The sequence below is a fragment of the Granulosicoccus antarcticus IMCC3135 genome, from assembly GCF_002215215.1.
Lineage (GTDB): Bacteria > Pseudomonadota > Gammaproteobacteria > Granulosicoccales > Granulosicoccaceae > Granulosicoccus > Granulosicoccus antarcticus.
The window spans coordinates 1,998,728-2,229,413 of record NZ_CP018632.1; the positions used below are offsets into that span (position 1 = coordinate 1,998,728).

Annotated in this window: 217 protein-coding genes, 3 pseudogenes and 3 riboswitches (2 of these 223 cut by a window edge); of the genes and pseudogenes, 155 read left to right on the top strand and 65 right to left on the bottom strand. The window is 52.5% G+C overall.

The genetic code is table 11. From position 1 onward, the window contains the following. From rplF to IMCC3135_RS08720, 18 genes are all read left to right on the top strand, one after another. Positions 1-193, top strand: the 3' portion of a protein-coding gene (rplF, locus tag IMCC3135_RS08635) for a 50S ribosomal protein L6 (RefSeq protein WP_088917239.1). It extends 341 nt beyond the left edge of the window; 193 of the gene's 534 nt are visible here — the last part of the coding sequence; the start codon falls outside the window, past its left edge; the stop codon is at positions 191-193. Between the two features lie 24 nt (positions 194-217). Continuing rightward, positions 218-571, top strand: a complete 354-nt coding sequence (rplR, locus tag IMCC3135_RS08640) for a 50S ribosomal protein L18 (protein WP_088917240.1) — start codon at positions 218-220, stop codon at positions 569-571. Positions 572-636: 65 nt separating this feature from the next. Beyond that, positions 637-1,146: a 30S ribosomal protein S5 gene (rpsE, locus tag IMCC3135_RS08645; RefSeq protein ID WP_088917241.1), complete on the top strand. Its 510-nt coding sequence runs from the start codon at positions 637-639 to the stop codon at positions 1,144-1,146. Position 1,147: 1 nt separating this feature from the next. Then, a complete protein-coding gene (gene rpmD / locus IMCC3135_RS08650; RefSeq protein WP_088917242.1) occupies positions 1,148-1,336 on the top strand; it encodes a 50S ribosomal protein L30 in 189 nt (62 codons plus the stop codon). 77 nt (positions 1,337-1,413) lie between these two features. Beyond that, positions 1,414-1,869, top strand: a complete 456-nt coding sequence (gene rplO, locus IMCC3135_RS08655) for a 50S ribosomal protein L15 (protein ID WP_088917243.1) — start codon at positions 1,414-1,416, stop codon at positions 1,867-1,869. Between the two features lie 4 nt (positions 1,870-1,873). Then, complete coding sequence (gene secY / locus IMCC3135_RS08660) at positions 1,874-3,214, top strand: preprotein translocase subunit SecY (RefSeq protein ID WP_088917244.1); 1,341 nt, start codon at positions 1,874-1,876, stop codon at positions 3,212-3,214. A gap of 59 nt (positions 3,215-3,273) precedes the next feature. Continuing rightward, complete coding sequence (gene rpmJ, locus IMCC3135_RS08665; RefSeq protein ID WP_088917245.1) at positions 3,274-3,390, top strand: 50S ribosomal protein L36; 117 nt, start codon at positions 3,274-3,276, stop codon at positions 3,388-3,390. A 26-nt stretch (positions 3,391-3,416) separates the two neighbouring features. Next, the gene (gene rpsM / locus IMCC3135_RS08670; RefSeq protein WP_088917246.1) at positions 3,417-3,773 is read left to right on the top strand and encodes a 30S ribosomal protein S13; all 357 of its coding nucleotides are present in this window, start codon (positions 3,417-3,419) and stop codon (positions 3,771-3,773) included. Between the two features lie 11 nt (positions 3,774-3,784). Then, positions 3,785-4,168, top strand: coding sequence for a 30S ribosomal protein S11 (rpsK, locus tag IMCC3135_RS08675; RefSeq protein ID WP_088917247.1), 384 nt, complete (start codon positions 3,785-3,787; stop codon positions 4,166-4,168). A 44-nt stretch (positions 4,169-4,212) separates the two neighbouring features. Beyond that, a complete protein-coding gene (gene rpsD, locus IMCC3135_RS08680; protein WP_088917248.1) occupies positions 4,213-4,833 on the top strand; it encodes a 30S ribosomal protein S4 in 621 nt (206 codons plus the stop codon). Between the two features lie 93 nt (positions 4,834-4,926). Further along, the gene (locus IMCC3135_RS08685) at positions 4,927-5,919 is read left to right on the top strand and encodes a DNA-directed RNA polymerase subunit alpha (protein WP_088917249.1); all 993 of its coding nucleotides are present in this window, start codon (positions 4,927-4,929) and stop codon (positions 5,917-5,919) included. Positions 5,920-5,934: 15 nt separating this feature from the next. Beyond that, complete coding sequence (gene rplQ, locus IMCC3135_RS08690; protein ID WP_088917250.1) at positions 5,935-6,300, top strand: 50S ribosomal protein L17; 366 nt, start codon at positions 5,935-5,937, stop codon at positions 6,298-6,300. A gap of 116 nt (positions 6,301-6,416) precedes the next feature. Beyond that, complete coding sequence (locus IMCC3135_RS08695) at positions 6,417-8,228, top strand: ABC transporter ATP-binding protein (RefSeq protein ID WP_088917251.1); 1,812 nt, start codon at positions 6,417-6,419, stop codon at positions 8,226-8,228. Next, positions 8,225-9,298, top strand: a complete 1,074-nt coding sequence (locus IMCC3135_RS08700; protein WP_335589291.1) for an NAD(P)H-dependent glycerol-3-phosphate dehydrogenase — start codon at positions 8,225-8,227, stop codon at positions 9,296-9,298. Before IMCC3135_RS08695 ends, IMCC3135_RS08700 begins: the two co-directional genes overlap by 4 nt. A 168-nt stretch (positions 9,299-9,466) precedes the next feature. After that, positions 9,467-10,900 carry a mannitol dehydrogenase family protein gene (locus IMCC3135_RS08705; RefSeq protein ID WP_088917252.1) on the top strand — a complete coding sequence of 478 codons (1,434 nt, stop codon included), beginning with the start codon at positions 9,467-9,469 and terminating at the stop codon, positions 10,898-10,900. Between the two features lie 170 nt (positions 10,901-11,070). Next, positions 11,071-12,075 carry a spondin domain-containing protein gene (locus IMCC3135_RS08710; RefSeq protein WP_088917253.1) on the top strand — a complete coding sequence of 335 codons (1,005 nt, stop codon included), beginning with the start codon at positions 11,071-11,073 and terminating at the stop codon, positions 12,073-12,075. Positions 12,076-12,164: 89 nt separating this feature from the next. Beyond that, positions 12,165-12,923: a response regulator transcription factor gene (locus IMCC3135_RS08715; protein ID WP_088921754.1), complete on the top strand. Its 759-nt coding sequence runs from the start codon at positions 12,165-12,167 to the stop codon at positions 12,921-12,923. Between the two features lie 7 nt (positions 12,924-12,930). Then, positions 12,931-14,448 (top strand): sensor histidine kinase, encoded by a 1,518-nt coding sequence (locus IMCC3135_RS08720; RefSeq protein ID WP_088917254.1) that lies wholly within the window; start codon positions 12,931-12,933, stop codon positions 14,446-14,448. 45 nt (positions 14,449-14,493) lie between these two features. On the opposite strand, the gene IMCC3135_RS08725 is transcribed toward IMCC3135_RS08720, so the two are convergent. From IMCC3135_RS08725 to uvrA, 3 genes are read right to left on the bottom strand one after another with little or no spacing between them, the layout of a single operon-like run. Continuing rightward, a complete protein-coding gene (locus tag IMCC3135_RS08725) occupies positions 14,494-15,447 on the bottom strand; it encodes a DMT family transporter (RefSeq protein ID WP_088917255.1) in 954 nt (317 codons plus the stop codon). Then, on the bottom strand, positions 15,444-16,571 hold the full coding sequence (locus tag IMCC3135_RS08730; protein ID WP_088917256.1) for an App1 family protein: 1,128 nt from the start codon (positions 16,569-16,571) through the stop codon (positions 15,444-15,446). The genes IMCC3135_RS08725 and IMCC3135_RS08730 overlap by 4 nt, the downstream gene beginning before the upstream one ends. Then, entirely contained in the window at positions 16,571-19,390 is a 2,820-nt protein-coding gene (uvrA, locus tag IMCC3135_RS08735) for an excinuclease ABC subunit UvrA (RefSeq protein WP_088921755.1), read from the bottom strand. Before uvrA ends, IMCC3135_RS08730 begins: the two co-directional genes overlap by 1 nt. A gap of 101 nt (positions 19,391-19,491) precedes the next feature. Here uvrA and IMCC3135_RS08740 point away from each other — a divergent pair, with 101 nt between their 5' ends. Beyond that, complete coding sequence (locus IMCC3135_RS08740; RefSeq protein ID WP_205737965.1) at positions 19,492-20,880, top strand: MFS transporter; 1,389 nt, start codon at positions 19,492-19,494, stop codon at positions 20,878-20,880. Between the two features lie 26 nt (positions 20,881-20,906). Here the strand turns inward: IMCC3135_RS08740 and IMCC3135_RS08745 are convergent, their stop codons facing one another. Further along, positions 20,907-22,202 (bottom strand): NAD(P)/FAD-dependent oxidoreductase, encoded by a 1,296-nt coding sequence (locus tag IMCC3135_RS08745; RefSeq protein ID WP_088917257.1) that lies wholly within the window; start codon positions 22,200-22,202, stop codon positions 20,907-20,909. 38 nt (positions 22,203-22,240) lie between these two features. Then, on the bottom strand, positions 22,241-23,557 hold the full coding sequence (locus IMCC3135_RS08750; protein ID WP_088917258.1) for a glutamine synthetase family protein: 1,317 nt from the start codon (positions 23,555-23,557) through the stop codon (positions 22,241-22,243). A gap of 327 nt (positions 23,558-23,884) precedes the next feature. Between IMCC3135_RS08750 and IMCC3135_RS08755 the strand changes: the two genes are divergently transcribed. From IMCC3135_RS08755 to cobJ, 8 genes are all read left to right on the top strand, one after another. Next, the gene (locus IMCC3135_RS08755; protein ID WP_088917259.1) at positions 23,885-25,027 is read left to right on the top strand and encodes an ABC transporter ATP-binding protein; all 1,143 of its coding nucleotides are present in this window, start codon (positions 23,885-23,887) and stop codon (positions 25,025-25,027) included. Beyond that, a complete protein-coding gene (locus IMCC3135_RS08760) occupies positions 25,024-26,019 on the top strand; it encodes an ABC transporter permease (RefSeq protein WP_205737966.1) in 996 nt (331 codons plus the stop codon). The genes IMCC3135_RS08755 and IMCC3135_RS08760 overlap by 4 nt, the downstream gene beginning before the upstream one ends. Continuing rightward, entirely contained in the window at positions 26,012-26,812 is an 801-nt protein-coding gene (locus IMCC3135_RS08765; protein WP_169727428.1) for an ABC transporter permease, read from the top strand. The genes IMCC3135_RS08760 and IMCC3135_RS08765 overlap by 8 nt, the downstream gene beginning before the upstream one ends. 136 nt (positions 26,813-26,948) lie before the next feature. After that, positions 26,949-27,995: an extracellular solute-binding protein gene (locus IMCC3135_RS08770; RefSeq protein WP_088917260.1), complete on the top strand. Its 1,047-nt coding sequence runs from the start codon at positions 26,949-26,951 to the stop codon at positions 27,993-27,995. A gap of 270 nt (positions 27,996-28,265) precedes the next feature. After that, positions 28,266-28,505, top strand: a riboswitch (cobalamin riboswitch). 224 nt (positions 28,506-28,729) lie between these two features. Beyond that, positions 28,730-29,914: a precorrin-3B synthase gene (gene cobG / locus IMCC3135_RS08775; protein ID WP_088917261.1), complete on the top strand. Its 1,185-nt coding sequence runs from the start codon at positions 28,730-28,732 to the stop codon at positions 29,912-29,914. Further along, positions 29,904-30,533 (top strand): precorrin-8X methylmutase, encoded by a 630-nt coding sequence (locus IMCC3135_RS08780; protein ID WP_088917262.1) that lies wholly within the window; start codon positions 29,904-29,906, stop codon positions 30,531-30,533. Before cobG ends, IMCC3135_RS08780 begins: the two co-directional genes overlap by 11 nt. Further along, complete coding sequence (locus IMCC3135_RS08785) at positions 30,530-31,279, top strand: precorrin-2 C(20)-methyltransferase (protein ID WP_088917263.1); 750 nt, start codon at positions 30,530-30,532, stop codon at positions 31,277-31,279. The genes IMCC3135_RS08780 and IMCC3135_RS08785 overlap by 4 nt, the downstream gene beginning before the upstream one ends. Further along, positions 31,276-32,013, top strand: coding sequence for a precorrin-3B C(17)-methyltransferase (cobJ, locus tag IMCC3135_RS08790; RefSeq protein WP_088917264.1), 738 nt, complete (start codon positions 31,276-31,278; stop codon positions 32,011-32,013). The genes IMCC3135_RS08785 and cobJ overlap by 4 nt, the downstream gene beginning before the upstream one ends. Here cobJ and IMCC3135_RS08795 read toward each other — a convergent pair. Continuing rightward, positions 31,989-32,750 carry a cobalt-precorrin-6A reductase gene (locus tag IMCC3135_RS08795; RefSeq protein ID WP_088917265.1) on the bottom strand — a complete coding sequence of 254 codons (762 nt, stop codon included), beginning with the start codon at positions 32,748-32,750 and terminating at the stop codon, positions 31,989-31,991. The genes cobJ and IMCC3135_RS08795 overlap by 25 nt on opposite strands. Here IMCC3135_RS08795 and cbiE point away from each other — a divergent pair. The 8 genes from cbiE to IMCC3135_RS08835 all read left to right on the top strand — a co-directional run bounded on the left by cbiE (position 32,749) and on the right by IMCC3135_RS08835 (position 40,015). Then, positions 32,749-33,936, top strand: coding sequence for a precorrin-6y C5,15-methyltransferase (decarboxylating) subunit CbiE (gene cbiE / locus IMCC3135_RS08800; RefSeq protein ID WP_088917266.1), 1,188 nt, complete (start codon positions 32,749-32,751; stop codon positions 33,934-33,936). The two genes, IMCC3135_RS08795 and cbiE, sit on opposite strands and share 2 nt — an antisense overlap. Then, positions 33,933-34,385 (top strand): cobalamin biosynthesis protein, encoded by a 453-nt coding sequence (locus tag IMCC3135_RS08805; RefSeq protein WP_169727429.1) that lies wholly within the window; start codon positions 33,933-33,935, stop codon positions 34,383-34,385. Before cbiE ends, IMCC3135_RS08805 begins: the two co-directional genes overlap by 4 nt. Positions 34,386-34,388: 3 nt before the next feature. After that, entirely contained in the window at positions 34,389-35,174 is a 786-nt protein-coding gene (gene cobM, locus IMCC3135_RS08810; protein ID WP_088917268.1) for a precorrin-4 C(11)-methyltransferase, read from the top strand. Continuing rightward, positions 35,174-36,496, top strand: a complete 1,323-nt coding sequence (locus tag IMCC3135_RS08815; RefSeq protein ID WP_205737967.1) for a cobyrinate a,c-diamide synthase — start codon at positions 35,174-35,176, stop codon at positions 36,494-36,496. The genes cobM and IMCC3135_RS08815 overlap by 1 nt, the downstream gene beginning before the upstream one ends. Further along, complete coding sequence (cobF, locus tag IMCC3135_RS08820; protein WP_088917269.1) at positions 36,493-37,263, top strand: precorrin-6A synthase (deacetylating); 771 nt, start codon at positions 36,493-36,495, stop codon at positions 37,261-37,263. The genes IMCC3135_RS08815 and cobF overlap by 4 nt, the downstream gene beginning before the upstream one ends. Before the next feature lie 83 nt (positions 37,264-37,346). Continuing rightward, positions 37,347-38,126, top strand: a complete 780-nt coding sequence (locus tag IMCC3135_RS08825; RefSeq protein WP_418251422.1) for a YecA family protein — start codon at positions 37,347-37,349, stop codon at positions 38,124-38,126. A gap of 449 nt (positions 38,127-38,575) precedes the next feature. Further along, positions 38,576-38,767, top strand: coding sequence for a hypothetical protein (locus IMCC3135_RS08830; protein ID WP_088917270.1), 192 nt, complete (start codon positions 38,576-38,578; stop codon positions 38,765-38,767). Positions 38,768-39,055: 288 nt separating this feature from the next. Further along, complete coding sequence (locus tag IMCC3135_RS08835; protein WP_088917271.1) at positions 39,056-40,015, top strand: zinc-binding metallopeptidase family protein; 960 nt, start codon at positions 39,056-39,058, stop codon at positions 40,013-40,015. Between the two features lie 107 nt (positions 40,016-40,122). On the opposite strand, the gene IMCC3135_RS08840 is transcribed toward IMCC3135_RS08835, so the two are convergent. From IMCC3135_RS08840 to IMCC3135_RS08855, 3 genes are all read right to left on the bottom strand, one after another. Next, positions 40,123-41,232: a DUF3616 domain-containing protein gene (locus IMCC3135_RS08840; protein ID WP_088917272.1), complete on the bottom strand. Its 1,110-nt coding sequence runs from the start codon at positions 41,230-41,232 to the stop codon at positions 40,123-40,125. After that, entirely contained in the window at positions 41,205-42,005 is an 801-nt protein-coding gene (locus IMCC3135_RS08845; RefSeq protein WP_157735853.1) for a Pycsar system effector family protein, read from the bottom strand. Before IMCC3135_RS08845 ends, IMCC3135_RS08840 begins: the two co-directional genes overlap by 28 nt. Before the next feature lie 631 nt (positions 42,006-42,636). After that, the gene (locus tag IMCC3135_RS08855) at positions 42,637-43,359 is read right to left on the bottom strand and encodes an ATP-binding protein (RefSeq protein WP_088917275.1); all 723 of its coding nucleotides are present in this window, start codon (positions 43,357-43,359) and stop codon (positions 42,637-42,639) included. A gap of 855 nt (positions 43,360-44,214) precedes the next feature. Here IMCC3135_RS08855 and IMCC3135_RS08860 point away from each other — a divergent pair. Beyond that, positions 44,215-44,595, top strand: coding sequence for a VOC family protein (locus IMCC3135_RS08860; protein WP_088917276.1), 381 nt, complete (start codon positions 44,215-44,217; stop codon positions 44,593-44,595). A 930-nt stretch (positions 44,596-45,525) separates the two neighbouring features. Here IMCC3135_RS08860 and IMCC3135_RS08870 read toward each other — a convergent pair. From IMCC3135_RS08870 to IMCC3135_RS08885, 4 genes are read right to left on the bottom strand one after another with little or no spacing between them, the layout of a single operon-like run. Beyond that, entirely contained in the window at positions 45,526-46,563 is a 1,038-nt protein-coding gene (locus IMCC3135_RS08870) for an ABC transporter permease (protein ID WP_088917278.1), read from the bottom strand. Next, positions 46,560-47,561, bottom strand: a complete 1,002-nt coding sequence (locus IMCC3135_RS08875; protein ID WP_088917279.1) for an ABC transporter permease — start codon at positions 47,559-47,561, stop codon at positions 46,560-46,562. The genes IMCC3135_RS08870 and IMCC3135_RS08875 overlap by 4 nt, the downstream gene beginning before the upstream one ends. Then, positions 47,558-49,099: a sugar ABC transporter ATP-binding protein gene (locus tag IMCC3135_RS08880; protein WP_205737968.1), complete on the bottom strand. Its 1,542-nt coding sequence runs from the start codon at positions 49,097-49,099 to the stop codon at positions 47,558-47,560. The genes IMCC3135_RS08875 and IMCC3135_RS08880 overlap by 4 nt, the downstream gene beginning before the upstream one ends. Before the next feature lie 5 nt (positions 49,100-49,104). Further along, positions 49,105-50,091 (bottom strand): ABC transporter substrate-binding protein, encoded by a 987-nt coding sequence (locus IMCC3135_RS08885; protein ID WP_088917280.1) that lies wholly within the window; start codon positions 50,089-50,091, stop codon positions 49,105-49,107. A 251-nt stretch (positions 50,092-50,342) separates the two neighbouring features. On the opposite strand from IMCC3135_RS08885, the gene IMCC3135_RS08890 reads away from it, so the two are divergent. Next, positions 50,343-51,962, top strand: coding sequence for a GMC family oxidoreductase (locus tag IMCC3135_RS08890; protein WP_088917281.1), 1,620 nt, complete (start codon positions 50,343-50,345; stop codon positions 51,960-51,962). A 250-nt stretch (positions 51,963-52,212) separates the two neighbouring features. Here IMCC3135_RS08890 and IMCC3135_RS35435 read toward each other — a convergent pair whose 3' ends face one another. Both IMCC3135_RS35435 and IMCC3135_RS08895 read right to left on the bottom strand, forming a co-directional pair. Further along, a complete protein-coding gene (locus IMCC3135_RS35435) occupies positions 52,213-52,383 on the bottom strand; it encodes a zinc ribbon domain-containing protein (protein WP_418251423.1) in 171 nt (56 codons plus the stop codon). Positions 52,384-52,424: 41 nt separating this feature from the next. After that, positions 52,425-53,093: pseudogene (locus IMCC3135_RS08895) on the bottom strand (transposase); the annotation flags it as partial. 58 nt (positions 53,094-53,151) lie between these two features. On the opposite strand from IMCC3135_RS08895, the pseudogene IMCC3135_RS35440 reads away from it, so the two are divergent. From IMCC3135_RS35440 to IMCC3135_RS08915, 5 genes and pseudogenes are all read left to right on the top strand, one after another. Next, positions 53,152-53,520: pseudogene (locus tag IMCC3135_RS35440) on the top strand (amidase family protein); the annotation flags it as partial. Positions 53,521-53,615: 95 nt separating this feature from the next. Continuing rightward, positions 53,616-54,308, top strand: coding sequence for an amidase family protein (locus IMCC3135_RS34685; protein ID WP_418251436.1), 693 nt, complete (start codon positions 53,616-53,618; stop codon positions 54,306-54,308). Positions 54,309-54,545: 237 nt separating this feature from the next. Continuing rightward, complete coding sequence (locus tag IMCC3135_RS08905; protein WP_088917282.1) at positions 54,546-55,394, top strand: phosphate/phosphite/phosphonate ABC transporter substrate-binding protein; 849 nt, start codon at positions 54,546-54,548, stop codon at positions 55,392-55,394. Positions 55,395-55,448: 54 nt separating this feature from the next. Continuing rightward, on the top strand, positions 55,449-57,752 hold the full coding sequence (locus tag IMCC3135_RS08910) for an ATP-binding response regulator (protein ID WP_088917283.1): 2,304 nt from the start codon (positions 55,449-55,451) through the stop codon (positions 57,750-57,752). Then, positions 57,749-58,870, top strand: a complete 1,122-nt coding sequence (locus IMCC3135_RS08915; protein ID WP_088917284.1) for an HD domain-containing phosphohydrolase — start codon at positions 57,749-57,751, stop codon at positions 58,868-58,870. Before IMCC3135_RS08910 ends, IMCC3135_RS08915 begins: the two co-directional genes overlap by 4 nt. Before the next feature lie 50 nt (positions 58,871-58,920). Here the strand turns inward: IMCC3135_RS08915 and IMCC3135_RS35445 are convergent. The 4 genes and pseudogenes from IMCC3135_RS35445 to IMCC3135_RS08935 form a co-directional block, all read right to left on the bottom strand. Continuing rightward, positions 58,921-59,145, bottom strand: a pseudogene (locus IMCC3135_RS35445) (carboxymuconolactone decarboxylase family protein); the annotation flags it as partial. A gap of 66 nt (positions 59,146-59,211) precedes the next feature. Then, a complete protein-coding gene (gene leuD, locus IMCC3135_RS08925) occupies positions 59,212-59,847 on the bottom strand; it encodes a 3-isopropylmalate dehydratase small subunit (RefSeq protein ID WP_088917286.1) in 636 nt (211 codons plus the stop codon). Beyond that, positions 59,844-61,259 (bottom strand): 3-isopropylmalate dehydratase large subunit, encoded by a 1,416-nt coding sequence (gene leuC, locus IMCC3135_RS08930; RefSeq protein WP_088917287.1) that lies wholly within the window; start codon positions 61,257-61,259, stop codon positions 59,844-59,846. Before leuC ends, leuD begins: the two co-directional genes overlap by 4 nt. Continuing rightward, positions 61,256-62,167: an alpha/beta fold hydrolase gene (locus IMCC3135_RS08935; RefSeq protein ID WP_088917288.1), complete on the bottom strand. Its 912-nt coding sequence runs from the start codon at positions 62,165-62,167 to the stop codon at positions 61,256-61,258. Before IMCC3135_RS08935 ends, leuC begins: the two co-directional genes overlap by 4 nt. Before the next feature lie 162 nt (positions 62,168-62,329). Here IMCC3135_RS08935 and IMCC3135_RS08940 point away from each other — a divergent pair, with 162 nt between their 5' ends. From IMCC3135_RS08940 to IMCC3135_RS08995, 12 genes are all read left to right on the top strand, one after another. Next, a complete protein-coding gene (locus tag IMCC3135_RS08940) occupies positions 62,330-63,244 on the top strand; it encodes a LysR substrate-binding domain-containing protein (protein WP_088917289.1) in 915 nt (304 codons plus the stop codon). A 250-nt stretch (positions 63,245-63,494) separates the two neighbouring features. After that, a complete protein-coding gene (locus IMCC3135_RS08945; RefSeq protein ID WP_088921762.1) occupies positions 63,495-63,767 on the top strand; it encodes an EAL domain-containing protein in 273 nt (90 codons plus the stop codon). A 238-nt stretch (positions 63,768-64,005) separates the two neighbouring features. Beyond that, the gene (locus tag IMCC3135_RS08950) at positions 64,006-65,280 is read left to right on the top strand and encodes an aminotransferase class V-fold PLP-dependent enzyme (RefSeq protein WP_088917290.1); all 1,275 of its coding nucleotides are present in this window, start codon (positions 64,006-64,008) and stop codon (positions 65,278-65,280) included. Between the two features lie 91 nt (positions 65,281-65,371). After that, positions 65,372-66,022 (top strand): 5-oxoprolinase subunit PxpB, encoded by a 651-nt coding sequence (gene pxpB, locus IMCC3135_RS08955; RefSeq protein WP_088917291.1) that lies wholly within the window; start codon positions 65,372-65,374, stop codon positions 66,020-66,022. After that, positions 66,019-67,005, top strand: a complete 987-nt coding sequence (locus tag IMCC3135_RS08960; protein ID WP_088917292.1) for a 5-oxoprolinase subunit C family protein — start codon at positions 66,019-66,021, stop codon at positions 67,003-67,005. The genes pxpB and IMCC3135_RS08960 overlap by 4 nt, the downstream gene beginning before the upstream one ends. Further along, positions 67,002-67,763, top strand: a complete 762-nt coding sequence (locus IMCC3135_RS08965) for a LamB/YcsF family protein (protein ID WP_088917293.1) — start codon at positions 67,002-67,004, stop codon at positions 67,761-67,763. Before IMCC3135_RS08960 ends, IMCC3135_RS08965 begins: the two co-directional genes overlap by 4 nt. An 89-nt stretch (positions 67,764-67,852) precedes the next feature. Then, positions 67,853-68,761: a LysR family transcriptional regulator gene (locus IMCC3135_RS08970; protein WP_088917294.1), complete on the top strand. Its 909-nt coding sequence runs from the start codon at positions 67,853-67,855 to the stop codon at positions 68,759-68,761. A 163-nt stretch (positions 68,762-68,924) separates the two neighbouring features. Continuing rightward, on the top strand, positions 68,925-69,890 hold the full coding sequence (locus IMCC3135_RS08975) for a TRAP transporter substrate-binding protein (protein ID WP_088917295.1): 966 nt from the start codon (positions 68,925-68,927) through the stop codon (positions 69,888-69,890). Between the two features lie 72 nt (positions 69,891-69,962). Beyond that, entirely contained in the window at positions 69,963-70,436 is a 474-nt protein-coding gene (locus IMCC3135_RS08980) for a TRAP transporter small permease (RefSeq protein WP_157735856.1), read from the top strand. A gap of 33 nt (positions 70,437-70,469) precedes the next feature. Further along, complete coding sequence (locus IMCC3135_RS08985) at positions 70,470-71,771, top strand: TRAP transporter large permease (protein WP_088917297.1); 1,302 nt, start codon at positions 70,470-70,472, stop codon at positions 71,769-71,771. 121 nt (positions 71,772-71,892) lie between these two features. After that, positions 71,893-72,459 carry a TetR/AcrR family transcriptional regulator gene (locus tag IMCC3135_RS08990; protein WP_157735857.1) on the top strand — a complete coding sequence of 189 codons (567 nt, stop codon included), beginning with the start codon at positions 71,893-71,895 and terminating at the stop codon, positions 72,457-72,459. Between the two features lie 215 nt (positions 72,460-72,674). Beyond that, a complete protein-coding gene (locus tag IMCC3135_RS08995) occupies positions 72,675-73,430 on the top strand; it encodes an SDR family NAD(P)-dependent oxidoreductase (RefSeq protein WP_088917299.1) in 756 nt (251 codons plus the stop codon). A 41-nt stretch (positions 73,431-73,471) separates the two neighbouring features. Here the strand turns inward: IMCC3135_RS08995 and IMCC3135_RS09000 are convergent, their stop codons facing one another. Continuing rightward, on the bottom strand, positions 73,472-74,704 hold the full coding sequence (locus tag IMCC3135_RS09000) for an ISAzo13 family transposase (RefSeq protein WP_088917300.1): 1,233 nt from the start codon (positions 74,702-74,704) through the stop codon (positions 73,472-73,474). A 93-nt stretch (positions 74,705-74,797) separates the two neighbouring features. Between IMCC3135_RS09000 and rpmE the strand changes: the two genes are divergently transcribed. Further along, a complete protein-coding gene (gene rpmE, locus IMCC3135_RS09005; RefSeq protein WP_088917301.1) occupies positions 74,798-75,004 on the top strand; it encodes a 50S ribosomal protein L31 in 207 nt (68 codons plus the stop codon). 80 nt (positions 75,005-75,084) lie between these two features. Here the strand turns inward: rpmE and IMCC3135_RS09010 are convergent, their stop codons facing one another. From IMCC3135_RS09010 to IMCC3135_RS09020, 3 genes are read right to left on the bottom strand one after another with little or no spacing between them, the layout of a single operon-like run. Beyond that, positions 75,085-75,942 (bottom strand): MBL fold metallo-hydrolase, encoded by an 858-nt coding sequence (locus tag IMCC3135_RS09010; RefSeq protein ID WP_088917302.1) that lies wholly within the window; start codon positions 75,940-75,942, stop codon positions 75,085-75,087. Between the two features lie 9 nt (positions 75,943-75,951). Beyond that, positions 75,952-77,298 carry an aminotransferase class III-fold pyridoxal phosphate-dependent enzyme gene (locus tag IMCC3135_RS09015; RefSeq protein WP_088917303.1) on the bottom strand — a complete coding sequence of 449 codons (1,347 nt, stop codon included), beginning with the start codon at positions 77,296-77,298 and terminating at the stop codon, positions 75,952-75,954. Then, a complete protein-coding gene (locus IMCC3135_RS09020) occupies positions 77,295-78,104 on the bottom strand; it encodes an IclR family transcriptional regulator (RefSeq protein ID WP_088917304.1) in 810 nt (269 codons plus the stop codon). The genes IMCC3135_RS09015 and IMCC3135_RS09020 overlap by 4 nt, the downstream gene beginning before the upstream one ends. A 135-nt stretch (positions 78,105-78,239) precedes the next feature. Here IMCC3135_RS09020 and IMCC3135_RS09025 point away from each other — a divergent pair, with 135 nt between their 5' ends. From IMCC3135_RS09025 to IMCC3135_RS09140, 25 genes are all read left to right on the top strand, one after another. Further along, positions 78,240-79,169 (top strand): tripartite tricarboxylate transporter substrate binding protein, encoded by a 930-nt coding sequence (locus IMCC3135_RS09025; RefSeq protein WP_205737970.1) that lies wholly within the window; start codon positions 78,240-78,242, stop codon positions 79,167-79,169. A gap of 42 nt (positions 79,170-79,211) precedes the next feature. Then, a complete protein-coding gene (locus tag IMCC3135_RS09030) occupies positions 79,212-79,751 on the top strand; it encodes a tripartite tricarboxylate transporter TctB family protein (RefSeq protein WP_088917305.1) in 540 nt (179 codons plus the stop codon). A 60-nt stretch (positions 79,752-79,811) separates the two neighbouring features. Beyond that, positions 79,812-81,281: a tripartite tricarboxylate transporter permease gene (locus IMCC3135_RS09035; protein WP_236994813.1), complete on the top strand. Its 1,470-nt coding sequence runs from the start codon at positions 79,812-79,814 to the stop codon at positions 81,279-81,281. 6 nt (positions 81,282-81,287) lie between these two features. Beyond that, positions 81,288-82,772, top strand: a complete 1,485-nt coding sequence (locus tag IMCC3135_RS09040) for an aldehyde dehydrogenase (RefSeq protein WP_088917307.1) — start codon at positions 81,288-81,290, stop codon at positions 82,770-82,772. A gap of 26 nt (positions 82,773-82,798) precedes the next feature. Continuing rightward, on the top strand, positions 82,799-84,031 hold the full coding sequence (locus tag IMCC3135_RS09045) for a Tm-1-like ATP-binding domain-containing protein (protein WP_088917308.1): 1,233 nt from the start codon (positions 82,799-82,801) through the stop codon (positions 84,029-84,031). A 248-nt stretch (positions 84,032-84,279) separates the two neighbouring features. After that, positions 84,280-84,432: a hypothetical protein gene (locus IMCC3135_RS33955; RefSeq protein WP_157735858.1), complete on the top strand. Its 153-nt coding sequence runs from the start codon at positions 84,280-84,282 to the stop codon at positions 84,430-84,432. 10 nt (positions 84,433-84,442) lie between these two features. Further along, a complete protein-coding gene (locus IMCC3135_RS09055) occupies positions 84,443-84,793 on the top strand; it encodes a hypothetical protein (protein WP_088917310.1) in 351 nt (116 codons plus the stop codon). Between the two features lie 637 nt (positions 84,794-85,430). Continuing rightward, positions 85,431-86,252, top strand: coding sequence for a hypothetical protein (locus tag IMCC3135_RS09060; protein ID WP_088917311.1), 822 nt, complete (start codon positions 85,431-85,433; stop codon positions 86,250-86,252). Positions 86,253-86,367: 115 nt separating this feature from the next. After that, the gene (locus IMCC3135_RS09065) at positions 86,368-86,643 is read left to right on the top strand and encodes a hypothetical protein (RefSeq protein ID WP_205737972.1); all 276 of its coding nucleotides are present in this window, start codon (positions 86,368-86,370) and stop codon (positions 86,641-86,643) included. Between the two features lie 101 nt (positions 86,644-86,744). Beyond that, positions 86,745-89,213 (top strand): pilus assembly protein TadG-related protein, encoded by a 2,469-nt coding sequence (locus tag IMCC3135_RS09070; protein ID WP_157735859.1) that lies wholly within the window; start codon positions 86,745-86,747, stop codon positions 89,211-89,213. After that, positions 89,197-89,988: a hypothetical protein gene (locus tag IMCC3135_RS09075; RefSeq protein WP_088917313.1), complete on the top strand. Its 792-nt coding sequence runs from the start codon at positions 89,197-89,199 to the stop codon at positions 89,986-89,988. Before IMCC3135_RS09070 ends, IMCC3135_RS09075 begins: the two co-directional genes overlap by 17 nt. Further along, positions 89,988-90,752: a hypothetical protein gene (locus IMCC3135_RS09080; RefSeq protein WP_088917314.1), complete on the top strand. Its 765-nt coding sequence runs from the start codon at positions 89,988-89,990 to the stop codon at positions 90,750-90,752. Before IMCC3135_RS09075 ends, IMCC3135_RS09080 begins: the two co-directional genes overlap by 1 nt. A 68-nt stretch (positions 90,753-90,820) precedes the next feature. Continuing rightward, complete coding sequence (locus IMCC3135_RS33960) at positions 90,821-90,985, top strand: hypothetical protein (protein ID WP_157735860.1); 165 nt, start codon at positions 90,821-90,823, stop codon at positions 90,983-90,985. Positions 90,986-91,053: 68 nt separating this feature from the next. Beyond that, on the top strand, positions 91,054-91,890 hold the full coding sequence (gene cpaB / locus IMCC3135_RS09085; protein WP_088917315.1) for a Flp pilus assembly protein CpaB: 837 nt from the start codon (positions 91,054-91,056) through the stop codon (positions 91,888-91,890). Positions 91,891-91,961: 71 nt separating this feature from the next. Then, positions 91,962-93,335, top strand: a complete 1,374-nt coding sequence (locus tag IMCC3135_RS09090; protein ID WP_169727430.1) for a type II and III secretion system protein family protein — start codon at positions 91,962-91,964, stop codon at positions 93,333-93,335. Positions 93,336-93,338: 3 nt separating this feature from the next. After that, a complete protein-coding gene (locus IMCC3135_RS09095; protein ID WP_088917317.1) occupies positions 93,339-95,084 on the top strand; it encodes an ATPase, T2SS/T4P/T4SS family in 1,746 nt (581 codons plus the stop codon). Further along, complete coding sequence (locus tag IMCC3135_RS09100) at positions 95,081-95,929, top strand: type II secretion system F family protein (RefSeq protein WP_088917318.1); 849 nt, start codon at positions 95,081-95,083, stop codon at positions 95,927-95,929. Before IMCC3135_RS09095 ends, IMCC3135_RS09100 begins: the two co-directional genes overlap by 4 nt. A 27-nt stretch (positions 95,930-95,956) precedes the next feature. After that, positions 95,957-96,877, top strand: coding sequence for a type II secretion system F family protein (locus IMCC3135_RS09105; protein ID WP_088917319.1), 921 nt, complete (start codon positions 95,957-95,959; stop codon positions 96,875-96,877). A gap of 15 nt (positions 96,878-96,892) precedes the next feature. Beyond that, on the top strand, positions 96,893-97,663 hold the full coding sequence (locus IMCC3135_RS09110) for a hypothetical protein (protein WP_088917320.1): 771 nt from the start codon (positions 96,893-96,895) through the stop codon (positions 97,661-97,663). Continuing rightward, on the top strand, positions 97,660-98,100 hold the full coding sequence (locus tag IMCC3135_RS09115; RefSeq protein WP_157735861.1) for a DUF192 domain-containing protein: 441 nt from the start codon (positions 97,660-97,662) through the stop codon (positions 98,098-98,100). The genes IMCC3135_RS09110 and IMCC3135_RS09115 overlap by 4 nt, the downstream gene beginning before the upstream one ends. 2 nt (positions 98,101-98,102) lie before the next feature. Continuing rightward, complete coding sequence (locus tag IMCC3135_RS09120; RefSeq protein ID WP_157735862.1) at positions 98,103-98,750, top strand: tetratricopeptide repeat protein; 648 nt, start codon at positions 98,103-98,105, stop codon at positions 98,748-98,750. Between the two features lie 32 nt (positions 98,751-98,782). Continuing rightward, positions 98,783-101,092 (top strand): AHH domain-containing protein, encoded by a 2,310-nt coding sequence (locus IMCC3135_RS09125; RefSeq protein WP_169727431.1) that lies wholly within the window; start codon positions 98,783-98,785, stop codon positions 101,090-101,092. Continuing rightward, complete coding sequence (locus IMCC3135_RS09130) at positions 101,089-101,772, top strand: hypothetical protein (RefSeq protein WP_088917324.1); 684 nt, start codon at positions 101,089-101,091, stop codon at positions 101,770-101,772. The genes IMCC3135_RS09125 and IMCC3135_RS09130 overlap by 4 nt, the downstream gene beginning before the upstream one ends. 219 nt (positions 101,773-101,991) lie before the next feature. Then, positions 101,992-102,471 carry a hypothetical protein gene (locus IMCC3135_RS09135; protein ID WP_157735863.1) on the top strand — a complete coding sequence of 160 codons (480 nt, stop codon included), beginning with the start codon at positions 101,992-101,994 and terminating at the stop codon, positions 102,469-102,471. Positions 102,472-102,530: 59 nt separating this feature from the next. Further along, on the top strand, positions 102,531-102,734 hold the full coding sequence (locus IMCC3135_RS09140) for a hypothetical protein (protein ID WP_088917326.1): 204 nt from the start codon (positions 102,531-102,533) through the stop codon (positions 102,732-102,734). Between the two features lie 126 nt (positions 102,735-102,860). Here the strand turns inward: IMCC3135_RS09140 and IMCC3135_RS09145 are convergent, their stop codons facing one another. Further along, complete coding sequence (locus IMCC3135_RS09145) at positions 102,861-106,139, bottom strand: non-ribosomal peptide synthetase (RefSeq protein WP_088917327.1); 3,279 nt, start codon at positions 106,137-106,139, stop codon at positions 102,861-102,863. A 388-nt stretch (positions 106,140-106,527) separates the two neighbouring features. Here IMCC3135_RS09145 and IMCC3135_RS09150 point away from each other — a divergent pair, with 388 nt between their 5' ends. From IMCC3135_RS09150 to IMCC3135_RS09160, 3 genes are read left to right on the top strand one after another with little or no spacing between them, the layout of a single operon-like run. Continuing rightward, positions 106,528-107,376, top strand: coding sequence for a DUF6502 family protein (locus IMCC3135_RS09150; protein ID WP_088917328.1), 849 nt, complete (start codon positions 106,528-106,530; stop codon positions 107,374-107,376). Between the two features lie 38 nt (positions 107,377-107,414). Further along, entirely contained in the window at positions 107,415-109,826 is a 2,412-nt protein-coding gene (locus IMCC3135_RS09155) for a fibronectin type III domain-containing protein (protein WP_088917329.1), read from the top strand. A 55-nt stretch (positions 109,827-109,881) separates the two neighbouring features. Beyond that, the gene (locus IMCC3135_RS09160; protein ID WP_088917330.1) at positions 109,882-110,826 is read left to right on the top strand and encodes a nucleoside hydrolase; all 945 of its coding nucleotides are present in this window, start codon (positions 109,882-109,884) and stop codon (positions 110,824-110,826) included. Positions 110,827-110,994: 168 nt separating this feature from the next. On the opposite strand, the gene IMCC3135_RS09165 is transcribed toward IMCC3135_RS09160, so the two are convergent. Together IMCC3135_RS09165 and IMCC3135_RS09170 are read right to left on the bottom strand one after the other, a co-directional pair. After that, on the bottom strand, positions 110,995-112,215 hold the full coding sequence (locus IMCC3135_RS09165) for an NAD(P)/FAD-dependent oxidoreductase (protein ID WP_088917331.1): 1,221 nt from the start codon (positions 112,213-112,215) through the stop codon (positions 110,995-110,997). A gap of 126 nt (positions 112,216-112,341) precedes the next feature. Beyond that, positions 112,342-113,373, bottom strand: a complete 1,032-nt coding sequence (locus IMCC3135_RS09170; RefSeq protein ID WP_088917332.1) for a sterol desaturase family protein — start codon at positions 113,371-113,373, stop codon at positions 112,342-112,344. Positions 113,374-113,527: 154 nt separating this feature from the next. Between IMCC3135_RS09170 and IMCC3135_RS09175 the strand changes: the two genes are divergently transcribed. Genes IMCC3135_RS09175 through IMCC3135_RS09185 form a run of 3 tightly spaced genes read left to right on the top strand, consistent with a single transcriptional unit; the run spans position 113,528 to position 115,480 of the window. Continuing rightward, positions 113,528-114,247, top strand: a complete 720-nt coding sequence (locus tag IMCC3135_RS09175; protein ID WP_088917333.1) for a GntR family transcriptional regulator — start codon at positions 113,528-113,530, stop codon at positions 114,245-114,247. A gap of 48 nt (positions 114,248-114,295) precedes the next feature. Further along, positions 114,296-115,135, top strand: a complete 840-nt coding sequence (locus tag IMCC3135_RS09180) for a 3-methyl-2-oxobutanoate hydroxymethyltransferase (protein WP_088917334.1) — start codon at positions 114,296-114,298, stop codon at positions 115,133-115,135. 30 nt (positions 115,136-115,165) lie between these two features. Continuing rightward, positions 115,166-115,480, top strand: coding sequence for a MocE family 2Fe-2S type ferredoxin (locus IMCC3135_RS09185; RefSeq protein WP_088917335.1), 315 nt, complete (start codon positions 115,166-115,168; stop codon positions 115,478-115,480). A gap of 60 nt (positions 115,481-115,540) precedes the next feature. On the opposite strand, the gene IMCC3135_RS09190 is transcribed toward IMCC3135_RS09185, so the two are convergent. Further along, positions 115,541-116,557 (bottom strand): LacI family DNA-binding transcriptional regulator, encoded by a 1,017-nt coding sequence (locus IMCC3135_RS09190; protein ID WP_088917336.1) that lies wholly within the window; start codon positions 116,555-116,557, stop codon positions 115,541-115,543. Positions 116,558-116,682: 125 nt separating this feature from the next. On the opposite strand from IMCC3135_RS09190, the gene IMCC3135_RS09195 reads away from it, so the two are divergent. From IMCC3135_RS09195 to IMCC3135_RS09205, 3 genes are read left to right on the top strand one after another with little or no spacing between them, the layout of a single operon-like run. Next, a complete protein-coding gene (locus IMCC3135_RS09195) occupies positions 116,683-117,177 on the top strand; it encodes a TRAP transporter small permease (protein WP_205737973.1) in 495 nt (164 codons plus the stop codon). Next, positions 117,174-118,454 (top strand): TRAP transporter large permease subunit, encoded by a 1,281-nt coding sequence (locus IMCC3135_RS09200; protein ID WP_088917337.1) that lies wholly within the window; start codon positions 117,174-117,176, stop codon positions 118,452-118,454. The genes IMCC3135_RS09195 and IMCC3135_RS09200 overlap by 4 nt, the downstream gene beginning before the upstream one ends. A 19-nt stretch (positions 118,455-118,473) precedes the next feature. Beyond that, positions 118,474-119,451, top strand: coding sequence for a DctP family TRAP transporter solute-binding subunit (locus tag IMCC3135_RS09205; RefSeq protein WP_088917338.1), 978 nt, complete (start codon positions 118,474-118,476; stop codon positions 119,449-119,451). A 184-nt stretch (positions 119,452-119,635) separates the two neighbouring features. Here the strand turns inward: IMCC3135_RS09205 and IMCC3135_RS09210 are convergent, their stop codons facing one another. Further along, positions 119,636-120,025, bottom strand: coding sequence for a hypothetical protein (locus IMCC3135_RS09210; protein ID WP_088917339.1), 390 nt, complete (start codon positions 120,023-120,025; stop codon positions 119,636-119,638). A 242-nt stretch (positions 120,026-120,267) separates the two neighbouring features. On the opposite strand from IMCC3135_RS09210, the gene IMCC3135_RS09215 reads away from it, so the two are divergent. The 14 genes from IMCC3135_RS09215 (at position 120,268) to IMCC3135_RS09275 (ending at position 133,732) form a co-directional block, all read left to right on the top strand. Continuing rightward, on the top strand, positions 120,268-121,482 hold the full coding sequence (locus IMCC3135_RS09215; protein ID WP_088917340.1) for a trypsin-like serine peptidase: 1,215 nt from the start codon (positions 120,268-120,270) through the stop codon (positions 121,480-121,482). Positions 121,483-121,573: 91 nt separating this feature from the next. After that, complete coding sequence (locus IMCC3135_RS09220; protein WP_157735864.1) at positions 121,574-122,356, top strand: trypsin-like serine protease; 783 nt, start codon at positions 121,574-121,576, stop codon at positions 122,354-122,356. Between the two features lie 714 nt (positions 122,357-123,070). Further along, a complete protein-coding gene (locus IMCC3135_RS09225; RefSeq protein ID WP_157735865.1) occupies positions 123,071-123,973 on the top strand; it encodes a hypothetical protein in 903 nt (300 codons plus the stop codon). 16 nt (positions 123,974-123,989) lie between these two features. After that, positions 123,990-124,589, top strand: coding sequence for a tetratricopeptide repeat protein (locus IMCC3135_RS09230; RefSeq protein ID WP_088917343.1), 600 nt, complete (start codon positions 123,990-123,992; stop codon positions 124,587-124,589). Positions 124,590-124,595: 6 nt separating this feature from the next. Continuing rightward, on the top strand, positions 124,596-125,141 hold the full coding sequence (locus IMCC3135_RS09235; RefSeq protein ID WP_088917344.1) for a hypothetical protein: 546 nt from the start codon (positions 124,596-124,598) through the stop codon (positions 125,139-125,141). Positions 125,142-125,143: 2 nt separating this feature from the next. Continuing rightward, positions 125,144-125,572 carry a hypothetical protein gene (locus IMCC3135_RS09240; protein ID WP_088917345.1) on the top strand — a complete coding sequence of 143 codons (429 nt, stop codon included), beginning with the start codon at positions 125,144-125,146 and terminating at the stop codon, positions 125,570-125,572. Positions 125,573-125,658: 86 nt separating this feature from the next. Next, a complete protein-coding gene (locus IMCC3135_RS09245; protein ID WP_157735866.1) occupies positions 125,659-126,288 on the top strand; it encodes a hypothetical protein in 630 nt (209 codons plus the stop codon). Between the two features lies 1 nt (position 126,289). Continuing rightward, a complete protein-coding gene (locus IMCC3135_RS09250; protein WP_088917347.1) occupies positions 126,290-126,823 on the top strand; it encodes a hypothetical protein in 534 nt (177 codons plus the stop codon). Next, on the top strand, positions 126,820-127,719 hold the full coding sequence (locus IMCC3135_RS09255) for a coiled-coil domain-containing protein (protein WP_088917348.1): 900 nt from the start codon (positions 126,820-126,822) through the stop codon (positions 127,717-127,719). Before IMCC3135_RS09250 ends, IMCC3135_RS09255 begins: the two co-directional genes overlap by 4 nt. Further along, a complete protein-coding gene (locus IMCC3135_RS09260) occupies positions 127,712-128,383 on the top strand; it encodes a hypothetical protein (protein WP_088917349.1) in 672 nt (223 codons plus the stop codon). The genes IMCC3135_RS09255 and IMCC3135_RS09260 overlap by 8 nt, the downstream gene beginning before the upstream one ends. Next, entirely contained in the window at positions 128,380-130,407 is a 2,028-nt protein-coding gene (locus IMCC3135_RS09265; RefSeq protein WP_088917350.1) for a LamG-like jellyroll fold domain-containing protein, read from the top strand. The genes IMCC3135_RS09260 and IMCC3135_RS09265 overlap by 4 nt, the downstream gene beginning before the upstream one ends. 52 nt (positions 130,408-130,459) lie before the next feature. After that, positions 130,460-131,071: a PASTA domain-containing protein gene (locus IMCC3135_RS33965; protein WP_157735867.1), complete on the top strand. Its 612-nt coding sequence runs from the start codon at positions 130,460-130,462 to the stop codon at positions 131,069-131,071. 1 nt (position 131,072) lies between these two features. Further along, positions 131,073-131,792 (top strand): ComEA family DNA-binding protein, encoded by a 720-nt coding sequence (locus tag IMCC3135_RS09270; protein ID WP_157735868.1) that lies wholly within the window; start codon positions 131,073-131,075, stop codon positions 131,790-131,792. An 80-nt stretch (positions 131,793-131,872) separates the two neighbouring features. Then, positions 131,873-133,732 carry a hypothetical protein gene (locus IMCC3135_RS09275; RefSeq protein ID WP_157735869.1) on the top strand — a complete coding sequence of 620 codons (1,860 nt, stop codon included), beginning with the start codon at positions 131,873-131,875 and terminating at the stop codon, positions 133,730-133,732. Between the two features lie 53 nt (positions 133,733-133,785). Here the strand turns inward: IMCC3135_RS09275 and IMCC3135_RS09280 are convergent, their stop codons facing one another. After that, a complete protein-coding gene (locus tag IMCC3135_RS09280; protein ID WP_157735870.1) occupies positions 133,786-134,166 on the bottom strand; it encodes a DM13 domain-containing protein in 381 nt (126 codons plus the stop codon). Positions 134,167-134,354: 188 nt separating this feature from the next. Here IMCC3135_RS09280 and IMCC3135_RS09285 point away from each other — a divergent pair, with 188 nt between their 5' ends. Then, complete coding sequence (locus tag IMCC3135_RS09285; protein ID WP_088917354.1) at positions 134,355-134,933, top strand: TetR/AcrR family transcriptional regulator; 579 nt, start codon at positions 134,355-134,357, stop codon at positions 134,931-134,933. A 266-nt stretch (positions 134,934-135,199) separates the two neighbouring features. Continuing rightward, the gene (locus tag IMCC3135_RS33970) at positions 135,200-135,481 is read left to right on the top strand and encodes a hypothetical protein (RefSeq protein WP_157735871.1); all 282 of its coding nucleotides are present in this window, start codon (positions 135,200-135,202) and stop codon (positions 135,479-135,481) included. Between the two features lie 42 nt (positions 135,482-135,523). On the opposite strand, the gene IMCC3135_RS09290 is transcribed toward IMCC3135_RS33970, so the two are convergent. Together IMCC3135_RS09290 and eboE are read right to left on the bottom strand one after the other, a co-directional pair. Further along, positions 135,524-136,399: a UbiA family prenyltransferase gene (locus IMCC3135_RS09290; protein WP_088917355.1), complete on the bottom strand. Its 876-nt coding sequence runs from the start codon at positions 136,397-136,399 to the stop codon at positions 135,524-135,526. Then, positions 136,396-137,598, bottom strand: coding sequence for a metabolite traffic protein EboE (gene eboE / locus IMCC3135_RS09295; protein WP_205737974.1), 1,203 nt, complete (start codon positions 137,596-137,598; stop codon positions 136,396-136,398). Before eboE ends, IMCC3135_RS09290 begins: the two co-directional genes overlap by 4 nt. An 87-nt stretch (positions 137,599-137,685) precedes the next feature. On the opposite strand from eboE, the gene IMCC3135_RS09300 reads away from it, so the two are divergent. The 3 genes from IMCC3135_RS09300 (at position 137,686) to IMCC3135_RS09310 (ending at position 141,302) form a co-directional block, all read left to right on the top strand. Then, entirely contained in the window at positions 137,686-139,074 is a 1,389-nt protein-coding gene (locus IMCC3135_RS09300; RefSeq protein ID WP_088917356.1) for an alkaline phosphatase family protein, read from the top strand. A 229-nt stretch (positions 139,075-139,303) separates the two neighbouring features. Next, positions 139,304-140,713 (top strand): PQQ-dependent sugar dehydrogenase, encoded by a 1,410-nt coding sequence (locus IMCC3135_RS09305; protein ID WP_088917357.1) that lies wholly within the window; start codon positions 139,304-139,306, stop codon positions 140,711-140,713. A gap of 79 nt (positions 140,714-140,792) precedes the next feature. Next, a complete protein-coding gene (locus IMCC3135_RS09310) occupies positions 140,793-141,302 on the top strand; it encodes a c-type cytochrome (protein ID WP_088917358.1) in 510 nt (169 codons plus the stop codon). Positions 141,303-141,401: 99 nt separating this feature from the next. On the opposite strand, the gene IMCC3135_RS09315 is transcribed toward IMCC3135_RS09310, so the two are convergent. The 4 genes from IMCC3135_RS09315 to IMCC3135_RS09330 are packed head-to-tail and all read right to left on the bottom strand — an operon-like array spanning position 141,402 to position 145,085. Further along, on the bottom strand, positions 141,402-141,980 hold the full coding sequence (locus IMCC3135_RS09315) for an isopentenyl-diphosphate Delta-isomerase (RefSeq protein WP_088917359.1): 579 nt from the start codon (positions 141,978-141,980) through the stop codon (positions 141,402-141,404). A gap of 8 nt (positions 141,981-141,988) precedes the next feature. Then, complete coding sequence (locus tag IMCC3135_RS09320) at positions 141,989-142,915, bottom strand: TatD family hydrolase (RefSeq protein WP_205737975.1); 927 nt, start codon at positions 142,913-142,915, stop codon at positions 141,989-141,991. 51 nt (positions 142,916-142,966) lie between these two features. After that, a complete protein-coding gene (locus IMCC3135_RS09325; RefSeq protein ID WP_088917360.1) occupies positions 142,967-143,851 on the bottom strand; it encodes an EboA domain-containing protein in 885 nt (294 codons plus the stop codon). A 34-nt stretch (positions 143,852-143,885) separates the two neighbouring features. After that, positions 143,886-145,085, bottom strand: coding sequence for a 3-dehydroquinate synthase (locus IMCC3135_RS09330; RefSeq protein ID WP_088917361.1), 1,200 nt, complete (start codon positions 145,083-145,085; stop codon positions 143,886-143,888). A gap of 203 nt (positions 145,086-145,288) precedes the next feature. Between IMCC3135_RS09330 and IMCC3135_RS09340 the strand changes: the two genes are divergently transcribed. The 4 genes from IMCC3135_RS09340 (at position 145,289) to IMCC3135_RS09355 (ending at position 150,551) form a co-directional block, all read left to right on the top strand. After that, positions 145,289-145,633 (top strand): transmembrane 220 family protein, encoded by a 345-nt coding sequence (locus IMCC3135_RS09340; protein ID WP_157735872.1) that lies wholly within the window; start codon positions 145,289-145,291, stop codon positions 145,631-145,633. A 308-nt stretch (positions 145,634-145,941) separates the two neighbouring features. Beyond that, the gene (locus IMCC3135_RS09345; RefSeq protein WP_088917364.1) at positions 145,942-148,275 is read left to right on the top strand and encodes a methyl-accepting chemotaxis protein; all 2,334 of its coding nucleotides are present in this window, start codon (positions 145,942-145,944) and stop codon (positions 148,273-148,275) included. Positions 148,276-148,461: 186 nt separating this feature from the next. Beyond that, positions 148,462-149,574, top strand: a complete 1,113-nt coding sequence (locus IMCC3135_RS09350; protein WP_088921768.1) for a mannitol dehydrogenase family protein — start codon at positions 148,462-148,464, stop codon at positions 149,572-149,574. Continuing rightward, positions 149,574-150,551, top strand: a complete 978-nt coding sequence (locus IMCC3135_RS09355; RefSeq protein ID WP_088917365.1) for an aldo/keto reductase — start codon at positions 149,574-149,576, stop codon at positions 150,549-150,551. Before IMCC3135_RS09350 ends, IMCC3135_RS09355 begins: the two co-directional genes overlap by 1 nt. Positions 150,552-150,573: 22 nt before the next feature. Here IMCC3135_RS09355 and IMCC3135_RS09360 read toward each other — a convergent pair whose 3' ends face one another. Then, positions 150,574-151,479, bottom strand: a complete 906-nt coding sequence (locus tag IMCC3135_RS09360) for a GntR family transcriptional regulator (protein WP_088917366.1) — start codon at positions 151,477-151,479, stop codon at positions 150,574-150,576. Positions 151,480-151,628: 149 nt separating this feature from the next. On the opposite strand from IMCC3135_RS09360, the gene IMCC3135_RS09365 reads away from it, so the two are divergent. From IMCC3135_RS09365 to IMCC3135_RS09385, 5 genes are all read left to right on the top strand, one after another. Continuing rightward, a complete protein-coding gene (locus IMCC3135_RS09365) occupies positions 151,629-152,642 on the top strand; it encodes an ABC transporter permease (RefSeq protein WP_088917367.1) in 1,014 nt (337 codons plus the stop codon). Between the two features lie 105 nt (positions 152,643-152,747). Then, positions 152,748-153,689, top strand: coding sequence for an ABC transporter substrate-binding protein (locus tag IMCC3135_RS09370; protein ID WP_088917368.1), 942 nt, complete (start codon positions 152,748-152,750; stop codon positions 153,687-153,689). 107 nt (positions 153,690-153,796) lie between these two features. Next, positions 153,797-154,543: an ATP-binding cassette domain-containing protein gene (locus tag IMCC3135_RS09375; protein ID WP_236994762.1), complete on the top strand. Its 747-nt coding sequence runs from the start codon at positions 153,797-153,799 to the stop codon at positions 154,541-154,543. After that, entirely contained in the window at positions 154,540-155,559 is a 1,020-nt protein-coding gene (locus IMCC3135_RS09380) for a zinc-binding alcohol dehydrogenase family protein (RefSeq protein WP_205737976.1), read from the top strand. Before IMCC3135_RS09375 ends, IMCC3135_RS09380 begins: the two co-directional genes overlap by 4 nt. Before the next feature lie 184 nt (positions 155,560-155,743). Further along, positions 155,744-156,802: a formylglycine-generating enzyme family protein gene (locus IMCC3135_RS09385; RefSeq protein ID WP_088917370.1), complete on the top strand. Its 1,059-nt coding sequence runs from the start codon at positions 155,744-155,746 to the stop codon at positions 156,800-156,802. A 130-nt stretch (positions 156,803-156,932) separates the two neighbouring features. Here IMCC3135_RS09385 and IMCC3135_RS09390 read toward each other — a convergent pair whose 3' ends face one another. The 7 genes from IMCC3135_RS09390 to IMCC3135_RS09420 form a co-directional block, all read right to left on the bottom strand. Then, positions 156,933-158,408 carry a sulfatase family protein gene (locus tag IMCC3135_RS09390; RefSeq protein WP_088917371.1) on the bottom strand — a complete coding sequence of 492 codons (1,476 nt, stop codon included), beginning with the start codon at positions 158,406-158,408 and terminating at the stop codon, positions 156,933-156,935. A 27-nt stretch (positions 158,409-158,435) separates the two neighbouring features. Further along, complete coding sequence (locus tag IMCC3135_RS09395) at positions 158,436-159,158, bottom strand: FadR/GntR family transcriptional regulator (RefSeq protein WP_169727432.1); 723 nt, start codon at positions 159,156-159,158, stop codon at positions 158,436-158,438. After that, positions 159,155-160,651 (bottom strand): tripartite tricarboxylate transporter permease, encoded by a 1,497-nt coding sequence (locus IMCC3135_RS09400; protein WP_088917373.1) that lies wholly within the window; start codon positions 160,649-160,651, stop codon positions 159,155-159,157. Before IMCC3135_RS09400 ends, IMCC3135_RS09395 begins: the two co-directional genes overlap by 4 nt. A 29-nt stretch (positions 160,652-160,680) precedes the next feature. Beyond that, positions 160,681-161,205, bottom strand: a complete 525-nt coding sequence (locus tag IMCC3135_RS09405; RefSeq protein WP_088917374.1) for a tripartite tricarboxylate transporter TctB family protein — start codon at positions 161,203-161,205, stop codon at positions 160,681-160,683. Beyond that, a complete protein-coding gene (locus IMCC3135_RS09410) occupies positions 161,206-162,225 on the bottom strand; it encodes a tripartite tricarboxylate transporter substrate binding protein (protein WP_157735873.1) in 1,020 nt (339 codons plus the stop codon). 212 nt (positions 162,226-162,437) lie between these two features. Continuing rightward, entirely contained in the window at positions 162,438-163,382 is a 945-nt protein-coding gene (locus IMCC3135_RS09415; RefSeq protein ID WP_088917376.1) for a hypothetical protein, read from the bottom strand. A gap of 428 nt (positions 163,383-163,810) precedes the next feature. Further along, complete coding sequence (locus tag IMCC3135_RS09420; protein WP_088917377.1) at positions 163,811-164,818, bottom strand: LacI family DNA-binding transcriptional regulator; 1,008 nt, start codon at positions 164,816-164,818, stop codon at positions 163,811-163,813. Positions 164,819-164,966: 148 nt separating this feature from the next. Between IMCC3135_RS09420 and IMCC3135_RS09425 the strand changes: the two genes are divergently transcribed. The 7 genes from IMCC3135_RS09425 (at position 164,967) to IMCC3135_RS33975 (ending at position 171,253) form a co-directional block, all read left to right on the top strand. Continuing rightward, complete coding sequence (locus IMCC3135_RS09425) at positions 164,967-165,860, top strand: phytanoyl-CoA dioxygenase family protein (RefSeq protein ID WP_088917378.1); 894 nt, start codon at positions 164,967-164,969, stop codon at positions 165,858-165,860. Between the two features lie 90 nt (positions 165,861-165,950). Then, a complete protein-coding gene (locus tag IMCC3135_RS09430) occupies positions 165,951-166,940 on the top strand; it encodes a TRAP transporter substrate-binding protein (protein WP_088917379.1) in 990 nt (329 codons plus the stop codon). A gap of 92 nt (positions 166,941-167,032) precedes the next feature. After that, positions 167,033-167,521: a TRAP transporter small permease gene (locus IMCC3135_RS09435; RefSeq protein WP_157735874.1), complete on the top strand. Its 489-nt coding sequence runs from the start codon at positions 167,033-167,035 to the stop codon at positions 167,519-167,521. Continuing rightward, on the top strand, positions 167,508-168,809 hold the full coding sequence (locus IMCC3135_RS09440; RefSeq protein WP_088917381.1) for a TRAP transporter large permease: 1,302 nt from the start codon (positions 167,508-167,510) through the stop codon (positions 168,807-168,809). The genes IMCC3135_RS09435 and IMCC3135_RS09440 overlap by 14 nt, the downstream gene beginning before the upstream one ends. 38 nt (positions 168,810-168,847) lie before the next feature. After that, complete coding sequence (locus IMCC3135_RS09445) at positions 168,848-169,921, top strand: SMP-30/gluconolactonase/LRE family protein (protein ID WP_157735875.1); 1,074 nt, start codon at positions 168,848-168,850, stop codon at positions 169,919-169,921. Between the two features lie 58 nt (positions 169,922-169,979). Continuing rightward, positions 169,980-170,888, top strand: coding sequence for an NAD(P)-dependent oxidoreductase (locus IMCC3135_RS09450; protein ID WP_088917383.1), 909 nt, complete (start codon positions 169,980-169,982; stop codon positions 170,886-170,888). A 68-nt stretch (positions 170,889-170,956) separates the two neighbouring features. Continuing rightward, entirely contained in the window at positions 170,957-171,253 is a 297-nt protein-coding gene (locus tag IMCC3135_RS33975) for an efflux RND transporter permease subunit (protein WP_257790421.1), read from the top strand. 177 nt (positions 171,254-171,430) lie between these two features. Here the strand turns inward: IMCC3135_RS33975 and IMCC3135_RS09460 are convergent, their stop codons facing one another. Beyond that, positions 171,431-171,940, bottom strand: a complete 510-nt coding sequence (locus tag IMCC3135_RS09460) for a hypothetical protein (protein ID WP_088917385.1) — start codon at positions 171,938-171,940, stop codon at positions 171,431-171,433. 74 nt (positions 171,941-172,014) lie between these two features. Next, positions 172,015-172,611, bottom strand: a complete 597-nt coding sequence (locus IMCC3135_RS09465) for a sterol desaturase family protein (protein WP_088917386.1) — start codon at positions 172,609-172,611, stop codon at positions 172,015-172,017. A gap of 9 nt (positions 172,612-172,620) precedes the next feature. On the opposite strand from IMCC3135_RS09465, the gene IMCC3135_RS09470 reads away from it, so the two are divergent. After that, positions 172,621-173,598: a LysR family transcriptional regulator gene (locus tag IMCC3135_RS09470; protein WP_088917387.1), complete on the top strand. Its 978-nt coding sequence runs from the start codon at positions 172,621-172,623 to the stop codon at positions 173,596-173,598. Between the two features lie 3 nt (positions 173,599-173,601). Here IMCC3135_RS09470 and IMCC3135_RS09475 read toward each other — a convergent pair whose 3' ends face one another. Beyond that, on the bottom strand, positions 173,602-174,282 hold the full coding sequence (locus IMCC3135_RS09475; protein WP_157735876.1) for a GntR family transcriptional regulator: 681 nt from the start codon (positions 174,280-174,282) through the stop codon (positions 173,602-173,604). 249 nt (positions 174,283-174,531) lie between these two features. On the opposite strand from IMCC3135_RS09475, the gene IMCC3135_RS09480 reads away from it, so the two are divergent. The 3 genes from IMCC3135_RS09480 to IMCC3135_RS09490 all read left to right on the top strand — a co-directional run bounded on the left by IMCC3135_RS09480 (position 174,532) and on the right by IMCC3135_RS09490 (position 179,364). Beyond that, positions 174,532-175,512 (top strand): TAXI family TRAP transporter solute-binding subunit, encoded by a 981-nt coding sequence (locus IMCC3135_RS09480; protein ID WP_418251424.1) that lies wholly within the window; start codon positions 174,532-174,534, stop codon positions 175,510-175,512. Between the two features lie 125 nt (positions 175,513-175,637). Next, complete coding sequence (locus IMCC3135_RS09485; RefSeq protein ID WP_088917389.1) at positions 175,638-176,573, top strand: aminotransferase class IV; 936 nt, start codon at positions 175,638-175,640, stop codon at positions 176,571-176,573. A 40-nt stretch (positions 176,574-176,613) separates the two neighbouring features. Further along, positions 176,614-179,364 carry a TRAP transporter permease gene (locus IMCC3135_RS09490; protein WP_088917390.1) on the top strand — a complete coding sequence of 917 codons (2,751 nt, stop codon included), beginning with the start codon at positions 176,614-176,616 and terminating at the stop codon, positions 179,362-179,364. A gap of 71 nt (positions 179,365-179,435) precedes the next feature. On the opposite strand, the gene IMCC3135_RS09495 is transcribed toward IMCC3135_RS09490, so the two are convergent. Together IMCC3135_RS09495 and IMCC3135_RS34690 are read right to left on the bottom strand one after the other, a co-directional pair. Then, the gene (locus IMCC3135_RS09495; protein WP_088917391.1) at positions 179,436-180,890 is read right to left on the bottom strand and encodes a DUF3360 family protein; all 1,455 of its coding nucleotides are present in this window, start codon (positions 180,888-180,890) and stop codon (positions 179,436-179,438) included. A gap of 169 nt (positions 180,891-181,059) precedes the next feature. Further along, positions 181,060-181,242: a hypothetical protein gene (locus IMCC3135_RS34690; RefSeq protein WP_205737979.1), complete on the bottom strand. Its 183-nt coding sequence runs from the start codon at positions 181,240-181,242 to the stop codon at positions 181,060-181,062. Between the two features lie 644 nt (positions 181,243-181,886). Here IMCC3135_RS34690 and IMCC3135_RS09500 point away from each other — a divergent pair. Next, positions 181,887-183,266, top strand: coding sequence for an endo alpha-1,4 polygalactosaminidase (locus tag IMCC3135_RS09500; RefSeq protein ID WP_205737980.1), 1,380 nt, complete (start codon positions 181,887-181,889; stop codon positions 183,264-183,266). Positions 183,267-183,550: 284 nt separating this feature from the next. Here the strand turns inward: IMCC3135_RS09500 and IMCC3135_RS09505 are convergent, their stop codons facing one another. From IMCC3135_RS09505 to IMCC3135_RS09540, 6 genes are all read right to left on the bottom strand, one after another. Next, a complete protein-coding gene (locus tag IMCC3135_RS09505; protein ID WP_157735877.1) occupies positions 183,551-184,123 on the bottom strand; it encodes a DUF2147 domain-containing protein in 573 nt (190 codons plus the stop codon). A gap of 328 nt (positions 184,124-184,451) precedes the next feature. Further along, positions 184,452-185,648: an RtcB family protein gene (locus IMCC3135_RS09510; RefSeq protein ID WP_088917394.1), complete on the bottom strand. Its 1,197-nt coding sequence runs from the start codon at positions 185,646-185,648 to the stop codon at positions 184,452-184,454. A 141-nt stretch (positions 185,649-185,789) separates the two neighbouring features. After that, positions 185,790-186,932 (bottom strand): slipin family protein, encoded by a 1,143-nt coding sequence (locus IMCC3135_RS09515; RefSeq protein WP_088917395.1) that lies wholly within the window; start codon positions 186,930-186,932, stop codon positions 185,790-185,792. Positions 186,933-187,479: 547 nt separating this feature from the next. After that, entirely contained in the window at positions 187,480-187,656 is a 177-nt protein-coding gene (locus IMCC3135_RS33980; protein ID WP_157735878.1) for a hypothetical protein, read from the bottom strand. A gap of 694 nt (positions 187,657-188,350) precedes the next feature. Then, the gene (locus IMCC3135_RS09535; protein WP_088917398.1) at positions 188,351-189,532 is read right to left on the bottom strand and encodes an amino acid aminotransferase; all 1,182 of its coding nucleotides are present in this window, start codon (positions 189,530-189,532) and stop codon (positions 188,351-188,353) included. Continuing rightward, positions 189,529-190,458: a DMT family transporter gene (locus tag IMCC3135_RS09540; protein ID WP_205737981.1), complete on the bottom strand. Its 930-nt coding sequence runs from the start codon at positions 190,456-190,458 to the stop codon at positions 189,529-189,531. Before IMCC3135_RS09540 ends, IMCC3135_RS09535 begins: the two co-directional genes overlap by 4 nt. Before the next feature lie 109 nt (positions 190,459-190,567). On the opposite strand from IMCC3135_RS09540, the gene IMCC3135_RS09545 reads away from it, so the two are divergent. Together IMCC3135_RS09545 and IMCC3135_RS09555 are read left to right on the top strand one after the other, a co-directional pair. Continuing rightward, positions 190,568-191,038 (top strand): Lrp/AsnC family transcriptional regulator, encoded by a 471-nt coding sequence (locus IMCC3135_RS09545; protein WP_088917399.1) that lies wholly within the window; start codon positions 190,568-190,570, stop codon positions 191,036-191,038. Positions 191,039-191,456: 418 nt separating this feature from the next. Continuing rightward, positions 191,457-191,597, top strand: a complete 141-nt coding sequence (locus IMCC3135_RS09555) for a hypothetical protein (RefSeq protein ID WP_157735879.1) — start codon at positions 191,457-191,459, stop codon at positions 191,595-191,597. Between the two features lie 357 nt (positions 191,598-191,954). Here IMCC3135_RS09555 and IMCC3135_RS09565 read toward each other — a convergent pair whose 3' ends face one another. Together IMCC3135_RS09565 and IMCC3135_RS09570 are read right to left on the bottom strand one after the other, a co-directional pair. After that, complete coding sequence (locus IMCC3135_RS09565) at positions 191,955-194,129, bottom strand: nucleotidyl cyclase domain-containing protein (protein WP_088917403.1); 2,175 nt, start codon at positions 194,127-194,129, stop codon at positions 191,955-191,957. A 160-nt stretch (positions 194,130-194,289) separates the two neighbouring features. Then, positions 194,290-194,766 carry a Pycsar system effector family protein gene (locus tag IMCC3135_RS09570; RefSeq protein WP_157735880.1) on the bottom strand — a complete coding sequence of 159 codons (477 nt, stop codon included), beginning with the start codon at positions 194,764-194,766 and terminating at the stop codon, positions 194,290-194,292. A gap of 525 nt (positions 194,767-195,291) precedes the next feature. Between IMCC3135_RS09570 and IMCC3135_RS09575 the strand changes: the two genes are divergently transcribed. Then, complete coding sequence (locus IMCC3135_RS09575) at positions 195,292-196,653, top strand: transposase (protein WP_088917405.1); 1,362 nt, start codon at positions 195,292-195,294, stop codon at positions 196,651-196,653. Between the two features lie 491 nt (positions 196,654-197,144). On the opposite strand, the gene IMCC3135_RS09580 is transcribed toward IMCC3135_RS09575, so the two are convergent. Next, the gene (locus IMCC3135_RS09580) at positions 197,145-198,491 is read right to left on the bottom strand and encodes an ISNCY family transposase (protein ID WP_088921772.1); all 1,347 of its coding nucleotides are present in this window, start codon (positions 198,489-198,491) and stop codon (positions 197,145-197,147) included. 272 nt (positions 198,492-198,763) lie between these two features. On the opposite strand from IMCC3135_RS09580, the gene IMCC3135_RS09585 reads away from it, so the two are divergent. The 3 genes from IMCC3135_RS09585 to IMCC3135_RS09595 all read left to right on the top strand — a co-directional run bounded on the left by IMCC3135_RS09585 (position 198,764) and on the right by IMCC3135_RS09595 (position 201,741). Further along, positions 198,764-199,894, top strand: coding sequence for an ISAs1 family transposase (locus IMCC3135_RS09585; protein ID WP_157735881.1), 1,131 nt, complete (start codon positions 198,764-198,766; stop codon positions 199,892-199,894). A gap of 599 nt (positions 199,895-200,493) precedes the next feature. Next, positions 200,494-200,841 carry a hypothetical protein gene (locus IMCC3135_RS09590; RefSeq protein ID WP_088917407.1) on the top strand — a complete coding sequence of 116 codons (348 nt, stop codon included), beginning with the start codon at positions 200,494-200,496 and terminating at the stop codon, positions 200,839-200,841. Positions 200,842-201,318: 477 nt separating this feature from the next. Next, positions 201,319-201,741, top strand: a complete 423-nt coding sequence (locus IMCC3135_RS09595) for a GFA family protein (RefSeq protein ID WP_088917408.1) — start codon at positions 201,319-201,321, stop codon at positions 201,739-201,741. Between the two features lie 106 nt (positions 201,742-201,847). On the opposite strand, the gene IMCC3135_RS09600 is transcribed toward IMCC3135_RS09595, so the two are convergent. The 3 genes from IMCC3135_RS09600 to IMCC3135_RS09610 all read right to left on the bottom strand — a co-directional run bounded on the left by IMCC3135_RS09600 (position 201,848) and on the right by IMCC3135_RS09610 (position 204,236). After that, a complete protein-coding gene (locus IMCC3135_RS09600; RefSeq protein ID WP_088917409.1) occupies positions 201,848-202,618 on the bottom strand; it encodes an SDR family NAD(P)-dependent oxidoreductase in 771 nt (256 codons plus the stop codon). 109 nt (positions 202,619-202,727) lie between these two features. Next, positions 202,728-203,537: a CmcJ/NvfI family oxidoreductase gene (locus IMCC3135_RS09605; protein ID WP_088917410.1), complete on the bottom strand. Its 810-nt coding sequence runs from the start codon at positions 203,535-203,537 to the stop codon at positions 202,728-202,730. Between the two features lie 27 nt (positions 203,538-203,564). Then, the gene (locus IMCC3135_RS09610; protein WP_088917411.1) at positions 203,565-204,236 is read right to left on the bottom strand and encodes a glutathione S-transferase family protein; all 672 of its coding nucleotides are present in this window, start codon (positions 204,234-204,236) and stop codon (positions 203,565-203,567) included. A gap of 118 nt (positions 204,237-204,354) precedes the next feature. On the opposite strand from IMCC3135_RS09610, the gene IMCC3135_RS09615 reads away from it, so the two are divergent. Next, entirely contained in the window at positions 204,355-205,239 is an 885-nt protein-coding gene (locus tag IMCC3135_RS09615; RefSeq protein WP_088917412.1) for a LysR family transcriptional regulator, read from the top strand. A 130-nt stretch (positions 205,240-205,369) separates the two neighbouring features. On the opposite strand, the gene IMCC3135_RS09620 is transcribed toward IMCC3135_RS09615, so the two are convergent. Continuing rightward, entirely contained in the window at positions 205,370-206,305 is a 936-nt protein-coding gene (locus tag IMCC3135_RS09620) for a DMT family transporter (RefSeq protein WP_205737982.1), read from the bottom strand. Between the two features lie 134 nt (positions 206,306-206,439). On the opposite strand from IMCC3135_RS09620, the gene IMCC3135_RS09625 reads away from it, so the two are divergent. Next, positions 206,440-206,904: a GNAT family N-acetyltransferase gene (locus IMCC3135_RS09625; RefSeq protein ID WP_088917413.1), complete on the top strand. Its 465-nt coding sequence runs from the start codon at positions 206,440-206,442 to the stop codon at positions 206,902-206,904. Between the two features lie 178 nt (positions 206,905-207,082). Next, positions 207,083-209,035: an oxidoreductase gene (locus IMCC3135_RS09630; protein ID WP_088917414.1), complete on the top strand. Its 1,953-nt coding sequence runs from the start codon at positions 207,083-207,085 to the stop codon at positions 209,033-209,035. Between the two features lie 48 nt (positions 209,036-209,083). Here the strand turns inward: IMCC3135_RS09630 and IMCC3135_RS09635 are convergent, their stop codons facing one another. Further along, positions 209,084-210,523, bottom strand: coding sequence for a sodium:solute symporter family transporter (locus IMCC3135_RS09635; RefSeq protein WP_088917415.1), 1,440 nt, complete (start codon positions 210,521-210,523; stop codon positions 209,084-209,086). 96 nt (positions 210,524-210,619) lie between these two features. Beyond that, a riboswitch (TPP riboswitch) is annotated at positions 210,620-210,729 on the bottom strand. 80 nt (positions 210,730-210,809) lie between these two features. Further along, positions 210,810-210,905, top strand: a riboswitch (TPP riboswitch). 47 nt (positions 210,906-210,952) lie between these two features. Between IMCC3135_RS09635 and IMCC3135_RS09640 the strand changes: the two genes are divergently transcribed. Next, positions 210,953-211,726 carry a 3-oxoacyl-ACP reductase gene (locus IMCC3135_RS09640; RefSeq protein WP_088917416.1) on the top strand — a complete coding sequence of 258 codons (774 nt, stop codon included), beginning with the start codon at positions 210,953-210,955 and terminating at the stop codon, positions 211,724-211,726. Positions 211,727-211,752: 26 nt separating this feature from the next. Further along, complete coding sequence (locus tag IMCC3135_RS09645; protein WP_088921774.1) at positions 211,753-213,042, top strand: LLM class flavin-dependent oxidoreductase; 1,290 nt, start codon at positions 211,753-211,755, stop codon at positions 213,040-213,042. 174 nt (positions 213,043-213,216) lie between these two features. Here IMCC3135_RS09645 and IMCC3135_RS09650 read toward each other — a convergent pair whose 3' ends face one another. After that, positions 213,217-214,149, bottom strand: a complete 933-nt coding sequence (locus IMCC3135_RS09650; protein ID WP_157735883.1) for a hypothetical protein — start codon at positions 214,147-214,149, stop codon at positions 213,217-213,219. A gap of 680 nt (positions 214,150-214,829) precedes the next feature. On the opposite strand from IMCC3135_RS09650, the gene IMCC3135_RS09655 reads away from it, so the two are divergent. The 4 genes from IMCC3135_RS09655 to IMCC3135_RS09670 all read left to right on the top strand — a co-directional run bounded on the left by IMCC3135_RS09655 (position 214,830) and on the right by IMCC3135_RS09670 (position 218,594). Beyond that, positions 214,830-215,594, top strand: coding sequence for an ATP-binding cassette domain-containing protein (locus tag IMCC3135_RS09655; RefSeq protein ID WP_205737983.1), 765 nt, complete (start codon positions 214,830-214,832; stop codon positions 215,592-215,594). Positions 215,595-215,609: 15 nt separating this feature from the next. Beyond that, entirely contained in the window at positions 215,610-216,743 is a 1,134-nt protein-coding gene (locus IMCC3135_RS09660) for an ABC transporter permease (protein ID WP_205737984.1), read from the top strand. Between the two features lie 49 nt (positions 216,744-216,792). Further along, positions 216,793-217,932 (top strand): substrate-binding domain-containing protein, encoded by a 1,140-nt coding sequence (locus IMCC3135_RS09665; protein WP_205737985.1) that lies wholly within the window; start codon positions 216,793-216,795, stop codon positions 217,930-217,932. Between the two features lie 218 nt (positions 217,933-218,150). Further along, the gene (locus IMCC3135_RS09670; protein WP_088917419.1) at positions 218,151-218,594 is read left to right on the top strand and encodes a hypothetical protein; all 444 of its coding nucleotides are present in this window, start codon (positions 218,151-218,153) and stop codon (positions 218,592-218,594) included. Between the two features lie 200 nt (positions 218,595-218,794). Here IMCC3135_RS09670 and IMCC3135_RS09675 read toward each other — a convergent pair whose 3' ends face one another. Continuing rightward, positions 218,795-220,255 carry an NAD-dependent succinate-semialdehyde dehydrogenase gene (locus IMCC3135_RS09675; protein ID WP_088917420.1) on the bottom strand — a complete coding sequence of 487 codons (1,461 nt, stop codon included), beginning with the start codon at positions 220,253-220,255 and terminating at the stop codon, positions 218,795-218,797. Between the two features lie 359 nt (positions 220,256-220,614). Between IMCC3135_RS09675 and IMCC3135_RS09680 the strand changes: the two genes are divergently transcribed. Genes IMCC3135_RS09680 through IMCC3135_RS09690 form a run of 3 tightly spaced genes read left to right on the top strand, consistent with a single transcriptional unit; the run spans position 220,615 to position 222,635 of the window. Continuing rightward, on the top strand, positions 220,615-221,100 hold the full coding sequence (locus IMCC3135_RS09680) for an Lrp/AsnC family transcriptional regulator (protein WP_169727434.1): 486 nt from the start codon (positions 220,615-220,617) through the stop codon (positions 221,098-221,100). Between the two features lie 38 nt (positions 221,101-221,138). Next, a complete protein-coding gene (locus tag IMCC3135_RS09685) occupies positions 221,139-221,642 on the top strand; it encodes an Lrp/AsnC family transcriptional regulator (protein WP_088917422.1) in 504 nt (167 codons plus the stop codon). 48 nt (positions 221,643-221,690) lie between these two features. Then, positions 221,691-222,635 (top strand): 2-hydroxyacid dehydrogenase, encoded by a 945-nt coding sequence (locus tag IMCC3135_RS09690; RefSeq protein WP_205737986.1) that lies wholly within the window; start codon positions 221,691-221,693, stop codon positions 222,633-222,635. Positions 222,636-222,642: 7 nt separating this feature from the next. Here IMCC3135_RS09690 and IMCC3135_RS09695 read toward each other — a convergent pair whose 3' ends face one another. After that, positions 222,643-223,125 carry an Lrp/AsnC family transcriptional regulator gene (locus IMCC3135_RS09695; RefSeq protein ID WP_088917424.1) on the bottom strand — a complete coding sequence of 161 codons (483 nt, stop codon included), beginning with the start codon at positions 223,123-223,125 and terminating at the stop codon, positions 222,643-222,645. 136 nt (positions 223,126-223,261) lie between these two features. Here IMCC3135_RS09695 and dctP point away from each other — a divergent pair, with 136 nt between their 5' ends. From dctP to doeA, 8 genes are all read left to right on the top strand, one after another. After that, positions 223,262-224,281 carry a TRAP transporter substrate-binding protein DctP gene (gene dctP, locus IMCC3135_RS09700; RefSeq protein WP_088917425.1) on the top strand — a complete coding sequence of 340 codons (1,020 nt, stop codon included), beginning with the start codon at positions 223,262-223,264 and terminating at the stop codon, positions 224,279-224,281. Positions 224,282-224,337: 56 nt separating this feature from the next. Beyond that, positions 224,338-224,913: a TRAP transporter small permease gene (locus tag IMCC3135_RS09705; protein WP_088921777.1), complete on the top strand. Its 576-nt coding sequence runs from the start codon at positions 224,338-224,340 to the stop codon at positions 224,911-224,913. A 2-nt stretch (positions 224,914-224,915) separates the two neighbouring features. Next, positions 224,916-226,202, top strand: a complete 1,287-nt coding sequence (locus tag IMCC3135_RS09710; protein ID WP_088917426.1) for a TRAP transporter large permease — start codon at positions 224,916-224,918, stop codon at positions 226,200-226,202. A gap of 11 nt (positions 226,203-226,213) precedes the next feature. After that, positions 226,214-226,651, top strand: coding sequence for a universal stress protein (locus IMCC3135_RS09715; RefSeq protein WP_088917427.1), 438 nt, complete (start codon positions 226,214-226,216; stop codon positions 226,649-226,651). 69 nt (positions 226,652-226,720) lie between these two features. Next, positions 226,721-227,551: an aspartate racemase/maleate isomerase family protein gene (locus IMCC3135_RS09720; RefSeq protein WP_088917428.1), complete on the top strand. Its 831-nt coding sequence runs from the start codon at positions 226,721-226,723 to the stop codon at positions 227,549-227,551. Further along, positions 227,548-228,561 (top strand): hydroxyectoine utilization dehydratase EutB, encoded by a 1,014-nt coding sequence (gene eutB / locus IMCC3135_RS09725; protein ID WP_088917429.1) that lies wholly within the window; start codon positions 227,548-227,550, stop codon positions 228,559-228,561. The genes IMCC3135_RS09720 and eutB overlap by 4 nt, the downstream gene beginning before the upstream one ends. Further along, on the top strand, positions 228,554-229,543 hold the full coding sequence (locus IMCC3135_RS09730) for a cyclodeaminase (RefSeq protein WP_088917430.1): 990 nt from the start codon (positions 228,554-228,556) through the stop codon (positions 229,541-229,543). The genes eutB and IMCC3135_RS09730 overlap by 8 nt, the downstream gene beginning before the upstream one ends. A 20-nt stretch (positions 229,544-229,563) precedes the next feature. Further along, positions 229,564-230,686: the 5' portion of an ectoine hydrolase DoeA gene (gene doeA / locus IMCC3135_RS09735; RefSeq protein ID WP_088917431.1), read on the top strand. The gene runs 65 nt beyond the window's last position; 1,123 of the gene's 1,188 nt are visible here — the first part of the coding sequence; its start codon is at positions 229,564-229,566; the stop codon falls past the right edge of the window.

Here is a 230,686-nt window from a genome sequence, read left to right on the forward strand (position 1 = left end):
TCACAAGGTGCCGAACGGCATTACGATTGAAACACCGAGTCAAACCGAAATCATCGTCAGTGGAATCAACAAGCAGGTTGTTGGTCAGGTAGCTGCTGACATTCGTGGTTATCGTCCTCCTGAGCCTTACAAGGGCAAGGGTGTTCGATATGTCGACGAGTACGTCGCCATGAAAGAAGCCAAGAAGAAGTAGAGCCGCGCAGAAGAGAATTCGAGAATGGATAAGAAAATTAGTCGTCTGCGTCGTGCCAAGCGTACGCGCGCCAAAATCCGCGAACTCAGTGTTGCTCGCCTGACCATTCATCGTACACCACGGCATATCTATGCCCAGGTGATCGATGCTGATGGTAGTCGAGTACTGGCTGCAGCTTCGTCCGTGAGCAAGGACCTTCGTGGTTCCTTGAAGAATGGCGGTAATGTCGATGCTGCTGTCAGCGTTGGTAAAAGCATCGCCGAAAAAGCCACTGCCGCAGGAGTTAGCCAAGTTGCTTTCGATCGTGCTGGCTTCAAATACCACGGTCGTGTGAAAGCGCTGGCCGATGCAGCCCGTGAAAACGGTCTGAAATTCTGATTACGGCGCAGATTGCGGCATGGCTGCCTTTGTGCAGCCAAAACCCCGGGACTCGGTAAAAAAGTATGGCACAGAACGATTACAATCAAAGCAGCGACGGATACATCGAAAAGCTGGTCACGATCAACCGCGTGGCAAAAGTAGTTAAAGGCGGACGTCAGTTCGGTTTTACAGCACTGACAGTTGTTGGTGATGGCAATGGTCGTGTAGGACTTGGCTATGGCAAGGCGCGTGAAGTGCCTTTGGCTATCCAGAAGGCTATGGAAAAAGCCCGTCGCGACATGAAGACTGTTTCTCTGAATGATGGAACACTTCAGTACCCGTTGAAGGGTCGTCACGGTGCAGCACGTGTTTACATGCAACCTGCATCTGAAGGTACTGGTATCATTGCGGGCGGTGCTATGCGCGCTGTTTTCGAGGCTGTTGGAGTACGCAACGTCCTGGCAAAGATCATCGGCACTAACAACCCAATCAACGTTGTGCGCGCCACTATCGCTGGCCTGAACAGCATGCAGAGCCCTGAGACTGTAGCCGCAAAGCGTGGCAAGACAGTCGCAGAGATCAAGGGAGAGTAAAATGACTACTAAGACTCTCAAAGTTACATTGGTCAAGAGCATGAACGGTCGCATCAAGAACCACCAGGCCTGCGTTCGTGGCTTGGGTCTGCGTCGTATGCATCAGACAGTCGAAGTAATCGACACGCCTGAGAACCGCGGCATGATCAACAAGGCGTACTACATGTTGCGCCTGGAAGAATCAGCTTAATCGCTGTTCTTCGCACAATTCTCCTGGCCCGTACCAGCTACGGGCCACTAACGAAATGACAGACAAGAGCTTACGTCATGAGTCTCAATAATCTGAAACCAGCGGCCGGCAGTCGCAAGGTCGGTACCCGCGTAGGTCGCGGCATCGGGTGTGGAAAAGGCAAGACCTGTGGCCGTGGTCACAAAGGACAGAAGTCACGTTCCGGCGGCTGGCACAAAGTAGGTTTTGAAGGTGGGCAGATGCCTATCCAACGTCGTTTGCCGAAATTCGGCTTCACTTCACGCATGGCTCGGCATTACGCCGAAGTTCGTTTACACGAACTTGACATGATTGAAGGCGGCATTATCAACGTGGAAGCGCTGATCACTGCAGGTCTCGTCCCTTTACAGACTAAAACTGTAAAAGTGATTCTGTCTGGAGCCGTCACGACTTCTTGTACTGTAACGGGCTGCCGCGTCACTAAGGGCGCTAAAGCTGCTATCGAAGCAGCTGGTGGATCCGTGACAGAGCTTGTTGCAGTGGCTGCCAGCTAAGATCATGGCCGCTGACAAGAACAAGGCTGCGTTATCCGGTATCGGCGGTTCCGCCGAGCTGCGTTCGCGCCTGATGTTCGTGCTGCTTGCGATGATCATCTTCCGGACGGGTTCGCACATCACCATTCCTGGTGTTGATCCGCGCGTCATGGCAGATTTGTTTGACCAGCAGAGCGGCGGCATCCTTGGCATGCTGAACATGTTTGGCGGTGGTGCACTGTCACGCATGTCATTGTTTGCGCTAGGTGTTATGCCCTATATATCTGCTTCGATCATCATGCAGTTGATGACTCACGTCATTCCTCAGTTAGAGCAACTGAGGAAAGAAGGTGAGAGTGGTCGACGGATTATCACCAAGTACACGCGTTACGGAACGCTGATACTGGCCTCAGTGCAAGCGGTGGGTATTGCCATTGCCTTGCAAAGTCAGGGAGCCAATGGGCAAAACGTTGTATTTCTGACGGGTCCTGGTTTCGTACTGACAGCGGCTATCACATTGGTTACCGGCACCATGTTCCTGATGTGGCTGGGTGAGCAGATCACCGAGCGTGGTATTGGTAACGGTATATCCATCATCATCTTTACTGGCATTGTTGCTGGTCTGCCTGCAGCGATAGGCGGCACCTTGCAATTAGCCCGTACAGGTGAGTTAGGTTACTTTGTCGTTATATTGCTGTTTGCAATGGTTCTGGCTGTCACTGCTTTCGTTGTATTCGTAGAGCGCGGACAACGTCGAATCACGGTAAACTACGCCAAGCGACAGCAAGGTCGCAAGATGTATGCTGCTCAGACTAGCCATTTGCCGCTGAAGTTGAACATGGCAGGAGTTATTCCTCCTATTTTCGCCTCCAGTATCATTCTGTTTCCGGCAACTCTGGGTGACATTGCAACAAGTAATACCAATTCGTTCCTAAACACTATCGTATCGACGTTGCAGCCCGGGCAGCCGGTCTATATACTGCTGTACGCATCGGCAATAATCTTTTTCTGCTTTTTTTACACGGCACTGGTTTTCAATGCCAAGGAAACAGCGGATAATCTGAAGAAATCGGGTGCTTTTATTCCCGGTATCCGTCCAGGTGAAAAGACAGCTCGATACATCGACGGTGTTCTAACTCGTTTGACCTTTTACGGAGCGTTGTACATAACGCTCGTCTGTCTATTGCCCGAATTCCTGATCCTCTTCTGGAATGTGCCTTTCTACTTCGGTGGCACCTCCTTGCTGATCATTGTTGTTGTGGTAATGGATTTTGTAGGCCAGGCGCAAGCGCACATGATGAGCCATCAGTATGAAGGCTTGATGAAGAAGCAAGGTACCAAGGGAGTTCCGAAGGGAACGCGCTAGCGTTAGCGTGTTCCTGTTAGCGTTGCCCGTTCGGTTTTCCCTTTTTTGGAGATATATACATGAAAGTCAGAGCATCAGTGAAGAAGATCTGTCGCAACTGCAAGGTAGTCAAACGTAAAGGCGTTGTTCGCGTCATTTGCAATACTGACGCCCGGCATAAGCAGCGTCAGGGTTAGTTAAAATACTTTAGGCGGAGATAAGCATGGCACGTATTGCCGGCATTAACATTCCGGTCCAGAAACATACCTGGATCGCATTGACATCAATATACGGAATAGGGCGTACACGCGCGTACCAGATTTGCGGTACTGCAAATGTTGCACCTGAAACCAAGGTTCGTAATCTCTCAGAAGTCGAGATCGAGAGTCTACGTACCGAAGTAGGAAAATTTATAGTCGAAGGCGACCTGCGTCGCGATGTTTCGATGAACATAAAGCGTCTGATGGACCTCGGTTGTTACCGTGGAATTCGCCATCGTCGGGGCTTACCCCTTCGCGGTCAACGTACGAAGACTAATGCGCGCACGCGTAAAGGTCCGCGTAGACCGCTCAAGCGTTAATAGAGAAAGTTATGGCAGCTAGTAGCACCAAAAAGAAGGTTCGCCGTACCGTTACTGACGGTATTGCACACATTCATGCATCGTTTAACAATACGATTGTCATGATCACTGACCGACAGGGCAATGCACTGTCGTGGGCCACTGCCGGTGGTTCAGGTTTTCGTGGTTCGCGTAAAAGTACACCGTTTGCTGCCCAGGTAGCTGCGGAGCGAGCAGGTGAAGCCGCCAAGGAATATGGTCTGAAGAACATCGATGTACACGTCAAGGGCCCTGGTCCTGGTCGTGATTCAGCTGTGCGCTCGCTGAACAACGTCGGTTTCAAGATCAGCAGCATCCTTGACGTTACGCCTATTCCACACAACGGTTGCCGTCCGCCGAAAAAGCGCCGTGTGTGAGATGACTCGCCCAACCTTGAAGATCAGCAGTAGGAGTGTGAACCGTGGCTAGATATATAGGCCCGAAGTGCAAACTAAGCCGCCGTGAAGGCACCGACCTTTTCCTGAAATCAGGAATTCGTCCGCTTGAGTCAAAATGTAATCTGGAGACACCTCCAGGTATGCAAGGCGCTAAGCGTGGTCGTCCGTCTGACTATGCAATCCAGTTGCGTGAAAAGCAGAAGCTGCGCCGTATTTACGGTGTATTGGAAAAGCAATTCCGTAACTACTACAAGGCCGCTGCAGCACGCAAGGGCTCAACAGGTGAAAACCTGTTGTCACTGCTCGAGCAGCGTCTGGACAATGTGGTTTACCGCATGGGTTTCGGGTCTACTCGCGCTGAAGCCCGTCAACTGGTTTCGCACAAGTCAATCATGGTAGACGGCAAGATCGTCAACATTGCTTCTTACCAGATTCAACCTAACCAGGTGATCACTATTCGTGAGAAGGCGCGCAAGCAGGCTCGAATTTCTGACGCTCTGCAACTCGCTCAACAGCGTGGTGTTCCAGGCTGGATTGAAGTAGACGCGAAGAAATTTGAGGGCATGTTCAAGTCAGTTCCTGATCGTGCTGATCTGCCGGCCGAGATCAACGAATCTCTGGTTGTGGAGCTGTACTCAAAGTAAGCAGTTGGTTTTTGCTTGCTGATTACAGCTTTAGGGTGGAGTAGCGATCTGGCTGCTCCACTAACATTTAGGGGTTGAATTACGTTGAATGCCATGCAAACTGAATTCTTGAAACCACGTATTGTCGATGTAACGGCGTCCAACGCAAATCATGCGAAGGTAACGCTCGAGCCATTGGAACGTGGGTTCGGCCACACGCTGGGTAACGCGTTGCGTCGAATTCTGTTGTCATCCATGCCCGGTGCAGCTTTTTACGAAGCTGAAATCGAAGGTGTATTGCACGAATACACCACAATGGAAGGCGTACAGGAAGATGTACTTGATATTCTGCTGAATCTGAAAGGTGTCGCTATCGTGATGCATGCTAAAGATGAAGCAAATCTGAAACTGGTCAAGCAAGGCCCTTGTGTTGTTACGGCCGCAGATATCAGCCTGGATCATGATGTTGAAATCGTTAATCCGGATCATGTTATCTGCCACCTGACTGGTGATGTCAATCTGAATATGACATTGCGTGCTCGAGTAGGCCGAGGTTACGAACCAGCTTCTCATCGCACATTGGAAGAAGGCGAAAGTCGTCCCATTGGTACACTGCAGATCGATTCTTCGTTCAGTCCTGTGCACCGTGTGGCTTACAACGTCGAAAGTGCGCGTGTTGAACAGCGTACCGATCTGGACAAGTTGATCGTTGATCTTGAGACAAACGGTACTATCGATCCTGAGGAAGCTATCCGCAAGGCAGCAACCATACTTCAGGAACAATTGTCCGTATTTGTCGATCTGAAAGCAGAGACGGCGACACCGGAAGAGGAACAGGCATCTGATATCGATCCGATTCTGTTGCGTCCAGTAGATGATCTAGAACTGACAGTACGTTCAGCAAACTGCCTGAAAGCAGAAAACATCTATTACATAGGTGATCTGATTCAACGCACTGAGGTTGAACTACTGAAAACGCCTAACCTGGGCAAGAAATCCCTGACTGAAATCAAGGATGTTCTGGCTCAGCAGGCACTATCGTTAGGCATGCGCCTTGAGAACTGGCCACCACCCGAGTTGCAAAAGCAGCGCGAGCTGGTCAAGTAAGAACGGAATAAGAACATGAGACATCGTAAGAGCGGGCGCAAGCTCAACCGTAATTCCAGCCATCGCAAGGCCATGTTTCGCAACATGGCAGCTTCATTGGTAGAGCACGAGTCAATCACGACGACTGTGCCTAAAGCCAAAGAGCTGCGTCGTGTCATCGAGCCGATGATCACGAACGCGAAGCAAGACAATGTTGCCAAGCGTCGCCAGGCTTTTGATCGCCTGCGCGACAAAGCAGCAGTAGGAAAGCTGTTCAGTGAACTGGGTCCTCGTTTTGCCAACCGTCCAGGTGGCTACACTCGAATCCTGAAGTGCGGCATGCGCCCTGGCGATAATGCACCAATGGCTATCATTGAGTTCGTTGAGCGTAGCGAAGTATAATTCTGTTGTTCTTTACTGATCATCTTTCGATGGTCAGTATTCAAGAAGGTCTGCAAAAAGCTCGTTGCTTACCCAAGCACGGGCTTTTTGCGTTCTGAACGGGAAGAAAATCAGACGTGAGCAATACCGTACCACTGAGCGACAGTAGCTTCAGCGCGTTGATACAACTGCTCCGTTATGCAAAGGGTTATCGTCGTCGCATTGTCTTGGCGAGCTCTTGTTCGGCGTTGAATACCTTGTTCGACATCATGCCCGAGATACTCATCGGTATAGCCATCGATGTGGTGGTGAACAGAGAAGCCAGTTTTCTGGCCGGTTTCGGTTTCCAGACTCCGCAATCCCAGATTCTCATGCTGGGCGTGCTCACCTTCGTGATCTGGGCGGGCGAATCCATCTTCCAGTATCTCTATCTGATCCTGTGGAGAAATCTTGCTCAGGATCTGCAGGCGGATCTACGTCAGGATGCCTACGACCAGGTGCAAAGCCAGGATATGGGGTTCTTTGAAACTCGAAGCTCGGGAGAGCTGACGGCAATCCTCAATGATGACGTCAATCAATTGGAGCGCTTTCTGGATGGCGGTGCCAATGATTTTCTGCAGGTATTTGTCAGTGTTACGCTGATTGGCACCGTCTTCTTCGTGATTTCACCGAGCATCGCGGTACTGGCGTTTACACCCATTCCGCTGATCATCTGGGGCGCATTCTACTTTATGCGACGGGCGACTCCGTTGTATGCCGATGTCCGTCAATGTGTGGCCGATCTAGCTAGTCGCCTGAGTAATAATATCGGTGGCATGGCGACCATCAAGGCATTCACTGCCGAGCGGCGTGAAAGTGAACGGCTGAGGCTCGCTAGTCGTGATTATGTACAAGCCAACAGACGAGCCATCAAGGTGTCATCTGCTTTTGTACCGCTGATTCGTATGGCAATTCTCGCAGGCTTTCTCGCTACCTTTGTGATTGGTGGTTTGAAGGCACTGGATGGCACCCTGAATGTTGGAGCCTACGGCATGCTGGTCTTTCTGACGCAAAGGTTGTTGTGGCCATTAACCATGCTGGCGCAAACGGTGGATTTGTTCGAAAGAGCGATGGCCAGTACGCGCCGTATTCTGACTTTGATTACGTCGCAAAATCGGGTCAGAGACGAAGGGACATTGCTGCTGTCAGGAAACGAGCCACGCCGGATCCGATTTGACTCGATGTCATTTGAATACCCGGGTACACACAGTGGTGTTAAGAACATGTCTCTGGATATCCAGGCTGGCACGACGATGGCGCTGGTTGGTGCAACGGGTTCAGGCAAATCCACTCTGATCAAGCTGTTGCTGCGTTTCTATCCCGTATCCGGAGGTAGCATCAGTATTGATGGAGTTTTGATCAACCAGCTTTCATTGAGATCGTTACGGGAAAGTATTGGTCTGGTAAGTCAGGAGGTTTTCCTGTTCGAAGGATCTATCTGGGACAATATTGCCTATGGCAATCCAGATGCCTCCAAAGAGCAGGTTCGACAAGCAGCGCTCGCTGCAGAAGCCATGGAGTTTATTGAACACCTGCCTCATGGGTTTGATACCTTGGTGGGGGAGCGAGGTATCAAGCTCTCCGGTGGGCAACGTCAACGTTTGTCACTGGCGCGTGCAATTCTCAAGAATCCACCTATTCTGATTCTGGACGAGGCCACTAGTGCTGTAGATAATGAGACGGAAGCGGCGATTCAACGTTCATTGGCAATCATTTCGAAAAAGCGCACGGTGCTGGTGGTTGCCCATCGACTTAGCACTATTGTTGCAGCGGATCGGATAGTGGTGATGGAGAAAGGCAACATGGTCGAACAAGGAACGCATGAAGAGTTGGTTTCGCTTAACGGTTTCTATGCACGTCAATGGGCAGTTCAGACTGGAGCGGTACAACAGGGAGTAACAACGCCATGAGTATTGAAACAACTGTCGCCGATGCGGGTGACCAGATAACAACCATGCCTGAGCAGATGCCTGCCATTACGGTGATAGGCGCAGGATCGTGGGGTACGGCGCTGGCGATTCAGCTAGCGCGTGCCGGCAGTGTCGTGACCTTGTGGGGGCGCGATCGGGATCTGATGAGTCAGATGCAGCAGCAACGTCTGAATGAACGTTATCTGCCCGCTTGTTCATTTCCGGATAACTTGAAGGTGGAAGCCGATTGGGATAGGGCGGTTGCTGATGCGCAGCGCATACTCGTGTCGGTCCCCAGTCATGCTTTCAGAGCGGTACTGGAACAATTGGCAAGTACGCTGGGCGAGCGGGTTGCCACTCTGGAGCTAGCCTGGGCGACGAAAGGTTTCGAGCTGAGTACGGGTCTGTTGCCACACCAGCTAGCCCACAAACTTCTGCCAGAATGCAATAACTATGCGGTCGTCTCAGGCCCCACCTTTGCCCTGGAAGTCGGTGCGGGTCTGCCGACGGCGATCACGGTTGCAGGGTCCAATCCGGAGTGGTCGATGCGTATGGCATCAGCGCTTCGTACCAAAAACTTCATTGCCTATACCTCGGAAGATATGGTTGGTGTCGAGATTGGTGGTGCTGTAAAGAACGCTCTGGCTATCGGTGCGGGTCTGTCCGACGGTCTTGGATTTGGTGCTAATGCACGGATAGCCATGATCAATCGGGGATTGCGCGAGTTATCGCGTCTGGGCTTGGCTATGGGGGCAGAGGCAGAAACTTTTGTCGGTCTGGCTGGAATGGGAGATCTGGTGCTGACTTGCACCGATGACCAATCTCGTAATCGGCGCATGGGGCTGGCATTGGCTTCTGGAAAATCCATAGACGAGGCTGCGGAAGAGATTGGACAGGTCGTTGAGGGGATTGGAGCTGCTCGTGCAGTTTATGAGCAGGCGAAGCGCCTCAATGTTCGTATGCCCATCATTGAACAGATCTACCGGGTGGTCGTGGAGGGGGTGGCGCCCAGAGATGCGGTAGAAGCTTTATTAAGTCGGGAGCTGGGTGCCGGCAAGGAACACGGCTAGCAGCCTGGCTAAAAAATCGAGTCCGCAGCAGATCAGTCCATTCTCGAACAGGCTCCTGCAACACTGCATCGATTCATACTGGTGAACGTCAACACAAGATTGATCTCATACCCTCCGGTTTAACTGCAAATGAGGGGTTTTCAAACGCAATCAGGGTAATCAGTCTATATGTCCTATCTGCCATCAAAATTGCCAACGCAACTCACCGTTGGCATTGTCCATCTGGGACTGGGTGCTTTTCATCGAGCACATCAAGCCGTCTATACAGAGGATGCCATAGTCAGCGAACCAGGTAACTGGGGTATCTGTGCCGTTGCCATGCGTAGTCGGGAGCTTGCCAATGTCATGCAACAGCGAGACGGGCGTTACTCCTTGATTGAGCAACAATCCGCTGGACCTGTCTTGCGAGAGTTATCGGTTATCAGGGAGGTGCTTTGCTTGCCAGACACACCCGATGCGGTAGCAACTCGTATTGCAGATCCGGATGTTCATGTGGTGACGGTGACTGTTACGGAGAAGGGTTATTGTTTCAGTGGTGCTGATAGAACACTGAATATTGATGACCCGCTTATTGTGCGTGATCTGGCTAACTCGACTCAGCCTGCAACGATGCCTGGGATACTGGTACGCGGTCTGCAGTTGCGTCAGATTGCCGGAGGCCGCGGCTTGTCGATTCTCTCTTGCGATAACTTGCCAGCTAATGGGAGGCTGTTGCAGCGTATCGTGCTTGCCTATGCCGCGCTGATCGATGAAGAGTTGGTCAACTGGATTGCGGATCAATGTCGCTTTCCGGATTCCATGGTGGACAGAATTACGCCAGCTTCAAATGCCACAACTCTGGCCCTTGCGCAAAAGTTGCTGGGAGAGCCTGACCTTGCCGCCATTGAGACCGAGCCGTTCAGTCAATGGGTGATAGAGGACAACTTCGCAGGCCCTCGTCCGGCGTGGGAAAAGGCCGGGGCAATGTTAGTCGAGGAGGTTGCACCGTTTGAGGATATGAAGTTGCGAATGCTCAATGGCGCTCATTCTCTGATTGCTTATCTGGGAGCGGTAACCGGGTTAGCTGCTGTACGAGATGTCATGGCGGTGCCGGCCTATCGAGCGCTGGTTGATTGGCATATGAGCGATGCGTCGGAAACACTGGAAGAGATGAATGCGGATGATGCAGCCCGGTACAAGGATAATCTTCTTGCTCGATTTGAGAATACGGCTATTGATCACCGCTGTTTGCAAATAGCGATGGATGGCAGTCAGAAACTGCCTCAAAGAATATTCATACCGGCCATGCAACGCCTTGAGCAAGGCAAAAGTGTGGACACCAGTGCCTTGGCGACAGCCTTGTGGTTCCGGTATATACAGGGCATGAATCAGAATGGCGATATTATCGAGTGCAATGATCCGCTGAAGGCAGAGTTGGAACAGATCATCAACTCCGATCGATCGGCAACAGAACGAGTAGCTGCTTTGGGCGGCTTGCCGGGAGTGCCCAGTGGCTTGTTCGACAATATCATTTGGGTAGAGAAGGTCGCCTCCCTGGTTGACGGACTGACTGTTGACGGTGCACTGAGGACCCTGTCGCAGATGAGTGCTGCTCGACAGTAGTCGCATATCAGTGGGTACTGATGCAGTTGTGAATATCATTGATATGAAAATGTGATGATTCTGTGATAACTCCTGCCCATGGGCAGAGTCAGTATGTGTAGTCGCAAACAGACGGCAGCAATTGCTGTGTCGTTTGTTTCACTTCATACACATACTCACGGAGTTACCGCATGCATCACTATCGTTCTGCTTTGACCCTTTCAGCGCTTGTTCTCAGCGTTGCCACCGCCGCACCGGTTCTGGCATCAGACTACGAAATCACTATCACCAACCTGACTCGTGGCATTCATTTCACGCCGTTGATCGCAGCGGCTCATGATCAGAACATACGGATGTTTCATGCAGGCATGGAAGCCTCCAGCGAATTACAGGCAATCGCCGAAGGGGGTGATATCCAGTCCATGAATGATCTGTTGACCGGTTTCGGATCTGATGTGGCAGCTGGTGATGGCCTTCTGGCTCCGGGTGCCAGCGTCACTTTGACGCTGAATGATGTCGCTGCTGTCAACTCCGTTCTGTCGATCAGTGGCATGCTGTTACCTACCAATGATGGTTTTGTGGGTATCGATTCTGCGGCTCTGCCACGCGCTGATGGCGAGTCGATCACATTGTTTGCCAGAGGCTACGATGCAGGCACAGAGGCAAACGACGAGCTGGTTGGTAGTGGTGCACCGGGAGTTGCCGGTTTTCCTGCTCCGCCTCCTGTGGTGGCCACTGGTACGGGCGTGGGCGGTACGGGGATCAACACCGTAGCTGAAGGCTATGTGCATGTGCACCCGGGTGTGCTCGGCGATCTGGATGCCAATGGCGGCATCAGTGATATCAACTCAGTCGTACATCGCTGGCAGAATCCGGTTGCCAGAGTGGTCATCACGAATCAGGGCGGCGAGCAAGGTGGCGTTGGTGGAGTTTCCACAGTAGGCAATCTTGCGGGAACCGTGTACTCGGGAACCGCACTGGAACTATTCTGGGAGCGTGCAAGTAGCGATGAGGCGAGTGTTGTGGGCTATCGTATAGAGCGTGATGGTGCGGCGCTCCTGACTCTGGATGGTATCAGCTACTTCGACCAGGGTTTGTCAGCAGACACCACCTATTCGTATTCGGTCAGTGCCATTGACGCCAATGGTTCGGCGGGTCAGGCTACAGATATTCAATTGACGACTAATGCACGGTAGTGTGTTGATTTAGTTGATCCAACGATCATCCTCAGAACTGTGAAAGCCGGGTATGTGAACTTCACGTGCCCGGTCTGCTCAAACAACTCATGACTGAAGCAATTCACAAGGCCGCGTTGTCACCAGTAGAGCGAACTACAGGCGAGCCGCTGTCGCTGAGTTCCCGAAGCATTCTGCTGGTCGAAGATGATCCGGATATTGCCCGGTTGATTGATCTGCACCTGTCAGATGCCGGAGCACGGGTCGATCTGGTGGCAGATGGGATTGATGCACTGGCGAGGGCACTGAGCGAACCGTGGGACATGATCATTCTGGATCTGGGGTTGCCCGGTATTGATGGTATGACGCTCATGCGGCAAGTCAGACGGGTGTTACCGGCTTTGCCCGTATTGATGGTGACGGCACGTGGTGCTGAGGCAGACAGAATTGAAGGACTGGATGCAGGGGCGGATGACTATATCGTCAAGCCGTTCTCCATGATGGAGCTGGTGGCGCGCGTAAGAGCGGTGATACGCCGAGCAGAATCCAGCGTTCATGCCAAACGGCAATCGGTTCTGGTTGCTGGAGATCTGATTCTGGATACGGACAATCATACGGTGAACGTGGCTGGCAGGGCCGTGGATCTGACGGCAAGAGAGTTTGCCTTGTTAGGCGAATTTGTCAAAACCCCCGGCAAGGTATTCCGTCGCAGCGAGTTGCTGGAGCGTGTGTGGGGTTCCAGTTATGAAGGGTATCGGCATACGGTGAATACGCATATCAACCGACTTCGGATAAAAATCGAAGCTGATTCAGCCAACCCGAAATATATCCAGACCGTTTGGGGTGTCGGTTATCGACTGGATTGCTGAAAGATAGATGAGTTCTCTCTTTATACGTCTGTCTCTGGTCTTCAGTGCCATTCTGCTGTGTCTTGGCATGGTCACGTTGAATATCGGACATCGCAGTCAACAACGCTATTTCGAAGAATTCACTCAGGAGCTGAATCGCCCGGTTGCCATGTATATGGTTAATCAGACGCGTCTGTTTATTGATGGCAAACCTGACAAGCAGGCGCTGGCAGAACTAGCCGTGCATCTGGCGATGATCAATCCCAGTCTGGACGTTTTCTTGCTGGATCCACAGGGGAATATCCTGGCAGGTGCGCTCGATGTCGATGTGCAGTACGATCAAGCCGTTGACATGCAGCCGCTGCAACGTTTCATCGCGGGTCAGGATCGCCTGCCTATTTACGGTGTCAATCCGTCGGTTCCGGGGCAACTGCGAGTCTTCTCCGCGTTTCCTGTGAGTGGCACGGAAGCGGGTAATAGTGGCTGTGAGCCGTGTGGTTACGTTTACGTGGTGCTTGGAGGTGCCAGGCACCGTTCTTTGTGGCATAGCTTGTCCTCCAGTTATACCTTGCAAGCCGGGGCTACGATGTTTGGTGGCGTGCTTGTATTCGCATTGTTTGCCGGTATAGCGGTGTTTTTCATGATGACTCGTCCTTTACGGGCCATGACCAGGGCGCTGAGCGAATGGCGACTGGCGGCAGTGGACCAGACCACTCAGGCTCTGCCACCCAAGCTCAGTGCTGGTCGCATGGCAGATGAGTTGCAAGCTCTGGAACAAACGTGTCATGGCATGGCTAAACGCCTGGATCAGCAGTTCATTGCTCTGAACAAGGCCGACAAGCAGCGCAGGCGATTTTTGACGAGTGTCTCGCACGACTTGCGTACGCCACTGACCAGTCTGAGCGGTGCTATTGAAACCGTTTTGCTCAAGCATGAGCAGCTGACCCCGTCAGATAGCCAACGATATCTCTTGCTGGCACAACGTCAGGCCAATCGCCTTCGCAGTCTGATCTCGCAGCTGTTCGAGATGGCGCGGCTGGACTCAGGGGATGTGAAGCCGCAGATAGAACAGATGTCCTTATCGGAACTGGTTTTCGATACGGTACAGGATATGGAGGCAGAGGCCTCCAGAGTGGGCATAGCGCTGACAGTATCCAGCTCTGCCGATAGCACGAATGTGATCGTGCTGGCGGATATGAGCATGATTCAACGTGTTCTGGAAAATCTGGTTTTCAATGCGATTAGACATACGCCGGAAGGTGGTCATGTCTCAGTAACTGTCGGTCAGGATGCTGATCTTCACGGGGTTGTGGAGGTCGCAGACTCAGGCCGTGGATTTGCCACCCCCATGGATGCCTGTCCGTTGATGGTTTGCATTGATCAGGGTGAAGTCATGGCCAGCATGAACAGCGCAATGAGCGAAGGTAGTGGATTGGGTTTAGGTATTGTGCAGCGAATTCTGGTTTTGCACGGTAGTCAGGCTCTGGTATGGAGCCAGCCTGGAGAAGGTACGAGAGTGAAATTTTCCTTGCCCTTATCAGTTTGACGGGGCTCGCTCGCACAAGGCCTTCCAGCGCAACGATAATACTTGCTATCCGTTCGTGGGCTCCAGGCTGTTGCTACCCTGACGCTGCTCACGCACAAATACATACAGACCACTCATTACAATGACCGCTATTCCCAGCCAGGACAGCGTGTCTGGCCATTCATCAAAAATCAACCAGCCCAGGTAGGTGGCTGCGATGATTTCTACATAGCCGAAAGGTGCCAGTAGAGATGCGGGTGCCCGGTTGACGGCAATGACAACCAGAAGATGACCTGCAGCTGCAATCACGCCGATCAACATCAGCCAGCCCCACTGAGGCAGGTCAGGAACCACCGGGGTCCAGGCTGGGCTATCCAGCAACATGCCAAGCAGTAATGCCAGTGATAATGCAATAGTGGCACCAAACCCTGATGCGAACTGCATGATCAAGGGGTGGTCAACATTGGCCACAGAACGTGTGACGACCAGATAGCAGGAGAAGAAAAAGGCTGCACACATGGGGAGCAAGGCTGCCAGTGTGAATGAATCGCTACCAGGCTGAATCACCAGCAAGGCTCCGAGAAAACCTGCCAGTACTGCCGCTTTACGATGCCAACCGATCTTTTCACCCAGAAACAATACCGCTAACAGGGTTAAAAGCATTGGCTGAACGAAAAAGATCGCAATCGCATTGGCCAGTGGCAGAAACTGGAGAGAAAAGAAGAAAAACGTGGTGGCAACGGCCAGCAGAACACCTCGCACCGCGTGTATTGCAGGACGTTTAGGCCATAGTGCCTTGAAGCCGTAGAGAGGGATGATAGCCATGCCCATGATGATGAACTGAAAGGTGAAGCGGCCCCAGGTGATTTGTACCGGTGACATGCTGTCGCCCAGAAATTTTGCAATGGCGTCCATCACCGGCACGATCATGGTGCCCGTGACCATGAAGATTATTCCCCAGCTAGGCGAAGAGGTTTTCCCTTGCCAGTGCTGTAGCGAGGCGGGTGTGGTGGTTTTCACAGCTGCACTTCAAGCTTCTGGTCGTCAACAGCTTGCTGTATGACTGGCAAGGAATCCTTGTTGATATAATTCTGAGCTATCGCATGAGTGGCTGCTGCCTGGGTGTCCGGTGTCAGCAGCATGTCTATATCCATTTCTTTCAAGCGCTGAATCAGGAGCTGAATGGCGGAGCTTCGCCACTGATCGCTGACGTCACGGATGTAGATGGTTTTGATCTGATCCGGATATTCTTCGGCGATAGTGGTGTAGATTTCCGGATCATCCTGGCCACTGTCACCGCAGAGAATGAAAGATAGCGTCGGATAGAGATCGATTATCGCTCTGATCTGTTCCAGCTTGTGTTCCTTGTGTGGGCCGGCGATGAATTTGGTCTCGTCAATGCCTAAGTCCCGCAACATCATTGGGCCAGCGACTATATGGTTCAGACGCATGAAGTCGGTCAGGAATTCGTACAGATTCCAGGGGCTGCTGGATACATAGAAAAACGGATTGACTGTTCCGTGCAGGGCCTGGTAGAAATCAGCGACACCATCGAAGGCAAGCCTGGTGGTGGCGGACTCCAGCAGTGTCAGACGCATCATTCGCCGTAACGAGGTGGCGTTGGTAACCAGCAGGGTATCGTCGATGTCGCTGATGACTGCAAAGCGTGCGGCCGGATCCGGCAGGTTGATCACAGGGTCACCGTCGATCTGAATCGTTGTGAACCCCGGGAGTGTCAGCTCCACCGGGATGGTATTGCCAGGTTCGTCGCTTGTACGGATATTGAAATCGAGCCTGAAATACCCCTCTTCATCAGTGATGCTCTCTACCTGCTCTGCACCCACACGACCGCGCACCGTGACGCCTTCCAGCTCATCGGTTGCAAAGCGTGCATAGCTGGCTTGCAGATTGTTCCACAGTGTCGAGATGCCGGGCAGGGAGGGTTGCTTGTAGCGCAGCACCCGACCATTGATGCTGCCTTGCCAACCGCCTGATAGCCTGGTTGCCAGGCCACGATAGGCAATCACATGCAGATGAACTTCCGGATGCAACTTTTCGCGTGCACGGGAGCGGACAACATCAAGCACATTTTCAGTGCCCATGCCGAGGCGATGGAACAGGGTTTTCCAGTGATCACTAGCCATTATCGAGATAAAATGCGTTTGAGGTATTGACCGGTATAGGAGGAGGCACAGCCGATGATATCTTCAGGTGTTCCAGCTGCAACGACAGTCCCACCACCTTGACCGCCTTCGGGGCCCATGTCGATGATCCAGTCTGCAGTCTTAATTACATCCAGATTGTGTTCGATGATAATCACGGTATTGCCGGCATCACGTAGTCGCTGTATGACCACAAGCAAAGCCTTGACATCTTCAAAATGCAAACCTGTTGTCGGCTCATCAAGGATATACAGAGTGTCGCCTGTGTCGCGCTTCGAAAGCTCTCGTGCCAGTTTGATGCGTTGAGCTTCACCGCCGGATAGCGTTGTCGCATTCTGTCCCAGCGTTATATAGGACAGGCCGACATCCATCAGAGTGGCCAGCTTGCGATGCAGTACCGGCACTGCGCCGAAAAACTCATGTGCCTGTTCAACTGTCATCGTCAGGACCTGGTGAATATTCTGCCCCTTGTAGCGTATGTCCAGTGTTTCGCGGCCATAGCGCTTGCCTTGGCAGACGTCACAGGGGACATAGACATCGGGTAGAAAATGCATTTCCACCTTGATCAGGCCATCTCCCTGGCAAGCTTCACAGCGACCCCCCTTGACATTGAAACTGAAGCGTCCTGCCTTGTAGCCTCTGGAGCGTGCTTCGTGAGTGCCTGCGAACAGATCTCTGATCGGCGAGAACAGGCCGGAGTAGGTGGCAGGGTTGCTGCGTGGGGTGCGGCCAATGGCGCTCTGGTCAATGTCCACAATTTTGTCGAACACCTTCAGGCCGGTAATGCTTTTCAATGGCGATGGGGTATGACGGGCGTTATTGATGGCATTGGCCGCGTGCTTGTAAAGGGTATCGTTGACGAGTGTCGATTTCCCCGAGCCTGAGACGCCTGTGACTACCGTACAGATGCCGACAGGAAATTTCACATTGACAGATTTAAGGTTGTTGCCAGAAGCTTTGGTGATGCTGATGAACTGTTTACCCGGTTTCTTGCGTTCGGGAATGGGAATGAAGCGCTTGCCGGACAGATACTGGCCGGTAATCGAGGCGCTATTGCTGATGATCTGCTCTGGTGTGCCAGAGGCCACTATGTTGCCACCATGAACACCGGCTCCCGGTCCTATGTCCAGTACAAAATCGGCCGCCCGGATGGCGTCTTCATCGTGCTCCACGACAATGACGGTATTGCCCAGATCACGCAGGTATTCCAATGTCTTCAGCAGCTTGTCGTTATCACGCTGATGCAATCCGATTGAGGGTTCATCCAGTACATACAGAACACCTTGCAGACCTGCACCTATCTGGCTGGCGAGACGTATGCGCTGTGCTTCGCCTCCGGAGAGGGTGTCAGCGCTGCGATCCAGTGAGAGGTAATCCAGGCCTACGTTGATCAGGAAGTTCAGTCGCAGCAGGATTTCACCGGTAATCTTGCTGGCGACTTCTTTGCGCTGACCTGTCAGCTTCAGCGAGTCGATCAGAGAGCGGGTGTCACCGATGGAATGGTTCACGATCGAGGGTAGGCTGTGCCCATCGACCAGGACGTGCCGGGCAGCCTCATTCAGACGCGCGCCCTTGCAATCAGGGCAGGTCTGTGAGGAGAGCAGTTTGCCAAGCTCTTCACGCACTGCATTCGATTCGGTGTCCTTGTAGCGGCGCGTCAGGTTGGGAATGATGCCTTCAAAGGGGCGTACGGACTCATAGCTGGCCTGACCTTTTTCGCTCTGGTAGTGGAATTTGATCTTCTCCGTACCGGATCCGTGCATGATCAGATGTCGGATAGCTTCTGGCAATTCATCAAAAATCGTATCGACATCGAATTTATAATGAAGGGCCAGTGACTTGATCATCTGGAAGTAGTAGGCATTGCGCTTGTCCCAGCCACGAATGGCTCCACCAGCAAGGCTGACAGAAGGGTTCACGATGATAAGTGCCGGATCGAAGAACTGACTCAGGCCGAGTCCATCACAGGTTGGGCAGGCGCCATGGGGGCTGTTGAACGAGAACGCGCGAGGTTCCAGCTCCGGTAGAGAATAGCCACATTGACTGCAGGCAAAGCGCGTAGAGAAGACCATGTCATCGCCATCATCGCGCAGTGGTGTGACAATGGCGTTGCCATCACCCAGTGTCGTGGCTGTTTCAAAGGACTCGGTGAGGCGCAGGCGCAGGTCGTCCCGTACCTTGAAGCGGTCCACGACGACATCAATGGAATGTTTCTGTTTTGCAGGCAGTGAGATGTCACCTTCCAGCTCTGTGATGACCCCGTCAATTCGTGCTCGCAGATAGCCTTGTGCCCGCAAACGTTCCAACAGGGTCGCATGGTCGCCTTTGCGATCCCGGATGACAGGTGCCAGCAGCGCCAGGGTGGTTCCCGCATCCAGAGCCATGACAGTATCCACCATCTGACTCAGAGTCTGGGCTTCCAGTACTTCGCCGTGAATCGGGCATGTGGGTGTGCCGGCACGGGCGTACAGCAGGCGCAGATAATCATATATTTCGGTGATGGTACCAACCGTGGAGCGCGGGTTGTGGGAGGTTGATTTCTGCTCAATGGCGATCGCCGGAGAAAGCCCGTCTATCAGATCCACGTCCGGTTTGTCCATGATGGACAGAAACTGGCGTGCGTAGGCTGACAGCGATTCCACATAGCGGCGCTGGCCTTCTGCGAACACGGTATCGAAAGCCAGAGATGACTTTCCACTACCGGATAGTCCGGTAATGACGATCAAAGAGTCGCGCGGCAGGTCAACATCGATGTTCTTGAGGTTGTGCGTGCGTGCGCCACGGATGCGAATAGTATCCATTGCCGAGTTCTGGTGAGCGGTGATTGAGGAAAGGGCGTGTGTCAGCAGGGCTTGAGCCCTGATACTATACGCCGCTTGACCCGTACCCTTGCAGGGGCCCATTGAACGATAGCAATCAAAGTACTCCGGCCGCATTACTGCCCCGTGAACGGCGCGCCGCCTGGTCCCTGTCTCTGATCTATATGATCAGAATGGTGGGTCTGTTCATCGTGCTGCCGGTATTCAGCCTTTTTGGTGATCACTATACGGACAGTACGCCATTTCTGATCGGCCTGGCCATTGGCATTTACGGATTGCTGCAGGCCTGTCTGCAGATCCCGTTTGGGATGCTGAGCGATCGTATAGGGCGCAAGAAAGTGGTGACTATCGGGTTGCTACTGCTGGCACTGGGAAGCGTGGTGGCAGCGAGCTCTGAGAGCATCTATGGGGTCATCATCGGTCGTACGCTACAGGGTTCCGGGGCTATTGCTGCGGCCCTGATGGCACTGGCTGCCGATCTCACACGAGATGAGCAGCGTACCAAGGTCATGGCGAGTATCGGTGCCAGTATCGGGTTTGCGTTCATTCTGGCGCTGATTCTCGGGCCTTTGCTGATTGGCTGGTTCTCGATCAACGGACTGTTCTGGTTGACTGCGGCCTCTGCACTGGTGGCGATCCTGCTCTTGCATACGGTGGTGCCCAATCCTGATCGATGTCATTACAGCGCCGATACCGGGGCCAACCTGACCACCATGAAACGCCTGTTCCATCATCCTCAGTTAGTGCGCCTCGATATCAGTATTTTCATGCTGCATCTGATGATCACGGCCATATTCTTTGCCGTGCCGTTAGGCTTGCGGGATGCCGGCATGCAATCGGACAGGCAATGGCTGATTTATCTACCGGCTGTCGTGCTGTCTTTCGCCGTCATGATTCCGCTGATCATCTGGGGGGAGCGCAAAGCCATGCGTGCCGTGCTATTGCTATGCATTACGGGGATGGCACTGACGCAGCTCCTGTTTGCAGGGCCTCTGATCATGGGCATTGATGCCAGCGTGCTACTGCTGTTTCTAGGGATTACGGTGTTTTTCTGCTTCATGAATACACTGGAAGCCTTGTTGCCCTCGCTGGTATCACGTCTGGCTCCGGCGGCAGCCAAGGGCAGTGCCATGGGCATCTACAGTACGAGCCAGTTCATGGGATCCTTTGTCGGTGGTGTGGGAGCCGGCTGGCTGTACGGCACGGTGGGGCCTGTTGGGTTATTTGCCACAATGGCCGTGCTGTGTGTCGTCTGGTTATTGCTGCTGGCAGGTTTTGAACCACCACGTAAAATGGCGACTCATCGGCGTGCGCTGAGCGATGCCGAGCGTCATTCAACCCAAGAGTTGTTGGCTGAGCTGAAATCGACGCCGGGGGTGGAGGAGGTCGTTATTGCGATGGATGAAGGTGTCGCCTATCTGAAAGTTGACAAGGCCCGGTTTGAGCAGCCTGGTCCGGTTGGCGAACTGTAAATGCCGTCGCTGTGATTGCAAAGCCGCTACTTCAGTTTTTCCAGCTGCACGTAGTACCACATGCCCAGAGAAATTGCGGCGTTGCCGAACCATTTGCCAAAGGGTAGTTTCGTATGGGGCACATTAGCGAAGATATCGAATTCTTCCAGGCTGCCTGTGATGGTATTAGCCATGATCTCTGCAACGATATGTGATGTCGCCATGCCGTGGCCTGAGTAGCCTTCGGCAAAGAATACATTGGGTGCAATCTTTCCGATATGGGGAATACGATTGATGATGATTCCTGCTTGTCCAGACCATTGATAGTCGATTTTGACGCCTTTGAGGCGTGGGAATGTACGTTCCAGCGCCGGGCGTAGCTCGTTCTCAACTGCCGTGGTGTTATAGCCGCCACCACTATATTTTGTGCCGCCACCAAAGATCAGCCGCTTGTCCGCAGTCAGGCGAAAATAATCCAGAACCATGCGGCAGTCGTAGACCGCAATGTCATGAGGGTTGATCTTGTTGGCAACCTCTTCGCTCAGAGGCTCGGTGGCCATGATACCTAGTGAGGCCGGAAACAATACGCCCTTCATGCTGCCTTGTGCCAGTTGATGGTAGGCGTTGCCTGCCAGTAAAACCGTATCTGCCGTCACTTGTCCGTGCTGCGTTTTTACGATCGGACGTTTTCCGTGCACGATTTCAGTGACACGTGAGGAACAGAAAATTTGTCCACCCAGCGATCGGACAGCATCGGCTTCACCCAGGCAAAGGTTCAATGAATGGAGGTGCATGTTTTTATTGTTAAGCAAGCCGGCAGGGTATAAATCGCTTTCCAGGTAGTCTTTTACATCTGCCCCTTCGATCAGCTCGACCTGATCTTCCATGCCATTCTCACACGCCTCGTGGTACATGGCTTTGAGTGCAGGAATATGAGACGGTTTGTAGGCCGTCAGCATGTGGCCATGTTTCAGGTCGCACTGAATACCGTACTTTTTGACACGATCTTCTATGATGTCGTGACCACGCCAGCGCAAGTTCCATACATAGTTGCTGGCCTCCGCCCCCAGCGTTTTCCTGAACTCTCGTTCCATCGCTTTATCGCCAGACAGCGAACCAGTTACCTGTCCACCATTGCGCCCGGTCGCACCCCATCCAATCTGGTTCGCTTCCAGAACGGCGACACGAAAACCACGTTCGCTGAGTTCCAGAGCCGAGGCAATACCGGTGAACCCACCGCCAATGATGGCAACGTCTACATCGATGTCGCCATCCAGCATTGGGAATGCTGCTGTTTGATTGGCGCTAGCTGCGTAATAAGAATTGCAATAAGGTTCAGTCATTCGTTTGAATTCCTTTTAAAGTCTGCATGGAAACGAGGCTAGACGGCATCGAGATAGGCCTGATATTCGAAGTCTGTAACCAGCGCTTTAAAAATGTCCTGCTCTTGCTTCTTGCAGGCAAGGAACATTGAGATCAGGGACGGATCAAAAATCGTCGCTATTATCTCATCGACTTCAAAGGCCTCAGTCGCATCACGCCAATCCAGAGGCAGCTGCCTGGCATTGGCTTCATGGGCGTTGCCAACTTGCGGCCTGGGTGGTGTTTGTTTTTCTTTGATACCGATAAGCGCGGCGCCAAGAATGGCTGCCAGAACCAGGTAAGGGTTTGCATCTGCTCCGGCGACCCGATGCTCAATCCGACGTGCGGCCTGTGATCCACCCGGAATACGGATAGCGGCAGTGCGGTTTTCATATCCCCAGGCCGCGGTTGTCGGGGCCAGACCGCCCAGGCATAACCGGCGGTATGAATTCAGGTGGGGCGCAAATACAAGCATTGTTGCAGGCATCGCATTGATCAGCCCGGCGAGCGCCTGTTTCATGAGCTGAGATCCTTCTTCGGTGCCATTATCGAAGACATTCTCATCGTTGGCGTTCAACATGCTGAAATGCACATGAAAGCCGTTTCCCGCCTGATCCTGATAAGGCTTGGCCATGAAGCTGGCGGAAAATCCATTGTCGTTAGCACAAGTCTTGACGATCTGCTTCAGAATAACCGCATCATCAGCGGCCCTGAGTGCATCGTCGACATGGGTCAGGTTGAATTCAAATTGTCCTGGTCCGCCTTCGGAAACGGCAGTTTCGACCGGTATATTACAAGTCGCAGCCATGGCGTAGACGGCATCAAGAAAGGGCGATATTTTAGCGATTTCATCCAGCGAGTAGATAGCGTCATCGTTTTTCGGTTGACCGCTGCGGGCATTGATCGTCGGGGTCGCCCTGACACAGCTGGAATCAACCAGATAGAATTCCAGCTCAGTGGCTACCACCGGCCTCAAACCTATCTGTGCAAACTGATTCAACACATGGGCAAGGGCGCGACGTGGGTCAGCCAGAAACGGTGTGCCTTCCTCCAGATTCATCCACATTGGGATTAGTGGACAGCTACCCATCGGGCCCATGATTGGCAGTGGTCCACGCCCGGTTGGTTCGCAGACACCATCTTTGTCACCGTTCTCCATTACCAGAGAGTTGCCATCAACATCGGTGCCCCATATATCAACGCCAATGCTGGACATCGGCATTCGAAACGCGCCTGATCCAAGCTTGTCTGCCAGCTGGGCGGGGAGGCGTTTGCCACGCAGGCATCCATTCAAATCATAAACCCCAGCAAGAAAGCTATGGCTATTCTCAGTCATCAGTTGTCATCCTGTGTGCTATCGATCTGTTGTTTCTGGCGTGGAAGGTTCGTTGCATTCTACTGCCTTTGTACTTGCACGGTCATGGCGCACGGCAAACACGTTCTTGCATTAATTTGGTTCGGATTTTGTAGCACCATTGAGCTGTCCATGCTGTTGTCTGCTGGTGTGAAAATTGTAAATGCATTGCACTCAACTCCGCCGTTGAAATAAGGTATAAGAACAGTGAAGGAAATGATTGCCGGTTGTACCTGCCTGGGGATACAGTTCATTTATGACATCCAGAAATTTTGGTAATCGATAGCACAAGATCTCAATGAGCCGATCATGAATAACCCAAGTGAGCACGAGGCCAGTGACACGGCCGCGATAGAGGTTCGGAACGTTCGGAAAGTCTTCGACTCCGGGGGCAAGCAAGTCACGGCATTGAATGATGTAAATGTTGCGATCAGGCGAAACGAGTTCTTTACCTTGCTGGGACCGTCTGGTTGCGGGAAAACGACTCTGCTTCGCTTGATTGCTGGCTTTGAGTTTCCTACCGCTGGCAGTATCAGGCTCAACGGCAAGGACATCGCAACGCTGCCTCCCTACCGTCGTCCGGTCAATACCGTATTCCAGAGTTATGCCCTGTTCCCGCACATGAGTGTTGCGCAGAACATCGGCTTTGGTCTGAAGATGTTAGGCAAGCCAAAAGCGGAAATTGCTCATCGCATCGATGAAGTGTTGCGTCTGGTGCGTATGGAGGATTTGCGTGATCGTGCTACCAGTGAGATATCCGGTGGTCAGCAGCAACGTGTTGCACTGGCACGTGCACTGGCCCCTAGTCCTGAAGTACTGCTGCTTGACGAACCTCTGTCAGCATTGGATTACAAGTTGCGAAAGCAGATGCAGATCGAACTCAAACGCATGCAGAGTGATACTGGCATAACGTTCATATTCGTCACGCATGATCAGGAGGAGGCCTTGACGATGTCCGATCGAATTGCCGTCATGTCTGCTGGCAGAATATTGCAAGTAGGTAGTCCACACGATATCTATGAGCGACCTGTCGATCGATTCGTAGCAGGTTTTATTGGTGAGAGCAACTTTCTTCAGGGGCATATTCTCACTACTCGTGAAGGGTTGACTCAGGTATCTCTGGACGTGGGGGAGGTGAGTGCAGCCACACTCTGGGCAAGTTGCAATGAACTACCCGCTGATGCAGACCAGGCAGATAACAAGGCGGTTACCGTCGTGGTTCGCCCTGAACATGCCAGTTTGACTGATGACATTGACAGAGCGACGTTGACCGGCAAGCTGGAAAACATTGTCTACTCTGGTACCGACACTCATTACCATGTCAGTCTGCCGAACAGGCAGAGCTTCATCATACGTTCTCAGAACCGCAGAGGCGGCACGGCGGATCATGAGCAGGGTCAATTGGTTGGTATCAGCATTGATGAAGCGGCTGCCCAGCTGGTCACTCAATGAACAATACGCAGCACAGTCAAGAGAACAAGTACGGGGTTGATCCCGACTCTGCTCCTTCCATGGTAGCTGCGGATACGCTCGGCAGTGCTGATGATCCGCATAAGCGCAAGGCTATACGAGATCGCTGGCTGTTATCGGCACCGGCTCTACTGATTATATTTTTCGCAGCCGCAGGTCCTCTGCTGGTCATGTTGCTGTATTCGTTCATGGCCAAGGGAAGCTATGGTGATGTCAAGCTCTGGGAATTGTCCGGCGAGGGCTGGTTCAATGTGTTTCTGCAGCGCGATATCTTTGACGATACTCTGTCCTTTGCCAATGCGCATCTGAGTATTTTCTGGCGCTCTGTCAAACTCTCGTTATCGACAACGCTCATTACCTTTCTGCTCGGATTTCCTACTGCTTATTTCATTGCAACCAGGCCTGCTCGTACACGCGATATCTGGTTGTTTCTGGTGACGATCCCGTTTTGGACAAACCTGCTTATTCGTACGTTTGCCATTCAGGAGGTGATCCGGAACGAAGGTATTCTGAATTCTGCCCTGGTTGGTTTGGGTCTCATTGATCAACCCATTCAGATCATGTTCACAGACAAGGCGATACTCTTCGGGATGGCCTATGTGTATCTGCCACTGATGGTGCTGCCTCTCTACGCAAGCATGGAGAAGCTTGACTTCCGTCTTGTAGAGGCAGCCTATGATCTGTACGCCAATCAATTTCGAGTGCTGTGGCATGTCATTGTGCCACTGGTCAAGCCCGGCATAATTGCAGGCTCCATTCTGGTCTTCATTCCTGCACTGGGGGCCTATGTGACCCCGCGTGTACTCGGAGGTGGCAAGAACATGATGCTGGGCAACCTGATCGAGCTTCAATTCGGACCCGGTCGCAACTGGCCACTAGGGGCTGCCATTTCTGTCACTCTGATGGTGGTGGTCATGCTGGCCCTGATGGTCTATGTTCGTAACGTCGGCAAGTCGGAGACGCGTCGTGGCTAGAGCATTCAATATCCGTTCGCAGCCGGGTTTTGCAACCATTGCGATGTTCTGTTTTTTTCTGCTATACCTGCCCATTGCAACACTGGTTGTTTATGCCTTTAATGCGGGTACTTCCATTGCGTTGTGGGAAGGCTTCTCGTTGCGCTGGTTTGTCTCGGCATGGAACAACGATGCGATTCAAGACGCTGCATTACGCTCGGCGCTGGTTGCTATAGTTGCCGCCAGTATTGCAACTGTGGTTGCCACCCTTGCTGCACTGGCGACCACTCGTACACAGCCTTACCCCGGGCTGAGTTTCAAATATGCGCTCATCAATCAGCCGCTGATGGTCCCGGAGATTGTCACAGCCGTGTCTTTGCTGATCGTATTCTCTCGTATCAAGGTGTGGACCGGTTATTCGGGTATAGGCTTTCTGATGGCAGCACACACCGCTTTCTGCATTCCATTTGCCTACCTGCCAATTCGGGGGCGGTTACAAGGCATGGATCTGACTCTGGAGCAGGCTGCCGCCGACCTCTACGCAACGCCGTGGCGTGGTTTTTTGCATGTGACTCTACCTTTGTTACGGCCAGGCATCATTGCGGGCTTCATGCTCGCCTTCGTTATTTCACTGGATAATGTTGTCATCACCGAGTTTGTCAAATCAGGTGGTCAGGAGACACTGCCGACGTATATGCTCGGACAGCTACGCCGGGTTGTCACCCCTGAAATCAACGCTATTTCCACTATATTTCTTGCCTTTTCCGTAGTGATCGTGACAGGATTCTTTTTGTTAAGCCGGAAAAGAAATTGACAGAAGCGTGTTGTAAAACCGATGTGCTGGCAATGCTGCGCGTGAGCCAATTGAATGTTAAATGAGCGGGTCTGAATCAAATCCCTGACTTTGCCCGTTATCGTCAACGTTACCGATTCAACGACAGGAGACGTACATGTTTCGCCAACTATGCTCTACCGGCCCCGTCACGACTTTGATGGCGGCCTGCCTTTTGATGACAGGTCCAGCCCAGGCAGCAGGGGAATTGAACATATTCAACTGGGGCAATTACACCAGCCCCGAGTTGATCGAAAAGTTCGAGAAAACCTACGATGTAAAAGTCACCATTACAGACTACGATTCCAACGACACGGCGCTGGCGAAGGTACGTGCCGGTGGGCATGGGTTTGATATCGTCGTTCCCTCAGCACCGTATATGCATATCTGGATTGGTGAAGGTTTGCTGCTGGAGACACGGCCTGATCAAATGGAGAACTTCAAGAATATGGAAGATCGGTGGACCGGTGTGGATTGGGACGAAGGTCGTCACTATTCCGTGCCGTGGCAGTGGGGTTTGATTGGTACCGTTGTCGATACTTCTGTATATGACGGTGACATCAATACCTCTTCCATCTTTCTGGATCCACCTGAAGAGTTGATTGGCAAGGTCAATGTGGCGCCAGAAATGACGGACGTCATGTACAGCGCTATCAAGTATCTGGGTGGAGAGTGGTGTACTGATGACAAGGAGTTTCTGCGCACTGTTCGCGACAAGCTTGTAGAAGCCAAAACCAAGTGGATTGCCATGGACTACGGCACCATTGAGAAATTTGCCAGCCGCGATTACGCCGCCGCTTTTTACTGGAATGGCGCCGCTATGCGTGCTCGTGAAAAGAACCCGGATGTACGCTTCGGTTTTCCTAAAGAAGGTTTTGCCTATTTCATGGATAGCGCAGCCGTACTTGTGGATGCAAAGAATCCTGGTAATGCAAAACTGTTTCAGAACTTCATCATGGATCCGGAGAATGCCGCCATGATTTCCAACTTTGCCAAATACGCCAACGGCATCAAGGGGTCGGACGAATATCTGTCCGAAGAGCTGAAAACCGCTCCAGAATTGAGCGTGCCACCAGAGCTTGAAGCATCCGGTGCATTCCTGGCGGTGTGCCCGGTAGAAGTGAATGATCTGTATGCACGGATCTGGACGGATATCAGCAAGTAGGGAATTGCGGATACTGTCAGTCTCAGCATCTGTTTGATCATGAAAACAACGGGCAAGACGCGCAAACAATCGTCTTGCCCGGTTTGCTTCTGGAATTTCAGCTGAGTGCAACTTGATGGCTAGTTGATGGCTAGAGTGCGCCAACCTTCATGATTTGCGTCAAATCAACCTTTTGCACCATCTTGCTAGAGGGCTGCGGCGTCTCCACTAAACCGGGGGCGAGTTTGATCGCTTGGTGCACTCCCCATTGACCCAGCGGCGAGAGGGTGATAACTTCCATCGCGTTCGGGTTCTGTGGCCACATGTGGGTCATGGTGAAATGGGAAACCGGTGACGCCAATATTGTCAGCATTGAGTGCTGATCGTACTGGTTATTCCGGTGCAGCCCCCGCTGCTGTAAGCCTGACGGGTTTGTCGTGCACCACTGAGAGCTATCAATCACGCTCTTGGGAAGGTGACAATGCCCGGATGAAGGTGAGCCAGAAGACCTGCCCGACAACAGTGTTCAGTTATTGCTCCGGGGTGAGGGCAGGGCCGATTGTGCAGATCAGTGCGTTCAATGGTTCGCGATTTTGGCGGTGCAAGACTGCCAGATGAGTTCCGGGTAAGCACAGGGCTTTGCTGGCAATGCTTCGTACAGGCAAGAAACCTGCGATCCTGACGTCAGTACTGCAATAACAATCCGTCATACGTTATCCCCGGCTTCTTTGGTATTCATCAGTTGGAGCTTTCGAATGGATGCGTCGAACAAGCCGCTAATTCACGGAGCCTGTCCTGGCGCACTGCAGCCAATGGCGGCGGCTGATGGATTGATTGTGCGCATTCGCCCGCCGTATGCTCGTTTGAGTCAGCCACAAGCTATCGCGCTAGGCGAACTGGCACAAGAATACGGGATTGGCCAGATCAGTCTGACATCACGTGCCAATCTTCAAATGCGTGGTATCAGGGCAAGTGAGCACGCAGCGCTGATCAAATCCCTGATGAAGCTCGACCTTGTTGATGTCAGTATTGATTCTGAGCGACGTCGCAATCTGGTCTTCACCCCATTCTGGATTGATGGAGACGTAAGTCATCAGGTTGGCGCTCGACTGATACAAGCACTGGATAAGCCGGGTGCGCCAACGTTGCCGGCCAAGTTCGGTTTTGCGGTGGACTGTGGGGCAACGCCAGTGCTAACTGGAACATCAGCTGACATTCGCATTCAGCATTCAGCTGATGGGGAGCTGATGTGCCTTGCCGATGGTATGGGCTCGGGGGCACGAGTCAGTATTGCTACCGCTGCCGATACAGCGATGAGGCTGGCTCACTGGTTTCTGGATCATGAAGGTGCGCCGCAAGGCCGCGGTCGCATGGCTTCGTTTCTGGCCAGCGGCGCTACGCTACCCGCTGAGTTCCATGAAGTGCTCGCAGCCCCTGGTCTTGCTTGCCGCCCGGAACCTGGAAAGCATGCTCAGGGCTGGCTAGTGGCACCAGAGTTCGGCCTCCTGAAGAGCGAGGATCTTTACACCCTGGCTCCGCTGGGCAATTTGCGCCTGACACCCTGGCGAATGATCTTGATAGAGGGAGTGGGCGACGGTGCGGCCGCAGGTGTTGGCTTGCGTGCTGGTGACCCGCGTTTGAATGTCTTTGCCTGCACCGGCGCGCCAGGTTGTGCACAGGCCCATTCATCTACCCTGGGTATCGCCAGATCGTTGGCTGCGCAGCTTGCCCATGGTGAACGGCTGCATGTTGCAGGCTGCATCAAAGGCTGTGCACACCCGTCATCAGCGGCGATTACGCTGGTGGCAACAGCGCCTGACGAATACAAGTTGATTCGTAATGGCAAAGCCTGCGATCAGCCAGTGCGCGTTGGTTTGCGCGCAGAACAGATTACCTCCACCCCTGAATATCTACTGGATTTCCCTGAAAATGGTGCATAGTTACCAAACCAATGGCGCTGCCATCTACACGAAGAGCTTCGCCATTATTCGCAGCGAAGCGCAACTGTCCAGATTCAGTGCGGATGAAGAGCCGGTGGCTGTTCGCATGATTCACGCGGCCGGGCTTGTTGGACTTGAGCGTGATATAGAATTCTCACCGGGTCTGGTAAACGCTGCACGTGGTGCACTGCAAGCAGGCGCGCCCATACTGTGTGATGCCCGCATGATTTCAGAGGGCATTACCCGTGCTCGCCTACCCGCGGACAATGCCGTTATCTGCACCTTGCATGATCCGGCCGTACTGGAACTTGCCAGAGTACAATCCAACACACGTTCGGCAGCCGCTCTGGAGCTGTGGCGAGAGCATCTACAGGGAGCTGTCGTTGCCATCGGTAATGCACCTACTGCGCTATTTCATTTACTGAACATGCTCCAGGATCCAAGCTGCCCTCGGCCTGCCGCTATCATTGGTTGCCCGGTGGGTTTTGTCGGTGCCGTTGAATCCAAGCTGGCTCTGATGCAGGACTTGCCGGTACCCGCGTTGACCGTACGCGGCAGGCTCGGTGGCTCTGCCGTCACGGTTGCTGCCGTGAATGCACTGGCAAGCACCGCACAATGAAGGCCACAGACACTGCAGGCACAACGCTACGTGGCAAGGTAACTTGCGTAGGGCTTGGGCCAGGCGATCCTGACTTGATGAGCGTGAAGGCTGACAGGTTGGTGCGTAATGCCAGCCATGTTGCCTACTTTCGCAAGCGCGGGCGTGCGGGGCAGGCACGCAGCATCGTCGATGGGCTATTGCGTTCAGACGTCACCGAGTTCCCAATGGAATATCCGGTGACGACCGAATTGTGTTTTTCAGGTGACGATTACAAGCAGCAGCTGGCGGCTTTCTACGAACATTGGACAGCACAGCTATTGTCTTTGTGTGGTGAGACAGATGTGATCGTGCTGTGTGAAGGCGATCCCTTCTTCTACGGCTCGTTCATGCATCTACACAGTCGTCTGCAGGGCCAGGTGGAGGTGGATATCGTGCCGGGAATCACCGGTATGTCGGGTTGCTGGACTGCCACGGACATTCCCATCACCTGGGGTGACGATGTACTCACGGTGCTGATGGCAACGCTGAGTGAGGAGGAGCTGACCCGCCGTGCTACTGGTGATGACGCTCTTGTCATCATGAAGATGGGTCGCAATCTACCTCGCGTTTACCGCGCACTGACTAGCGCAGGGCGGTTGCAGGATGCCTGGCTGGTTGAGCGCGGCACCATGCCCGGACAACGTGTCCAGCGCTTGCAGGAGGTAGAAGGCACGGTTCCGTACTTCTCCATGGTGCTGGTACATGGCAAGGGAAGGCGTCCATGAGCGGCTGGCTAACCGTTGTCGGTCTGGGGCCGGGTGATGATGCAATGACAACGCCGCAGGTCAGTGCCACGTTGCAGGCAGCCACTGATGTGGTCGGTTACAGCAAATACGTCGAGCGGGTGCCCGAGCGGACAGATTTGACACGCCACGCCAGTGATAATCGTGTTGAACTCGAAAGGGCACAATTTGCACTGGATCTGGCCGCTGGTGGTTCGCAGGTGGTGATTGTGTCGTCAGGCGATCCAGGGGTATTTGCCATGGCGGCAGCTGTCTTTGAGGCTCTGGAACAAGGTCCTGAGAACTGGTTGTCGCTCGACATATCCATTCAACCTGGTATCAGTGCATTACTGGCAGCGGCGGCGAGTCTGGGAGCTCCGCTAGGTCATGATTTTTGTGCCATTAACCTCAGTGACAACCTGAAACCCTGGGCGTTGATTGAGACCCGGTTGCGTCTGGCGGCTCAGGCAGAGTTTGTCATGGCCTTGTACAACCCGCGCTCGGCTGGCAGGCCTCACCAGTTTGCCAGGGCGCTCGACTTGTTGCGTGAGTGCTGTGGTAACAAGACACTCATCAGTTTTGCACGCGATGTGAGTAAGCCATCGGAACGGTTGCAGACGATGACACTGGCTGAAGCCAAGCCTGATATGGCTGACATGCGAACGCTGGTGATTGTTGGCAGTGCCTATACGCGACGTGTCGGACGGTATGTCTACACACCACGTAGCGTTGCATGAGCAAGCCAGTCCAGCACCTCATCGACGCTATGGCAACGTGTGCAAGCCTGCTGTATGGGCCGATTTATCATGACAACCGGCAATTGCAAGTGACGCGCTGCGACCAGCTTGGCAACAGCACCACTACCGCCGGAGTTCTTGCAGACAATGATGTCAATGGCATGCTCTCGCAGCATTGCCAGATCCTGCTCTACGGTAAAAGGCCCGCGATCGACAACGTAGCTGGCAAATGGAAGAGGCGGAGCCTCTTCTGGTTGATCGACAAGTCGCAGCAGGTAGTGATGCTGGGCTTGCCGAGTAAAAGCCTTTATATGTTGTTTGCCAATGGCAAGAAATATGTTCGATGCAACTTGAGGCAGGGCATCGACGGCTGCATCGATATCGCACACGTACTGCCAGTTATCCGCCCCGCCGGCTTGCCAGGCCGCTCGTTCAAAAGAGCACAAATCAACGCCTGTGAGTGCACAGGCTTGCAAGGCATTGGCGCTGATACCTGCAGCAAAGGGGTGCGTTGCATCAATGACATGGCTGATGTCATGTTGTTGCAGCCAGTCCACCATGCCCTCAACGCCTCCAAAGCCACCGATTCGTGTTGGAATGGGTTGCGCTTTCGGCGCTCGCGTCCGTCCGGCATACGAAAACCAGGCATTGATGCCCTGATAAGCCATTGCATGCGCCATTGCATGCGCCATATCACTGGCTTCGGTGGTGCCGCCAAGCAGAAGAACGCTTGTCATGGATAAGCCCTGGTTGACTATTGTTGGTATAGGGGAGGATGGTATATCAGGACTGTCCGCTGCGAGTCGTGATGCTTTGAAGCAGGCAAGCCAGGTTTTTGGTTCGCCACGTCATTTACAACTGGCCGAGGCAGAGGATCGCGGTTGTGTCTGGCCTTTGCCATTTTCCATACAGGCTGTTCTGGAGCAGAGAGGCAGGCCGGTTGTGGTTCTGGCATCTGGCAATCCGTTCTGGAATGGAGTCGGTAGCCTGTTGTCTGCCGCCTTGCCTGACGATGAATGGCAGTCATGCTCGTCTCCGTCAAGCTACTCCCTGGCCGCTGCAAGGCAAGGCTGGGCCATGGAGAGCATCACATGTCTTGGCCTGCATGCAGCGCCCTTTGAGCGTTTGCTACCGGTGCTTTCGCGAGGGGCAAGAATAGTTTGCCTGTTGCGAGATGGGTCTGCACCTGCGCAGCTGGCACGATGGTTGGCAGAGCAAGGATTTGGTCGTTCCAGATTGAGTGTCATGGAAGCCCTCGGCGGGCCGCAGGAGCGTATACGGACGGGGTATGCGGATGAATTCAAGGTGTCCGATATTGGTGCACTGGTACTCGTTGCCATAGAGGTGGACGGCGGGCGTGGATTGCCACGAAGTGCAGGCTTGGCAAACGAGCTGTTCTCCCACGATGGCCAGATAACAAGAAGCGCCGTTCGTGCGTTGACACTGTCAGCGCTAGCGCCACGCTGCGGTGAAATGCTCTGGGATATTGGAACAGGGTCGGGCTCGGTGTCGGTGGAATGGTGTTTGACGGCAGACAGAACACAGGCCATTGCGATGGATGTTCGATCTGACAGATTGCAAAACGCGGAGAAGAACTGCGCCGCATTTGGTCTGCAGCATCGTATCCGCATCATCGCAGCAACAGCCCCCGATGGACTGACTGAATTGCCGCTCCCGGATGCGGTGTTTGTCGGTGGCGGTGCCAGCGAGCACATGCTGGACGCTCTCTGGAAGCTTCTGCCTGAAGGTACACGTCTGGTTGCCAATGCCGTTACTCTGGAAACCGAAATTCTGCTTGCCCAATGGCATGAACGCGTTGGCGGCAGGCTGATACGCATCGATCTGGCCGAGGCTGGTCCACTTGGAGCAGGGCGCGGCTGGCAGTGTGCTCGCCCGATTGTTCAATGGAGTGTCTGCCGGTGAGGGTTGCAGGTCTGGGCTTCAGGCGACAAGTATCACTGGCATCACTACTGGAAGTCATGTCACGTGTTCAGTTCGAGCATGGCAAGCCGGACGCATTGGCCACGTCAGTATCGAAGTCAGATGCAGGACCTCTGCAACTGCTGGCACTGACACTGGGCTTGCCGCTGCTGAGTATCGAACCTGAGCAGCTGGCCCGGCAAGAAACCCATACACAGTCCGCACGGCAACAGGGTTTGTTTGGAACCGGCTCTCTGGCGGAAGCCGCAGCTTTGGCTGCGGCCGGCCCGGAGGCCTGTCTACTACTGACGCGCATTGTGTCTGCTGACGGAATGGCAACAGCGGCATTGGCACTGGCTTCACCATTGAACCAGCAATCCGATAACAGCAACAAGAAAACAACAGGGCATGACTCAGAGAACTCTCAGAAAACCTCTCAGGAAATCACATAGGCTATGACTGTCAATTTCATCGGTGCCGGCCCCGGCGCGGCAGATCTGATTACCGTGCGTGGGCGGGACCTCATCGCAGCCTGTCCAGTTTGTCTGTACGCCGGCTCACTGATTCCCGAAGCACTGTTGCAGTATTGTCCCGAGGGTGCGCACATTGTCAATACAGCATCACTATCGCTGGATGAAATCATGGCTGAGATCAAAAAGGCGCATGAAAACAATCAGGACGTGGCACGGCTGCATTCAGGGGATCTATCTGTCTGGTCAGCAATGGGAGAGCAGATTCGTCGTTTAAAAGCGCTTGGTATCGAATACAAGGTCACGCCGGGTGTGCCCTCATTTGCCGCCGCTGCCGCAGAATTACAAGCCGAGCTGACCTTGCCCGGTGTTGCTCAGTCCGTGGTATTGACGCGCACTCAGGGACGAGCCAGTAGTATGTTGCCTACCGAAACGCTGGACAACTTTGCTGCAACCGGTGCCACGCTTGCTATCCACCTCTCTATTCAGGCCTTGTCAAAGGTGGTGCAACAACTTTTGCCAAGACTAGGGGCTGATTGCCCGATTGTGGTGATATGGCGTGCCAGCTGGCCCGACCAGCGCATCGTTCGAGCAACGCTTGGCACGATAGAGCAAGCGGTTGGTGAGAACTGCCAGCGTACAGCCCTCATATTGGTGGGCAAGGCCCTGGATACCGAGGATTTTTCTGATAGTTGCCTGTACTCCGGCAGCTATGATCGACGTTTTCGACCTGTTGGAACGGCACCCAGATTTCCCACCACGGAGTCTTGATGAGCATGCCTGCAGGAGTACTGATTTCAGCGCCTGGCTCCGGCGTGGGCAAGACAACACTATGTCTGGGCCTGCTTAGAGCGCTGCGCGATCGGGGCTTGGCTGTACAGCCCTTCAAATGCGGGCCTGACTATATCGATCCTGGTTTTCATCGTGTGGCGAGCGGTCATGAATCGATGAATCTGGATAGCTGGAGCATGCCATCCCATACTATCGAGGCGTTGCTCAATACGGTTGAAGGCAAAGACTTTGTTGTGTGTGAAGGTGCCATGGGCTTGTTTGATGGTGCCGCAAATCGGGGTGAAAGTGGCACGGGTTCCGCCGCTGATATTGCCGCAATGACGGGCTGGCCAGTCGTTCTGGTGCTGGATGTTTCTTCGCAGGCACAGTCTGCAGTGGCGGTGGCATTGGGTTTTTCAGCACTGCGTTCAGATGTTCATATCGCAGGCGTTGTGCTTAATCGCGTAGCCAGTTTGAGACACGAAGCATTGATCCGCGATGCCATGCAGCAGGCCGGTGTACGCGTGCTGGGTGTGCTGCCACGCAATGCCGACATCCAGTTGCCCGAACGTCACCTTGGGCTGGAACAGTCGAGGGAGCTGGGTGACAGGGAAGACAGAATGTCGGCGATAGGGAAGTTTGTTGCTGATCATGTGGATCTGGACGCGCTGCTGTCAGTTGCCAGGCCCACGCATCCAGGTAGCGTCACTGCAGACTGGCCGCAGCCTCCCGGACAACGGATCGCGCTGGCAGACGATGCTGCGTTCTCGTTCATGTATCCGCACCTGCGCAACGCATGGCAGGCGGCAGGTGCTGAGTTGATACCTTTTTCTCCGTTGGCCAATGAAGCACCCGATGAGCGCGCCGATGTGTGCTGGCTCCCGGGTGGTTATCCAGAGTTGCATGCAGGAACGCTGGCAGCGGCATCGAAGTTTCGTCAAGGATTGCAAGTTTTTGCCCAGAGTCGACCGGTACATGGTGAATGCGGTGGTTATATGGCGATGGGAGAGGCATTGATTGATGCCAATGGCGATCGACATGAAATGGCGGGTCTTCTGGGGCTGGTCACATCCTTTGAACGTCGTCGTCTACATCTGGGCTATCGGTTTTCCCAACTACTGTCGCCCATGCCTGGTCTTGAATCAGGCAGCTGCTTGCGCGGTCATGAGTTTCACTACAGTTCGATCATCGAGCAGCCAGACGAACCATTGGCACGAGTGCAGGACGCCAGTGGTAAGCAGGTGCCGGAAGCAGGTTCGTGGCGCAACAATGCTAGTGGCAGTTTTTTTCATCTGGTGGCCAAGGCGGTTAAGCTGACATGATTACATTGACTCTGGTAGGGATAGGCACCGGGAATGCAAAGCACTTGACCCTTCAGGCTATAGAGGCGCTCAATCAGAGCGATCTGATCCTGATTCCCCGAAAAGGGCCTGGCAAGGATGACCTGGCCGAACTACGCCTGGTCATCTGCAATCAGGTCCTGCAACCCGATGGTCCCGTGATTCATGAGTTTGTCATGCCAGAGCGCGATCCGGCAATTGCTAACTATGAAACAAGAGTGCAAGCCTGGCACTCGCAGACAGCGTTGGTCTGGAGCCATGGGATTTCTCAACACCTGGGTAATCGTGGTCGCGTGGCATTTCTGGTCTGGGGCGATCCTTCGCTCTACGACAGTACGCTACGTATTGCTGATCGGCTTGCCTCGACAATGGCAACACAGGTAGAGATGATTCCCGGGATCACCTCAATACAGACCCTGACCGCAGGTCATGCCATTAGCCTCAATGAATTGGCTGAACCATTCATTGTAACGACCGGCCGTCGGTTACGCGAGAACGGATGGCCGGAGGCCGTCAGCACGGTTGTGGTCATGCTCGACAAGGGTGGTGCATTTACCTGTATTGATCCGGCAGGCGTTGATATCTGGTGGTCGGCCTATGCCGGTATGCCGCAGGAAATAAAGATAGCGGGCCCACTGCAGTCTGTATCCGAACAGATCGTGCAAACCCGGGCGGTAGCCCGCGAGCGGCACGGCTGGATCATGGATATCTATCTGATGCGACGTAGGTCAGGTACGGCTCTGGCTTGATAAGTCGTTATTGAAGGAGTTTAGGGGTAGTGCATGGGTTTTATGCCGGTTCCCGTTTACACTAGCGTCTCTCCAAAAAAGTCGTGGAAATCAGCCGCTTGAAAGTCAATCGCAACGATCCTTGTCCCTGTGGCAGTGGCAAAAAATACAAAAAGTGCTGCATGCAAACAGCCACAGGCCCGGCGGGACGTGATTTAGTGCGTACTGTTCGGCATTTGCAGACGTTGATTGAAGACTTTGGCAGGCAGCGCTACGGCGATTCGGCAGCGTTGGCTGCATGGGTAGACTTCAGCCGGTGGGGGCGTTCGGCAATTGCTCGCGACGAACAAGCCTATCAACCCGCCTTTGTTGCCTGGCGTCTGTTTGCCTGGTTGCCAGATGATGTGGGTTTGGGCGAACAACGCTTCAAGACTCCGCCATCCGATCAGGCAATTGCCTATGATTACCTGAAAGCACATCGGGACAGTCTGAGCCAGATGGAAAAGGATGTTATAGAAATCGGCACCAAGTCGCCTTATAGTTTCTATTCGATTCTCGCTGTGTTATCAAAAAATCGCCTGCAAGTTCAGGACATATATACCGGACAAATACTGATGGTGGAGGATGTAGCTACTGCGGCTTATTCGCAAGGCGATGTGTTATTTGCTGCGGTGTTGAACATCAATGGCCTATCCGTACTGCTGGGTTGCCTGCCTCAGACTCTTGACTCCAGTGCGCAGGTGAAGATTGAAGGGCATCGGGAGAAGTGGCGTGCCGAAGAGGGGAAGGCTATCGATCACCGCTTGCTCTACTTGCATGACACCGAGCTGCGGCGATTCTATTTCATGCTGCTGGAACAGGCACAACGGGCCCAGCTTCACTAGTGGGTCGATCGGGAAATAAGGTGATACTCAGAGTCTGCGTGCGCCCGTCCGACAAGGCGACCCGACGAAGGCGCACTGGAGTGCGGCGAGGAGGGGCAACGCAGGTGGACGGGCGCACGCAGACTCCCGAAGGGCGAGTTTGTCAGCCGCGCTGCCTGCGTTGTTCCCCCTCGCAGTACTCCAGTACGCCTTCGTGTGAACGCCTTGCCATCACGGCTGACAAACTCGCTGAGTATTACCTTATTTCCCGATCGACCCACTAGCTATAGGACGTGCGTTTCCTGGCGTTATCATGAACGTATACGCTGAAGAGCATGTTATGCCAACTCTTGTACTCGTGAGCGTGGAAGCTGCCATGGGCACTGGAAGTCTGAAGCCTTTATCATGAGTATTGAGTCCGCCCCTGTTCATGCAAACATTACGCTACTTGAAAGCTATGCAATCTTGACATGATTCTTGCCATTGCAAGGGCAGGTGTGGCAATTCATGGTTGCATCGCAGATGATGTGGCAGGTACTCAGATCACGCAAAGCGTGATGAACGGGCTGGAGCTGCCGCGTGATAAAGTGTCGTTCGCTAAAGATTGGAAGGGAAGGAACAGCACTGATTGTCTGTTTCAATTCGATCTTCATGACGAGTAATTGTTTCAACAGGCAGCTATGCTCAAGCCACCTCGGCAATACTCGCACCCCCGGCGAGGACCTTGACGATGCCAATCGGGTTCTGAGCGGGGAAGTGCGGTTGTGAGAGGTGCTGGATGACTGTTCGGTGCCGTGGAAGAAGATGTGATGCCAGTAGATGATGTGAGAGTGGAGTGAATGATAGCCAGGAAGGGCTGAAGCCTGATCGACTTGCCCTTGAGTAAGCTGTAATACTTCGGACACACGGGCAAGTTGAGTATCCAATACAAAGCATAATAATAATGAAACATGGAACTACTTAGCTGTCCGCAATGTGCCCAAGTCGTCTATTTCGATAATGACGTTTGTCTCTCCTGCAATACGCGGTTGGCGTTCGATCCTGGTCCTCTGGCTATGGTCAAGGCTGATGTTGATGCGGTTATGTGCAAGAACGCATCGAATCATAGTGTTTGCAACTGGACAGCGTTGCCAGACAGCTCGTTTTGCCTGGCCTGCAATGCGAACAAGACGATTCCAGATCTGTCCGCACATGGAAACCTGTCGCGCTGGCGTGCCATGGAACAGGCAAAGCGTCGGCTCTATTATTCGTTGCGTGAACTTGGCCTGGTTGAGGTCAGTGCACAACCTTTTCCTGAGCGTGCACCGCCTCTGCGGTTCCAGTTTCTGGGTGCAACCGCGAACAGACCGGTCACAACGGGTCATGAGGATGGTCTCATCACCATTGATATTGCCGAGGCGGAGGACGCCGAGCGAGAACGCAGACGTGATGCGCTGGGTGAAGATTACCGGACCCCATTGGGTCACCTTCGGCACGAAACCGGACATTACTTCTGGTTATTGCTGGTCGACAGCGTCAATCAACATGATGGATTCCGGGCGATATTCGGTGATGAACGGCAGGACTACTCCAAGGCGCTGAAGCACCATTATGAGAAGGGTCCGCGTGCCGACCGGCAGGACTGCTATATAACGGCCTACGCGTCAGCGCATCCGCACGAAGACTGGGCAGAAACGTTTGCTCATTATCTACACATCTACGACACCATGATGACGGCACAGGAAATCGGATTCATTCCCTTGGTAGAGCTGGATGGTCAGACACTGGTTGAGATGTGGATTCCGTTGAGCGTTCGATTGAATCTTCTTAATCGAAGTATGGGGGTCCGGGATCTTTACCCGTTTGTGCTGACAAAGCCGGTACGTGACAAACTGATTTACGTTCACGAGGCCATACAACGCTCGAGATAGGGCGCTGTTTGACAGTACCTCAGTCGGCATCACGCAAGAGCAGGAAGGCACTAAGCCAGCGAGACTGTTTGATTGTTTTGACCAGCCTGGTCTTGACGTTGAGTCACCTACAATCGGGTATTCAGGCCAAGTTGCTTGCGAGTGAGAATGAACCAGTCACCGCCTTGCTTTTTCTTTGTATTGCCGTTGTCTCGAACAAACAATACGCCCGAGTCCGGAGAGGGATCAAGATCCATGAGTGCCAGTCCCTCGACACGCTTCAGCATTTCTTCTTGCTCACCAAGTTCTATTCGAATAGCTGGCTCTTGACCCGCTGCCGGTAATCGCCAGAGCTTGTAGGAATCATCCTTGTGATTCTCACGGCGGCTAATCAGTAGCAGTTGATCGCTCTGGTCATCATAGGTCATGGCGCGCAATCCGCCTTTATCAAGATCGACCGACCATAGTGTCTTGTCCAGTTCTGGTTGAGCATCATCATTAAAGTAGGCGGCGGGATTTTTCAGACGAATGATGATTGCGTTACCATTCAATACCGGAGTGCGAAAACCGATCAAGAGCACGTCACGACTGCGATCGTATGCCAGCGCTTCGATATTCATGGAAGCTGCCTTTTTTTTGCTTTTTCCTTCAGTATCAGTCGCCAGTTGCGGGTAACTCTTCAGCAAGTCCCGTCGTAAGGTCAGTTTCGTGGAAACGTTGTGCATTCGTCCGTCGCGGATGGAGAATCGCAGCAGCTTCTGTCGCTCGCTACTCCAGTACGGTGTTGAATCATCGTGTGAACTAATGATATAGAGCTGTTGCAGTTGATCATGCGCAGCGCCTTCAAGGTCGTCAAGTACACCAACGGATAGTCGCTCAGTCAGGCTCGAGGGCAGCTCTAGTCGGGTCTCGTCTTTGAGCGCAACTGCATTGCCTGTCAAGACCTCAGCTGTTACCAGGCGTAGTGCTTGAGCCGGCTCGTCTTCAACGATCAGGAAACGACCGTTGGGTAAAGGAGCAATGCCAGAGGGCTCGTAGAGCGTTGTGAAGCTGCCATCGAGCTTCATTGACAGATTGTTTGTGGATGGATCAATCAATTTTTCCTGATCAATCTGCGGAGTGCTTGCCCGGCCAGTGCTGCCCGCCGAAACCATGATGATAGCCAGAATAAAAGCAGGAACAGTCCGTGGTTCTGGTTTGCGAGAATGGTTTACAGGAGTGGTAAGTGATTTGTCCATTTCATGCTCTCGATAATCAGAAGTGACATAACTGACAAGATTATTCCACCAATGAATACTGTATACGAGTAATGCAACTTGCGGTATTTTCTGTCCGCGGTTGAACCCAGTTCATGAACATGAGAGATCATGTTTTTGTAAACCCGATCATCGTCTGCCAACATGTATGACATCGCTTCAACGTATTGCTTTTCACTCAGATCCGAAAATTCTTCGAAAGCAAGCAAATGAGCTTTGTTCTCTTTGAAATCCTTCGGCGTAAATTTCTTGCGGCTGACATCGGGCCGCGCTGCCAGCACTGCAAAGACAGTCGCCATGGCACTGCTCAACAGAAATAGCGTGATCGGAATGGCAAACCAGATGTCGACGCCAATGAAATGTGTTCCTGAAATAATGAGCATGGATATCAGCAACCCGTTAAGCGAAATCATGATATTCGCTTTAACTGCAGCCAGAGAGAGCATATCCAACTGAGCTCGGTATGCATTGCGAAGTAACGTATCTATGCCCCGACGAGCGAGTATTTTGTTCTTTTTCCTGGGCTTGTTCTCTTTTTTCGCCACGTTTTTCTTTTTTGATCTTTTCGGCGTCCCGGTCATGTCTGATTTTTCGGAATTGCCGGGTTTTCTGAGCGGCCCTCTGCCGACGAGATCGCCCTGGATAACACTGGGAAGCAGAACCGGTGAATCCTTGCGCAGTTCGAAAACAAGAGGGTCGGTAATGTTAGATGTATCATGCGCGGCAGAGGAACCGTCCGCATTGAGAGGCAGCACATCGAGGCCATTGACTGAATCGCTGAATCTTGCGGTCTCACTGAAATTCGACATTCTGGTTCTATTCCTCCGTCAAGGATGTGAATTTTCACCATTTTCGACCAATGCTCATAGAAACCTGTCCAAGCTCATGGCTACTATTGGGCAAATTCAATATGGTATGGGATTCACTGGGCCCAGGTATGTAAAAGAGGCCCACGTTCCATGCCAGAGTCATGAGTTTTTATTCATAGTCATTATGAACATGAATATGTTCACTGCTGAGTTCATGTCTCGTCAAGGCGTTTCAACTTCGGTTTTGGCAAGCATTTGATCTACCAGTGCCTGCGCCAGATCGTTGATCCTGAAAGGTGTTTTGCAAAAACACGATACCTTCATCGATGTTCCCATTATGAATTATGGAGCTCTCCGTAAAACCGGACATGAAAATGGTTTTTACGTTTGGCAGTCTAGCCGCAAGTTTCTCCGTCAGACGCCGCCCATCGGTATTACCCGGAAAGATGATATCGAACAGAATCATATCTACTCTTTTGACGTGCTTGATCAACTCCAGCGATGATGGCTCATCGAAGGCACAATAATCCAGGCTAGGGATTCCACCTGATTGGCGATCACCTGCCGTAATTGCTCGTTATCCTCGATGCATGAAAACATGCAGGCCTGCGAGTTGTGTGCGATGATCGATAGGCACCTTGGCTGGCATCTGGGCGACGTCTTGCTTCACCCAGGGCAGGTAGAGCCTGATAGTGGTGCCATGGCGCTCTTCTGAACAGATCTTTAAATGCCCCTTGGATTGCTTGGCGAAACCGAAGGCCATGGACAGACCCAGACCGGTACCCTGACCGATGGCTTTGGTGGTGAAGAATGGCTCAATACATTGTTTGATGACATCCTCGCTCATGCCGTGCCCAGAGTCGGTGACTGATATGCAGACATAATTGCCGGGTGCCACTTCCATGTTGGCACGCGCATAGTTTGTATCCAGCCTTGCATTACTGCATTCGATGATCAATGAGCCTCCATCGGGCATGGCATCGCGTGCATTCACCACCAGGTTGAGCAGCACCGCTTCCAGCTGAGCCTGGTCGGTGATGGCTCTCCACAGCCCGGCATCGCTTATTATTTCCAGATCGATGGATTCCCCGACAGAGGTTCGTATCAGCAGGGTTGAGTCTCTGACAAGTTTGCCTACATCCAGAACGACCGGCATCATCGGTTGTTTGCGAGCGAAAGACAAAAGCTGCTGCGTCAGCCTTGCACCTCGTTGGACTGCATCGAGCGCGGTATTGTTATGGGAGATAACCACCGGGTTATCGGTGCTGGCGATAGAAAACTCCAGATTGCCGGATATCACTGTCAAAATAGAAGTGGTTTTACTAGCTCTTTCAATACGGTTAGAACGGTAGGTGATAGACGCTTCGTTCTGGATCGTCGTTCAGTAGCCCGCTTGATCATCAACGGTGTGGAGTTCCAGAAAAACTTATGGATCTGGAGCAACTCCAGTTCAATAATGGAAGCTAGTAGTGAGACGAATTGGTTTCTCCTTCGAACTGGCGACGGATCTTCAGGGAATAGTCAGTGGCAGAAGGAGCTTCAAGTAGCAAACGTGCTGGAGACTACCGTGGGTCGATCACATTAACGGTAAAACCAAGACATTAAGGCTGGTGAATGTTAGTAGTCTACGAGTTTCAGTTGACTTGGCGGCCGACTCGCAACACGACAGCGTCAAACAGAACTATTCAGAGTGTTATGGTGAAAAATCACGTAAATTCGTGATCTTCAATTGCTGTTGGCCCTGTCTCAGCGTAATAGTTGATGATTGCTAGTAGCAGCATTTTTTGGAAAACAGGGGACTGCTAAACGAAGCTGTCACACTATATCGAGGGTGTTTTCTGGAGGGATGCACTGGCAATCTTCGGTGTCACTCATGATCTGGCAGATTTTATCTTTGTTGTATGAATCAGGTTTTTGCAATCACTATTGCCGGTCTCGCTCAGTACCTTGCGCCGCTCCGCCGTCTGCGTGTTCGCCGACGGACGAGTCGCCGAGAAGCAGGAAGAATCGAAAAAGCCTCAGGGGTTTGCTGTTGAAATTGTCCCCTAAGTAAAGAGGCCTGCGACAATGGCTCAAACTTGACAATAATGCGGTTAAAACTCTATGGTTAAGCAGTAAGTCGTAACCATTCAATTGGCCTTTCAGGAGAATTAGTATGGCTAACAATCCAGTAGCTTGGTTCGAGATCTATGTTAACGATATGCCAAGAGCCAGCAAGTTTTACAGCACCGTATTGGCTGTGGAGTTTGAGCCGTTGGGGGATCCCAATGATGCCTCCATAGAAATGATGGCTTTCCCATCCAACATGGAGCAGTACGGTGCTGCTGGTGCGTTGGTCAAGATGGATGGTTTTGATGCCGGTGGCAACGGTACATTGGTGTATTTTGGCTGTGACGACTGCGCTGTTGAAGAATCGCGCATCGCTTCAGCAGGTGGCACTGTCGTGAAGCCCAAAATGTCCATTGGCGATTACGGCTTCATATCATTAGCATCAGACACTGAAGGCAATATGTTTGGCTTGCACTCCATGGCATAACAGGGCTATGAGCTGGCCAGGATATTGTTGTCGAACAGCAGCATAGGTGATTCATCGTGTTCAAGCTGTTACACCAAGAGGCAGTCAGGACAAACGTGAAGATTTGCGCCGCAACTCTATAGATGCTCATTTATGACACAGCTGGATTTTATATAGTTTGGCTGAAATAGCTATTATATCTCCAAGCTTGCATTATATTGTCGTAATTAGAGAAATACTGGCTGGTTTTGTTCTCACTGATTTGCAACGTATTGGAGAGGCTACTGCGCGCACTTGTCTGTTGAGTAGCCATCAGAAACCCCCATCAGAATGACTTCCTAAAGCTCCAGTTATTGGGGGGTATACGTATTCTCACACCTGAATCGCATCATTCACGGACAGTGAAAGACGTAGTGGTCTTCCGAACGCAGACGTTGGTCAACATAGACATGACCACAAAGCTCATCTGTCGCTCGGGGACCACTGGGTGACGGACACTAAGCTAGACAGTAGCTTGCCGATGATTTGAGATCACGCAGCATAGATCCTGAATGAAGACTCCCTCACAGGGCACCTGCATTAAAGGCCTGTGCAGGTATTTATGCGGCTTTAGGGTTCGTGAAATAATTAGCTATACATTTCACGAGCCTTTAGTCTTAAGGAAAAGCGTCGATCGCTACTACCCGGCGTATAAATGGAGCCATTCCAGCCGGTCCAGAATTTCGATCTTTCAGATGAATACAGATATCTGGTCGACGCGATGCAATGATTCCGATTAAATCACCTCGGATGTTGTCATCCAGACCCGCTCCAATAATGACGCTACGGATATTCGGCTCGGCTTCAAATTGCCGTATTACTTCCTCGCGATCATGGGCGCCGAGCCATTCTATTGACAAATCGTCCAGCTGACTCGCAACATCATCTACTACGCTGGATAGTGACCAGTGATCAGCCAGATGCGTGACTCTGTTCAGCCTTCTCAGGCGCTAGCCCCTTAGTCGTGCGCTGCCGTGCCACCCGCATTTGCAGCAAAATCACCAGAAACAGGAAGCTGCCTCGAATGACCTGTTGCCAGTAGGCACTCAGTGAAATGGTGCCGCGACCATTTTCAAAGTTCAGGATGTTGAACACCAGGCCCAACAACAGTGCACCAATCACCGTTGCCGTGACTGACCCTAATCCGCCTGTGAGCAGCGTACCGCCCACTACCACCGAGGCAATGGCGGACAGTTCCCAGCCTACACCCTCCAGCGGTTGCCCGGCACCAAAGCCGGATGCGAGGAAGACACCGGCCAAACCGGCGCAGCCACCGCTGAACATATAGGCGAACGCCTTGGCTCGCCCAACTTCCAGACCCATCAAGGAGGATGCTTCCTCACCGCCGCCAACGGCTAGCAGGGTGCGGCCAAGGGAAGTACGCTCCAGTATGATCCACGCAATGATCGCAACGATCAGCACAATGAGAATGCTCCACGGCACGAGATCAAAAGCCTTCTCCATACCCAGTTTCGTGAAGTTGCTGCCCCAGTCCACCGCGATGGTCTCGGCACCACTGAGTACCAGAGAGCCACCTTTGGCGCCGAGCAATGTGGCCAGCGTGGCGATGAAGGGCGGTACCCGCAGCACCAGAATGATGAACGCGTTCAGCGCCCCGAAGGCCATCCCGGCAAGGATGCCGGCAGGTAGAGCAACCTGCAAGCCATAGGGGCTGAGGTAGGCTGCGCAGACTGAACTGAAGGCTGCCACCGAGCCCACTGACAGATCGATGCCTCCGGTAATGATGACCAGGCACATGCCGATGGAAATCAGGATGAACATGGCGTTGTAGTTAAGAAATGAGGCGATGTTGTAGGCGCCGCCAAAATTCTCATAGCGCAGCAGTCCGAAAACAATCAGGCAGATCAGCGCGATGAACACACCAATCGTCTGGCCACTACCTCGCAACAAGGGGCGTAGGTCGAACGCATCTTCAGTTGTGGAGTTCATTCGCGTCGTCCCTGTTGTAGCGCTACCGCGGCGACAATGATGCCAGCCTTGGCAATCAAGGCCACTTCATCCTCGATACCATTGGCCAGTAAGGTGTACTTCACCAGCTGGATGATAACGGCACCCAATAGAGCACCGAATACCGGCGCACGTCCACCTTGCAACAAGGCACCACCGACCACGGCAGCGGCGATGGCGTCAAGCTCCATGAGGTTGCCATTGCGTGCAGCATCGGAGGCCGAGTTGATGGCCACGACTACCAGCCCGGCAATACCGGACAGGAAGGCGCAGATGATATAGACGCCGATCTTGACGCGTCGTACCGGCACACCAGACAGTTCGGCGGCGCGTTCATTGCCTCCCACTGCCAGCAGGTGACGCCCGTGGATGGTTCGTGTCACAAGCCAGAATGCAACTGCGGCTATGGCCACAGCCAGCCACCCCTGAAATGGCAAACCGAACACGCGGCCCGTGCCCAGATAACTGAAGGCGGGGTTGCTGAAGGTTTGCAGATTACCGTTGGTCAGCACCTGCGCAATACCACGGCCGGAAATGAACAGGATCAAGGTGGCAATAATCGGCTGCACTCGCAGCACACTGATCATGATGCCGTTGAACAAACCACAGGCCATGGCGGCCACCAGCGGTAATGCAATGGCGAGCATCAATCCGATGACCGGATTGGCCATGCCGAAAGCCGAACCAAAGATCAGGGGGGCAAGTGCCCCGGAGAGCGCCATCACGGCACCCACGGACAAATCGATTCCTCCGGTTGCAATGACCAGAGTCATGCCCACAGCCACGATTGCAATGGTTGCAACCTGGCTGATATTGACGAACAAGGTCTGCCACTGCAGAAAATTTGGTGTTATCAGTACATTGACCAGCAGCAGCACCGCCAATGCAACCAAAGTGCCGTAGCGGCCCAGCAGGCTTCGCCAGGCAACGCCTTTGGCAGAGTCTTTACTCTCGGCAGGGGATGCAGCGCTCGTATTCATGACACACCCTGCTGAACATTGGAATCGGGGGCCCGGGCAATGGCGCTGATCAGTCCTTCCTCGGTAATACCGGGATTACTCATGCGACTGACTGACACGCCGTCCTGCATCACAACGATGTGATCCGCTCCTTCAACCAGTTCTTCAAACTCCGATGAAATCAACAAAACCCCCACACCTTCTTCCACATGTTTACGAATAATTGCCTGGATTTCGAACTTCGCACCAACATCAACCCCGCGGGTCGGCTCATCGAGAATCAGCAGTTTCGGATGAATGGCCAGCCAGCGTGCCAGCAGTACCTTCTGTTGATTGCCGCCAGACAATTCGCGAATGGGTTGATCCATGTCATTGAGCTTGATACCCAGAGATTTTATGAAATCCTCAACCAGCTCGCGTTCGCGGGCACGATCGATTCGGCCGTGCCGGGTCAATGCCGGCAGCAGAGCCAGTGTCAGATTCTCGCGAACTGACATATCCGGGATGATGCCTTCAGCCTTGCGATCCTCGGTCAGAAACCCGATGCCGCTGGCAATGGCGGCCGCGGGTGTGGAAGGTGGCGCACTATTTCCGGCGAATTCGAGCGTACCTGCGCTCAGACTGTCAGCGCCGAATATCGCACGCGCCGCCTCGGTGCGCCCCGAACCCAACAGTCCGCCAAGCCCGACAATCTCGCCAGAGCGTACCGACAGATCCAGTGAACGCAGGCGGCGATTGGTGGCCACACCTTTTGCTTCGAAAACCAGCTCACCAGCCTTGTTCGTGCCACCGCCCAGTTCTGTCATACCAGCTGCCTGAATCTCGCTGACATCCCGCCCGAGCATCTCGGCAATCAGCGAAGTCTTGTCGGTGTCAGCAATCGCATGATCTGCAATCGTGGCACCATCTCGCATGATGGTCACCCGGTCGCACACGGTAAACAGTTCATCGAGAAAGTGGGATACGTAGAGTACCGAGGTACCCGCTGCTCGCAGGCGATTGACCACAGAGAACAGAACGGCGACCTCCCTTTCATCCAGTGAAGAGGTCGGTTCATCCATGATCACCAGCTGCGCTTCGAGCGATACAGCGCGGGCAATGGCAACCAGTTGCTGAATGGCGGTGGAATACTCTCCCAGCGGCGCATGTACATCCACGTCTATACCAAAGTCGGTCAGGATCTTGCGCGTCTTCGCATGTGCAGCACGCCAATTGATTAGTCCAAGGCGGGTGCGAGGCTCATAACCCAGAACGACATTCTCTGTGACGCTTCTGAGCGGCACCAGTGTCAGCTCCTGATAGATCGTGGAAATACCCGCGGCCTGAGCCTCGCGCGGGGATGCCACGTGCAGTGGCCGCCCTGCAAATTCAACCTCGCCGGCGTCACGGGTATAGACGCCGGTGAGTATCTTGATCAGTGTGGACTTGCCAGCCCCGTTCTGACCGATCAGGCCGTGTACTTCACCCGGCCCGACAGTGAGCGATGCACCGTCCAGTGCCACCGCGCCGGCGAAGGACTTGGCGATCCCCTGCATCGCCAATAATGGTGCATCACTCATGTCGATCAGTACGCTTCGTCGATATGGTCAGCAGCGTTTTCTGCTGTAAAGATGCGATCCTGAACCTGAACCCAAGGCTCGATATCTTCACCGGCGATGTAGCGTTCCATGACATTACAGGCCACCGGACCAAAGAACGGGGAGGACTCGACCGTCACACCCATCTTGCCGTCGATGATGGCCTGCAGTGCATCTCGTGTGCCGTCGATGGAGACAACCATGACGTCCTCTCCCGGATTGCGTCCGGCCAGCGTCAGAGCCTGGATGGCACCGATGGCCATTTCATCGTTGTGCGCGTATACGATGTTCACATCAGGATGCGCCTGCAGCAGTGTTTCCATGACCTGTCGTCCAAGATCACGCGCAAAATCACCAGACTGTGAGGCCACGATGGTCATGTTGTCGTGCTGTGCCATCACATCATCAAAGCCCTTGCGGCGATCGTTTGCCGGTGATGAACCGGTGGTGCCTTCCAACTCGACAATGACACCCTTGTCTCCCTTGAAATTCTCCAGTGTCCACTCGGCAACCCGGCGCCCCTGATCAATGAAGTCAGAGCCGAGAAACGCGACATAGTCGCGACCGGCTTGTGCAACGGCTGGATCAACCGAACGATCAACCAGGAAAGTGGGAATACCTGCCGCCTTGGCTTTCATGACGGCAGGAATCAGAGGTTTTTCTTCCCGTGGAGGCAGAAACAGGATGTCGATGCCCTGAGCAATCATGGAATCCACATCGGCTACCTGTTTGGCGGCGGAACCTGCAGCATCGGTGGCAATCAGATCCCAGTTGCAGCTCTCGGCCGTATCCATGAACGACTTGGTCTCGGCGATACGCCATGGGTTGTTGCTTTCCATCTGCGAGAAGCCAACCTTGTAGCGATCTTTCTTTTCAAGTTTGGGCAAATCCTGTGCGCTTGCCGCACCGGCGGCTACCGCCAGCGCGAGACTGACTGCGGTGAGTGCCTGCGTAAGTCCAGTGTTTTTCATCATATGCCTCTTCAGTTCCGTGGGGTTTATTGAGCCGCGCAAGGATCTTCGCCCCGTCTCGCGACTTCGGTGATGTATCGGGATCACACCGGCTTGTCGGGCTGGAAAGTCGAATTTCCTCACTCGATTCGGCAAAACGTCTTGCCTGTTTGGTATGACCATAGTTAGAATGCTAGTCTCATTGGGTCGAACGTGTCAACACCCAATAAAGTCGATTTTCGTCGCTACCAACACATTCCACCGGGAGAGCCTGCATGAGCGAGACATTCGATCACATCGTCATCGGGGGTGGCTCCTCGGGCTGCGTGGCTGCGGCGGGGCTGGTCAAGTCAGGTGCCAGGGTGCTTGTGCTGGAAGCCGGCCATTCGAACCGTCACCCCTTGCTGGACATGCCTCCAGGCATATTCAAGATGATCAACGGCTCGCGCTTCATGCGCTATCACCGCACAGTGCCGCAGGCGCACCTGGATGGTCGAGTGCACGATATTCCACAAGGCAACGTGCTCGGCGGCGGCTCCTCGGTCAACGCGCAGGTTTATATGCGGGGACGCCCATCGGACTACGATGAATGGGAAGAATTGCTGCGGGGCAACAACGACGCCATCGGCTGGAGTTGGAAGGATGTACTCCCGCACTTCAGGTCCATGGAAGGCAATGAACGATTGCATGATGAACGTCATGGGACAGAAGGGCCTCTTCTGGTTTCGGACCCGGGGCACATCAACGAGGTATCCCGCTGGTTCGTGCAGGCAGTACAGGCTATGGGGGAACCGTTCAATACAGATTTCAATGGAGCCTCGCAACGTGGCGTCGGCTTCTATCAATTCATGAATCGTGCGGGCCGCCGCTGCTCGGCGGCCTACTCACACCTGTCACCACTGGAGAACAATCCTGACTTGAGCGTACGCCTGCACTGCGAAGTGCAGCGCATCGTTATGCAGGGCAACCGTGCACGTGCGGTTGAGTACCGTGACAAAGCAGGTCGTCTGCACACGGTCCATACCGACGGTGAAATCATACTGGCGGCAGGTTCTTTGATCACCCCCAAACTGCTGATGCTGTCAGGCATCGGTCCTGCCGCGCACTTGGCCGAGCACGGTATTGATTGCAGCGTTGAGCTTCGGGGTGTTGGTCAGAACCTGATCGATCATCCCGAAGTTCCGATGAGCGCACTGGCTAATGGTCCTTACGGATACTACAAGCAGGGGGAGGGTTGGCGCATGCTCAAGAACGGCTTGCAGTTCAAGCTGTTCGGCTCTGGGCCCATCACCACAGCAGGTGTTGAAGCAGGCGCCTTCATCAATCCGATCGATCGTAATGCGACACCCACCATCCAGGCATTCTGCCCACCCATCGTGTATCTCGACCGTGATGCACTGGGCGAAGTAGAAAATGGTTATGGTCTGACCATAACAACAGTCGTTGTCAAACCCAAGTCACGAGGCGAGGTTCGACTGGCTTCCGCGGACCCATCCGCCATGCCGCTCGTCTCGCCAAACTTGCTGCAGCATGAGGACGATATGCGGACCATGATTGCCGGGCAACGCTTCTTTCTGGAAGCCCTGCGCCAATCCCCTCTGGCAAACCGGATCGATCGCATCGCCGTACCACCCGATGGTCGAGATGATGACGAGACGCTGCGCAATCATTGCAAGCGCTTCGTCAAGACGAACTATCACCCCAGCGGCACTGCCCGAATGGGACGTGATGGAGATCGTGATGCTGTGCTGGATTCGCGTCTGCGTGTGCGCGGCGTGGAAGGCTTGCGTGTCTGCGATCTGTCGGCCATGCCCAACATCAACGCCGGTAACACCAATGCGCCAGCGATGATGCTCGGGGATCGCTGTGCCGATCTTGTCAGCGGCAAGCTATAGCAAACGAGTGCTGTCTCTGCCTCCACGTGAAATGCTGACTCAAAGGCATACGAGGAATAATCATGATTGATCCGGTCACAGCGGCAATACCTGACAACTATACGGCCCCAGCCCTGGTTACCTGGGACGCGCTGACACTATCTAACGCCATACATGACAGGGATGTCTCCTGTCGAGAGGTGATGAATACGTATCTTGATCATTTGAATTCTCCTCTCCCTGAAGAGAAGAGGATTCTTTTCCTCTTCGCTCATTCGTAGGCTCCTTCTGCAAGGCTCTGAATTCCCAGAGCGGCAATGTTGCGGGCCGCGTTTATATCGCGATCGTGCGAGCTTCCACACTCGACACAGCTCCATTGCCCCTGCGCGGGCCGCTTATTACGAGATCTTTCAGACCTTTCGGACCGCTGAGTGCACCGCACACAGAACAGGCTCCCTGAAAGGCTCGTGTGGAATATGCCTCGTTCACTTCTTGGTAGATAACCCCTGCGCTAGCGCATTTATATTCCAGGGCTCTCTTGAGGCTAGACCAACCAGCATCCAGTGCTGACTTGGCCATCGTAGTCTTTACCATCGCTTTGGATGAGACGTTTCCGACAAACACCGCCGCACTCTTTTCTACAATCCGTGTAGAAAACTGATGGATTCCATCGCTGCGGCGGTTTCTTATTCTGGCGTGTATCTTCTTTGTCTGACGCTTCTTTCTTGCCCGCTGGGCCGTGGCCAACGCTTTCTCATCCGCTCGATACCAGCGCCCATGCAATACATCTGCCTCACTGGTGGTCGCAGCATCCTTGCACCCCAAGTCAATACCCATGGCGATCTTGCCCGTTGACTTCCCCAGTTTGCGCTTTCTGAACTGGATTCTTGCCTGAACGTAGGAGCCTGCTACTTTCTGCACCGTATGGCTATGCAAACCCAGCTCTTTACTGGCGCCAGTGGTGTATGAGTGAAGATCGAAGACCGAAAGAAAACGGCCCAGTTCGCGAATACTGCGCTCTGACAGCTCGTTGATGTAATTCCAGACGTAATTGACGGCTCGTGCCTGACGGGAAAGCTCAGCGGCATGTTTGTCCTTGACACGCAGTCTCAGCGTGCGCAGTTGTTTCTGATTGGAAGATGCCTGATCCATGCTTCTATCTTAACCGCGTTACACAGGCTAATTCCGTTTTGACGAACGCGATGCACAGCTGGCACGCGGTGAATCACTTGGCTGGCTGCATGGCATACCGCAGGCCATCAAGGACCTTGCAGCAACCTCGGGCCTGAGAACGACGCTGGGTTCTCCGCACTTTGCCAATCAGATACCAGAGTCTGACGGTATTGTCGTTGCACGCATGAAACGCGACGGAGCTATTGTTATCGGCAAAACCAACGTGCCTGAATTTGGTCTCGGCTCACACAGCTACAATACAATCTTTGGTGTCACGCGCAATGCGTATGACAACAGTCGCAGTGCAGGTGGTTCCAGTGGTGGAGCCGCTTCTGCTCTTGCCATGCGTATGCTACCAGTAGCCGATGGCAGCGACATGATGGGTTCATTACGCAATCCGGCAGCCTACAACAACATTCTCGTCTGCTTGCAACACAATCGGGAGCGGATCTTCGTGCACCACTATCCATTAACGAGGATCCCTGCCTGTTTGCAGGCAGTCTGGATCGTGATGTCAAGGGTATGCGAATTGCCTGGGCCGGCAACTGGAACGGATACTTATCTATGGAGGAGGGCATTCTTCCGCTTTGCGAGCGCGCGCTTGATACGTTCACTGCGCTCGGTTGCGAGGTCGATGCCAAGGTACCCGATTTCGACCCCACACAACTGTGGCAGTGCTGGCTAACCTTGCGTCACTGGGGAATCGCCGGATCGCTGGGAGCGCTTTACAGCGATCCTGCCAAGCGCGATGGTCTCAAGCCGGAAGCACGCTGGGAGGTCGAAGGTGGATTGGCCTTGTCGGCAATGGATGTACACAAAGCCAATGTCATCCGTAGTGCCTGGTATGAGTATCTGCGAACGATGTTCGAACACTACGATTATCTGGCGTTGCCCACAGCCCAGGTATTCCCTTTTGCGGCAGAGCTGGACTGGCCGACGGACATCGCGGGCCGATCCATGGACACTTATCATCGGTGGATGGAAGTTGTGATTCCTGGCTTGCTCTCCGGGTGTCCTGTGATCAGCGTGCCGGCAGGTTTCAATGATATTGGTTTGCCCATGGGTATCCAGTTGATCGGACGCCATCAGGCGGATCTTGAAGTACTTCAGATTGCCCGTGCCTACGAACAGGCTTCCGGTGACATACTCAAACGATTACCCCCTTCGCTGATAGGTACGCCTCTGCGAAGATGATGCTTGTGCTAACAGGTATCAGGCCGAAGCATTCACTAAAAGGTCGTATTATATATACCGATTGAAAGCACTGTAATTCAAAGGAAACGTTACACACCGGCCCTTGAATCCAAAGCTGAGACATATTGGCCAGGCATTATAATCTGAGAAGGAGCGACACATTTTTCAGATTCAGGAGCGTGGCCTATTGGTGGACGTTGATCATGCTACTAAAATGGTGGGAGGGAGAGAGTGTCGATGAATAGATTGGTTCGTGTCAAAAACGCGTTGATTTCAACGGTAATGGCAGCAGTGGTGATGAGCTCGGGCATGAGCTTTGCTCAGGAACGTTACATTATCTCAGTTGTGCCACAACTACCACAGGCGGTTCTTCATGACGACTGGCAACCTTTGCTCGAATATTTAAATGACAAGCTTGGTGTCGAAATAGAGTTGTCTTTGCAAGATAGCATCCCACTGTTCGAGATTGATTTTCTCGAGGCAAATCCAGATTTCGTTTTTCTGAACCCCTACCATGAAGTCATGGCGCACAAGGCACATGGTTATGAGCCGATACTGAGTGACAGCTCTCGGCAACTCAAGGGTATTCTGGTTGTGCCTGTAGCGAGCGAAATTGAATCTGTTGCAGATCTGGATGGCGCGACCATTGCTTTTCCTGCGCCAAATGCCTTTGGTGCATCCCTTTACATGCGTGCGCTGCTTGCCAACGAAATTGGCATCGATATAACGGCCTCTTATGTCGGGACCCATGCAAATTCCTATCGACACGCCTTGTTAGGTGAAGCGGCCGCAGGTGGAGGGGTAAACAATACCCTACTTAAAGAAGCGGAGGGCTTTCAAGCCGCGCTGCGTGTGATCTACGAAACCCCGGGTGTTACACCACATCCACTGGCCGTTCATCCGAGAGTTCCCGCAGAGATCCGAGATGGAGTAGTCGATGCTGTGCTCGAGCTGAGGGAGACTGAAGCTGGTCGTGAAATGCTCAAGGCCGTTCAACTGGCAGAACCTATGCGGGTTACTTACAAAGACCATTATCAGATTCTTGAGGACCTTCAGTTAGAAAATTTTGTTGTGGTGGCCGATTGAGAAAATTGTATACACATAGACAGGTTCATGTGATTGGAACAGGCGCATTGCCCGATGCTTGAAACAACACAGATAAAAAAATATCTGCACTTCATGTTGCCTGGAAATTTCCGTTCTCAGGTCGGGCTGTTGATGCTGCTGCTAACCACGATCGCTTTTGCCCTGTATGCACTGAATACCAGCCGTCAGCAGAGTAGATTCATCGTCGACTCCATTACCAGTACAGCCATTGCGCTGTCTCAGAACCTGGCATTTGATTGCGCTAACCTTCTCATGGTTAAAGACTATGCATCGTTGGAAGTTCTGCTCAGACAATATGCAAAACTACCCAATGTCACAGGCTTGAATGTTGTCAATGCCAAAGGTAAGTCTATCAGCAAACTAAGCGTTACCGATGGGCAGGTCGTTGCGAATTACGATCACCGGTTCGAAGAGCAATTGTGGATAGAGCAATATTCTGAACTAACCAACGATGATCACAGTCTGTCAGTGTGGGAACCCATTGTTGTTGGCCGTGAACCAATTGGTGTCGTTGAGCTCAATTTCAGTCTTGAACAAGCGTTCCAGGAGCGCCGTCGTTTGCTGCTCAGCACGCTTGGTTTTGGTTTTTTGACTACGCTGGCTGTGCTGTTGTTCATGTTTCTGTACTTTCGAAAACCGCTTAAAGCGATTCAGGATGCCAGTGAATTTGCGTCTACGCTGGATACACGGCGTGGTGAAAAGATCGAAGTGATGGGCTTTGCGCGAGAGTTCAAGCAACTTGGGCAAGCGCTGAATCTGGTGTCGCAAAAGCTACTGGAACAAGAACAACAAGTGCAAGCCAGTAGTGCTGAAGCAAAAAAACTCGCAATGGTAGCGAGTAAGACCAATAATGCTGTGATCATCACCAATGCTAAAGAGGAAATTGAATGGGTGAACGCTGGTTTCGAGAAAATGACGGGGTATAGCTCAGGCGAAATCATTGGCAAGCGCCCCGCTAGTTTCTTGCAAGGGCCTGACACGGATCCGGACATTCGACATCAAATGCGCGAACGCCTCTCTGCGCAAGAGAGTTGCGAGTTAGAGGTTATCAACTACAGCAAGTCAGGCATTCCGTATTGGGTGAATATAGCGGTGCAACCTGTATTTGATGATGATGGTGTATTGCGCAACTTCATCGCAATCGAAAGTGACGTTACTGAACGCAAGAAAGCTGAAAGACAACTCTACGAGGCAAAAACAGAAGCAGAAAAGGCGAATCTGGCCAAAAGTGAGTTTCTCTCAAGAATGAGTCATGAGCTCAGAACGCCACTCAATGCAATTCTGGGCTTTACTCAGTTACTTGAACTAGACGACCTGGGTAAGGACAATCAGGACTTTGTAGAGCGTATTCTGAAAGCAGGCCAGCATTTGCTGGTACTCATCAATGATGTTCTGGATATTTCCAAGATTGAAAGCGGTGGTATGACGCTTTCCAGAGAACCAGTAGTGATTAAGGAAGCAGCTGAAAATGTGTTGCGACTGGTTCAGCCACTGGCGGAGAGTCATCAGGTTACCCTTTCAATCCACCAGAACTTCACTGATGACTTGCTCGTTTTAGGTGATTTGCAAAGAATAAATCAGGTTCTTGTCAACTTGCTCTCCAATGCAATCAAATATAACCATGTGCACGGAACAGTTATCATCAATGCTTCGGTACAAGGAAGCGAACGGTTACGATTGTCGGTCGAAGATACAGGGCAGGGCATTGCAACCGATAAAATGGACCGATTATTCACGCCGTTTGATCGCCTTGGCGCCGAACAAACGTCAATTGACGGTAGCGGTATAGGCCTGTCGTTATCCAGACAATTACTGTTTGCAATGGATGGAACCATAGGTGTGTGTAGTACAGCTGGCAAAGGTACGACTGTTTGGATAGAGCTACCAATAGCTCACAAACTTGAAGTGACGGTTCCAATGATCATGAAGACGCCGCAGGTAGAAAACGCAGGCTCAGAGCAGCGACCTCCAGCGACGATCATTTATATAGAAGACAACACCTCGAATGTAGCCTTGGTTGAAAAAGTGCTCGAACGTCTGGGAAATATTGATCTGCAGGTAGCGATGCAGGGGCTGGAAGGTTTGGAGCTCATTCGAGCGGCGAAACCGGACCTGGTCTTGCTGGATTTGCATCTTCCCGTACTGGGAGGAGAGGAAGTTCTGGAACGCATGAGAGAAAATCCGGATATGCATTCAATACCTGTAATTATCGTAAGTGCCGATGCGACCCCTGAGCACATAGAACGCTTGTTGCATAAAGGTGCGAATGACTACATCACCAAGCCACTGGATGTGCAGGATCTCCTGGACCACGTACGGAAATTTATAGACGCATGATGGAAGAAAAGATCAAAGACCTGAGCATCTTGATAGTTGACGACAATGCTGACAATCTGGTGTTCCTGGAACAGCTTTTTCGTCGCACAGGCTACAGGAATATCACGAGCATCGTGGATAGCCGCAATGTGCTTCCTCATATAGAAAAATCAGAGCCTGATATCGTGCTTCTGGATATCATGATGCCACATATAGATGGGTACGAAATCCTGCGTAGTATTCGTGCCCTATACGATTCTTCCGTATTTTTGCCCATTGTTGTGCTCACCGCGATAACAGAAAGACAGGCTCGACAACAAACCCTGAAGGACGGTGCAACCGATTTTTTGACCAAACCACTTGACGTTCTTGAAGTCGCGCAACGAGTAGGCAATCTCTTGCAAACACGCTATATGTACAAGCAACATCTGGAGTACAGCAGCCTGCTTGAAGCTGCCGTGCTGGACCGCACACGTGAACTCGCTGAAAACAATCAGGCACTGAGCAAGGTTAATCAGGTTCTTGACGATACCAATGTTGAGATTGCAAATCGTCTTGCTGAGGCCGCTGAGTTCAGAGATGATGCCACAGGTAAACATACATTTCGCGTAGGTACCATTGCTGCTTTGGTTGCCGAAGAGCTGGGCTATTCAGCTGATTTTGTCGAGCTCATAAACAAGGCTGCAAGATTGCACGATCTTGGCAAAATTGGCATCCCGGATGCCATCTTGCTGAAGCCTGGCAAACTGACTGAAGATGAATTGGATCTGATGAAACAGCACTGCGTCATCGGCGCCAAGGTTCTGTCTGGCGGACACAGCGAGCTACTGGAAATGGCTGAGCAAATAGCCTTGTCACATCATGAACAATGGAATGGAAACGGATACCCGAATCAGTTGAAAGGAAAAGAAATTCCGATTGAAGCGCGCATCGTATCTGTCGTGGATGTCTTCGATGCATTGACACATGTTCGCCCTTACAAAGAAGCATGGAGTGAACAAGAGGCCATCGAGTACATCACGAATCACAAGGGTGAGCAGTTTGATGCAAAGGTGGTGGATGCCTTTTTAAGTGTGTTGACAAAGAAAAGTGGCGATGTGGACTTTATCAATATGGATGTTGATCCTGGGTTTAAATGAAACTCCGAACAAAGACTGAAAACGACACACGATCACGATAGCGGCCCAATCTATTTTGAGGCCTCTCGTATTGCGTCGTGTTCTTTCTTGAAGGATTCAAGATCATACTCAACCGCTTGAAACACCGTACTCAGCAACCTGACATAGCCTGCAGTGGCAGCAGCTTCTTTCAACTCGGCCTCAGTAGCTCCAAATTTTATTGCATTGTTCCTGTGCGCATAAACACAGTATGGACAAGGAATCTGAGCCGCCACAGCAAGTGCAATGAGCTCTCTTGTCCCGCGTGAATGGTCGAGTGCGGAGCTGGAGGTACACTCTCTATTTGAAAGAGGAGGGCAAGTTCAAAGATGGCGCCTTGCGGTGGCTGCAACATGACGTAGCCAAGGCTGATGAGTCCAGTGATTGCTTGCAAAGTCTGTTATCTCGTCCTGATAGCTCAAGGATAGCCCGATGCTGTCCAGACCTTCTAGAAACATCCGGCGATGCCGGGGCATCAGTTCGAAACTTGCTTGAACGTTGCGACTACGCAGCGATTGTGCAGTGATATCGATGTCAATACTATTGTTGGCAGAATCGTTCGCATCATCCATCAATTGCGCCACTTGCTCAGGTGGCAGTGTTATCAGTAGAAGGCGATTGTTCATGGCATTGGCATGGAATATCTCGGCAAAGCTTGATGCAACCACAGCCTGAATACCGTACTGCTGCATTCCCCACACGGCATGTTCCCGACTTGAGCCGCAACCAAAATTGGAACCTGCAATCAGGATCGAGGCGTGTGCATAGGCATCCTGATTGAGAATGAAATCGGGCCGACGCTGACCTTGTGTATCAAAGCGGAGATCATACAACAAACCTTCTTTGAGTCCTGCCTTGTCAATGCCGCGCAAAAACTGCTTGGGCATGATCTGGTCGGTATCCAGATTTTCGATGCATAGTGCTGCTGCCTGTCCCTGTATACAAGTGTTATCGGTCATGACAAGACCTCCAGTTGACGTACGTCGGTGATGTGTCCAGAGACAGCTGCTGCGGCTGCCATCGCCGGGCTCATGAGGTGTGTAATGGCGCCGCGCCCCTGACGACCTTCGAAGTTGCGATTGGTGGTCGAGGCGCATCGTACACCGGCAGCCAGCACATCATCATTCATGGCCAGGCACATGGAGCAACCAGCGTTGCGCCACTCGAAACCTGCTTGTGTGAATATACGATCCAGCCCTTCAGCTTCGGCGGCTCTCTTCACCGCACCTGAACCCGGTACGACCATGGCACGCACGCCCTGGGCAACCTGTCTGCCGTGAACAATACCCGCCGCCGCACGCAGATCCTCGATCCTGCCATTAGTGCAGGAGCCGATAAAAACGTGTTGTATCGCTGTGCCTTCGATAGCAGAACCTGCCCGCAGTCCGGTGTAGGCCAGCGCACGTGCAGCGCTGCCGCGCACCGAATGGTCCAATATCGTATCCAGGGCCGGGATACTACCGTCGATAGCCACAACCTGATCAGGGCTGGTGCCCCAGGTGACCTGAGGGGCGACATGGCTGGCATCGAAGTGATGTTCGATATCAAAAACGGCATCCGTATCTGAATGAAGCTTGTCCCATGCTGCAAGTGCTGCATCCAGATACTGCTCTGCGATGTCCGGCGCACGGCTTGTGACATAGTCAATGGCCTTTTGATCCGGTGCGATGAGCGCACCGCGCACGCCAGCCTCAAGGATCATGTTGCACAGGGTGAAGCGTGCCTCGACCGATAGCGCATCGATTGTCGTACCGCAGAACTCGACAGCGTAGCCACGCGCGCCTTGTGCACCGATGCGTCCAATGACATCAAGCACCAGGTCCTTGGCCGTTGTGCCCACAGGTAGCGTGCCGTCGATACGGATGCGCATATCCATGGCAGGTTTGTAGACCAGTGTCTGGGTAGCCAGAACATGTTCTACATCAGTTGTACCGATACCAAATCCCAGCGCTCCCAGAGCACCATAGGTCGTTGTGTGGCTGTCGCCGCAGATCACGACCATGCCCGGGCGGATCAGGCCCAGTTCAGGCGCCACCACATGTTCTATACCTTGCAGTGCATCGTTGGTATCAAACAGGGGAATACCGAAGTGATCACAGTTCTTCTTCAGGTTCCGGGCTTGCAATGCGGAGGCTGGGTCCGAGATGATTCGAACCCGGGTAGGGTGAGTCGGGATGATGTGGCTAACCACTGCCACGTTCTGATCGGGCATGGGCACTTCATGGCCTTGCTCGTATAGTCCGGCGAAGGCCTGCGGGCTGGTGTACTCGTTCATCAGGTGCAGATCGCAAAACAGCAACAGGTTCTCGTCATCAAGCCATGTCACCGTATGCGAATCAACCAGCTTGCGATACAGCGTCCTGGAAGTCATGAGGGCTCCCTTGACAAGAAGGGCAGGACTTTGGCAAGCAAGGCATCGGGTGCTTCCTCGGCGATGTAGTGGCCGCAGGGCAGTGCTTCGCCTTCCACCTGGCGTGCCAGAGCTTGCCATTCATCAAGCGGCTTGAAGCAGCGTTGGATGACCCCTTGTTCACCCCACAGCACCAGCATGGGGGCCTGGATCAGGCGACTTGCTTCGATATCGACGCGTTCGTGCTCCATGTCGATACTGGCCGCGGCCCGATAGTCCTCGCAGATGCCATGGGCCGCACCAGTAAGAGCTATGCAACGCTTATATTCAGCTAATGCTCGCGGATCGAAAGGTGCCAGGCCCGCGCTGCGTCGGCCCATGACATCAGCAATAAAGGCTGCCGGGTCCGCTTCGATAAGGCGTTCGGGCAGCGGGGCAGCTTGAATCAGAAAGAACCAGTGCCAATAGGCGCGCGCGAAAGTTTCACTGGTTTGCTGATACATTGAGAGTGTTGGTGCAATGTCCAACAGGATCAATCGGGATACGGCCTGCGGGTGATCAACCGCCAAGCGGTGTGCGACTCGGGCGCCACGATCGTGTGCAAGCACATCAAAACGATCAAAGCCGAGACTGCGCATCAGTGTCACCTGATCTTGTGCGAACACACGCTTTGAGTAGTTTGAATGATCGGGCAAACCTGCAGGCTTTGAAGAATCACCGTAACCACGCAGATCGGTCGCCACCACGGTAAAGCGTTCTGCGAGTACCGGTGCGACCTTATGCCAGATGGAAAGCGTTTGTGGGTGACCGTGCAGGAGCAGTAGAGGGGGACCACTGCCGCCAACAACCGCATTGATATGAATGTTGGATTCGACTTCGATGCGGTGCTGCGCGAAGCCTGGAAACAACTGATTGATCGTATCGAGCATCGACTTTTCTCCCGTGTCATGGTGTTCCGGCTAGTGCCATCTACAGGGACTTGTGGTAATTCCCTTTTCGATCGAGCACAGTGCGAAACACGCCTGATCGACCGAGTATCAACAATGTTAATCTTCACGTAACGTAAATGTAAGACGTAAAATGTGAAGTCTATGAACACACTTCGTGATCAATGGCCGTTAGCAAAAGATCTCCACGTCTTTTTGACTGTTATTCGCAAGCAAAGCTTTGCAGCCGCAGCCGAAGAGCTGGGTGTCTCACCCGCCTATATCAGCAAGCGCATTCGTCTGTTGGAAGAGGCGTTGAATGCACGATTGTTTCACCGAACCAGCCGACGCTGCTCACTGACCGGTGATGGCGAGCTGGTCGAGCGTGGCGCAGTACAGATACTGGATGACATGGATTCTCTGTTTGATACGCTGTCAACTGCGCGTCAGAGCCCACATGGCTTGCTGCATATCTGCAGTAGCTTTGGGTTCGGTCGAAACCATGTCGCACCGGCGGTCGCGATGCTGGCCGAACAGTTTCCCGAACTTGAAATTCGGTTTGACGTCTTTGATCGAGTCGTTGACATCGTTGGCGAAGGGTTCGATCTGGAAATCAGGGTAGGCGACGACTTACCCGGTCAGCACATCAGCCGCCATCTTGTCTCGAACCAGCGAGTATTGTGCGCAGCCCCCGATTACCTCAAACGGCGTGGTACCCCGACGAGGCTGGACCAGCTTGCCGAGCACGATTGCCTGGTGATCAAGGAGCGCAACAATGCATTTGGCGTCTGGGACTTGCAAGGTAATGGCCATGCAGAGACGGTCCGCATCAACGGCCCTTTGTCATCGAACAATGGCGAGATCGTGCTGCAGTGGGCCTTGCACGGGCGCGGCATACTGCTGCGCTCGATGTGGGATGTCGGACCGCTGCTGAAGCAGAAAAAACTGGTACGCGTACTCGATGACTATAGCCAGAGCGCCGATGTCTGGGCGGTCTATTCAACGCGCGTTGCGAACTCGGCGAAGCTGCGGGTTTGCCTGGAATTTTTCGAACAGCACTTCGGACGTATGGATGGGTGATTGAACAAGGGGTTGCACGGTGTCTGGAGCGCCAGGGATGCTTGGCTAGAAATGAGCAAAACGATTATCTCAATAGATAAGGGCAGTGTCTGTGTTGGTGATTATGGCCTCCTGGCTATCGTATCCCTCCACCAGTGATTCGGCCATCTGTCACTGCTTTTATATTTCCGAGAAAACGTGAAATTTCCTGGCCTCGGCAGCTACGGACATATCAGGGCAAGAGCTAACAGGGTTCGAGGCATTGCCTGCGATGGGACAAACTGATCTGGCGAAAAAATTCAAGTCAGTCATTACCCAGTCTGGATTGAATCCCAAACGATTGGAAGTGGAAGTTACCGAATCGGTATTGATGCTAAATACGGACTCTGTGCTCAAAACCCTGTCCGAATTACGGGAGTTCTGTGTGAGCATCGCGATGGATGATTTTGGTACGGACTATTCCAGTTTGAGCCATCTCTCAGATGCAGGTTGCAAGTCGGCTCATGGCTACTATCTGATATCGTTACATGCGGTTTTTCGATGATTACTGATGATAATTAATCACTTTAAGTAACCGTTCGAATAGGGCAGTCTTGCTCCTGCTTGCCATGAATCGGATCGAGAATCTGGGCGATTCTGTTACCCAAACAGAAGTCTGATGGCCTTGAAAAGGACGCTGTCCTCGTGCTCAAGCAACAACCATGTGCATTAATGTAGTGACAGTCGATTTGATCGTTGCTACGTTTTCGTTCACTGAGCATTGACTCAAAAAGGATAGTTCAATGATCCAAGACAACCCGGTTCTCATCGCAGCAATCCGTGACCGCTTTGCCCATGTAGACAGCTGCCCTTTTCAGGGGCCACGCATCTATCTGGAGAACGGAGGCGGTGCTCTGACACTGAAATCAGTAGTTGAGACCTCGGCATTCTATGCCGCCATACCCGACAATCAGGGAAGAGACAATCCGGCTGCTGCTGCGCTGTCCAGTACGATCGACAAGGCCAGGGCTGACTTGCGCCTGTTCATGAATCCTGCCTCGGGACAGTTCATTGTTGGCGAGACCGGTACTGAACTGTTGTTTCGCATGATCCGCACCGCTTGCATCAACGCAGCAAAGGGCGCCAAGGTCATTGGTAGCTCAATCGAACACCCTTCCAGCCGTAGCGCAGCCCAGCACTGGGCTACCGCGGCAGAAATGGAATACGTGAATGTGCCGCATGAGGATGCCACAGGGCTTGTCACTGCCGAGGCATACGCCTCTCACATGACACCGGATGTTGCTGTAGCCACCATCCTGCACGCATCGCCAGTTACCGGCATCGGTATGGATGTGGCCGCGATTGCCAAGGCGATCCGTGCAGTGTCGCCGGATTGTTTCATTATCGTCGATGGTATCCAGCATGCCGCGCACGGCCAGATGGACCTGCAGGCTTATGATGTTGACGGTTATGCCATTTCGCCTTACAAAGTATTTTCGCGTCACGGTTATGGCATCGCCTGGATCTCCGATCGACTCGCCGGGTTGCCACACGAGTCGCTGAATGGTGGTCCAGCTCTGAACTGGGAATTAGGTACACGCGACACGGGCGCCTTTGCAACGATGTCCAACGTTGTCGATTACTTTGACTGGCTGGGAGGGGAAGTTTCGGAGCGAACCGAGCCTCGCCAACGTATCGAGGCGGCAGGCAGAGCGATTCACGCCTATGAAACCCACCTGACCAATGCATTGATTAGCGGTACCGCGAACCTGCCCGGGCTTCAAGACATGAGCGAGGTCACCATTCTTGCGGGAGTAGATAATGCGAGTCGTGAAGGCACCGTGTCTTTCGTGGTTGACGGCTTGGCATCTACAGATGTTGTGGAATTCTTGAAGAAGCAGGGAATTCGCACTCATACCCGCAAGGCGGACCACTACAGTGGCAATATTCTGGTTCCTCTGAACCTGCCCGATTGCATACGTGTTTCCATGTGTCACTACAACACGACGGATGAAGTGGCTCAGGCCTTGAGAGCGATCAGGGAGATCATCAGTAGCAAACCACAGTTGGCTTCTTGAAGTGACATTTAAGACAGTTCAGGATCGCAGAATGAACATCTTGAGCGTCCTGCATTATCGAAATTGTCCTGTTTGGTGCGTCACGGACTGAATGATGAAAATCCCTTTGATCAATATGTCCAGACTCGGCGAATATGGCTTGCTGTTTCAGAGTGAGGGCCCGCTCAGTCTGGATATACAAGGGCGTTTTTGGGCTCTGGATTTGCAATGTCGAGAGATTCAGGGGGTCGACGAACTTGTCCTGGGAATGCACAGTTTGCTGTTGTGCCTGTCACCAGGGGCAGATCCGGAAAATATCCGTCTGCAAGTCCTGCAACAGTGGCGATCAATCAGTTCGATGCCACCCAATGAGACGATAGTGGATATCCCTGTGATCTATGACGGGGAGGATCTGATTGAAATTGCGGATCAGAAATCCATGACTGTTGAAGACATCGTGCGGCTCCATACGCATGCGGAGTACACCGTTTTCGCGCTGGGAAGTCAGCCCGGCTTCCCTTATCTGGGAGGTCTGGATGAGCGTCTTGCCGTACCACGGCGCTCTGAGCCTCGGGTACGGGTCGAGGCTGGTAGCGTGGTTATAGGGGGAACCCAAACAGGCGTCATTTCACGTACCTCTCCCTCTGGCTGGCACATCATTGGGCATACCCAGACGGAACTTTTTGATATCAACAAAGCTAGGCCTGCCTTGCTATCCCCCGGTGACAGGATTCGGTTTGTCACAGCGACGGTGGACAAGTGATCGAAATCATCACACCAGGCTTCTACTCCTCGGTTCAGGACAAGGGGCGGTTCGGGTACCGGTCAGCGGGCGTTGGTTGTTGTGGTGCCATGGATTCACAGGCGCTTGCCATCGGTAATGCAGCGCTGGGTAATACACCTGATGCCGCAGCGATAGAATTTACCCTTGGCGGTTTTGAGATCGAGGCGAAGAGTGATATCACTATCTGCCTTGCGGGAGCTCCGGTAGATGCTCAGGTAGATGGCAAACCGATATTTCGTTGGTGGCTGCAGACCGTTTTAAAGGGGCAGCGGCTGAAGGCAGGAAGATGCCAATCTGGAATGCGGGTTTATCTGTGCGTGCTTGGTGGTATTGAAGTACCGCTTGTACTTGGCTCCAGGTCGACCGACCTCAAAGGGCAATTTGGCGGAGTCGAAGGGCGGTTGCTCAAGCGCGGAGACCAACTGAGCATCGGCACTAACCCTAAGGGGGGCAACGCCACAAGTATTGGCATAAGCCCTCGAGGCTTTCCTGATCTCTGGCGAGACTTGAACGAAACGCCCACGCTGCGATTTGTTCCGGCCAGCGAGTGGGGTGATCTTGACGCGAATAATCAGGCCGAGTTTCTCACCAGTGACTGGCAAATCACGCCAGCCAGCAACCGCGTTGGTTATCGGCTCTCGGGGCCGGAATTACGACCTGAAACTCCACGTGAAATGCTGTCACACGGCATATTGCCGGGCACTATCCAGCTGCCACCGTCGGGGCAACCGGTGGTTCAGCTGATGGATGCGAACACCGCGGGTGGCTATCCCAAGCTAGGCAAGATCATTGATGCGGACTTGCCGGTTCTGGCGCAGATACCGTTGGGGGAAACTATCCGCTTTCAGTCTTGCACTATCGAAGAGGCCACGACAGCGCAAGATAGACAGCATCTGCAAACAGAGAGCATACGGCGCCTGATGACGATGGCCCATGGGCGTTGCCAGAGAGAGATAAATTGAAAACCATTGATGTCAACTCCGATCTTGGGGAAGGCTTTGGCCCATACAACATCGCCCCGGATGAACAGATTTTTCCACTGGTCACGTCGGCAAACATTGCTTGTGGAGCTCACGCCGGCGATCCGCTGGTGATGGCTCGGGCTGTGGGGCTTGCATCCGAACACAAAGTTCGGGTTGGAGGGCATGTGGGCTACCCGGATCGAAACGGCTTTGGGCGGCGTGCCATGACGATGTCACTGAAGGAGCTGGAACTGGAAACCATTTCGCAACTGGGAGCACTGCGTGCGATAGCCGAACATGGTGGACAGATGATGACGCATGCCAATTTTCATGGAGCATTAGGCAACCTGTCGTTTGTCGATGCTGATGTTGCGCGCACATTGATTCTGGCAATGAAATCCTTCGACCCCGAGCTCAAGTTCATAGGCTTGCCGCATACCGAGGCTGCTTATGCTGCCGAGAATGCCGGTATTGAAATTATCCGCTCATTCCTGGCAGATCGTGGTTATATGGCAGTGGGCAAGCTGGCACCGCGCGGTACTGAATCCGCCCTGATCAGCGATCTGGAAATGGTGGAGTTACGGGTGGCTCAGACCTTGTCGAGTGGGAAGCTTCGGCTTATCGACGGACGAGAAATACCGTGTGAGTTTGATTCTGTTCTGGTGCATAGCGATACCCCAGGTAGCGTCGGTCTTGCACATGCAATCAGGGCCGGGATTGCGACAGCCGGACTGGCGATTGCACCCTATCAACTGTGATCTGGGGAAGTAACATTCCACACAAGCATCTCAAATTGAGGAAAAATGTGCCATGGTGGAATGAGAACCATTGGTTTTGAGATGCGGGCATGAACACACGGATTACTCTGAAGCAGCTTGAAACGCTGTACTGGATTGCTGAATTAGGCACGTTTGAACGTGCCGCCGCCCATCTGTGCACCACGCAATCGGCCATCTCCAAGCGTGTACAAGAGCTTGAACGGGGATCCCGGATAGAGATATTCGATCGCAGTTTACGGGGTGCCAGATTGACAGCGCGCGGTGAGCAACTTTTCGAGCTGGCCAAGCAGATTCTCCAGCTTCACGATCAGATTGTCGAGGTCCAGCAAGGGGACTCAAGCCAGCCAAAATCGCTGCGTATCGGAGTAACAGAGCTGACGACCATCACCTGGCTGCCGCAGCTGATTTCGGCCATAAAAGAGCAGTACAGCAATGTCAGAATCTATCCGAAAGTGGATATGGCAAGAGCGCTTTTCAATGATCTGGAGCAGAGTCAGCTTGACCTGATTGTCATTCCCGAGACATTCACCTTGCCTGAATTTTCCTCCATAGCCGTTGCAGATGTGCAGAACTACTGGATGGCAAAGAAAGGACTTGTCAATCTCCCCAGACCTATCAGGCACAGGGAGCTGGCCCAGTACCCCGTTCTGGTTCAGGGGCACTCATCAGGGTCGGGGATGTATCTCAATAAATGGCTCAAGGAGCGCGGTGTGGTTTTCCAGGAAACCCTGGTTTGCGACTCCATGACCGCGCTGCTCGGTTTAACTGTGGCCGGGCTTGGTGTTGCGTATCTGCCTTACGAATTTTGTCAAAGACTTGAAGAATCCGGGAAACTCGAAGTCATTGAAACAGAGACCTCCTTGCCGCCGGTACCCTATGTGGCCATGTATCGAGGTGATAGGCCGCATACGTTTGTTCACGAAATTGCCGAGCTTGTGAAGCTGCATTGCGATTTTGGCAAGAACTATCAAATCTAGTAGTCTTTAGGGATTTTTCACGATCCCTTAGTGCTGAAATGATTAAAGCATTCTAAACAGGAATGTAATTTAACGAAATTATATCGCTTTCTCTTGTACTGCCAATACCTGACCATGCATGAGGCAGATGTGTATTTGGCAACAATTCTGAAGGAGAGACGACATGATGTTTCGTTCAATCGCGGCGCTGATGATAGCAACTTCACCAGCCATGGCTGATAACTGGGATTTGCCAATGGCTTGGCCAGATGGCAACTTCATTACAACCAGTGCAGGAACTTTTGCTGACGAAGTCAGGGTCTCGACGGATGGGCGCGTCGATATCACCATTCATCCTGGTGGCTCTCTGGGTTTCAAGGGGCCTGAAATGCTTGGGGCGGTTCGGGATGGCCTGGTGCCGATTGCAGATGTGTTCCTTCCGCAGCAAATCGGGGATGAGCCCTTGCTTGGTCTGCCAGGCTTACCGTTCATGTTTCCATCGTTTGATGCGCTTGAATCGTTCGACAGTTTTTTTCGTGAAGACCTTGATGAAATCATGGCAAGCCACAATCAGAAGGTCCTTTTTACGATCCCCTGGCCGGCTCCACAGGTTTGGGTCGATAAGGAAATAACCGATATCGAGTCACTGGCAGGCATTCGCGTGCGAACCTACGACAAGACATCAACTGAAGTCTATGGTGCGGCAGGCATGACTCCGGTTCAGTTGCCATGGGGGGAAGTCATTCCGTCTCTGGCATCCGGTGCCATTGAAGGTGTCGTCACCTCATCATCATCCGCTGTTGATGGGTCGTTCTGGGAATTCCTGTCGTACGGATACCCGACGGCGCACTCCTGGAACCTGGATGCCATGACCGTTAACCTGGATAGCTGGAATGCTTTGAGTGATGAAGACCAGGCGAGCATCTCGAAAATCGCCTCGGATCTTCAACCTGCATTCTGGCAAGCAGCACGCGCTGAAGATGCGCAAAGAATGGCGACACTGGCTGAGAAGGGCATGACACTGGGTACTGTGTCTGCCGAGCTTCATGAGGCGCTTGTGAGCAAGGCTGAACCATTGCGTGCAGAAGCCATAGAGAAGCTTGGTGACAAGGGCAAAGCAATCTACGAAGCCTATCTCGCTACCCAGTAGTGGCGCTGAAGATTCATTGCGGCTCGAATCCTGAGCCGCGATCACAAAGGACAAGGGCGAATGATCACTGCCATGGATAGAGTCTCCAGGTGCCTGTCAATGTTGTCAGGCATTGCCCTGGGATGTGTTGCTCTGCTTATTGTGCTCGAAATTATCTTGAGAAATTTCTTTGATATAAGCCTGCATTTTCTCTGGGAGATCGGAGTTTTTGTCCATATGGGAGCTGTCTTTCTCGGACTGGCCTGGACGCTTCGTACAGGCGGGCATATTCGTGTGACTTGGCTGAAAGCGGTTTTCCCACGCGGGGCAGAGTGGCTTGCCTTATTGATAGGGTTCGCGATTTCAGCGTATGTCAGCTTCGCCTTGATCAAACTGGCTTGGTCCTATTTTCTGTCAGGTCGGACCAGCGGTTCAATAACGGATACGCCTTTGATGTATCCGGCAGCAGTTATTGCATTTGGCGCATCGTTTATGAGCTTGCAGATTCTCCTCCGAGCGTTGTCTCTGGCAAGAGGACTGCCCGAAGAAATCGATCCTGCCGCGTAGTTTCGAACGCCCTGAGACTGGACAGACATCATTATGCCCGCATCCGTTTTTGTACCCCTTGTTTTACTGGTTCTTGTTCTTGGCTCCGGTGTGTGGGTAGGCCTGGGACTCTTTGGTATCGGCATAGTCAGCCTGGAGCTGTTCAGGTCGATTCCTGTCGACAAACTGCTGGCGCAGGCGGTGTGGAACGGGCTGAATTCGCCAGAGCTTCTGGCATTGCCACTGTTCATCATGATGGCTGAATTACTTTATCGATCCCGTTTCATTGATGGCCTGTTTGAGGCTCTCGAGCCTTGGCTTCGGCATTTGCCGGGCGGTCTGCTACACATCAATATCGTTGGTTGTACCCTGTTTGCCCTTATTTCCGGGTCATCCGCTGCTACAACCAGCTCGGTTGGCCGCATTACCATCAACGAGTTGCTTGAGCGCGGGTACGACGAGAAGCTCATTCACGGCACCTTGGCTGGGGCAGGGACGCTGGGTTTCCTGATACCTCCCAGCATCGTGATGATTATCTACGGCGTTTTGTCACAAACTTCTGTGTTGAAGCTGTTTGCAGCCGGGCTGCTGCCAGGATTGCTACTGGCTGCCTGTTTTATGGGTTTTGTGATGATCGTGGCCTTCCTGCGTCCTGACAAAATCGGCAAAATTGAGTCAAGTGATGAAAACATCTGGCGAACCCGGTTCTCCAGGTTGCCAAGGTTATTGCCTTTTTTGATTCTGATCGTCTCCATCCTGGGGACCATGTACGGGGGGCTGGCCAGCCCTACAGAAGCGGCGGCGGTTGCGGTTGTGGCAACTATTTGCATCATGGCATTTGAAGGGAGTTTGTCGCTTGCAAGCCTGAGTGCTGCCGCCATCGGCACTTCACGCACGGTATCAATGCTCGGACTGATCATTGCGGCCGCATCGTTCCTGTCAGTAGCGATGGGCTTTCTGGGAATGCCACAAGCTATCGAGGCACATATCACCAACCTTGAGCTCTCTCCCTTGACCTTGATTCTGCTGTTGGTCGTTATCTATATCATTCTGGGCAGTTTTCTTGAAGGTATGTCGATCATCGTCATCACCATACCTATCGCCTTGCCACTGGTTGTGGGTGCAGGCTACGATCCGATCTGGTTTGGTATCTTTCTGATCCTGATGGTGGAGCTTGCACAGATATCTCCCCCTGTCGGTATGAATCTCTTCGTTCTACAAGGGTTGACGCGAAAACCACTTGGTCAGATAGTAGTGGCAGCCTTGCCGTTCTTTTTCATCATGCTGAGTTTTGTTGCGCTACTGGCCGTGGCTCCGGGAATAGTGACCTGGCTTCCCAGGGTATTATTTGGTTGATGTGGGGATGTAGCCATCAACAGCACTTCATTCTCTAGATATTGAATACCGAATGTGTTCTGTCTCGCGTTTTTCTTGCACAAGCGTTGACAACCTACTAGTAGGAAGGTATTCTCGCTGCATGAACAACAACCCGACAAGAGATCTCATATTGAACAGTGCGCAGGCACTGGCACAATCACGAGGGTTCAACGGGTTCAGTTATGCCGATATTGCTGCAGAAATAGGGATCAGAAAAGCCAGTATTCATCATCATTTTCCATCCAAGCATGATCTGGAAACCGAGTTGCTTGAGCGATACAGAGAAGGGTTTGTTGCTGAGCTCAAGTCCATTGAATCCAGTGTGTCTGGGAGTGTGGAGCGGTTGCAACGCTATGCGCAGTTGTATACCAACACCTTGAACAATCACTGCATTTGTCTGGCGGGAATGATGGCGTCGGATGTTGGGGCTTTGCCAGAGCAGTTAAAACCATCACTGGCATCATTTTTCAAGGAGCATATTGAATGGCTGACCAAGGTAATGACGGCAGGTAAGGGGACCGGTGAATTCAATTTCACAGGCAGTGCTCAATCCCAGGCGAGCGCTTTTCTGGCGGCCTTGCAAGGAGGCTTGTTGATGGCGAATGCCATGGGGGATGAGGCAGTATTCAAGAAATTGAAGCAGACACTGGTTTCACAGCTGAAGTAATTATTTTTGTTTGTCAATTGAACCTACCTACTAGTTGGGTGTCATAAGATTTAGAAGATAGTAGTCACGGGTATGTGAGAGATTCTCTGTCTATTAAGCCTACCATCTAGTAGGTTGATGGAAGAGGCAAGTTTGTAATCAGAAGTTGAAGCAAGATCCATTTTTATTTATTCATTTATCCTACCTTCTAGTAGGATGCTAACGAGAAGAAAACCATGTTCAACAATGAAACAGTCGTAATTACAGGTGGAACCAGCGGAATCGGACTGCGCGTAGCCGAGCGTTTAAGCAAGGCTGGTGCACGAACTGTGCTGGTCGGGCGTAATGCTGAGAAGGGTGAAGCTGCAGCAAGGGCCATTGCCGGAGCAAGCTTTGTTCAAGCAGATCTTGGGGATGTGGTGGATGTCGAGAGACTGGTTGCTCGTCTGAACAGAGACTTTCCAGGTATTCGTTACCTGGTCAACAATGCTGGCATATTCATCCCGCAGCCGTTTGTCGATGCCGAACAGAAAGACTATGACAGTTACCATGACATCAACCGCGGTACCTATTTTCTGACTCAGGCTATCGTCAAGCAGATCATTAGTGATGATCGCCCGGGCGCCATCGTGAATGTGGGTTCCATGTGGGCTCATCAGGCCATCAAAGCGACGCCTTCAGCGGCCTATTCCATGGCCAAGGCCGGACTGCATGCGTTTACACAGCATCTGGCGATGGAGTTGGGTGACAAGAACATCAGGGCCAATGCCGTAGCACCTGCGGTAGTGGAAACACCGGTGTACAACAGTTTTATCCCAGAAGAGCAGGTGGCTGAAGCTCTGGCAGGCTTTAACGCATTTCATCCTATCGGACGAATTGGTACTCCGGATGAAGTGGCCGCGGCTGTCGAGTTTCTTCTGTCCGACGAGGCGTCCTGGATCACGGGTTCTATCCTCAATGTGGATGGCGGTGTGATGGCTGGACGTAACTAAGGGCCTGTGCATAAATAACTATTCAATTACACAGAGTTGCATTATTCCCGTGGTTTTATCGTGTAGTTCCACTCGCCATGGAATTTGTGGGGGTGCAGGTTGATTGACTCCATTTCTTCGTCCGTTACCTTGCGCCCTTTCTCGTAGGTGTTTGTGTCAAGCTCACAGCGTACTTCTAGTCCTTGTTCTGTCTTCGTCGCTCCGATCAGCTCGATTACCGTGCGATAATCGTACAACGGCTTGCCGCGCCAGTTCATGGTGATAAAGCTGAAGAGTCGGTGCTCGATTCGATTCCATTTGCTCGTGCCCGGCGGAAAGTGGCTGACGCTGATTGATCGACCCAGCTCGTCACTGAGCCCCTGAAGTTCAAGCTTCCAGAGCCGGCTGCGGTAACCGTTACTGCCCCCGCAGTCGGCGGTGATAAAAATCTCGCGCGCCGATCCGTAACGTGCCTTGCCGGATGTCTGCCACCAGCGGCGGATGCTTTGCACCGCAAACTCGGCCGTGTCCGCACTGATCCCGACGTTCACCCAGGCGTCGTTGTCCGCGATGTCGTAAACGCCGTACGGAGCCACCCTGCCAAGCTCACCCTTGAAATCGTGGGTCTTGACCTTCTCCGGCTCACCTTTGGGGCGATATTCTTGGCCGCTGTTCTTGAAGGCTCCGACAAGCTCCTTCTTTTTCGTGTCTACCGACAGCGCAGGCTGTGCAGCCTTTATGTGTCGCTTGCTCTGTTTGGCGATATATAGAAATTGCGCGTTGCGGTCTGGATGCTGAGCTCCTTCGATCGTTTTTGCGTTGCCTTGCAAAGAGTAGCCCAACTGTTTGAGCAGCGTCGACACGCTCCGGAAACTCACTGAATGCCCTGCCGCGCCAAGCTCGTTTGCGAGCACCCGCACGCTCTTGGTCGTCCAACGCAGCGGCGACTGTGGATCGCCGCGTGTGCCCGGCTCCACAAGCGACTCCAGAGCACCGAGCAGTTCGGGGTCTTCGGCAAGTTTCGAGGGGCGTCCGGCACCCGGACGACGAACTCGACGCGGAGACTCAATCGCGCCGCCGTTGCGCTCCATCAGCTCGGCGATGCCGCTACGTATAGTAGGCATCGATAGGGCACTTGCTTCGTGAACGATCGTGATGCCGCCGTGACCCAATGCCATCGCCTCGGTGGCAGCCCATTCGCGCCGGCCTCGTTCGTCGAGTGAGGGAAGGATTTGCGAATATTTCAAACCAATTTTATCTACGAGACGCTTGCGCGACAATTCTTCTCTGCTCATGTGCTGAGCGTAGCAGATATTCTTATAATTTGAATATTAATATTTGCACAGACCCTAAGTAGATATTTCAATACAACAAGCAGGAATGAGGTCATGAAAAAGCACATACACCCCGTTATAACGCCTACGGTATTCGCCTGCTCAAATTGCGGGACTGAGATTCCATCTGCATCAACAAGGCAGGATCATGCGAGCCTTGATGTCTGTTCCAACTGCCATCCGGCGTATACAGGGAGGGTGGTGAGTGCAGTGTCAGGAAGCAGAGTCGATGCTTTCAATGAGCGCTATGGGGTCAGGTAGTTGTTTAAGGTACGGGCCGAATTACTCGGCCCGTACTGACCAGTGAATGCGTTTGAGAAAGCAATAGCAGAGAAACAGTACTAAAGCATTATCTTCAATCCGTCGTGTCCGACGTGCAACGGGCCTTCCCAAAAGTCTGCGACTGCCTCTTTCCAGTCCTGTTCGCCATAGGCTGGGTCATCGGAGGGAATGAGGTGCGATAGTGCTAATTGCCTGACACCAGCTTGCGTTGCGGTTTTAGCTGCATCGTGGGCAAAAGTATGAGAGCGCAACCAGTGAGCCATCAGCTTGTCGCTACCATTGCCGACTCGTTTCATGAGTGCAGGAAGGGCGTTTTCCAGCATGGCTTCATGAATGAGAAGGTCTGCGCCACGGGCAAAATCTTCGAGGGCCGCTATTGGCGCGGTATCCCCCGAAAAAACAACATGCGCTGAAGAGGTTTTGAATGAAAGAGCAAAACAGTCCACCAAAGGAGGGTGTTCGGTGCGGATAGCCGAAATACTCAGCCCGTCGCGCTCCATCACAATGCCTGCATCCATTACATGGATCTGCAGCAAATCGCGTAGATCGGGTCGTCCTTCATCTTCGATTCTCAGCTCGATATCCGCTTTCATTGAAGCAAGGAAACCTTGCCAATAGACATCCAGGCCGGCGGGCCCCCAGACATCAACTTTTGAACTCAAACCAGCGGTCCAGGCTGTATGGAGCAAAGGGCCGAGTTCCAGGTAATGATCTGAATGCAGATGACTGATGAAGATCAAGGAAAGATCCTTCAGCTGCATGCCTTGATCAACCAGCCCTCTGGTAACCCCAAGGCCACAGTCAACAACAATCTGTTGCCCGTCAAGGCAGAAGAGGTTGGAGGTTGGCATGGAGGAGCCCGGACGAATTGCGGGGCCTCCTTTGGTGCCCAGAAGGGCGACGTAATTCTGAGACATTCTGATTTCCTATGCTGCTTTGAAGCCGGCGTCCAGCGCCGATAGAATGGTGGTGGTATCTTGTTCGCTCAGCACCAGTGGTGGTGACAGTATGAGGTTGGGACCAGAAACTCTGACCATGGCGCCGGCTTGATACGTCACCTCTTGAACGGTGGCGGCAGTGTCTGCGTCGATAGGTTTTTTGGTGGCACGATCACTGACCATTTCAATGGCGGTCATGAGGCCGTAGCCGCCACGCACATCGCCGATAATGTCGTATTTTTCCATCAGAGCCTTACAGCCTTCGAACAACTGAGTGCCACGGGCGGCGGCGTTGTCTACAACATTCAATCGTCGGGTTTCAGCCAGGCAGGCCAGGGCTGCTGCCGCACCGACAGGGTGACCTGAGTAGGTGTATCCATGTGCGATCTTGGCGGCAGGGTTGCCCTCGAAAACTTCGACCATCTTGTCACCCAGCATGACAGCGCCAAATGGAAAGAATCCGTTTGTTATTGCCTTGGCAGTGCACATCATGTCGGGTTGAATACCCCATAGTCGTGCACCGGACCATGCGCCAGTACGACCGTAAGCGGTGATGACTTCATCGGTGATCAACAGGATGCCGTTTCTTTCGCAAATATCGCGAACCATGGGAGCGAATGAGGGGTGCGGCGGAATTACGCCTCCGGCTCCCAATATTGGCTCCATGATCATCGCTGCAATGGTATTGGCACCCTGAAATGCAATTTCGTCTTCAAGTGCGGCCACGCAAAGTTGAGCGAGTTTTTGCGGGTCGGTCTCGTTGAACGGGTTTCGGTAAGTGTAGGGTGCGGGGATGTGGAAGCAGCCGGGGAGCAGAGGCTCATACGCATTGCGGAAATTTGCATTTCCGTTAACGCTGGCGGCGCCCATATGAGTGCCATGGTAGCCTTTCTTGAGGCTGAGGAATTTGACTCGTCCGGGGTCTCCGCGCAATTTGTGGTATTGCCGTGCAAGGCGCAGTGCTGTTTCAACGGAATCTGATCCACCGGATGTGAAAAATGATCGGCTCATGCCATCCGGTGCGAAGAACTCGCCTAATTCGTAGGACAATTCGATGGCGACATCATTTGATGTTCCGCGGAACGTTGAGTAGTAGGGCAATCGGGATAGCTGATCGGTGATCGCATCTTTGACAGGTTGACAAGAATAGCCAAGATTGACATTCCACAAACCACCGACGCCATCGACGACACAGTGCCCGTCAATGTCTGTGATGGTGACTCCGCTCGATTGGGTGATGATCTTCGGTGGGTTGTCTATGCTGTCCTGGGGTGAGGTCATGGGGTGCCACATCAAGCGCCCGTTGTTCTCTTTCAGGAAATTCGATTTTTTCATGCTGTGGTGTCCGCTATTTGGAAATTTGATAGTTTTTTCGCCCAGATGAGCTCGATATTTTCAGGGGTTGTTCCTCCCCAATTGTGTGTAATTTCGCGGCTGGCTATTATCAGGTGCTCGAGAATGCAGTGTTCGAGTTCCGGGGTAAATCGTGTGGCCACACTGGCCACTGATACAGAGCCCGCAAAGAGGCCGGTCTGGTCAAAAACAGGTGTGGCGATACTGAGCACTCCCTCATCGAAGCTTCGATTGGTGTATCCGAAGCCTGTTTCCTGAGCACCCACAACGGCGTGCTTGAGTTCTTCCGCAGTTTTCAGCGTGAAGGGGGTGAAGGCTTCCATGTTTTTCAATGCCACGTCGATCAACTCTGATGGACCAAAGGCCAGAGCGCAGAGTCCGGATGCGGTCGCATGCAGTGGATACTTTTGTAAGTCGATGATGACCCGTGTGCTGTATCTGGGTGATTCGCGGGAGGTTAGTGGGTAAATATATGTGCCTGATAAAACCGAGACATGACTTGTTTCGCTGGTTGCGTTGGCAAGTTCCACTAGCGCCGCTTCTGCTCCCATCTTGCGTGGCACCGTGCTCTCGCGTGTTTGAGCCAATTGCAGAACAACAGGACCCAGTCGATAGCGTTTGGTCAGTGGATTCTGCTCAACAAACCCAACCTCCTCAAGTGCTTGCAGGTGCCGGTAGGTCGTCGTTTTGTCACGGTGTGCCAATCGGCATAGTTGTGATAAGCCAATTTCCGGCTGAGATTTGGAAAATAAAGCTAATAGCTCGAGAGTTTTCGCGGCGGAAGACATTCGATGATTTTTATTTTTTGAGATATTGAAAAAAAGTTTGACATAGCTTGATTAACAAGGCAATCTTTTTGTGAAATCGTAGTTCATTATATGAACCATTAATCGGAGTGAATGATGATAAGAGTTGCCAAGTTGATGACAGCAACGGCGCTGGCAGTGGTTGTAGGTGGGGTCGCAGTGCCTGTGCAGGCTGAATACCCGGAAAAGCCTGTTGAATTCATTGTCCCCTGGCCTCCGGGTGATCTGGAAGACGTATTGACCCGGATGATTGCCGATGATTTTCAGGAGACCTACGGTGTACCTGCTGCGGTTGTGAACAAGCCAGGCGGAGGTGGAGGGCCGTTTCCGGGCGCCATCGAGACCGCCAATGCTCCCGCTGATGGTTATACCGTTGGCTCGTTTCTCATTGCTATTCCGGTTGTTGGGCCCCAGTTAGGTATCCCTGAGCTGAGCCCGAACCCGTTTGAACCTTTGGGTAATTTTCTGACGTATCCCTTTGTTATTGCTGTAAGCAGTGATGCGCCTTATGAGGACATGGCAGGTTTGGCCGAATACGCCAACAGCAACGATGTCGTGCTGGGTCACTTTGGCGCACCTTTGGTGCCCACGCAGGTGACGCTGGGTCTGGCGAAAGAGATGGGTTTTGCATTTGCATCTGATGCTGCATTTGATGCGTTGGACTGCAACTCTCTGGCTTCGGGTGATGTAGATGTCATCAATACGACATTGCAGTTGATTCTGCCTTGTCTGGATGACGTCAAGGTTCTTGCCTCTATCGGTTCAGAACGAATTCCACTGACACCTGATACGCCGACCGTGGCAGAACTTGCACCAGATCTTGACGTAGCACTTTGGAATGGTCTGTTTGTACATAAAGACACGCCGCAAGACGTTCGTGAAAAGATCATCGCTGTGGCCAAGAAAACTGTCATGTCAGAACGCGCGCAAAAGCTTGCAGCTGACACGGGCGCGGCTGTGTACTGGCAAAGTGCTGATGAGGTGACAGCCCAGATCACAACTGATATTGAGACTCTGGGTCGCATTGCTCAATTGCTGGGTAACTGATCCAGACAGTCTTCGCACGAATATCAACAAGGACTTTGCAGAATGTCTCGAGTAAAGACGCTACAAGTGCTTTTCAAACGATATCGCCGTCCTGGCGATATCGTTTTCGCATGGGCTGTGCTGCTGCTTTCCCTATTTCTGTTGTCGCAACTGTTTGAACAGACTGCCTATAAACCAGGTACGAAATTCATCTCGCAACCTCGGTTCTGGCCTGCCATTACTCTAGTGGGAATGACTGGTTTTGCAGTGTTTCACCTACTGGGTTCGATGTTGTCCGAGCGAATTCACGGTCGTTGGAAAGAGGTGCTTCTCTGGGCCTCGTCGCTTGAATATGCCGGCTGGTTTGTCGGGTATGCAGCGCTTGTTCCCTGGGCTGGCTATCTGCCTTCAACCGTTGTTGTCACTCTGTTGTTGACTGTACGGGCTGGATATCGCGACCGTGTGACATTGATAGCTGCGGTTGCCAGTGCTGTCGTTATAGTTCTTTTGTTCAAGACATTCCTGCAGGTAAAACTGCCTTCAGGACAGATCTATGAAGTGTTGCCTGACGGGCTGCGCCAGATCATGCTGACCTATTTCTGATCGGAGCAAAACATGGAAAATCTTATTGCAGGGGCCGAGATGCTGGTCCGGTGGGATGTCATGCTTGCGCTTTTGGTCGGCTCTGTCGGTGGGGTGATTATCGGTGCCATCCCGGGTGTTGGTCCTGCTGTGGCAATTGCTATCCTGCTGCCCGCAACCTTTTCACTTGATCCGATAGTCGGCCTGACCATGCTTTTGGGGATCTATGGATCTTCAATGTATGGGGGCGCTATTCCCGCTGTTCTTATTAATACGCCGGGTACGGCGGTGAATGCCCTAACATCCTATGATGGGTATCCAATGACTCAACGGGGTGAGCCCCACCGTGCATTATCGCTTGCATATAGTGCATCGTTCTGGGGCGGAATGTTTGGCATTATCTGTCTGATCCTGCTGTCGCCTGTGCTGGCTCGAATTGCGCCTATGTTTGGCAGTCGTGAAATATTTCTCGCCGCACTACTGGGAATCATCCTGGTGGTACTGGCGCATCGTGGACAGATCTTTGCGGCAGGGTTGCTTGCGATGTTCGGAATTTTTCTGCAAACGATTGGACTGGATGGGGTGACGTACACACAGCGTTATACATTTGGTCTTTCTTTTCTAAGCTCAGGCATCAATCTCATCGTGGTTGTTCTGGGCTTGTTTGCGCTCAGCCAGGCATTTTTCCTGCTCACAGCCCCTGACAACATTCCTGATACTAAACCTGTTAGTGGACGGATGAGTGCAGGGTTGAAAGAATTGATGAAGCACAAACGTGTAGCAACAGTTGCATCGGTTTTTGGTGTCATCCTTGGCATGATCCCGGGGACGGGGGAGTTCACGGCGCAGTTCATGAGTTATACCTACGCTCAGAAGACATCAAAAACACCTGAGGCATTCGGCAAAGGTTCTTCTGAAGGGCTTATTGCCTCAGAGGCCGCCAATAATGCAGTGCCTGCCGCGGCGATGATACCGCTTCTGGCATTGGGGATTCCCGGCGAGGCGCTGACAGCGATGATGCTCTCTGTATTTTATGTGCACAATGTGATTCCCGGTCCGCAGTTGTTTCAGAACAATATTGACTTGGTATATGGCCTCTATTTTGCGCTGATTCTGCTTAATATCATTGTGGTGACATTTCTCTTTTTCTCGACTAACCTGCTGATAAAAATCATACGCGTACCAACACGATTGCTGGGCGTCATGATCCTGATTCTGTCTTTTGTTGGTGTGTATTCACTGCGCAATTCATTGACAGATTGCATGATTGCAGCAGGGTTCGGGGTGCTGGGCTTGGTCCTAAAACGATTGAATCTGCCCATTGTGCCGATCATTCTGGGTATGGTGCTAGGCGGAATCATGGAAGTAAAACTGCGTTCAGCCTTGCCGAGACTGAACACGCCTTTCGACATGATCGATCGACCAATAGCGTTCATTATCTTCATCTTGATTCTCTTGGTATTAGCGTTGAACATCCGCACCTTATTCAAAGAATGCCGGGCCCAACGGCCTGATGACGATCACGACCTCCACGACTCTCAAACACGGTAGGACTTCATGAACCAGAGCAATATCGACGCCCTGCGAACGCAAGCGGTGCCTTTCAGGGCTCACCTTATTGATGGCAAGCTATTGCCAGCGTCGGACAATGGCAGAATGGATGTCCTGTCTCCCATTGACGGACAGCTCTTGACGCAAGTGGCCAGAGGGACGGCAGCTGATATGCAGGCTGCCATCGCATCCGCAAGAGCTTCGTTTGAAGATAAGCGCTGGGCAGGTCAGCCACCTGCTGCGCGCAAGAAAGTCTTGCTGAAATGGGCCGATTTGATCGAAGCCAATGCGCTTGAATTAGCCGTTTTGGGGGTTCGTGATAACGGCACCGAGATTGGTATGGCTCTTAAGGCTGAGCCGGGATCAGCTGCGGGAACAATCCGCTACTACGCAGAAGCGCTGGACAAGATCTATGGTGAGGTTGCACCAACTTCCAGTGATATTCTGGGCTTGATACACAAGGAGCCAGTGGGTGTTGTCGGGGCGATCATCCCCTGGAATTTTCCAATGATGATTGGTGCATGGAAGCTCGGTCCTGCGCTGGCCATGGGTAATTCTGTCGTGCTCAAACCCGCCGAAACTGCATCCCTGTCACTGATGCGTATGGCAGAGCTGGCGCTTGAGGCTGGCCTGCCACCCGGAGTTCTGAATGCGGTTACTGGCGAAGGTGCCGTTGTGGGCGAAACCATGGGTCTGTCCATGGATGTGGACGTTCTTGTTTTCACCGGTTCAGGTGCTACGGGGCGACGACTGATGGAATATTCAGCTCGCTCCAACATGAAACGTGTTTATCTGGAATTGGGTGGCAAATCTCCTAATATCATTTTTGCAGATGCACCGGATTTGAGCGAGGCTGCGAAGGTTGCGGCTGCAGGTATTTTTCGTAATGCAGGGCAGGTTTGTGTGGCCGGTTCAAGGCTGTTGATTGAGACCTGCATTCACGATGAGTTCGTGGCTGAAGTGACACGGGTTGCCGAAGGCATGCGAGTGGGTGACCCTCTGAGTCTGGAAACTGCTATTGGTGCCGTGAATTCGGAAAGTCAGTTGAAGCAGAATCTTGGGTTTGTTGTCACTGCGCGTGCCGAAGGTGGCGAAGTTGTGACGGGCGGTGAACGGATACTGCAAGAAACAGGCGGCTATTTCATGTCGCCGACGATTGTGACAGGTGTGACACCCGGCTCGACTTTGGCGCAAAAGGAGGTGTTTGGTCCGGTTCTGGGAGTCACCCCCTTTGCAAGTGATGATGAAGCGGTTCTCATTGCCAATTCCACCGTTTATGGATTGGCTGGTGCCGTGTGGACATCGAGTCTTGCACGTGCTCACCGCATGATACGGGATGTCCGGACTGGCGTGATGCATGTGAACACCTATGGAGGTGCTGATAATACGGTGCCACTCGGTGGGGTTGGTCAGTCTGGCAATGGTCACGATAAGTCGATGCACGCGATAGAAAAATACATAAACCTCAAGACAGCGTGGATCAAGCTGTAGGGTCAATCGATAAGGAAGGGAAACCCATGCCAGACAAGAAAATTTTAGTGATAGGAACATATGACACTAAAAACGATGAGTTGGACTTTCTGGCTGATGTAATTCGCAGTCAGGGTGGGCTGGTCGTGACAATGGATGTGTCGGTACTGGGTGATCCAGACAAACCTGCCGATTACTCCAAACATGATGTGGCGGAGGAAGGCTTGAGTAGCATTGCTGCTGCGACTGATTCGGGTGATGAAAATCACGCGATGCAGATCATGGCGAAAGGCGCTGCTCTGCTAACGGCCAGGCTTTTTACGCAAGGTGTGTTTGACGGAGTGATTGTTCTGGGCGGAACCATGGGTACCGATCTGGCCTTGGATGTGTGTCTGGCTTTGCCGTTAGGCGTACCCAAGTACATCGTGTCTACGGTTGCATTCTCTCCTCTGATTCCGGCAGAACGCTTGGCGGCTGACACACAGATGATCCTCTGGGCTGGTGGGCTCTATGGCTTGAATGCGGTGTGTAAGGCCTCGCTGAGTCAGGCTGCGGGTGCCGTACTGGGGGCTGCGAGGGCTGTGGTGAAGCTCGATTCTAAAAAGCCATTGATTGGGATGACCTCTCTTGGTAAATCGGCGCTGCGTTACATGGTTTGGCTGAAACCTGCATTGGAGGAGCGTGGTTACGAAGTCGCGGTGTTCCATGCCACTGGAATGGGAGGACGCGCATTCGAAAGTCTTGCCGGGCAGGGGGCGTTTACGTGTGTTTTTGACCTTTGCACGCAAGAACTCGGTAATTTCATTAATGGGTCCAACATCTCGGCAGGTGCGGATCGACTGACGAATGCCGGACAGACTGGCACACCACAGATAGTGGCACCGGGTTGCTATGATCTGGTTGATATCGTTGGCTGGCAACCCATACCCGAAAAATGGTCAGCTCACTCGAAACACGAACACAATCGACTGCTTACCTCTGTCGTCCTGAATGAACAAGAGCGGCAATTGGTGGCTCGCTCGCATTCCGAGCAGCTAGCCAAAGCGAAAGGCCCGGTTGCCTTGCTTCTACCTGGGCACGGTCTTGGTGAGTGGGATCGAGAAGGGGCCGACTTGCATGACAAGGCAGGTCTTGATCACTTCTTTGAGATATTGTTGGCGACGTTGCCAGAAAATGTGGAAGTGCATTCAGTGGATTGTCATATCAATGACGAGGTGTTTGTAGAACACGCCTTGAGAGTATTTGACGATTGGTGCGCTAGAGGTATTATTGTAAGTTAGTCATGTGCACCTCGGTGTCTATGTGTGAGGATCAGTATGCGTGTTTTTCATGCTTGGCGTTTCTTGTCAGTGCTGTGCTGGTTAGTAGTCGCAGGCATGGGCGCATGGTCTTACTGGTCTCTGGGTGGAATTGGGGAGCTCACTGCAGAAGGAGATTCCAGAACCGCTTTGGATAAATGGTTTCGGTATTTATTCCTGCCGCTCGTTCTTTACGGTGTGTACATGGCCCGCAAGGAATATAAGCAAGCATGCGCAGAAATTCTGTTGGCCGAACCCAGGCTCAAAAAAGGCGGCAGGGCTATCAACGTCAGAAAGAGGTTCAGGGCATGCTAGCAGGTTGTCCACCGCTCGATGATGTCATCAAACGTGAAGCTCTCCTGTCTCTGGGTTTGCTGAAATAGTCAATCTGAAGTGAACGAGATCGAGGGATTCGCCCGTCTTGCAGAGGTGTCTGCGGATCTTGCGGATGTGACCATCAGGACATCGAATAGGCGCAAGTCTGGATCAGACGGTATGGCCCAATTCAGATTTAGAGGTGCAGAACAAACGATCCCGTTCGAGTTTCACAATAAAAATACGTCCAGCGACTTGATGAATGCTCTGGCTGTATTGTTCAACCCAACACCCGCTTACGCATTGGCTTATTTTGACTGGATGTTTCTAGTGACACGCCTTGCCGGCCCTGAGCGTATTGCACTCAATGCAGCCGTTGATCCGGGTTATGAAACGTTTGAGAGATTAGCGGGCCAGGTAACACGCTAACTGCTCTGTTGTTGGTCATTTTTCCGGCACAGGAAAAGGGAAGGCGGGCTGGGGCATGGTTAGGTGGGAAGACACCTAGCGCGCTATATCTGCGACTTGATCGACCTATTTCAACGGCTCCGAAAGCAGGTATTTCCTGATTCCAGGAATGCAAACAAAGCTTTCCAATTTGCAATGTGATTTTTATCCCATCACATTTGGCAAGTTAATTAGATAAATATATCTTATATAACAGTTACTTGGCTCTAGATCGGAGCTCCATTGCAATGGGAAAAAAATCCTATCGTAATTCATATACTCCCCCAAACTAATTTGAATACGTTATTTTGTTCGCGAACATGGATGTTCCTCTCTCCCATCAGGCAGCGAAAAGGATTCAAACACCATCACTGGTGTGCTGACTGATCGGGGGATTGTCTACTGGCTTTAAATCACAGGAAAATTTACAGATGAAATTCCAGATCGGACTTCGTTACTTATTCCGAATTTCAAAAACAAGTCCTCATCGTATTGATGATCAGGACATGAGTGAATACATCGTCATTGGATATCTGGTTCGGGCTGCCTGCCCGAATTTGACTTAGTACCGGATTTGGCAGGCTGAAATGTCACTGACAATTCCACTTGAGAAATAGACGTGGTTACTGATTCTACATATGCCGTTGCACGTGAGATTTTAGGTGGCAAGCTTGCAATAAGGTCTACTTATCGTCTTGTCGCACTATTGATAACACCACTGATATCGCCTGTTGCATACGCTGGGAGTGACTTGCAGTGGCTGGGGCTGGATGAGAATTTGAAGGAAGGCGTGTCTTTTCGCTACCGAGTCAGCGACATTGAATCAGGCGTTTCGCTGATGGATTCAAGAGTCAAACTAAGCCAGCGTGGTCTGGTTGCTGAGCAAAGATTGACGGAAACACGAATTCGTTTCGTCTATAACGTAGTTCAGGAAACGGCTTGGCTTGTCGATGACAACAAGCGTCGATTTCACGAGATTCCGATGGTTTTCTCTGACTCTGAATTGACGGTTCAAGAGCACAATGTCACAGAGGACGCGGTAGAGAGCAGTGATGGCTTAGCGTCATTGCCAGATTTTCAGTTGTTGGATGGCCTGCCGAGGTCGACGTTCTGCGAGGAGCTGGCTGCAGCGTACCGCCCAAGCCTTCGCTGGCAGGGAAGGTCTCTTGACACTTGGGAATGTCGCGATAAAAACAATGATTTCGTACGTCTGGAACTTTTTGACAAGACACAGGGAGTTGTGGTCGTGTCTATCGCTGCCAGCGGCCTTGTCGAACGGTGGGATGAGCTGCAGGCAGTTTCTCTTGATGACGAAATTTTTGTACCAGAGTTGGATTATATTTCAACTTCTGTTAACGAATTCATGAGTGGAAGATTGGAGATCGGCAGCTACGATGCTGTTGATCACGAAGAACAAGGCGGTATGCATTCACGTGAGTGAAGGCTGCGTCGTGAGGCTTGCAAGAGCCGGGCGGACCCGAGCCTGTCGGGCATATCAGTCGACTAGTGTTAGTCGTCGCAACATCATCAAAGACTGTTTTTCAAGGAGAATGAACATGCGCAATGCAACAACAGAAATGAAGCAAGAAAACAGAAGCACGTGCGCCCAGGCGCGCCGTGTCACAGGTCAGGGCATGACTGAGTACATCATCATCGTTGCCTTGATCGCAATCGCGTCAATTGCTGCCGTATCGTTTTTCGGTAGTGCCGTCCAGGCACAGTTTGCTCAGTTGGGTGCTGAGCTCACGGGTGGTACTGTGACCGATGCTGCAACAGCGGCTGGCACTGCGCCTACGCCTAAAGCTGCAGGTCTGGGTGATTACGGGCAATGAAGTCTGACTTGATCTGAACAGTGAGGTGGCATTCGGTCAGAGTCTCTTGGACTGTGGCCGAATTGCCGCCTATCTCTGATGAACCGGTCCAGGGAGGCGGAATGAATTTTAGTGATCAGCGATTAAACCTGCGAACGGGTCCGAGCCGACGTATTCAGCGGGGACAGGTGTTTCCCCTGGGAATCGCGCTGTTGCTGTTTGGTGTACTTGGCGGTTTCGTTTTGTACAACACCGCGCAGATGGCAACAGACAAGACACGCCTTGCCAATACGGCAGATGCGGCAGCCTATAGCGGCTTGCAGTGGCAGGCGAGAGCACTTAATTTTCAGGCCTATACCAATCGCGCGATGATCGCCAATCAGGTATCTATCGCGCAGGGCGTCAGCCTCAGATCGTGGGCTGCTTATGGCGTAATCGGTACAGAGAATATCGCGAAGGTGCTCAGCGCCGTGCCTGTTCTGAACGGTATCGCAAGTGGTGCTGAGCAAGTGATGGCCGGTGTCGAAATGATTCTTGGACCAATTGCTGAAGGTATGGTCATGGTTATTGATCAGATAAACAAGGGTCTTTCATTGTCGCAGGAGGCAATGTTCTATGGTGCTTTCATGGCGACCCCTGCCATTGTCGACACTGTAGTTTCCGAGACGGACTCACGGTTCTCCGTTTTGACTGGATACAGTGTCTTTGGAATAGCGCAAAACCTGGACTCATGGAACGGGTTCACAGAAGGTTATGAAACTGACGATCTGGATGCTATGCAAGAGCGTCAGTACATGATCAATGCCTCTCTGGACGATTTTTCGAAGGCCAGGGATTGGGAGTTCTTCGATTTCTGGTTCTATTCCACGCCAATCACACGTCACAAGATGTACCGCCGAGGCAGCACAAAACTCACAATGGTAGAGGGCGATACCGGGTTCGACTGGGAGTGGAAGGCCAAAGATACACTATCGTTGCAGAACCGCATCTGGCGCCCTTTTCGTAGTGAAAAGAAAATCGAGATACCCATTGGCTGGGCCCAGGCATTTGCCAACTCACTGGAATCGGATTCTTCAATCGAACCCTGTGTTCGTGAGTACTCCTCGAGCGACTGCAAGCGTCAGAGATACGCCTCCCCCAATAGTACAGCGGAAAAGCTGTCTGATCGCAATACCCCGTCTCTGGGCTTGAGTGATAGCCGGATCGATGTGTCGGGCTATTCCGGCGTTCAGGCCTATCGTTCACTGTCGCAGGATACCATTGACGAGGACGAACCTGCGCTGAAGCTCAAGGTTGAAGTGGCCATGTCACTGGATGATGTGAAGAACACAACAGCGCTTGGTGTCGGCGATACGTTTGATACCGACATGGTCGCGATAGGGGATGAGGCTTCATCGATTTCGATAGCCGAAGTCTATTATGAAAGGCCAGATACTTATCGTAGGCAGGACCTGCCGCGGGAAAATGCCAACGGCTATAACCCTTATTGGGATGTGCGTCTGAGTCCGATCGCGGATCAAGAGCGATTGCTGGCACTCTCGCTGCGCGCGGTCACTGGTGGAACGGTTCCATCAGCCTCACCGGACAACGGAGAAGGCATACCGGAAGAGGCTGAAGGAAAGAGCGCCTCTGGAACAGCTGATCTGAAGGGTGGAGAATCGGCTACGGCTCGCAAGGTAGTGGGTGGTCAGGGCTTGCGACTGGAATCACTGGCTGGAGGAGGGATGAGTCTGCCCGACTTTCAGATTCCGAACAGCATCGATGCTGGGAGAGCCGTTCAGGCGTTGATAGCGGCCTATGGTGCCTCTGCGTTGCCTGATGATTACTCACAGTACCTGTCACTCATTCAGTCAGGGGACCCGAAGGCCATCGCCGAGCACTTTGCAGGGGCTGCGATTGATGACTTTCGCAATACTATTCAGGATTATCTGGAGAACGTGCTGCGGGATGCGGTTGCAGATATGTTGCGAGGCATTGTCACCGACTATGTCAGTAATGTGGTGGGTACCGATATCGAGGAACTGGCTGACAGTGTCGAGGACCTGGCTCAGAACCAGCTTGATGAGCTGATTGATCCGGAGCTTCTCGAGACCATAAAGGAGACTGCTGAAGAGGCGCGTGTTCAGATGTTGGAGCTACGCGAAGAGTACGAGCGCATCCGGGTTGAAGTAGTCAGCCAATTCGAGATTTCCATGCAAGAGGTTTCTCTGGAAATCGAACGAGAGCTGCAATCTCTGCAGGATCAGATCAATCCACTTCGGGAAGAACTCAGAAATCTGAATGTTGATGACTCCGATGGAATGAGGAGAATCAACAGGCAGTTGGAGCCCCTGAACGAGAGGCGCAGAGAGTTGCAGAGCGACGATTATCTTGGCGATGAATTGGTGGATGAGTTGATGCAGATATTCGACGAGGTGGCTAGTGATCCTTCTGCATACAGCAGAGAACTTGCCCGATATATGGTCAAGGAACTATTGCGCGAAGCTTCTGGCGAACTTGAATTTCCATGGGCGGAAGAGCTAGAAGAAGAAGAGGAAAATTTCGATGATTCGGATGAGACGCTGGAGGAAATTCGTGCAACAAAACTGTGATAGGCAGGTAGGAAGTGCGCTTACCGAGACCATTATTCTCAGCATTGCCATGGTGCCGTTGTTCTTTGCGATACCGATGATAGGCAAACTGGCCGATATTCGCCAAACCGGAGAACAAGCTGCTCGCTATGGCTCCTGGGAGGCTACCGTGAATACGCGTGGCAGCGGTGCCGCCACTATCGAGCGGACCGAAGAACGCTTTTTCAAAAGCCAGAATTCCGCCATTGCGTCGATTGCACAGGACTTGCCCGAACACAGTCTGTGGGGGAATGATCGAGCGCAATCGACGGGCTATAGAGGCGATACGGATGTACGTATCGATCTGGATGCGAGTGCTGCCCGTGCATGGCAATACGATTTTACCGGTCAGCCTGCTGGGGCAATAATCGGTGAACAGGCTGGTCGAGTTGGCAAGCTGCTCGATGGTATTGGCAGTAATGACTGGTCGATCGAAAGCAATGCTCTGGTTCGCTCCGGGGTTGAGATTGAAGTCAAGGCCAACAATTGGCTGAGAGAAGATGCATGCTCTGCGTCGCAGAATGCAGGCTGTTTGAGCGTCAGTTCCGTCATCATGGCAGATAGCTGGGGGGCGGGCAGCGAGTCACAGGCCAAGAATCGTGTCAAGAGCCTGGTGCCGGCTTCCGCACTGGAGCCGGTCGGCGACATGATGGCCATCGTCGGCGAGTTCCCCATATTCAAAGAGATGAAAGGACTTAAAGGCGCACTAGGGCATGTGGACATGGGTGTCCTTCCAGATTATGCAAAGGGGGAGTGATGAAAAATCTTGACGGTTCCTCTATCCGCTGGCTTGTGAAAATGATGCAAACCTTGAGTTATCCAGGTCGCGCATCACGTTTGACTGTACTGGTCGCATCCATGCTGGTTGTCTCAACCGTGGTGACAGCGGCAGACTGGCTGGGTGACTTTCCGGTGCCGGTTACTGCCAATCTGGAGACGGTTTCACTGCAAATGCGACACAACGGTCATCTGGTTGATATGGCACGATTTGAATCAGCTGATTCGGTCGCAGACACACTGGCCTTTTATCGGAGTTTGTGGGGAGAGCCGAATGCTCAGGACGAGAGCAGTCCTCCGGTCTGGTTGAGCAGTGAAGTGGGCGGTCGCGTTTACATCAGTCGTCTGTACGATGGACTGAGTCAGGTTCTCGATCTTGATAATGCAAGTAAGGATACGTCCAGCGGGATATTGTCTGTCATGACAATTGACAGCGATGATGGGGTAAAGCAAGGTGATTATCTTCTCAGTGATGGTGAGCTTCTATCGCTGACACAGACGAGCGACCGAGGGGTTGGCTATTCGACGCTGCTCATGGCCAGGTATATGCGCTCCCCGGAAAGGGTTGCAGAAGGGTACAGAGAACACTTCGTATCGAGAGGCTGGAAGGCCGGAATGCGTCAGGACAGTGATTCGAGTGTGCTGCTCTCATTCAGTAATGATGGTAAGCGAGACCTTTCCGTGGTGATCACCGCAGCTCCGGATGGTGGTACCCATGCTGTTCTTAATGAGATCGAAAGATGAGGCAGGTTCGACTACCTTCAGCTGTGAATTGCGGTCGAGCCGGCCTGTGGCGACACGCATCAAGGCACATGCTGAAAGGATCGACTGCGGCTGAATATCTGGTAGGTCTGGCGGTCATGATCGTAACCTTGATCATGCCGATACCGGGAATGGAGCATTCTCTGATTACCTGGTTCATGGACGCCCTGTCCGCATTTCAGGCGAATACCACTGTACTGATGTCGATTCCCTGATGCACGCAGATTTTCTGCTGCTGCAGACCGATCGACTAGCACACCCTTTCACGAGAGATTGATTCAAGATGCCAGTGCAACAAACAACTGAGCGCTCATCCCGCTCACGCAATCTGAAGCCATTGCTCATGCTGCTTTTATCCCTGGCGCTGGGGGCGGTGGGCGTGTTCTATTCGCGTACGTACATCCAGGATCAGGTAGCCTTTTACCGCAACCAATTGGAGACCACTGAAACATTGGTCCAGGTTGTTGTCCCGATTCGCAATATCCAGCGCGGTCAGGTGATCACCCAGCAGGATCTTGTCTTTCGTGATGTGCCGACGCAATACGTCGATACGAATAGCATCAATGGCAGTAATTTCGAGAACGCGATCGGACAGCGACTCGAATACGATGTCAGTGAAGGCAGACCTTTGCAGTGGAGCCATCTTGAAGGCGGCTTGACGCCGACCTTCAGCGGCAAGGTGGAGAATGGATTGCGTGCAATGACGGTGCGTGTTGACGAGATCAATTCCATCTCTGGATTTCTGCAGCCGAAGGACAAGGTTGATCTTTTACTCAGTCATGGGTCGAGCGACGAGTCAGAGATATTCCCGCTTATTCAGAAGCTCAATATCATCGCGACTGGCGTGCAGACGATGGTCGATAAACAATCGGGTGGTCGGGAGCGAAGTTTCAATACCATTACTGTACATGTGTCTCCAGAGCAGGCTCAGAAAATTACACTCGCTCAGCAGATTGGTCGATTGACTGCGGTTTTGCGAAATCCGGAGGATGATGGCTCCTTTGCTGATTCTCCGATAACGGTTGCTCATCTGCTCAATATACCTGAGCCCGAGCCGGTGATACCGAAGAAGCGGCGGCCTAAAAAGCCGTCAATAGAATACATAGTGGAAGGGCGTTGATAGCCATGTATATTTCTGCGCGTCTCTGTTATCGCGACTTATTCTCCTCTGTGCTTCAACGAGTGAGACAGGTGATCGCTCTGCTTGTTCTGATTTTCTTTTCGCTGGCAGTGCATGCCCAGTCTGAAGCGGATAAGGATGGATGGGTACCGATAGGCAATTTTCCAACGGCTGCCAGCGCCCAGGGGGCGTTGGTGAAACAACCAAAGGAATCAGCCGAAGCGGATTGGCAACTCATCGAGTACCAGGTGGATGATGAGGCAGAGGGCTCCGAAAGCGAATCATCGAAACTGACGCAGCAACGCGAAGAGCTGAATGCTGCCAAGAGGGTCGGTGAAGCCTTTTCGGCCATGAATTCGTCGGGCTCGAGATCCAGCGTTGCCGAACATATTGCCAAGACGGTAAATATTGACATGTTCGTCGGACAGGTCGATGTATTGGGTGTCGTGAAAGTCAAACGTGTGGCCGTGGGTAATGGTTCTGTGGTTCGAGCCGAAGTGCTAGAAAGTGGCGAGTTACTGGTAATCGGCAAGTCGGCAGGCAGCTCCTCGTTGCGTCTGTGGCACTCCGATGGCAGCCAGTCGGATTTCAATATTCGTATCAGCGAGTCCGACCCTGAGACTCGGGTAAGAATGGAGAAGATGGTTCGTATGAAAGTGCGAATGGTTGATTTTCGCAAGAGCTCTCTCGAACAAGTTGGTATCGACTGGAGCGACTCGACGTCGGGTCCAGGCCTGGCATTTGCCGGAGATGCGATTGGTAATTCTTTATTCAGACCAGCAGCCGAAGGGCTTTCCGAGACGCTACCCAATGTCGTGGATCCATTCGCCACCTATTTCGGTATCGTTTCCAACATTACGTCCAGCATCAATATGCTTGCTGCGAATGGCGATGCCGTTACGCTTGCTGAACCGGTTCTCAGTTGCCGTAGTGGAGGCGAAGCCTCATTTCTTGCCGGTGGTGAGGTTCCCTATCCGACCACTGGGGAGAACGGACGAACAATTGTGGAATTCAAGGAGTACGGAATACGGCTCAACATCTCGCCCGTTGTGGATGAGCTTGGCAACGTCAGGGCAATCATTGAAACCGAGATCAGTCAGCTGGATCAAGCAAGTTCGATCGGTGATACGCCGGGTTTGCTGACGCGACGTGCGACCACTGAAGTCAATGTAGCTAATGGAGAGACGATCGTGATCTCTGGGTTGCTGAACTCGGATATGAGTGAGGATGTTGACAGAATTCCCGGTCTTGGACGACTGCCAATTCTCGGACATCTGTTTCGTTCAACCAAGCGGCGCGATGCAGCTATGGAGCTTGTTGTCTTTGTGACACCGGAGGTAATTGATCCTGTAACTACTGCAATGTCAGCTCGGCATCAAAAAATTCTGGCTGACACGAGCCTGCGTCTTGACGAGGCTGGTCGTCGCATCGATCTCATGGAGTAAGGTATGTTCGAATTCTATTACCAGCAAGGAAGTAGTCGGAGAAAACTGTTCAAGGTCACAGGTGAAAGCTGTGCGATTGGCAGTGCCCGGAGCAACGATCTGGTTATCAGCTCCCGGCAAGTAGGCAAGCGTCATGCAGAGCTCACTTTGAAGCCGGATGGTATCTGGGTGACGGATATGGGAAGTCTGCATGGGTCCTGGGTTAACCGAGAGCGCGTCATGGAGCATGGTCCACTCAATGAGCTTGATGAGGTGCTACTGGGTGATCTCAGCGTAGTTATTGACATGCGACGTATCGTGCATGCCGATCACACGCCATCAGTGAAGAGGGAGGTATCGGCGTCGGAGCTACCAACTGATACCGTTTCCAATTCATTGGGGAAGGATGATTCGGTGTCGGATGTTCCTGCCGTTTCTCACGATGACGTGAATGGCGTATCAAGCGAGCAGGCGGAAATGGCCCGGGAGTTTGTGTACTGGGGACATATTGTTCACGAGCAACTTCTCCATCGTATGGATCTGCAGCGTCGTGATGTCAATCGTATGAGTGACGAGCAATTGCGAGAAGCATCGACAAGCCTGATCGATCAGATCATCGGTGAGCTTACTGCGCAGATGCCGGATCGACTCAACCGTGAAAGGCTACACCGCAATGTGTTGAACGAAGCGGTAGGGCTGGGTCCGCTCGAGGACTTTCTCGAAGATGAATCCATTACCGAAATCATGGTGAACAACCATGCTGAGATATTTATCGAAAAGGATGGCAAGCTGCTGCGCTCTCCGGTGAACTTCACCAGCGATACGACGGTGTTGGCGGTTATCGATCGCATCATTACACCAATCGGGCGACGAATCGATGAAAGTAGCCCTATCTGTGACGCTCGACTGAAGGATGGCTCCCGCGTCAATGCCATCATTCCTCCTCTGGCACTGAAAGGTCCGAGTATCACCATACGAAAGTTTCCGAAGCATCGTTTGCATTTTGATGATCTCGTTCGCTACGGGACGCTCGAAGCGCCGATGGTTGAGTTCCTGCGCATCGCCGTCGAACAGCGATTGAACATTATCGTTTCCGGTGGCACCGGTTCGGGTAAGACGACACTTTTGAATGTGCTGTCAGGCTTCATTCCTGATACAGATCGTATCGTCACCATCGAGGATGCTGCTGAGCTCAAGCTGGTGCAGCCGAACCTTGTATCGCTCGAATCACGACCTCCGAACCTGGAGGGTAAGGGAGGCATTCCGATCCGCGATCTGGTGAAAAATTCCCTACGGATGCGTCCAGACCGAATCGTGGTTGGTGAGTGTCGTGGTGGTGAGGCGTTGGATATGCTTCAGGCAATGAATACGGGTCATGACGGCTCCTTGACTACGATTCACGCTAATAATCCGCGAGATGTTATCTCACGACTGGAAGTGCTGGTATTGATGGCTGGCATGGACTTACCGACATCGGCTATTCGAGAACAGGTGGCCTCTGCGGTGCATCTGATCCTTCAACAGACTCGTTTCCCTTGTGGTTCACGCAAGATCACGAAGATCACCGAGGTGGTTGGTGTTGAGAGCGGTACGATTCAGTTGCAGGACATTTTTGTCTACAAACAGAAAGGCATTGATGAGAATGGACGTGTTAAAGGCCACTTTGCGGCCACTGGAGCTATTCCATCCTTCTATGAAGAGCTGCGGCAGATCGGTATAGAGGTTGACCTGTCACCGTTCACCAGCCAGCCCGGAGGTTCTCTTTCATGAACGTCCTGCTCATCCTTGGAGTGATTTTTCTAAGCTTGGTTACGGCGAGTTATTTCGTGCTTAGCATGACAGCGGTAACAGCGCAAAGGGTCTCTGAGAGCGTATCCGAGAAGACGGATACGCATTTGCGAAAACTGTATGTGTTTGCCGACACACGCAGATTGTTCCTCATTTATGTACTGGTTTTAATCGGAGTTCCGGTATTACTGCTTTTGTCTGGACAGACATTGCCGATTGCCATGATTGTATTGTTAGCCATTGCCCTCTTGCCACGGTGGGTTATGAATCGTATGGCCCAGCGCCGACGAAAGCTCATCAATGAGGCGCTGCCGGATTCCTTGGCACAGATATCGGGCAGTATGCGAGCCGGTTCTACATTGACAACGTCCATACAGGCAATGGTGGAAGAGCAGGGTGGGCCCATCGCGCAGGAGTTCGCGCATCTGCTCAAGGAGCAGCGTGTCGGTCTTCGCTTCGATGAAGCGCTGGATAATCTGGCTGAGCGCGTTCAAAGCGAAGAGATGGATCTGGTGGTGTCGGCCGCGATGATCGCTCAGGACGTAGGGGGGAATCTGGCTGAAACCTTCTCCCGATTGTCTGAAACAATCCGACGGAAGATCGAGATGGAGGGGAAGATCCGGGCGCTGACGGCACAGGGGATACTCCAGGGACGAGTCGTCTCTGCATTGCCATTCATGATCATGGGCGCTTTGTTATTCATTGAGCGCGAGGCCATGCAATACATCTATACCGGATTACTCGGCTGGATTTTTCTGTTGGTGATTATTGTGTTGCAATTGTTGGGCGGCATCACGATTCGCAAGATAGTCACCATCGATGTCTGAGATGAAGGAGCCTATTGGAGATCTCTCATGTCCATGATTCTGATCATATCGCTGATATTCGGCGGGTTTGTTGCGTTGATGGTCTGGCAGGTTTATCGTTTCTTCAATGCTGTTCCTGATGAAAATCGACAGTTCCTTGATAGCCCACCGTTGGGTTTCAGGCTGGCATGGCCATTTATTCAGGCCATGGTTCATTATGTCGGGCATCTGTTCAGCGAGACGGCGTTGCAAATGGCCGCTGCGCGGCTCAAGCGTGGCGGTGCCGAGTACATCGTCAATGCGAAACAATTTCTGGCCGTACGGCTGGTGTCGGCCATCTTTTTTGCTTTGTTTTCAGCGCTATTGGGTTCAATGCTCGGTAGTGCAGGTTTGCTGTTTTCATTGGTTTTAGCGATCGGCGGCTTTTACTATCCGGAGCTGTGGTTGCGGGAAAAGACGGCACGTCGCCAGAACGAGATGCTGCGTTCTCTACCGTTCTACCTGGACGTCATTACTTTGTCCGTTGAGGCTGGTAGCAACCTGACAGGCGGGATGACGCAAGCGGTTCAGAAGACACCAGATACAGTACTACGTCGAGAGATAAGCCGTGTGCTGCGTGATATTCGCGCCGGGAAAACCCGCGCCGAATCACTCCGAGATCTGGCAGAGCGTGCCGGTAGTGCACAGGTGAAAATGGTGGTTGCCAGCTTGATACAGGCAGAAAAGACAGGGGCCAGCCTGGGTCCCATTCTGCGTGCGCAATCCGATCAGCTGCGCACGCAACGTTTTCAGCGTGCCGAGAAACTGGCGATGGAGGCACCGGTAAAGATGCTGGGGCCGCTGGTGATGTTCATTTTTCCGACCACTTTCTTCGTCCTGGGTTTCCTGATCATGAGCAAGGCGATTCTCCAGGGGGTGCTGAGCTGGCCTCCTTTGGTATGGGCCTGGCAATGGCCGGCCGGGATGTAGGGGGAGGAAACACTAATGCAGCAAAGCAAACACGGTGAACAAGAGCAAATATCCATGATTCAGCATATGGCAGTGAGCATGAAAGAAAACAGGCGCAAGCCTAGAGTGATTGCCAGGAGAAATGCCCTGGCAACTGTAGCCGTGCTCGCATTGTCTAGCGGCTGTTCGAATGATCAGTTGCCAAGTGATACCACGCTCTCGATTTCACCGGATTCCAGAACTTTCGAGATCACCGAGCAGCTGGATGATAATGGCAAGTGCATCTATTTCGATGACTACACGCTCGACATACCCTTGCAGGTAAGTGTGCGAGACGGTAGTGGTAACCCGATTGGCGATGTGGAGCTGAGTGTTTATGCTGACTGGACGGAGAATACCTTCGGCGGTGGACGGTTTCCATTGGCACTCTATCGTGACATGAACGGTAATGGCATGATCGATGAGGATGTCGAACTTGTCAGCGGGGCCGATGACGATGTTGCCAAGTTCAAGACCAGTGAATTCGGTGGCTCGGCGACATTGCTTTTGCGTATGAATCTGTCTTGCAGCTATCGCGGCCAGGTGTTCGTGTTTTCAGAATTTGCCAGTGCTTCTACTGACATAGAAACGACACCGCTAATTGTCGAAGAGCCCGAAGTTGAAGTTGACGTTGAAATCGAGGATACGGAAGAGACCGAGGAACAAGGCAAGGTATCCACGGGGCTTGGTATCGACGGTCTGCCCATACATGGTAGCGAGAGTAATCAGCAGGAGCAAGACCGGTCCGTATTCGGAGGTTCCTGGTGACACAGATCCGGTTGCATAGAGCGTGGCTTGATTTCACCTTCCAGCCTGCAGTGCGGTACTCGTTGTCGCTGGATGGCCGATCCATCGGACATTGCTGGAAAGCCGAGTCTTTTCTGGCTCGTCTACGTGGCATCAAAGCATTCGATCGGCTCGAAAGCGATGAATCCTTGTTGTTCGAGCGTAGTTCCTGCGTACACGGTTACGGAATGCAGCGAGCGCTTGATCTGGTGTTTGTGGATCGCGAATGGCAGATACTGAAAGTCACATCACTCGGGATCAACAGAGTAGAGAAATGCAAGGGCGCCCATGCCGTGTTCGAACTCGAACAGGGGAATGCCGTACAACTCGGGCTGAAAGAAGGATGTCGCTTGATACCTGGTGACGCCCAATCGTCGCACGATCTGCAAGATGGGTTGGTTCGACAGGAAGGTGGATGATTATGACTGGCATGAAAATCATGGTTATGATCAGGCTCCGGCGTTTACTTCCGCTTGTCCTTCTGTCTTGCTCTCTGGTTGGCTGTGCCATTCCCGGTACAGCGCCGGGTAATGGTGGGGCGATGTCCGGCGCAGATGGTAAGTCTGTGCTATCAAGCGAGGCCCTTTTTGCGCTATCAGCAAAGGCTGATATTGCTTATCGTGGGCAACGCTGGCCAGAAGCTGCGTCTCATTATCAGCAACTGACAGAGGCGGTGCCGAAGGATGCCTGGAGTTGGTTTCGTCTGGGCAACGTTCGCACACAGCAGGGGCAGTATGAAGCAGCGATTCAGGCTTATAGCGTCTCGATCGGACGTGAAGGCAAGGCCGCCAAGCCCTGGTTCAATCTGTCGACTGTCTATTTGTTGAATGCGCGAAAAGCACTGCTTCAAGCAGCTCAATTTCTGGCATCCGATGATCCGGCCCATGTCTCGATCAGCTCGCGTATTGATGCAATCGATGCAGCCGTTGTGAGTGCAAGCGTGGATGTGTCGACCACTTCATTGGAGCAAAACGAGGCTAGCGGCGTTGTGTTCGATGCTCCGGTAGAGCAATTTGCTGAGTCTGCCTCTGGCTGGACTCCGGCGGGTACCGGGTTGTCTGAGCGTTGAATGTCGATTGAATGCAGAAAGGATTTCAGATAATGCAAAATGGACTAATCAGAACTGCCCGAGCGTGGCACGGACTGACGTTTTCAAGGCAACGTCGGCACCGTATGAATGGAAGCTCCTCTCGCTTGCGCCAACGAGGCTCACTGAGCGAGATGGCAATCGCGATTCCAGTGCTGCTGTTGCTGGGACTGTCAACGCTCCAGGGTAGCCTGATCTATCACGGCAAGTCGACGCTGAATTACGCCACGTTTGAAGCCGCTCGGACCGGTGCAGTACATCATGGCCAGGAAGGGGCGATGCGTCATGAGCTCGGTATCCGTCTGGCGCCGCTACAAGGCGGGGACGGCAGTACCGAACGGGCAGCCACGGCGATTCTGATGGCTCGTACCCTGGTTGAGAATCGTCTGCAGACACGAATCCGCATAGTCAACCCGACTGCTGATGCGTTCAGTGACTGGGGATTTGATGATCCGGATTCGGGTGAGCTCATGATCCCGAACAGTCATCTACGTCACCAACCGAATAGCATCGGCAGTACATCGGGGGTAACGCTGCGTGATGCGAATCTGCTTAAGATCGAGGTGACACATGGTTTAGAGCTGAAGGTACCACTGGTCGGCGCGCTGCTGGCGAAGACTCTGATGCTGTTTGATCCGGAGAACACAGTGTTCTACGCGCAGAACCAGCTTCCGTTGAAATCGGTGGCGACGGTGCGGATGCAGTCACCGGCCTGGAAGTCGGCGATCACAGAGGCGGCAGATCATGTTGCAGTAGCGGAGAGTGATAGTGCGGCGTTGATAGAGGAAGGTGATACTGACGGGGCGGGTGAGGGGAATGATCCGACGGGTGAAGAGGAACATGGTGGAGACACCTCCGACGAACAGGCTGACGGATCAGACGACGGTGATGACCTTGAGCCGACCGACGGCTCGGATCAGAACGATGGCGATAAAGAGGAAGACGCCGAGGATGAGATTGCGTGTGAGACTAGTTGGGATGATGAGCGCTACCAGAGTGCGGATGAGGGTAATTGGTGGAACCCACTGGATTGGGGGGATGAGATAAAAGCTGCGGCAGCGGTTGTTTGGGATTTCTTTTCAGGGCTGGTAGCAGGGATGGGCGAACAGGTCAGTGATCTGCTGGAACTGATCAAGGACCCGAGTGTGATGCTCGATATCGCCAAAGCGTTCATCGATGACCCTAAAGGTGTGATCGAGGGGATGCTGACTGAACTAGGGGCGGATGTCGACAAATTGATGCAATGCGGTCCAGGGGATATCGGACAGCTGGTCGGTCAGAGCCTCAATCCAGCACTGGCGATTCGTATCGTGGGTCGTCTGGCAGGGAGCACTCGTCTGGGGCGCTATGCTGATGATCTAGAAGCGCGCGAGGTGTGCGCCAGCTTTCCCGCTGGCACGCCGATATGGACCCCGGAGGGATCGGTTTTCATTGAAGTGCTGAAAACAGGGGATGTTGTTGATGCTCGCGATGAGCAGACACTGTTGAACGCACCCCAGCGCATAACAGCCACCCATGGGCGCGTAGCTGAGGGCTATCACCGTATCGAGACCGAACTCGGGGTGATTGAGGCAACATCTGAACATCCTTTCTGGGTGCAGGGCAAGGGATGGGTTGAAGCGAAGGCGATTGCTTGGGAAGACCCGATTGCCACAGCGTCAGGCGATGTTGTTGCCTACAGCAACACCTACGTCGAGGAAGCGACACCGGTTTTCAACTTTTCGGTTGAGTCAACGCCCAGCTACTTTGCCGGGGAGATGGGGCTGTGGGTACACAACGCGGGACCGTGCCGAATTCCCTGGACGCAGCCACTGCCGAATTTTCCAAACGTGACACTGCGTGGGATTCGGACGCCGAATTTGTTTACAGGGTCACCGACCAGAACCCAAAGTCTGCTCAGAGACCGTATGGCACTTCATTACAACCTACAATCCAACAGCAATCTGCCATCGAATGCCCGATGGCAGGCACATCATGTCATTCCTTTTGAATTTCGGAATAACCCCATGCTTAATCGGCTTGGAATAGATATTAATTCGATTGACAATGGAATCCCGCTACCATGTTCTTCAGGAACATGTAGCGCCATTCACAATGGTTCTCACAGTCGCTATAGTGCTGCAGTTCGTCAATTTTTGCAGGATGTCGAAAAAATGAATGTCAGCGATTCTGTCAAAAGAGACGTTCTCATTCGAGGGATAGAAGAATCAAGGGAAGGTTTGGCGAAAAACAACCCTCCATTGCGGAACTCTGATGGTGCGACTGTGCAGCAGTGGAATGACGTATTCAACGATGTACTGGAAGAGTATGCAGAGGAGACATGAGCATGTGGCCCGATAATTATATGAATTTGTTCAAGACCAATGAATTTGTCACGAAAGAGGATCTCCGTCGGTTCGAATATCTACTGAGCGATGACGTGATGTTGATGGGCTTGGTGGGAAAAAGGCCCGTTTCGGTACTCGAGGGGCTGAACTTCCCTATTGTTGAAGAACCTTTGGCAGCGCAGGAGATGATGGTAGTAGTCCTGGGTGATAATGAGGAGGGTGAGTACCATGAGACATTTGATAATTTTCCTTACGTAGTGAGCGCTAGCGTTGACTCCTTTGCTCCAGGTATGGAAATTTACGAAGCTTCCATGAAGATGTCTTTAGACAGTATGGATAAAAAAGGAGAAGTGTTTTTCGACTACTTCAAGCGAAAGGTAGAGGAAATATCACTGTTCGATTATTTTATGGAGCACGCGCGCGTGAATGTTGACGAAGATCAAATGCGATTTTTTGTCAACAGCGTCATTCCCAATGAAATGGATGCCTATCTATTGAAGATATCTGATGCTATGTACATGGGAGGCCTTGATCGCTGGCCGGTAGCTAAACGGGTTTATCAAGCACTGACAACCGGTGGCATGCCGACTGGTTGGATTGGAACCCCGTTCGATGATGGCGGCGACCCGTTCGAGTGCATGCAGTTGTTTTTCATTAGTGATGAAGCTGATGCGTGATGATAAGTCTGAATCGCGGAAGAAACATGCAATGATTTTTGAAATGAGTCTCGCGAGCGGGCGATCATGGACGCTTGTCACGACGAAACGCTTCAATAGCCCACGTGTCATAAAGGTGTACGAATGATGGGGTTGCGGGTCGCGTCGGATGTATCGTGGAGCAGGGTTATAGTTCTTGGGCTCCTGCTTCCGCTGACAGCATTCGCAGACACCCGCGAGTTGCGACCCTTCCAGGAAACAAGGCTGGAAGAAGCGGGCCTTACGGTGCTGGTGCCATCAAGGCCACAGTGGGTACTGTCGCTGACGCCGATGAAGCGCAATCAGCGTATCGAACTCAGTACACCACCCAACTACTACCCTGCTACGAGTATCCAGATCGTACGCGATGCCGAGCTGAGTGTACTTGTCGACGATTTGGACAGTGTGGCTGCATCGGCCATGCAGAGCATTCGTTCAGGGCTGGGTATGGCCGATCCGCTGACACCCGGTGCCCTTCAGGACGTGCGTGTCGGAAACCTCACCGGATTCGAAGACAATTTCAGCATTCGTCAAGGGGATGCCGAGTATGACCTCCGAAACATCGTGGGAGCCTTGCCCTCTGGGCATCTGGTGAGCATTCTGGTGAGTACTCCTGCTGGTCAGATTGCTCACATTGAACACATTGTGGAGAAGATACTGGTTAATCTCCGTGAATTGTGAAGGGTGGAGCGTCAATTGACAGTATTTAACAGCAATAGCATTACAGGAAAAACAGCCTAATGAGCGTCTACGAAATCGGCAACCTAGCTGGACGTCTACTAGTCAGTTACATGATTGTATTATTCGTGTTGTTACTGTTCTCGCGTTTGCAAGGACGGCAAGCTCTCATGCGAAGCGTACGCTGGTATGGATGGTTGATCACAGCGGTGGTGTTTTTGCTTGGCCTGTCCCAGCCGATGATGCGCGGTGGTGGATTGGGCTAGTGGATTAGTTCTATGCAGCTTCGTTGGAAGAAGGAGAAGTTGGTGGGCCGCCTGATTTGTAGAAAATCTTTTTTTACAGGCGATTTAGCATGCTTGTACCATATGGGTTCAGGAATATGGATCGATTCAGGCAGGCACCAGTGTCTTGTACAGAAATTCACTAAAGCCTTCGGCGTTATCCTCAAGCCATGTGTCGTGTGTTCCGCCCAATTCATAGAAGCTTACCCGGCCTGTCAGGTGATTTTTCCAACCCATGGTTCGTTCACTGAAATCGTTCTCTTCTTCCATCTGCGTCAATACAACCATATCCATGCTGCCATTGAATTTCCCGTTGATTTTGTAGCTGTACATGGCCGTAAAAAGTGAGTATTCAACAAACTCGTGTCTGAGCAGCTCTTTGAAGCCCTTGAGTCCGAGGTTTTTTATTGAGCCATCCTGTAGCACAGTCTTGAATCGCCACTTACACCACCTCAGCGCTCTGAGTGGAGGTTCACCAAAGTCCGTCGTCAGATCCGGGCCAGGCGCTGCAGTATGCCAGTTCATCAGTTTCTCAACCTCTTGTCCCTGACGTTGAAGTTGTAATGCGATCTCAAAGGCTATTAACGCACCTTCACAGCCACCCCCAATCAGATACGGCCCCTGTGGCTGAACCTTTTTTATTTCGAGCAGCAATTCCGTCGACAGTTCTTCAATACTTTTTAACAAACGCTTGCCTGCTAATCTGCGTTCAATCTGCAAAGCGTAGGAATCCACTTGATACACCGGATGCTGGCCTTCCAGTCTGGCGCAGGCGAGGCTGAATAGTGGGTTACTGCCCACCATGAAGACCGGCTGTTTATCAACCGGTGATGTAATCAGGCGGCAATATTGTTGTACGGCTTGGTCGACCTCTTCACCATCGAGCCGACGCGCGAGTGATGCGATCGTTGTTCCTTGAAAAATATCCAGCAAAGGTATGCTCAAATTGAGTCTGTCTTGTAGTTTGGCAACCAGGTTTGCAGCTTGAATTGACTGTCCGCCGAGTTCAAAGAAGCTATTGTGAACGCCCACTTGTTCCAGTCGCAGTGCTTCTTTCCAGATCAGGGCTATCTGCTCTTCAGAGTCGTTGCCTGGAGCGACCAGATTTTCGCTTGTCAGTAGAATACTCTGGTCTGGCACGGGCAGTTGCTTCCGGTCAACTTTGCCGTTGGGGGTTTGCGGCAAATTATCCAGAATCACCCATGCTTCGGGCACCATATATTCAGGCAAGGTTCTCTTGAGCGTTGCCCGCAACTCTCCTGTTGAAAAGCTATTGGTCTGAAGTTCCGGGACCAGATAGGCGACCAGCTTGGCCTCGCCAGGTGTGTCCTCTCGCACAATCACAGTGGCATCACGTATCTCAAGGCTTTCGACCAGTCTTGCGCGAATCTCCCCCAGCTCAATTCGGAATCCGCGCAGCTTAACTTGCTCATCCAACCGTCCTTGCACCTCCAGGTATCCATTGGCAAGCCACCGAGCGGCGTCTCCAGTTCTGTACATACGGGTACCCGTTGCCTGAAAGGGATCAGCCACAAATCGTTCGGCGGTCAGTTCATCCCGGTTCAGATACCCTTCGGCGACGCCATCACCGCCGATATACAGCTCACCTGGTACGCTTACAGGCACGACATTCATGGATTCGTCCAAGACGTAAAGTGTGGTGTTCGCAATAGGCCGTCCAACGGTGATAGATCCATTTCCCGGCTCTATTTTTTCTGTTGTTGAATAGACAGTTGTCTCGGTTGGGCCATACATGTTCCACAGCTCTTTGCAGGAAGCGGTGAGGCGATCTGCCAGATCACGGGTGAGTGCTTCCCCGCCGCACAAGGCCTTCATGGTCGAGGAACCAGACCATTCATTATCCAGTAGCATTTTCCAGGTAGCGGGTGTGGCCGAGATGTAGTTGGCATCAACGGACTTGATTCGAGCCGAAAGCAGCTCCGGGGACATTGCCTGCTCGCGGCTTGCCAGTATCACTTGCGCCCCGACCAGTAGCGGTGCAAATAACTCGATAATGGATATATCAAACGAAAGCGTCGTGACGGCCAGCATCCGATCGTTTTTCGTCACACCCGGTGCGTCCAGTATCGATACGAGAAAATTGGTCAACCCCTGGTGGGCGATCATGACTCCCTTGGGGACGCCGGTAGAGCCAGAGGTGTAGATAGCGTAGGCTTCGCTCTGCGCGGATGACAGCTGGATTGGTTCATTGGACTGATCCTGCAGAACCTCCAATGAGTCATCCAGCACAAGTGTTTGCGCCTGTGAACATGGAGCGCCATCCACAAGAGAAGGTTGCGTCAGTACATATTTTGCCGACGAATCCTGAACCATGAAGTTGAGCCGATCTTTCGGGAACATCGGATCCAGAGGTACATAGGAGGCTCCGCTTTTCATCACGCCAAATAAAGCGATCATCAGCGTGGTGTCTCGTTCCAGATAAAGACCGATCCGGTCCGCTTTCTGTACGTTCTTTTCATTCAGGTAATGCGCAAGCTGATTGGATGCCTCATCCAGTTGCTGGTAGGTCAGCGAATGCTCATTCGGCCCTCGAACAGCAATCGAATCTGGGCATAGGCGTGCCTGCGTTGCGAACAGATCCACTATTGTCGAGTTCGAGGGGTACGGGCGTGTCGTATCATTCAATTCATGGAGCAGGTAATCACGCTCGGCTGTTCCCAGCATTTTCAATTGCGAAACAAGGGTGTCGGGAGCCGACGCCACGGCCTCAAGCAAGTGTTCGTAATGGCTTGTCAGGCGAGTGATTGTCTCCTTGTTGAATAGCGCCGTCAGATAACGAATGTTCAGTATTGCCTCATCATCTTGTCGTATTACCGACAGGAGCAGCTCCAAGGTGTCGTCACTATGGTTATATGCCGGCGTGTTCCCATAGCTCAGTGCTATTTCACAGGGTGATGTCGATGTGGCGGCCCCTTGAGGAGCAAGCTTTTGCGCAACAGTTTCGAAATTTTCCAACGACAGGATTTCTCCTTTGGAGAATGCCTGTGACAACTGTTCTATATGCTCTCTGGCGCTGTCTTCAGCACTGATTCTGGTGATCAGGGGAAAGCAGACTCTGGGCGTTGTCTCCGTATTGATATTGGAAGCGGGGGCGCTGTGCAGGTAGCCAATACGCAGCAGTGATTTACCGGTGTACCGGTACAAGAGAATCGAATACACGGCTTGACAGACTACTTCAGGCGATACGTTACATTGAGTCGCAATTTGATCAATCAGTTTGATTGAGCGGGTGAAGGGCACCTCGACATTTGCTGTTGTCAGATTGTCTGAGATTTTGAGGCGAGGTCGGTCGCAGGGAATCTCCAGCGGGTCTATCTGCTGGCTTGTCGCAGTTGCCCAAAAGGACAACGCAGAGGAGCTTTCCATACGATGACACTCTAATTATACATAACGTAATTGAAGGGGCGATCTTAGCGTTTTTCGCTATTCCCAACAAGACAGTGGTGGAGGCATTTGTCGTGAAATTTTGTGTACTGCGTGCTGAGGGCCGCCTGAGTACAGCACCTCATAGGGTGTTCTCCATCAGGAGTCCGTCGGTGCGCTGAAGTCAAAGGTGAGCGGGTAGAAAAATGATAGCGACTGCTTTGATGGTCATTTTTCGCACCGACGCTTGACCTTTCAAGCCAATAGCTTAAAACTCCGTCAATGGGAATTTTATCCCGACAACAACAGTGCTGTTTATGTGTTGTGCCGTCAAGGCATTGCTGCACTTGAGGTAGTGTATTTTGTGTGGCCCCTTCATTTTTTCTAGACCATGAGCGAGACTCTCAAGTTATCGCTGGCTAAGTCTGTGGTCAGTATTCTGCGCCCGATGATTCGGTTGCTCATACGATTCGAGGTTACTCACCTTGAACTCAGTGAGCTGGTTCGCCAAACCTATGTAGAAGTGGCCGACAGGGACTTCGCCATAGAAGGCGAGGAGATGACGATATCAAGGGTTGCTGTGCTGACCGGATTGAGCCGCAAGGAAGTGGTGCGATTGCGCAATCTGCTCGATGAAAGCACTACCAGTCTCAAGCAGAAGCCTAATCGCGCGCAAAGAGTGGTGCAAGGCTGGTTGGCTGACAAGGAATTTCTGGACCGGAAGCGTAATCCCAGGGTTTTACCTATCAAAGGACATAAATCCAGTTTTGTGACGTTGGTCAAACGCTACAGTGGCGATATAACTTATGGTGCAGTGCTCGAAGAGCTGAACCGGTCTGGCGTCACCAGTCAGCCTGATGAATACAGCGTAGCGCTGGTGAATCCAGCCTATATTCCTCACGCGGATGATCTGGATCAGGTGAGAATACTGTCCATGTGCGTTGCCGATTTGTTCTGGACAGGGGTGTCCAATGTTGATGCCGACCCGGGTGACAAAATGTTTCAACGACAAGTCACTTATAACTTGCTGGATGAGTGCAGCGCGCACGATTTCAAGGTGTACTCTACAGAGAAGGCGGCTGAGCTCATCGCGGATTTGAACAAGTTTCTGGCGAAGAAGCGTGAACAGGCCGGGAAAAAAACTTACGGAAAGTCGAAGCGGGTTGGTATGGGAATCTACTATCTTGAAGAAACCCAAATGTCGATGAACGACAGTAACAAGGATAAAGAAGAGCGGTGAAAGGTATTACCCGAAACAGGCATGGAAACCATCCTCTCATGAAATTATTCGCAAGGCTGTTGTTGCTTCTGGCTATGGCGTCGCTGGTAGGCTGTAATTTCGAGGAACCATCGGATGAGTCTGGCGTGGTCGGTACCGGTATCACTTTTCGCGGTACGATCAGTGAACAGCAGCAGCTTGCCGACAATGAAATTGAAATCAGAGCGCAGTCAGGTGAACGAACAACAGCAATAATTGGCAATGACGGGCAATACTCTGCTGAGGGGGCACTCGGTTCAGGGCCCTGGCTGATCAGAAGTAGTCTGGGCAATGACAACTACCACTATGGTGTTGCGTATCCTGAGGCCATTGCGCACATCCACAGCTATACCGACGTGGTGCTTCGCAGCTGGTTTCTCGGGCGCTACGATATCAGTGATATCGATGCCGCTTTTGAATCCGCTGACACACTGCCGGAGTTGCCGTCAGCCGATCAATTCACGGACTTGGCCGGGCTGTACCTTCGCCTTGTGGAGTTTGTGCTTGAAGACTATGGCTTGACTGGCAAACAATTGTTGTCCGAGCCATTCCGTGCGGATGATACCGGTGTTGATCTGTTTCTGGATCTGAACCCCGTGTTTGTTGATGAAAATGGCGGAAGACAAATCACTATTGTGATAACTGACCCTGCCAGCAAGATTCAGACGTCAACCAATGCAGACATATTGCTAGGTGTCGTGGAGGGGGTAAGTGACACACAGCCGCCATCCATGCCATCAGATCTAAGAGTATTGAATGGTGTTTCCGGTGAGCCAGTGCTCGTTTGGGAGCCGTCTACAGATAACACCGTAGTTATTGGCTATGATGTTTTGCGAGACGGTCAACTCATAGCAACGACGCCTTACCCTGTCTATACGGACACTGGGGCATCTGCAGCCGCATTTCACTTCTATGAAGTGCAATCCATAGACACTGCCGGCAACCGATCGGCAGCGGCTCAAGTCAGCACCGACAGTGTTGTCGATGGGGGTGGTGAAGCTCTGTCAACACCTGTCAATGTTGTTTCAGTGGTGTCGACTACGCAACGTGTAGAGCTGAGTTGGACTCAGGATAGGATCGATGTTGTGGCTGGGTTCAATATCTATCGAGGACCCAGCGTCGATACGCTGTCCTCGTTACCACTGGTGAGGGTAAGCAGCACCAGTGTGACTGACGCTACGATATCAGCTGGTCAAGAGTACTGGTATGCGGTAACTGCTGTTGACGCTCGTGGTAACGAATCCCCGCAAAGTGAGCCGCTGCGTGTATTGACCACAGGCATTGCACTTACTCCACCGGAGTCTTCACCGCAAACGGTACCTGCGTTAGCGGGATTGAATGTTCCCGATACGGAGGCGATGAGTTGCGACGCTGTTTTTCCGACTTATAACATCGATACTGAGCTGACGCCTGCAGCTGGTTGCTACCAGGTTGAAGGCGATATTGTTGTAGACAACTTTGGCGTGCTGAAGCTTCAGCCAGGTGTTGTTCTCAAATTTGCAGCAGGCAGCAAATTACTCATCGGAACCCATGGCCGCCTGGTATCGGAAGGTTCTGATGACAATCCTGTTGTTTTGACAGGTCAGCGTCTTGTCGAAGGGTGGTGGTGGGGTGTCGAGTTCAACCACAGTGATGACTCTAGAAATATAATCAGTCGCACCGTCATCGAATATCATGGCAGCAACACCGAAGCGGCGGCAGGCATAGCTCTGGTTTCCTCGACAAATGACTCTTCACGGCTACGTGTGGAAAATTCATTGATTCGTTACGGCGGATGGAGTGGTATTGATATCTCGGGGCTGGATGCAAAGCTGGATTCATTCAAAGGCAATCTTGTCACCCAGAATCGCCGTGCTGCAACTACCGACTACACCTCTCTGTCGGCGTTTAATGATGATAGTAGTTTTATAGATAACGACCTTAACCGGCTAGTCGTTGTAGGTGCTTCGATTGATGAGGATGTTGTTTTTGACGATATTGGACTTCCGCTACAAATAGGTGCTATCAATCAGGTACGCGGTACCATCATTATCAATGCGGGTGTGAAGATGTATTTTATTGGGGGGGATGTGTTTATCGTGCGTGGGAATCTTGCAATAAGAGGCACTGCCAATAATCCCGTGGTGTTGACGTCAATAAATGAAACACCAGGTAGCTGGAAAGGCTTGCAGCTTGTCGAAGGTGCAAACGCAGAAATCAGTAATGTCATCATCGAAAATGGTGGCATGATCGGTAGTAGAAGTCCGGAAGGGTCCAACCTGTTCGCCAACGATGCCAGAATGTCTCTTGAAAACGTGACGCTGCGTTCAAGCTCATCGTATGGGTATCATGAAACAGGGAATCAAGTGACGATAGACAGGGCTGATAATATCAATATTGTCGACAATGCAAGGGTAGATGTCGTGAGTCTCGTTGAGCGTAATGGTTCATGACAAGCTGTACGAGTCAGCGTCATCAGCGCGTTTAGTCAAACGAAGGAGATAGACAGTGGCCGATAAGTGCGAAATAATCATCGATACCGATCCTGGGCAAGATGATGCAATTGCTATCTTGTTGGCTTTGGCAAGCCCCGAACTTGATGTGCTTGGCATTACAGCCGTTGCGGGTAATGTGCCACTGACGTTGACAACCAGCAACATTTGCAAAGTGTGCGAACTGGCGAGTAGGTCGAACACCAAGGTGTACGTTGGTTCAGACCGACCGATCAAGCGCGAACTATTTACCGCTGAGTATGTGCACGGTGCTACGGGATTAAATGGTACTCAACTGCCTGAGCCCAGCATGGCATTACAAGAGCAGCACGCGGTTGACTTCATTATAGAAACCATACTGTCTCGGCCGAACAAGTCAGTGACTCTTTGCACGCTTGGGCCATTGACGAATATAGGCAAAGCGCTCTCCAAGGCGCCTGAAATTGCCCCTCGTATTAAAGAGTTAGTGATGATGGGTGGCGGCTTGTTTGAAGGTGGCAACGTGACGCCTGTTGCTGAGTTCAATATCTACGTAGATCCTGAGGCGGCCAAGCTGACCTTTGATGCCGGAATTCCTATCGTAGTGATGCCATTGGATGTCACGCACAAGACGTTAACTACAAAGTCACGAATCGATGCATTTCGGGCGCTAGGAACCAAAGTGGGAACAGCCTCTGCCGAATGGTTGGATTTTTTCGAGCGATTTGATGAGGAAAAGTACGGTACCGATGGTGGACCGCTTCATGATCCTAATGTCATTGCCTATCTTTTGAAGCCTGAGCTATATTCTGGTCGCCACATCAATGTGGAAATCGAGACTGAATCTGCATTGACCGTTGGTATGACCGTAGCGGACTATTGGCGTGTTACCGACAGGCCTCGAAACGCGATCTGGATGACTGAGGTGGATAGCGATGGTTTTTTCGATTTGATTTTAGAGCGTCTTGCGGTGTTTGCATAGACCGGCAGAGTTCATGGATCACCGCCTCTACACGTTGCTGTGATAGCCATTGGCTATAACTGTCAGGCATGCGTAGATAGGGTATCTCCGGTCAGCACCGCTACATAGTCTGGAGGTGGGTTCTAGGCTGGGTATCAGTGTGTCATTGAGCCAGGTGAAGTGTTCAGACTATCGAAGAGATTTCAGGGCGATACTCGGATCACAAAGAGCATCCTTTGAAATCGGAACAGCTTTTTCGATCAGCTTTGTGGCCAGGCGTATATCCTTTGCAATCTTGAGCCCTGGAGCAATTCCGCAGGCATAGCCTAATGTTCCATCGGTGTTCAGACCGAACGTGATGTGGTGAGTCTCATCGTAGGATCTTTGTACAAGTTGCATTTGGGTGGAGGGCAGTCCGGCTACCTGTAATACGTGATCATATTGTTCAGACCAGAACCACGGGGACTTGATGTAACTGCGGGCAGTCTGTGCAACCATATTGTGGCCGGCGATTTCGCCCTGATCTCCGGCGGCCTGCCAGGACTCCAGTCGGGTTGCCTGGCCACCGGGGCCATAGAGTGGAAAAGCACAGCAGTCGCCTGCGGCATATATATCAGGATCGCTACTGCGCAAGTGCGAATCAACAACAATTCCATTGGATACCGCCAGGCCTGCCTGCTGCGCCAATTCGGTTGAAGCGAGTGAGCCGATACCCGCGATAATCATGTCTGTTGTGATTGTCGTGCCATTGCTCAGCTTTACAGTACAAGGCTGACTCATGATCTCTTCTATCGCTACATCAAAGCTGAACTGTACTTCATGCCGCTGGTGAATCTGTTGAACAATGCGGGACACTTCCATGCTTACGGCACGTGATAATAGTCTGTCCGCTGCTTCTACGACATGCACAGCCACACCTGCTGCTCGCAGGCTGGCGGCCAGTTCCAGGCCGATGAATCCGCCACCGATGATGACGGCCTGCCTGGCGACACTGGCAGCCTGTTTCAGTTTTACGGTATCGGCGATATCGCGTAGATAATGTATAGCTGTGTCACCGTTTGTTGCTGGCGGAAGTTGACGGGCGTTAGCGCCGGTTGCGAGCAATAGTTTTGAATAGGCCCATTGGCTACCGTCGCTCAGGACAAGTTGCTTGTTGCCAGTGTCCAGGCTGATCACTTTTCCGGCGATGCGCTCTACGTTGGCGGCATTCAACTGTTCTATCGGGACGATAGGCAGAGCGCAGGTAACGGCATCGTCAGACCACTTGGACAGAGGTGGACGTTCATAGGGTAGCTCAGAGCCCTCATCTGCAATAATCGTTACGGGCCCTTCATGGCCAGCCTCCCGGATCGCAAGAGCCGCTCTGATGGCTGCGTGTCCCGCACCGATTATCAGGATTCTGTTAGTCATGGTTTATACCAGCGGTTCGATTTTTGGTCATGGGGATAGCTGCCTATTAAATAGAGGTGCCCTCGGCAAAGGCCAGAGGGCAGGAGAAACTATTTTCTGAGGCAAATCTGGATGGCAGGAGCCAGTCTAGCTGGCGTCGACTTGTTGCCCTTGCACACGTTTTTTGTGCACTTCACGAAAATGCAAATCAGACTCCGGTGAGCCATCGTGCAGACTGCCGAACCACTTGTCCAAAGGCACGTTGCTTTCGCCGAAATTTACATTGTGATAACGGTGATGCAGGTAGTGCATGTACCGATCATTGCGGACGGATTTTTCATCGCCGAAGACGATTTCGTCAAAACCGGAGTGACTGACAGCGGGGCCCAGCCCCGTCTGGAAGGCATTGAACATCATGTGTAATGGGTGACTGGGTACGACCACATGGATTAATACACAGCTGAAATACAACAGGTGTTCTACCGGATGCATGGCCATGCCCGACCAGGGGCCGACATTCACATTCTTGTGGTGCAGGTAGTGGACGCGATCATATAAAGGCTTCCAGTGGATCAGGCGATGAATGCAGTAGAAGTGGAAGTTTCTCCAAAATGGCACGAGTGCCATGGCCAGGCAGAACCAGACAGGGTTGCTGGAAAAATCGATATAGGGCAACCAGTCGTTGGCGTAGGCCCACCACAGCCCGCACTCATACGCACTCCAGAACAGAGCACCACAGTATGACCAGAACATGTTGTCCCAGACCTGATCCTTGAACAGAAAGGTCGGGTTGTTTTTGGACATCCAGTTGGCATTGTATTTTTTCTGCCGACCCTGTTTGCGCCAGCGGTAGAACCACAGATGAAAAACACCATTCCAGAGCGTCAGCAGGATCACGTTGCGCGCTATGATTTCCAGGATCCAGTCAGCACTCAGGCTGCCCATGCGATCCAGAGAGGGGGTGAAGAAGGCATAGCTGATGCCGATCACCAGCATGTAAATGGCAAACCAGGGTGCAAAAAAGCCTGGAAAACCGAAGAGCCATTTTGCTATGCCCTTCACATTGAGCGGGTCATTGAGCAAGGGCTCCAGATACACAGGCCTGCCGGAGCGCCATTCGCCACGACGGTCACGGGTTTGTCCGTGCTCGTCGATGGTCGTTTTCGGTTTTTTTGCCATGAACTTGACTCCTTGCTGGCGTTTGATCGAGATAGGTCAACAGTTTACTGTTGAACTTTTCTATAAAGTACGACATATTCTAGTATCATGCAATATTCGAAAGTATTAAAACTTTCGAAAGTTTGATTTTCTCACCCAAACGGATGAACACAACGTGGCGACTGATAGCGAAGAGCTGTACGAAACATTGCGTCAGGGCCTGATCTACGGGCGCTGGAAGTCGGGTGAGCGATTAATTCCCCAACACCTCAAGGAAGAACTGAGCTGTACCAGTAGTGTGTTGCGCGAGGCTTTGCTGCGTCTGGCGGGTGAGGGCTTGATCGTCTCCGAGAAGAATCTTGGCTTTCGGGCGGTCACCCATTCGCAGAACACTTTTCGCGAAGCGGCGCATCTGCGATTGATTCTGGAGCGCGAGGCGGCGGAGCTTTCACTCGAGCGCGGCGACTTCAACTGGGAGCTGGCCTTGACAGCTGCCTATCAGAAACTTGCCTATGTAGAGCGACAGATGATCGATAGCGGTGATGTTGAGCAGCTGGTTCAGCACTGGTCTTTGCAGGACTGGAATTTTCATTACACCCTGATGTCAGCCTGCGACTCGGCGCTGCTGATGCGTGCCTACAAGACGGCTTTTGACACATTCCGGATGTATGCCGTGGCACAGATACCTGAATTCGGATTTGGTCGCGAAGTGACGATGAGCGAGCACAAGGCCATCTACGAGGCTGCCATCAACCGGGATGTCGCCGGTTGCCTGGCTGCCATAGAAACGCATGTGACGGTCTATCAGAACAAGAACCGATCCGAGACCCCGTTGCCTTTGAAGGGGCAGCCTGCAGCACGATTGCACTTGACGGGCGGCACGCGCAAAGCCTGAGTATCAACGGGCTTTGTGCCTCGTTCTAGCATTTATGGAGTATTACCAGTGAAACACATCTATACCGCAGCGGGGCAACCTGCCAGTCGTACCGTCACAATCGCCGACATGCGCTCTGCGAAAGGTCAGCGCAAGCTGGTTCAGGTGACGGCCAATACCGCCGATGAGGCCATGGCTGTTCAGGAAGCGGGCATTGACATGATGATCTGCGATGCTGCCAATGCTCATATTGTTCGTGCGGCGAATCCGACAACGTTCTGTACCGCGGCGGTCAAGCTGACGGAGCACGCCACCACCGATGACATCATGCGCGAGGCGTACAGAGTGATGCATCTGGGTGTTGATGCCATCATCACGCCACGCAGTTTCAAGACGGTCGAGATACTGGCTCGCGAGGATATTCCAGTTATGGGGCATCTGGGTCTGGTGCCGCGCAAGAGTATCTGGCTGGGTGGTTTGCGCGCTGTGGGCAAGACGGCAACAGAGGCGCAGAGATTGTTTCGTGATTTCAAGAGTCTTGAGGACGCGGGGGCATTTGCGGTCGAATCCGAAGTCATTGCCGGCCCTGTCATGGCGGAGATAGCCCCCAGAACCAGTCTGATCTGTGTTTCCCTGGGTTCCGGCAGTGGCGGTGATGTGACCTTTCTGTTCATGAACGATCTGTGTGGAGAAACCGCCAATCCGCCGCGTCACGCCCGTGCATTCGGTAATCTGGCCGCACTGCATGAGGCTCTCTACAAGGCAAGAGTGCAGGCACTTAATGATTTCAGAGTTGCAGCGCTTGAGGGTGAATTTCCAACTGTCGCCCAGACGCCTACGCTCGACGATAACGAGCTTGCAATCTTTCGCAAGGCTCTGCAAAGCGAACAGACCCCTACAGCCGGGTAAAACCCCCAACATTCAAGTGAGGATAAATCGATGTCTCAACTCGTACGTGCCTGCGGTACTGATGAAATCGAAGAAGAGGAAGTACTCCGGTTCGATCACGAAGGTAATACCTTTGCGCTTTATCATGGCCCTGATGGGAACTTTTACGCTACTGATGGCTACTGCACTCATGCCAAGGCGCATCTGGGTGATGGCATTGTTGATGAATTCGAAATCGAATGCCCGCTGCATTTCGGCGCTTTTGACTATCGCACCGGCGATGCAACGGTGGCACCTGCCTGTCAGAAGTTGAAAACCTACCCGGTGAGCATTCAGGAAGGTGCGGTGTTCATCGATATCAGCTAGTGGGGTGATGAGCATCACGAATAGTTGATGCCCATCACCTATCAGCTGTACCTGTCACGCTCAGGTAGTGGTGCCTTGTACCAACGTAAGATCGATAGTCAGATCAGGGGCAGCGTCGAGACCCTGGAGCAGATCCACAATGGATTGAGCGGCTTCGCGTCCTATTTCACTGCGGGGCACATCCAGAGTTGTCAATCTCGTCTGGATGGTCTGCTCCAGAGATGTCCCATTGAAGCCTGCGACTGCAATCTGTGAGGGGCATTGATAGCCCTTGTCACTGAGCCAGCGAAGGCCGCCAATGGCCATAGCATCGTTGAGGTAGAAGATCGAAGTAACCTCGGGATGTTGCTGTATGAGTTGTTCGGTCAGTGTGTTGCCGGAGCTGGATTGGCGCGGCAGATCTTCGGATATAACCGATTTTAGCGAGTGTCCGTGTTGTTCCAGGTGGCGTCTGAATCCGTCGAACCGGTGTCTGGCACAGACATCCAGGTGCAATTGGGAGCCGATATAGGCCGGCTGCCGGTAGCCTCGTTGCAACAGATGCTCGGCCATCATCTTGCCCGCGGCATAGTGAGATACGCCGATTGTTCTGTCTCCAAAGCTGGCGTCGGCATCCCACACGGACACCAGCGGGCAGCGACGCATCTCGAGCAAGGACAGTGTATCGTCCAGTTTCTCGGTGCCGCCACTGATGATCAGGCCGGCGGGCTGCATGGAGAGCAGGCTGGACAGAGTATCGCGCTCCAGTGATGGACTGAACAAGGACTCGGCGATCAGCATGGACAAGCCTTGTGGGCGGATTACGGTGTTGATACCGCTGAGCATCTGGGCGAAGATGACATCGGAGACCGACGGGATGACCACCCCGATGGTGGTGGATTTGCGGGAGCTCAATTGACCTGCCAGAGTATTCTTCACATAGCCCAGTTCTCCGACTGCTGCCAGCACACGCTCACGGGTTTGCGGCGAAATACTACCGGTATCTCTCAGTACTTTTGACACGGTCATGCTACTGACGCCGGCGCGATCAGCGACATCGGCCAGAGTCACGCTTCGGTCTCTGGAAGTCCACCGCATGGTGTTTTCTACCTCTGAATAATGGAGTTTTGACGAGGGCTCATTTTGCACTTGCGCCCGTGATTTCGGTCTGTTAGGTTAGCGATAACCTTGTACAAGTACAACCCCCTAATATTCTGGTATCCATGATGTCTTCGTTTGATCGTTTCCTGCACCTGTTCTGGCGCTCGATAGATACCCTCATGGCATTTCTGTTGGCCATGATGGTGGTATTGGTGTTCGCCAATGTCGTCCTGCGTTACGGATTTTCATCCGGCATACGTTCCTCGGTCGAACTGTCGCGCCTGGGCTTTGTCTGGATCGTGATGCTGGGCGCCGCCGTCACGCTCAGGCACGGTGAGCATCTGAGTATCAACGATGTTGCCGAAGCGCTGCTTCCAAAGCTGGTGCCGTTTTTCAGGCGTGTTAGCGGAATCGTCATTCTGGTGTCGGTATCCATGCTGTTCTGGGGCTCAACCAAACAGGTACTGGCGAACTGGAACAACATCTCTCAGCTCACAGGTTTACCCAAAAGCCTGCTTTATGTACCTGCCAGTTTCTCCGGGTTGCTGATGGGCCTCATTACCTTGCGACAGTTACTGTCGCTCGACACGACGAAACAAAGAGAGTCTGACTCATGACGCTGGTTCTGTTTCTTGGCGTTCTGCTCCTGGGTATTCTTATTGGAATCCCGGTCGCATTTTCGCTCTTGCTGAGTGCCATGGTCCTGATGGCATACCTGGACCTGTTCAGTGCGGACATTCTGGCGCAGGCGTTGGTCAATGGTGTCGACAGCTTTCCGTTGCTGGCCATACCGTTCTTTCTGATTGCCGGGGAGGTCATGGCATCAGGCGGACTGGCACGTCGTATCGTGACGCTGGCAAGCAGTCTTCTGGGGCACAGAAAAGGTGGCTTGGGCTATGTCGTGATCTTCACCTCCGTATTGCTGGCAGGCTTGTCTGGTTCGGCGGTTGCCGATGCAGCGGCCTTGTCCAGCATGTTGTTTCCCATGATGGCCAAAGCGAACTACCCACATGGGCGCTCTGCCGGGTTGCTGGCTTCGGGCGGCATCATCGCACCCGTCATCCCTCCCTCCTTGCCGCTCATCCTGATTGGGGTGGCCGGTAATATCTCTATCGCCAAATTGTTTGTAGCAGGACTGGTGCCCGGATTGATGATGGGGGTCGTACTTGTGGTTGTCTGGTCGCTGCTGGTGCGCAAGGAAGATCTACCCGTGCAGGAGCCGGCTTCTGGCGCAGAGCGCTTTGACGCGCTGAAGGGGGCGTTCTTTGCACTGCTGCTACCGGTGATCATCATCGGTGGTATTCGAACCGGTATCTTCACGCCCACCGAAGCTGCCGTGGTCGCTGCGGTCTATGCCATTTTCATATCCTCGGTGATCTATCGCGAGATGACCTGGCGCAGTCTGTACGAGGTGCTGGTGCGTGCATCCAGAGCGACTGGCATGGTCATGTTTCTGGTCGGCTGTGCCATGGTGGCGGCCTGGGTCGTGACGGTTGCCCAGATTCCGCAGCAGCTGGTTCTGCTGCTGGGACCGTTGGTGGACAACCCACGTTTGTTGATGGCGGTCATCATGCTCATCGTATTCTTTGTTGGCATGGTCATGGACCTGGGGCCATCGGTTCTGATCCTTGCTCCACTGTTCATGCCGGTCATCAAAGAGGCGGGCATCGAGCCGGTCTATTTCGGAGTCATGTTCATCATCAACGCATCAATCGGTCTGATTACACCACCAGTGGGCAATGTGCTCAATGTCGTGTGCGGTGTGTCTTCGGTTTCCATGACAGAGGCGGTCAAGGGCGTCTATCCATTCGTGCTTGCCTACCTGGCGCTGCTTGCGGTCTTTGTCGCTTTTCCTAATGTCATCATCATTCCGATGCAATTGCTCATCGGTTAACCACAGGAGAGATTCAATAATGAAACATATCTTAAAGGCTGTGACGGTTGCAGCTTCACTGGCCATTCTGGCTACCCCGGCGCTGTCGGCAACACGCTTGAAGTTTGCCCATCCGGCACCCGACACCGATCTGTCCCACAAGATGGCCTTGCAGTTTGCCGAGCAGGTAAAAACAGGCACAAATGGCTCGGTCGTCGTGGATGTATTCCCGAATGGGCAACTGGGTACCGATGAGCAGATGATTGACGGCGTTCGTTCGGGCATCATCAGTTTCACGCTGGTCGGCCTGAACAATTTCTCTGGCATGTTGCCGGCGTCGGGTTCCTTTTCACTACCATTCATGTTCCCTGATCGTGCGACAGCTTATAAAGTGCTGGACGGTGCACCGGGTCAGTCAGTGGCCGCTGACATGGAAGAGTTCGGCATGAAGAGCATGGGCTTTCCTGACAATGGTTACCGCAATATCACTAACAATCGCGGACCCATTCGAGTGCCTGCCGACTTGTCTGGTCTGCGTATGCGAGTCAACAATTCAAAAGCCTTGAATGACCTGTTCCAGGCACTGGATGCCAACCCGCAACAGATCCCCGTAGCCGAGCTGTACACGGCGCTGGAAACTGGCGTGGTTGATGCGCAGGATCATCCTATCTGGGTTGTTGAAGCCTTCAAGTTCTTCGAAGTTCAGAAGTACCTGAGCCTGTCTCAGCATGCCTACTCGGCACTGGCTCTGGTCATGAATCTGGAGAGCTTCGAGTCACTGACCGCTGACGAGAAAACTGTTCTGGTTCAGGCCGCGGCTGATGCAGTTGCCTTTCAGCGTGAAGGTAACGAGGCCGCCGAAGAGAAGCAGATCGAATTCCTGATCTCCGAAGGCATGGAAGTGAACCGGGATGTGGATTCTGCAGCCTTTCAGGAAGCGTCCAAGCCGGTTTGGGACAAGTTCATCGAAGACAATGGCAGTGACATGATCGATGCCATTCAGGAAGCATCGAAGTAGATTTTCAAGTTTGTGAGCACGGAGCCGTGGTGCTGGCTCCGTGCTTCAGCTCGTCGCCAAGCTGGTAGGCGAGTACGGCAGTCTGACGAATCGCACCGATCAGATCAGACATTGATTTGAGTACCTGTCGCGCTCTGACTTCACGACGCATGACTTCAGGTTGGATTGCGCAACCTGCGTCTACTTAGAGACTGTCACCCGGCAATGCGCTCAGAGCCGACTCGTTGTCGATACGAACAGCGGTGCCATTGGCAGTAGGTGCCGCCCAGGACCACATGCTCATCATCCTGCCACCCTCCACACCGACTACCGCGTTCGCGCCTAGTGCTCGAGCTTCGTCTGCAAGCAGTGGATAAAGTCTCTCAACATTGCCATAACCAGCGCGCGCATTGGCTTTCACAGTACCTAGCACCGTGTGGCTAGTGCCCTCGGGCAGCTCAGACTGCGTCACCAGCACCTTGCCTGCATAGCTAGACCCCGATTCTGCAGTGGGTACGGATGAGGATACAGATGCACAGGAGGCCAGTGTGAGTGATAGAAAGGCGACTGTAGCGAAGCGATAGATTGACTGCATGGACAAACTCCTTGATTGATGTGTCCCTTGAAGAATAGACGATGTTTTCACCTTTCGTCCAGGATTCAATCCGATTGCCAACGGCCTTATCGAAAGAAGGGGGGCCAGCTGGGTATTATTCACTTTCCCTTCGAGATCCATTGCCAATTTCTGACTGTCGTTGCTTGCACACTGAACCCTCCTAAGCCAAAGAGGTTCACGCCATGAAACATCTGCAATAACTCTCTCGTCTCAATCACGCATTGGCAGGCACAACACTGCTATCTGCGGCTGTCGTCGCTTTTTCAGGGGGTGTACAGGCACAGTCCGAAATCCCCAAGGGGCTCGAATCGCTGTCCATCATCAAATATGCACGTTCTGCCAACAATCCATCCGGTGGTTATGGAGATATCAGGGAGATAGACCGAGAGAAACGCGAACCTGTGGATACCGCGAATCTGGACATGAGTCTGCCCAAATCGCAACGCGAGAAGCCGGAGGAGTACAAAGGTGAAAAAATACCTGACATCAATGATCTCAACGGCAAGAGTCAATTCGAGTTCTTTGACATTGAAAGTGGTCGTAGCTTTCAGTTCTCGATAGAGCGTAGTACATTGGCCAAGCTATCCCGACAGGTGGCTGATACAGCCAACGAGCACAACGGTGATCGCAAGCCGGCAACGAAGGATGAAATACGAGCTGAGTCCCGGTTTGACAAATCCTGGAGTTGGGCCAATGACAGTCGCAGCCGACGCGGGATACAAGATGGCTATTCTGATACCAATACGATCTATCAGAATCTTGCAAACTATGGTGGTTGTTCAGCCACGGTCCTGTCTGCCAATAGCGAACAAATGGTGGCTCTGACTGCGGCACATTGTATCTATCGACCAGGAAATCAGTATTCGTATTCCAACATTGAGCCTCGCAAGAATGGAGTGGCGTCACCTACCTGGGGAACATGGAGTCCGGTAGCTTTCGGGTTCTACCCCTCATTCATTGATAACGATTGTGAGGACAACTGGAACGGCAGTGTCTGCATTAAATACGACATTGCCCTGGTTATCGCAAGACCCGATGCCGGTGCAACGCCTCCCAGAGGTATGGGATGGGGATATCGCAATAAGACCTCCATCGATACGTTCAGCAAATACCGCCGCGGTTATCCCGGTTGTGGTGCAGGTCATAGTCCAATGCCTTGCTCCGGAGATTACCTTTATGGTGATGGACAGTTGAACCTGGGTAACTATGCCAATACCGATTCAGACAATTGGTACCGTCGTGTCAAGTTCTCATCCGATCTGAATCCTGGAGACAGTGGGTCAGGCTTGTATTACTATCGAGATGGCAACCCGTATGTATTCGCGGTTACCTCTGCCGAAGATACTTGTTATACGGCCTGCTGGTACTCACGACCAAACCATGCTCGACGGATAACACCTGAGTGGTACGATTTCATCAACTCGGTTGTCTTCTGAAGCAGATTGACTAACTTAGTGCAGGTAAACCAGCATTGCCGGTTTACCTGCATTTTTCGTGGGGATTGTGATATCAACTGACACAATGAAAATGTCTTCAAACATCCATATTCACCCCAGTCAGAAACGTTTTTTTCAGATTCGTATCTGCCTGCAGCTGCTCGCAAGCTGCGCATTGTACTTACTGATAACAACTATGAGTAAAGCAGGGGGCGAAAGTAGTCAATCATCCGCATTCCACTACGGGCTCGACAGTCAATTCACTACCCCGCATTGCGTAGCAACAAAACTTAAGTCATCAGCCAGCAGGGTTCGCTCGTTAGAACAGAAACCTGATGTGATGTCCCGGCAAGTTGTCCATGCCTTGACAGCGGCACATTGTTTTCGAAATACGGTTGAATCCATTAATATCGGTTGCCGTGATAGTTCAACCGTTGAAGCCCTGATCACGGCTTTTTATTGGCATCCGACACATGACGTCGTTCTCATGAAGCTGCTTGTCAATGAAGCATGCCTGGGCAAGGGGGTCTCATTAAGGCATCAAGAACTGGATAAACACCATCAGAATAAGCAACTTGTCATTCCAGGTACAGTGCAACCACAGAGCATGACATTTGGAGAAAGCAGGGCATTCGAGCCAGCTACACCGTCCAGTGAGTTTGTCAGAGTTGCAGAAATTCTTTCGGTAGATCAGGAAACCCTGAGACTGTCAGATCAGGTTGTCTGTCTCAAAGCAGGTGATTCAGGTTATCCATTGCTTATGAATGGTGAAATTGCAGGCATGTTAATTTCTGGACTGGAAGGGTGCCCAACTGAACAGATAGCCATACGCACCGATAGAATCGCTAATTGGATCAGCCGTCATATGGAGTAGGAGCAACTACGCAGTTGGATCTATTGACCGGTTTTGTGTCATGCCAACTCAATTTTCTCGACAGCAAGTTCGAACTCTTCAATGCTGGCTCTGATGCTCATACTATCCAGCACGAATCGAATGGTAAGTCGACATAGACGTCCTGTGCATCTGTCAGCTTGATATTGTTGCCGGCATTGTCAATGGTGTTTTTTCTGGACGTGTGATTGGATTTTTATTGCCGCTCATTGCACAGCAGTCTAGCAAACTCGTTGTATGAGCCACTCGTTATTAGCCTATACGTAGGTGTAGTTCGAGATTGATATGGACTGCGGTACCAACTCTGTTATTTATTTAAATGCTCATGAAAAAATACAACTCAAGTGGATGCATGCGCAGTGCTTGAAGTTTAAGTGTTTTAAGCTGGAGTGTCTTGTTTTATAGGATAAAGTGAACGATGAATAGGGCTTTAGGAGAATTATGCCAACGTACCAGTAGTGCCAGGATAATAAAAATACATATCATTTATGTCTGTGTGTTTTGTGTCGACGGCCACAGAGTTAATATCTCCTGTGATGCTTGACAGGTACTACTTGGTGCTATTTACTGATTTTAATACCGTATTAAAATGGAAGAGAATCTGTGGCGAAAATCGCGTTTGACGCGCAATCAGACTTGATTCCGGAATGCCGAATTGTGATTAATGGACTTGGCAGATCTGGTGGCGCTCGGTGGGTGAGTGCTTTACAACATGTCCGCGCGGGTAGCGATGATGAGCTCGCACGACTTCTATTTCAGGCGCCCTCGGTATTGGTCGATCAGATTGCCACGGAGGCAGGAACGCAACTCGTCGACGTCTTGTCTGAAGGTGGAATAGATGTCGAACTGCAACCAATTACTGCGCCTTTCGAACCAGGCTGCGGAGAGTTCGATATCGCCGTATTCGTTGAAGATCCATCAGCGCTTCCGTTAGCGGTCAATGAACTGGCTCACCTTCTCGGGGTCGGAGCGGAACACGCAGTGCAACTGCTTTCAGGACAACCACCCATTGTCATGGGCAACGTTTCTTCTGCGACGGTTAATGCGCTGACTGAACGAGTTTCCGAACAACCGATCTCGGTCGTGTCATCCAGAACCGTGAAGGCCGTTTATGACGTCTACATGACTCCGGATACCGGTGCCACCGTTCGTCATCGAGTGGTCGGGCGCTTGCGAGGGCTGGGACTCAACGTTGATGATCCGGCTGTACCAACGGCCGACGAAGGCATGGTCGTGCTCGGCCTCGATGCTGAACAAGCAAGAGAGATTTGGAATGCGGTCGGGCGCCGCACGAGTGGCGTCAAGATTGTTGATCGCGCATTCCAGCGTTATGACATTTTGCTGGAAGCATTGGACCCAAGCGCCGAGGCGATGGCGACTCTGGTGGAGTTGACAGGCATGCCCGCCAGTCTGGCCCCCAAGGTGTTCGCTAATCTGCCGATTGTCGTGGCTCAAAATCAAACCCATGGCGAGATGACGTCAGCAATGCAGGCGTTGGGAGCAGTCGGCGCGGTAGCCGTATCCGAACTCACCACGTTTCGATCCAGCAAGCAGGGCAGCGCCTCTCCAAAATCAGCGCTGGCAAACGAGAGAACCTGATGGAGAAGACATTCAGATGATTCCCGAGAGCCGCGTTGACAGCAATCCATCAGGCAGAGGACTGCACCCTAACATTGCTGAGTACGGCAAAGTGCTTGCACTGCAAGGGGACCATGAGTCAGCGCTGATGCATTATAGAGAGGCGATGCGGCTAGCTGTCGACGAAGCAGCGCCAGAGGCGTTCTTTCGCCATTACCTCGAATGTTCGATGGAGTCCATCGAGATGCTTGGAGCATATGAGGACGTTATCGAGTACTGCGAACGCGTCGACCAGCACTACGATCAAGTCACACCGACTGACGAGTTGCAGACCCGATTCATAAGTCTCGACCGAGCAACGAACTTTCAGCGAATGGGTAGTAACCTGCTCAAACTGGGCCGCTCCGAGGAGGCGCTCAGTGCCCTTGGCCAAGCCAATCAGCTAGCGCTCGAAAATGGCACAAACCTTCCGCTGGCCTCAGCCCTTATCGGCTGGCTGCAGCGCAGATTGACGGTCGACACGAACCGAATACAGGCCGAACAACGACGGCTTGGGTACTTCGCCGTAACGCATGAAACGGTCGACCCCAAAAAGGCGGTGCCGTTGCCTGACACTCTAACTAAACTTCGAAGGTGATAAGCAATGGCTGATGCAGGCAAGACCCTCGCAAGTGCGCCGGTAAGCGAAATTATCAAGTCGATGGCGATGTCGATAGCTGACGCCCAAGCCGCGCTAGACGCCGCTTCGCGCAAGACCGCAGTTGCGCTCGCCCAAGAAACGTTTACATTCAAAGATGCCAATGGTGACGACGTTGAGCGCAGCCTTTTGGCTCTTGGTTTCACCCCAACCTTCTACAGCTTTGTTGCTGTCGATCTTGAGTTAAGGCTGGAGACTCGCATCACAGAGTCCACTGACGTCGGCGGCGAAGTGACTGCCAAAGCCAATACCGAACAAACAGGAACCGCAGGGGGGACGGCAGGAGAAACTGGCGATGGCTCGGAGGCGGAGCCAGCGGGTGAGCCGCCAACACGGACGACGTCGATGGGCATGACGATGAGCGCTAATTTCCAGCGCAAGTTCGGCGTAGAAACCAGTGGTCATACCCAAGTTACCGCTCAGCTGGTCGCATTGCCCCCGCCAGCTGCGTTTATGGACTTCATTTCCGGCCTATCCGAGAATGGTAACTGAACATGGACGTCTCAATGTTGCAGAGTTCGCTTCCCCAATTGTTGCAATCACTGGGCACTTCAATTGCGGAAGCACAGTACGCGATGGACCGAACATCGGTCGACATCGCCTCTCGTATGGGTGAGACGATGATCATCGTCGGTGACGGTGGAGAGCGTTCGTTATTGGAGCTCGGTTTTGTGCCCTCGTTCTATCACCTCTCCACTGCGACCATCGAAGCCCGGGTGGCCTTTAGCACCACCGAAACAACCGAGATTGGCGTATCCGCCTCAATCGGTGGCTCGTTCAAACTGTTCTCGGCGTCAGTCAACGCGTCGTACTCGAATAAATACAGCTTTTCATCAGAAGGGGCAAGCACGCTCGTCGCCAACTTTGTTTCAGTTCCTGCTCCTGACGGACTGCGTGATTTGATGGCCGCCCAAACGTTGTAGTTCAAAGGCGTGCGCGCGCACATTTTGTAAGCCAGCAAGTTTTGTAACGCCACAATTTCGTGACCAGCTAACCAAGGAGTATCCCGATGGCTATGGACTCAGGCATAGGAGAAGCACTCTCCAATTTGCCGATAGGACAACTGATCAAGAACGTTGCGCTCGGCATAGCCGAGGGGCAGACCGCAGTCGATGTTGAGTCGATCCGTACGGCCCAGATGATGAGCGGTTACGGGCCGAACAAGATTGATGGCGAAAAAATGCAAATGGAAGATTATCGGGTCGCTTTCGGTCGGGATGCAAATGGTAAACCCGAGCTGGTCTCTATGATGGAACTTGGATTTACGCCGGTTTTCTACCAGTTCATCGACACGTTAATCGAAGTGAAGATGGCGATCACGGTTACCCGCAACAACGACAATGTGGTCAAGAACAAGGGCACTGAAACCAGCGTCAGTGCGAACAGCAACCGGTACTTCGGATGGTTTAGATCCTCGTCGGTTACGGTGCGCAGCACCCCTGTCGATGCAACCTATGCGAGCAAGTACAGCTACACAGCGGAAGGTTCAAGTCTGGTGCGTACCAAGATGGTGCCGGTGCCACCACCAGCGATCCTGGAAGAGCGAATCCGGGCTGTAATTGCAGAGGAATCGATCAGAACTGGCCCAAACAAGGCGAAGCCAGCTGGCACGACTAACCTTCTCTCAGGAAGTAACTGATATGGCCAGCATAGGACAGCAACTACTTGACGTACCGTTCGGCGAGATGGTCACTTCGCTGGCACTGTCGATCGCTGAGGCCCAGTATGAGTTGGACTTGGTCGGCGTCGAGATCGCGCAGATGATGGCGGGCGAAGAGGTCGTGCCTGACCCTGATGATCCAGAGAAAAAGATTGCAGTCACTGTCGACTTTGGCGACCAAAAGGGTCTGAGTCTGCTTGAGCTTGGGTTCACCCCGAGTTTCTATCAGTTCGTTGATACGGTGATTGAGGTCAAAGTCTCGATCAACATGACGAGCTCTCAGGAGTTCAAGACAGCGAGTTCGACCAAGTCGGTCTCTGCCGGTGGAGTCTTCTTCGGCTTCGGTGGCACCGCGAAGGCAACGGCCACATCGGTCAGCGCAAGTTATGCGTCGAAGTATAGCTACTCAGCAGAAGGGTCGAGTCTTATCCGTACGAAGCTGGTCCCGGTTCCACCTCCCACCGTTCTGGAAGAGCGCATCCGAGCGCTACTGGCGTCCAGGGAGGAAGAATGACCCAGACTGGGCACCAGTATCGGACCTGGCAGGATCTGGCTGACGAGCCTGTCGAAATTGGTGGTAATTCAAGTACCACGGACCCCTGCGCGGTACCAATTGAACCGGCACCTCCTGCTCTTTCTGTCGCGCCTTCGGTATCGGCAGGTGGGATTATGGCCCCGGCCGGAATGCGGCTCGATGATTTGAACCTACCGGGCGAGCTCAATGAACTGCTGAGAGAATATCAGGCGCTCGAAGCAAAGATGCGCAATCTGGCCGGCGAAAGTTCTGCAGAGGAAATTGATAAAAGGGACGCGGCGCGATTTCCCATCAAGACACACACCGTTGAGTCTCGTATAGAGGATCGTCGTCTGGCTCGACACGACGAGGGCGCGAGTCTTCAGAAGAAGGCCGCTTTGGAAGAGGCGACGATCAAACAGCGTCTCGAGAGCAGGCGAGAAAATATGCGCCAGCACACCAGGCTGGCCGCGATCAGTGCTGGCAGAGAGCAGGAACAACAAGAGCATCTGGAGCGGGCCAAGGCTGTGAAACACGTGGTCGAGATGCGAGCTGCAACAACTGAGGGTGAACGTCGGGAAACTACTGCGCGCGAAGCCACGAATCGTTCTTTGCTGGCCGTCCAGCGCAAGCGACGTTTGGAACAGGCTCATATGGCTGAGACCGGTGAACGTGCTCGGGCAACGCTGGTGTCGCGTCGCAGCAAGGAACGTGACATCAACCGTCGCCGTGAGCTGATCGATAAACAGCAGACATCAGCAAGCGTTGAGAGGCGACGAGACGCACACAGAGACGAAGCCCGGCGGGATGCTGCTCGGGCCCGATTGATCGAACAACGCCGAGAGGCGAAACAAGACGAAGCCGCACTCGACCGTCGTAGGAGCAACTGTGGCTGATAAAACCGAAGAGTTATTGACCGGCTCGGTAGATGAGTATCTTCTCAGCCTTGCGTGGAGTCTGCAGCAGGCTCAGCGCCAGCTTTCCCAACTCTCAGCACCGGGACCCACGGGAGAGTTTCCTGTCACCTATCAGATCCCGGAGATGGAATTCGAGCTGAAGATGTCGTTGGAGCTTCGTCAATCGTCTGTTATCGATGCGGCAGGTGGCGCAACGGCAGGCGCTAAAGTCCTGCGAGGTACCGTATTGAGCGGCTCGTCAAGTGACGCCAGCAAGTCGTTGGCGGCAAGCACCATCAAAGGTCGATTTGTGGCGGTGCCCAGCCGTGGGGGTAATCCGCCACCGGTGCTGACTGTCACGATGACACGGCCCGGACGAACAAGTGTGCTGGGTCTGGCGGTGCGGGTGTCATCAGTCAGCGGAGAGCCACTTGCTGACGTGCCAGTGCACTTCAACGTGGACCGGGATCTGACCAATCGACTCAATACTCTGCCCGCATCGGAAGAGTCCCGGCCTATGGCTGGTGTGGTCAGAACCAATGCAGAAGGCGTTGCCGTTACCGAGGTTGAGGCTGCCGAAAAAGACTTTGAGAAGAGGATTGCCATCGTGATCGACGCGCTTGGAAAGACGGAGACCATCGTGTTCAAGGGTGGTGCATCGTGAGCGGAGCTCTCCACATTGGTGATGACAATCAGTGGGTGACTCTCGGCTCGGCTCCTCGGCTGGGGTTTGGCACGCAGGGATTCACGATTGAGATGTGGGTCAGGCTGGATGAGCTCAAGTCCAACTCAATCCATTTGCTTGGCAGCACGAACTTTACGTACCCGGACTCGTTCAACCTGCTGATAGGAAGCGACGGCAAGCCGTGGGTGGGGCACGAGTCCAACTATCTCAACGCTCGTAAACCGGTGACAGCAGGACACTGGTTTCATCTGGCTTACCGGTATGACGGAAGTGGTGATGGTCCCAATGGCGGCCAACTCCTGATCAATGGCGTCATCGATGTCTCCAGTAACTTTGAAATGAAAGGGCAGGTCAAAGCCGATCTCTTCCTCGGACCCGGACCTCTGGCCCTGGGCTCGGTGAGCGGAGGGTTTGACATCACGGAGCTACGGTTCTGGCCCGGTCCGCGTAGTGATGGCAAAATTCGCGAGCAGATGTTCTCCCGGTGGGATAGTCGGGACAGGGGGATTGCCGCTTACTGGCCGTTGGATAGTGAAAACCGGTTTGAAAGTCCGATGCAATCCGGAGTGGTGGTACCGTCCACCGAATTCGGCTTCATCGAGGACGATTCTGTTCCGGTGGATCTTGACCGAGACGCGGTAACGCAAGGATTACTCAAGGGGGAATCCTCGGTCACGCTTGATGAGAATCGCGACCTTATAGGTCTGGATATCTTTACTGCCGAGGTGTGGGTTTTTGGAGATCAGAAGCCAGATGAACTCTACAATTCTCCGGTACTGAGCCAGCACGGTGCCCCGACCGGTTGGGAGCTTCGAGCCGCAGCTGGGATGGCCGAATTCTTGATCACGATCAACGGCGAGCACCTGACTGTTGGCTGGAGTGCAGACCCGACGCCCGGATGGTTTCATGTGGCCGGCGTTTACGACAAATCACAGATTCGCCTGGTTATCAACGGTATCGTCGTGAGCAGACTGAGCGTTACGGGAGAACTTGCGCACTACGAGAGGCCTGTTACCGTCGGCCGGAATCGCAATTGGCCGGCACGAGCATTCCAGGGGGCGCTGGCTGAGGCCCGTATCTGGAAGACAGCCAGAACCGATGCCCAGATCTGGTCGCAGCTCTTCACTCGAGCTGGGGGAAATGAGCCGGGCCTCGTTGCCGTTCTGCCTCTCGATGATTGGCCGACGGGCAGTGTGCGTGATCTGGTATCCGAGACTTCCCACCCGGTGGACAACCCCCTGGCCAGTGTACGGCGGGCTCCGCCGCTTGAAGCCATCGCCGATGCAGACCCCGAAACGAATGAACCAACCGAAACGGAGCAGCTTGAGAATCTCCGGACCGAACGAATAGAGCTTCTCAGACGAGTTGAACGCGCTGAGATCCTCCTGGGCGAAATGGACGAGCTTGAGGAGTTGGCTGAAAAGGGCCGTCAGGCGCAATCAGAGGTGCAAGAGCTCCGTACTCAGGTTGCAGAGCTTCAAAATGCTCAGCCCGATGAGATCACATCGCCCGATAGAGAATTGGAGCCCGGCGAGACCACGCTTCAGAGTTTGATCAACCAGACCAGGGCCCAGATCGAGGCGGCTAGAGTCGCGGTAAATCAGGGGGGTGGTGTCTATCGTCTTCGAGATGTCACAATGGATTTGCGGGTAATTCCTGCAGCTGGCGGCGAGACGGTGATTATCCCCGATCGTAAAGAGTTGGTTGATTTGTCAGGCGGTGAACTCAGCCACCTGCGCCTGGACTTTTCATCGACTGACATCGGCCAGGCCGAACCTGTTCTTGTCAAGGTTCCTGACGTGTCTGGCTACACGCAGGTGTTGGCCAGGCGCAAGCTCTCAGAGGTCGGCCTGCTCACAGAGGTCATGCTGGAAGCGCTTTCTGAAGACAGGAAGTCGCAGGCGCGTCGTGTTGTCGATCAGCTTCCCCAGGCTGGAACCGACGTGTCGCCGCAATCGACCGTCACGATCTTTGTCGGCCGACTTGCAACGTCGAGCACATGATGAAACGCCGTTTTCACTCCCACCAATTAATCAACGAGTCGAGGGCAGTACCATGGATGACCAAACACTCCCGCAACTGCTAGACGACGTTCCTGCTGCGCTGGGTGAGCTGATCGGAGCGGTTGGGCGAGGTGTCGCCGATGCGCAACAAGCTCTGGACCGATCGACAATCGAACAGATCGCTCGAATCTACAGCGACCTTGATGACGACACACAGGCCCACCTCAGGGCGATCGGATATCAACCGACCTGGTACAAGATACCGGAAGCCACTGCAGAGTTGATGGTGACGTTAAGCGTTGCCGGTGGCGACGGGGTTCAGCATCGGTCGGATACCGGGGTGCGCCTCCACGCCACGCCAGTGGACGCCAACTACGCAAACAAGTACAGCTTTAATCTGCAGGCGGCCAGCAAGGTGACGTTCAAGATCGTGCCCGTTCCGCCAACAGCGCAGGCCGAGGAAATACGGGTGGTGCCACACCTTGATGGCAGAGCTTCGACCGAAGCTGCGCAGATTCTGGACCGTCTCGGAATTCGTCACAATCTTGATGATGACGCGGAAGGTGAGGTGGATTCGACTAGCCCGTCCGCCGGATCAATGCTCGGTCCCGATGATGTCCTCACGATCAAGACCCGAACCGCAAACGCTCCCGGAGCTAGTTGAGATGGCAAACCCCATTGGCATCGGTGACATCGATTTGAACCATACCTCAATGGCGGAGGTTATTCACAGTGTTGCGTTGGCCATCGCCCACGCCCAGTTTGAACTTGACCGGTCAAGTATCGTGGCAGCGGCTGCCTTGGCTGGAGCCACGACGGATGGCGAAGCGGCGTCGGCCATGGTCCCCTTCGGTCGAGAAGTCAACGCCGGTCAGCTTGAGCCCAGATACGTGTCCATGGTTGAGCTTGGCTTCGTGCCGACTTTTTACCAGTTCGTCGACACAGTCATCGATATGAAGTTGTCGATCTCGTTGCGGCGAACCCGGTGGGATGGTGGACGGACCGGTCAAAAATACAGCAGCGGTACTCTTGGTGTCACCGCGAAACCGGTAGATGCCAACTTCTCATCGACTTACAACTATCGAGCTGATCTTGCGTCTTCAGTTCGTACCAAGTTGGTGCCGATTCCTCCACCGCCTGCGCTAGAGGAGCGTATTAACGCCCAATATGCTCGACCAGACCCTGTCGTTGCGCAGGGCCCCAACGGTCTTGTTGACCTCAATGCGGCTGACCAGTCAGAGCTCATCACACTCGAAGGAATTGGTAAGGCGTTAGCTGGTCGTATTGTCGATGCCCGCCCGTTTGACTCGCTTGATGAGCTTGAGGATATCAAGGGCATCGACGATCAGATCATAGAGGGTATCCGACCCTCGTCCCGAGTTTGACGCGGGATGCCCTTGTGCTTCGAACCAAGCGACAAGGAAGGCGAGTCAGAGAGGAGGCCAAGGAGCGACGTCTGCAACTTGTGGAATTCATTGCTAAAGCCAATTCGCTGATTACAGGTCAGGGAACGGTCTCGATTCTGACGGTTGCCCACGATTGGAACGGGCCTCTGGTTAACGTTGCACCGCACTTCGTCGACGAACGGCGCGCGGTGGCGAGCCGACTAGTGAAAGAGCTTCGTAGCAAGCAACGGGAATGGCTTGGCCAGGTGAATCCGGAGGACTTACAGGCACTGAAGGAGGCCATCACGCTCGTGCTAGTCAAGCCGGTTTTTGGACCGTTGATTCAAGTTCAGGGTGCTGGACCCAAGCCAGAGGCTGCGTTCGGTGCAGCTGGCCTCGATCTTGATCGAAAGACTCCACCTCAAGCTATCAACATCGGGTTTGAGATCGAATGTGGCGATTTCGAACTGGAAGGGCGACATAAAACAGGCCCTGGTGACGCTGTCATGCGCCTCCTCATCAAGTGCATGATGGAACAACACCCGCAGCAGCGGGCCCAAGGATTCAGCGTACAGTCAGACGGCGGGCATATTGAGCTTGTCAGTGATCCGCCTCGGCAGCCGCTCGATCCCGTCAAGACAGTCGCAGCGATGGCAAAGTATGTGGGTGATCTTCATACTCGCTTGCTGTCGCTCCAGAAGAGCACATCGATACGAAGTCGCGCGTGGCGACCTGCTCGGTCGGTGGTGCCTCCGTCCTACGATCTGCACAAGGTAGTCTTGAAGGATGGAAGCAGTTCCGGGCTTGAAGTGCGCTTCAAGGCCTCGGGTCTTGAGGGTAAGGAGATTCCGGGAATGTTCCACGTCACGACAGGCATTCACCTGAGCGCAATACCATGGCTGTTTTCCAGTATTTCCGGACGACTACAGGATGTCCCGGATTTTCCACTGCCGGGCAGGGGGTTCTTGCATGATCGGGTGCGCAAGACAGTGCTGGACCAGTTGCATGAGCTGCGCAAGGCAGCGATTGCTCAGCCTCAGCGCTGGTTGATTTCTCCTCAATTCGAGGGACTCGCCTTCTTGATTCTCACCTACGTGGCAACAGCTCAACACCTTGTTCCTCAGCAGCACAGGGTGAAAGTGCTGAGTCCAAAGCAGCTCTTCCTCGTTCTGGCCAGAACAGATTTCGCGACGATGCTCAAATTGTGTCCGGAATTCACCAGGCTCGGAACAGGTAGTAGCTCCCGCCGACTATTGAAAGCCTATCGAGAGCTGTTGCTAAGTGTCATGGCGTCAGGCGACACCAGGCTTTTCATAAGTCCGTTCGGGCGTACCGTACACCCGAATCAACTTGCTATCGCGGACCCTTCCGATCTTGATGTTCACGAGCTGCAAATGACCCCCAAACAATGGCTGAAGGAGCTATTCAAGTTGTCAGGCCCGGTTGACATCTTGACTCCACAATATCAGAGCAAACTTGCGAACGAGCTGCCGAAAGATCTGTTTCGAGGAATGGGCGAACTTGGAGCCAAGGTCGATCAAATTCCCGGACCCGAATCCAATACGCCGGTTTCTGCTCCAATCTTCGAACTGCGTCAACTCACGATTAGTAATAAGGATAATTCTAAGTGGAAGGCGTTCGCCGAACATCTTGTGGGTGTTGTCTCGGAGCTTAATTGCCCGGCATACGAATCGGACATTAAATCGGCGGGCGAGGAGCTCGAATGGCTTCGTCTTGCAGGCAGGCTGCGAGTCCTGAACCCTGGGCAAAATAGCTCGGTAGTGCGTCCCACCAAGGCTGAAGAATTGACCGTCGATCTGAAGTGTGCGGAATACAGTCATCGGATGAGCGAGGCGACAATGCGCGCGGATCTCTGGACTTTACTTGATCAGGCGAGATCACACATCGAAGCTCAACCACGCGCCAGGAAGAAAAATTAGCTCGCCTGATCATAAATACCCTACAAGCCCTGTCCGACTAACCAAGGATAGAACTACAGTTTAGCTGAACCCAGCGATACGCTGAATTTTTCGCACCAGATATAGATTTCGTTGAAATCACTGATGTTGACAGAGGCGGGTAACAGATAGGTTTGCTCGCCCGACAATGACTTCAATTTTGCGATGTCTAGCAAAAATTCCCCATCCTTACCCAAGCCCACAGATGGGTAAGGTGCGTTGTCCAGCGAGAAGTCTGCTCCCAGAACAATGCTCATACCTTCGTCGGTTTTCACCAAGCTTACCTGGCCTGTCGTAACGTGCTTGTTGTCACCCGAAAAAGTACCAGTTGCAGATACGTCTTGCGATTGAACTTGCAACGATGCAAACAGCAGTGGCAGGGCAATCAGGAGGACGGGTAAATATTTGCTTTTCATTCTAGGCTTGCTCATGTTGTGACATATAATTGTCGCTAAGAAGTACTCTGTTGGTCTGTTTGGTGTAGTAATTGACCGAACAGTCAATAACAATATAGCCATAAATGACTGATCAGTCAATAACTGTTTGAAAGAGGCAGAGATGTGGTTCCCATTTATGAATTTTCACTGCGAGCAACTGATCAATCATGGCTAGACCTAGAAAATTTGATCGAGAAGACATCCTTAACAGGATGAAGTTGGCGTTTTGGGAAAATGGCTATAACGACATTTCCATGGACGACGTTGGCCGAATCACCAATTTGAACAGAGGTAGCATCTACAACGCGTTCGGCGACAAGCGTGCCTTGTACCTGGAAGCGCTGGAGCTTTATGGGCAGCAGCATTACGGTGCCGCTGTTGAGCTGATACAGCAAGCAGACAATACGCCAACTGCGGTACAACAACTTTACGAAGGCGCCTTTAAAAGCATGAAAGACGATCAGGCACGATGGGGTTGCTTCATGTGCAATGCGGCAGTGGAAGTTGCCCCTGCGGACCCAGAGGTGGCCATCATTGTGAAAAAATACATAGCCACTCTATCCAAAGCATTCCTGCATTCACTTCAGAAAAGCTACCCCACAGCTAACACGATCAAATACCCGAAAAATATTGCCGAACAACTGACCTCCAGCTATATCGGTTTCAACGTCATGGCCAGAACCGGAATGACTATCGCCTCTTTGCGACGAATTTCAGATGCCTCCGTCGAAGTGGTAACTGCTTGATTGTCAGGGATATTACTTGAGGCTGAGGTTCTCGAACTAACATGGAGGGCAGGCAGTCACCAAGGAGAAAATGCCGGTGAGTTGCGATGTGATATACACTATTCTCAGGTGAATCGTGAACTATCATCAATTGGCTTTGAAACTGGAATCTTTGCCTCGATTCAAAGTCCATACTGTCTGTAAATCGCATCCCGAGTTTCGTTGGAGAAGCTCACTGAAAATGTATCCAATGCTTTACGCACTCACGATTTTACCCAGGCTTGTTCATGAAATTTGAAAACCTGAAGCTTTGGCTTTCACTACCGTTGGTATTGTTTCAATACCGCCGTGACGTCAATAAAAGGTATCCAGAAGAGAGAACGTCTAAACGTTGTCGGTATTGTGTGGCATCGGTTTGCGCGGTAGCCATCGCGATTGGTTTTTTTCTCTACAAGGGCGGTCTGCCTCAAGCCGTCATTTCTCAGTTGTCGGTATTTGCCGCAGATGCGCCTGAGTCTTTGTCTGCCTCTGCTCCGACAAGGAATGTCCTTGTCGAAAGCAACCCCTGACAGATTCCAGGTTACGAACTCCTTAGAGGCATCTGACCTGACTTAGGTCCCTGAAATCCATTTTTGCAGAACTATCGTTGCAAGAAACCCGGCGATGCAGAATACGACCCATGCCAGACTGCCGGTGGTGGCAATGAACACAGCATCCATCAGTGAGATTCCCGCGATCATGCTAACGACGGCCCGCGGTATATCTCCCGGACCTCTGCGTCTGAGAAATCGCATGACCACAAGAAGCCAGGCGACGAGTAGCAGCAATGGCAGAAAGACCAGCTTGTCTGCCGACAAGCCATAGAGTCCGAATATGATTGGGGTAAGCAGAAACAGCAGGGGCCACATGTTCCGAACCTCACCCAGACTTTCCTGCTTTGCCGTGTAGGTCAGTCCGATCAGATAACACAAGGATATTGCAGCTCCAAGGTAGAGCAGAGAGTCAGGAGTGCTGGTATAGCTCAAGCCCGCAGTGATATACACCAGTAGGCGACAAGCCCCCATGATGACAGGGCCCAGAGTATTTCCTTTGTGCCATGCGTTATAGAGCGTGATCGTTGCACACAAGGCAATAGACGCCATTACTGCTTTCCAACCACCCCCATTTGTCGAAAGTGCACATATAGCTACCAGGAAGACAGATACTGCAAGCATGGAGAAGCCTGACAGAAACACGCTGCTCTTGCTTACACTGCCTGAGGGGATCGGGCGTTCGGGGCGTTGTCGTGAATCTATCTCGGCATCAAAAGCATCATTCAGAAACATACCTCCGGTATAGGCCGATGTCATGGCAAGCAGCAGCACGGGAAAGCGCCAGTCAGCCATAGCAGCACCTGACAGCAACATGCCGGCTGCTGTGTTGGTCCAGGCGGTCGGCAGATTGGATACGCGACCGAGTTCAAAAGCAGTTTTTGCCGTCCAGCTCAAGACAAGGCCTCCAGAACCCAGCGCATCTCGCGAACAATCGCCTGGTCAACGGATTGGGTACGCAATTCAGCTGGAAGTACGTCCCAGGTGTAGGTCTCGACTTCAAGGTGATCACTGATCGGCTTTTTCTTGTGCCGGCTTAGCATGGCTGCAACAAATGACTGTGTGGATGAAAAATCTGCGAGCTCTTCAAGAAAAATCGGAACATGAAAATGTACTCGCCATTCCCGACTTTCCTGACTGTTACCCAGATGTTCGATGGCTTCGGGCAAGTCGGTAAAGCGGTTGAGGGTGCCATTATGGCGCTCGACCACCTGATGCAGATAGACTTTGTCGATAAATGGCTCAAGGCTGTCCACTGTCGAGGCGCTGACATCCTTTAGTCGAAGACCGGAGCTGATTTGCAGTTTTCCCACAGTAATGCCCGCAGCTTCAAGTTTGGCCAGGCATTCATCGGGATCTTCAAACTCTACAGCTGCATGGCACAAGTCAAGGCACAGAGTCAGGTGTTTGCGTAGCAGCTCGCGAGCGCTGTCCACGTCGGTATGCGTCAGGCTTGCCATCAAATCAGTTGATGCATCACCGAAAAGCTCCTGGCTGAAAAAATGAACGCTCTCATCAATGGTTTCCAGGAAGCAGCAAGGCTCGGGCTCCAGTGCCAGAGTAATGAATTTGCCTGTGTTCTGATGCAGCTGCGCAAGGTGAGCGGCGTGTCTGACCATGTTGTCTGCCATCTGTCGAATATCATCGGAACCGGCAACCCGCTCCTTGAAGGCACCGGGTACCGTGCTGATACTGCCATTTTGCTCGTCAGGCAGAATGCTTGCAAAGACATCGGCCAGCTGGTTGGTATAACGCAGTCTTTCTTCATCCATCCAATCAGGTAGATAGACGTCTTCTTTCACTCGCGTGCCGTGGAAGGGGCCGTAGGGGAAGCCGTTGATGGTGAAAACATAAAGATTGTTCTGAGCGAGAAACTGACGGAATTCCTGCAGAGCTTCGGCCTGAGCCAGATCATTGACAGCTGCCGCTGAGAGTCTCAGACCGATCCCGAATTCTTCACCCGGCACCAGTGCATCCCTGATACCCGGAATGTAGCGTTGCAGATTCTCTCGCACTGCCTGCCAGCTTTCACCAGCATGAATGTTCGAGCAATAACTGAGATGGCTCAGGCTGCCTGATGAGTGAACGAGTTTCACAGAAGGTTCAGTTCCAGCGTCGATGGGGTAGACAACTAGAACATAAATACTATTGGAATAAAACCATCACTTGAGTATTATCCTGCCATGAACAAGACACTAGTGATATTGGTTGTTGGTTTGAGTCCTGGCCTCGTTGGCGAGCACACACCCCATCTTTCGGCGCTTGCAAAGCGCGGTGGCCTGAGGTCACTCAAGGCTGTGACCCCGGCGGTTACCTGTTCAGCGCAGAGCACGCTGGTCACTGGCAAGCTGCCTGCAGAGCACGGTATCGTTGGCAATGGGTGGTATTTTCGTGATCTTTCCGAAGTCTGGCTCTGGCGTCAGTCAAACAAGCTGGTCGAAGGTGACAAGATCTGGGATACCGCTCGTCAGAGAGACAGTGACTTTACCTGCGCGAAGATGTTCTGGTGGTACAACATGTACTCCACGGCAGACTGGAGCGCGACTCCACGTCCGATGTATCCGGCCGATGGGCGCAAGATTCCTGATCATTACGCCTATCCCCCTGAGTTACATGATGAGCTGGATGAGAAGTTCGGGCAATTTCCACTGTTCAAGTTCTGGGGGCCGGCTGCAGATATAACGTCAAGTAAATGGATCAGCGATGCGACGCGGCATGTCATGGATACGCGCAGTCCGACTCTGACACTGACTTATCTGCCTCATCTGGATTACAACCTGCAGCGATTGGGGCCGGATCTTGATCATCCTCTGATCCAGAAGGATCTGACGGAGGTCGATGCCCTGTGCGGCGAGTTGATCGAGACGGCGGACAAGCAGAATCAGAACATCATCGTGGTGTCCGAATACGGAATCACCCCCGTAACAGATGCTGTGCACATCAATCGTGAGTTGCGGCGAGCGGGGCTGGTAAGGGTGCGTAATGAGAAGGGGCGAGAGCAGTTCGATGCAGGTGCATCCGACGCCTTTGCCGTCGCTGATCATCAGATCGCACATGTGTATGTCAATAATCCGGATGTGCTGGAGAAAACCAAAGCACTGCTTGAAAGCCTGGATGGTATCGAGCATGTTCTGGATGAGGAGGGGAAGAAAGCATGGGGGCTGGACCACGAACGTTCAGGTGAGCTGGTTGCGATCTCGAAGGCAGACCGTTGGTTCAGCTACTACTACTGGCTGGATGACGAGTGCGCACCGGACTACGCACGTACCGTCGACATTCATCGCAAGCCGGGCTACGACCCTGTCGAGCTGTTCGTAGACCCTGAAATCAAGTCTCCCAAGGCGGCGATCATCTCTCGCCTGGCAAGGAAGAAGCTGGGTTTCCGGACCTTGCTGGATGTGATCTCTCTGAAGGAGACGACACTGGTCAAAGGATCGCATGGCCGACCAACCGATGACCCGGAGCATGGGCCGTTGGTGATCAGTTCAAATTCGCATCTACTGCCTGATGGCGAGGTGAATTCAGTGGATTTCAAGGAGCTGGTCTTGCAACATATTTTCGCACAGAAGTAAAATATGGTCGCACCAAACAAAGTGTAGTACTTGAATAAACTGAATTGTTGAGAGATCTATGTATTGAGACTTGAGTAGGTCGCTCTTTTGTTAATTACTCGTATTGCAGTGCAATACGGGTGTTTGAGACAAAATGTCGCTGAGTGTGATTATTTTCTCGATTTTGTTTGTCGTACCAAACTGCCAGTGGTAGCCTCGATGGTTCGATTCACACCACGAGAAGAAGAGGATGAAACGATTACCTGTCGCCATGGCCTGTGCCGCGCTACTGACTACGTCGGCGGCATTCGCCAAAGAGGTCCCTACAAGTATCGATGATGTTGCTCAACCCGGTGGAACACTTCCCGGTAACCCACAAATTGCATTTGTTCAGGTAGCCACAGGCTTTCTGGACCCGGTCAATGTCGCCAATGCCGGTGACGGTACGGGTCGTATCTTTGTTGTTGAACGAGCTGGACGTATCCAGATCGTTGGTAAGGATGGGGCTGTCAACGACGAGCCATTTCTTGATCTGACCTCCATCAATCCACTGGGTAGTGATGTCCAGACTGGCTTTGTCGAGCAGGGCTTGTATTCAGTCGCCTTTCATCCTGACTTTGCAAGTAACGGTTATTTCTACGTTCACTATGCTTCTCTGCCATTCAACGGCGACGGTATGATCGTACGTTTTACTGTTGACCCTGAAAGCCCCGATGTCGTGGATGCTGATCGTGCCAATGGGACAGCCAAGGTCATCATGCGAATAGAGCAACCTTGGTACAACCACAACGGTGGTCAAATAGAATTCGGCCCGGATGGCATGTTGTATATTGGTTCTGGTGACGGCGGCTGGGAGGGGGATCCCTACGAAGCGGGTCAGGATCTGTCGACATTGCTGGCCAAGATTCTACGCATTGATGTGAATACGGATGATGATCTGGTTCCATACAAGATTCCGGCAGACAACCCGTTTGCCAGTGCCTCCAGTGAACGCTTGATGTCCTTGTTTGGTATCACTGAAGAGCAGTTCTCAAAGATCAAGACGCGTTCTCGTCCAGAGATCTGGTCTTATGGCGTGCGAAACCCCTATGAGTTTTCCTTCGACCAGAAGACCGGTGATCTGTTCATCGCAGATGTCGGACAGAATCACTGGGAAGAAGTAATCTTCGAAAAAGCGGGTAATGGCGGTATGAACTACGGCTGGCCGCGTATGGAAGCCTCCTATTGCCATCCGATGACAGGGGACCCTGCTGAGTCCGATTGCGCTGTTGTCGGTTCATTGCCTGTTGCTCAATATCCTCACTCAGCACCTTTTCCCGGTGCACCCGAAGATGCTAGCGGTGGTTGTTCCATTCAGGGTTTTGGTGTCGTCAACTATGGCGGCATGGAAGGTGTCTACATGGTGGGAGACTGGTGCTCGGGTCGTGTCTTTGGAGTTGGTCACGATGGTGAGAACTGGCAGCTGCAGGACATGATGCAGACAACCATGCAGTTCACAGCGGGCGGTTATGACGAAGAGGGAATGGTAATGGTGGTCAACGCCAATAACTTCTATCTGGCTGACCAAGGCCCGGATACCAACCCTCCCGGAGCCCTGTGGCGCATCATGCCGGTTGCTGATGTACCCGAGGGTGCAGTTGTCGCTGACTCAGTGCAATAGTCAATTGCCAGAGGTCTGACTGGTCGCCGGGGCAGCACGCCTCGGTGACTTCAAAAAATACACGGATAATTGTTGAACTATGAGTAAGTTTCGTCACCTGCTGCCAATCTGTTTGATGTTGGCAGTACCTGCTATCGATGCTGCTGAGCCAGCGAAATCATCAGACGCAGTTGAGAAGTCACCTGATACTGAACAAGTACAGGAATCAGGAGCTCTGGAATTCCTGCATGCCCTGACCAACAAGCCACTGGACATGAACATGCGGCCTGAACAGGTCCTGACTCCTGCGGTGCTCGAGTTTCATGAAACAGGTGAAAATCCCTATTCCGGAAATGCCGAGCGTATTGCTGCTGGTGAAAAGCTTTACAAGAAGCAGTGTCAGGCTTGTCATTTGAAGGATGGGAAAGGGCGTATCGGTCCCAATCTGACAGACGACACCTGGACTCGATCCAGAACTGACACAGAATTGGGGCGTTTCGAAGTTGTCTATGGTGGCGGTGCGGGAGCCATGCAGGCATTTGGACTTCGAATGGACCAGGACGGTATTCTGGAAGTTCTGGCCTTTATCGAGACATTTCGAGCGCAATGACAGGAAGACCTGAATAGCAGGTCATCTTGACGAATTTGTTTGAATCGTGACAGCGCGCTTGTAGCAAGTGCGCTGTCTTTGCGTAAGACTTAGAGCCTTTCAGTTCATATCACCATAAAGTAGTGCATCGATCATCTGCCGGTGTTTGGTCATGTAGATCTTGAACCACTGGGTATAGTTTTCCGGGTATTGCTCGATCTGCAGAATGGCTTCAGGAATGGTCAGCCATTTGACTTCGCAGACTTCATCCCGGTTGTACTGCTCTACATCAATACTTTCGTCGAACTGACCGTAGAAACAGTGCACGAATTCGTTTTCGAACAATTCCCCGACTCGTGCCTGATACGAGATTTCACCAAATTTCCTGACTGGAACCTGCCAGCCCAATTCCTCTTCCTGACGTCTGCCCGCACAGGCTGAAAAGCTCTCCATCCAGCGGGGGTGAGAGCAGACGGTGTTGGCCCACAGGCCTCCAGAATGGTATTTCGTTTCCGCCCGTTTCTGCAGCAGCATTCGAGAGCCGTTGAACACGAATATCGAAATGGCGGCATGTCGGATATTGTTGAGGTGCGCATCCAGCTTTTTGACGGGATAAGCAGCAGAATCATCATCGACATTGATTGCCGTGATCAGGTCATTCAGGTTGTTATCGATGACGTGTGGGTTCAACATGGACATTATTGCCGCTATTCGATGATGAGGTTATTCAGTGTGCGCTTGTCCGTATCATCTTCAATGAGCGGTTCCCTCCCACCTCGCAGTACCGAGTTACCTTCGTAAAGCCCACGTTGGTCGACAGGTGGTGGATTCAACCAGTCTTCTTCCTTCATTTGACCGCTCTGCCCGTAGGCATCAAGAGCGTTCTGGTAACAGACCAGTCTGACATTTTCCTCCGGTATGCCACGTTCGAGAGCCAGCGCGGCAGTCTTGGCAACACCCAGTGGTTCAGAGATTCCCCAGTCGCAGGCGGAATCGACCATGATGCGTTCGGCACCGTATTCAGCCAGAATGTCGACCATACGGCTGTTGCCCATCTTGGTCGATGGGTAGATGGAAAACGCTGCCCAGAAGCCGCGATCAAGTACTTCGCGCACCGTTTCTTCGTTGTTGTGATCCACAATGATTTTAGATGGATCCATACCGTGTTCGATACACACGTCCATGGATCGCGAGGTTCCTCGCTTCTTGTCTCTGTGGGGGGTATGAATCATCACTGGCAGGTCCAGTTCCTTGGCAAGCTCCAGCTGTGCCCTGAAATACTTGTCTTCCAGCTCTGTTTGCTCGTCATAGCCAATTTCGCCGATGGCTACAACGCCTTCTTTCAGCGCAAACTGCGGCAATATCTCCATGACCGCCTCAGCCAGTTCTTCGTTGTTGGCTTCCTTGGAGTTGAGCCCGATCGTGCAGTAGTGTCGAATGCCAAACTGGCCGGCTCGAAAACGTTCGAAACCGATGATCGAAGACAGGTAGTCGATATAGGTGGCGACATGGGTGCGTGGTTGGCCCAGCCAGAAAGCGGGTTCAATGACAGCGACAACACCCGCTTTGGCCATTGCTTCATAATCGTCTGTGACGCGCGAAATCATGTGCGCGTGCGGGTCAATAAACATCATCTGCTGATTTCCTGACTAATGCTCGATGTCAACGGGGACGGGGCGAGCTGGTTATGCAAGTTGATTGATTTGTCTGGCAACAGAGTCCCACGACAGTTCTCCGTTAGCAACCTTTCGTGTCTGTTCAGGGTAATTCTCGAGCAGTTTTTCTGCACGCGGGTCCGGGCAGCCACTCAGGGCGAGTAAGGCTCCTTGTTGTTCCACCGATACATCCGATTCCAGTGCTCTTTGCAGGTCGTCGATCATGTTGTCACTGGCGAATGGACCTACGCAGCGCCATAGCTCCGGCGTTACAGCACGGTTGGCTGACCAGCGTTCATGTGCATAATCGCAAAGTATGCGAGCCAGCTCCGGGTTGCACCTTTCTTCAAGGCCCTGAATCGGATACAGAGTGCTGTCGACGAACAAGGCTTTGAGAACCATGTGATTCCAGCGTAGCTCAGAGAAATGAGTCGCAGGGTAGGGGTTGTTATGTGCAATCGCTTCAAATACTGCACGCATATTGGTTCTCAGGCCTTCGCCAATCTGTTTGTCCAGTTCTTCTGACTGAGGGTAGAGGGCTATTCCCCGGTACAGTGAAATGGTTTCTCCAAGGTCCGCCGTCTGACACATGGATTTGAACAGCTTGGCGAAGTCGCGATTGGTCTGTTGAGCAATCGTGCAGAGCAGCATGACTCTGGCAGTCATGTCGATGCTCCAGTCCGAGAGTTTCCAGCCCTTGACGAGTGAATCTGCCGTTGCACTTTCTTCGCTGGTGGCCGCCAGGTCCTGTCGACCCAGGCGTCTGGGTATGAGGCCGTAGGTTATGTGGATATTGCGCAGGCTGTCTTCGTTGTTCAGCAGAGCCAGTCGCTCCAGTAGCCAGGTGTACTGATCGGCGGGCAGGCGTTCTTTCAATATGGTATCGAGAAAACCGGTGGCTGTGGTCTTGTTCATTGCTGGCGTCGAGGTGTCAGTGAGGCGGTGGGAGTTATTTGCTGTAGCGTTGCTTGAGCCACTGGATAGCATTTGTTACCAGTGCATTGTCCATTTCGTGAACCTCGATGCCGGTACCCAGTGCTGTCAACAGTGTGATGGTCAATTCTCCCCCAAGGTGTTCGCGGAAATCGGTTAACCCTTGGATGAGTTCCAGGTTACCGGCGCTGTTTTTTGTTTCCAGAGCGGGATGCCATAGTTTGAACCCGAAATGTTCCAGCAGAAAACAGACACGCTCCTCGCTGCCTTCGGGTAGAAGTCCTTTCAATACAGAGTAGCGTGTATCCAGAGCAATGCCGATGGCGACCGCCTCTCCGTGGCGCAGATGATAACGAGTCAGCGTTTCCAGGCGATGTGCTGACCAGTGTCCAAAATCCAGAGGCCGCGCGCTACCAGTTTCAAAGGGATCTCCGCCCTGGCCGATCTGAGCCATATGCAGTTCGGCGCAACGCCTGATCATGTATTGCATGGCGACAGCGTCAAAAGTTGCCAGGCGATCAGCGTTTTCTTCCAGCCAGCAATAGAAGAGAGGGTCTCGTATCAGTGCAACCTTGACGGCCTCAGCCATGCCAGCCACCTTGTCCCTGTAGGGTAGTTGCTCTATGAATTTGTAATCATTGAGTACGGCAAATGGCGGACAGAAGGTACCAATGTAATTTTTCTGACCAAACAGGTTTACGCCGTTCTTGACACCGACTCCCGAATCATTCTGCGACAGCACTGTGCTGGGGATTCGTATATGCCGTATACCGCGATGCGAGGTGGCCGCTACCAGTCCAACAGCATCAAGCAGTGCACCGCCACCAATGCCCACGACGTAGGAGTGTCTATCAATGTGATGTTCAACGATTACCTTCTGCATCTTTTCCACAAAATGCAAATCAGACTTGATGGTTTCCCCACCGGGGACCGTCGTGGGCTTGCCAGCTAGCTCCAGGTGCTGACTATGAGCCTTGGCGTATTGTTCTATGCTGGCAATCAGTTGTGGTTGTGCTTCTGCCAGACCTTCATCGACAAATACCACGAAACGATGGCGTTTCTGTGGTTCCAGCTGGCGCAGGGTATCTGTAAACAAGGCGTTGTCAGGATTGAACAGATCTTGCGTGAAAGACACCGGGAAACGGTAGGGCACACTGAATTCTTGCCAGGAGGTTGAAGTCTGGGTCGGGTGGGCCTGTCGGAGTTCTTCAGTCATCAGTACTGCCTGTCAAGTGTCGGAAGAGTTTGCCGTCGGAAAGTGTCGTAACCGGCAGCCAGAGAAGGTTGTTGTTAATCATAGCCTTGAACATGGAATAGGCATAGATATCTTGGACTACCAGCAAGAGGTGCGCCGTGAAACTGTGACAATTTGTCTTGCTTGTTGTAAGTTTGTTGCAATCAATAGTGGATGAAACGACATTGAAGTATATCAACCTTGTTATCTGTATCCTGATGCTGTTGTTCATCGGCGTCCAGTACAACGATCCTGATGGGCCGATGTGGATGGCAATTTACGCAGTTCCCGCTCTTTGGGCTGGTCTGGCCTTCTTCAACAATCGTTCATTTCAGGTGTTGCTGGGGAAAAGACTGATGCTTGTCTCGCTGGTTGCAGCTGTTGCAGGTATGGCCTATTTCTGGCCGACTACATCACACTGGTGGGCATCGGAAGTCTGGTGGGAAACCGAGACGGCACGAGAAGGCATGGGCATGATGGTTGCCACAGTGGCCCTGCTGATAACCTGGGTAGTCGGTCGGCAACAGTAGTTTCGGGTTGTCTTGCTGTGGGCAATAATGCTTATGTCACTCATCTGGAGCTGACAAATCAGGTGTCAATGCTCCATTGCATTTCGTATTGTCCTGCAAATATGAAAGCCATCTGACAATAGCGACTGCAATCTTCAGAACTAAAGAAAATCTACATGAATTTGAGAGCTGCCTAATAAAAGTAAAACTGTAACCCTTCAACATGCACTCTTTTGGACCGCTAGAGCATGCACGAATGCGTTGATCTTTTAGATCGTTCTAGCCTTGCTTGATCAACATGAAACGTCCATTGATGTAACCGATTGCTAATGAAACTCAACACGATCTCTACGACCTATTTTGTTATCAATAGCGTACTGATGATTTCTATTCTGGGTACGGTCATTTCAATGCTGGGTTATCAAAAAAAGCTGATCGACAGCCAGACGATTCGCTACCAATCAATGCTTACTGCAGACGAATTACGCCAAAGCTCAGACGATCTGACTCGCCTGGCACGTACGTTCTCCTCCACCGGAGACAGTCGCTACGAGCAGCAATACTGGGACGTTCTCGCCATTCGCAACGGCGAGAAACCTCGTCCACTCAATTACGAAAGAATTTACTGGGACTTTATTGCCGCTGGCGAAGACCCCGGAGTCTACGGGAAAACCATATCCTTAATAAATAAAATGCGTGCCCTGGGCTTTTCCGAAGAAGAATTGGGGAAATTGACTCAAGCACAAAAAAATTCTGACGGATTAGTCAAGTTGGAAACAACTGCCATGAATGCGGTTAAAGGACTATTCGAAGATAATCAAGGTGGCTTCACCCGCAAGGGGCTGCCTGACCTGAAGCTGGCTACCCAGCTGATGTACTCAGATCAATACCATCAGCTGAAGGCTCAGATCATGAGGCCGGTCAACGATTTCTTTATATTGCTGGACAAACGCACTGAAAAGGTGGTGACAGATAATATAACAGGCATGCAGATATACTTCGGTATTCTGCTGGCTCTGATCGCAGTGGCAGTCACGTCAGCGGCGCTCAGCTATTGGTCTTTCAGGGTGAAATTCATGCAACCCATGATTACACTGGGCAGTGCATTGAAACAGATCGCACAGGGTGCACTGTCAAACAACACTCGTCTCGATGATAGTGAAACCAATGAAATTGGCGATATAGCCCGTTATTTCAATCAAGCCTCCGATCGATTTGACAATATCGTCAAGACTATCAAAGATGACACAACGACCGCTCTTCGGCTACAGCAAGCACTGGATAATAGTTCGGCCAATATAGCAGTCGCCGACGACACCGACAAAATAATCTACTGTAATCCAGCCGCCAATGCATCTTTGTACCGTATCAACAAAGACGTGAACAATACGCCCTCGAGCAAGCGATTCGAGCCTTTAGGAGCTCCTTGGTTCAACCTGCATCCGGAGCCTGAAAAACGCTCAAAACTTCGTGGCCTCAGAAGCCACTATGAAGAGACGGTCACTCATAAGGAGCGCTCATTCTCCATGGTAGCTAATCCGATCAATGACGAATCCGGAGAGTTTCTTGGCACCATCATTGAGTGGAAGGACGTCACACTAAACGTGGAGGCTCAACATGCTCAAAGGATCAAGAATGAGCTCAGTGAGGCCAAGGCGCTGAATTCCCAGGTTGACGTTCTACTGGAAATTGTAAACAGTGCCATTCAAGGCGATCTGACTCGAAAAGTCACCATCACCGGTGATGATATTGTTGGCCGAATGGGGCGCGGGATTGAGACATTACTGGATGTACTCAGATCCAACCTGACCCATATCCGCGAGAGTGCATTTGCTCTTACAGCCTCCTCTGAAACTCTAGCCAGCACCAGTGGTGAGATCGGCAGTATGGCCGTCAATGCATCGAGTGAGATGGGCACTGTCAAATCAACCTCAATCACGATGAGAAACGAAATAGATTCGGTGGCAGCTGCCTTGGAAGAAATGTCGGCATCCATCAAACAGATTGCACTTAATGCCGGCGAAGCCACCCTGGTTGCCAGGCAAGCCGTCAGTATCGCCAAGGATACGGATTCGACAGTACGACAGTTGTCGGAATCATCGATCAGCATCGGCCACGTACTCAAAGTCATCACCTCCATTGCCGAACAAACCAATTTACTGGCCTTGAATGCCACCATTGAGGCTGCCAGGGCTGGCGATGCAGGCAAGGGATTTGCCGTGGTTGCCAATGAGGTAAAAGAGCTGGCTAAGGAAACTGCCCGCGCAACCGAAGAGATTGGCAATAGCATAGAAACAATTCAGACCAACAGTGGTAACGCGGTCAAAGCCATTACGACCATTGGCGATACCATCAACCGGATCAACGATATTCAGAACACCATCACCATCGCCATGGAAGAGCAGACCGCCACAGCGATTGAAATATCAAAAAGCGTGCAAAGTACTGCACTCAATAGCGAGAGTATTTCCCAGAATATCGGCAATGTTGCTACGGGCATAGATCAGACGCAAAACGGGGTGGTTCGCTTGCAAGCTGCCTCTCACGAAATTGCCAATATGGCTGTTGAGCTTCGTCGACGTGTGGATAATTTTGAGCTCAATGATTCCTTATCTTCAAACCCTGTCACTGCCTTTTCGCAAGTACATCATAAGCTGCCGTAGTGAAGTGGGGAGGATGCAGAGAGCCTGCACCCGGAACCTGTGTACCGCTGCCAGAGGTTTGATCGTAGGTACCTTCAGACCTTAAATCCTTGTTTGTTGCCAGAGAGATTTGAATTGTTTTGAATAATTAAAAACATTAGGTGTAAGATGTCGAACCGTCCATTGGCACCAAGGGAAAGGCATCACGTGCAACACACACCTATTCTTCAGTTCGGCACCAGCCGGTTTCTGCAAGCACACGCTGACCTGTTTCTGTCACAGGCCATGGAGGGCGGACAAGAAGTAGGGCCCATAACCATCGTGCAAAGCTCGGGCGATCCGAGTCGCGCAAAGCGCCTTGCGGGCCTGGTCGGATCCTACCCGGTACGCATCGAAGGGCTGGTTGATGGGCAACGGCTGCAGGAAACACTGTTGGTGAAGAGCGTCGCACGCACACTGTCGACGGCAAGTGATTGGACCGAGATTTCCCGTATTTTCGTGGAAGAGGTGCAAATTGTTCTATCCAATACCGGCGATGCGGGCTTCACACCCAATGTATGTGATGAAACAACTCACTATGATCAGCGCATGTCTTATCCGGCTAAGCTGACTCACCTGTTGCGGCTTCGTTTTTCCAGCACAGCTGCCCCCATTCAGATCATGCCGATGGAATTGATTGCCGAAAACGGTGCGGTGTTGAAACAACGCGTCATGGAGCTTGCGCAGAATGACTCGCTTGAATTTCGGAATTATCTTGAAAGCGACGTGCTTTGGGTGAATTCTCTGGTGGACCGAATCGTATCGCAGCCGTTGGAACCGGCTGGTGCTGTGGCGGAACCGTATGCGCTTTGGGCCATAGAGGACCAGCCGGGACTGCTGCTACCCTGTCTGCACCCTTCGGTTCAGGTTGTGCCGTCGTTGGTTGAAATTGAGACCTTGAAGCTTTTTGTTCTCAACCTGGGTCATACGTTTCTTGCGGACCGTTGGCGTATGGCAAAGGGGGGGGATGATGTGCTTGTCAGGCATTTGCTGAGCGATGCAGTCGAATCAGAGGCCCTAACCACGATTCTGCAAGTCGAGGTGCGGCCTGCCTTTGAGGCGGCAGGTCTTGCCGAGCAATTTGATGCTTACCTCAACACCACTCTTGAGCGATTTGCCAATCCGTTCCTGGATCACCGGATCATGGATATTGCGCAAAACCATGCTCAGAAAGTCAGCCGCAGAATTGCGCCATTGATGGGCTGGGCCAAGGCTCAAGGGGATCGCAATGCCAAACCGATCCTGTCCGAGATCATTGCGCGCAATAACGGACAAATCTGATGCCCTTAAAGAAAAATCGAGTCGGACAGACCAATCTATCTGTTACCTCCTTGTCACTGGGAGGTTCCAGTCTGGGCAACCTGGGCGGCATTGTCAGCGATGCTGACGCGGCAGCTTTGCTACAACACGCCTGGAACGCAGGGATACGCTACTTCGATACAGCCCCGCATTACGGGCGCGGTCTGTCAGAGCAGAGAATGGGTGCATATTTCAAGGGCAGGGCGCGTGATTCCTATGTACTGTCCAGCAAAGTGGGGAGAGTCCTGTCCCCGGGTAGTGCGATGGACGAGGCCGATGGATTCGTGCAGCCATTGCCCAATGCGGTGCACTACGATTATTCGGCTGATGGCATCCATGAGAGCTTTGAAAGTAGCTGTGAACGTCTCGGCACATCGCAGATCGATATCCTCTTTGTCCATGATATTGGCGATCAAACCCATGGTGTACTCGAAGGAGCACGTCATATGGAAGATCTTCTGGGGTCTGGTATGGAGGCTCTCCACGATCTCAAACAAGCCGGGCGCATCCGGGCGATTGGTCTTGGCGTTAACGAAAGCCAGGTGTGCATTGATGTGATGAAGCAGACACCGCTTGATGTTATCTTGCTTGCCGGACGCCTTACCCTGCTGGATCGTGAGGCAGAAGCAGGATTGGTTGAACTATGTGCCTTGCACGGAACCAGTCTTGTATTAGGAGGTATTTTCAATTCGGGAATATTGGCAACAGGGCCGGTACCCGGTGCGTGGTTTGATTATGCGCCAGCCTCGCAAGAGGTCCTGGATCGTGTCGCGAACCTGGAATCGAAAGCTGAAGCCGTCAACTTAACCTTGGCACAAGCTGCCTTGCAATTCGCAATGCATCATCCATCCGCCTGTTCGGTGCTGTTGGGCACTGGCAAGGTTCGCTCGTTGCAACGCAATCTTGATGCAGCAGATATCACCCTGAGTGAGTCGGCAAAAGCCTTTGTTACAGCATGAATCGCGTGAATACGAGGCCAGCTTAAGTAGCGTGGTTGTTGGCTTTGAGGGATGTCAGCAAGGTCTGCTTTGACGTTGAAAGATGGCAGCTGGCCGCAGCCTCTGCAAGGTTGATATCACGGCTACGCAGGGCCCCGATGTAGTCAAGATGCTCCTGAATGGCAGCCTCATTGCGTACCCGTTCGTCCGACTTGTTCCACTGATAATGATAGTGGAAAACAAGCGATATGATTTTTTGAAACTCTTGAATGAAACGGTTGCTGACTACGTTGTTGATCACCGTGTGAAAGTTTTCATCCAATCGCGAGAAGTCGTGATAATCCGTTTCAATTCTATCCAGCAGAGCCAGGTGCTCCTGTTCCAGGGTGTCAAGTTGCGACCATATTTCATGGGTTGCTGGTAGAGCGACCAGCTGGCGCACCGAATTCATTTCCAGCACCGTGCGAAAGTCCGACAATTCCACCGCGTAGTCGACGGTAAACCCGTTCAGAACCCAACCGCCTCGCGGACGCCTGACAACGATGCCAAAACGACTGAGGGAAGAGAAAAATTCCTGCAAGGTGTGGGTCGCTACGGAAAATTCCTGAGAGAGATGAGCCACATTCAGCGCCGTCCCAGGTAGCACATCCATACGCAGGATCCAATCGAGAAATCGTCCCTCAAGCTCTTCAATCGTCAACAGCACCGGGGGGCCTTCCAGAATATCCGAGGCATGAGATCGGCTTTTGATGATTTTATCCCGGCCAACCAACGTGATGATCGATTGTTCATCAAGCCGTGCCAGTACCCCTCGGACAACCGTACGACTGACCTCGAGTTGTGCTGCCAAGGCATTCTCGGAAGGCAATGCGCTGCCAATATCCATTTTATCGCAGAGTGCAACAAGTCGATTGTGCGCTTCAACAAAGCGTGCATTCGTTCGGGCCATTTAGATTTTGTCTCTTCACAGGTGGGTGTCACTCTAGCTGTTTTTTCAATGTACAAATATAATTAAAAACATTTGACGCTACTTTGGAAACACATTATGGTTCTTTATTATTAAATACATCACGTACTTCCGGAAGAGGAAATCAGAGAATGCAAGCCCATTCAGGCAAATCAAAACTGCAGTTTCTGCCGAGCGGCTCGACGTTACATAAAGTGTCGGCATTGCTGACTCTCATCTTGCTCATTGCTGCATTCTCCTTCACGAGCCCGGCGTTTCTGTCGGTTAACAATGGCCTGACAGTGTTGCTTCAAACCTCTGTCATTGGACTGCTGGCCATTGGCATGACCATGGTTATCATCACCGGCGGCATTGATCTGAGCGTTGGCTCTGTTCTGGCGCTATCAGGCGTCGTTGCCGGCCTCACGATCAAAGCTGGTATTCCGGTCATACCCGCCATGATATTAGGTGTTTTCGCGGGAGCCTTTTGTGGCTTTGTGAATGGACTAGTGATCACCAGGCTGCGCATCACCCCCTTTGTGGCAACTTTGGGAATGATGATGATTGCACGAGGTATCGCCCTGCAATTGACCGGGGCCACACCAATCAGTCGTCTGGGCGACACCTTCGCCACTCTGGGGAATGGATCGTTTTATCGTGTGGTTGAAATGCAGGCCAATGGTTTTCCGAAGGTCATTTTCCCCGGTATCCCTTACCCGGCTGTACTACTGCTTGTCATCGCTGTGCTCGGGGCTTTTTTACTGAAACGACGCCAGATAGGTCGGCATATCTTCTCTGTCGGATCAAACGAGGAGGCGGCACGTCTGTCCGGCGTGGACGTCGTTCGTACGAAAATCTGGGCTTATACCGCATCAGGCGCCTTAGCTGGTCTCGCGGGCATGGTGCTGATGTCACGCCTTGTCACGGTCCAGCCGAATGAGGGTGTGATGTACGAACTGGATGCGATTGCAGCTTCCGTGATCGGTGGAGCATCCTTGATGGGCGGTATCGGCAGCATCTCCGGCAGCATGATTGGCGCCTTTATCATCGGCGTATTAAGAAACGGCCTGAATATGGCCGGAACATCGGCTTTCATCCAGCAGATCATCATCGGCATTGTTGTCATCGGTGCGGTCTACATCGATCAGATTCGTAATCAACGCTAATCACACCAACACCAACACCAACACCCACACCAACACCAACACCAACACCAGACTCATCCCCTGAAGATGAGAAAACCATGCAGAAAACCAACGAGGAATACGACCATGAATAAACTACTAACTACAGCTCTGGCAACAGGCGTTCTGGCAGCGGCTACATCCATCGCATCGGCGGGCGAGATCGCGGTCATCGTCAAAACCACAAACTCCAGCTTTTGGCAGAACGTCAATAAGGGAGCAACAGCAGCCATTGCCAATCATGGTGATCACACCATGACGTTTAACGGGCCTGCCTCTGAATCTGCCATTGCCGATCAGGTATCGCTCGTTGAAAATGCGATCAATCGTGGTGTTGCCGGGATTGTTCTGGCACCCTCCGATCCAGAAGCGTTGGCGCCCGTCGTCAAGCGAGCGTTTGAATCCGGTATCCCGGTCGCCATCATCGACAGCGGCCTGGCAGAAGGCAATCAGGAATACTACCAAACCTTCTTGTCCACAGATAACTGCGCTGCAGGTGAGCAGGCTGCCCAGATGATGATCGACTCTGCTGGCAGCACCGGTAAAGTTGCAGTCATGTCTTATGTGGCTGGTGTCGGATCTGAGGTTGGCCGCGTTGGTTGCTTTGTCAAATACCTGGGAGACAACTCTACGATCGAAATTGTCGGCCCGTTTTATTCGCAGTCACAGATGGCAACGGCGCTGAACCAGACCACGGATATTCTCGCCTCGAATAGCGATTTGGTGGGCATCTTTGGCGCCAATGAGCCAACCGCCATCGGTATGGGCCGCGCTATCGAGCAGGCAGGTAAAGCCGGCCAGTTGACAGCCATTGGCTTTGATGGAAACGCAGACCTTCAAGACATGGTTAAAAGCGGCACACTGTTGTCGACAGCCGTACAGGGCTCATTCCAGATGGGTGAGTATGGTGTGGATGCCGTGGCAAACATTCTTGCTGGCGATGAAGTCACTGACTTCATCGATACAGGTGTCGTGATGGTGACAAAGGAGAACATCGATACACCAGTCGCACAACACGTTCTTTATTGATTGTTCGTGGACTGGCGACGAGTAATCATCCTTCGCCAGCCCAACTTTAAACCTGATTAGGACGCATCATGTTGGACACAACTTCCAGAGACACACCTCTGGTTCAAATGGCAGAGATCTACAAGCATTTTGGTGGCGTGCACGCCGTTGAAAGCGTTTCCATTGATCTTTATCCTGGCGAAGTCGTCGGTGTACTGGGACACAACGGTGCCGGCAAATCCTGCCTGATGAGCATCCTGTCAGGGGCTACGACGCCAAGCGGCGGTCAGATATATGTGAACGGCGAGCAGGTCGATTTAAAAACTCCGCAAGAGGCAAAAAAATACGGCATTGAAACCATTTATCAAACACTGGCGCTAGCCAATCATCTCGATGCTGCAGCCAACCTGTTTTTAGGACGCGAACTCAAGACCCGATTTGGAAATCTGGATGACACACGGATGTTCAACGAGACCCAAGAGGCGCTCCAACAGCTCAACCCAAACTTCAAGAATTTGAAAGACCCAGTTGCACGATTGTCAGGAGGGCAAAGGCAGGTGATCGCAATTGCACGTGCAATCTATTTTCAGGCCAAGGTTCTTATCATGGACGAGCCGACGGCGGCCCTTGGGCCTTCGGAAACCGCCATGGTTGCGGATCTGACACGACACTTGAAAAAGGAAGGACTGGGGATTTTGCTGATCAGCCATGACATGAATGATGTGTTTGAACTCTGCGACCGTGTGATGGTGATGAACAAAGGCAGAAATGTAGGTGCTTTCAATATCGAGGATGTTAACAAGGACGACATCCTCAGCCTGATAATCAAAGGTACATTGCCCGCTGGTTGGGCACCAAGAGGTCATAACTCATGAATAGTAATAATATGATGCAGGCGGGTGTCGTTGTCGAACCTGGAACATTTGCAGTACAGGATCGCCCTGTGCCTACGAGCACACCTGAAGGTTGGGTGATGATCAATATTTGTGCGGTAGGCCTGTGCGGTACGGACTATCACATACTGGATGGCAAACACCCGTTTCTCGAATACCCTCGAGTGATTGGTCATGAGCTGAGCGGTCGTATCGCCAGCGACGGCAATGGCTGGTCGGCTGGTGAACTGGTGGTGGTCAATCCCTATTTGTCCTGTGGGACTTGCCGTGCATGTCAACGAGGCAAACCTAATTGCTGCTATAAAATCGAAGTGCTGGGCGTACACCGCGATGGTGGACTTGTACCCCAGTTGGCAGTGCCTGCAGAGAATCTTTATCCGGCAGACGGCCTGACCTCACTACAAGCCGCAATGGTCGAGTTTCTGGCAATTGGCGCTCACGCTGTGAATCGCTCAGGCGTCTGTGTAGGCGACAATGTGTTAGTGACGGGTGTCGGCCCGATTGGTATTGGTACGGCCCTGTTTGCACGTCTCAAGGGGGCGACTGTGACGTTACTGGACCTTAGCCCCGAGCGCCTTGCCATGGCGGAGAAACGATTTGGCTTTACCCAAAGCTGCGTCAGCATGGACGCCGCGATTGAGGCGACTGATGGTGAGGGCTATGACACGGTGTTTGATGCAACGGGACACGGCGGCGCCATTGAAGCTGGGTTTCCAGCTGTCGCACATGGAGGGTCCTACGTATTGGTCAGTGTCGTCAAAGATAACATCAGCTTCAGTGATCCAGAATTTCACAAGCGTGAGATGCGCCTAATTGGAAGTCGAAACGCGCTCAAGGCTGACTTTGATTGGGTTATGTCTGCTTTTCAGGACAAGCTGATTGATGCAGACGCCTTATGCTCAAGTATTCTGTCCATGGATGAGCTGGCAGCGACGTTCAACGACCTGGCTGCTGAGCGCGCCAATCTGATTAAAGTCATTGTTCGGTTGCAGGAATAATTTGCATCGACAATCAGGCTTGCAATATTATCGATGGAACATTACCGGGCTAAAGTGGCACGGCACTGAGCCTGCTCCGGGGCGTTGCTGTTAAAATGATGGGAAGTGATCAGTGTTGCAATGGCGTACGCCTGGCTGACATTTTTGCTTCAAGCGTTGAGGCACAACCAGAGATACCGGAGATATGGAGCACAACCCTACATCCAGTAATGAGCCGCTGCAGCAATGTGCAGCGGCCTGTAGAAACAGTGAGCAACAGAGTTCGTCAAAGCTCACTGAGAGCCGGATCGACAGCGGTTCGGGGTACACCTGCTGCGCTCCGGTGAGAGATGAGCCACTGACTGACGGTAGTCTGTCAGAAAAGATCGCTAATCTGCGTTGCAAGGAATCGCTCAGACCCGAAAGCAGGCTCATTCCCGGTGGCAGTGCCTATGTCGGTACCAAAGAGCCGGGAATTCGTGATGATGGCGAGACTCCCTTGCGTCGTGTTCGTGTGAAGCCATTTCGTATAAGCCAGACCGCGATAAGCAATGCCGAGTTTCAGCAATTTGTCGAAGAAACCGGCTTTGTTACCGAGGCCGAACGTTTTGGCTGGTCGTTTGTTTTCTGGGATCAAGTGCCCAGCAATATTGCAACTACCGAAGGGGTGGTCGGTATCGAATGGTGGCGTCGCGTTCATGGAGCCAACTGGCGAGAAGTGAATGGGCCCGGCACGCACAGTCTTGCCTGTCATCCCGACCATCCAGTCGTGCATGTCTCCTGGAACGATGCAACGGCGTATGCCAGGTGGGCAGGCGGGCGCCTGGCGAGCGAGGTGGAATGGGAGCACGCAGCACGTGGCGGACTTGGTGATGTCAAATTCTCCTGGGGAAATGACGAACCCGATGACACGGAAACGCTGCCCTGCAACATCTGGCAGGGTGTTTTTCCACATACCAATACCGGTGCTGATGGCTTTCGAGCAACGGCTCCTGCTCGCTCATTCGAAGCCAATGGGTACGAGCTATTTAATATGTGCGGCAATGTCTGGGAATGGACGGCCGAGGATTACAGCAATAACTCGAAGAACCCGAAGGCACGTTCACGTATACGCAGCATGAAAGGTTACAAGTTATCCAAAGGCGGATCATTTCTTTGCCACAAGAGCTATTGCTACCGCTACCGAATTGCCGCAAGGACCGGTTCAACGCCTGACAGTTCCACCACGCATCAGAGCTTCAGGGTTGTTTGGGACGAGGCCTGATATTGCTGTACTGGAAGGTGATGATGACCATTTCAGATCTAGTGGCTGCCTGACAAGGGCCTGTCATACAAGCAATCAAGCCGGCCCGGATTGTTCATGAGTCGTCCGGGCCAGCGTGTAGCGGCCTAGCTCAAGTGACTTGCATGCCCCGATGTTCCATGGGGCCGGTATCGACAGCTCGACGCCTGGCGGCGCGTGTTTTTACGGATGTATCGATCAGCCATTCACGTATCACATCGAGAAGCTCTTGCTTCTTTGGTGCAGCGTCGGGCTTGTCCCACAAGTTGCGCTTCTCACCCGGGTCATTGACCAGGTCGAACAACTGTCCACAACTAAGCCCTTTGAAGTGCACCAGTTTGTGCGTGGTTGAGCGCACCATGGTCAGATACTCGGCACCGGTCAGGTTGACATCTCCACCCTGTTCGCAGAACACATGCGTACGCCCATCAAACGCTTTTTCCTCCAGTGCAGGATTGAGTGACTCTGCCTCGAAGCTGGGGTCGGGCGTCAGGCCTGCCCACTCGAGAATGGTCGGCCCCAGATCAAATAGCTGTACCAGTTGGTCGACATCACGTCCTTCGGTAAATCGTCCCGGCGCTGATATGATCAACGGCACTCGGGTCACCTCGTCATACGGTGCCCATTTCTGGCTCAGGCCATGATCACCCAGGCAGTCGCCGTGATCCGATGCGAACACGATGATAGTGTTGTCCAGGCGACCACGTTCTTCCAGAGTATCGAGAATCTGGCCGACTTCCCGATCAATCATCTCGACATTGGCGCAGTAGTAAGCACGCATACGGTGCAACTGCTCGCGCGTGGGGTTGAGGCTCCAGGCCACTGAATCGTGATCGACTTCGACATCATGCAGTCGCTTCTCGGTAAATACCGGTGGCAGATTGGCAAGATCTTCCTCGCTCACTTCCGGCAGAGGTATGTCTCGGTCCATATAGCGTTCGATGTATTCAGGCGTCGGATCGTAAGGTGGGTGAGGCCCTGGAAAACCCACCACCATGAACAAGGGCTTTTCGACCGGTTTGCTCGAAAGCCACCAGCGTGCCATACGACCGACAAAGACATCGGAGTGCAGCTCTTCTGGCAACTCCCACGGAAAGGCACCGAGACATTCGCGGTAGTCATCACGCTTGCGGTATTCCTCGCGCTGTTGCTTTTTCAGGCCGTGCGATGCCAGTGCCTTGTCCCATTCATCGAAGAAGTAGCGTCCTTCAAGGAAGCGATCCTTGTTCTCAACGATGTAGCGCTCGTCAAAGCCTGCCGGAGCGTCGTAGGGGATGGTGTGCATCTTGCCGATATTGACGGTCTGGTAACCGGATTCCTGCAAGAGTGACACCCAGGTTTTGTTCCAGGCCTGGCCATTGGCGTGCACGCCATTGCTGTGCGGATAGTAGCCGGTGAACAAGCTGGCTCGACAGGGTACACAACTGGGTGCGGTGACATGGCATTGGGAGAAGTTCACACCACGATTGACCAGACGATCAAGGTTCGGGGTATCCACATGATGGGCACCCAACGCGTTGATGGTGTCGTAGCGCTGCTGGTCGGTCATGATGACCACGATATCGGGTTTTTCTGTTTTGTCAGTCATGTTGTTGCTTGGGGTTGGGGGAGATAATCAGAGTTGCAAGTCGAAGAAGCGCTCTTCCATCACATCGATGTGGCCTTGCATGGCGGTGGATGCGGCTTCGGGCAGTCGTCTTTCCAGAGCACGATGAATGACACGATGATCGCTGATGGAGCGTCGGCGATTGGCGGTGCTGCGGGTCTGGTCATACCAGCGAATCCACATCGTGGTATTGCGTTGCTGCCAGAGGTGGCCGACGAACTGCTCCAGTAGGCGATTGCCAGATGCCTTGGCTATCAGGTGATGAAACTCGGCGTCAGCACGGTCGAAGTGCGGGACGTCATCGAGTGTTGATTCCATCGTCTCGATACAGCGACCGATCTGCAATATCTGGGCATCACTGGCACGAGTCGCGGCCAGAAAAGCTGTCTGTGCTTCGATCAGTCGGCGTGATTCGAGAATCTCCGAAGGGCTGGTTTCATCAGCGGCGGGTGTGGTGTTGGTGGCGTGCTGACGTACATTGTCGCCCAGGACGAAAACACCAGAGCCGACTCGAATTTCTACCAGCCCCATGAGTTCCAGCGCCAGCACGGCTTCTCGAACCGTGGTTCGACTGACACTGAGAGTCGAGGCCAGCTCCCGTTCAGGGGGCAGGCGCTGACCGGCGCCGTACTCTCCCTCGGCAATACGTTTTGCCAGATCTCGTGCAATCTGGACATAACGTCGTTCGTCAGGTTCTGCTTTGCTCAATACAATGCTGGAGGCTGGTTTCATGAACTGAGTTCCGGTCTTTTTGTGTGCCGACGACGGGCAATATGCCCCATGATCAGCGGCCATAATAGAGTGAGAAGAGCAACCATCAGAAATGACATGGCATAGGGGCGGCCCAGAATTTCTGCGACATTGCCATCGGACATCATCAGGGAGCCGCGCAATTGCTCTTCGGCAATGGGGCTCAGTACGAAACCGATGACAAATGGCCCGAGCGGTACCTTGGCCAACTCCAGGCCGAGGCCGATGATGCCAAAGGCGATCATGACCCAGACATCGGTGAAGTTGTTGTTGACGGCGTAGGAGCCGACGACGCAGAACACAAGAATGGTGCTGAGCAACCAGGCGCGCGGCACTTGGGAGATGGCGGCGATGTAGCGCACTGCATTCCACATCAGGAACAGCATGATGATATTGGCAAGCAGATAAGCGGCAATAATGCCGTAGGCTACTTCCGGGGCGTTCTGAAAAAGCAGGGGCCCGGGTTGCAGACTGTGAATCGTCAGAGCACCGATCAGGATCGCCTCCGTGACACTGCCGGGAATACCCATGGTTATCAACGGAATGAGAGCACCGCCAATGGAGGCGTTGTTGGCTGTTTCTCCGGCAACCACACCGGGTTCGTGACCGGTGCCGAACTTCTCTGGTGTGCGTGACAGCTGGCGAGTCGTGGTGTACGAGACGAGAGCGGCGATATTGGCACCAATGCCTGGTAACAGGCCAATCCAAGTGCCGATGACGGAGGAGCGCAGCATGTTCGGACCGAAGTTTTTCAGATCCTTCATCTGTAAGGGCAACTTCTTTTTGGGAAGATTGATCGGTTTCGGTGCCTGGATGGGAGCTGCGGATTCGCGCAGTATCTGACTGATCGCAAATGCGCCGATCAGTACGGGTAGCAGACCGAAACCAGAGAGCAGTGCATCCAGGTCGAATGTCAGGCGAGCGCGTCCGATCGAGTTGTCGATACCCGGCATCGCAAAGGCCATTCCGAGAGCTGCCGCCATCAGACCCTTTACCAGAGAGCCTTGCGTCAGCGATGCCAGCATCACCAGTGCCATCATGACCAGTGCGAAGTATTCCCAGGGGCCGAACTGCAAGGCGAACTTTGCCAGAGTGGGTGACATGCCTGCCAGGAAGATCCAGGAAATGATGCCGCCCACCACCGATGCCATGATACCCAGTGCCAATGCGCGCTCGGGCTGGCCGTTCTGGGCCATCGGGTAGCCGTCAAACGTGGTGACGATGGAGGCGGGTGTGCCAGGCATGCGTAGCAGAATGGCCGTGATCAGGCCGCCGGATATGCCGCCGACATATTGACCGATCAACAGCGTAATGGCGTTGACCGAATCCATATGGAAGGTCAGCGGTAGTGTCAGAGCAATCAGCATCGAGGCTGTTAGACCAGGTATGGCACCGACTACGATTCCCAGTGCCGTTCCCAGAAACAGGAACAGCAGATTGTCAATCTGGAACAGAGTGATGAAGGCGTCAAGCATGTTCTGAGGTCCGTAGGAAATTCATGGTGTCAGCCGAGATCCACATACAGAAAGCGTGTCATGACCATATAGAGGGCCGCACCCAGTAGCAGGCCAAACAAGGCAAATTTCCATGATGCCTGCCGTCGCTGGTGTGACAAGACTGTTCCGACAATCGTCACGAAAGCGGCTGTGACGGGAATGAAGGGCCACTGCAGAATATCCAGTGCAAACACATAGGTGATCAGCGTTGCGAAAATGCAGAGGCCGCGCAATTGACCACTGAATGGGGATTCTTCAGCATCGACACCGGACGGTTTGCCAGGCGGAGTATCCGTTGCAGATGAATCACAATCGTTGTTTTGCGATGTGTATCGGAGTTGTCGTATTGCTTTGACGGCGATGATCAATGCAAAGAAAATAAGCAAACCGCCGAGGATTCTTGGCAGAGCTGCTGAGCCCATGGGTTCGAAACGGGGTGGGGGTAGTGTCGAGGCCCCGACAAACAGTAGCCCGGCGCCCGTCAGAACGGCAAGCACCAGGGCCAGGTCCACCCATGCAGGATGCAGACGCATTTACTTAATGCTATCCGCAACAGGCTTCAGCGCATTCAGTGTCTTCTGCGCATCGGCCATGGCTGATTCACCGTCCACCCAGTAGGCTTCCAGCGTGTTTTTCTGGAAGTACTCGATAATTTCAGGATCAGCAATGGCTTTTTCCAATGCTCCTGCCAGCTTGGCAACAACATCATCCGGGGTATCAGCCGGTACCAGCCACCAGTTGGGGTTTGCCCAGCTCACATCCAGTCCCAGTTCGCTTGCCGTCGGTACGTCGGGCAGTTCTGGTAGCCGTTCCCGGCCAAAGTAGACCAATGCCTTCAAGCCTTTGCCTTGGCCGATGAATTCGGAGGCTGCAAACAGGGCTATGTCGGCATTGCCACCGAGTACCAGGCGCAGGCGGTCGGCACTACTTGGGGCGGTAACATAGCGCGTTTCAAAGCCGGCTTCATTAGCCAGCATGGCACCGACAAAATGAGGAATGGTGCCGATACCAACCGCTTCCACCAGGCTGCGTGGCTCCGCTTTTAAAGCGTCGATCAACTCTGGCAATGTGTTGTAAGGAGAATCCTCACGCACCACCCAGACGGGGCTGCCACCACCGGTATAACCGACGGATTTGAAGTCATCGAGTGTGAAATCACCCAATTGCATGGCAATGGAAATCAATAACTGATGATGCCAATGGACAGCGGTGTGGCCATCCGCATCACCACGTCGCATCTGGTTTACAGCATTAGCTCCGGCCCCGCCGTCGGCGTTGAGAACAACCATCGGCTGTGACAGCCAGCCCTTTTCCTGGATTTTCTCTCCCAGCAGACGGGCCACGGTATCGGTACGGCCACCGGGCTTGAACGGTACGATGACGCGTATTGGTTTGGTTGGGTAGTTGCCTTCATCCGCCAGCGCAAGTGTTGCAGTGCCGGAGATAGAGGTTGCCAGCAAAGCTCCAGCGGCAACTTTACAAGCGCTTCGGCACGCTCGGCTCAATACGCTGCGACGTCCTGCCGGGTCGGTTGTTCTTGTCTGTCGAATCACGGTATGGGTACCTCTCCTCATAGTGGTAGGACCAAAATACCCATTGATATTGCAATTGTCTAGACCAATTTTGTTTTTCTTGAATAAAGTGAGGCCCAATGCAGTATCAGAAACAGATAGGCGTACCGACTGTTCGGAAAATCGCTGGCTACGGAGGGGAGGAAGGTGAGTGGCAGAACACGACAAAAGAGCAGGGCTGAGCTCCGTCGTCGTCATGTCCGATGAGCACAATCGTGATTGATCAGCCTGCTATGGTCATACATTGGCCATGACTCTACGAAGACAATCGCTGCACGTTTCCATTCACCAGAGTAGGGCGCAACTGCACCATTCTTGTTGCCGTCGATCCAGAAGCCTCCGTCACCTGCTATTTCAACGAGGCCCACCTGTGTGCCATTGCGCCAGACTTGTCCATTGGGTTCAATGGAGCCTGCATCGTTACCTCGTACCCAGACTCTGCCGTCAGTTGTGATCGAGCCAACATCAGTACTTTCAATCACCACAGTTCCCTTGCTCGAAATCGAGCCGATGTAGCTACCACCGTGATAAAGCTCCTGCTCAATTCCTTGCAGAAATTCAGGTCTTTTGGGACGTTCTTTCTTGGGTGTTTTGGCCAATTCGTCCGCGGTCTGAGTAGCCTCTTTGCGCATGATTTGAAAGCGTAGTGCCGCAGATTCAATGAGAGTCGCAGAGTCTTTGAGACTGGTGTCCGTCGTATCGGGAAAGTAGTTGGCAAGCAGTGTCATTTGCTCGTTGGCGCGAACACCTGCTGCCAATCGATTCTGATTATCGTCACCATTTTCGCCATAGGCAAAGTTGTAGATTCGCATCCGATCATCGTCTGAGATGTCGAGTATCATTTCTGCCAGTATGTGAGCATCACGAAGGGTGCTTTGACGGGCGGTGATTTGACCGGAAATTCGATCATTGATTTGTTGCTGAAAATTTCCAGTTATCCAGCGTTTGACTCGGTTGGCATCTTGTGGGCCTACGGTTCCTGAATCCAGAACTTCAAGATCTGCCTGCAATTGTTCACCACGCAGCAACTGTAGAGCCTCAGCCCAGGTAGTCAGTTGTTCAGTCGAAGCATCGTCAGCTAGTGACGGTAGGGCATTTGCCTGATATCGAGCAAGAATGTCGTCTGTATTGCCAATCATTAAAATACCACAAGCGCCGCAGCAACTAATTCTGCAGCCCTTGTGGTTTCGTACCTGGGTCATGCAGAAGTGTATCTACCGATTGTTCGATGCGCCAGATTCGGACCAGCATCATCAACATGTAGGTAGGACAGCAATTCGCCGGGAATCGCTGTCTTAAAGCAAATCGGTGAAATCCAATATCTCATTAGATATTGGATTTTCCGCATTTTCATACCAAACATTAAATGATATGGATAAGTTTCATAGTCTCTTCGACCACTTCAACTGCAGTCAATATATGTTTGTCGAATAAATTGAATCAACATGCTTGGCGTCAAGTAACAATTCATACTGGAGCTCAAGATTCTCTTTTAGTGAGCTTCTGGCCGTGTACGAATGCGCCTATTGGAGATGAACTAATTGCCTGAACTGACTGTGGAGTTAGCTCAGGCCGTTGCGCGTCTGATCAGCTCAAACCCCAGATCGACGATCTGTCTGGTGTCGCTGTCTTCTGAATTCAGAAGAATATCAGCGGCCATCTCGCCGATTCGTTTGCCGGGGAATTCGATGGTCGTGAGGTTCAGTCCGGCGGGTTGAGAGAGTTCAAGGCCACCGAAGCCGGTCACTGCCAGGTCGGATGGTACATTGATTCCCTTTCTCGCGGCTTCGCACAAAGCGCCCATAGCGAGGGGGTCGCTGACACATATTACGGCGTCAAGATCGGGCCAGCGCTCTAGCGCGCTGGAAATTCCCTGCGCGCCGGCTTCCACATCTGAAAGCTCTGGTGAAGGGCTGTCAATGAAAAGTGCAGCACCAAGTCCTGCTTCCAACAGAACATCCTGATAACCTTCGGCGCGCTGCTGTCCACGCACGTCGCCACTTCGATTTCCGCCGATAAAGGCGATCTTGCGATGCGAACGAGCAATCAGATATTCCGTGATTGCTCGCCCTGCCAATCGGTTGGAAAACCCCACGACATGGCCAATGGGGTTTTCCGGTAAATCCCAGAGCTCGACCACGGGGACATTGGAGCGGAGCAACAGCTCTCTCAATTGAGGTGTGTGCTGGGAACTGGTTAGTACCAGTCCATCTGGTCGGCGACTCAGCAGAGTACGAACAGCCGCATCTTCGAGCTCCGGTGCGTAGTCGGTATTGGCGAGCAACAGCTCGTAGTTTGAACGGCGAAGATTTCGTGACAGTCCTTCGATGGTCGAAGTAAATACTGAATCGGCGAGCGTGGACACCAGTGCTCCGACGATCTTGCTTCGGCTGGAGGACAAAGCGCCAGCCATTCCGTCCGGCACATAACCCAAATCGCGAATCGCATCAAGTACACGTTGACGGGTTTTCTCCGCCACCTTTTCCGGTGTTCGTAGCACGCGAGATACCGTTATTTTCCCCACTTTTGCTCGAATAGCGACGTCGTGCATTGTTGTCCATTTGTGCTTACTCATGCCTGTCGTTCATCAATATATTGTTAAGAATTCCGGAAAGTGTTGACATTCTACCAATGGTATCGATACCATTTGGTCAATGGTATCGATACCATTACGAAATCCAGCTGTTATGAGGGCGGTTGGGCCTAAGGTTGAGAGGACACAAATGTTATCCAAAGAGCAGATCGAATTCTATTTCGACCAAGGATATCTCTTGGTTGAAGAAGTACTTACACCCGAGGAGCTCGCTACGCTGCAGGAGCTCACGTATGGGCTGATCGACAAATCTCGAAGCGTTAGCGAAAGCAACGACGTTTATGATCTGGACAAGGGGCATTCTGCAGAGAATCCCAAATTGACGCGTGTGAAGTTACCGCACAAGCAGCATCCCTATTTTTGGGAGATTATCAAGAATTCTCGAATGACCGAGGTTCTGCGACAGCTATTGGGTGCAAACGTATTGCTACAGACATCCAAACTGAATGCAAAAGCGCCCGGCGGTGGTGCTGCGGTTGAGTGGCATCAGGATTGGGCGTTCTACCCGCATACCAACGACGATATCCTGGCCTTTGGTGTCCTGTTGGAGGATGTTGGCCCCAAGAACGGCCCACTACAGGTCATTCCCGAGTCGCATAAAGGCCCGATTCTGAGTCATAACAGCGAAAGCGGTGTATTTTGCGGCGCTGTTGATCCGAATGACCCTGAGTTCCATCTGGACCAGGCGGTGACCCTGACCGGCAAGGCGGGCAGCATGACTATCCATCATGTTCGCACCTTGCATGGTTCGGCACCTAATGTCAGCGATCGAGCGCGCCTGATGCTGTTTTATGAATGCAGTGCTGCCGATGCATGGCCGCTGATGGGAGCAGGCAACTACATGCAGCGTCTGCCACAGGCTACGCAGTGGGCTGACGTGCTGGAGCGCCTTGTCACCGGTGAGGCTGTACTGGAGCCTCGGATGGAAAAAGTACCTGTCCGTCTGCCGCTTCCGCCAGCTTCCGATGTCAGTTCGATCTTTCAACTGCAAAAATCGGGTGGTGCGAAAAGCGCCTTCAACTGATTTCCCGATCAAGTGCGGCCAGTCGCCAGAAGAGCGGCAGCCGCATGACAGAAGTGTCTGACCACACCACTATCCACCACGGAGATAACCATGATGAATTTCAGAGTACTGGGTGCAGCAGCTGCATTGGGCCTTTTTTCATTCACTGCACAGGCTGATCAGATTGAACTGCACGGCGCGTCGCAGTTTGATGACAACCACCCCTACACCAAGGCCTTGTCGAAATTTGCAGAACTGCTGGATACGTATTACGAAGGCGAGCACGAACTGAGTTTCGTGCTGCACAAGAGTTTCGAACTCGGCAACGAAAAAGACTATGTCGGGTTCATGAATCAGGGGATCTCGGTGGATTACGCTATCGTGTCGCCATCGCATATGTCCACTTTTTCGCGAGCTGTAACCATCGCTGATATGCCTTTTCTGTTCCGCGATGTGCCTCATTTTGAAGCGTCTATTGCAGCCGATGTCTTCGCCCCGTTGGAAGAAGAGTTGAAAAACAAGGCAGGTCTGCTTCTACTGGGTTATGGCGGAGGGGAGAAAAGACACCTCTTTGGCACCAAGGATTTGGGATCCATGGAAAAGCTGAAAGGCTTTCGCATGCGAGTTCAGGGTTCGCCCATCCAGACGCGTATCTTCAGCGCCATTGGTGCTGCACCGCAGGTGATTGCCGGTGGAGAAGTCTACAGTGCTATCCAGACCGGCGTGATTGATGGTGGAGAAAATTCCGCCACTACGTTCGAATCATTGAAATGGTATGAGGTCGGACCCGAAGTCACGCTGACGACTGTGGCCATTACCGTGCGCCCGCTGGTCTTCTCCGGCAAGCGCTTCAATGAATTTGATGAAGAAGTTCAGCAAGCGATTGTCAAAGCGGGAGCAGAGGCCATGGCCTATGAGCGCGCCCTGGAAATCAATGGGGACGACGCTAAGCTGCAGCAGCTTGTTGATGAAGAAAAACTGAGGACACACCCTTTCGAGGATCGTGCTGCCATGGTCGCTCTTGCTGAGCCGATTAAGATCGAATGGGCCGCCGAAATAGGTGCCACCTCAATTCTCGAAGCAATAAACGCGGTCAAGTGATCCGTTGTTGTTCACGTGTGGCCGTATACGGGCCGCATGTGAGCAGTCCTTCGAAAACCAACACAAGCACATACCTGGAGGAAGGGAATCACATGCGATTCGTACTTGATTGGTATTACCGCATCTTGCAGTTTGCACTTACAACCATGCTTGTATTGTTGTTGGTGCCTGTCAGCATGCAGATTCTGGCGCGCTTCAGCGAATTCGTGCCGCGCTACATCTGGACCGAAGAAGTTTCCCGGTTTGCCTTTATCTGGATAATCATGTTGGGTGCAGTTGTTGCCATTCGAGATAAATCACATCTTGTTGTGGATGTGTTGCCGAAAATGCGCCCTGGAATCGAGAAGTGTCTGACAGTGCTGACATTGACAGCGATGTTCGTAGCGGGTTGTTTCTTTACCTATGGCGGTTATCATTTTTCTCGTTTCGGTGCACTTCAGCACTCCGAGCTGGCCGGACTTCCAATGCTTGCCATCTACATCGCCTGGCCCTTCATGGGGGTAAGCTGGTTGGTCTTCACCATCGAACAGATTCACGATCACGTCACTGATAACAAGGAATGCAGACATGGGACCGTTTGAAGCAAGTATTCTGCTGTTTTCCGTCTTCCTTCTGCTGGTCGCGATACGTGTGCCAGTGTCGGTGGCGCTAGGTCTGGCAACCTTGCCGGTTTTCATTCTGCATGATCGGCTGACAATATCGCTCCTGTTTACGGAGATGTTCAAGGCTTACAACTCCTTTCTATTATTGTCGGTGCCGTTTTTCCTGCTGGCTGCGAATTTGATGAATGCAGCGGGGATAACCGATCGTATGATACGGCTGTGCCGGGCGCTTGTCGGTTGGATGCCAGGCGGCCTTGGGCACGTCAATGTATCAGTTTCCATGCTGTTTGCAGGGATATCGGGATCGTCTACTGCGGATGCCGCGGGTATTGGATCATTGATGATTCCCGCCATGGAAAAGGAAGGGTATGACACCTCTGTATCCGTTGCGATTACTTCCTGTTCATCGGTAATGGGCGTCATCATTCCTCCGTCCGTGTTGATGATCATCTGGGGTGGCGTGATGTCGGTTTCCATCGGATCATTGTTTCTGGCAGGCGTTGTTCCCGGCATTCTGATAGGTGGCTCGATGATGGTTGCCGTCTATCTTTATGCCCTGAAACGAGGCTATCCTCGCTATGCGTTCCCCAGCATGCGCGAACTGTCAGCGGCCTTTGCGTCAGCGTTCTTCGCACTGACGACACCAGTGGTCATTGTGGGAGGTATCGTCGCCGGATTTTTTACGCCTACCGAGGCCTCTGTCGTGGCAGTGCTTTACTCAATGCTACTCGGGCTATTTGTCTATCGAAGTCTGACGTTTCGTGAGTTGCCGAAAGTCTTTTATGATAGTGCACGGTTCGCCGCGATAGCCCTTTTTGCCGTCGGGACGGCTTCGGCGTTTTCTTTCCTGCTCGCCTATTTTCAGGTGCCGAAATCGCTAGTAGTCTTGTTCGCGGACATGCAGCTCGGACCGATTGCAACAGCGCTGATAGTCGTGGCGTGTTTCCTGGTCATCGGCATGTTCATTGACGCTATTCCCGCGATTATCATATTGGGTACGGTGCTCTGGCCAGTTGCAGAAACCTCGGGTATGCATCCCATTCACTTTGCCATTCTGGGGGTGGTCTCTCTGGCTTTTGGGCTGGTGACGCCGCCCTATGGTTTGTGTTTGATGATTGCGTGCTCCATCGGAAAAATACGCGTTATCGACGCGCTGCGTGACACGTTGATAATTCTCGCTCCGATGCTGTTCATATTACTGTTGATCGCAGTACTGCCTGATCTGATCCTGTGGCTGCCACGACTTCTGATGCCAAAATTCATGTGATGAAACGCCGTCAAATTCCTTCGACAATGGAAAAAATCATGAAAAAACCAATCGTGTTTACCGCTGTTCTGGGGTTTTCGACTGCATGCCTGGCAGTTGAAATTCCGGACTATCCAGCTCCAACCGGAGACACTACTATCGTATCTGCGGAGGCGCAGGTGGAGCTCGTGTTCAGTGGCGGTTGTGCCGTTGCTGAAGGGATTGCTGCGGGCCAGGACGGGATGATGTACTTCTCGGATGTGACTTTCACCGACTTCTGCAAGGATGAGGCAGGTGTTTTTCCTCAAGGCGGTCATATCTGGCAATACGACCCAGCTACCGATACAAGCTCGATCTTTCTGTCGCCATCCAATATGTCCAACGGTATCGAATTCGATGCCACGGGCACAATGGTCTTCGTTCAGGGGCCTGACAGTGGTGGTCGGCGTGTCATGAAAAAGGACATGAATACAGGTCGAGGGTTCATTCTCACTCATCTCTTTGAAGGGCGTGAATACAACGGACCCAATGACCTTACGATTGACGAAGCAGGTCGCATCTATTTCAGTGATCCGAAATACTTTGGATACGAGCCGATGGAACAAGCACAGCATTCTGTGTTCCGCATCGACCCGGATGGAGGTGTGACACGGTTGCTGTCAGATGCCGGTAAGGTCAATGGTGTGCTGGTGTCGCATGATCAAAAGACTCTTTATGTCGGTGCGTGGGATAACGGCACAATGGACTTCATTCGTATTCCTGAAGGCGAAGGTGCGATGCCTGCCTACATCAAGGCGACACAGGCCATCTATGCTTATGATCTCGCGCCGGATGGTAGCGTCGGAGCACGTCGCACTTTCCTGGAAATGCCGTTCGGTGCGCCGGATGGTTTCGCTTCCGATGTCGACGGGAATCTTTATGTCACCGTTCGGCATGAGGATCCGGCCAAGCGGGGAGTCTATGTATATAGTCAAGAGGGCAAGGAAGTTGCGCAGATTCTCCTGCCTGACACATTTCCAACCAATGTGGCCTTTGGACGTGGAGCTGCGTCAAAGATGCTCTACATCACGGCATCAAACAGTCTTTTTCGCGTGCAATTGAACAAGGATGGTTATCAGTTGCCAGCAAAGTAAAGGTATCCAGTTCGAGCCTTGCGATGCCCTTCATTCCAACCAAAGAGAGCGCGTAAACATGACACAAACTAATCTGCCAGAAAGCACAGCAAAGAATGAGGTGATAGTCGCCCTTATCGGCTGCGGTTTGATGGGTTTCGCCATAGGCCAGCGTCTGTTGGATGTTGGCATTGGTCTGCGTCCTTTTGATAAGGACGCTACCAGAGCATCTGGATTGGTGGGGCGAGGGGCGATCGACTCCCGGTCTGCCGCTGATGCTGCATCAGGTGCGCAGATCATAATTCTGAGCCTGAATACTGCAGCAATAGTTCGGACCGCGGTGTTCGGAGAGGGCGGTGTTGCCGAAGGTGCTGCGCGTGGCAGTCTGGTTGTTGACATGTCCTCCATCAGTCCGGAGTCAACCCGAGAATTGGCCAGCGAGGCAGCTACAGTGGGTCTGCGCTGGCTCGACTGCCCCTTGTCGGGAGGGGTGCCACGGGTGGCAACCGGCGATCTTACTGTCATGGCAGGCGGTCTGCCTTCCGATTTTGAGGCGGCTCGCAAGGTGATGTCGAGGCTGGCTTCGAACTACACCTTGATGGGGCCAAGTGGTGCCGGGCAAGTCACCAAGGCGATCAACCAGGTTCTGGCGGCCATCAACTTTCAGGCTATTGCCGAGGCCACACAATTGGCATTGGACAATGGTGTGGATGCTGCAAACATTCCACGTGCCATTTCGGGTGGTCGCGCAGATTCTGTCCTTGCGCAGGAATTCATGGCAAAAATGGCAACGCGCGATTATAGTCCTTCGGGTCGTATCGACAACATGCTGAAGGATATGACGGCTGCGTTGGATATAGCTGATGCATCCGGTACCGAAACTCCTGCGTTACGCCTGACTGCCGAGATTCATCAACGGCTGGTCGCGCAGGGTTTTGGTGATAATGATAACGCAGCATTGATGCGACAGTTTGACAAACCTCTATAGTCGTTTCATCAGCGCTTAGTCAGTTTCAGCCTACCCCTGCAAACAACTGGGGTTGTTCTCAGTTTGATATTGATGAACTTCGATCCACTGTTCTACAGAGTGCGGGCAGGCGTGTGCGGCTTGTCCTCATGACAGCCGTTACTATTGTTGCAGGCCTGTTTCCGATCATGATCGGCTCGGGTACGGGCTCTGAGGTGGTTCAGGGTGTTGCAGCACCGATGGTCGGTGGGATACTCAGTACAACGGTCTTGACCATGCTGGTTATACCTGTCGTCTACTTCTTGTGGGAACGCCGCGAGCTCAAGCGCCTACTGGTTTCGACGGTGGATGTCATTTTCGAGTTGGAATGGTGGAGCGAGTCCTAGAGTTGACAGCCACACAGGGCCCGCGCGAAGCCACTCACTCGAGCGGTCGCTTGATGGCTGAGTTTGTCGGAACAACACTCTGGCAAGTGCAACAGATCTGGAAGGCTGCCGGACTCAAGCCGCATCTGTGCAAAGCATTCAAGATCAGCAACGATCCGGATTTCGCCGAGAAGTTCACTAACATTGTCGGCTTGTATATGGATCCACCGAATAATGAAGTTGCCTTGCGAGACTGGTGTCCGTCGTATCGGGAAAGTAGTTGGCAAGCAGTGTCATTTGCTCGTTGGCGCGAACACCTGCTGCCAATCGATTCTGATTATCGTCACCATTTTCGCCATGGGCAAAGTTGTAGATTCGCATCCGATCATCGTCTGAGATGTCGAGTACCATTTCTGCCAGCATGTGAGCATCACGAAGGGTGCTTTGACGGGCGTTGATTTGACCGGAAATTCGATCATTGATTTGTTGCTGGAAATTTCCAGTTATCCAGCGTTTGACTCGGTTGGCATCTTGTGGGCCTACGGTTCTCGAATCCAGAACTTCAAGATCTGCCTGCAATTGTTCACCACGCAGCAACTGTAGAGCCTCAGCCCAGGTAGTCAGTTGTTCAGTCGAAGCATCGTCAGCTAGTGACGGTAAGGCATTTGCCTGATATCGAGCAAGAATGTCGTCTGTATTGCCAATCATTAAAATACCACAAGCGCCGCAGCAACTAATTCTGCAGCCCTTGTGGTTTCGTACCTGGGTCAAAACGCCTCTGCTCAGGCGCTACGACGAGCCAGTTCCCGGCGACGCTGGGTGAATTGCTCGTGTGATTGTTCCGTACCGTCGTGGAACGATCCGAACACCTTGTCCCAAGGCACGTCCAGGCTGCCGTAGTTGCACTCGAAATAGCGATGATGCATCTGGTGGTGGAAATTGCCCAGGGCCATGGATTTTTTATTCTTGACCAGCAAGCCTTCGAATCCGGCATGTGAAGTTGCAGCGGTCAGTGCCTGATGTTGCATATGAAACAGGATATGGATGGGGTGAGCGGCAACCAGCCAGTGGATCAGAACCGAGCTGAAGAAGAGGAAATGCTCAAGCGGGTGCATGGACAAGCCCGACCATGGACCGATGTTTGTATTCCGGTGATGCAGGGAGTGGGCGATCTTGTAAAGCGGTGGCCAGTGCAGAAGGCGGTGGATCCAGTAGAAGTGAAAGGATATCCACAAAGGGGTCAGGAAAAACAGGGCGATGAACCACAGCGGATTCTGAGTCCACTGCAACATGGGGGCATAGCCATTTGCCATGGCCCAGAGCATCAAGGCTTCAAAAGCGGTCCAGAAGAAGACACCACTGCCCAGCGTCCAGAACATAGTGTCGCGATGCGATTATCCATCAAGGCCATGCACTACTTTCTAACGGCTGTCGATCTGCGTTCGATTGTGCGGGCAGCGCAGCACAGGAACGTGGTGCCGTCGGCCATTTCAAGTGCCATTGATGCCGTGGAAGGCGAATTTGGCCTGAAGCTCGTTCAGCGTTTTCCTGCCAAAGGTATTCAGCCTACCGCTGCCGGCATCATCATCGCGCAGAAGATTCGTCGTCTGATTGAAGAATATGATGATCTGATTATCGGGGGTAACGAGCTACGTGATGCGCTGTCGGGGAAGCTGTCCATCGGCTATTACGCACCCATGGCACCCGCTTTTCTGCCTGCGACGCTGGCGCCGTTGATGATGGAAAATCCGGAGATCAGGTTGCAGTGCATCGAGTGCAATAATGAAAGCGCGCAGCTCGGACTACTTGATGGCACCTTCGATGTCATCGTGTTTGTCTCCGATAGTGTGCATCTGGGTATCAGCTGCGACACACTGATTGATGCACCACCGTATCTTCTGTTGCCGCCGACTCATCCATTGGCCAAGCGCCGTTCTGTGGCATTCGCCGAACTGGCCGACCTGGATATGGTATTGCTGGATTTGCCATTTACGACCAAATATTTGCGCGGTCTGTTCGAGGGTATCGGTTTCGAGCCGCAGATCGTGGCCACCGCATCGAGCTCGGAGATGGTCAGAAATCTGGTCGGGGCGGGAGTGGGTTGTTCGATTCTCAATATGCGCCCGCTTGGCGGTTCGACCCATAGTGGCAAACCCGTTGTCGAAATACCGATTCGACCGCCTGTTCAATCACTGCGCCTGGTGCTGGGGTATCTGGATGGCAATCCACGTCGTGTGGTCAGTGCCGTAAGAGAGTCCATTCTGGCGTATTTTGGTACGCCTGACGCCCGTAAGTTGATTGTCGCCAATAAGGGGAAAACGCGCCGTCGGACAGTATCTGACCAGGCGGCGGATGAGCTTGAGTAAGGTTCACAACGATAGATTGTCGCCCAGCGTTGTCAGGGTGGTCTGCAGGCCTTGGCGCATGTGATCTTTCAGGTGTTCCAGCATGGCCTCCAGAGAGTCTCCGTGGGCAAGTCTGACGTAGTCATCGTGTGACTGTCTCAAAGGGCCGCAGCGATCATGAGCTCGCTGATGCAACGAGAAGTACAGGTTCAGGTTGGGGCGCATGGATTCCCAGCTGCGTTGCAGCAAGCGGTGGTCGCTGAGCTCGTAGCACCAGGCATGCAGGTGTAGCTCCTGGGAAATAGCCAGATCCGTATCGGACCCTGCATCAATCGTTCTGATCAGGGTTTCATTGCGCAGTGTCAGCTCTGCCAGAGAGTCAGGGGTACGGTGAGACCAGCATCGTTCAAAGGCGAATGATTCGAGCGCGGTGCGCAATGAATACAACTCTTCCAGGTCGCGTCGGGTCACTGAGCGCACATAGAGGCCTTTATAGGGAACGCTGACAAGCAATCCGATTTCAGCCAGCTCGCGGATGGCCTCGCGCAGCGGTCCACGACTGACTTTCAGGGAGTTTGCCAAGTCCTGTTCTGTCAGCTTCTGCCCCGGCTGAAAATTACCAGCCACGATATGTGTCGTCAGTTGCTGAGCAATGCGGTGACGGACCGTCATGTCGTCAAGCGGTTGCAGGGCCGGAATGTTCAATGCGCCTCCTGTGCTCTAGTCGTTAAATGAAATATAGGTGTATATCCCATTGTGTAGCACAAACCCTCATCAGGCAGGGGCTCCCGTTCAAAGTTGCATGATTGTTGACAATCCTACAACAGCAAGGCACTATTTTGTCGAGCTGCGAAGACTGGACCAAGCAATTTGCTATGGGACCCGTGGCAGTTTTTCCGGGGTGACTGGTTGATCAGATCCGTCAGTGCCCGTGATTTTCAATAGCAACTGGAGATGTATCTCATGTATATCAGAAGACGATTGGCGGCCTTTACTGGCATGAGCCTCTTGGGCATAGCCTCACTGACATCGGGAGTTGTCCAGGCGCAGGAATTCATCACTATCGGCACGGCCGGTCAGACTGGCGTTTACTACGTCGTTGGGCAGTCTGTTTGCCAACTGGTCAACCGCGGTACAAGCGATCACAACTTTCGCTGCACAGCGCCTGCCACTGGCGGATCAATTGCCAATCTGAACGGTATTCGAGCTGGAGACTTCAACTTCGGTGTTGTGCAGTCTGACTGGCAGCATCACGCCTACAACGGCAGTAGTGCATTCGAAGAGGCGGGTCCCAACGAGGAATTGCGTTCCGTACTGTCGGCGCATGCTGACATTGTCACCATCGTGGCGCGTGCCGATTCCGGGATCGAAAAGCTGGATGACTTGCGTGGCAAAAAAGTCAATATTGGAAACCCGGGATCAGGTTCGAGGGCCACAGCTGAAGTCCTGCTGGAGACTATCGGTGTTGACGAACTGGCGCTGGCCTCCGAGCTGAAATCTGCTGAACAATCGGCGGCTCTGTGCGATAACAAGATTGAAGCCATGATGTTCTCGGCCGGCCATCCTGTAGGCAATATCAAAGAGGCAACCGTCGCCTGCGATACGCGCTTTTTACAGGTAGAGGGCGATGCGATTGATCAAATGATTGCTGACACTGTCTATTATTCCAAGGCCGAGATTCCGGCCGGCATGTACAAGGGACAGCCCGATACCATTCACTCCTACGGACCTTTGGCAACGTTGGTGTCATCGACCAATACCAGTGCTGATGCAGTTTATGCAGTCGTCAAGGCTATCTTTGACAACTTTGATCGGTTCAAGTCTCTGCATCCGGCGTTTGCCAATCTGAATGAAAAGGACATGATATCCAGTGGCATTATCGCGCCCCTGCATGAGGGAGCCATTCGGTATTACAAAGAAAAGGGCTGGATGTAATACAAGCCTGAACTGTTGTAAGTCATCTGTTTCTGTCCGGTAGCGAGGCGTTGGCATCCATGCCAACGCTTGTTGCCGGGTAGTGACAGAGGGTCTATTGATTGTCGCCAATAAATGAATCAACCATGAATAGCAAGACACAGAGCCACAGTACTCACGATGCGAGCGAAGACGAGCGCAACAGGGATATCAAGATCTATGTGAACGGGGATATCGTTCATCGGGATGAGGCAAAAGTGTCTGTCTACGACTCCGGCTTCATGCTCGGAGACGGCATGTGGGAAGGGATGCGTCTGTATGACGGACAGTGGGCATTCTTTGATGAGCACATGGATCGGTTCTTCAATTCTTGCAAGGCTGTCTCACTGGATGTGGGGATGGACAAGGCAGGCATACTGGATGCACTGACGCGAACGGCTGCCGCCAATGACATGAGCAACGATGTGCATTGCCGTTTGATGCTGACGCGAGGCATCAAGGACAAGCCGTTTCAACATCCTAAGCTGAGCCGCAGTGGTCCCACGCTGGTCATCATCATGGAACACTCCAAGCCGGCCGGCAGTCTGCAAAGCTCTGGTATTACTCTGGCCACCGTGCCGCAGGTACGTGGACTGCCCATGAGTCAGGATGCCAAGTTCAATAGTCACTCGAAGCTCAACTGTGTCATCGCGTGTTTGCAGGCCGAACAGGCCGGTGCCGACGAGGGACTCATGCTTGATCCCCATGGTTTTGTGAATACCACCAATGCCTGCAACTTCTTCATAGTGCGCCGTGGCGAGGTGTGGACATCGACCCCTGATTACTGCATGAACGGTGTGACTCGGCAAAAGGTCATCGACCTGTGTCGTGCCAATACGATTCCCGTGTTTGAAAAAAATTATTCATTGTATGAAGCCTATGGCGCCGACGAAGCATTTCTGACCGGCACCTTCGGGGCTCAGACTCCGGTAGCCTCGATCGATGGAAAGACCATTGGAACCGGCGAGCGTCCCATGACCGCCAGGTTGCAGGCGTTGTACAAGGATTTGATCAGGCAGAACACAGGTAGTCGTTCGCTGTAAGGCACGACTATTCGGTAATCTCAACCACCGGTGAGCAAGCATGGATCAGAAGAAGCAACTTGAAGCCGCCGGTGTCGAGAACGCAGCGGCGGGCCATGGCAATCTGAAGCAGTCGGATCTGGATGAGCTGATTGCATCATCAGACACCGGTGCCAGAACCCCAGCGGGCCCGGTGGGCAAACTGATTCTGGCGGTAGCCCTGGCCTGGTCGTTATTTCAGCTGTGGATTGCCTCGCCACTGCCGTATACCCTGGGTATCGGCATACTCAACGATACTCAGGCAAGGGCCTTTCACCTGGCCTTTGCCTTGTTTCTCACTTATGCGGCTTATCCGGCTGCACGTACACGCTTCGAGTTGCTGATTGGTGTAACGGTCCCCACAGTCGTCGTGGCTCTCTTCATGTACGGTGCGAAGGACGGTACCAGTATCTGGTGGATCCCCCTGGTCGGGCTGTTGCTTGTGGGGGCTATCTTGCTGGGTTCGCCCAAGAATCGTGTTCCTTCCTGGGAGTGGGCGATGGCCTTATTGGGGGCTTCCGCGGCGATGTATACCTACGTTTTCTATGAAGGTATATCTCAGCGAGTAGGCGCACCGGTCTCTCAGGATTACGTAGTCGCCGTCATCGGTATGCTGCTGTTACTGGAGGCCGCCAGGCGCTCTCTGGGTCCAGCCTTGATGCTCGTGGCTACCGCATTTCTTGTTTATACTTTTCTCGGGCCTTTGATGCCTGCGATCATCTCTCACAAGGGCAATGCGCTATCGGAGGTGGTCAATCATCAATGGATCACGACCGAGGGCGTATTTGGTATCGCATTGGGCGTATCGACCTCGTTCGTATTCTTGTTCGTCCTGTTCGGCTCGTTGCTAGACAAGGCGGGAGCAGGTAATTATTTCATCCAGGTTGCCTTCAGTCTGATGGGGCATATGCGGGGCGGGCCAGCCAAGGCAGCTGTCGTCTCCTCTGCCATGACCGGGCTCATCTCGGGCTCCTCCATTGCCAATGTGGTGACTACCGGCACGTTCACCATTCCGTTGATGCGCAAGGTGGGCTTCTCGGCAGAAAAGGCGGGTGCCATCGAGGTGGCCAGTTCTGTCAATGGGCAGATCATGCCACCGGTCATGGGCGCTGCCGCCTTCTTGATGGTCGAATATGTTGGTCTGTCGTATTTCGAGGTAGTCAAACACGCCTTTCTACCGGCGGTTATCAGCTACATCGCACTGGTTTATATCGTTCACCTGGAAGCCATGAAATCCGAGCTTCAGGCACTGCCTCGATCCTATGTGCCAGGACCCTGGCTGCAACGCCTGGCCGGAGTGAGCGTCGCTGTTATCGCAATGTGTCTACTCAGCTTTGCGGTGTACTACGGCATGGGCTGGATTCGGCCGGCGTTCGGTGACAATGCCGGTGTTGTAGTGTTCGCTTTGCTGATACTGGTGTATCTGGGGCTGATGGTTGTCGCGTCACGCGAGCAGCCTTTGCAGCTGGATGATCCGGAATCACCAGCAACCACGTTGCCGGTGCCCGGGCCGACCATCAGATCAGGCTTGCATTACATATTGCCCGTTGTCGTGCTGGTGTGGTCTCTGATGGTGGATAGGCTCAGCCCCGGATTATCTGCTTTCTGGGCATCGGCGTTCATGGTGTTCATTCTTGTGACACAACGTCCTGTGATGGCCTTGTTGCGCGGCGAGGCTGACTTTGCAGCAAAAATCATCGAAGGGTTTACCGATTTGCTGGAGGGGCTGGTGTCAGGAGCCCGCAACATGATCGGTATCGGTATTGCGACGGCCACGGCCGGCATCATCGTGGGTGCTGTCAGCCAGACAGGTGTCGGCTCGGCACTGGCAGATGTGGTGGAAGTGCTCTCGGGCGGTAATCTGATGGCCATTCTGATGCTGACAGCCGTGCTTTCGTTGATTCTGGGTATGGGCTTGCCGACAACGGCCAACTACATTGTCGTGTCCGCTTTGCTGGCGCCGGTCATCGTGACGCTGGGGCAGCAGAACGGACTGATTGTCCCGCTGATTGCCGTGCATCTGTTCGTTTTCTATTTTGGCATCATGGCCGATGTGACACCGCCGGTGGGCCTGGCCTCGTTTGCGGCGGCTGCGGTATCAGGCGGTGATCCGGTCAAGACCGGTATGGTTGCCTTCTTTTATAGCCTGCGAACAGCGGCATTGCCGTTTCTGTTCATATTCAACACCGAGCTGTTACTGATCGATGTCAACTGGATTCAAGGGGTCTTTGTCTTTGTCGTTGCCACCGCGGCGATGCTGTTGTTTGCGGCAGCCACGCAAGGCTGGTTTCTGACCAGAAACCGCTGGTACGAAACCTTGCTGTTGTTACTGGTGGCGTTCAGTCTGTTTCGCCCCGGGTTCTGGATGGACAGGCTCGTGCCGCCGTTCGAACAGCTGGCACCGATAGCCATCGAGCAGGCTGCGATGAAAGTGCAGCCCGGCGATAGCATCCGTTTGAACGTAGACGGATTGGACCAATTGGGAGACCCCATCAGTTTCGTCGGTGTCTTGCCGATAGGCGCCGGAGAGAGCGGCGCGCAGCGGCTGTCAGCCTCAGGTATGCAATACATTGTGGACGGTGAGAAAGTCACCATCGACAATGTTGGCTACGACAGTGCGGCCCAGGCGGCTGGGTTTGACTGGGATCAGGTTGTGACTGCCGTGCTGGTGCCAGCTCGACAACCCTCCAAGTACTGGATGTTCATTCCCGCTTTGCTGGTGTTGGGAGGGATTGTGTCATTGCAGCGCCGCAGGACGATCATATTGCCTTGAACAGATTGTTGAATGATGAGGATGTCACTATTTCAGTGACAACCCCATTCATTGCAAATGCGTCTGATGCCTTACCAAAGGGGCGGCACGCCAGGGAACATGCCAATGCCCGCCATGATGACGCACAAGACCAATAGCATGATGCCCGGGACTATCCAGCGCCCGGTGTGCCCCAGGTCCTTGCCTCGCTCCTTGCAGCCGATCAGCCCCAGATTGTCCAGCAGCATGGTTAGTGACCAGCCGAACACCGGGTTCACCAGGGCAGAGGAGAAAATCACGATGGCTGCCGACTGGGTGGTTTTGCCCTCTCTGGTCATCTGCATGCCTGCCTCCAGCAAAGGTACGTAGACGCCAACCAGTAGTGCTACGCTGAGCACGGGTTGCCATACAGCCAGATCCATTGGGTAGCCCAGTAATGCAGCCACGATACACAACAAACCTGTGAGCACGGCGCCAGCAGGTATAGGACGCCGTGCGATCGCCGCTGGCACGATGTAGGTGCCCCAGGAGGAGGCAATATTGCCACCACCCAGCAGACTGCCGGTGATTTGACGAGCCGAGGCGGAGATCATGGTGTCATCGATATCCATCATTACCTTCTCGGTGCGTGGCGGGTAGTTCAGCTGCTGAAACGCACGATGCCCGACGAAGTCAGGCGACCACATGGCGACAGCGAGCACCGCAAACGGCGCGACGGCGACAAAATGATGGAATTCGGGCAACCCCAGTTGCCAACCAGTTTCAGCACCCCACCAGTACATGGGATTCATTTGAGGAATACCGGGTGCAGTGGTAAATTCAAAAGGCGCGCCCATGGCAAACGAGAGTACTGCAGCCAATGTAGCGCCCAGTGGTATTGCTATCCAGCGCATCTGAATGTGCTCAAGATAGGCGTACATGATTATGGTAGCCATGATCACTACAAACGCCAGATACCCCATATCAAAGCTTTCAGCCCAGCCAAACAAGCTTTTTATCTGGCTGGAAATGCCGATAAAACCCAGGTACAGCAGTAGCCCGCCGGCAACCCCGTTACTGGTCAAACGGGCTAACAGGCTACCTCCCTTGAAGATACCCAGCAAAAATCCCAACAGACCAATCATCAAGCCCAGAGCCATCGGATGGCCACCGGCTGCCACAATCAGCGGCACAAGCGGGATCAGTGGCCCGTGGGTGCCGGCCAGGTTACTTTTCGGGTTGAAGAAGCCGGATACCAGTATTACAAACAGAACGGCGGCGATCAGCATCTCATAGCGTACGTTTTCTATGACAAATGCATCGGAGAGGCCCAGCTGGCCAGCAAAGGCACCAACGATAGCCGCGACCATGACGATTTTGCCGATAGTCGCTGCCATAGCCGGTACAAAATCTTCGAATTCGAAGCGATAGTCCCTGATCGGTAGATTGGGTTTCCAGCGTCGGGGCGACATGCTCTGGAGTTCATGATCCAGATATTCTGTTCGGGTAGCGAACTCCGAACGTGGTTTGCGATTTAATTGATAGTCTGACTTTTGTTGACCGCTCATTAGGTGTTCCCTACCTGATACTTCACCCTTGGAATGAATAGATGGCTGTCGGTGTTATAGAAAAATCATTGCAGCACAAAATTCTCAATAAACCGGAACCAGTTGGCAAAAAAACAATACCATAGGAAAGGGGGGATCTTTATTGATAATTTTGACTATGCAGCTGCAATCAATGAACGGGTCGTGTACTCAACAACATTCGATGACAGGCCGGCGACATTGATTCGGCTGCTATCGGTGCCGTAGATGGCGAATTACGCAGCGTAAAGGCTCCATCTGTTGCGGTGTGAAAGACAGCATCGCGTAGTTTGCACGGGCGATATCCCGTTCGATAGCGGAGTTGAACAATCATGGTGAATTCCTGTGATTATTGAATAGTATGACGCCAGCGCAAATCGTAACGACGGCAAGAACCGTCAGAAGGGTCAGGCTTTTATTGAGAACAGGCACGGCCAGAAGAACGGTCAGTGCCGGGGCTGCTGATCCCAAGGTTGCGCAGCGACCAGAGCCTGGTTGCCCAATTGCTACAAAGCCAAACGCTACCCCCCGAATCAGAACAAAGGGCAGGTCCTGGGCGGCGGTGTAGCTACCCCAGTTGCTCGTAACAACACCCGTCAGGAGAAGGACTGTTGATTAATCATGAGAGGCCAGTAAAAATTATCGAAACGACCCCCGCGATAAATTCTCCGACATGCGCTGCATATGTGCTTGTTGCTTTCAATACTACAAGCGCGATCAAACGAGTGGTCAATAGTCATTCCTGAATGTGAAAACTGAGCACTGTTTTACCGTATACCAGGTGTCGGCTTATTCGCGTTGAGAGTTTCTATACTTCTATTTTCTTTCAAAGCATGAAAAGCAGACCACGCTCACAAAGCCATGTTGAAGCTTGTGCTAGGACCTTTCCAAAGTCTCATGACCAGATGGACAGCTTAACTATAGAGCCTTCCTGGCTCCCGTAGTATGAGCAACCTCAAGCTAACCTGGAGGCCCCTCATGCAAGCAAACCCATTCAAGATCGCAGCAATTTGCAAAGCGAGAACTACCCCTGAAAAATTAACCGCACTTGCCTTATTACTTTCCGGCAGCTTGCTGGCAACCATAGGTGTGCCGGCCAATGCAATAGCTGACTCGGTCACGTTGTATCCCGATGCCATGAGAATCGTTCGCGGGCAAGCGAGCAAGAGTTCGGTTGCACCTCTGGCCACGAACGATCAGCGTGATAGCTCTGATGACTGGGACTCCTATGTCGAGTTTTATCCTGCGACGAATGGCATGGTCAGTGTCATGCGATTCCGAGCACCGGTAGACATTGCCAGCCAGGCTCTGGACTCCCTTGTCCTTAAGACCAATTTCAAGGGACCAGCCTGGTCTGAGCAGCGCTACACTTGGCATCTGCGCAATTTCAACACAGGTCGCTGGGTGCGAGTTGGCACCAATCAGAACGTGCCTGACTGGCTCTGGACCCAACAGTCCTTCCAGGTGCCCGGCAACGTCAGCCATTTCATGGATCCGTTGGGCCGCCTGGTAGCGCGTTTTGCCTCACCCGCGTCCAATGACAACAGTAATGTTGACCATATGGCTCTCGAACTAACGACGGCGACACCGACACCGACACCGACACCGACACCGACACCGACACCGACACCGGTAGAGACTGTCACAGAAACTTCAGATGTTTGGTCTCCGGCCCCCGGAACGTCATGGCAGATCCAGCTTCAAGGCAATCTTGATACATCTTTGAATGTTGCGATGTATGACATCGATCTGTTCGACACCCCCACCTCGGTGATCAACGATTTGAAATCACGCAACATCGCTGTCATTTGCTACTTCAGCGCTGGCAGCTGGGAAGACTGGCGGACCGATGCCGGCCAGATACCTGTATCAGTTCGTGGCGCTAGTAATGGCTGGCCCGGTGAACAATGGCTGGATATAAGCGCTATCGATAAACTGGCTCCGGTCATGGCTGCCCGTATGGATCTTGCTGCGGCCAAAGGTTGCGACGGTGTCGACCCTGATAATGTAGACGGCTACACGAACAACTCTGGCTTTCCGTTAACTTCACAACATCAGCTGGACTACAACAAGTGGCTGGCAACAGAGGCTCACGCGCGCGGCCTGTCTATCGGTCTCAAGAATAATCTGTTGCAGATAGAAGCACTAGAGCCATATTTTGACTTCGCGATTAATGAAAGCTGCCTACATTACAATGAGTGTGACTTGCTGACGCCATTTGTTGACGCCGGAAAAGCAGTTTTTGGTATCGAATACCTGGACGATCCAGCTGATTTTTGCTCAACTACCAATGCGCTGAATTTCGATTGGTTGAAGAAGCCGAAAGACCTGATGGCAGCACGCGAATCCTGCCGCTAGACTGAGACATCGACAGCGGCAGGGGGCGAACGGGCAAACAGGTTTGACAGGCTTGCCAGTAATTGGCACCGTTTTGCTCAGAAATAGCCTATATACCCAGCCTGCCTCTGTTATTTCGCTGCTAGCGACGTTGTGGTATCCCGCATGTGACTTTTAAGTGAAGCAGCCTTCCGTACGATAGACAGTGCCGAGATCGTGTCACGCCGGTAGGTGGTGACAATATCAACAAATTCGCCGCTGATGGTTTGTGGAACTTGTTGGTACTCAATTGCGCTAGAGGGTTATCAACGCCGTTGTTGCAATTCAGCTTCAGTAGGTAGTTGCACAGAGCGCAGGCGTAGCCAGCGTTGTGATTGACAGAACGGACCCCAGCATCCCTTCAACCGCAATTGGTTTGCGTTCAACTGCCGAACTGATGCCCGATATTGACGGCCATCCTCAGGGTTGTAGATGCGTCCTTTCCACACGTCGCCGTCTTTGCGAAAATTACTGAACAACGATAGGCCCAGCAATGACTTGCGACGTTGCTGCTCGTCTGGGTTCTTCTCGTCAAGCAGTTTTCGCCCGAGTACATCAATATTCCACAACCAGGCGATCTCCGCGCACAGACCCTCTTCGCACTGAGTCAGTTTTACTATCGAGTTATAATTGGGCGTGATCCACAAACCCTCGACCGGCAGAGACTCGGATCGGGCATCAGTGAGTGCCGCCAACAGAAGAACCAATGCGCAGCAACCTTGCAAAAACCGGTTATGTAACGCGGTAGCCTGTCGGTGGCGACTGCTGTGATCATGCGCAATCAGTGGCCTGCGTACTACCACCTGCGGGTGACGATAAAGTTGACATTCAGGCTGCATCGGATCCATGAAGTTGTTAGCTAGTCGGCTGAGTGTTTGATATTAGTTCAAGTTTTGTCGACATGTGGCTGTGACTCAAGTGAGTAGTTCGGCCGGTATCTGGATTCAATGCTGATAGATAAGATGGGAAGCCAGTCCTAGCGCGATACTTGGCCAAGGCTATATTCAAGGTTAGCTGGTAACACGACACGTTTGAATACCGAAGGTGGTCATGAGGTATTGAACACGATTGTTTCATTCATACAGGCAGCAAGCGATATGCCAGGGCAGGACAGCCCTGGCATTTTGCAGAATTCAGTGAGAGCGGCATAATGGGAGATCAGTGTGATCAACCCTTGACACACACAACCTGCTTCAGTGTGTGAACGATATCAATCAGATCTGACTGGTTAGCCATCACTTGGTCAATATCCTTGTAAGCACCGGGAATCTCGTCTACCACGGCGGCATCCTTGCGGCATTCCACCCCCTTGGTTTGTTCCCTCAGATCGTCGGTGTTGAATGTTCTTTTCGCTACCGTTCGACTCATGGTGCGTCCTGCGCCGTGAGAACAGGAGTGGAATGAATCTGCGTTTCCTTTGCCTTTGACGATGAAAGACTTGGCACCCATGCTGCCGGGAATGATACCCAGCTCACCATCACGAGCGCTGATTGCACCCTTTCTGGTCAGGTAAACGTGCTCCCCGAAGTGTTGCTCAATCGAGACATAATTATGATGACAGTTGATGGCTTCCTTCGTGATCACGAAGTAGGGTAGTACCCCCTTCAATGCGTCCAGCGTCAGGCGCATCATCTCGCGCCGGTTTGCCATAGCGTAGTCCTGCCCCCACTGCACGGCATGCACATAATCGTCGAAGTATTCAGTCCCTTCAGTGAAATACGCGAGATCCTTGTCCGGCAGATTCTGCTGCAAACGCCGCATGTCCTGCTTTGCCAGATTGATGAAGTAACGCCCGATGACATTGCCGATTCCGCGACTTCCCGAGTGCAGCATGACCCAGACATCATCATTTTCATCCAGACAGAGTTCGATGAAGTGATTGCCGCCCCCCAGAGTCCCTATTTGTTGGGACCAGGTTCTGCCGATGTTCTTGATCATCTTGCCGACAGTCGGATGTAGTTGCAGTATTTTCTCAAGACCGGCATCCAGTGGCGTCAGGGTCGATCGACGTGCCTTGACCGACTTGTGCATGTTGAAGCCGACCGGCACTGCCTCCTCTATGGCTTCGCGGGTCTTCTTGAGACTATCGGGCAGTTCGGTGCCGCTTAGCGACAATCTTACTGCATTCATTCCACAGCCAATATCGACACCGACTGCTGCCGGTACGATCGCACCACGGGTAGGAATAACCGAACCGACAGTAGCGCCGATGCCCCGGTGTACGTCCGGCATGGCCGCAATGTGGCTGTGGATGAAAGGCAGCCTGGCAATGTTCGCCAGCTGTTCACAGGCACCGGAATCAATATCGTCGGTGTAGATCTTGACCGGAACCCGGCCTTTGTTGATGGTGCGCATGATAGGCATGGCAGTTCTCCTTGTGAATGATTATGAGGGTAATGGATCTCCGTTGCTGACCAAAATGTGTTTGCCCGGTACGGGCGTGTGGTGAAACAGCGTCAGAAAAGAGGAGGGTGGATTCGCACCACCCTCCCGTACAACACGAACTTACTGTTTCAGACGAACCAGTCCGTTCATCAAACTATCGAGACCACCGTATACGGACAGGCTGCCGACGTTCTCGGTTACCCGTTCGAGAGTCTCGAGTTCTTTCAGCCGCAGTGCCACGCTGTTGCTTTCCATGACCTTGGCCGTGTTGAGCAATGAACGTGTTGCGTTGGTTTCTTCACGGCGACGGATCACGTTGGCTTGTGCAACTTTTTCCGCTTCCACCACCTTGCCGAGCAGATCCTTCATGTCACCTGGCAAGATTATGTCTTTGACGCCGACACTCTGTACATCGATGCCATAAGCCGCGAAACGCTGTACAACGAATTCGGCCACCTCACGATCGATGACAGTCTTGTCTTCCAGCAACGCGTCGAGTACACGAGTACCCACTGCCGCTCGCAGACCGAATTGGAGCTCTTTGTACAACTGATCCAGTGGATCTTTCAGAGTTTGTGCAGCCTTGGCTGCATCGATGACCTGAAAAATCGCAGTCACATTGATTCGCAACGCTACTTTGTCGCGGGTCAGGATTTCTTGCCCCTGCACCTCCAATGTTCGCACGCGAAGATCAACAGGTTCAACCTTGAAGTCCTGGTCAAAACGCCAGAATGCATGGACACCAGCTGGCAGACTCTTTACGAATATGCCATCGATGTACAACAATCCGATGTGGCCTGCATCGATTCGGGTGGTTACAACTGCTCGGGAAAGAATGGCACTCGTTTGTGCATCACCGCGCTCGATCAGTTGCTGATTGGCTCGCTTGTCGATAGCTGGGCCCTGGGTAAGGTCGAAGCGTTCGATAAACGTGCTGACGACACCTTTCCAGTAAAGAGCACGCTGGTCAGGTCCAAGTACGGCAGTCAACCGCTTGTTGTGGTAAACCACCGCTACTTCGTCAGTACCGGTCTGAACCACTTCAAACAGTCGTTCCACTTCATCACGCTCTGCTTCGTACAAGTAATCGACGAGACGGTGCGTGAAGGCTGGTTGCGAGAGGTCGAACCGCTCTACCGCATAGCGGTTTTGCAAGCCGAAGAATCGGTAGGTCGCCGGTGCAAGAAAGGATTGAAAGTCTCCGTCCTTGAACAGGAGGCCGCGTTCGTGCTTTCGCACAATGAACTTCTGATAGAAAGACATATTGCGTTCTCCGTGTTGAATTGACTCTGTTGCCAGATAGTTTCCGTCGCTTGACGGGCCTGACCATCGGCTGTTTGGCTGATGGGTGTTCTGTTTTGCTGTTCCGAAGTAACCTGGCCGCGAAACGAGGCCTTGTTCTTTCGATGTAGCAATTTTCTGAATGAAGCCCCGTTGCCACAGAACAGTGACGGAGTGCCGGTCAACGTCATGTCGGGTGAAGCAAGTCTTGCCGCGCTGTGTTCCGGTCGACAACCGCCTGAGTAGTTGAACGCTGGAAACTAGCGGTGCCGTAGTTGCAACATCGGACACATCGCATGATCCGGTAGTCGGCCGCTATTCTGCTGCAGTCACCAAACAGTGCACACGGTGGTGCGTTGATGGCGCTGCTGGCAACGGGAGCAGGTTGAAGTGAAATCCTCACCCGGGGAGTGGAGTCGAACCACGGGCCGAAAGGCCATACCAAAGAGGTCGTAACAGGACCCTGTGTGGAAGCCGGATTCGAACCGGCGCCAGCCAGATTAGATATCTGGTGCTCTACCCAACTGAGCTATTCCTTGATGGATGAGTCGTTCGTGCATTCGGTACACACCGTGCAATGGTTAGCGTAAGTGTGCCAGACGGATTTGTAGCCCGCACCGCTGAATGTTGTTTCCGATACTCGCCCCTGGTAGCCCGGTTCGAATCGTTGTGATTCGATTTCTTCTGGAATGCAGATTGTTACCATGATCTGCAACCGAGCAAACTGATGGCATCAGAGCGTAGCGCCTTGATGCCGAAATACGTCGTATCCCGGATTGTAAAAGAGCGTTCCGGAAGGCCAAAAAAAAGCCCCGGATGGAACGAACCATCCGAGGCTTCTTGAGAAGCGTTTCAGGAAGGTTCGTCGGCTGAACCTTCCTGAAACGCGTCAGTGTGGGTTCAACACACAGGTTTGCCTGTCAGGGCATGCCCGTTCCGATTGGTGTTGTTTGTCTCGATTGTTGCTTGAATCATTGGTTTGATTGATGATTGCCTGAAAGCAAAACCGGAATCCAGTCGGCGATAGAATGCCGGCCAGCTGCGATCGCTGTTACTGGTGAGTTGTTTGGCTTGATGAGTCATGGCGCGGGAGTATACCGACGTAGAAAACAATGTCAACAAGGAAATTAGTGCAAGTTCTTCAGGAGTGAACGAATTCACATACTGTGTACTCATATTCGATCCCGATAAATACAGTCTAATGCATGGTTGAAAGTGTCAGACTTGAGGTATTTAATTGTCACCTGCCGGTGCGATCGGTACCGCTTTACGCTCGAGATGAGGGGGCTCGGTAACGTTGGCTACTGGTTGATTCGCGCAACTTCGACTGGTTTTTCACGATAGCTGAACACGCGCTATGGGTGTTTTAATTCTCGATTGGTGGAGTTTAAAGTTTTTTACTATGCAGCTGCAATCAATGAACGGGCCGTGTACTCAATAACATTCGATGACAGGCCGGCGATATTGATTCGGCTGCTATCGGTGCCATAGATGGCGAATTCGCAGCGTAAACGCTCCATCTGTTGCGGTGTGAAGAACAGCATCGAGAACATGCCTTTGTGGTGACGAATTTTTCGAAGCGTACTGGGAGCGCCGAGAGCGTCCAGACAATCAGCCAGCTGAGACCGTAAATTGATGAGTCTGTGTCGCATGGCGCTAAGCTCGGTGTTCCATGCATCATGGTTTTCCATCACCAAGGCAGCGATGGCTGCGCCGTGGTCAGCGGGCATCGAGTAGTTTGCACGGGCGATATCCTGCAATGTTGCAATTACCAATGCCTTGTCTGCAGGGTCTGGCGTGACGACTAGCGCAGCGCCTGTCCGCTCACAATAAAGTCCCATATTTTTAGAACAGCTTGCTGCTACAAGCACGGTGTCCAGATTAGAGGTGAGTAATCGCAGACCTGCGGCGTCTTCTTCCAGACCGTCTGCAAATCCCTGATAGGCCATATCAACAAGCGGTATCAGTTGCTTGCGTGCGCACAGTTCGGCGATGCTCTGCCAGCCTTTCAAGTCTAAATCCAGCCCTGTTGGGTTGTGGCAACAACCATGCAACAAGACTACGTCGCCGGCTTTAGCAGCCTCGAGATCTGCAAGGACACAGCTCATATCCACGCTTCCTGCTGTTCCTGCATGTGGGTGCCAGCGGTAGGGTCGTACAACAAGACCGGAGCGCGCGAAGATGGGCTTGTGATTGACATAACCGGGGTCCGTCGACCACAGCACGGCAGTGCTGTCAGCACGCGCAATCATTTCGCCCAGCAAGCGAAGTGCGCCAGTACCACCAATTGTCTGCAGTGTTGCGGTGTCGTCAAGCCGTGTGGCGTTTGTGCCTAGCAAGAGTCTTGTTATTGCTTCGTTGAAGACTATATGACCGGACAGGGACCTATAGGCTTTGGAAGCACGTTGCCGCGCCAACGTCAATTCAGCCTCGTGAACCACATTCATGACTGGCGTCTGGGCATGTTCATCCTTGTAGACACCGAGCACGAAGTCCAGTTTTTCCGGGCGCGGGTCGGCCTGAAACCTGGCAGTCAATTTCCAGAGCGGATCTTGCTCGATAGGGGGGAGTAGAGAAATCATGGTAAATTCCTGCGCTTATTGAATAGTATGACACCAGCGCAAATCGTGATGACTGCAAGTGCCGTCAGAAGGGTCAAGCTTTCATTGAGAACAGGTACAGCCAAAAGAACGGTCAGTGCCGGGGCTACTGATCCCAACGTTGCGCAGCGACCAGCGCTTAGTTGCGAAATTGCAAATGCATAGGTCAGGCTGGCTACAACGCCTACCGCAATCCCCTGGATCAGAACAAAGGGCAGGGCTTGGGCAACGGTGTAGTTGCCCCAGTTGCTGGCCACAATACCCGTCAAGAGCAGGATTGTGATCAAGCCAAATGAGGGCAGCGCAATGACGATTCCACAAGCAATCGGATCAAGCCTGGAACGCTTCATCGCGATGGTATAGCTAGCCCAGAGCAAACTTGCCAACAGCAGCGCACAAACTCCCATCCAATGGCTCTGTGCGCCGGCCGGAGCGATGAGGAAGAGCGCGCCGAGGAAAATAATGGCTAATGCGCAAATGGCCTGTCTTGAGGGTTTGACCCCTGTCATTAACCATGAGAGGCCAGCAACAAATATCGGAACGACCCCCGCGATAAGTGCTCCGACATGCGCTGCCGAGGTGACTGATCCTCCAAGAATCGCCAGCCAAAAAAACGGGACACCAGCGCCAACAGTCATTGCGGTGCAATTGCCAATACCGGCTTGGCGGATCATGCCGATTCGAGACGGTAGAAAGGGCAGGAAAATCAGGCTGGGTACGAGGGCTCGCAAGAATGCGATATCCCCAAAGGCCAGAGCCGACGCACCGCTTGCCCGTGTCGTGAGGGCAAATCCTGCCCATATCAGCACGGTAACGAGCATGGCGACATAGGCTGAAAGTTGTCTTCGTTCGGGTGTCGGCAGGCTACGCAGGCGTTGATAGCCCATTACATCTGCGCTGATTGACACACTTATTCTCCTGAAATTTCCGTCATATTAGAGGAAAAGCACTGAGTTCAGATTGCGTATTCAACCTCAAAATGCAACAATATTGGCAGAATCTGCCAATAGGTGATGCTTGGATAAAAAAGACTACCAAATTATCAGAGAGCTACAAAAAGATGGGCGTCAGACCAATCAAGAATTGTCCGAGCGTGTTGGCCTGTCACCTTCGCCCTGCTTGCGCCGGGTCAAGAATCTGGAAAAGGCCGGTGTCATCCGCGGTTATTCTGCCGTTGTAGACCCAGGCGAATGCGGTCTCCCAACAACTGCCTTTGTTCGCATTACCCTGGATCGTCACACAGAAGAGGTGGCTCAAGGTTTTGAGGAGGCTGTGAGGGGGATTGACGAAATACTGGATTGTTATGTGATGTCGGGTGGTTCCGACTATTTATTGCGCGTACTTGTGGCTGACTTGAAAGGTTACGAGCGCTTTGTGCGCACCCGCCTGCATCGCATCAAAGGCGTTGCGGCAATTGATTCGGGTTTTGCCTATGGCACCGTCAAACAATCAACAGTCTTTCCGCTATCGCTTGGCATGGACTCATGAGTGGCACTGGATTCATACAATGTACAGTGCCCGATAACAAGTACCACCTGGACTTACCTTGAGAAGCTAAGGTTTACCCTAATGGGCGGCTTAACGGGGATATGGGGAGCAATGAGCTTTGTGGGCAATATTTTGTAACAGCTACCGGGTGGCATTGTCAGCTACTTAGATGAATAAGTGATAGAGACACTCACTACACAGACGGATCTGGAACAGGGCCGTGAAGTTGCCATCCGAGAAGTAAGTTTTCGAGTCGCGCCCCAACGCATGATCGCTATAATGGCAGGAAGGCTTGATGATTTTGATGCGCACATACGTTGGGTAGCGGCGACTGACGGTGGTCTAATAGAGCTCTGTCTCAGGGCTGGGGTTGCTCGGTGACATTACCAGTTTCGCGATTCAGGATGTGGTGAGGAATATGGATCGATTGACGGAGCAGTTAGGAGACGATATAAGCATCAGTGTCTCAGCGCTGCAGGCGGGCGATGTCACCGTCATGCGATTCTTTATCCTGGGGCTGGTAACGACGAGCATGGCGGAAAAGTCGTTCTGGAGCTGACAGAGAACGCATTGGTGGCAACGCAACGTTTTTAGCATCAGGTCTTTGTACTGCGATCTCTGGGAGTACTTGTTTCTATTGATGATTTCGGTATCGGATATTTGTCACCTTCGATTCTGATAGGTATTACTGCAGATGAATTCAATTTGGGCAGGTGCTTTATCACAACCATTCACGACAGGCTACGACGCTTGGGCTATTGCTTCACCAAACAGGTTTTTGTCAACGAATTGAAAAATAGTTCGAACATTGTCAATCTTGGTAAAATTGATAACGAACCAGTTTGGATCAACGTCTGAAATGTATGCGTGAGCGGGCGTATTTGTCGTGAGTCATAAGGTTTTCCACTTCAGCTGTCTATTTCTCAGTCCTTATTTGAGCGCTTTCGCACGATTCGGCAAGGGTGCCGACTGTGTATAGCATCATGCATTCAGGAGACTCGAGTTTCTTGGAGATATCGACTTCGCCCTTAGAACTAAAATTGATGTTATGAGAGTAATTTGCCTTTATACACTTTAGTAATTTAGCTATATCTGGGCGCTCTCGACGAAGGATATTCTCATATGCATGTTGCGATATCAATATATCTCCTGGGTTTGCAAGGGGTTCGATTCTTGCGGCCACACCAAGTATTTCGGAGAGTTCTACTCGGGCAATTCCATCGTCGCCATGTTGAATTTTCCATTGGCCTCTGTGACCTCCAAATCTCATTTTAAGCTGAAAGTCGGAATCTTCAAAAGCACGCATCATACACTGTGCTACTTTAAGTACACGCATTGAGCTCCTGTCGGCAAGGGTGATAGAATCACCGTCTGAAGCATGTGCATAGTCCAAGTCACTTGTATACTCTCGGTATACTTTATGCCAATACGAATCAAATCCAGTCGCAGCGCTAGGGTTATTCATGATATTTTCACGAAACCCAACTACGTCGCCTCTCAGTACAAGGCGACTGAAGCTTTCAATGCGCCATTCTAGACCGTCACCTATGACATTGTGGCAGTTCATCTTGTTCAGGAATGAAGCGTCGAGTCCAGCAAGATAATCACTTAGCGCAGGGTGAAGAAGATAAGTTTCAGCTTTTGGTAATACACGCATGGTACCAAGTGCAATTGTTCCTACTGGTGCAAATTCTTGAATCAGACCTTCATCACGATTACGATCTCGTTTTACGATACCCACCAATCCCAAAGAGTAAAGGGCACAGAAAACGTGTTCGCATGCATCACCTGATGCTCCGTAAGTTTCACTGGCAAGGGCTGCGTAAGCCATTGAGGCTTCAGTTAACTCGTCAATTCCGAAAACGTTGGTTTTTACAACATCCGCTAGTAGCTTTGGATAGAAATGATCTAAAAATGGACCAACTTCTGTAAACAGACTTTTAACCCGCTCTTCTGATACGCGGTTGATTGTAGCTCTCACTGTCGCTCTACTTCTACGTTCAGGTCCCAAGCGACTTATCTCTGCTCCGACGGAAACACAATCACGTGGTCGAGTAGTGCAGTGACGAAGCCAATACGTTAGAACGCTTTCAGGTTTTCCGGTGCCGCTGTTTGATATCCACTCACTTGCTGTCCCCACAAATTGTAACATCGCATCTTTCTTGTCAGGATCGACCAATTTCTTTTTTTGTTCTGAACGAATGTTGTTGTAAATGATGTCGATCATGTCGTCTCGATCGTACGATAGCACTTTCGCAAAAGCTTTCAGGTTTGCAAATTGAGGTTCATTTGCAGTGGCATAGAAATAGGCTTCCTTGCGCATTGAAATAAATATTTTTATCCGAGGATTACTTCCATTGAGCCTCCTAAGTGCATGCCAAGCACCTATCTGGCCGTTGTGCCATATGCGAAGATATATGGCATGTAGTTCGGTACGTTCGCTGGGACGTTCGTTGATATAGGCTTCGAGGTATTCATCAATGTTGTCAATGAATATCGCGATGGGCATATTTATCCGACTGAACCCGCCTAGGATGTGATGAGAAACTTGTACGGCGGAATGTACCTCATTAGGACTTCCGCTTAGGAATTCATGGAGAATCGAGAAGGGTGTATCCAAGTGGTGATCATCTAGAATTTTCACCATTTGAGAAGCACGTGGAAGCCGTGAACGTACGTAGCTCAAATCGTTGGACTGATCGGTCGCACGACAGAAGGACTTGAGGGCCGTAATAGAAAATGCAATTTGCCAAAGGCTTTCCCAGAGTTCGGTATTTTTCAGGTCGCTTGTAAGATTTTTTTGTAGAGTAGGTGGTCTAGGAAGTGGCCGGTCCAAGACAGCACTGGTTGGTATACAACGATGGCTGGATTCCAAGCTCATCCGTTTCATTTTCAGCATTAGCGTTTTGCCGAATCCTTTTGGTGCTACTAACGCAGTAGAACGAATGTTGGACTCACTCAGGAAGTCATCGACGGCTTGTGTTCGCTTAAGTAATGAGTGTGATGTTTGTTGTTGAATATCAGACTCAGTCAGCTGCTGTGCGTCTTCGATCCAAGGTTCGATTATCCTTTTTCGTTTTTTATTGTTCAAGGTGTTTTATTAGAAATGCGTTTTATTAATCTAGTTGATAATCCGCTGTCTACCAAATGCAGCATTAATGAGTTAACAGCTTATGATGTAAGTGCTGTTGTCATGCTAAATAGCTTCCTCTGCGGGGCGAGATTGAAATTCCTAAAAAGCGTTAATTGTTCTATATTTTGACAAGTAAATACAATGCGGTAGCCCACGGCAAACTGCTCAAAAAAAGACTCAACATTGCGCGTGTCAACCAGCGGTACTTTTCGGTCGCGATAACTGAATTTCTGTGTATTTGCAGCGCTAGATCGTCAAGTTTTTCATCGGTAGTTGCTTGTTTTAATTTATTGGAAAATTCTGTGGCTGATATCGCAGATATATCATGGAAAAAATACATTGATTTTATTGAAGTGCCACGTATACGGGGAAAGGTACTAAGAGCCAATGATAGTAAGGAAAACAATAATAACGTTACAACAAGACTGGTGATAGAAAGTGCTAGCTCAGAAGCAGTTCCTGCGAACCTGGAAGCGACAGCGAGTAGCGACCCAAGCATAGCTGCGGTTATTGCCAAAATTGTGCTGGCTTTTCCCTCTGCCATTGAAATACGTTGTATCTGACGGTCAAGTAGTCTTTCATATTCTTCTAGCACGACTCATTCCTGCGTTATATACGTATTTATCGCTTGTGTCGTAGGGAGCAGCGTTGTTGCATAAACCACATTGCTTAATTTAAAAATAGACAGATGGCAGCGGTTTTGGGAATGTTCGCGTAATGATTACCACTGACCACAAAATATGAGTTCAAATGAATGTAACGCGTTCTTGTGACAATGTCGAGATTGTGATCATCAGCTGACGTTATTTGAAAAATATATTGCAAGAAGGCTAAGAGTTCATTAACTAGATAAAGGAATAATAGAGCATAAAATATGCTCTAATTTATGACTGAAAATAGATTAGGTTAATGGTTGGTATATACCTGAAATATATTGCTAAAACTGATATATGATGCATACAATAGGAACATCTGTTCGGTCTGCCCTGATCCCAGCAGTTCCCGGCGAGTTGACAAACCTCGCCAGATCAACGTTGTAGCGGACCTTGACTACTAGCTTTTCGTAATCTGCCGACTACGCTTTTCACATCTGTTTGTTGATGATGTTGAGTTGTAGCCCATGGCAGCCCCGTTTGCTCGTTTCCGCCCGGACGTTTCAATGCCCGGTTTGTTGACCACTGTTCGCACCGCCTTTGACAAAGTCAATGATAAGCGCAGGCAGGCCAGTGTCCAGTATTCGATGTCCGATTCGCTGATGGCTGGACTGGCGATCTTTTCACTCAAGTACCCCTCCTTATTGATGTTCGATCAGCATGCCCGTTCCAGCGAGCCTGTCTCGAACCACAATCTGCGCACCTTGTTCGGGTTGAGCCAAGTCCCTTGTGATTCTCAGATGCGCGCGATTCTCGATCCGGTCAATCCGAGCGAGTTGCGAGGCGCCTTTCGTGCCATTCACAGTGGCCTGCAGCGCAGCAACTCGCTCAAGGACTTCCAGTTGTTCAACGGCAAACTGTTGCTCTCGATAGACGGCACAGGCACTTTCTCATCCACTCGCATCAGCTGCAAGCACTGTTGCGTTAAAAAGCCCAAACGCAACCAGAAGTCTGATGAAGGATCAGAGTTCTACCATCAGATGCTCGGTGCCGTGATCGTTCATCCCGAACGCAGCACGGTGCTGCCACTGGATTTCGAGCCTATCACTCGTGCCGATGGTTCGAACAAGAATGACTGCGAACGCAATGCGGGTAAGCGCCTGATTGCCAGTCTTGCCGCTCAGTACCCCAAGCGTGGTTTCATTGTGATCGAAGACGCACTGGCTGCTAACGGGCCGCACTTAAAGACATTGATCGAACACCGGATGGACTTTATCATCGTTGCCAAACCCGGCTCTAACGCCGCACTTTTCGAGACGCTGGATCAGCGCATGAAGCAAGGGGAGTTGCAGGCGTGGGAAACAGTGGATGAGAAGACGGGCCTACTTCGTGGTTATCGCATCTGCGAGCAAGTTCCCTTGAACAACACTCACGCTGAGCTGCTGGTCAATTGTCTGGAGTACTACGAGATTGATCGACAGGGCAAGGAGCATAACTGGCAGTGGATCAGCAGCCTGCAGATCACCCCTGAGAACGCCGAGCAGATCATGCGCGCCGGACGCGCGCGATGGAAGATCGAGAATGAGACATTCAACGCAGCCAAGAACCAGGGCTATCACATGGGGCATTCCTACGGCCACGGAAAGCAGTACCTCTCCAGTGTGCTCGGTGGATTGATGTTCCTGGCTTTTCTGATCGATCAGGTCCAGGAGAGCTTCTGCCGGGTTTTCGGCGAAATCCGCATACATCACAAATCACGCCGGAACCTGTGGGAACGCCTGCGCGCCGCCTTTACCACCGTCAAAGCCTCCGAATGGGAGGGGTTCATGCGTTTTTGGCATAAGCCAGGCGACTTTGCCTTCGAGATACCTTCTGATCGGCCAACATAGGTCGGCTCATCTTACTGCCCACACTCCACACACCAACTTTAGGCCTACCGCACGTTCCTCCACATCTGATCACTCATGCCAATTCGCGGTAGGCCCATCGGTGCCTGCAATAAATTGGTAACCAGTTTTACATTACAATACAACTACGGTACTTGTTCGCCGGGAATTGCTGCCCTGATCCGATTGGAAAAGACTGTTTTTAAGTGTGTAAATACCCGTGATTCAATTTATCCTACGAACAGGACTGAATCATGGAGACATCTATGGACGAGGAGCTCATACGTGTGCTAGCTAGTGTCCATCCGAAAACAGCCTGAGAGCCGTACAAACCGCCAATCCGGAACTCAGACTGCACTAAATTGGTCTCACCTATTACCGGAAGATAAGCGGGTTCGTGATTTTGGCGTGTTTCTGCAAGCGTGGCCCTTATTTCAGACACGACGAACCCTGAGCGTGCCCGCCCATCTGGGTAATTCAGTAAGCTCAGTGGTTCAGACAGGGCGTAGTCGAGCCATCACCGTCAGGTTATGGCTGACCACCGATGACCAGACAAATGAGCGGTAGTGTTGCAGACCCTTCCAGGTACATCGGGTTAATCCGTAGGCGCGTTTCAGGCACGAAATGCCTGCTTCAATACCGGCTCGAAAGTTCTTTAACTGGCGATACACCCAGGCACTCTTTGCCATATCCGCAATACTGAGACCGCGTTTCTTGTTGAAGGCCATGTCGGTGACACCCATGGCCTTTACGGCCTCCAGGTTCGCCCCACTGGCATAGCCTCCGTCGGCGGCCACTTGTCGAGGGGGCTGATCGAACAGAGTCACGTGACGCTCAAGCATCGGCAGCAATCGATCCGTATCGGCAGGGTTGCCCTCTTCGATCACCACATCCAGGATCAAGCCGCTTTTGCCCGAACTCAGATTGAGTTTGTGCCCGTACTCGATGTCTCTGGCACCCTTGATCACGATGTCGGTATGAGCTTTAAATATACTGAATATTTTCTCTTGTGCCGGGACCTTCTCACCATTGAACACGCGTCGTTGTGTTTGATCGATTACCCTTTGAATACAGGGTTTAAAGCGTGCTACCTCCGCTTGCCAATTTGCCTTTTTGTGTATGTCTGTGCAAGAGAGGCTCACGGCCATCTCTGCCTTTTCCAGATTGGCCAACGTCACGGATGTCACCTGGATCAGATCGGCATACAGCGGTACTTTCTCCGTTATGCCTTTCGTATTGAAGATCTGATGGGCACGTCGTTTGGCCCGGCGTTGATGATTGACGAATTCGATCACCGGCTTCCCGGGCAGTTTGCCAACCGATTTGAGTAGTCGGGTCATGACACGCACGCTATCGAACAGCAGAGAGCTGTCTGTGGGTTCGTGAATATCCGACTCGGTGACGGTGCTGTCAATGCGGATCTTTCTCGCATTCTCAACCTTCTCGAGCTGCGCTTCCTGGAGCACGCAGTGATTGATTCGCTCCCAGGTCTCGGGTGTGATCCGACTGATCGTATCCTGGAGAGCGGACTTCTTCGGAAACCAGCCCATGGGCAAACGGGCAAAGGCCTGGAAGGAGGCCGAATCGCACAAATGGAACGACAACTCGTGGTAACTCAGTTGACGCATCTGCTTGAGCAGGGCGCATCGCACGACACACTCGACGGGGAGTTCGGCACGCCCCGTTTTCTGCACAGCCTTCACCCGTAAATCGGCGGCAACCCAGTCCAGAACCTCAACGTGTCTATCCAGAAACGCTGAAATGGCCTTCAATTCCAGGCCGATCTCGTGTTCGCTGAACGATTCGAATATACTGGTATTGACAGTGCGCTGAATTCGCATTGTTACCTCTGGTGGTTTCTGTGATTCCTTGTAAATCAGTCGTTTGATGCACAAGGTAGCAAAAAATCACCGGAACTTATTACCCTGAAATTCCCGAATTCGGATTTGATTTCAATCGTTTAGCGTTTTCGGACGGACACTAGCTAAGAAGATTGCTAAGGGCATAAAAACCGCAGGGCTATCGCTCTATCAAGTGACTGAAATTTAAGAAAACATTCTTGAGCCTCTACTACGCTTCTACTCGGGTTCACTTTTCCGGATTAGAAACGCTCGTGTCCAGTCTTTTGCTCGATTCTGTTACCCAACACTTTGCCGAACTCGACGATCCACGGCGGGAGACTGCCAACCAGCGCCACGAGTTCATTGACATCCTGATGATTGCCCTCTGCGCGGTGATCGGCGGGGCCAATCATTGGACCACCGTAGTCACCTTCGGACGCTCGAAGGAGGCCTGGTTTCGAACCTTTCTGCGTTTGCCCAAGGGCATCCCCTCCCATGACACCTTCAGCGATGTGTTTGCCAAGATCGAACCCGAGCAATTCAAAACGTGCTTCATCGAGTGGGTCTCCTCGATGGCTCTAACTCTCCCAGGGGACGTGGTGGCCTTTGACGGGAAGACGATACGCGGCTCCCACGACCGGGCCAACGGGGCAATGGCGAGTCACATCATCAGCGCTTATTTAACGGCTAATGCCCTGGTACTCGGACAGATCGGGACCGATAGTAAGTCCAACGAGATCACCGCCATCCCCACCCTGCTGGGAATGATCGATCTCAAGGATAGTCTGGTCACGATAGACGCGATGGGTTGCCAGCGAAAGATCGTGGAGCGGATAATCGAGAAGGGAGCGCACTACTTGCTGGCGGTCAAGGAGAACCAACCGAGTCTGTGCGAGGCGATCGGGGATACGTTTCTCGATCGCGACCGCGAGCGCTTCGCGGCACGCTTTGACGACTATGCCGAACAGAGTAACGCAGGACACGGACGACTCGAACATCGGCGGTGCTGGGTAAGTTCTGACGAGACACTGATAAACGAGTTCTCGGAAAGCTGGGCAGAGTTGAAGAGAATCGTGGTCATCGAGTCCGAGCGCACGCTCACGGGAGAGACGACACTCTACCGTCATTGGTATATAAGCAGCCTGGAGGAGACGGCTGAGAATTTCCTTTCGGCCAAACGTGCTCACTGGCAAGTGGAAAACGGCTTGCATTGGGTTCTCGATGTTGCATTCCGAGAGGACGAGTCTCGAGTACGCAAGGGTGAAGGGGCGGAGAACTTGTCGGTACTGAGGCGAATGGCGTTGAATCTTCTAAAACGGGAGAAGACGGAGAAAGGAGGCATGGAGGCATGGAGGCTAGACGTTGCCGTGCCGGCTGGGATGAGGAATACATGGAGAAGGTAATCGCCGGGCTGCGGTCATAGAGCGATTGCCCTGATAAAAACCGAGCCTTACCTTGTAGGTTTCTTCAGACTTCTCAAGAAGATTGAATATCTCCAACAGTGAGGGACAATGAGCTAATCTGCGTTTGTCAGTTTTAATTGGACTGGACTTGTGTTATTTTTTGAGGAATGATATCGAAGAATTATGTAGTCAAATTCGACGTAGTTGAAGATTTCCTTTCTTGTCATATCTCGGGTTTTAATCGTTTCTCCGTGAATGGAAGAAACATTCGGCACAGGAATTATCATAACAGTCACCTTTCTTGCTCATGCTGGATCGTATGCAGTCGACTTTGAGCAGTCGTTGGAATCGCTTCGAAAAAATACTGACTTCCTCGATCTGTGTGCATGATGGTCCTGTCAATGGCGACTCGATTGCTGATCACCATATGCATAGCGTCACAGACGAGATGAGTGGTGATTCAATGACTTAGTGAGCAGCCAACCACTCGAGGAGAGAATAGAGCCAGCTCTATGACCAAGTAATTCCAGCCTTCGTCAGTCACATAAATAGGTGGCATCTCCACACTAATTTTCATTGATGGCGTTGAAACTGAAATTATGTTCGAGCAGGTTCGAGGCTACAGGAGATTTGTGCTTGTAGTTGGTGGTCGCTTTGAACTTGCATACGGCCTTTTCTACAAGGCGCTGACGGCACATGCTAGCCACCATTGTGTTCTCGGCAATGGTAAATTCGGCCTCATTGAGGTTGATAGCCGGGCGTCGCGAGTCGTAGCGTTCATGACGATCTTTGAAGGCGACGGTAACGGCTTCATCAATCGTTCTCTGACGCTCAGGGCGATTCGTGGGTATGGGCTGAGGAACCCGCTAGTCGTAGTAATCACTGGCTCGACACGCACAGCCATTTACACTGCTTCGCGACCGGCACGTTTCACTCGTTCTGATTGATGAAAGCGTACTTCACTTTAGGTTTTTACGAAGCACGACTAGACAATTTTACAGGGCAAGCTCCTCTTTCTGTTCAGCGAGCCCACGCTTAAGTTTGGCGTTTTCTACCAATAACCGCTTCTCGATCTCGGTTGTAGATGCTTGAACTCGCTGCTTGTTCTGCCAGTTATAGATCTGAGACGTTGAAATACCAAGCTCCTTGGCCGCCGCCGTGCCAATGCTTTGGGCCAGCCTTATAAACTCTGTTTTGAAGTTGTCCGGTTAGTTGGTCCGGGTATTTTCTAATTGTCTTTCTTGTTGCCATTGAGCGCCTCTGCTGGGATGATCATGACTTAACAGAGTGTCCGTCGGGACAGGGGAGGATCAGTGAGACGCAGCAAGGGTACTTTGCGTCTCGCTGTGTCGGTTCGTCGTGACAGAACCCGATTTTACGAGCCTTGGTAGCAAGCCAGTACCTTTTTATATCCAATCAAATAAATGAACGCACTCTCAAAAACACATTTAGCTGCCTGTCATTGTGGATTGATACAGTTTAAGGTCCGATTGACAGATGAATTCAACACAATCAGAAGATGCACATGTTCATACTGCCGTATGCGTGGTGCCATTGCCGTGTCTGCCAATTTGGATGGTATTGAATTTGTGACAGGTCAGGAAATGTTGACGCTCTATCAATTTAATACGAATGCAGCAAAGCATTACTTTTGTTCTGCGTGTGGCATATACACACACCATCAGCGTCGTTCAAACCCTGATCAATTTGGCGTCAATGTGTCGTGCATCGAGGGGGTAAGCCCATTCGATTTTAAAGAGGTAGTTGTTAATGATGGCGTGAATCATCCAACGGACGAAAATTCTGGATCGCTCATAGCGGGGGTGCTGCGCTACTCTGAAACGTAGTCTGGGATCTGGACTGCTAGCGGGTTGTTGTTGCTCGGTCTAGCGGGGAGCGAGGTACCCGCTGTCGCCTGATTGGCGAGCAGCGGGAGCGAGTCATTATGTATCTTCAGGCTGCGGTGTAGCCGCCATCGACGATCAGTTCCGCGCCCGTCATGAATGAGGCGTCATCACTGGCAAGAAACAATACCGGCCTGGCGATTTCAATCGGTGTTCCTAGTCTTCCCATGGGGACGGCACCTACGGTTTTGTTTGCAAACTCAGTGCCTTTGTCACCCAGTGCTGCCAATAGGTTGTCAACCAGTGCCGTGTCGGTCCAGCCGGGGTGGATGGAGTTTATGCGGATTGGGTATCCCTGGCGAGCACAGTCGATAGCAACCGCTTTGGTCATGGTTCGAACGGCCCCTTTGGTTGCACAATAGGCCGCTAGCAGAGGTTCACCGATCACACCTGCTATTGATGAGTTATTGATAATACTGCCACCGTTCTCCTTCATGACGCGGATACAGGCTTGCATGCCAAAGAAGACGCTGTCCACGTTAAGGGCATTGACCCAGCGCCAGCGCTCTTCGGAGGTGTCTTCACACAAGGCAAAATCTGCGCTACCCGCATTGCTGAACATCACATCCAGATGGCCATGTTTGGCCACAACATCGTCCACCAGAGCCTCCCACTCAGCCTTGCTGGTGACATCTTGACGACGAGTTTCTATCTTCAAACCATTGGCCAGATCTTCACGGAATACCGTTTCTAGTGCATCTATATTGATATCGGTTGCGATTACCTGCGCACCTTCAAGGGCAAACTGCTGCGCGGTGACAAACCCGATACCGCTTGCAGCTCCTGTAATAAGCACTGTTTTTTTTTCAAAACGTTTCATGTGTGAATCTCTTTGAATGGTTGGGTGGGCGAGTAAAGTCGACTGCAGTGCTGTTGCTTATTGCCTGGATTAATGAGGGAGTGCAATGCAGGCGCAGGATGGGTGGGTTTTAAAAGAATGCCATGGTGCGTATTTCTATGCTCTGTCTTGGTTGTGCACCTACTGGAGTTGTCGGGTCTTCAAATGCAGAGTGCCCCATAAAGCGTGCACGTCCATCTATTTCACTGTCGTAGGTCTTAAGTAGCAAGGCATGATCGGCGCTCATCTTGGGGAAATACCACCATTTGTGATCAGGAGAATGACGCAGGACATAAATCTCGCCAGTGCGATCGCTGTATTTGAGGTTCATCAATAACATATCCTCATCGATGCTGGAGCGAGCATCACAGCAGGCCAATGGGAGTTCTTCTACGACGTCGTACAGTGATTTCCAGAAGTTGTAAAAGACCACTCGTCCAGTGAGTAATTCATCGGCATCCTCGGGCAGGATGTCCCGCACACGAGCTGGGCCTGAGCGCGGTGTGTAATCACTATGGACTAACAAGACGGCTGGACGATGCTCTTCTGTTTGCTGGCTCAGATCATCGGGTAAACGTTGCCTGATGGTTTTGTCAAAAATCTCGACTCGCCGTGCACCGGTTTGTTTCTTTATGAATTCGATCACTTGTGGGTAGAGCAGGGAGGTGATTGCCTCTTCATTGTCAAATTGGCGAAAACCACCATCAAACGATTTGATCGCAAAGCCTTCAGCATCCAGAGAAAATGACTCTGCCTGTGACCAACCGTCTCGGATGACAACGTCCTGGACATCGGTGCCCGGAGGGTTGAGTTTTACATCCTGGGCGGGTTCAAAGAAGTAATAGTCAATCTCACGACCGTTGTCCACCGAGTAGTTGAGTTGTGTTTTTACGTCTGCCATCGTGTTGCTCCTTTTCAGTTCGTGGCTTCAGGCATTGCCAGGAAGGGTGAATCCTTCGCCCACATGAGATGCACGCCACCAGGCAGCGGGCTCAATTAGCTCGCTCATCCAGCGGTTGATGTTGCTGTGGTTTTCCAACGGTAGCTGTTGCCATTTGTGCAGATGCATGGGTGCTGCGACCGCAATATCGGCAATGGTTGGTGTGTGACCGCACACATAGCGCATCTGACCCAAACGGGCATCCAGAATGCTGGCTAGTTTGTGGAATGTTTCATCCTCGATCGCCAGAATGGCCGGATCAGGCTCTGCGCCAAGAATGGGTTTGACGCAATTTTCTACCGTGTACGTGTAGCAGCTGGCAAACCATGAGCCACATTCCCAGAACAACCAGCGATCCACATCTGCTCGGGTACCTAGCTCAGCCGGGTAGGCGTCTGTTTTTCCATACTTGTTGGCGACATATTGAAGAATGGCATTAGACTCCCAGATGACAAGATCACCATCGCGCAGAGCGGGCAATTTGGCATTTGGATTGATCTTTAGATAAGCTGCGCTTTTTTGTTCACCAGCAAAATAGCCAATTTTTGTCAGCTCATAATCGATATCCATGAGTGCCAGTCCTGCAATGACCTTTCTGCAATTGATACTGATCGGATCTGCAAAAAGCTCCAATTTACCCGCCACCTTGTTATTGCTCATTGGGAATAAGATCCTTGTCTAATGTTCATTAATGCTATAACTTCGATCATTATCTGGCAAACAAGTAAGGTAGATACGCATTACCATTTATCGTGATATAGCAAGATTGGACACGCGTATGCTGCTGGCGTTTAACGCGCTGATGGCAGAGCGCAATGTCACACGAGCGGCCAAGCGCGTCGGATTGACCCAGCAGGGTATGAGTGGGCAGCTGGCACGGATGCGTGATCTGTTCAGTGATCGCCTGTTTCTGCGACAGGCAGGTGGCGTTGTTCCAACGCCTCGAGCGGAGGCCTTGTTTCCCTCTGTTCAGATAGCGCTTTCTGCACTGGAGAAAGTGGTTAGTGCACCAAGCTTTGATCCGGCAACCAGTGATGGCCTGGTTACGATAGCGGCGTCGGACTACGCGATTGCCTTGTTGCTACCGGGCTTATTGCAATTGATTCAGAAGCAAGCACCATCGTTTCGTGTGGTCGTCAGACCCGTTGAGACAGGCAGCCTTGCTGGTCGTATGCGCGAGGAGGGTATTGATCTGGCGCTGACGGTGCGTGAATTTGCACCGCCGAGCCTGCAGTCTCGCATCCTGTTTAAAGATCGGTATGTGGGGGTGGTACGTGCAGGTCATCCGTTGGCAGGAAAGGCTGTCAGTCTGGATGATTTTTGTGCAAGTCCTCACTTGCTGGTGTCTCCCTTTCGTGGAGATGCCTCTGGACCCACCGATCATACTTTGGCTGCCATAGGCCGTACACGCATGGTGGGGTTGGTGGTTCCAGGGTTTTCAGTCGTGGGCTCATTGCTTGAGCAAACGGATTTGATGGCCGTGTTGCCCGAAAGGTTGCTCACGGTGATGCATCGGGATTTATGGACGTTTGAGACTCCCATCCCGGTACCAGGCTTTGAGCTTGAAGCGATCTGGCCCGAGCGTTTGAATGCTGACCCTGCGCATATCTGGATACGTGACCTGATTGTAGAGGCATCCAGAATGCACCATGTGCTGCAGTGAGTTTGTCGGCTATATGTTGTGGGTCTATAGTCGGGGATTTGCAGGCTTGCAGTTAGCTGTCGTTGATCGTTGGTGAGCGGTTCGAGTTGTAAGCTTGCTTACGGGTTTACGATAATGCGGCTTAGAGCGCTCACCGCTCCTTGGTGTCTCTATTCAATAACAGCGCGATAGCCAGAATCACCATGAGACTGCCGGGTAGCCAGTACCATCCCATGCGCTGGGGCTGTTCTATAAACAGCAATAGCATGGAGACAAAGGGCACCAGATAGCTGTAAGCCGTCACCGCGCTCGGTGTCAGCACAGCCATTGCACGCTGTTGTAGCCAGAACGTGACGCCGCTGGAAAACACACCCAGATAGCTCAATACCAGGCCATCCATCAATGTCAGACTCATCAGTCGTTGTGGCGCCTCTGTGATCAGTCCGAGCATGCCGATAATCAGGCTGCCAATTAACAAGCTCCAGAAGGTACGTACCTCCGCTCGTGGTGATAACCAGCCTCGGTTCAATCCAATTTTGCTCAGGACCGGGTAGAGCGCTGAGGCGATACAACCGGCAAAGAAGGCTGCCTCGGCCAGACCCAAATGTAGCTGACCTGATTGACCCGCGCTCTGTGCCCAGGCTAATCCTAGAGCGCCGGCGGCCCCGAGTACCAGAATGGCCAGTAGTTGGCCACCGCGTTGTTCGACCCCGAATAGTCGGCCCAGGTTGTAGGCTACTAGTGGCACGCTGACGTAGAGCGTTGCCATCGACAGTGCGCTAGTGCGATGGGCGGCCCAGAACATGGCACCGAAAAATCCCGCAAGAGACAGTCCCATGATGGCGTACAGTGCCAGGCCAGGTAGGCTTGGCAACTGAATCGATGAGCGTGCGACCAGTGGCCAGAGCGCCAGCGATGCGATAAGAAATCGGATGGCTGTCAGCAATAGAGGTGGCAGGCCCTCGCTCATTAGCCCTACAGCCGGAAAGGATGATCCCACGATTAGTACCCAGAGCAACATGCCCTGATGAGCGCCTCTGGCCGCATGTGGTGTAGGGGATGCTGGTATCAGCTCCGAGACTGGCATTGATAAATTTCCTGACGTGTCTTTTGTTGCTGTGTTGCAAACAATCGATCTGCTGATTAATCTGCAGAGGCGGGTGCGGTAGCCGTCTATATTCTCATAAACAATACTCACGAAAGAATACACAGGAGCAGCGTATGAAGATTCAGGAAGAGGATCCGGGTACCGATGATGTGCATGCGCTGCTACTTGAGCACTTGGCTGATATGCACAGCCACTCACCACCGGAAAGTACCCATGCCCTTGATATGGTAGCGCTGAGAAACCCTGACATTACCTTCTGGAGCGTCAGAGATGAAGGCGTGTTGCAAGGGTGTGGCGCTTTGAAGCAACTGGATGCAGAGTCAGCGGAAATAAAGTCGATGAAGACAGCACCGGCGCATCTGCGTAAAGGTGTCGCCCAGCTATTGCTGAGCCATATGCTGGAGGTTGCCAAGACACGAGGGCTGAAATATCTGCTGCTGGAAACAGGCACCCCGGAGGCGTTTACACCGGCCCGCCAACTGTATGCAAGACATGGGTTTGTCGAGTGTGAACCCTTTGCCGATTACAAGCTTGATCCTTATAGTGTTTTCATGCGGTGTGATGTGGCGGCGGTGTGACAGGTATCTTATTGGGCCTGACTGGACTTCAAAGACTCTCATTCAAAGATCTGGATTCACACAGTTCCAGAATACGTCAGTCACGATTATCACGAGTGTTTGTGTGGCATAAACGCAAGGTGGTGAGCAGGCATGGCATGATGGCTTATGCAGGGCAATAGCCGGTTATGACGCCATTATGAATTTTCCAAATCTGTTCTCGCCAATCACCATCGGTACGCTTGAGATCCGTAATCGCATACTCTCGACAGGCCATGATACGACGCTGCCCACTGATGGCACGGTCAACGATGCATTGCTTGCCTATCACGAGGCCCGAGCGAAGGGCGGGGTGGGATTAATCGTCAGCCAGGTCACCGGGGTGCACGAGACTGCCCGCTATACCTCGCACAGCTTGATGGGGGTGGACGATGGCTGTATTCCGGGTTTTAGAAGACTGGCTGATACGGTGCATGCACACGGTACCAAGCTGTTTGTACAGCTGTTCCATCCGGGGCGCGAGATCATGGAATCGCTTGATGGTTCGGCACCGGTTGCCTATGCACCCTCGGTCTCACCCAGTGAGCGGTTCCATGTCATACCACGTGCTCTGTCACGGATCATGATTGCCGATATTGTTGCAGGTTATGGTGCGACAGCTGCGCGAGTTCGAAAGGCGGGCGTGGATGGCGTCGAGATCGTTGCCAGTCATGGGTATCTGCCAGCTCAATTTCTTAACCCGAACGTTAACCGACGTGATGATGAGTATGGAGGGGCAGTCGATAGGCGCCTGCGTTTTTTGCGTGAGGTGATAGCGGCTGTGCGCAGTGCAACCGGACCAGACTTTGTGGTGGGTATGCGTATATCGGGTGACGAGAAGGATCCGGATGGGCTGACAGAAGAAACTTCGCTTGATGTGATCGTCAAGCTTGCCGAGGAGCTGGATTACGTCAACGTGATTGCAGGTACCTCGGCCTCACTGGGAGGGGCCACGCATATCGTGCCACCCATGGCAGTGGCCAATGCCTATCTTGCGCCATTTGCAGAGGCTGTGAAGCAGCGCGTCAGCATTCCTGTCATGGTGGCGGGACGGATCAATCAGCCACAAGAAGCTGAGGCGATAATTGCATCGGGCCAGGCGGACATGTGTGGCATGACACGAGCATTGATCTGCGACCCGCAGATGCCTGTCAAGGCGCAGACCGATCGATCGGATGATATTCGTGCCTGTATCGGCTGTAACCAGGCTTGCATTGGGCACTTTCACAAAGGCTACCCCATCTCCTGTATCCAATATCCAGAATCGGGACGAGAGCGTCACTATGGCACCTTGTTGCCAGCCCGTGTGCGCAAGAAGGTCATGGTGGTGGGTGGCGGACCCGGTGGTATGAAGGCGGCAGCCGTGGCAGCACAGCGTGGTCATGCAGTGACATTATATGAGGCCTCATCCAGGCTGGGTGGGCAGGCACTGCTTGCGCAGCTATTGCCAGGGCGTAGTGAATTTGGGGGCATCGTGACCAATCTGTCACGCGAACTGGAATTGGCGGGTGTCACTGTGGTGCGGGGAGCCTCTGTAGACAGAGCCTTGATCGACGCTGAATGTCCTGATGTGGTGATTCTTGCGACTGGTGCAAAACCACGTTGGCCACAGAGCGCAGAAATATCTGAAGATGCGCCGGTTGTCGATGCCTGGCAAGTGCTTCAGGGGCAGGCAAATGTGGGCTCACGGGTCGTCATCGCCGATTGGCGTTGTGATTGGGTTGGTGTGGGGATTGCCGAGTTGCTGGCAGAAGGCGGGCGGCACGTTCGACTGGCCGTCAACGGGCTGCATGCAGGCGAATTGTTGCCGGGTTATGTCCGTGATATGGCGGTGGCAAGACTGCACCGGCTGGGGGTCGAGATCATTCCCTATGCGCGGCTGTTCGGGTGCGATTCACAGACGGTCTATCTGCAACACACATCGAGTGAAGAGCCCATCATTATTGATGATGTTGACACCCTGGTGCTTGCCCAGGGGCAAATATCGGAGTGCACGCTTCTGGATGAGCTGGAGAGTGCAGACATCGCGCTGGTGGCCATCGGAGACTGTGTTGCAGCGCGAACGGCAGAGGAGGCAGTGCTCGAAGGTCTCAAGGCGGCATGGACGTTGTAATCTGAGAACAGGTGCGTTGTATGGGGTATTGCGCAGACATCCGGTATCCTAACCCTCAATTTTTCGCACTTGCTGCGCCAGAAGTGAGAAGTCAAAGAGTTTTCCCTGAGGTAGGAGCAGCAGTAAAAGCGATACGGCGACCGGTACCAGCGAGGCCAGCAGGAAGGACTCAAGCAGGTTCGTAATGGGCGCTCCCGGTAATGGAAATACCACAAGTCCGGCCACCAGACCTGCGAAGGTGCTGATCGCAGCATTGTAGCTCTGATAGCGGGCGTTGTAGAAGCCGAAAAATACCGGGAAGGCGGCCGCGCAGCACAACAGGTCTGCCAGCAGAAACAGGTACAGTACGCTGTAACCCTGGGCGGCGACAAACAACACTGGGATCGACAGCAGAACGATCAGCCAGCGCGACAAGGACAACAGATCATGGTTTCTCAGTCGCGGCAACAGGCGGTGCAGGTCCACCACCATGATACTAGTGAGCCCACTGATGGTGGAGTCGGCACTGCTCATGATCAGCGCTAGCCCGAATGGCAGCAAGCCGATGGCAAACCATAGTGGTACATCGCTCAGTAGTACGCTGAAGAGGGCTACGGAGCCGTCGCCCGGCAAGTCCAGCCCTACAAATGCCAGTCCAAACAGACCCATGATGAAAATGATGGGAAAACTGAAAAGACCACTGAGGATAAAGCCATTACGGATGACCTTGTTATCGCGGGCGGCAAATATACGTTGCCAGGTGCCTTGATAGAAGAGCCCGGTCAGAACGACCGCAATAAAGAACGTCAGCCCGGATTTCAGGCCGTTGATATCCAACGGGTTCAGCAGGTGCGGCGCTTTTTCCTGCAAGCCCTGGATTGCCGGTGCGAGACCGCCGGCGGCTTGCCAGCCAAAACCGATCAGCAATGCCAGAAATGGCAAAATAACCAGCATCTGTATACGGTCGGTAAAGATGGTCACACGCAACCCGCCGTAGAGGGTGTAAAGCAAGGTGGCAGCCATGACGATGCTGGCAGTCAGCCATAATGGTACCGGTGCGAGCAGGGAGACCATTTTTGCAATGGCTGTCAAACCTGCAGTCAGACTGATGCAAAGATAGAAAATCATGATGGCGAGCACAAAGCTGTACATCACGCGGCCATAGCGGCCCAGAACAAACTCGGTGAGTGTGTGGCCTTCTGGCATCAGCGTCCGGATGCGACTGCCCAGAGGAATCATGATCAGGCGCGGAGCCAGAGCACCCAGTGCGTAGCCGATTATGGCACCGATACCGCCCCAGGTAGCAGCCTGAGCCGGACCAAACAATATCCAGGTACCCATGGTGGTGGCCAGCAGTGTCAACAGGGTTGCGGAACTGCTCTGGCTGTTTCGGGCAACCAGAAAATCGTCCAGTTTGTCTTTTTTGCGACGAGCGTAGAGCAGACCGGGGATGGCGAACAGAGCGGCGAATATAATCAGCCAGACAAGGGCTGTATAGATACTGAACATCGTTGTCTTCCTTGCCGTCACCGGCGCTAACGTTATCGCCAAAGATGGCGGGTCACTGGAATGACAGCGAGAAAGGAAGGGGCACGAAACCAAGCGTAGAGCAGGCATTTCCTTCCCTTCGCCGGCATTATCCGGATCAGGTTCAAAGGGTTACCGCACAAAGTGCGGTGTCTCAGCCGTTTTCTACGGCACCCCCAGGAGTGAGCACAGAGTAGGAAATAAAAACGTGATTGTCAATTGCTGTTATCAGGCCTTGTATTTTTCGACATTCGTTGTGCTATGGTCTTGGCTCGACACGGGGTGTCCTGCTTGCAGGGCTGAGAAAAAACCCGTTGAACCTGATCCAGCTCATACTGGCGAAGGGATGTCAGTAGCCGGCCCATAACCGCGTCTGCCCATTCATGCCTTTGCCTCACTTCTGAGGTTTTCATGCAACAATCTTTCCGTCTCGACCAACAACTGGTTCTGGTTACCGGTGGTGCCCGTGGCTTGGGTGAACACCTGGTACGTGCTTTTCTGCGTGAAGGGGCCACAGTTGTCATAAATTATTTTAATAGCGCCGAAGCAGCCAACAAGCTGGTCAACGTAGCGCCAGAGCGCGCACTGGCAGTGCAGGCCGATGTGACTGACCGTGCGGCAGTGCAAGCGATGTTCGATCAGGCACGTCAGCACTTCGGACGTCCGGTGACAACCGTGATCAATAATGCTCTGCCGGAATTTTCATTCAACGGTGATGCACGCCCAAACGTTGAGCAGTTGAGCTGGGACGATCTGAATCAGCAATTCATGGGAGTGGTTGGAGGGGCGCTGAACACGACTCAGGCTGCACTGGCGGGTATGCGTGAGGTGGGGTTTGGCCGTATTGTGAATGTTGGGACCAATCTGTTCCAGAATCCGGTGGTGCCGTACCATGATTATACGGCTGGCAAGGCTGCATTGTTGTCACTGACGCGCACACTGTCGCAAGATCTGGGTCCCGATAACATCACGGTAAACATGGTATCCGGGGGGCTGTTGCGTACCACCGATGCCTCTGCCGCAACGCCCGATGAGGTGTTTGATTTCATTGCCGCCAGCACGCCTCTGCGGCGGGTAACCACACCTGCAGAATTTGCCGATGCCACTTTGTTTTTTGCTTCGACCTGGGCGCGTTCAGTGACCGGACAAAATCTGGTGGTTGACGGCGGCCTGGTTAAAAACTGATGGGGGCCATCGGGGTGAATAGTCGCATGATGCACTTGAACCTGTTTTTAATGGGGTGCGGGCATCATCGAGCCGCCTGGCGACATCCACAGTCGTCAGTGGAACAATTGGGCGATATTCGCTATTACGAGCGCCTGGCGCAATTGGCAGAACGCGGCAAACTGGACGCCGTCTTCTTCGCCGACAGCGGTGCCGCAGGTAATGTATCGGATGGCAGTTGGTGGTATCTGGAGCCGCTCACCGCTATCGCTGCCATGAGTCGGGCAACACAGCACATCGGATTTATCAGCACCGTCTCCAGTACCTTTTACACACCATTCCATGCCGCTCGTCTACTGGCATCACTGGATCACATCTCCAGTGGTCGTATCGGCTGGAATGTAGTCACCTCCATGTTTGATGTGGAGGCACGCAACCACGGTTATGAGAGCATGCCAGATCATGCCGAACGTTATCGGCGTGCTGAAGAGTTTGTGCAGGCCGTGCTGGGGTTGTGGGATTCCTGGGATGACGATGCTTTGTTGTTTGATCGTCAGGGCCATTATGCAGACCCGGACAAGGTACGATCGATCAATCATCACGGCGAGTTCTTCCAGGTAGATGGTCCACTGAATGTGCCACGTCCGGTACAAGGACACCCGGTACTGTTTCAGGCCGGCTCCTCAGAGCAGGGCCGGGAGCTGGCGACCCGGTATGCTGAGGCAATTTACGCCGTGGCCTACGATTTGCCGGCAGCACAAGATTATTATCGGGATATCAAGCAGCGAGTGAGCGCTGCCGGTCGCACCGTCAGTGTGCCGATCATGCCCGGTCTGGTGACCTATGTGGCTGCGACGGAGGAGGACGCCAAAGCCAAACAGCGTGAGCTCGATGAATTGCTGCCCGCAGAGGCCTCGTTGCGCCAATTGTCCATGTTCATTGATCAGGATTGCTCGGATTGGGAGCTGGATGCACCGGTGCCAACGCTGCCGTCCATGGAAAATTTCAGTGGCCCACAAGGGCGTTACAGCACCATATTACGCATCATTCAAACCGAAAAACCTACTTTACGCCAATTACTGGGACGCCTGGCTGCAGGCGGTGGTCACTGCACGTTGGTGGGTACACCGCAGCAGATTGCCGACAAGATGGAGTACTGGTTTTGCAATGAAGGCGCCGACGGTTTCAATCTGATGCCTCCATCGTTACCCAGCGGCATTGAGGACTTCATCGAGCAGGTGGTGCCAGAGCTTCAGCATCGAGGCCTGTTTCGTAGCGACTATCACGGCAGCACTCTGCGTGATCACCTTGGTCTGGAGCGGCCTGGTTGCTCATGAGACTTCGATGAACTGAATTTGCCTGGACAAGTGCACTATCAGGTGAAAACAATCTTAGTAGTGAATTCTTGAAAAATTTAATCATGGTAGGCAAGTACTACCACCACGATTTGACCCATCTGGCTATGCCATTGACAAAGTGCTGCAAGGTTCGGATATACGGCATCGCTGCAATCATTGATAAGGGCAGTAAAATCGTATCTCGTAATCCTCGCAATTGCCAAACGTCTGTTTCTCATTCTCGCAGACCAAGCCATGGGCGGCCTGAAAGGTGGTCAGCAAGTTCGGCATGCTATCGCCAATGCTATATATTTGATTCTGCCCCAACACACGTGCCTGAATGTCCATCGGGTCAGCACAAGGCAAGCCTTCCTCGAATCCAATTTCCCAGTCACCGGCACCGGACGGATTATCACGGTCCAACCATTTGCTCCAGTAAACGGCGATATCTTCAAAGCGCTCACCTGAAGTATGGTTGATAATGGTGTATCTGCCAGGTTGATCAGCCTGGCAGGTAATTGTCCCTTCGCAAATCGATTCGTAGCTCGTACTGGACTGTACCTGGTACCAGCCATCATCAGGCAAGGAGATGACATTGCCACTGACGGTAACGCCATCAGGGTAATTGGAAGCATCTGTACCTGAACCGACATACAGCTCTGCTCGAAGATCAGCATCGTGGTTAATGACGATATAACGCCCCTCTTCAGGGACGGTGCAAGAACTGCCACCACCACAAACATGACTATAGGTAGTGGCATCCAGAACCTGGTGCCAGCCTGCCATGCTCCAGCTGATCGTGTTGTCATTGACAGTCAAGGAACTTGAAAAGCTGCTTTCAGTTGGAGGCGTTTCAGTGCCCGGATCCGTTGGCGAATCCTGACCAACACTGACTTCTACTCGTCGCCCGATACTGTGGTTGATAACGAGGTAGGTGCCGGGTTCCTCAACAACACATTCGGGAACGCCGTTACACACTTCGTGCAATGTCTCAGCGTTCTGAACTTGATACCAGCCACCGACGCTCCAGCTGATAGTCAAATCATCAACAGATATAGTGACTGCGAAATCCTCAAGGCTCAGGTTATCCTCGATAGGATTACCCACTGTAACGTGGCTACCTCTCCTCGAGTCACCGTCGGGGCTGAAACTGCTCACCCAGTAAATGCCCTCTGGCACAGTGCACTCAAGTCCACCCTGGCAGACAATTTCTCCGGTTAGCCGGTTCTCAACCTGGTACCACCAGCCGTCATCCGACCAGGAAATGATGTTGTCGATTACCTGTATCGAAGCGATCGCAGATAGGCTACAAGCCAGAAGAGCCACTCCGCCCAAGGTCCTTGCGATCGATCTTGTGAGCCGGGATCTGCACTGACTATCCAGCGCCAGCACTTTTCTTATCTTTGATATCGTCTTCATCGGAGTTAATGCTACTCGCTAGTTTTAGATATTCTTAAGAAAATATTCCTAATTAATTCAATGATCAACAACAGTATCAGGTAATTTTCCCAATCACATCGTTGCTCAGCAAGTGCCGGCAACTCGGGATGAATGTCATTGATATTCATCATTCTGGTTTTCAGTTATTTCGTAACTCGTAACGTTACGAGTCAAAATCGTAACTCAATCAGGCATTTTTACGCAAAGAAGACTTTGTCTTGGTAAGTTTGAAATGCAGAAAATACACAAATAAAACAATGAATTAAAATACTATCAATCAATTTATTGACAATAGTTACCGGTAACGTAAACTGGGCACAACTTCAATGCGCTCGGAGAACTAATCAATGTCAGTGGCAGCTCCCATCATAAGCATGCGAGGCATTACCAAGCGTTTTGGTGGCTTGGTCGCCTTGCAAGGTGTCGATCTTGACGCCTATTCAGGCGAGGTACTCGCCATCGTCGGTGATAACGGTGCTGGAAAATCAACGCTGATAAAAATACTGACTGGTGTGTACCAGCCCACTGAAGGTCATATTGAATTGCATGGCAAGCCGTTCTCCATGGCAAATCATTCGGATGCCATCAAGAACGGTATCGATGCGGTCTACCAGAATCTTGCCATTGCGGATCATTTAACGCCTGCTCAAAATCTGTTTCTTGGCGCTGAATTGACTCGGTCATTCATGGGTTTGCAAATTCTTGACAATCGTAAAATGCGCGATGAGTCTGTCCGTGTACTGAAGGACAAGCTTGGGGTGCAACTCAAGAACATGGATGTAGCCACAGAAAGTCTATCGGGCGGTCAGCGTCAGGCGGTGGCTATCGCACGTGCGGTACGCCATGATGACTTGCGTGTTCTGGTGATGGATGAGCCTACCGCAGCACTGGGGCCACAGGAAACGGCGAGAACCTTGGCATTGATCAAAGCGGTCAAGGCGCAGGGGATTGCCGTGATTGTGATTTCACACTCTCTGGATGATGTATTCGAGATTTCAGATCGTATTCACGTCATGCGTCGTGGTACGTGTGCAGGAGTTGTGAAGACTGCTAATACTAATAACGAAGAGGTGCTTGGCATGATTGTCGGCGCTCAATCGGTCGCCGGGTGAGGAAATACTGCAATCATGGCAACCAATGAAATGAACTCAGAAACACGCAATAAGCCCATTCTGGAAAAGCTGGAGCCCTATATGGGGTTTCTGGGTCCGATGGCCATGATCGTTCTGATACTCGCCTTTATGGGAGTCATGGAGCCTGCGAGATATTTTCGTCTGTCCAATCTGAATCAGATTCTCCTGGATGCGGCTCTATATATGCCAATGGCCATGGCAATGACGTTTGTCATTACCCAGCGAGGCATAGATCTGTCGATTGGTTCTGTTGCCGCTTTGTCAGCCATTATCATGGCGTTCCTGATCAAGCAGTATGGTTTTCCGGCCTGGACTGCTGCGCTGATTGCTTTGGGCCTGGGAGCTTTGATGGGCCTGTTGAACGGCCTGGTTATCACCAAGCTTCGAGTGCCAGATTTGATCGGCACTCTGGCTATGGATCTTGTCTATCGTGGATTTGCACTGGTGCTTGCCAAGGGACTGGTATTGGCACGCTTTCCGGATCTTATTACAGAAGTGGGTCGAGGTCAGGCATTGCAGTTCTTGCCAACGCCTGTGGTTATAGGACTGATGACTTTGGCCGGTGGGTACTTCCTACTGCGATCAACTCACTTTGGTCGCTATACCGTCTCCATTGGTTCAAACCCGGAAGCATCAGAAATGACCGGCATTGCCGTAGATCGTCATCGTGTATACGCCTATGTATTGATGGGAACGATGGCCGCTTTATCCGGAATATTACTGACCGGCAAGCTCAATGCCATTCAGGCAACCTCGGCGCCTTACTTCAATCTGCATGTCATTGCCGCAGTAGTGGTAGGTGGTACATCCTTGTTTGGAGGTCGTGCCTCAATGATTGGGTCGCTAGCAGGTGTTCTGCTGCTATCGATGATGATCAACGCTCTGGTCACACTGCGAATCGAGTTCTTCTGGCAGTCGGTGGCCTCAGGTGCCGTCATCATTATTTCGGTAGCAACCTATACATGGTTGGGTAAGAAGGATCGGGATGGGGGTGGCAAGGTTGGCTCCGCGCTCAAAAATCCAGACAACGCAAAGTTGATGAAACTGGGCATTGCTATCGCGCTGATGATTCTGGTTTTAAGTGTGATCAGTTTACTGGCGGGTGGCTCTGCCAGCCCAAGTGGGTAACTGGAAAAATCGTGGCAACCGCCACCTTGTAACGGAGGAAGTGTTAGCAATGATGAACAGAAAAACAACCGCGGCGTTGGTCGCAGCTCTTTTGAGCAGCACGTTTGCCATGGCTCAGTCCTTGCCACTCAAGGAACTGCCGGATGATGCGGATAGGGATTTTTGGGTCCCTGAGCAAGTCAATAAGGAAGGCAGTTTGCAGGCACTGCAGGACGCAACAGGTACCGAGGCCATCGCATATACCGGTACTCAGGAGAAGCCGCTGCAAATAGCTCTTATCTATCCATCTGCAGATGTCTCTGATTTCTGGGCGCGTAACTATCTGGCTATGATCAAGCGTCTGGATCAACTGGGAATCAAATATGAGACGCGTGAATTTGCATCTCGGCAGGTAGAGCATTCTCTGCAGGCAACCTATGCCGCTCAAGTGGATCAGGATGCCGATTTGTATGATTTTGTGATATTTGGCCCCTCAGAGCTGGCAACTCAGGCGGACAATATAGACAAACTGGCTGGCAATGAAGATCTGACAACGTTTGTATGGGCATTCCATACACCGCCAAAATACCTGAAAAATCAACCAGCGGGATGGTTTGATTTCTCATCTGCATTCGGCGCACAAAAAATGTGTGACTACATGCTTGAGCGATTAGGTAACGATGTGACCTACGCCATGAATCGAGGTATTCCGGGAATCACAGACAATCAACGTTCGGGAGATTTCAAGGACTGTGTTGCCGAGAAAGGAAACTGGAATGTCGTTTATGAACACTATGGAGAGTATCAGAGTGAAGGTGGTTTCGAAGGCACTCAGCTGATGCTTCAGGCCTACCCTGAGGCCAAGGTGATACACAATGCCAATACAGCCATGGCAATGGGTTCAGTCGAGGCGCAAGTCTCGGTCGGTAAAGAGAAGGAAATATTCTCCACGGGGTGGGGCGGAACCGGCCTGGAGCTGGATGCCATTCGTCGTGGTGAACTGGATGCCACGCCAATGAGGATGGGAGATGATGTTGGCGCTGCAACGGCTGAAGCGATCAAGGCACACCTGGAAGGGCGTCAGGAAGAGTTGCCATTGGTATTCCTGGGGCGAATTTCAATTGCCCATGATCAGATGAGTGCTGAAGAGCTTGATGCCTTGGAAGTCGAGGCATTCAGATTCTCAGGCGTTGATGCTCTGGAAAGATAGTATTGGAGCTGTAGATGTAAACATAAACATCTTATCCATAGTGCAGCGGGGTTTTACCCCGCTGCAAGCTCATACTTGATCCAAGCAGCCAGCCAGTACTGATCGATTCAGTGTGGAAATTTCACAAAGCAACAGGCCATTATTGAGGATAGGCATACACTCGTCGGCTATCAAAAGGTGTTCAGACCCTCTGAACGTTACTCGGATATATACCTAATATGACAGCCAGAAAACTTCTAACAGGATTCCTTGCCGGATTCATTGCAACCTTTGTTTTTCATCAACTGGCCGTTGCTATACTCGCCGCTATCGGCCTCTCTCCGTTTGGTGCCTGGAACTTTTCAGCGACTGCGCCGCTTGGAATTCCAGCCGTTCTTTCTCTGTCGTTCTGGGGTGGAATCTGGGGCATTATCATGATCATGTTGCATCAGCATTTTGGTCAAGGCACACGCTACTGGCTCAGCGCATTTCTGTTTGGTGGCATCGTCACCTCTGTGGTTGCGCTTTTCATTGTCGTTCCCATGAAAGGTGGCCCGCTAGGGGGTGGCTTTGCTCCAGCTCTGCTACTCACTGTTTTCATCATCAACGGTGTCTGGGGCATAGCAGCCGCCTGGTTGTTTCGCGTATTCGGGAAGATGGGTGCTGCCAGCACCGTCTTGTAGAGTGTTGCAACGCATTGCCTGTGAATCCTCGCCATCCCATGAAGGTGAATTAGCCTGAGTGCGATGAATAAATTGCCTGGTGCAGGCTATTCGACTCCTCAATATCAAGTCATGTAAGGATGCGTTGATGGTACTTACACGGCCGGGCATGGTGTCTGGCGCTCCCAGTGATAGGGAGCGCTATGCCGTTGTGAAATACCTCAGGACCAGTCTCGGCAGATATACTTGATATTCATGAAACTCTCCATGCCGCTCCTGCCGCCCTCACGGCCTAGCCCGGATTGCTTCATGCCGCCAAACGGGATAGGTGCACCGGTGATTTTGGTGCGATTGACGGCAACCATTCCGTATTGAAGTGAGCGGCTCAGTCGGTAGATACGGCTGGGTGACTGTGTATGCAGGTAGGCCACCAGACCATACTCGGTGGCATTGGCAATCTCTTCCACTTCCTGTTCGTTGTCAAACGGCGCGATAGCAGCAACGGGGCCGAAGGTCTCCTCATGCATGATTCTGGCGTCGCGTGGCACGTCGATCAGAACCGTTGGCAGATAGAGCAGGGTGCCTTCTTCCTTCAGCTTGCCACCGGTAGCCAGCTGTGCACCGCGAGTCACGGCATCTTGCACCTGTTCGTCCTGCTTGCTGACAGCCCGCGCGTTCATCAACGGGCCCAGATCCGGATCATCCAGACCATAGCCCAACGTCAGAGTCTCGGCCCGTTTCACGAATTTTTCGCAAAACTCCTGGTAAACGGCTCGTTCAACCAGAATACGGTTTGCACCCAGGCAATCCTGCCCCGAGGTGGCGAACTTGGCTTTCACCGCCTCATCGACTGCAACGTCGATGTCGCAGTCCGCAAAGACGATGAAGGGGGCAAGACCGCCAAGCTCCAGTATCAGGTGTTTGACAGTATCGCTGGACTGTCGATACAGCAGGCGACCTACCTCGGTAGAACCTGTGAAAGACAAGGCGCGAACACGACAGTCTTTCACCCACTCACCCACGATGACCGGTGCCTCACCCGGAACTACATTGAACACTCCCGCCGGAAAGCCGGATTGCTCTGCCAGAGCCGCCAGTGCCGTGGCGGAGAAAGGAGTCTCGGCTGAAGGGTGGATCACCACAGTGCATCCGGCAGCCAGTGCGGCGGCCGCCTTGCGGGTGATCATTGCACAGGGAAAATTCCAGGGGGTTATGAGCGCAGCGACGCCAACAGGTTCACGCCACAACTCCACTTCCGCGTTAGGCAAATGCGAAGTCACACTCTCAATGTTGGCGCGCTTTGCCTCCTCGGCATAGAAATCAATGAAACTGCAGGCATAGTCGATTTCCCCGCGTGCTTCGGAAATGGGTTTGCCCTGTTCCAGAACCATGATGCGAGCCAGGTCTTCCTTGTTTGCAAGTAGCAGGTCATGCCAGCGGCGCAGGATGTCGCCACGTGTCTGCGGCAAGGCTCGGGACCATTGCGCAAATGCAGCCTGCGCAGCGTTGACAGACGCCATGGATTCAATGACACCGACACTGGCCATTTCCCCAATGGATTCCCCGTTACCCGGATCAGTGACATCCAGTACTTTTCCATCGCTGGAATCACACCATAGCCCGTTGATGTAGGCTTGTGATCTAAACAATGCCGGATTGTCCAATACCTGACTCAGCTTCATACGCCCCTCGCAATTCCAAGTTCTGCTAACAGCCACTAGAGTACAAATAACGGCCACGGGTATGCTTTGGATTGCCTTGCCGGTCTCAGATGATTCTCTTGTATTCCTGTGCCTGTACCGAAGAATCTAAGGTTCAGGCAATTTGGCAGCTGAGCGTGCAATCGGAATGCACCGTTGGCGCAGGAATAAACTGTACCTACTTACGAGTGTCTGCTGCTGTGCATGTTTGTGGTATTTTCGTTGGCAGGGGTTGCGCATGTTCTGGCACCGCATGTGGTTCGCATAGAATGGAGCAAACAGGCTTGGGATGGTAAGCGGCTTGCTGTATGGCGAATATCGGGGAGCGGCAAAAAGCAGCTATGAGTTACAAGATAGATCGTCGAGATGTCCAGATTCTTTCCATTCTTCAAAATGATGCGCGTATTTCAAACGTTGCGTTGGCAGAGAGGGTTAACCTTTCGGCTGCAGCCTGTTGGGAGCGGGTTCGCAAGCTTGAAGCAGGCGGAGTCATTCGAAAGTACCGCAGTGAGGTCGCTCTTGAGCGGATGCCGGGCACGATATCCTTCATGTTGCTCGTGACTCTCAAGTCACATAAAACCAGTGATTTCACGATCTTCGAAAATGATATCCGGCAATCCTCCAACGTGATCAGATGCGTATCCATAGGCGGAGGGTATGACTATATCGTTGAAGTCGTAGTCCGACGTATGGAGGACTACAAGAGATTCATGTCCGAGTTTCTGGAAAAAAACAGTAACGTCAATACCTGCAGTGCACATGTCATAACCAAAAGTGTCAAGGCAGAGAGCGTGGACTTGCAGATGCTGTACGACAATGTTGAGTGAACGGCAGTCAATCCAGCGAAAAGGCGTAGACATCTGACATGTTGAAGCTGGATGGTTGCGATATTCAGATTCTGTCCGTCCTGGCTGCGGAAGGTCGTCTGTCCAATACGGAGTTGGCGAAGCGTATCAATCTGTCGCCATCTCCCTGCTGGCAGCGTGTGAAGCGTCTTGAAGAGTCTGGCGTGATCTCCGGTTACTCGGCCATGGTATGCATGGAAAAACTGCTGGAATCGGTCACGTTTTTCGTCATGGTTAACCTTGAAGACCAGCAGTTGCCAACCGAGACAAGGTTCGAGCAATACAGCCAGGCCAAGCGCGAAATCATCGGATGTTGGTCCATTGGCGGTAACGTCGATTACATGCTGCAGATTGTCTCTCCTGGTATAGAAGCCTATCAGGCCATCATGGATGAGATGCTGGCTGCGCAATTGAAGATGGACAGCTACTTCTCCTATCTGGTGCATTCCGAAGTGAAGGCCGCCCGGAGCGCTCAAACGTCCGCTGTGATGCTTGACTGGCTTGACCAGAACAGAGGGGCATGACATCTTATGTGCCAGTCAGCCAAGCCATAGCTCCTCAGAGATAATCCTGTGACCACCTTGATCCCGCTCGTCCATCAGATGCATGCAGAAGAAGCAAGCGAGTGGCTGGCAACGCTGCAGAGGCTATTGCCTCGCTACGATATCCGGCTGTTCGACGAACTGGGTGAGCAGGAACGATCACAGTGCAGGATTGCCATCGTGGCGAATCCCGACCCGCATCAGTTAGTGCAAATGCCAGCATTGATCTGGGTGCACTCTCTCTGGGCTGGTGTGGAACGAATGGTCGCCGAGTTGGCGGACGTGCCGGTGGATATCGTGCGCCTGGTTGACCCTTGTCTGACGCAGACCATGTCAGAAGCCGTGCTGGCCTGGGTCTTGTATCTGCATCGTGACATGCCCCTCTATCGTAGACAGCAGGCGGCTTCGTTGTGGCAACAAAAGCCCTATGTGGCTGCTGGTGAGCGGCATGTCACTGTGCTGGGACTAGGAGAGCTTGGCGGGGCCAGCGCACAGCGTCTGCAGCAGAATTCCTTCATGACATCTGGCTGGAGTCGTTCCCTGAAATCATTGGATGGAGTTCAATGCCATACGGGCAGGCAGGGACTTGAGGAGCTGTTCGAACAATCGGATATCATTGTCAACCTGCTACCTTTGACTCCAGACACGCAAGCTCTTCTGGACAGAAAACTGTTCAAGAAGATGAAGGCGAGTGCTTGCCTGATCAATTTTGGTCGTGGAGCAACGATCGTTGAAGAGGATCTGGTTGCAGCCTTGAATGACAAGCAGTTTGCGCACGCTGTGCTGGATGTCTTCGAACAAGAGCCCGTCAGTGCCAGTTCAGCACTTTGGAGCCATCCGCGAATTACGCTGCTACCGCATATATCTGCACAGACCACGATTGAATCGGCAAGCCGGATCATCGCCGATAATATTGTCAACTACCTTGATCATGCAGTCATGCCGGAAGTGGTGGACAAGTCTCGTCGCTATTGATCATCTCCTAGATCATCGGCAATTCGAACCCGATTTTCACGCAGTCCATAACCACCATGGTCTTGAAGCTCTTTATGTTGTGGTTGTTCCAGAAATAGGTCTGAGTGAATGCTTCGTAGTCGCTCAGTGTCTTGGAAGCCACGAGCAAGATGAAGTCGGCATCCCCCGTGGTATAGAACCCCTGCATGATCCTCGGGTTGTTCTTGATCTCCATCCTGAAGCTTTGCATGATGTCTTGCTGGTCGCGCTCCAGATTAACCGACACCAACGTAAAGATCTCATAACCCAGCTTCTTCGGATCAACGATTGAAACATCCTTGCTTATCGTGCCATTGCGCCTGAGCTTGTTCAAACGTCGCTTTGCTGAGGTCGCTGTCAAACCGACTTGCATGGCCATGTTCTCGGTGCTGATGAGCGCATTTTTCTGAACAATGCTTAGTAGTTGACGATCTATATCATCAATACTGTTTTCGTTGGTTTCGGATTCCATGTTGCAGAATATAGTCGTTTGCACAAGTTTTAGCGCCGAATTGTTGCATGTTAGCTGAGTAAAATGAAGTGGCAATTCTCGGGTAGCAACTGAGAAATATTTGAAATTCGACGTCCACTCATTGGAGGATCTATTCATGAAACTGCAGAAATCCGCTCTCTACGGAGCAATATCAACGGGGTTGGCAGGCGTATTCATCTTTTCCTCACCGGTGCAGGCCGATGAGTGGCGGTACGTCATGGAAGAGGGTTTGACAGATCCTCAAGGCCTGTACGCGACAAAGTTCAAGGAAGAGATTGAAGAGAATTCGGAACACACCATCGAGATCTACCCTGTCGGGACTCTGGGTGAATCCGCTGATGCCATGGAGCAGGCTCAGGCCGGCCTGGTTCAGTTCATCGATCAGTCTCCCGGTTTCACGGGTGCCCTGATTCCCGAGGCAGAAGCGTTTCTGGTGCCTTATCTGCAGCCGACTGATCCGCAAGCGGTACGAACGTTTTTCAAGGAAGGCAAGGCGGTCAAGGAAATGTTCCACGAGATCTATCGCGAACATGGTCTTGAACTCCTGTCGATCTTCCCTGAAGGCCAGCAGGTGGTGACAACCATGAAGGAGTTTCGTACGCCTGCAGATTTGGATGGCGTGAAAATCCGCACCATGTCGTCACCGCTGCTGCTGGAGACATACAAGGCTTTCGGTGCGTCTCCCATTGCATTGCCCTGGGGAGAACTGATTGGTGCGCTGAAAACCAATATGGTGGATGGGCAGGAAAATCCTGCTATCTGGATCGAGGCCTATGGGCTGGATGAGCTGACCAAAGTCATGACCTATACCGGGCATGCTCAGTACACCACGGCGGTTATGGCCAATTCGGATTTTTATGACGAGCTGAGTGATGAAGACAAGCAGCTGATTCAGGATGCAACTAGTGCTGCGCACGACTATATCCTCGACGAAGCCGTGAAGATGGACGAAATCGGTCTGTCCAAGATCCGGGAGTCCAATCCTGAATACACGATTATCGAATTGTCTGAGGAAGAACGTGCAGTCTTCAAGGAACGTGCTGTCGCTGTAGAAGAGGCGTTTATCGACAGAGCCGGTGATCGCGGTGCGGCAATCATCGAACAGATGAAAGCTGATATTGCTGCTGCCATGTAGCCAATGAAAGCCCATCGGCAGTGATGGGCTTTTTGTCCTCCAACAGGAATGCTTCCATGAGTAATAAAGACGATCAGGGCAGTACCAGTTCGCCAGCTGGCCGATTTCTGGATGCTATCGACAGGGTGATTGCCAGATTGGAAGAAATCATCATGGCCGTTGGTATCATTCTGATGGCAGTGAATACCATTGCCAATGTAATAGCCCGATTCCTGTTCAATCACTCCATCATCTTTGCCGAAGAGCTGAACAGTACGTTCATTCTGCTGGTGACGTTCGCGGGTATCGGCTATGCCGCCAGACACGGGCGGCATATCAGAATGTCTGCCATCTACGATCAATTGCCGGACAAGGCCAGAAAGTGGCTGATGACAGTGATCGTTGGCGTCACCGCATTTTTCATGCTGTTTCTGGCCTGGTTCTCGGTTCGATACGTATTCGACGTCTATTCCAAGGGGCGGATCATGCCAGCACTGGGAGTGCCTGTTTACATCATCTATCTGTGGGTGCCTATCGGACTATTCGTCACCGGTGTTCAATATGCGTTGACCACTGTCAAGAATATTCGGGAAAAGGACATCTATCTGTCCACTGACCTTAAAGAGCATGAGGCACAGGAAATGGAGGTTTAATCATGGCACTTACAATGTTTCTGGTGATGGTAGTCCTGTTGTTATTGGGCTTTCCAATGATGATCCCACTGATAGCGGGAGCATTGGTTGGGGTCATGGTCATGTTTGGCGATATCAGCAAAGCCGAATTCATGATCCAGCAGATGCTTGGCGGTATCCGGCCTGCATCGCTGATAGCGGTGCCAATGTTCATGCTGGCAGCTGACATCATGACTCGTGGTCACTCTGCAGACAGGCTCATCGACATGGTCATGGTTTTTGTGCGCCATATCAAAGGCGGTCTGGCGGTGAGTACTTCTGCAGCCTGTGCATTGTTTGGCGCAGTCTCGGGTTCCACGCAGGCCACTGTGGTTGCCGTTGGAGGACCGTTACGGCCTCGCATGCTCAAAGGTGGCTACAAGGATTCCTTTGTTCTTGCACTGATCGTGAACTCCAGTGATATCGCCTTCCTGATTCCTCCCAGCATTGGCATGATCATCTATGGCGTGGTGTCAAAGTCATCGATTCCCGAGCTGTTTGTTGCTGGCATCGGGCCCGGGCTGCTCATTCTGGTTCTTTTCTCCATCTACAGCATGATCTACGCGACGATGAACGGTGTTCCGACCGAGCCTGCAGCCAGTTGGCGCGAGCGTGCTACTGCGGTCAAGCGTGCACTCTGGCCACTCGGTTTCCCACTCATCATCATTGGTGGAATATTCGGCGGATTGTTCAGTCCGACTGAAGCGGCTGCCGTCAGTGTTCTGTACGCGCTGTTCCTGGAAGCCGTCATATTCCGATCAATCACCATCCGTGATTTCTATTCCATCGCAAAATCAACCGGTATGGTAACCGCAGTGGTTTTCATTCTTGTCGGCGCCGGTGCGGCGTTTGCCTGGATTCTCTCGTTCGCACAGATCCCCCAGCAGCTTCTGGGCGCAATCGGGATCACCGAGATGAGCGCTACCGGAGTGCTGTTCGTCATTTCAGCCTCGTTTTTCATCGGTTGCATGTTCGTCGATCCCATTGTCGTCATCCTGATTCTGGTACCTATCTTCGCACCAGTCATCAAGAGCACGGGGCTGGATCCAATATTGGTGGGTACCTTGATTACACTACAGGCGGCAATTGGTTCCGCTACACCACCGTTCGGCTGCGACATATTTACCGCAGTTGCAGTATTCAAACAACCCTATGTCAAGGTCATCAAAGGTACGCCACCGTTCATCTTCATACTGCTGAGCGTGTCGATACTGATGATCTACTTTCCGCAGATAGCGTTGTTCTTGCGCGATATTGCTTTCGACAAATAGGGGATACGAACATGTTTGAACGAATAGTGGTTGGCGTGGATGGTTCCGAAGGCGGGCTGGAGGCGCTCAAGCTGGCCATTGGCTTGCAGAAAATCCACGATTCCGAGTTGTTGCTGCTGTCGGTCTATCTTGAGCACACCATGTGGGAGGCGTCTGTGTCGTATGTCAACACAGAGCTGACCGGCTCTACTCATTCAGCCTTGCAGGAATACGCACGGGAGGTAGCCCGGCAATGCAAAGAGTTCGCACAGGCGCAGGGCGTGGAGAAGGTCCGCTCATTTTACATGGGTGGGGGGCCCGCCCGTACCATCGTGAAGTTTTGTGAAGACCATGACGCCCAGCTTATCGTTTTGGGCAGTCGCGGTATCAGTGCTTCCGAGCGATACATGTTGGGTAGTGTTTCACACAAGGTGACCAATACATCGACTAGACCTGTCCTGATTGTTTAACAGACGGGCCTGAGAGGGCTTTCCTGGCAGGTTTCCAATTCGCGTTTTCATGTCTCATTGAGATTAACCATGCATACCCTGATACCCATTGCCTTGTCTCATCAGCCTGTCGGTTTTGTGAGTCAAGATGCCTGGACTCGAATGGGTCTGATCGTGCTCGCTACGGATCTGACCAGTGAGCGCGACTACGCGCGTCTGTTTCCGCACGACACGGCTTCGGTATATACGACCAGGGTCGCGTTTGAAAATCCGACCACGCCAGAGAACCTGCGTCTCATGGAACCAAGACTGGCCGCCGCCGCTGAACTCCTGTTGCCGGAAGAGCCGCTTGCGGCCATCTGTTTTAGCTGTACCGCTGCCTCGGTTGTGATCGGTGATGATGCCGTGACCGAGGCTATCCAGCGATCTCGCCCCGGGGTTCCGGTGGTGACACCCGCGGGCGCCGCAGTGAAAGCCCTGCGTGCACTGAATGTCAGCAAGGTGGCGATTCTTACCCCCTATCTGATCGAAACGAGCCAATCCATGGCTGACTATTTTTCTCGTAACAAATTCGGGATATCCGACTTCGAATGCCTGGGACTGGAAGATGATCGTGAGATGGCGCGGGTTGATCACCACAGCATCGTGGAGGCAGCCTGCCGCCTGGATGGTCCTGATAATGAGGCAATTTTCATATCCTGCACGGGCTTGCCAGCCTTGTCCACGATCAGTGAAATTGAAGCGCGCACCGGAAAACCGGTGGTGACATCCAATCAGGCGAGTGCCTGGGTGATGATGCGTCTGGCAGGTCTGTCTCATCGACCGACCGGATATGGCCGTCTGTTTTCCCACGATCTCTCCGAGGGGGGCGTCATGAAATCACGCACGTCCACCAACAATACAAGTTCCTCTCTGTCATGAAAAATCCTATATCTACTCAGGACAGTTTTTCTGCTCAGCGCCGCATTGCCAGCTATGTTCGGGAAACTCCGGTGGTTCAATCCGACACATTGAGTAAGCTGCTGGGTGCCGACGTCCGGCTCAAGCTTGAACATACGCAAATAACGGGTAGTTTCAAATTGCGAGGTGCAAGCAATGCCGTCCTGTCACTCACGGACTCGCAGAAGCAGGCCGGAGTTGTAGGCGTCTCTACCGGCAATCATGGTCGTGCTCTTGCGTATGCAGCGGCACAGGCCAATGTCCGCTGTGTGATCTGCATGTCGGAGCTTGTGCCGCAGAACAAAGTAGAGGCGATCAAGGCTCTGGGGGCAGACGTTCGAATCTCGGGTCGCTCTCAGGATGATGCCCAGATCATTGTGGATCAACTGGTCAGCGAGGGCATGACCATGCTGCCGCCGTTTGATCACCGTGACATCATCGCGGGTCAGAGTACAGTTGCGCTGGAGATGCTGCGGCAGGCGCCTGATCTGGACACGGTGGTTGTACCGCTATCGGGCGGTGGTTTGATAGCGGGCGTGGCCATGGTCATGAAAAGCATCAATCCTGCCATCCGGGTTGTCGGCGTGTCCATGGAGCGCGGTGCGGCCATGTACGAATGTCAGCGTGCCGGCAAGCCCATCGCTGTTGAAGAGCTGCCTACTCTGGCTGACTCGTTGGGTGGAGGGATCGGGCTGCACAATGAGTACACATTCAACATGACGCGTGATCTTGTTGATGAGATTGTTCTGGTTTCTGAAGCGCAGATTGCCGAGGGCATTCGCCATGCCTATTGGCAGGAACGCCAGATACTTGAAGGCTCCGGTTGCATTGGCATAGCGGCATTGCTGGCAGGCAAGATCATCAACCCCGGGCGCTGTGTGCTGTTGTTGAGCGGACAGAACATAGACATGCAGTTGCACAAGCGCCTGATCGATGGTGAGGATGTGGATGTGTCTGCGCAATCCACAGACGCAGGGAGCCTTCATGCCTGATATGAAAATACTGACAGAACAACAACTGCGCACCGCCCTCCCATTTGACGATGACGCAGTGAATTGCATCGAAGAGGCCTTCCGGCTGTTAGCCACCCGGGAAGTGGTCATGCCACCGATCCTGAGTTTTCATGTGCCAGAGCACAATGGTGAAGTGGACGTCAAGACCGCTTATGTGCCCGGCATAGACAGCTTTGCCATCAAGATGAGCCCCGGTTTCTTCGACAACCCCAAGCTGGGTCTGCCCAGCTTGAACGGGCTGATGGTGTTGTTCGATGCGCGTACAGGTCTCGTCAACGCGATCCTGCTGGACAACGGTTATCTGACAGATGTACGAACGGCCGCTGCCGGCGCCGTTGCGGCCAGACAGCTGTCACGGGCAGACAGTACCGTGGCAGGCATTCTGGGCAGTGGTGCCCAGGCCCGGTTGCAGCTGGAAGCGTTGACACGAGTGCGTCATATAAAGAGCGCGCTAATCTGGGGGCGCGATCCGGAGAAGGCTGAAGCCTGTGCACATGATTGCCGTGCCAGACTGGGCATCGAGGTGTCAACGGGCAGCATCGATGAGGTCATGGAAAAAGCCGATATTGTGGTTTCAACTACGCCTTCCAGAACGCCGCTGATTTCAGCATCCATGCTGCGCCCAGGACAACATGTCACTGCCATGGGGTCGGATGCAAACTACAAAACGGAGCTTGAAACCGATGTCATTCCGGCAGCAACGCTGTTTGTCTGTGATCGTCTTGAGCAATCCATCCTGCAAGGCGAGTTGCGGCCCGCGCTTGCAGCAGGAAGCATCCCTGAACCTGCAAGCTATGCAGAGTTGGGAGAAATCGTTGCTGGTCTGAAGCCCGGTAGAGAATCACCGCATGACATTACAGTCTGTGATCTGACGGGAACAGGCGTGCAGGACACTGCAATAGCAACACTGGCATGGGATCGCGCAAGCAAGACAGATGCTGGCGTGATTATTCATAATTGATGACTAACGGGGCAAGAACGATGGTAGTACCCAAACTCAATTTTACACTGAACGAATATCAGAGCCGTATTGCGAAGACTCGTGCAGAGATGGTCGCTCGCGAGCTGGATCTTTTGATCGTGACAGATCCTTCGAACATGAACTGGCTGACCGGCTATGACGGTTGGTCCTTCTATGTGCATCAGGGCGTTGTGCTTGGCATGGATGGCGATCCTGTCTGGTTTGGTCGTGGCCAGGATGCCAATGGCGCGTTACGCACCTGTTTCATGGACCCTGCCAATATCATTGGCTACCCGGATCACTACGTACAATCGACAGAGCGGCATCCCATGGACTACCTGTCAGCCCGGCTGACTGACAAGGGTCTGGCCAAGGGGCGCATTGGCGTGGAGATGGATAACTACTGGTTTACGGCAGCCGCATTTGCTTCCTTGAGCAAGCATCTGCCCAACGCGCAGTTGCTGGATGCGACAGCACTGGTCAATTGGCAGCGTGCCATCAAGTCGGACGCGGAGATTGGCTATATGCGTCAGGCTGGCAAGATCGTAGAGAAGATGCATCAGAGAATTTTCGACAAGATCGAACCGGGTATTCGCAAGTGTGATCTGGTAGCTGATATTTATGATGCGGCACTGCGCTTCGATGAAAAGGCGGGGTATGGCGGGGACTATCCGGCCATCGTTCCCCTGCTACCATCGGGGACGGATGCCAGCGCACCTCATCTGACCTGGGACGACTTGCCCATGCAAACCGGGCAGGGCACGTTCTTCGAAATCGCAGGCGTGGTGCATCGATACCATTGCCCACTGTCTCGAACCGTGTTTCTGGGCAAACCTACCAGCACATTTCTCGATGCTGAAAAGGCGGTGCTGGAAGGCATGGAAGCCGGTCTTGAGAAGGCACGTGTCGGCAATGCTTGTGAAGACATAGCGCTGGCATTCTTCAGTGTGCTCAAGAAGCATGGCATAGAAAAAGACAATCGCACCGGTTACCCCATCGGGCTTTCGTATCCGCCTGACTGGGGGGAGCGAACCATGTCTTTGCGTCCTGGAGACAAGACTGTGCTCCAGGAAAACATGACGTTCCATTTCATGACGGGGTTATGGATGGAGGACTGGGGGTTCGAAATAACCGAGAGTATCC

Bases quoted from the DNA above. Each gene is read 5' to 3' on its own strand.
- IMCC3135_RS09625 (WP_088917413.1), top strand. From the start codon at position 206,440: ATGAAGATTCAGGAAGAGGATCCGGGTACCGATGATGTGCATGCGCTG.
- IMCC3135_RS09535 (WP_088917398.1), bottom strand. From the start codon at position 189,532: ATGATTTCTCTACTCCCCCCTATCGAGCAAGATCCGCTCTGGAAATTG.
- IMCC3135_RS09310 (WP_088917358.1), top strand. From the start codon at position 140,793: ATGAGTAAGTTTCGTCACCTGCTGCCAATCTGTTTGATGTTGGCAGTA.
- IMCC3135_RS09300 (WP_088917356.1), top strand. From the start codon at position 137,686: ATGAACAAGACACTAGTGATATTGGTTGTTGGTTTGAGTCCTGGCCTC.
- IMCC3135_RS08880 (WP_205737968.1), bottom strand. From the start codon at position 49,099: ATGAGTGATGCACCATTATTGGCGATGCAGGGGATCGCCAAGTCCTTC.
- IMCC3135_RS33965 (WP_157735867.1), top strand. From the start codon at position 130,460: ATGGATGACCAAACACTCCCGCAACTGCTAGACGACGTTCCTGCTGCG.
- IMCC3135_RS09355 (WP_088917365.1), top strand. From the start codon at position 149,574: ATGCCCTTAAAGAAAAATCGAGTCGGACAGACCAATCTATCTGTTACC.
- cobF (WP_088917269.1), top strand. From the start codon at position 36,493: ATGATTACATTGACTCTGGTAGGGATAGGCACCGGGAATGCAAAGCAC.
- IMCC3135_RS09580 (WP_088921772.1), bottom strand. From the start codon at position 198,491: ATGCGAATTCAGCGCACTGTCAATACCAGTATATTCGAATCGTTCAGC.
- IMCC3135_RS09685 (WP_088917422.1), top strand. From the start codon at position 221,139: ATGTTGAAGCTGGATGGTTGCGATATTCAGATTCTGTCCGTCCTGGCT.
- IMCC3135_RS09255 (WP_088917348.1), top strand. From the start codon at position 126,820: ATGACCCAGACTGGGCACCAGTATCGGACCTGGCAGGATCTGGCTGAC.
- IMCC3135_RS08770 (WP_088917260.1), top strand. From the start codon at position 26,949: ATGTTTCGCCAACTATGCTCTACCGGCCCCGTCACGACTTTGATGGCG.
- IMCC3135_RS33955 (WP_157735858.1), top strand. From the start codon at position 84,280: ATGCGCAGAAATTCTGTTGGCCGAACCCAGGCTCAAAAAAGGCGGCAG.
- IMCC3135_RS08710 (WP_088917253.1), top strand. From the start codon at position 11,071: ATGCATCACTATCGTTCTGCTTTGACCCTTTCAGCGCTTGTTCTCAGC.
- IMCC3135_RS09425 (WP_088917378.1), top strand. From the start codon at position 164,967: ATGTTATCCAAAGAGCAGATCGAATTCTATTTCGACCAAGGATATCTC.
- IMCC3135_RS08905 (WP_088917282.1), top strand. From the start codon at position 54,546: ATGAATAGATTGGTTCGTGTCAAAAACGCGTTGATTTCAACGGTAATG.
- IMCC3135_RS09715 (WP_088917427.1), top strand. From the start codon at position 226,214: ATGTTTGAACGAATAGTGGTTGGCGTGGATGGTTCCGAAGGCGGGCTG.
- IMCC3135_RS08935 (WP_088917288.1), bottom strand. From the start codon at position 62,167: ATGCTCGATACGATCAATCAGTTGTTTCCAGGCTTCGCGCAGCACCGC.
- IMCC3135_RS09670 (WP_088917419.1), top strand. From the start codon at position 218,151: ATGACAGCCAGAAAACTTCTAACAGGATTCCTTGCCGGATTCATTGCA.
- IMCC3135_RS08815 (WP_205737967.1), top strand. From the start codon at position 35,174: ATGAGCATGCCTGCAGGAGTACTGATTTCAGCGCCTGGCTCCGGCGTG.
- rpmJ (WP_088917245.1), top strand. From the start codon at position 3,274: ATGAAAGTCAGAGCATCAGTGAAGAAGATCTGTCGCAACTGCAAGGTA.
- IMCC3135_RS34690 (WP_205737979.1), bottom strand. From the start codon at position 181,242: ATGATTGTTCAACTCCGCTATCGAACGGGATATCGCCCGTGCAAACTA.
- IMCC3135_RS09710 (WP_088917426.1), top strand. From the start codon at position 224,916: ATGGCACTTACAATGTTTCTGGTGATGGTAGTCCTGTTGTTATTGGGC.
- IMCC3135_RS09470 (WP_088917387.1), top strand. From the start codon at position 172,621: ATGCGATTATCCATCAAGGCCATGCACTACTTTCTAACGGCTGTCGAT.
- dctP (WP_088917425.1), top strand. From the start codon at position 223,262: ATGAAACTGCAGAAATCCGCTCTCTACGGAGCAATATCAACGGGGTTG.
- IMCC3135_RS09360 (WP_088917366.1), bottom strand. From the start codon at position 151,479: ATGGCCCGAACGAATGCACGCTTTGTTGAAGCGCACAATCGACTTGTT.
- IMCC3135_RS09630 (WP_088917414.1), top strand. From the start codon at position 207,083: ATGAATTTTCCAAATCTGTTCTCGCCAATCACCATCGGTACGCTTGAG.
- IMCC3135_RS08760 (WP_205737966.1), top strand. From the start codon at position 25,024: ATGAACAATACGCAGCACAGTCAAGAGAACAAGTACGGGGTTGATCCC.
- IMCC3135_RS09020 (WP_088917304.1), bottom strand. From the start codon at position 78,104: ATGTCTTCCGCCGCGAAAACTCTCGAGCTATTAGCTTTATTTTCCAAA.
- rpsK (WP_088917247.1), top strand. From the start codon at position 3,785: ATGGCAGCTAGTAGCACCAAAAAGAAGGTTCGCCGTACCGTTACTGAC.
- IMCC3135_RS08980 (WP_157735856.1), top strand. From the start codon at position 69,963: ATGGATAGAGTCTCCAGGTGCCTGTCAATGTTGTCAGGCATTGCCCTG.
- IMCC3135_RS09240 (WP_088917345.1), top strand. From the start codon at position 125,144: ATGGACGTCTCAATGTTGCAGAGTTCGCTTCCCCAATTGTTGCAATCA.
- IMCC3135_RS08685 (WP_088917249.1), top strand. From the start codon at position 4,927: ATGCAAACTGAATTCTTGAAACCACGTATTGTCGATGTAACGGCGTCC.
- IMCC3135_RS09150 (WP_088917328.1), top strand. From the start codon at position 106,528: ATGAGCGAGACTCTCAAGTTATCGCTGGCTAAGTCTGTGGTCAGTATT.
- IMCC3135_RS09445 (WP_157735875.1), top strand. From the start codon at position 168,848: ATGAAAAAACCAATCGTGTTTACCGCTGTTCTGGGGTTTTCGACTGCA.
- IMCC3135_RS08995 (WP_088917299.1), top strand. From the start codon at position 72,675: ATGTTCAACAATGAAACAGTCGTAATTACAGGTGGAACCAGCGGAATC.
- IMCC3135_RS09660 (WP_205737984.1), top strand. From the start codon at position 215,610: ATGGCAACCAATGAAATGAACTCAGAAACACGCAATAAGCCCATTCTG.
- IMCC3135_RS08835 (WP_088917271.1), top strand. From the start codon at position 39,056: ATGGAACTACTTAGCTGTCCGCAATGTGCCCAAGTCGTCTATTTCGAT.
- cpaB (WP_088917315.1), top strand. From the start codon at position 91,054: ATGCCAGTGCAACAAACAACTGAGCGCTCATCCCGCTCACGCAATCTG.
- IMCC3135_RS09390 (WP_088917371.1), bottom strand. From the start codon at position 158,408: ATGACTGACAAAACAGAAAAACCCGATATCGTGGTCATCATGACCGAC.
- IMCC3135_RS33970 (WP_157735871.1), top strand. From the start codon at position 135,200: ATGAAATTTGAAAACCTGAAGCTTTGGCTTTCACTACCGTTGGTATTG.
- IMCC3135_RS09640 (WP_088917416.1), top strand. From the start codon at position 210,953: ATGCAACAATCTTTCCGTCTCGACCAACAACTGGTTCTGGTTACCGGT.
- IMCC3135_RS09065 (WP_205737972.1), top strand. From the start codon at position 86,368: ATGCGCAATGCAACAACAGAAATGAAGCAAGAAAACAGAAGCACGTGC.
- IMCC3135_RS08750 (WP_088917258.1), bottom strand. From the start codon at position 23,557: ATGACTGAGAATAGCCATAGCTTTCTTGCTGGGGTTTATGATTTGAAT.
- IMCC3135_RS08785 (WP_088917263.1), top strand. From the start codon at position 30,530: ATGAAGGCCACAGACACTGCAGGCACAACGCTACGTGGCAAGGTAACT.
- IMCC3135_RS09465 (WP_088917386.1), bottom strand. From the start codon at position 172,611: ATGTTCTGGACGCTGGGCAGTGGTGTCTTCTTCTGGACCGCTTTTGAA.
- IMCC3135_RS09705 (WP_088921777.1), top strand. From the start codon at position 224,338: ATGAGTAATAAAGACGATCAGGGCAGTACCAGTTCGCCAGCTGGCCGA.
- IMCC3135_RS09025 (WP_205737970.1), top strand. From the start codon at position 78,240: ATGACAGCAACGGCGCTGGCAGTGGTTGTAGGTGGGGTCGCAGTGCCT.
- IMCC3135_RS09435 (WP_157735874.1), top strand. From the start codon at position 167,033: ATGCGATTCGTACTTGATTGGTATTACCGCATCTTGCAGTTTGCACTT.
- IMCC3135_RS09665 (WP_205737985.1), top strand. From the start codon at position 216,793: ATGATGAACAGAAAAACAACCGCGGCGTTGGTCGCAGCTCTTTTGAGC.
- IMCC3135_RS09730 (WP_088917430.1), top strand. From the start codon at position 228,554: ATGCCTGATATGAAAATACTGACAGAACAACAACTGCGCACCGCCCTC.
- IMCC3135_RS09200 (WP_088917337.1), top strand. From the start codon at position 117,174: ATGACGCTGGTTCTGTTTCTTGGCGTTCTGCTCCTGGGTATTCTTATT.
- IMCC3135_RS09230 (WP_088917343.1), top strand. From the start codon at position 123,990: ATGATTCCCGAGAGCCGCGTTGACAGCAATCCATCAGGCAGAGGACTG.
- IMCC3135_RS08795 (WP_088917265.1), bottom strand. From the start codon at position 32,750: ATGACAAGCGTTCTTCTGCTTGGCGGCACCACCGAAGCCAGTGATATG.
- IMCC3135_RS09035 (WP_236994813.1), top strand. From the start codon at position 79,812: ATGCTTGCGCTTTTGGTCGGCTCTGTCGGTGGGGTGATTATCGGTGCC.
- IMCC3135_RS09415 (WP_088917376.1), bottom strand. From the start codon at position 163,382: ATGATTGGCAATACAGACGACATTCTTGCTCGATATCAGGCAAATGCC.
- IMCC3135_RS08945 (WP_088921762.1), top strand. From the start codon at position 63,495: ATGGGACAAACTGATCTGGCGAAAAAATTCAAGTCAGTCATTACCCAG.
- IMCC3135_RS09450 (WP_088917383.1), top strand. From the start codon at position 169,980: ATGACACAAACTAATCTGCCAGAAAGCACAGCAAAGAATGAGGTGATA.
- eutB (WP_088917429.1), top strand. From the start codon at position 227,548: ATGAAAAATCCTATATCTACTCAGGACAGTTTTTCTGCTCAGCGCCGC.
- IMCC3135_RS09375 (WP_236994762.1), top strand. From the start codon at position 153,797: ATGGCAGAGATCTACAAGCATTTTGGTGGCGTGCACGCCGTTGAAAGC.
- uvrA (WP_088921755.1), bottom strand. From the start codon at position 19,390: ATGGATACTATTCGCATCCGTGGCGCACGCACGCACAACCTCAAGAAC.
- IMCC3135_RS09125 (WP_169727431.1), top strand. From the start codon at position 98,783: ATGCAAAATGGACTAATCAGAACTGCCCGAGCGTGGCACGGACTGACG.
- rpsM (WP_088917246.1), top strand. From the start codon at position 3,417: ATGGCACGTATTGCCGGCATTAACATTCCGGTCCAGAAACATACCTGG.
- IMCC3135_RS08705 (WP_088917252.1), top strand. From the start codon at position 9,467: ATGTCCTATCTGCCATCAAAATTGCCAACGCAACTCACCGTTGGCATT.
- IMCC3135_RS09285 (WP_088917354.1), top strand. From the start codon at position 134,355: ATGGCTAGACCTAGAAAATTTGATCGAGAAGACATCCTTAACAGGATG.
- leuC (WP_088917287.1), bottom strand. From the start codon at position 61,259: ATGACTTCCAGGACGCTGTATCGCAAGCTGGTTGATTCGCATACGGTG.
- IMCC3135_RS09190 (WP_088917336.1), bottom strand. From the start codon at position 116,557: ATGCGGTGGACTTCCAGAGACCGAAGCGTGACTCTGGCCGATGTCGCT.
- IMCC3135_RS09315 (WP_088917359.1), bottom strand. From the start codon at position 141,980: ATGTCCATGTTGAACCCACACGTCATCGATAACAACCTGAATGACCTG.
- IMCC3135_RS33980 (WP_157735878.1), bottom strand. From the start codon at position 187,656: ATGGTAACAATCTGCATTCCAGAAGAAATCGAATCACAACGATTCGAA.
- IMCC3135_RS09590 (WP_088917407.1), top strand. From the start codon at position 200,494: ATGTTCGAGCAGGTTCGAGGCTACAGGAGATTTGTGCTTGTAGTTGGT.
- IMCC3135_RS08700 (WP_335589291.1), top strand. From the start codon at position 8,225: ATGAGTATTGAAACAACTGTCGCCGATGCGGGTGACCAGATAACAACC.
- IMCC3135_RS08840 (WP_088917272.1), bottom strand. From the start codon at position 41,232: ATGGACAAATCACTTACCACTCCTGTAAACCATTCTCGCAAACCAGAA.
- IMCC3135_RS09655 (WP_205737983.1), top strand. From the start codon at position 214,830: ATGTCAGTGGCAGCTCCCATCATAAGCATGCGAGGCATTACCAAGCGT.
- IMCC3135_RS09510 (WP_088917394.1), bottom strand. From the start codon at position 185,648: ATGCCTATCATGCGCACCATCAACAAAGGCCGGGTTCCGGTCAAGATC.
- IMCC3135_RS09095 (WP_088917317.1), top strand. From the start codon at position 93,339: ATGTTCGAATTCTATTACCAGCAAGGAAGTAGTCGGAGAAAACTGTTC.
- cobG (WP_088917261.1), top strand. From the start codon at position 28,730: ATGGATGCGTCGAACAAGCCGCTAATTCACGGAGCCTGTCCTGGCGCA.
- IMCC3135_RS08830 (WP_088917270.1), top strand. From the start codon at position 38,576: ATGATTCTTGCCATTGCAAGGGCAGGTGTGGCAATTCATGGTTGCATC.
- IMCC3135_RS09130 (WP_088917324.1), top strand. From the start codon at position 101,089: ATGAGCATGTGGCCCGATAATTATATGAATTTGTTCAAGACCAATGAA.
- IMCC3135_RS08780 (WP_088917262.1), top strand. From the start codon at position 29,904: ATGGTGCATAGTTACCAAACCAATGGCGCTGCCATCTACACGAAGAGC.
- IMCC3135_RS09330 (WP_088917361.1), bottom strand. From the start codon at position 145,085: ATGACTGAAGAACTCCGACAGGCCCACCCGACCCAGACTTCAACCTCC.
- IMCC3135_RS33960 (WP_157735860.1), top strand. From the start codon at position 90,821: ATGCTGAAAGGATCGACTGCGGCTGAATATCTGGTAGGTCTGGCGGTC.
- IMCC3135_RS09680 (WP_169727434.1), top strand. From the start codon at position 220,615: ATGAGTTACAAGATAGATCGTCGAGATGTCCAGATTCTTTCCATTCTT.
- IMCC3135_RS09000 (WP_088917300.1), bottom strand. From the start codon at position 74,704: ATGAGCAGAGAAGAATTGTCGCGCAAGCGTCTCGTAGATAAAATTGGT.
- IMCC3135_RS09600 (WP_088917409.1), bottom strand. From the start codon at position 202,618: ATGAAACGTTTTGAAAAAAAAACAGTGCTTATTACAGGAGCTGCAAGC.
- IMCC3135_RS09140 (WP_088917326.1), top strand. From the start codon at position 102,531: ATGAGCGTCTACGAAATCGGCAACCTAGCTGGACGTCTACTAGTCAGT.
- IMCC3135_RS09720 (WP_088917428.1), top strand. From the start codon at position 226,721: ATGCATACCCTGATACCCATTGCCTTGTCTCATCAGCCTGTCGGTTTT.
- IMCC3135_RS09110 (WP_088917320.1), top strand. From the start codon at position 96,893: ATGCAGCAAAGCAAACACGGTGAACAAGAGCAAATATCCATGATTCAG.
- IMCC3135_RS09145 (WP_088917327.1), bottom strand. From the start codon at position 106,139: ATGGAAAGCTCCTCTGCGTTGTCCTTTTGGGCAACTGCGACAAGCCAG.
- IMCC3135_RS09500 (WP_205737980.1), top strand. From the start codon at position 181,887: ATGCAAGCAAACCCATTCAAGATCGCAGCAATTTGCAAAGCGAGAACT.
- cobM (WP_088917268.1), top strand. From the start codon at position 34,389: ATGACTGTCAATTTCATCGGTGCCGGCCCCGGCGCGGCAGATCTGATT.
- IMCC3135_RS09165 (WP_088917331.1), bottom strand. From the start codon at position 112,215: ATGACTAACAGAATCCTGATAATCGGTGCGGGACACGCAGCCATCAGA.
- IMCC3135_RS09495 (WP_088917391.1), bottom strand. From the start codon at position 180,890: ATGAGCGGTCAACAAAAGTCAGACTATCAATTAAATCGCAAACCACGT.
- IMCC3135_RS09250 (WP_088917347.1), top strand. From the start codon at position 126,290: ATGGCCAGCATAGGACAGCAACTACTTGACGTACCGTTCGGCGAGATG.
- IMCC3135_RS08915 (WP_088917284.1), top strand. From the start codon at position 57,749: ATGATGGAAGAAAAGATCAAAGACCTGAGCATCTTGATAGTTGACGAC.
- IMCC3135_RS09395 (WP_169727432.1), bottom strand. From the start codon at position 159,158: ATGAAACCAGCCTCCAGCATTGTATTGAGCAAAGCAGAACCTGACGAA.
- IMCC3135_RS08975 (WP_088917295.1), top strand. From the start codon at position 68,925: ATGATGTTTCGTTCAATCGCGGCGCTGATGATAGCAACTTCACCAGCC.
- rplO (WP_088917243.1), top strand. From the start codon at position 1,414: ATGAGTCTCAATAATCTGAAACCAGCGGCCGGCAGTCGCAAGGTCGGT.
- IMCC3135_RS09440 (WP_088917381.1), top strand. From the start codon at position 167,508: ATGGGACCGTTTGAAGCAAGTATTCTGCTGTTTTCCGTCTTCCTTCTG.
- IMCC3135_RS09405 (WP_088917374.1), bottom strand. From the start codon at position 161,205: ATGCGTCTGCATCCTGCATGGGTGGACCTGGCCCTGGTGCTTGCCGTT.
- IMCC3135_RS09185 (WP_088917335.1), top strand. From the start codon at position 115,166: ATGTCTCAACTCGTACGTGCCTGCGGTACTGATGAAATCGAAGAAGAG.
- IMCC3135_RS09220 (WP_157735864.1), top strand. From the start codon at position 121,574: ATGTCTTCAAACATCCATATTCACCCCAGTCAGAAACGTTTTTTTCAG.
- IMCC3135_RS09605 (WP_088917410.1), bottom strand. From the start codon at position 203,537: ATGGCAGACGTAAAAACACAACTCAACTACTCGGTGGACAACGGTCGT.
- leuD (WP_088917286.1), bottom strand. From the start codon at position 59,847: ATGACCGATAACACTTGTATACAGGGACAGGCAGCAGCACTATGCATC.
- IMCC3135_RS08720 (WP_088917254.1), top strand. From the start codon at position 12,931: ATGAGTTCTCTCTTTATACGTCTGTCTCTGGTCTTCAGTGCCATTCTG.
- IMCC3135_RS09635 (WP_088917415.1), bottom strand. From the start codon at position 210,523: ATGTTCAGTATCTATACAGCCCTTGTCTGGCTGATTATATTCGCCGCT.
- IMCC3135_RS09045 (WP_088917308.1), top strand. From the start codon at position 82,799: ATGCCAGACAAGAAAATTTTAGTGATAGGAACATATGACACTAAAAAC.
- rplR (WP_088917240.1), top strand. From the start codon at position 218: ATGGATAAGAAAATTAGTCGTCTGCGTCGTGCCAAGCGTACGCGCGCC.
- IMCC3135_RS09010 (WP_088917302.1), bottom strand. From the start codon at position 75,942: ATGTCTCAGAATTACGTCGCCCTTCTGGGCACCAAAGGAGGCCCCGCA.
- IMCC3135_RS09645 (WP_088921774.1), top strand. From the start codon at position 211,753: ATGATGCACTTGAACCTGTTTTTAATGGGGTGCGGGCATCATCGAGCC.
- rpmD (WP_088917242.1), top strand. From the start codon at position 1,148: ATGACTACTAAGACTCTCAAAGTTACATTGGTCAAGAGCATGAACGGT.
- IMCC3135_RS08875 (WP_088917279.1), bottom strand. From the start codon at position 47,561: ATGAATACGAGCGCTGCATCCCCTGCCGAGAGTAAAGACTCTGCCAAA.
- IMCC3135_RS09620 (WP_205737982.1), bottom strand. From the start codon at position 206,305: ATGCCAGTCTCGGAGCTGATACCAGCATCCCCTACACCACATGCGGCC.
- IMCC3135_RS09080 (WP_088917314.1), top strand. From the start codon at position 89,988: ATGAAAAATCTTGACGGTTCCTCTATCCGCTGGCTTGTGAAAATGATG.
- IMCC3135_RS08715 (WP_088921754.1), top strand. From the start codon at position 12,165: ATGACTGAAGCAATTCACAAGGCCGCGTTGTCACCAGTAGAGCGAACT.
- IMCC3135_RS09320 (WP_205737975.1), bottom strand. From the start codon at position 142,915: ATGATGTTTATTGACCCGCACGCGCACATGATTTCGCGCGTCACAGAC.
- IMCC3135_RS09325 (WP_088917360.1), bottom strand. From the start codon at position 143,851: ATGAACAAGACCACAGCCACCGGTTTTCTCGATACCATATTGAAAGAA.
- IMCC3135_RS08990 (WP_157735857.1), top strand. From the start codon at position 71,893: ATGAACAACAACCCGACAAGAGATCTCATATTGAACAGTGCGCAGGCA.
- IMCC3135_RS09100 (WP_088917318.1), top strand. From the start codon at position 95,081: ATGAACGTCCTGCTCATCCTTGGAGTGATTTTTCTAAGCTTGGTTACG.
- IMCC3135_RS09070 (WP_157735859.1), top strand. From the start codon at position 86,745: ATGAATTTTAGTGATCAGCGATTAAACCTGCGAACGGGTCCGAGCCGA.
- IMCC3135_RS08890 (WP_088917281.1), top strand. From the start codon at position 50,343: ATGAGCGAGACATTCGATCACATCGTCATCGGGGGTGGCTCCTCGGGC.
- IMCC3135_RS09245 (WP_157735866.1), top strand. From the start codon at position 125,659: ATGGCTATGGACTCAGGCATAGGAGAAGCACTCTCCAATTTGCCGATA.
- IMCC3135_RS09490 (WP_088917390.1), top strand. From the start codon at position 176,614: ATGGATCAGAAGAAGCAACTTGAAGCCGCCGGTGTCGAGAACGCAGCG.
- IMCC3135_RS08985 (WP_088917297.1), top strand. From the start codon at position 70,470: ATGCCCGCATCCGTTTTTGTACCCCTTGTTTTACTGGTTCTTGTTCTT.
- IMCC3135_RS09460 (WP_088917385.1), bottom strand. From the start codon at position 171,940: ATGATTGGCAATACAGACGACATTCTTGCTCGATATCAGGCAAATGCC.
- IMCC3135_RS09485 (WP_088917389.1), top strand. From the start codon at position 175,638: ATGAATAGCAAGACACAGAGCCACAGTACTCACGATGCGAGCGAAGAC.
- IMCC3135_RS08755 (WP_088917259.1), top strand. From the start codon at position 23,885: ATGAATAACCCAAGTGAGCACGAGGCCAGTGACACGGCCGCGATAGAG.
- IMCC3135_RS09195 (WP_205737973.1), top strand. From the start codon at position 116,683: ATGATGTCTTCGTTTGATCGTTTCCTGCACCTGTTCTGGCGCTCGATA.
- cobJ (WP_088917264.1), top strand. From the start codon at position 31,276: ATGAGCGGCTGGCTAACCGTTGTCGGTCTGGGGCCGGGTGATGATGCA.
- IMCC3135_RS09170 (WP_088917332.1), bottom strand. From the start codon at position 113,373: ATGGCAAAAAAACCGAAAACGACCATCGACGAGCACGGACAAACCCGT.
- IMCC3135_RS09675 (WP_088917420.1), bottom strand. From the start codon at position 220,255: ATGAAGCTGAGTCAGGTATTGGACAATCCGGCATTGTTTAGATCACAA.
- IMCC3135_RS09420 (WP_088917377.1), bottom strand. From the start codon at position 164,818: ATGAGTAAGCACAAATGGACAACAATGCACGACGTCGCTATTCGAGCA.
- cbiE (WP_088917266.1), top strand. From the start codon at position 32,749: ATGGATAAGCCCTGGTTGACTATTGTTGGTATAGGGGAGGATGGTATA.
- rpsE (WP_088917241.1), top strand. From the start codon at position 637: ATGGCACAGAACGATTACAATCAAAGCAGCGACGGATACATCGAAAAG.
- IMCC3135_RS09280 (WP_157735870.1), bottom strand. From the start codon at position 134,166: ATGAAAAGCAAATATTTACCCGTCCTCCTGATTGCCCTGCCACTGCTG.
- rplQ (WP_088917250.1), top strand. From the start codon at position 5,935: ATGAGACATCGTAAGAGCGGGCGCAAGCTCAACCGTAATTCCAGCCAT.
- IMCC3135_RS09305 (WP_088917357.1), top strand. From the start codon at position 139,304: ATGAAACGATTACCTGTCGCCATGGCCTGTGCCGCGCTACTGACTACG.
- IMCC3135_RS09385 (WP_088917370.1), top strand. From the start codon at position 155,744: ATGGAGCACAACCCTACATCCAGTAATGAGCCGCTGCAGCAATGTGCA.
- IMCC3135_RS09555 (WP_157735879.1), top strand. From the start codon at position 191,457: ATGGATCGATTGACGGAGCAGTTAGGAGACGATATAAGCATCAGTGTC.
- IMCC3135_RS09365 (WP_088917367.1), top strand. From the start codon at position 151,629: ATGCAAGCCCATTCAGGCAAATCAAAACTGCAGTTTCTGCCGAGCGGC.
- IMCC3135_RS08970 (WP_088917294.1), top strand. From the start codon at position 67,853: ATGAACACACGGATTACTCTGAAGCAGCTTGAAACGCTGTACTGGATT.
- IMCC3135_RS09120 (WP_157735862.1), top strand. From the start codon at position 98,103: ATGACTGGCATGAAAATCATGGTTATGATCAGGCTCCGGCGTTTACTT.
- IMCC3135_RS09505 (WP_157735877.1), bottom strand. From the start codon at position 184,123: ATGCAGCCTGAATGTCAACTTTATCGTCACCCGCAGGTGGTAGTACGC.
- IMCC3135_RS09040 (WP_088917307.1), top strand. From the start codon at position 81,288: ATGAACCAGAGCAATATCGACGCCCTGCGAACGCAAGCGGTGCCTTTC.
- rpmE (WP_088917301.1), top strand. From the start codon at position 74,798: ATGAAAAAGCACATACACCCCGTTATAACGCCTACGGTATTCGCCTGC.
- IMCC3135_RS09030 (WP_088917305.1), top strand. From the start codon at position 79,212: ATGTCTCGAGTAAAGACGCTACAAGTGCTTTTCAAACGATATCGCCGT.
- IMCC3135_RS09210 (WP_088917339.1), bottom strand. From the start codon at position 120,025: ATGCAGTCAATCTATCGCTTCGCTACAGTCGCCTTTCTATCACTCACA.
- IMCC3135_RS08860 (WP_088917276.1), top strand. From the start codon at position 44,215: ATGGCTAACAATCCAGTAGCTTGGTTCGAGATCTATGTTAACGATATG.
- IMCC3135_RS08730 (WP_088917256.1), bottom strand. From the start codon at position 16,571: ATGGCTAGTGATCACTGGAAAACCCTGTTCCATCGCCTCGGCATGGGC.
- IMCC3135_RS09610 (WP_088917411.1), bottom strand. From the start codon at position 204,236: ATGAGCAATAACAAGGTGGCGGGTAAATTGGAGCTTTTTGCAGATCCG.
- secY (WP_088917244.1), top strand. From the start codon at position 1,874: ATGGCCGCTGACAAGAACAAGGCTGCGTTATCCGGTATCGGCGGTTCC.
- IMCC3135_RS09235 (WP_088917344.1), top strand. From the start codon at position 124,596: ATGGCTGATGCAGGCAAGACCCTCGCAAGTGCGCCGGTAAGCGAAATT.
- IMCC3135_RS08885 (WP_088917280.1), bottom strand. From the start codon at position 50,091: ATGATGAAAAACACTGGACTTACGCAGGCACTCACCGCAGTCAGTCTC.
- IMCC3135_RS08940 (WP_088917289.1), top strand. From the start codon at position 62,330: ATGAACACACTTCGTGATCAATGGCCGTTAGCAAAAGATCTCCACGTC.
- IMCC3135_RS09480 (WP_418251424.1), top strand. From the start codon at position 174,532: ATGTATCTCATGTATATCAGAAGACGATTGGCGGCCTTTACTGGCATG.
- IMCC3135_RS08950 (WP_088917290.1), top strand. From the start codon at position 64,006: ATGATCCAAGACAACCCGGTTCTCATCGCAGCAATCCGTGACCGCTTT.
- IMCC3135_RS09380 (WP_205737976.1), top strand. From the start codon at position 154,540: ATGAATAGTAATAATATGATGCAGGCGGGTGTCGTTGTCGAACCTGGA.
- IMCC3135_RS09155 (WP_088917329.1), top strand. From the start codon at position 107,415: ATGAAATTATTCGCAAGGCTGTTGTTGCTTCTGGCTATGGCGTCGCTG.
- IMCC3135_RS09270 (WP_157735868.1), top strand. From the start codon at position 131,073: ATGGCAAACCCCATTGGCATCGGTGACATCGATTTGAACCATACCTCA.
- IMCC3135_RS09105 (WP_088917319.1), top strand. From the start codon at position 95,957: ATGTCCATGATTCTGATCATATCGCTGATATTCGGCGGGTTTGTTGCG.
- IMCC3135_RS09695 (WP_088917424.1), bottom strand. From the start codon at position 223,125: ATGGAATCCGAAACCAACGAAAACAGTATTGATGATATAGATCGTCAA.
- IMCC3135_RS09370 (WP_088917368.1), top strand. From the start codon at position 152,748: ATGAATAAACTACTAACTACAGCTCTGGCAACAGGCGTTCTGGCAGCG.
- IMCC3135_RS08870 (WP_088917278.1), bottom strand. From the start codon at position 46,563: ATGAACTCCACAACTGAAGATGCGTTCGACCTACGCCCCTTGTTGCGA.
- IMCC3135_RS09345 (WP_088917364.1), top strand. From the start codon at position 145,942: ATGAAACTCAACACGATCTCTACGACCTATTTTGTTATCAATAGCGTA.
- IMCC3135_RS09575 (WP_088917405.1), top strand. From the start codon at position 195,292: ATGGCAGCCCCGTTTGCTCGTTTCCGCCCGGACGTTTCAATGCCCGGT.
- IMCC3135_RS09515 (WP_088917395.1), bottom strand. From the start codon at position 186,932: ATGTCTTTCTATCAGAAGTTCATTGTGCGAAAGCACGAACGCGGCCTC.
- IMCC3135_RS08745 (WP_088917257.1), bottom strand. From the start codon at position 22,202: ATGACTGAACCTTATTGCAATTCTTATTACGCAGCTAGCGCCAATCAA.
- IMCC3135_RS09205 (WP_088917338.1), top strand. From the start codon at position 118,474: ATGAAACATATCTTAAAGGCTGTGACGGTTGCAGCTTCACTGGCCATT.
- IMCC3135_RS09430 (WP_088917379.1), top strand. From the start codon at position 165,951: ATGATGAATTTCAGAGTACTGGGTGCAGCAGCTGCATTGGGCCTTTTT.
- IMCC3135_RS09595 (WP_088917408.1), top strand. From the start codon at position 201,319: ATGAACGCACTCTCAAAAACACATTTAGCTGCCTGTCATTGTGGATTG.
- IMCC3135_RS08910 (WP_088917283.1), top strand. From the start codon at position 55,449: ATGCTTGAAACAACACAGATAAAAAAATATCTGCACTTCATGTTGCCT.
- pxpB (WP_088917291.1), top strand. From the start codon at position 65,372: ATGATGAAAATCCCTTTGATCAATATGTCCAGACTCGGCGAATATGGC.
- IMCC3135_RS09400 (WP_088917373.1), bottom strand. From the start codon at position 160,651: ATGCTTGACGCCTTCATCACTCTGTTCCAGATTGACAATCTGCTGTTC.
- IMCC3135_RS09015 (WP_088917303.1), bottom strand. From the start codon at position 77,298: ATGAAAAAATCGAATTTCCTGAAAGAGAACAACGGGCGCTTGATGTGG.
- IMCC3135_RS09615 (WP_088917412.1), top strand. From the start codon at position 204,355: ATGCTGCTGGCGTTTAACGCGCTGATGGCAGAGCGCAATGTCACACGA.